The 163,326-nt window shown below is 47.8% G+C and carries 142 protein-coding genes, 2 pseudogenes and 1 riboswitch (1 of these 145 only partly in view); of the genes and pseudogenes, 117 read left to right on the plus strand and 27 right to left on the minus strand.

What is annotated here, in order from left to right:
• The 6 genes in view from atpF to atpC are tightly spaced (at most 38 nt apart) and all read left to right on the plus strand, a layout consistent with a single transcriptional unit that may run on beyond the window.
• On the plus strand, positions 1–150 hold the end of the coding sequence (atpF, locus tag DFR60_RS09650) for a F0F1 ATP synthase subunit B (protein WP_110322714.1). Its footprint begins 351 nt before the window's first position; 150 of the gene's 501 nt are visible here — the last part of the coding sequence; its start codon lies beyond the left edge, outside the window; its stop codon occupies positions 148–150.
• Positions 131–634 (plus strand): ATP synthase F1 subunit delta, encoded by a 504-nt coding sequence (gene atpH, locus DFR60_RS09655; protein WP_110322715.1) that lies wholly within the window; start codon positions 131–133, stop codon positions 632–634. The genes atpF and atpH overlap by 20 nt, the downstream gene beginning before the upstream one ends.
• Positions 635–639: 5 nt before the next feature.
• Positions 640–2,148, plus strand: coding sequence for a F0F1 ATP synthase subunit alpha (gene atpA, locus DFR60_RS09660; RefSeq protein ID WP_110322716.1), 1,509 nt, complete (start codon positions 640–642; stop codon positions 2,146–2,148).
• Positions 2,149–2,151: 3 nt separating this feature from the next.
• Positions 2,152–3,051 (plus strand): ATP synthase F1 subunit gamma, encoded by a 900-nt coding sequence (gene atpG / locus DFR60_RS09665; protein WP_025531734.1) that lies wholly within the window; start codon positions 2,152–2,154, stop codon positions 3,049–3,051.
• Positions 3,052–3,089: 38 nt separating this feature from the next.
• Positions 3,090–4,496, plus strand: a complete 1,407-nt coding sequence (gene atpD / locus DFR60_RS09670) for a F0F1 ATP synthase subunit beta (protein ID WP_110322717.1) — start codon at positions 3,090–3,092, stop codon at positions 4,494–4,496.
• Positions 4,497–4,508: 12 nt separating this feature from the next.
• Positions 4,509–4,925 carry an ATP synthase F1 subunit epsilon gene (atpC, locus tag DFR60_RS09675; protein ID WP_002605329.1) on the plus strand — a complete coding sequence of 139 codons (417 nt, stop codon included), beginning with the start codon at positions 4,509–4,511 and terminating at the stop codon, positions 4,923–4,925.
• 119 nt (positions 4,926–5,044) lie between these two features.
• Here atpC and DFR60_RS09680 read toward each other — a convergent pair whose 3' ends face one another.
• Both DFR60_RS09680 and DFR60_RS09685 read right to left on the minus strand, forming a co-directional pair.
• Entirely contained in the window at positions 5,045–5,869 is an 825-nt protein-coding gene (locus DFR60_RS09680; RefSeq protein ID WP_110322718.1) for a GNAT family N-acetyltransferase, read from the minus strand.
• A 197-nt stretch (positions 5,870–6,066) separates the two neighbouring features.
• On the minus strand, positions 6,067–6,876 hold the full coding sequence (locus tag DFR60_RS09685) for a ZIP family metal transporter (protein WP_110322719.1): 810 nt from the start codon (positions 6,874–6,876) through the stop codon (positions 6,067–6,069).
• 194 nt (positions 6,877–7,070) lie between these two features.
• Here DFR60_RS09685 and DFR60_RS09690 point away from each other — a divergent pair, with 194 nt between their 5' ends.
• Together DFR60_RS09690 and DFR60_RS09695 are read left to right on the plus strand one after the other, a co-directional pair.
• Positions 7,071–8,612 (plus strand): NlpC/P60 family protein, encoded by a 1,542-nt coding sequence (locus DFR60_RS09690; RefSeq protein ID WP_110322720.1) that lies wholly within the window; start codon positions 7,071–7,073, stop codon positions 8,610–8,612.
• A 20-nt stretch (positions 8,613–8,632) separates the two neighbouring features.
• The gene (locus DFR60_RS09695) at positions 8,633–9,994 is read left to right on the plus strand and encodes an MATE family efflux transporter (protein ID WP_207659517.1); all 1,362 of its coding nucleotides are present in this window, start codon (positions 8,633–8,635) and stop codon (positions 9,992–9,994) included.
• Between the two features lie 14 nt (positions 9,995–10,008).
• Here DFR60_RS09695 and DFR60_RS09700 read toward each other — a convergent pair whose 3' ends face one another.
• Both DFR60_RS09700 and DFR60_RS09705 read right to left on the minus strand, forming a co-directional pair.
• Positions 10,009–12,285: a sensor histidine kinase gene (locus DFR60_RS09700; RefSeq protein WP_110322721.1), complete on the minus strand. Its 2,277-nt coding sequence runs from the start codon at positions 12,283–12,285 to the stop codon at positions 10,009–10,011.
• A gap of 8 nt (positions 12,286–12,293) precedes the next feature.
• On the minus strand, positions 12,294–12,989 hold the full coding sequence (locus DFR60_RS09705; protein WP_002605317.1) for a response regulator transcription factor: 696 nt from the start codon (positions 12,987–12,989) through the stop codon (positions 12,294–12,296).
• Between the two features lie 166 nt (positions 12,990–13,155).
• Between DFR60_RS09705 and DFR60_RS09710 the strand changes: the two genes are divergently transcribed.
• Complete coding sequence (locus DFR60_RS09710) at positions 13,156–13,503, plus strand: helix-turn-helix domain-containing protein (RefSeq protein WP_002605316.1); 348 nt, start codon at positions 13,156–13,158, stop codon at positions 13,501–13,503.
• Between the two features lie 13 nt (positions 13,504–13,516).
• Here the strand turns inward: DFR60_RS09710 and DFR60_RS09715 are convergent, their stop codons facing one another.
• Positions 13,517–14,380: a helix-turn-helix domain-containing protein gene (locus DFR60_RS09715; protein WP_110322722.1), complete on the minus strand. Its 864-nt coding sequence runs from the start codon at positions 14,378–14,380 to the stop codon at positions 13,517–13,519.
• A 464-nt stretch (positions 14,381–14,844) separates the two neighbouring features.
• Between DFR60_RS09715 and DFR60_RS09720 the strand changes: the two genes are divergently transcribed.
• Both DFR60_RS09720 and DFR60_RS31435 read left to right on the plus strand, forming a co-directional pair.
• Positions 14,845–17,106: a pyruvate formate lyase family protein gene (locus DFR60_RS09720; protein ID WP_110322723.1), complete on the plus strand. Its 2,262-nt coding sequence runs from the start codon at positions 14,845–14,847 to the stop codon at positions 17,104–17,106.
• Positions 17,087–17,212 (plus strand): annotated as a pseudogene (locus DFR60_RS31435) (DUF6783 domain-containing protein); the annotation flags it as partial. The gene DFR60_RS09720 and the pseudogene DFR60_RS31435, both read left to right, overlap by 20 nt.
• Here the strand turns inward: DFR60_RS31435 and DFR60_RS31440 are convergent.
• A pseudogene (locus tag DFR60_RS31440) lies at positions 17,162–17,302 on the minus strand (DUF6783 domain-containing protein); the annotation flags it as partial. The pseudogenes DFR60_RS31435 and DFR60_RS31440 overlap by 51 nt on opposite strands.
• Here DFR60_RS31440 and DFR60_RS09730 point away from each other — a divergent pair.
• The 7 genes from DFR60_RS09730 to DFR60_RS09760 all read left to right on the plus strand — a co-directional run bounded on the left by DFR60_RS09730 (position 17,276) and on the right by DFR60_RS09760 (position 25,785).
• Positions 17,276–18,187 carry a glycyl-radical enzyme activating protein gene (locus DFR60_RS09730; protein ID WP_110322724.1) on the plus strand — a complete coding sequence of 304 codons (912 nt, stop codon included), beginning with the start codon at positions 17,276–17,278 and terminating at the stop codon, positions 18,185–18,187. The pseudogene DFR60_RS31440 and the gene DFR60_RS09730 overlap by 27 nt on opposite strands.
• Before the next feature lie 31 nt (positions 18,188–18,218).
• A complete protein-coding gene (locus DFR60_RS09735; protein ID WP_110322725.1) occupies positions 18,219–19,535 on the plus strand; it encodes an ABC transporter substrate-binding protein in 1,317 nt (438 codons plus the stop codon).
• A gap of 28 nt (positions 19,536–19,563) precedes the next feature.
• Complete coding sequence (locus tag DFR60_RS09740) at positions 19,564–20,478, plus strand: carbohydrate ABC transporter permease (RefSeq protein WP_243005028.1); 915 nt, start codon at positions 19,564–19,566, stop codon at positions 20,476–20,478.
• Positions 20,478–21,299, plus strand: coding sequence for a carbohydrate ABC transporter permease (locus DFR60_RS09745; RefSeq protein ID WP_110322726.1), 822 nt, complete (start codon positions 20,478–20,480; stop codon positions 21,297–21,299). Before DFR60_RS09740 ends, DFR60_RS09745 begins: the two co-directional genes overlap by 1 nt.
• 55 nt (positions 21,300–21,354) lie before the next feature.
• A complete protein-coding gene (locus DFR60_RS09750; protein WP_207659518.1) occupies positions 21,355–23,415 on the plus strand; it encodes a beta-galactosidase in 2,061 nt (686 codons plus the stop codon).
• Positions 23,416–23,421: 6 nt separating this feature from the next.
• Positions 23,422–24,402 (plus strand): Gfo/Idh/MocA family protein, encoded by a 981-nt coding sequence (locus tag DFR60_RS09755; RefSeq protein ID WP_110322728.1) that lies wholly within the window; start codon positions 23,422–23,424, stop codon positions 24,400–24,402.
• A 237-nt stretch (positions 24,403–24,639) separates the two neighbouring features.
• Positions 24,640–25,785 carry a glycosyl hydrolase family 18 protein gene (locus DFR60_RS09760; RefSeq protein ID WP_110322729.1) on the plus strand — a complete coding sequence of 382 codons (1,146 nt, stop codon included), beginning with the start codon at positions 24,640–24,642 and terminating at the stop codon, positions 25,783–25,785.
• Positions 25,786–25,820: 35 nt separating this feature from the next.
• Here the strand turns inward: DFR60_RS09760 and DFR60_RS09765 are convergent, their stop codons facing one another.
• Together DFR60_RS09765 and DFR60_RS09770 are read right to left on the minus strand one after the other, a co-directional pair.
• A complete protein-coding gene (locus DFR60_RS09765; RefSeq protein WP_110322730.1) occupies positions 25,821–26,495 on the minus strand; it encodes an ImmA/IrrE family metallo-endopeptidase in 675 nt (224 codons plus the stop codon).
• 2 nt (positions 26,496–26,497) lie between these two features.
• On the minus strand, positions 26,498–26,842 hold the full coding sequence (locus tag DFR60_RS09770) for a helix-turn-helix domain-containing protein (RefSeq protein WP_110322731.1): 345 nt from the start codon (positions 26,840–26,842) through the stop codon (positions 26,498–26,500).
• A gap of 379 nt (positions 26,843–27,221) precedes the next feature.
• Here DFR60_RS09770 and DFR60_RS09775 point away from each other — a divergent pair, with 379 nt between their 5' ends.
• The 23 genes from DFR60_RS09775 (at position 27,222) to DFR60_RS09875 (ending at position 46,316) form a co-directional block, all read left to right on the plus strand.
• A complete protein-coding gene (locus DFR60_RS09775) occupies positions 27,222–27,587 on the plus strand; it encodes an RNA polymerase subunit sigma-70 (RefSeq protein ID WP_110322732.1) in 366 nt (121 codons plus the stop codon).
• A gap of 160 nt (positions 27,588–27,747) precedes the next feature.
• The gene (locus DFR60_RS09780) at positions 27,748–28,680 is read left to right on the plus strand and encodes a sigma-70 family RNA polymerase sigma factor (protein WP_110322733.1); all 933 of its coding nucleotides are present in this window, start codon (positions 27,748–27,750) and stop codon (positions 28,678–28,680) included.
• A gap of 22 nt (positions 28,681–28,702) precedes the next feature.
• Positions 28,703–29,137 carry a phage tail terminator family protein gene (locus tag DFR60_RS09785; protein ID WP_110322734.1) on the plus strand — a complete coding sequence of 145 codons (435 nt, stop codon included), beginning with the start codon at positions 28,703–28,705 and terminating at the stop codon, positions 29,135–29,137.
• Positions 29,138–29,189: 52 nt separating this feature from the next.
• Positions 29,190–30,488 carry a phage tail sheath family protein gene (locus tag DFR60_RS09790; protein ID WP_110322859.1) on the plus strand — a complete coding sequence of 433 codons (1,299 nt, stop codon included), beginning with the start codon at positions 29,190–29,192 and terminating at the stop codon, positions 30,486–30,488.
• A gap of 16 nt (positions 30,489–30,504) precedes the next feature.
• Positions 30,505–30,978: a phage tail tube protein gene (locus tag DFR60_RS09795; RefSeq protein ID WP_110322735.1), complete on the plus strand. Its 474-nt coding sequence runs from the start codon at positions 30,505–30,507 to the stop codon at positions 30,976–30,978.
• Between the two features lie 24 nt (positions 30,979–31,002).
• Positions 31,003–31,431 (plus strand): phage tail assembly chaperone, encoded by a 429-nt coding sequence (locus tag DFR60_RS09800; protein ID WP_110322736.1) that lies wholly within the window; start codon positions 31,003–31,005, stop codon positions 31,429–31,431.
• A 14-nt stretch (positions 31,432–31,445) separates the two neighbouring features.
• Positions 31,446–31,610: a hypothetical protein gene (locus tag DFR60_RS30350; RefSeq protein ID WP_167437567.1), complete on the plus strand. Its 165-nt coding sequence runs from the start codon at positions 31,446–31,448 to the stop codon at positions 31,608–31,610.
• A gap of 67 nt (positions 31,611–31,677) precedes the next feature.
• On the plus strand, positions 31,678–34,119 hold the full coding sequence (locus tag DFR60_RS09805) for a tape measure protein (protein WP_167437568.1): 2,442 nt from the start codon (positions 31,678–31,680) through the stop codon (positions 34,117–34,119).
• Complete coding sequence (locus tag DFR60_RS09810) at positions 34,119–34,790, plus strand: LysM peptidoglycan-binding domain-containing protein (RefSeq protein ID WP_110322738.1); 672 nt, start codon at positions 34,119–34,121, stop codon at positions 34,788–34,790. The genes DFR60_RS09805 and DFR60_RS09810 overlap by 1 nt, the downstream gene beginning before the upstream one ends.
• 15 nt (positions 34,791–34,805) lie before the next feature.
• Positions 34,806–35,762, plus strand: a complete 957-nt coding sequence (locus DFR60_RS09815; RefSeq protein WP_110322739.1) for an XkdQ/YqbQ family protein — start codon at positions 34,806–34,808, stop codon at positions 35,760–35,762.
• Positions 35,755–36,081: a DUF2577 domain-containing protein gene (locus tag DFR60_RS09820; RefSeq protein WP_110322740.1), complete on the plus strand. Its 327-nt coding sequence runs from the start codon at positions 35,755–35,757 to the stop codon at positions 36,079–36,081. Before DFR60_RS09815 ends, DFR60_RS09820 begins: the two co-directional genes overlap by 8 nt.
• A gap of 1 nt (position 36,082) precedes the next feature.
• On the plus strand, positions 36,083–36,514 hold the full coding sequence (locus tag DFR60_RS09825; protein WP_110322741.1) for a DUF2634 domain-containing protein: 432 nt from the start codon (positions 36,083–36,085) through the stop codon (positions 36,512–36,514).
• Entirely contained in the window at positions 36,514–37,539 is a 1,026-nt protein-coding gene (locus DFR60_RS09830) for a baseplate J/gp47 family protein (protein WP_110322742.1), read from the plus strand. Before DFR60_RS09825 ends, DFR60_RS09830 begins: the two co-directional genes overlap by 1 nt.
• Positions 37,539–40,430: a pyocin knob domain-containing protein gene (locus DFR60_RS30860; protein WP_243005029.1), complete on the plus strand. Its 2,892-nt coding sequence runs from the start codon at positions 37,539–37,541 to the stop codon at positions 40,428–40,430. The genes DFR60_RS09830 and DFR60_RS30860 overlap by 1 nt, the downstream gene beginning before the upstream one ends.
• A gap of 48 nt (positions 40,431–40,478) precedes the next feature.
• On the plus strand, positions 40,479–41,093 hold the full coding sequence (locus DFR60_RS09840) for a putative phage tail protein (RefSeq protein ID WP_110322743.1): 615 nt from the start codon (positions 40,479–40,481) through the stop codon (positions 41,091–41,093).
• Positions 41,094–41,095: 2 nt separating this feature from the next.
• Positions 41,096–41,482, plus strand: a complete 387-nt coding sequence (locus tag DFR60_RS09845; RefSeq protein ID WP_110322744.1) for a hypothetical protein — start codon at positions 41,096–41,098, stop codon at positions 41,480–41,482.
• Between the two features lie 4 nt (positions 41,483–41,486).
• Positions 41,487–42,470, plus strand: a complete 984-nt coding sequence (locus tag DFR60_RS09850; RefSeq protein WP_110322745.1) for a hypothetical protein — start codon at positions 41,487–41,489, stop codon at positions 42,468–42,470.
• A gap of 14 nt (positions 42,471–42,484) precedes the next feature.
• Entirely contained in the window at positions 42,485–42,865 is a 381-nt protein-coding gene (locus DFR60_RS09855) for a hypothetical protein (RefSeq protein ID WP_110322746.1), read from the plus strand.
• Positions 42,858–43,022, plus strand: a complete 165-nt coding sequence (locus DFR60_RS30355; protein ID WP_167437569.1) for a hypothetical protein — start codon at positions 42,858–42,860, stop codon at positions 43,020–43,022. Before DFR60_RS09855 ends, DFR60_RS30355 begins: the two co-directional genes overlap by 8 nt.
• A gap of 147 nt (positions 43,023–43,169) precedes the next feature.
• Positions 43,170–44,228, plus strand: a complete 1,059-nt coding sequence (locus tag DFR60_RS09860) for a hypothetical protein (protein WP_110322747.1) — start codon at positions 43,170–43,172, stop codon at positions 44,226–44,228.
• 51 nt (positions 44,229–44,279) lie between these two features.
• Positions 44,280–44,768, plus strand: a complete 489-nt coding sequence (locus DFR60_RS09865; protein WP_110322748.1) for a phage holin family protein — start codon at positions 44,280–44,282, stop codon at positions 44,766–44,768.
• Positions 44,769–44,901: 133 nt separating this feature from the next.
• Positions 44,902–45,681, plus strand: a complete 780-nt coding sequence (locus DFR60_RS09870) for a hypothetical protein (protein WP_110322749.1) — start codon at positions 44,902–44,904, stop codon at positions 45,679–45,681.
• A gap of 203 nt (positions 45,682–45,884) precedes the next feature.
• Complete coding sequence (locus DFR60_RS09875) at positions 45,885–46,316, plus strand: hypothetical protein (RefSeq protein WP_243005030.1); 432 nt, start codon at positions 45,885–45,887, stop codon at positions 46,314–46,316.
• Between the two features lie 67 nt (positions 46,317–46,383).
• On the opposite strand, the gene thrS is transcribed toward DFR60_RS09875, so the two are convergent.
• The 3 genes from thrS to DFR60_RS09890 form a co-directional block, all read right to left on the minus strand.
• On the minus strand, positions 46,384–48,285 hold the full coding sequence (gene thrS, locus DFR60_RS09880; RefSeq protein WP_110322750.1) for a threonine--tRNA ligase: 1,902 nt from the start codon (positions 48,283–48,285) through the stop codon (positions 46,384–46,386).
• Positions 48,286–48,658: 373 nt separating this feature from the next.
• Complete coding sequence (locus DFR60_RS09885; RefSeq protein WP_110322751.1) at positions 48,659–51,319, minus strand: Hsp70 family protein; 2,661 nt, start codon at positions 51,317–51,319, stop codon at positions 48,659–48,661.
• 3 nt (positions 51,320–51,322) lie between these two features.
• A complete protein-coding gene (locus tag DFR60_RS09890) occupies positions 51,323–51,646 on the minus strand; it encodes a Pepco domain-containing protein (protein WP_110322752.1) in 324 nt (107 codons plus the stop codon).
• A 138-nt stretch (positions 51,647–51,784) separates the two neighbouring features.
• Here DFR60_RS09890 and DFR60_RS09895 point away from each other — a divergent pair, with 138 nt between their 5' ends.
• From DFR60_RS09895 to DFR60_RS09915, 5 genes are all read left to right on the plus strand, one after another.
• Positions 51,785–52,819, plus strand: coding sequence for a leucine-rich repeat protein (locus DFR60_RS09895; protein ID WP_110322753.1), 1,035 nt, complete (start codon positions 51,785–51,787; stop codon positions 52,817–52,819).
• A gap of 62 nt (positions 52,820–52,881) precedes the next feature.
• Positions 52,882–54,201, plus strand: a complete 1,320-nt coding sequence (locus DFR60_RS09900; protein ID WP_110322754.1) for a vWA domain-containing protein — start codon at positions 52,882–52,884, stop codon at positions 54,199–54,201.
• On the plus strand, positions 54,198–55,703 hold the full coding sequence (locus tag DFR60_RS09905) for an AAA family ATPase (protein WP_110322755.1): 1,506 nt from the start codon (positions 54,198–54,200) through the stop codon (positions 55,701–55,703). Before DFR60_RS09900 ends, DFR60_RS09905 begins: the two co-directional genes overlap by 4 nt.
• A 184-nt stretch (positions 55,704–55,887) precedes the next feature.
• Complete coding sequence (locus DFR60_RS09910; RefSeq protein WP_002605301.1) at positions 55,888–56,100, plus strand: DUF378 domain-containing protein; 213 nt, start codon at positions 55,888–55,890, stop codon at positions 56,098–56,100.
• A 381-nt stretch (positions 56,101–56,481) separates the two neighbouring features.
• Entirely contained in the window at positions 56,482–57,957 is a 1,476-nt protein-coding gene (locus DFR60_RS09915; RefSeq protein WP_002605300.1) for an aldehyde dehydrogenase family protein, read from the plus strand.
• 172 nt (positions 57,958–58,129) lie between these two features.
• Here the strand turns inward: DFR60_RS09915 and DFR60_RS09920 are convergent, their stop codons facing one another.
• Positions 58,130–58,714, minus strand: coding sequence for a P-loop nucleotide/nucleoside kinase family protein (locus DFR60_RS09920; RefSeq protein WP_034533437.1), 585 nt, complete (start codon positions 58,712–58,714; stop codon positions 58,130–58,132).
• Positions 58,715–58,888: 174 nt separating this feature from the next.
• On the opposite strand from DFR60_RS09920, the gene DFR60_RS09925 reads away from it, so the two are divergent.
• The 5 genes from DFR60_RS09925 to DFR60_RS09945 all read left to right on the plus strand — a co-directional run bounded on the left by DFR60_RS09925 (position 58,889) and on the right by DFR60_RS09945 (position 63,413).
• Positions 58,889–59,269: a zinc ribbon domain-containing protein gene (locus tag DFR60_RS09925; RefSeq protein ID WP_110322756.1), complete on the plus strand. Its 381-nt coding sequence runs from the start codon at positions 58,889–58,891 to the stop codon at positions 59,267–59,269.
• 193 nt (positions 59,270–59,462) lie between these two features.
• Positions 59,463–60,068 carry a DUF6064 family protein gene (locus DFR60_RS09930; RefSeq protein WP_110322757.1) on the plus strand — a complete coding sequence of 202 codons (606 nt, stop codon included), beginning with the start codon at positions 59,463–59,465 and terminating at the stop codon, positions 60,066–60,068.
• Between the two features lie 186 nt (positions 60,069–60,254).
• A complete protein-coding gene (locus DFR60_RS09935) occupies positions 60,255–61,055 on the plus strand; it encodes a CPBP family intramembrane glutamic endopeptidase (RefSeq protein WP_110322758.1) in 801 nt (266 codons plus the stop codon).
• Positions 61,056–61,614: 559 nt separating this feature from the next.
• On the plus strand, positions 61,615–62,799 hold the full coding sequence (locus tag DFR60_RS09940) for a polysaccharide deacetylase family protein (protein WP_110322759.1): 1,185 nt from the start codon (positions 61,615–61,617) through the stop codon (positions 62,797–62,799).
• Positions 62,800–62,924: 125 nt separating this feature from the next.
• Positions 62,925–63,413 carry a hypothetical protein gene (locus DFR60_RS09945; RefSeq protein WP_110322760.1) on the plus strand — a complete coding sequence of 163 codons (489 nt, stop codon included), beginning with the start codon at positions 62,925–62,927 and terminating at the stop codon, positions 63,411–63,413.
• A gap of 114 nt (positions 63,414–63,527) precedes the next feature.
• Here DFR60_RS09945 and DFR60_RS09950 read toward each other — a convergent pair whose 3' ends face one another.
• Together DFR60_RS09950 and DFR60_RS09955 are read right to left on the minus strand one after the other, a co-directional pair.
• Positions 63,528–64,958 carry a sulfatase family protein gene (locus DFR60_RS09950; protein ID WP_110322761.1) on the minus strand — a complete coding sequence of 477 codons (1,431 nt, stop codon included), beginning with the start codon at positions 64,956–64,958 and terminating at the stop codon, positions 63,528–63,530.
• Positions 64,959–65,015: 57 nt separating this feature from the next.
• Positions 65,016–66,044 carry a LacI family DNA-binding transcriptional regulator gene (locus DFR60_RS09955; RefSeq protein WP_110322762.1) on the minus strand — a complete coding sequence of 343 codons (1,029 nt, stop codon included), beginning with the start codon at positions 66,042–66,044 and terminating at the stop codon, positions 65,016–65,018.
• Positions 66,045–66,266: 222 nt separating this feature from the next.
• Between DFR60_RS09955 and DFR60_RS09960 the strand changes: the two genes are divergently transcribed.
• From DFR60_RS09960 to DFR60_RS10025, 14 genes are all read left to right on the plus strand, one after another.
• Positions 66,267–67,664 (plus strand): sulfatase family protein, encoded by a 1,398-nt coding sequence (locus DFR60_RS09960; protein ID WP_110322763.1) that lies wholly within the window; start codon positions 66,267–66,269, stop codon positions 67,662–67,664.
• A gap of 12 nt (positions 67,665–67,676) precedes the next feature.
• A complete protein-coding gene (locus tag DFR60_RS09965; protein WP_110322764.1) occupies positions 67,677–69,158 on the plus strand; it encodes a sulfatase in 1,482 nt (493 codons plus the stop codon).
• 36 nt (positions 69,159–69,194) lie between these two features.
• Positions 69,195–70,796, plus strand: coding sequence for an ABC transporter substrate-binding protein (locus DFR60_RS09970; protein WP_110322765.1), 1,602 nt, complete (start codon positions 69,195–69,197; stop codon positions 70,794–70,796).
• A 49-nt stretch (positions 70,797–70,845) separates the two neighbouring features.
• Positions 70,846–71,805, plus strand: a complete 960-nt coding sequence (locus DFR60_RS09975) for an ABC transporter permease (protein ID WP_110322766.1) — start codon at positions 70,846–70,848, stop codon at positions 71,803–71,805.
• Positions 71,798–72,682: an ABC transporter permease gene (locus tag DFR60_RS09980; protein ID WP_110322767.1), complete on the plus strand. Its 885-nt coding sequence runs from the start codon at positions 71,798–71,800 to the stop codon at positions 72,680–72,682. The genes DFR60_RS09975 and DFR60_RS09980 overlap by 8 nt, the downstream gene beginning before the upstream one ends.
• A 21-nt stretch (positions 72,683–72,703) precedes the next feature.
• Positions 72,704–73,705, plus strand: coding sequence for an ABC transporter ATP-binding protein (locus DFR60_RS09985; RefSeq protein WP_341457937.1), 1,002 nt, complete (start codon positions 72,704–72,706; stop codon positions 73,703–73,705).
• A gap of 1 nt (position 73,706) precedes the next feature.
• A complete protein-coding gene (locus DFR60_RS09990; protein WP_110322768.1) occupies positions 73,707–74,660 on the plus strand; it encodes an ABC transporter ATP-binding protein in 954 nt (317 codons plus the stop codon).
• Positions 74,630–75,448, plus strand: coding sequence for a sulfite exporter TauE/SafE family protein (locus tag DFR60_RS09995; RefSeq protein ID WP_243005031.1), 819 nt, complete (start codon positions 74,630–74,632; stop codon positions 75,446–75,448). Before DFR60_RS09990 ends, DFR60_RS09995 begins: the two co-directional genes overlap by 31 nt.
• 141 nt (positions 75,449–75,589) lie before the next feature.
• Positions 75,590–75,931, plus strand: a complete 342-nt coding sequence (locus DFR60_RS10000; RefSeq protein ID WP_002605293.1) for an MmcQ/YjbR family DNA-binding protein — start codon at positions 75,590–75,592, stop codon at positions 75,929–75,931.
• Between the two features lie 199 nt (positions 75,932–76,130).
• Entirely contained in the window at positions 76,131–77,429 is a 1,299-nt protein-coding gene (locus DFR60_RS10005) for an ABC transporter substrate-binding protein (protein WP_110322769.1), read from the plus strand.
• A 79-nt stretch (positions 77,430–77,508) separates the two neighbouring features.
• Positions 77,509–78,426 carry a carbohydrate ABC transporter permease gene (locus tag DFR60_RS10010; protein ID WP_110322770.1) on the plus strand — a complete coding sequence of 306 codons (918 nt, stop codon included), beginning with the start codon at positions 77,509–77,511 and terminating at the stop codon, positions 78,424–78,426.
• Positions 78,423–79,268: a carbohydrate ABC transporter permease gene (locus DFR60_RS10015; protein WP_110322771.1), complete on the plus strand. Its 846-nt coding sequence runs from the start codon at positions 78,423–78,425 to the stop codon at positions 79,266–79,268. The genes DFR60_RS10010 and DFR60_RS10015 overlap by 4 nt, the downstream gene beginning before the upstream one ends.
• A 73-nt stretch (positions 79,269–79,341) precedes the next feature.
• The gene (locus tag DFR60_RS10020) at positions 79,342–81,171 is read left to right on the plus strand and encodes a sensor histidine kinase (RefSeq protein ID WP_110322772.1); all 1,830 of its coding nucleotides are present in this window, start codon (positions 79,342–79,344) and stop codon (positions 81,169–81,171) included.
• A complete protein-coding gene (locus tag DFR60_RS10025; RefSeq protein WP_110322773.1) occupies positions 81,162–81,896 on the plus strand; it encodes a response regulator transcription factor in 735 nt (244 codons plus the stop codon). Before DFR60_RS10020 ends, DFR60_RS10025 begins: the two co-directional genes overlap by 10 nt.
• Positions 81,897–81,988: 92 nt before the next feature.
• Here DFR60_RS10025 and DFR60_RS10030 read toward each other — a convergent pair whose 3' ends face one another.
• Both DFR60_RS10030 and DFR60_RS10035 read right to left on the minus strand, forming a co-directional pair.
• Complete coding sequence (locus tag DFR60_RS10030; protein ID WP_110322774.1) at positions 81,989–83,251, minus strand: ATP-binding protein; 1,263 nt, start codon at positions 83,249–83,251, stop codon at positions 81,989–81,991.
• 121 nt (positions 83,252–83,372) lie between these two features.
• Positions 83,373–84,368 carry a LacI family DNA-binding transcriptional regulator gene (locus tag DFR60_RS10035; protein ID WP_110322775.1) on the minus strand — a complete coding sequence of 332 codons (996 nt, stop codon included), beginning with the start codon at positions 84,366–84,368 and terminating at the stop codon, positions 83,373–83,375.
• 313 nt (positions 84,369–84,681) lie between these two features.
• Between DFR60_RS10035 and DFR60_RS10040 the strand changes: the two genes are divergently transcribed.
• The 18 genes from DFR60_RS10040 to DFR60_RS10125 all read left to right on the plus strand — a co-directional run bounded on the left by DFR60_RS10040 (position 84,682) and on the right by DFR60_RS10125 (position 102,237).
• Positions 84,682–86,043 carry an ABC transporter substrate-binding protein gene (locus DFR60_RS10040; protein ID WP_110322776.1) on the plus strand — a complete coding sequence of 454 codons (1,362 nt, stop codon included), beginning with the start codon at positions 84,682–84,684 and terminating at the stop codon, positions 86,041–86,043.
• A gap of 88 nt (positions 86,044–86,131) precedes the next feature.
• Positions 86,132–87,034: a carbohydrate ABC transporter permease gene (locus DFR60_RS10045; RefSeq protein ID WP_110322777.1), complete on the plus strand. Its 903-nt coding sequence runs from the start codon at positions 86,132–86,134 to the stop codon at positions 87,032–87,034.
• 14 nt (positions 87,035–87,048) lie between these two features.
• Entirely contained in the window at positions 87,049–87,888 is an 840-nt protein-coding gene (locus DFR60_RS10050; protein WP_243005032.1) for a carbohydrate ABC transporter permease, read from the plus strand.
• 20 nt (positions 87,889–87,908) lie between these two features.
• The gene (locus DFR60_RS10055; protein WP_110322778.1) at positions 87,909–89,393 is read left to right on the plus strand and encodes a glycoside hydrolase family 32 protein; all 1,485 of its coding nucleotides are present in this window, start codon (positions 87,909–87,911) and stop codon (positions 89,391–89,393) included.
• Between the two features lie 71 nt (positions 89,394–89,464).
• Positions 89,465–90,208, plus strand: coding sequence for a MerR family transcriptional regulator (locus DFR60_RS10060; protein WP_110322779.1), 744 nt, complete (start codon positions 89,465–89,467; stop codon positions 90,206–90,208).
• Positions 90,209–90,599: 391 nt separating this feature from the next.
• Positions 90,600–90,920: a hypothetical protein gene (locus DFR60_RS10065; protein ID WP_055660094.1), complete on the plus strand. Its 321-nt coding sequence runs from the start codon at positions 90,600–90,602 to the stop codon at positions 90,918–90,920.
• A 148-nt stretch (positions 90,921–91,068) separates the two neighbouring features.
• On the plus strand, positions 91,069–91,857 hold the full coding sequence (locus tag DFR60_RS10070; RefSeq protein ID WP_110322780.1) for an MBL fold metallo-hydrolase: 789 nt from the start codon (positions 91,069–91,071) through the stop codon (positions 91,855–91,857).
• Entirely contained in the window at positions 91,841–92,641 is an 801-nt protein-coding gene (locus tag DFR60_RS10075; RefSeq protein ID WP_025529767.1) for a threonine/serine exporter family protein, read from the plus strand. Before DFR60_RS10070 ends, DFR60_RS10075 begins: the two co-directional genes overlap by 17 nt.
• Before the next feature lie 2 nt (positions 92,642–92,643).
• The gene (locus DFR60_RS10080) at positions 92,644–93,102 is read left to right on the plus strand and encodes a threonine/serine exporter family protein (protein ID WP_110322863.1); all 459 of its coding nucleotides are present in this window, start codon (positions 92,644–92,646) and stop codon (positions 93,100–93,102) included.
• A gap of 43 nt (positions 93,103–93,145) precedes the next feature.
• A complete protein-coding gene (locus DFR60_RS10085; protein WP_110322864.1) occupies positions 93,146–94,417 on the plus strand; it encodes a dihydroorotase in 1,272 nt (423 codons plus the stop codon).
• Positions 94,418–94,437: 20 nt separating this feature from the next.
• Positions 94,438–95,130 (plus strand): YjjG family noncanonical pyrimidine nucleotidase, encoded by a 693-nt coding sequence (locus tag DFR60_RS10090; RefSeq protein ID WP_110322781.1) that lies wholly within the window; start codon positions 94,438–94,440, stop codon positions 95,128–95,130.
• A gap of 55 nt (positions 95,131–95,185) precedes the next feature.
• Positions 95,186–96,307 (plus strand): alkaline phosphatase family protein, encoded by a 1,122-nt coding sequence (locus DFR60_RS10095; RefSeq protein ID WP_110322782.1) that lies wholly within the window; start codon positions 95,186–95,188, stop codon positions 96,305–96,307.
• Positions 96,308–96,349: 42 nt separating this feature from the next.
• Positions 96,350–96,820 (plus strand): thioredoxin-dependent thiol peroxidase, encoded by a 471-nt coding sequence (gene bcp, locus DFR60_RS10100; RefSeq protein WP_055660106.1) that lies wholly within the window; start codon positions 96,350–96,352, stop codon positions 96,818–96,820.
• A 160-nt stretch (positions 96,821–96,980) separates the two neighbouring features.
• Complete coding sequence (locus DFR60_RS10105) at positions 96,981–97,883, plus strand: amino acid ABC transporter substrate-binding protein (protein WP_110322783.1); 903 nt, start codon at positions 96,981–96,983, stop codon at positions 97,881–97,883.
• Positions 97,884–97,898: 15 nt separating this feature from the next.
• Complete coding sequence (locus DFR60_RS10110; protein WP_025529760.1) at positions 97,899–98,549, plus strand: amino acid ABC transporter permease; 651 nt, start codon at positions 97,899–97,901, stop codon at positions 98,547–98,549.
• A 16-nt stretch (positions 98,550–98,565) separates the two neighbouring features.
• Positions 98,566–99,345, plus strand: a complete 780-nt coding sequence (locus tag DFR60_RS10115; protein ID WP_110322784.1) for an amino acid ABC transporter ATP-binding protein — start codon at positions 98,566–98,568, stop codon at positions 99,343–99,345.
• A gap of 92 nt (positions 99,346–99,437) precedes the next feature.
• Positions 99,438–100,088, plus strand: coding sequence for a hypothetical protein (locus DFR60_RS10120; RefSeq protein WP_110322785.1), 651 nt, complete (start codon positions 99,438–99,440; stop codon positions 100,086–100,088).
• A 508-nt stretch (positions 100,089–100,596) separates the two neighbouring features.
• Entirely contained in the window at positions 100,597–102,237 is a 1,641-nt protein-coding gene (locus DFR60_RS10125; RefSeq protein WP_002605274.1) for an ABC-F family ATP-binding cassette domain-containing protein, read from the plus strand.
• Positions 102,238–102,319: 82 nt separating this feature from the next.
• On the opposite strand, the gene DFR60_RS10130 is transcribed toward DFR60_RS10125, so the two are convergent.
• Together DFR60_RS10130 and DFR60_RS10135 are read right to left on the minus strand one after the other, a co-directional pair.
• Positions 102,320–103,663 carry a putative ABC transporter permease gene (locus tag DFR60_RS10130; RefSeq protein ID WP_110322786.1) on the minus strand — a complete coding sequence of 448 codons (1,344 nt, stop codon included), beginning with the start codon at positions 103,661–103,663 and terminating at the stop codon, positions 102,320–102,322.
• Between the two features lie 93 nt (positions 103,664–103,756).
• On the minus strand, positions 103,757–104,881 hold the full coding sequence (locus tag DFR60_RS10135; protein ID WP_110322787.1) for a glycoside hydrolase family 88/105 protein: 1,125 nt from the start codon (positions 104,879–104,881) through the stop codon (positions 103,757–103,759).
• A gap of 331 nt (positions 104,882–105,212) precedes the next feature.
• Between DFR60_RS10135 and DFR60_RS10140 the strand changes: the two genes are divergently transcribed.
• The 11 genes from DFR60_RS10140 to DFR60_RS10190 all read left to right on the plus strand — a co-directional run bounded on the left by DFR60_RS10140 (position 105,213) and on the right by DFR60_RS10190 (position 116,245).
• A complete protein-coding gene (locus DFR60_RS10140) occupies positions 105,213–106,619 on the plus strand; it encodes an ABC transporter substrate-binding protein (protein WP_110322788.1) in 1,407 nt (468 codons plus the stop codon).
• A 62-nt stretch (positions 106,620–106,681) separates the two neighbouring features.
• Positions 106,682–107,611, plus strand: a complete 930-nt coding sequence (locus DFR60_RS10145; protein WP_025529755.1) for a carbohydrate ABC transporter permease — start codon at positions 106,682–106,684, stop codon at positions 107,609–107,611.
• Between the two features lie 5 nt (positions 107,612–107,616).
• The gene (locus DFR60_RS10150; RefSeq protein WP_110322789.1) at positions 107,617–108,474 is read left to right on the plus strand and encodes a carbohydrate ABC transporter permease; all 858 of its coding nucleotides are present in this window, start codon (positions 107,617–107,619) and stop codon (positions 108,472–108,474) included.
• Between the two features lie 191 nt (positions 108,475–108,665).
• The gene (locus DFR60_RS10155) at positions 108,666–109,658 is read left to right on the plus strand and encodes a LacI family DNA-binding transcriptional regulator (protein ID WP_110322790.1); all 993 of its coding nucleotides are present in this window, start codon (positions 108,666–108,668) and stop codon (positions 109,656–109,658) included.
• A gap of 166 nt (positions 109,659–109,824) precedes the next feature.
• Positions 109,825–110,244, plus strand: coding sequence for a MarR family winged helix-turn-helix transcriptional regulator (locus DFR60_RS10160; protein WP_110322791.1), 420 nt, complete (start codon positions 109,825–109,827; stop codon positions 110,242–110,244).
• A gap of 13 nt (positions 110,245–110,257) precedes the next feature.
• Complete coding sequence (locus DFR60_RS10165) at positions 110,258–111,610, plus strand: MATE family efflux transporter (RefSeq protein WP_110322792.1); 1,353 nt, start codon at positions 110,258–110,260, stop codon at positions 111,608–111,610.
• A gap of 57 nt (positions 111,611–111,667) precedes the next feature.
• Positions 111,668–112,492: a cobalt ECF transporter T component CbiQ gene (gene cbiQ, locus DFR60_RS10170; RefSeq protein ID WP_110322793.1), complete on the plus strand. Its 825-nt coding sequence runs from the start codon at positions 111,668–111,670 to the stop codon at positions 112,490–112,492.
• A 49-nt stretch (positions 112,493–112,541) separates the two neighbouring features.
• Positions 112,542–113,429, plus strand: coding sequence for an energy-coupling factor ABC transporter ATP-binding protein (locus DFR60_RS10175; protein ID WP_110322794.1), 888 nt, complete (start codon positions 112,542–112,544; stop codon positions 113,427–113,429).
• A 27-nt stretch (positions 113,430–113,456) separates the two neighbouring features.
• Positions 113,457–113,641: riboswitch (cobalamin riboswitch) on the plus strand.
• A 170-nt stretch (positions 113,642–113,811) separates the two neighbouring features.
• Positions 113,812–114,561 (plus strand): energy-coupling factor ABC transporter permease, encoded by a 750-nt coding sequence (locus DFR60_RS10180; protein ID WP_110322795.1) that lies wholly within the window; start codon positions 113,812–113,814, stop codon positions 114,559–114,561.
• A 96-nt stretch (positions 114,562–114,657) separates the two neighbouring features.
• Complete coding sequence (locus DFR60_RS10185) at positions 114,658–114,981, plus strand: energy-coupling factor ABC transporter substrate-binding protein (protein ID WP_110322796.1); 324 nt, start codon at positions 114,658–114,660, stop codon at positions 114,979–114,981.
• A gap of 280 nt (positions 114,982–115,261) precedes the next feature.
• The gene (locus DFR60_RS10190) at positions 115,262–116,245 is read left to right on the plus strand and encodes an AraC family transcriptional regulator (protein WP_243005033.1); all 984 of its coding nucleotides are present in this window, start codon (positions 115,262–115,264) and stop codon (positions 116,243–116,245) included.
• 90 nt (positions 116,246–116,335) lie between these two features.
• Here the strand turns inward: DFR60_RS10190 and DFR60_RS10195 are convergent, their stop codons facing one another.
• Positions 116,336–116,917: a hypothetical protein gene (locus tag DFR60_RS10195; protein ID WP_110322797.1), complete on the minus strand. Its 582-nt coding sequence runs from the start codon at positions 116,915–116,917 to the stop codon at positions 116,336–116,338.
• A 194-nt stretch (positions 116,918–117,111) separates the two neighbouring features.
• Here DFR60_RS10195 and DFR60_RS10200 point away from each other — a divergent pair, with 194 nt between their 5' ends.
• From DFR60_RS10200 to DFR60_RS10210, 3 genes are all read left to right on the plus strand, one after another.
• The gene (locus tag DFR60_RS10200) at positions 117,112–117,867 is read left to right on the plus strand and encodes an exodeoxyribonuclease III (RefSeq protein WP_110322798.1); all 756 of its coding nucleotides are present in this window, start codon (positions 117,112–117,114) and stop codon (positions 117,865–117,867) included.
• Between the two features lie 53 nt (positions 117,868–117,920).
• Positions 117,921–119,774 (plus strand): ABC-F family ATP-binding cassette domain-containing protein, encoded by a 1,854-nt coding sequence (locus tag DFR60_RS10205; protein WP_110322799.1) that lies wholly within the window; start codon positions 117,921–117,923, stop codon positions 119,772–119,774.
• Between the two features lie 65 nt (positions 119,775–119,839).
• On the plus strand, positions 119,840–121,708 hold the full coding sequence (locus DFR60_RS10210) for an alpha amylase C-terminal domain-containing protein (protein ID WP_110322800.1): 1,869 nt from the start codon (positions 119,840–119,842) through the stop codon (positions 121,706–121,708).
• 91 nt (positions 121,709–121,799) lie between these two features.
• On the opposite strand, the gene DFR60_RS10215 is transcribed toward DFR60_RS10210, so the two are convergent.
• On the minus strand, positions 121,800–122,282 hold the full coding sequence (locus tag DFR60_RS10215; RefSeq protein ID WP_110322801.1) for an S-ribosylhomocysteine lyase: 483 nt from the start codon (positions 122,280–122,282) through the stop codon (positions 121,800–121,802).
• Positions 122,283–122,442: 160 nt separating this feature from the next.
• Here DFR60_RS10215 and DFR60_RS10220 point away from each other — a divergent pair, with 160 nt between their 5' ends.
• From DFR60_RS10220 to DFR60_RS10300, 17 genes are all read left to right on the plus strand, one after another.
• The gene (locus tag DFR60_RS10220) at positions 122,443–125,049 is read left to right on the plus strand and encodes a cation-translocating P-type ATPase (RefSeq protein WP_110322802.1); all 2,607 of its coding nucleotides are present in this window, start codon (positions 122,443–122,445) and stop codon (positions 125,047–125,049) included.
• Between the two features lie 371 nt (positions 125,050–125,420).
• Complete coding sequence (locus DFR60_RS10225) at positions 125,421–126,377, plus strand: ABC transporter permease (protein ID WP_110322803.1); 957 nt, start codon at positions 125,421–125,423, stop codon at positions 126,375–126,377.
• A 12-nt stretch (positions 126,378–126,389) separates the two neighbouring features.
• Entirely contained in the window at positions 126,390–127,253 is an 864-nt protein-coding gene (locus tag DFR60_RS10230; protein WP_110322804.1) for an ABC transporter permease, read from the plus strand.
• A gap of 37 nt (positions 127,254–127,290) precedes the next feature.
• Positions 127,291–128,970, plus strand: coding sequence for an ABC transporter substrate-binding protein (locus tag DFR60_RS10235; protein ID WP_110322805.1), 1,680 nt, complete (start codon positions 127,291–127,293; stop codon positions 128,968–128,970).
• A 34-nt stretch (positions 128,971–129,004) separates the two neighbouring features.
• The gene (locus DFR60_RS10240) at positions 129,005–129,982 is read left to right on the plus strand and encodes an ABC transporter ATP-binding protein (protein ID WP_110322806.1); all 978 of its coding nucleotides are present in this window, start codon (positions 129,005–129,007) and stop codon (positions 129,980–129,982) included.
• A complete protein-coding gene (locus tag DFR60_RS10245) occupies positions 129,972–130,967 on the plus strand; it encodes an ABC transporter ATP-binding protein (RefSeq protein WP_110322807.1) in 996 nt (331 codons plus the stop codon). The genes DFR60_RS10240 and DFR60_RS10245 overlap by 11 nt, the downstream gene beginning before the upstream one ends.
• Before the next feature lie 261 nt (positions 130,968–131,228).
• A complete protein-coding gene (glpK, locus tag DFR60_RS10250; RefSeq protein ID WP_110322808.1) occupies positions 131,229–132,725 on the plus strand; it encodes a glycerol kinase GlpK in 1,497 nt (498 codons plus the stop codon).
• Between the two features lie 203 nt (positions 132,726–132,928).
• The gene (locus DFR60_RS10255) at positions 132,929–134,365 is read left to right on the plus strand and encodes an NAD(P)/FAD-dependent oxidoreductase (protein ID WP_110322809.1); all 1,437 of its coding nucleotides are present in this window, start codon (positions 132,929–132,931) and stop codon (positions 134,363–134,365) included.
• Between the two features lie 13 nt (positions 134,366–134,378).
• A complete protein-coding gene (locus DFR60_RS10260) occupies positions 134,379–135,644 on the plus strand; it encodes an NAD(P)/FAD-dependent oxidoreductase (RefSeq protein WP_002605244.1) in 1,266 nt (421 codons plus the stop codon).
• A 1-nt stretch (position 135,645) separates the two neighbouring features.
• Entirely contained in the window at positions 135,646–136,023 is a 378-nt protein-coding gene (locus tag DFR60_RS10265) for a DUF1667 domain-containing protein (RefSeq protein ID WP_110322810.1), read from the plus strand.
• 32 nt (positions 136,024–136,055) lie between these two features.
• Positions 136,056–136,685 (plus strand): YesL family protein, encoded by a 630-nt coding sequence (locus tag DFR60_RS10270; protein WP_110322811.1) that lies wholly within the window; start codon positions 136,056–136,058, stop codon positions 136,683–136,685.
• Between the two features lie 314 nt (positions 136,686–136,999).
• Positions 137,000–138,352 carry an ABC transporter substrate-binding protein gene (locus tag DFR60_RS10275; RefSeq protein WP_110322866.1) on the plus strand — a complete coding sequence of 451 codons (1,353 nt, stop codon included), beginning with the start codon at positions 137,000–137,002 and terminating at the stop codon, positions 138,350–138,352.
• Between the two features lie 22 nt (positions 138,353–138,374).
• Positions 138,375–139,283, plus strand: coding sequence for a carbohydrate ABC transporter permease (locus DFR60_RS10280; RefSeq protein WP_110322812.1), 909 nt, complete (start codon positions 138,375–138,377; stop codon positions 139,281–139,283).
• Between the two features lie 10 nt (positions 139,284–139,293).
• On the plus strand, positions 139,294–140,175 hold the full coding sequence (locus DFR60_RS10285; RefSeq protein WP_110322813.1) for a carbohydrate ABC transporter permease: 882 nt from the start codon (positions 139,294–139,296) through the stop codon (positions 140,173–140,175).
• Between the two features lie 18 nt (positions 140,176–140,193).
• A complete protein-coding gene (locus DFR60_RS10290; RefSeq protein WP_110322814.1) occupies positions 140,194–140,922 on the plus strand; it encodes a glycerophosphodiester phosphodiesterase in 729 nt (242 codons plus the stop codon).
• Between the two features lie 328 nt (positions 140,923–141,250).
• On the plus strand, positions 141,251–142,147 hold the full coding sequence (locus tag DFR60_RS10295; protein ID WP_110322815.1) for a fumarylacetoacetate hydrolase family protein: 897 nt from the start codon (positions 141,251–141,253) through the stop codon (positions 142,145–142,147).
• A gap of 174 nt (positions 142,148–142,321) precedes the next feature.
• The gene (locus tag DFR60_RS10300) at positions 142,322–144,049 is read left to right on the plus strand and encodes a cation:proton antiporter (RefSeq protein WP_110322816.1); all 1,728 of its coding nucleotides are present in this window, start codon (positions 142,322–142,324) and stop codon (positions 144,047–144,049) included.
• A 245-nt stretch (positions 144,050–144,294) separates the two neighbouring features.
• On the opposite strand, the gene DFR60_RS10305 is transcribed toward DFR60_RS10300, so the two are convergent.
• The 7 genes from DFR60_RS10305 to DFR60_RS10335 all read right to left on the minus strand — a co-directional run bounded on the left by DFR60_RS10305 (position 144,295) and on the right by DFR60_RS10335 (position 150,909).
• Positions 144,295–146,808 carry a PSP family protein gene (locus tag DFR60_RS10305; protein ID WP_243005034.1) on the minus strand — a complete coding sequence of 838 codons (2,514 nt, stop codon included), beginning with the start codon at positions 146,806–146,808 and terminating at the stop codon, positions 144,295–144,297.
• Between the two features lie 160 nt (positions 146,809–146,968).
• A complete protein-coding gene (locus tag DFR60_RS30360; RefSeq protein WP_002605224.1) occupies positions 146,969–147,145 on the minus strand; it encodes a DUF6774 domain-containing protein in 177 nt (58 codons plus the stop codon).
• A 212-nt stretch (positions 147,146–147,357) separates the two neighbouring features.
• Entirely contained in the window at positions 147,358–147,894 is a 537-nt protein-coding gene (rbr, locus tag DFR60_RS10315) for a rubrerythrin (protein ID WP_110322818.1), read from the minus strand.
• A gap of 158 nt (positions 147,895–148,052) precedes the next feature.
• Entirely contained in the window at positions 148,053–148,595 is a 543-nt protein-coding gene (locus tag DFR60_RS10320) for an NADH peroxidase (protein WP_002605222.1), read from the minus strand.
• 118 nt (positions 148,596–148,713) lie between these two features.
• Positions 148,714–149,109, minus strand: a complete 396-nt coding sequence (locus tag DFR60_RS10325) for a Fur family transcriptional regulator (protein WP_002605221.1) — start codon at positions 149,107–149,109, stop codon at positions 148,714–148,716.
• 139 nt (positions 149,110–149,248) lie between these two features.
• On the minus strand, positions 149,249–150,187 hold the full coding sequence (locus DFR60_RS10330) for a LysR family transcriptional regulator (protein WP_110322819.1): 939 nt from the start codon (positions 150,185–150,187) through the stop codon (positions 149,249–149,251).
• Positions 150,184–150,909, minus strand: a complete 726-nt coding sequence (locus DFR60_RS10335; protein WP_110322820.1) for a phosphatase — start codon at positions 150,907–150,909, stop codon at positions 150,184–150,186. Before DFR60_RS10335 ends, DFR60_RS10330 begins: the two co-directional genes overlap by 4 nt.
• 273 nt (positions 150,910–151,182) lie before the next feature.
• On the opposite strand from DFR60_RS10335, the gene DFR60_RS10340 reads away from it, so the two are divergent.
• From DFR60_RS10340 to DFR60_RS10350, 3 genes are all read left to right on the plus strand, one after another.
• Positions 151,183–152,373: a phosphopentomutase gene (locus DFR60_RS10340; RefSeq protein WP_110322821.1), complete on the plus strand. Its 1,191-nt coding sequence runs from the start codon at positions 151,183–151,185 to the stop codon at positions 152,371–152,373.
• Positions 152,374–152,704: 331 nt separating this feature from the next.
• Positions 152,705–153,598 carry a hypothetical protein gene (locus tag DFR60_RS10345; protein ID WP_110322822.1) on the plus strand — a complete coding sequence of 298 codons (894 nt, stop codon included), beginning with the start codon at positions 152,705–152,707 and terminating at the stop codon, positions 153,596–153,598.
• A 13-nt stretch (positions 153,599–153,611) separates the two neighbouring features.
• The coding region (locus tag DFR60_RS10350) for an InlB B-repeat-containing protein (RefSeq protein ID WP_110322823.1) at positions 153,612–163,326 on the plus strand (9,715 nt) is incomplete at its 3' end.

Consider the following 163,326-nt stretch of genomic DNA (forward strand, 5'->3'; position numbering starts at 1 on the left):
ATGAGGGAAGCGGAAGCGCAGATTGCAGGTCTGGTACTTGCAGCAGCGGCAAAGGTTGTGCAGGGCGAGATGAACGATAGGAAGAACCAGGCACTCTACGACCAGTATATAGCAGAAGCAGGTGATTCTCATGACGCAGGCAGCAAATAATTACGGACAGGTGCTTTACGAACTGAAGGTTCCAAAGGAGATGGTGGAAGAAGCGGAGGTGCTGTTTCGCGAGGTTCCCCAGCTTAAGGAAGCCCTCGTAAGCCCTGTGGTGAAAAAAAGCGAAAAAAACCGCGTCATTGACCGGGTATTTCCAGCAGAGCTGAGGAATTTTCTTAAGGTGCTCTGTGGACATCAGGACATGGGCGAGGTCGAAGATGTATTCGAAGCGTACCATGCCTATGCATGCGAACAGGAAGGCAGTCTGCGAGCAACGTTGTATTACGTGACGGAGCCGGACGCAGAGCAGCTTAAGAAAATTAAGCAGATGCTGATGAAGAAATACCAGAAACAGGATGTGGAACTCCGCCTTGTTAAGGATTCCAGTCTGGGCGGAGGATTTGTGATCCGCACCGGCGATATGGAGACAGACTGGAGTATAAAAGGACGTATGAAACAGTTAGAGCATATATTGATGCGGAGGTGAGAAGCGTGGGTTCAATCAATTCAGATGAGATTATCTCCATCTTAAGAAGCGAGATTGAAGATTATGACGTACATGCAAGAGACCAGGAGGTCGGAACGGTCATCGGAATCGGTGACGGAATCGCGACGATTTATGGAATTGACCACGCCATGTACGGCGAAATCGTTATCTTTGATAACGGTGTAAAAGGTATGGTACAGGATATCAGACGGGACGACATCGGTTGTATCCTGTTTGGTTCAGATAGAGAGATTAAAGAGGGATGCAAGGTTACGAGAACAAAGAAACGTGCCGGTATCCCGGTTGGCGACGCTTATATAGGAAGAGTTGTCAACGCATTGGGCGCAGCAATCGACGGGAAAGGCGACATCAAGTCCGATGATTACCGCCCGATTGAGAATGAGGCGCCTGGTATCATTGACAGAAAGAGCGTTTCGGTACCTATGGAGACGGGAATCCTGGCAATTGACTCCATGTTCCCCATCGGCCGCGGCCAGCGTGAGCTGATCATTGGCGACCGTCAGACCGGTAAAACCTCAATTGCCATCGATGCCATTTTAAATCAGAAGGGCAAAGATACGATCTGCATCTACGTGGCGGTAGGCCAGAAGGCTTCCACCGTTGCGAAGATGGTCAATACATTAAGCCAGTATGGAGCCATGGATTATACCATCGTTCTGTCCTCGACAGCCAGTGAACCGGCTCCGCTTCAGTATATCGCTCCCTATTCCGGAACGGCTCTGGCAGAGTACTTCATGTATCAGGGAAAAGATGTGCTGATTGTTTACGACGATTTGTCGAAACACGCGGTTGCTTACCGTGCGCTGTCTTTACTCCTTGAGCGTTCTCCGGGACGTGAGGCATATCCGGGCGACGTGTTCTATCTGCATTCCAGGCTTCTGGAGAGATCCAGCAGACTGAGTGAGGAAAAAGGCGGCGGTTCCATTACGGCACTGCCGATTATTGAGACACAGGCCGGAGATGTTTCGGCATATATTCCGACAAACGTTATCTCCATCACGGACGGACAGATATTCCTGGAGAGCGATTTATTCTTCTCCGGTATGAGACCTGCGGTCAACGTGGGACTTTCCGTATCCCGTGTCGGCGGCGCAGCTCAGACAAAGGCCATGAAGAAGGCGGCAGGAAGCCTTCGTATCGACCTGGCCCAGTGCCGTGAGATGGAAGTATTTACCCAGTTCAGTTCGGACCTCGATCCGGCGACGAAGGAGATGATCCAGTACGGCAAGGGACTGACAGAGATGTTAAAGCAGCCGCTCTGCCATCCGATGAGCTTACACGATCAGGTCATCAGCCTGGTAGCCGCTAATAACCGGCTTCTTCTCGATGTAGAAGTGTCAAAGATCAAGGGCTTCCAGAAGGAAATGCTGGCATTCTTTGAGCAGAAGCATCCGGAAATCGTGAAGGAGATCGAAGAGAAGAAAGTTCTTTCCGAGGAACTTAAGCAGAGCATATTAGACGGCGTGAAAGAATTCAAACAGAAGCAGGTGTAAGATATGGCAAATGCGAGAGAGATACAAAGCAGGATGAACAGTATCAAGAGTACGATGAAGATTACGAATGCGATGTATACGATTTCCTCGTCAAAGCTTAAAAAGGCCAGAAAAAACTTAACCGATACAGAACCCTATTTCTATGCGCTCCAGAGGACCATTTCCCGAATTGTCAGGCATACACCGGAGATAGAGGACCCGTATTTCGATACGAGGCCGCAGATTAAGCCGGAAGACAAGAAGATCGGGTATATCGTGGTAACCGCGGACAAAGGCCTTGCGGGCGCATACAATCACAACGTATTCAAGATGGTGCAGGAGCAGATCGACAAGGGAGGAAATCCCATGCTGTTCGTGGTCGGTGAGCTGGGCCAGCAGTATTTTGTGAGAAAGGGGATTCCGGTAGAACAGGATTTCCGGTATACGGTGCAAAACCCGAATATGAGCCGGGCGAGGATCATTGAGGAGAAAATCGTGGATTATTTCCTGTCCGGGAAACTGGATGAGGTATATATGATTTATACCAGAATGGTCAATGCAATGAAGATGGAGGCCGAGATTACACAGCTTTTGCCGCTTCCGAAGTCTAATTTCAGCGTGCCCCAGGGCATACCGATCGACATCCATCTGGAGGAAATCACGATGAAGCCATCGCCCAAGGCGGTGATCGATGCCATCGTACCAAACTATATAGCCGGATTTATCTATGGCGGTCTGGTGGAATCCTACTCCAGCGAGCAGAATTCCAGAATGATGGCCATGCAGGCTGCCACGAAGAGTGCGCAGGATATGCTGGATGAACTGGCAATCACCTATAACCGGGTCCGCCAGGCTGCCATTACCCAGGAGATCACCGAGGTAATCAGCGGAGCCAAGGCCCAAAAAAAGAAGAAGAAAAAATAACAGAGAGGAGGAGTCCTCACAACTGTGAGAAACAGATTATGAATAAAGGAAAAATCGTGCAGGTTTTAGGGCCTGTTGTAGACGTAGAGTTCGAGGAAGGCGTGGAGCTGCCGTGCATTAAGGACGCCCTTGAGGTAGATAATGACGGAAAACGCTGCGTAATGGAAGTTTCCCAGCATCTGGGAAATAATACCGTGCGCTGCATTATGCTTGCTTCCAGCGAAGGACTCTGCAGAGATATGGAAGTAACGGCCACCGGTTCGGGAATCAAGGTTCCTGTCGGCGAGCAGACACTGGGACGCCTTTTTAACGTCCTGGGTGAGACGATTGACAACGGCGAACCGTTAAAGGAAGGCGAGAAATGGGTCATCCACAGGGATCCGCCGTCATTTGAGGAACAGAGCCCGGTAGCAGAGATCCTGGAGACGGGAATCAAGGTTATCGACCTTCTGGCCCCCTATGCAAAGGGCGGAAAGATCGGCCTGTTTGGAGGCGCCGGTGTAGGCAAGACGGTCCTCATTCAGGAGCTGATTCATAACATTGCCACAGAGCATGGCGGATATTCCATCTTTACCGGTGTTGGAGAGCGTTCCCGTGAAGGTAATGACTTATGGACCGAGATGGGAGAGTCCGGCGTTATCGAGAAAACGGCCCTGGTATTCGGTCAGATGAATGAGCCGCCGGGAGCCCGTATGCGTGTAGCGGAGACGGGACTTACCATGGCGGAATACTTCCGCGATCAGGAGCATAAAAACGTGCTGCTGTTCATCGACAACATTTTCCGTTTCGTTCAGGCCGGTTCCGAGGTGTCCGCGCTGCTCGGACGTATGCCGTCCGCTGTTGGCTACCAGCCGACACTGGCCACGGAGATGGGCGAGTTACAGGAGAGGATTACCTCCACCAAGAACGGTTCTGTTACTTCGGTTCAAGCGGTTTACGTACCGGCCGATGACTTGACGGATCCGGCTCCGGCGACCACTTTTGCCCATCTGGATGCGACGACGGTTCTTTCGAGAAAGATCGTGGAACAGGGTATTTACCCGGCGGTTGATCCGCTGGAATCTAACTCCCGTATTCTGGAACCGGATGTGGTAGGCGAGGAACACTATGAGGTGGCCAGAATGGTTCAGGAGACACTTCAGAAATACAGAGAGCTTCAGGACATCATCGCGATCCTCGGAATGGAGGAGCTGGGCGATGAGGATAAGACCACGGTAAACCGTGCCAGAAAGATCCAGAAATTCTTATCCCAGCCATTCTCCGTGGCGGAGAACTTCACCGGCGTTGCCGGAAAGTACGTTCCTTTAAAGGAGACGGTGCGAGGCTTTAAGGCTATCGTAGAGGGCGAGATGGACCAGTATCCGGAGGCGGCGTTCTTTAACGTGGGAACGATCGACGAGGTAATCGAGAAGGCGAAGACATTAGGAGCCGAGGAAGGCAGATAGAGGTGATGGCCTGTGAGCGCAAATACATTTTTTCTGCAGATCATTGCAACTGACAAGGTGTTCTTTAAGGGACCGTGCCAGAAGCTCATCATTCCTCTGTTAGACGGAGAAAAAGAGGTTCTGCCGCACCATGAGGACATGGTAATTGCAGTTACGATCGGCGAGATGAGACTGATGAATGAAAGCGGCGAATGGATTAACGGCGTGGTAGGCGATGGTTTTGTACAGATTATCAACAACCGTGTCACCCTTCTGGTGGATACTGCGGAACGTCCTGAGGATATTGACGAGAGGCGTGCCGAGGAGGCCAGGGAGAGGGCCGAGGAGCAGCTCAGACAGAGTAAGAGCATCCAGGAACATTCGCATTTCGAGGCGTCGCTGGCGAGGTCGCTGGCGAGGCTGAGGCTGAAGCATAAGTATGAGATTTAATAAATAGAGAAAGCTTCTGCAAAGGCACCGGGCAAACGTAATGTTTGACGGGCGGTGCTTTTGCGGAAGCTTTTTCTATTCCCGGCAGCAGCCAGGCGGCATGCATCTTCTCTTATTTCTCAATGGGTATCAATACTTTTAATACTTTCAATACTTCTTACCATAGCATACTGCCCCAGTTCCTTAAAACCGATCTTGCGGTAGATGGCGCCGGCCTCCGGGTTATCATAGAAGAGACAGAGAAATTTCATGCCATCCGCCAGACAGTCCCGGCACAAACGGTTTACCAGCCGGGTGGCGTATCCGCGGCCTCTGTATTCGGGCAGAGTCGCAACGCTGACGACCATGGCCGACATGGAGTTTTCGGCTGAGGTTCCGGCTACGGCTGCAAGCGTCCCATGTTCAAAGACCCCGTACATCCGGCCTTCGTTGGTCATGGAACTCATAATATCTACCCGGTTTTCCTCCTCCGTCTTACTCCGCATGGAGAAGAATTCATCGATCTGTTTTAACAGTGCATAGATTGCATCAATATCATCAGGGACTAGGCGTCTTGCTGGAAAAGCGGGATCATCGGGGCTGGTCGGCCGGTCAAGCCTTGCCAGATACGTGGGAACCAGCTCAAGACCCTTTAAAAGCGGTATCAGGGGCTCGATCAGTTCCCGCTTCCCGCTTAAATTGCGCATCTGGAAACCGGAGAGAAATCCGGCGACTTCAGCCTTGTTGTAATCTGTGGTATGACTGTAGAACAGGAAATTGTTCCTGTAATCCAGAATAAAGTAGGGAAGTGTCCCCCCTGTCCAGGTGTCGGCCGTGTACACGGAGACATTTTCCGACTCCAGACCGTAGTTTTCCAAATCCCCGATAAGGAAGAGGTTGAATTCCGGTTCCAGAAGGGCATAGGCCATGGCATCGTTAAAATGTGAAGCAGTTAGTTTTTTCATAAATTCTCCCTCCTCAGACTGAATGTCAGATGCAAACAGAACGTGATGGTATCAGTATAGCAGAGAAGGAAAAATTTTCCAAGTGGCTGGATTTACGAAATAAGGTAAGTAAAAAGAAGCGAAACGGTCCATAACAAAAACCGTTTCGCTTCTTTTCATATAAATAACATCGTATAAATAACATCTCATAAATATTATCACCCAAGTGCCACATCCAGTATCATCATAATGACAAATCCCCCCATAACGCCTAATGTACCGGCGTTGGAGTGTTCACCTAAATGAGCCTCGGGAATCAGTTCTTCCACTACGACATAGAGCATGGCGCCTGCGGCGAAGGACAGCAGCCAGGGCATCAGAGGCTCGATGGCGCCTGCCACCAGCACCGTGAGGATACCGAAGATGGGTTCTACGATACCCGACATACTGCCGCGGAAGAATGCCTTACCGGTGGAAAGACCTTCCTGACGCAATGGAAGGGAGATTGCCGCGCCTTCCGGAAAATTTTGAATACCGATACCGATGGCGAGAGCCATGGCTGCGGTGTAGAGCGCCGGATCGTTGCCGTGCTGTGCGGCCAATGCGAAAGACAGGCCGACCGCCATGCCCTCCGGTATGTTGTGAAGCGTAACCGCCATGACTAACAGGGTGGTCCGCTTCCAGCTGGAGGAGACGCCTTCCGCCTCGTTGCACCCCGGGTTACTGCAGTCCGGGTGAAGGTGGGGGAGAAAGGTATCGAGAGCGATCAGGAAGAAGACACCCAGTAAAAAGCCTCCTGCAGCGGGAATCCATCCGATGCCTCCGTTTAAGGAAGCTTCCTCAATTGCAGGAATCAGCAGTGACCATACGGAAGCCGCTATCATGACTCCGGCAGCAAATCCCAGAAAAATTCTCTGTACGGCTGCATTGACTTCTTTGCGAAAGAAAAAAACTACAGACGCGCCCAGCGTGGTCATTAAAAATGTAAATCCGGTTCCGCCGGCCGCCCATAATAAAGACGTACTCATAATAAAACCTCCTTTCGGTTTTTGAGTTAGCAAAATCTAACTCTATCTAGTATACCATATCAGTTCTGACTGTGCAATAAAGGGGAAATGAACGGTTACAATCAATTTGCCGTATGAGATAAATTTCCTTCCCTTTTCCCCTGCAAATGTGCTAAAATAGACCTGATTCGACAAAAGGAAAGGAATCCCGTTTTATGAATAAAAAAGCAAGATGGTACACACCTTTAATACATAAAGTGCTCCTGGCCGCGGCAGTCACTGCGGTTTTGGGAGGATGCGGAAAAAAGATTGATGCAGAGCAGGGGACACAGGCGTCTGAGCCCTCTTCCATCTCGATTGAGCTGGAGACAGAGAAGAATCCGGAGCCGGTAAAGATCTTGACTATCGGAGAAGCGCCTATACCGGATCTGCCGGATCTTCCGGTTTTGGATGAAAATCCTGTTCCGGAGTATCTTCGCAATGGCGTGGAACACCCCATAGTGGCAAGCCTTCAGCAGCGGCTGATGGATCTGGGATTTATGGACAATGATGAGCCCACCCAGTATTTTGGTACTATGACTGAATCCGCAGTTAAGACCTTTCAAAGGCAGAATCAGCTGGCGCAGGACGGAATTGTGGGCCCGGAGACGTTGAATGCAATTATGACACCTTCCGCCAAGTATTATGCAGTCTCAAAGGATGTAGACGGCGACGATATCAAGCGTATTCAGAACCGCCTTTATGAACTGGGGTATCTGGCGACCGGTGATCTGGTGACCGGGCATTTCGGTGACGATACGGAGGCCGCGGTAATTAAGCTCCAGGAGGTCAATGGACTGAATGTTGACGGCAAGGTGGGGCGGCAGACGATTAACCTTCTGTACAGTGATGAGATCAGACCGAATTTTCTCTCCTATGGCGAGAAGAGCGATGTGGTGCTGGCGAGTCAGACACGTCTGAAGGAGCTGGGATACTTGACAACCACGCCGGACGGCTCGTATGGCGATGATACGGCGGCAGCGGTCAAGCAGTTCCAGGCGCGAAACGACCTGGTGGTTGACGGTTATCTCGGGCCGTCCACCCGTGTGGCTTTAAACAGCGCTGAGGCGCAGGCTAACGGCCTGATGCTGGGGGAACAGGGAGAGACCGTTACCCGGATCCAGCAGCTGTTAAATAAATACGGCTATTTATCTTCGGCCAATGTTACCGGCTATTACGGCGAGGTAACGGAAAAGGCGGTGAAGTCTTTCCAAAGCAACAACGGCCTTACTGCAGACGGTTCTGTAGGCCGTCAGACGATGAATAAACTGACGGGAAGCAGCGTAAAGAAGGCCGGGGCAGGCGGTTCATCCGGAGGCAGCAGCGGTTCCAAGGGCGGAACGGTAAAAGGCGGCTCCGGTGTCAGCGGTTTGCTGTCCATCGCCAGATCCAAGCTGGGCTGTCCATACGTTTATGGTGCAAAAGGGCCGAACGCGTTTGACTGCTCCGGCTTCGTCTACTACTGTCTGAATCAGGCGGGAGTACGGCAGAGTTATCTGACCTCGGCCGGATGGCGAAGCGTAGGAAAATACACGAAGATTACGAATTTCAACAGTCTCCAGGCGGGCGATATCATCGTCGTAAGCGGCCATGTGGGAATCGTGGCAGGCGGCGGGAAGGTGGTCGACGCATCTTCAAGTAACGGACGTGTCGTAGAACGTGCCCTGAGCAGCTGGTGGAGAAATAACTTTATCTGTGGATGGCGTATATTCGGATAGGAATGGTTCAAAATAAGGATATGAAAAAAGAGAGAAAAGCAGTAAACATGATAACCGATTCACCGGGCAGAGCCATGCTTCTGTTCGCTCTGCCGATGATTCTGGGTAATTTATTTCAGCAGTTTTATAATATTATGGACTCGGTCGTCGTAGGCCGGTTCGTAAGTGAGGAGGCGCTGGCATCTGTCGGCGCTTCCTATTCCATTACCAATGTCTTTATTGCCATCGCCATCGGCGGAGGCATTGGAAGCTCTGTGGTAGTGTCTCAGTTCCTGGGCGCGAAGCAGCTGGGGAATATGAAGACGGCGATCTCCACGACACTGATCAACTTCCTGACGCTGAGCGTACTTCTCGGCACGCTGGGATTTTTGCTTAACGAGCCGATTCTGGCGTGGATGAACACACCGGAAAATGTATTTGCAGATGCCTCCGTGTATTTAAGCATCTACTTTGTGGGACTTCCGTTTCTGTTTATGTACAACGTACAGGCGGCTATATTCCAGTCGCTGGGCGATTCCAGAACGCCGCTCTATCTCCTGATCTTTTCGTCGCTTCTGAATATTGTGCTGGATTTGCTCTTCGTAATCCGGTTCCATCAGGGAGTCGCAGGCGTTGCAGTGGCGACGCTGATGGCTCAGGGGCTGTCGGCGGTGATCTCCTTCACCATATTACTGAAGCGTCTGAAAGCGTATGAGGCGACGGAGGCGTTTCATTTTTACGACATGAAGATGATGATCAATATGATGCGGGTGGCGATCCCTTCCACGCTTCAGCAGTCTATCGTCCATATCGGGATGCTTTTGGTACAGTCGGTGGTGAACGTCTTCGGTTCCGCGGTCATGGCCGGATTTGCCGCTGGTACCAGGATCGAGTCGATCTGTATCGTACCCATGCTTGCCATCGGCAATGCCATGTCGACCTTTACCGCACAGAACATCGGAGCCGGGCGTCCGGACCGGGTGAAGCAGGGGTATCGCTACTGCTATGTCATGGTCGGATTCTTTGCGGTGGTTATCTGCATAATCATGCAGCTTTGGGGGGATCTCTTCATAAGCGGATTCCTAAACGAGGGAAGCGCTGAGACCGCTTTCCAGACCGGTATGGCGTATGTGCGGTTTATCTCCTTCTTCTTCGTGTTTATCGGCCTGAAGGCGACGACAGACGGTCTGCTGCGGGGCGCGGGAGATGTGGTGGTGTTTACGATTGCCAACCTTGTGAATCTGGCGATCCGCGTGATTGTGGCGGCGGTATTTGCCCCGATTATCGGAGTACAGGCGGTATGGTACGCGGTTCCCATGGGATGGGCCGCAAACTATATCATCTCATTTATGCGGTATCTGACAGGAAAATGGAGCCGGGTTCATCTGATCTCCGGAAAATAAAAAAACAGGAATATTTAATTCCCCTTGCCATTCTGCCGGGGAAATGCCAGCTGCACTTTAAATAAATCTCCATCGATGTAGATGGTAAACTTCCCGCCGAGAAGCTCCGTAAGGCTCTTGGCGATCGACAGGCCCAGCCCGCTTCCTTCCGTGGTTCGAGCCACGTCACCCCGGACAAAACGTTCCGTCAGTTCATCACCCTTGATGTTCAGAGGATTCTCTGACACATTCTTTATGGTGAAGAGTACCTGGCTCTCCCCTGCGATGACATCAACGTATACGCGGCTGTGCTCCATCGCATACTTGAACGCATTATTATAAAGGTTTTCCAGGACACGCCACAGATGGCGGCCGTCGGCCTGAATGATAACGGTTTCCTCGGGGAAGCTGGATACCAGCTCCAGATGGCGGACCAAAAATTTTTCTTCAAATTCCCCGTTGGTCTGATAGATCAGCTCAACGAAGTCGATGTTGGTCAGCTCGATCTTTAAATTTCCGGAACTGGCCTTGGAGGCTTCTACAAGATCCTCGGTCAGAGTCTTAAGTCTCTGGGACTTCTGTTCCAGAACCTCTAAATAACCCTGAATCTTCGGGTCCTGAAGGTGTTCCCGTTTGATTAAATCCACATAGTTGATAATGGACGTTAGCGGTGTCTTAATGTCGTGGGAGACATTGGTGATGAGGTCCGCCTTCAGGCGTTCACTGCTTACCTTTTCCTGCAGCGCGGTATCCAGTCCCCGGCTGATATGGTTGATGTTCTCAGCCAGTTCCCGCTCTTTTCCGTCAAACTCTTCAGCATTGATCTTGTATTTAGTGTCCCCATGAGAGATCTTTAACAGCGCTTCATTAATCTGGTCCGTCTCCCAGGCGTTCTTATACAGCTGATGGAAAACCCATGAGTCCATACAGAGAAGCGCAAGGACGAGAATGCCCGTTAAAATCCGGGATTCCATGCTGTCATAGGTGAAATAGACGAACGCGCCGGTCGCGATAATGACACAGTTAAAAATAAAATAACAGATGTAGCCTAAAGCCAGCCGGGTCGTAAACCGGTGGTTTTTGATATAGAGACTGATATTCACGCAGATACGGCTCGTCAGACTGCCCGTCCAGAGCGTTCCCGCCTTATAACGGCGGATCAGGCTGAATGCTGCGACGATGCCGGCTGCATAGAGAATGACCATGCGCGCAGCCAGTTCCCCGTAATACCAGCGGTCTTCCGACAGGAATAAATGGATAACCTTGTAGCCGACGTGTTCTCCCAGAAACAGGGCGCACATGGCGGCTGCGACAAACAGAATCAGGCAGGTCTCCGTGGCGATCCGGTCGATTCTTCCCAGAACAACCGCGTCGTGATCGGAATTCTGATGGCCCGTCATACTCACCATGAAATACAGGCTTGCAGCGCATCCCAGAATTCCAATGACCAGGGACACGAGGCCGATGATAAAGAGCAGACGCATATGGTCATAGGATTTGGCCGCTTCAGAGTAGGAATCCTGGACGGGATACGCCGTATTGACTGCCACAACCATGTAGTAATTGCTGTTGTTGTAAGGGTTGGACTTCTCCAGCTGGGCCGATATGGTCTTCAGCGTCGTGTTCAAATTGGTATCGACATACAGAGATTCGCCGGTAACGTAGATATAACGGCCCAGCGCCTTTAGCTCTTCCGGATTATCGATCACGGTGTTGTTATACAGCTTGGGAGCTTCCGAATCGCCCTTAAAAGATACCCGGAATTTCAAGTTGCTGGGATTCTGAATAAACTTATAGTGAAACGCATAGTAATTCCCTACATGGGCCAGCACTTCTTTTGCCAGTTCGGCCATGGTGGTATAAGATTCTCCCGGCTCGGAATCCTGATGGTCGGGATCGTAGGAACGCCAGTCCACCCGGATGTCCTGTTCACCTTCTTCCGGTGTGTAGCGGCCATCCACCTTAAACTTTTCATTCAGATAATAGCCCATGGACTTGGCCATACGCACCATCTCGTCAACGGTATATTCTCTTACTTCCCCGGGACCGGTGGTCACACGGACAACAGGCTTGTCATAAGCCAGCTTTCCGTTAGATTCAAATACCTCTTTATATTTGATGTAGTTGAAAATATCATCGATGTCCGTCTTGAACTGCCGGATGAACTCCGGCGTGTCCTCATACGTCTCGTTGGTAAGCCAGCTGATGCCTTCTCCGTAGTGAGGATTGTTGTACATGATGCTGATGCCCGTCACCACGAGGATGACAAAAAGAATGTGCAGCAGGACTGCATGTTCCTTTTTTCTTTTCATATGCTCTCCTATTGCTTTTCAATCTTGTAGCCGACACCCCAGACCACCTTTAAATAGCGGGGCTCCCGCGGATTGATCTCGATTTTCTCACGGATATGGCGAATGTGAACGGCTACGGTATTATCCGCACCGATGGCCTCTTCATTCCAGATCTGCTCATAGATCTCGTCAATGGAGAACACCTTTCCGGCATTTTTTACGAGGAGCAGCAGAATGTTATATTCAATGGGAGTCAGCTTGATGAGTTCTCCATCAACGGTAACTTCCTTGTTATCATCATTAATTGCCAGACCACCGCATTTATATACCTGGCCGGCAGTCTGCTGGTTCATGTTGCCCAACTGGGTATAGCGGCGCAGCTGGGATTTGACTCTTGCGACCAGTTCCAGGGGATTGAACGGCTTTGTAATGTAGTCATCCGCGCCGATGTTGAGTCCCAGGATCTTATCGGTGTCTTCTGACTTTGCGGACAGGATGATAATCGGAATGCTGCTGGTCTCCCGAACCTTTAATGTGGTTCTGATTCCGTCCAGACCCGGCATCATCACATCCACGATCATTAAATCCACTTGATTATTCTCCAGCAGATCCAGGGCTTCATAGCCGTCATATGCTTTTATCACATTAAAACCTTCTCCGGTCAGATAGATATCTATGGCTTCCACAATCTGTTTATCATCATCACAAACTAATATACTCTGCATGTCAAAACCTCCTTTTCCATTATTATACAACGGGCAGGATAAAATTCACATTACTTTTTTCTGAAGAATCAGGAACAAAACATTTATAAATAGTGAAAATCACAAATTATATAAGTAATATAGCAGGAGTCTTTCCGCTACAATAAAAAGAAAAAGGATTGATACAATGGGAAAAAACAGAATCTATAGTTTGAGGAGACAGAAAAAAATTCCCCAGGCATTATTGGGAGATTTACTGGGAGTCAGTCAGCAGACCGTCAGTAAGATAGAATCACAGCCGATTCCAGATATCTCATCGGAACTGCTCTGCCGGATTGCTGACTACTTCGGCGTTACGGCCGATTATTTAATGGAGCGTTCGGAACAGTCCTGTGATTTTAATTTTGCCGATATGGATCCGAGAGAGATCGGGGATTGCCTGACTCCGGATGATAAGAAAATGTGGCTGGAAATGGGGATCCGGCTGGCGGGAAACGAATTTATGGCAAAGCATAAGAAAAAAAGCGGGAAATAATGCCTGACGGCGGTCAGGGAGCCTGGGACACACTGACTTCACTGGACAGCTCCCTGAATGCTTTGGGCGATAACCCGGTATCCTTTTTGAACAGATGGTAGAAGTGGCTGGTGTTGTCAAACCCCACTTCCTCACAGATCTGTAAAATGGACCGGTTGGTATATTCAAGAGCAAGTTTTGCATTGGCGATGCGGATGTCATTGATAAATTCAGTCGGCGTCTTATTTAAATGCTTTTTAAAGACCCGGCACAGGTATTCAGGACTCTTCTGAGAGATGCGGTAGAGGGCGTTTAAGCCTTCCTGGTAATTCTGCTGTTTCTGCATCTCCAGCGCAAGAAGCCCCAGCCACGTCGGAATGTCGTGGGACAGCTTTAAGTTATAGGAAAGAAAATAGCTGGTAAGGAGATTGACGGTGGCGGCTCTCAAAAGGGTATTAAACCGGACGATGTTGAGTTCGTGCGCAATGGCCAGCTGCTCGAAGGAGGGCAGTAAGTTGTTTAACTCCGCAGGAAGAAGCTGGCGGAAGGGAGGCATCTCGTTCTCCATCAGCTGGTCCGCGTTGCATCCGGCGCCAAGAAAAGAAAAACACGAGTCCATGGTGCCTCTGGAAACGAGCAGATTATAAAAACAGAAATCGGAAGACGGATTCTGGAAGCTGTGTACGTCCTTCGGGCGGATGAAGACTAAGGCTCCGGTGTTTACTATCTTTTTCTTGTCATTGATGTGATGTGTGGCGCTTCCCGCGCCTACCAGGAAGAATTCATAATAATTATGGTTATGGGAACGGGTGTCGGCATCCTGAAATGCGATTTTTGTGCAGATCCCGTCTTCGCCTGAGAAGAGCCAGTCCTGCTCTCTGTAAAATTCAATTTTCATCTCTCGGCTCCTTTCACCTCTTCTGGATTTCCAGTGTTATAAGCCTTCGCGGTATGCGCAGGGCTTTTTTTGTTTCATAGAAAAGTTCGTCCTATGAAACAAAAACCCTCCGGGGGACAGCGTGCCCCGTTTTATCGGGCATGCGCACTCCGCGCTAAGGAAATATGGCCGCCGAAGCGACCGCGCTTCGGCGCGAGAGTCCGGCGAGCCGGACTCCTTATTTTTATTCTATGTATGTCAATATAGCACAATAAATAGGGAAAGGCAAGACAAGACAGCGCCCTTTTTTTATGGTACATTTATGCTATCAAAATTACTTGAAAACAAGGGAAATAAATAAAAAATCTATAAAAAGTGCGTTTCTTTCTAAGATTACCGGAGGGAAATACACGGTCTGTCAAGTGCGCTCAAAAAGCGCCACGATGGAAGTATATGGATAATTTATTACAATGAAGGAGGTAGTTATGAATCATTTTAAGGTGGCCAGACCCAGAACAAATCTGGAAGTGGAAATTGCATTTACGAAGGCGTACCGAAGAATCCTGAAGCAGTGGCGGGGGAATAAATACAAGATTGAAGCAGAGTGTATGAAGGCCATGTATCCAGCCATCCTCCATCCAATTGAGGAGCAGGATGTTCTGGCGGGGCGCCATGAATTCGGACCGGTAGGATTTGGAATCCAGCATCAGACCGGGGGCTTCGGATTCTATATCCACGAGGACGAGGTGGTAAAGGAGCTGGAGAACGGCGCCGGCAGCCTGAAATATCGTGAAGACTTAAATGATATGCTGGTATTCTGGAAAAAGGAAAACACGGACCGCTATGTGATGGAGCACATGCCGGAACACTTAAAAAAGGCTCTGATATCTGACCAGTGGGATAAGCTTCCCATGCCGGCCTGCCCGATTCTCCGAATGGCGGGCTGTTACCTGGATTTTGATAAGCTGGTGCTTAAGGGAATTCCGGGGATGGTAAAGGAGCTGTCGGCATCAATGGGGAGGAGCGGGCTGGAGGAAGAACAGATTCAGTTCCTGGAGGCTTCTATCGAGATGTTTGATCTCCTGAAAGAGATGCTTCAATACTACGAGGATCAGGCCGGTGAAATGGCCGAAAGAGCAGAGGGAAAACGGAAAGGAGAGCTGCTGAAGCTTAAGGAGGCGCTTTTCCAGAATCAGCGAAGGAAGCCGGAGTCCTATTTAGAGGCGGTCCAGCTGGTATGGATGTACTGCCTTATGACGCCCATCATCGATATCGGAAGATGTGATGTGTTCTTTGGTGACCTTTACTGCCATGACATTGACAATGGGATTCTGACTGAGGAGGAAGCGCTTAAGATTACCCAAAACTTCTTTCAGCTGGTTGACCATCTGGATTGTGAGACAGACGGCCGCGTGATCGTAGGCGGATATGGCCGGCGTAATCCGGAGACGGGGGACCGTTACAGCCTGCTGGCCATTGAGGCGTGCAGAACCGTAAAAGAGGTTCTTCCGCAGTTCACACTCCGGTTTCATAAAGACACGCCCAAATCGGTGATGAAGGCAGCGATTCGCTGTATTTTAGAGGGAAGAACATACCCGCTTCTCTATAATGACGACGTGATCGTGCCGGGAGTCATGAGTACGTACGGTGTGTCGAGGGAGATGGCCGAACACTATATCATGCTTGGATGCGGAGAATATGAGTTTGAGCATTACAGTGTGGCAACGCCGAGCGGATCCTTCAACGCCGCAAAAATTATGGAACTGGCCGTAAACGGAGGATGGGACCCGGTAGGGGGCTGGGCAATCGGTCCCAGGACGCCAAAGCTTTCCGAATGCGGAAGTTTCGAGGAGTTTTACCGTTACTATCAGGAGCATGCGAAATATTATATAGAGGCCCAGGCGGAATTTGAGGCGTATGAATATGAGATTACAGGCGCCAGGCACCCATTTCTTATGGCATCTGTTCTTTACGACGGCTGTATCCAAAAGGGAAAAGCACTTTTTGAGGGAGGCTGCGAGTACCTGGCGGGAACGCTGGAGTTCTATGGCGCGGTCGATGCGGCAGACAGTCTGTGTGCGGTTAAAAAACTGATCTTCGATGAAAAACGGATGACAGCGGAAGAGATGATGGAAGCGCTTGCCGATAACTTTTTAGACTATCCGGCCGCCAGAAAACTGATGTTGGATGCTCCGAAATACGGCGTGGATCATGAGGAAGCAGATGCATTTTTCGTAGAATTACAGGACTTCTTTAATGAGACGGCAAAGGCCCAGGCAGACCGGGTTGGTCTAAAGAGTTATTTGCCGGTTTACATAAATAATGCACAGAATACCACGCTGGCGAGATGGGTGGGAGCTACGCCAAACGGCAGAAAGTCCGGATGCGCGACAGCCAACGCCAATAACCCGGAATCGGTGGTCGAGACGAAGGGATTGACCTCCATGATTAACAGCCTGCTGAAGCCCTCTCACATAAATCACGCCGGGATGGTACAGAATTTCCGATTCACGAAGGAGCTGTTGGAGCAATCAGAGGATAAGGTGATCGCCGCCATGAAAGATTACTTTGACAGAGGCGGATGCCAGGCGATGATTACCGTAATCGGAAAGGATGATTTGAAAAATGCGATGGAACGCCCCGAGGAGTACGGCGATCTGATCGTGAGGGTCGGCGGTTTTTCGGCCAGATTCGTCATGCTGGAAAAGGATGTCCAGAAGGAGATCTATGAACGGGCCAGCTACTAGGACCTGTTTGAAAATTCATTCCTGCCATCTGCACGCCCCGCTTTGCGTGAGATTTACCCCTCATTCGGTCAACGTAGCCCACTACGCTTCCCTTATTCGGGGCAAATTTCCCACAAACTGTGACGCACATCTGACAGAAAGCAATTTTCAAACACGCCCTAAGAAAAAAATGGGAAAAATATTTGATTTGCAGCATTTCTGCCTGGATGACGGACCTGGAATCCGTACCACTGTGTTTCTAAAGGGCTGCCCGCTTCGCTGTATCTGGTGTCATAACCCGGAATCCTACGACAAAAGGGATACCATCTCGTACAAGGAAAGCAAATGTTCGGGATGCGGTGCGTGCGTGGAGGTCTGTCCTCAGAAGGCGCACCGGATTGTAACAGGAATGCACCATTTCGAGCGAAAGGCATGCACCAGATGCGGCGCATGTACGGAGGTCTGCTGTTATGGGGCGCTGGAGAAAATCGGCAGAACTGTGACTGCGGAAGAGGTAATCGCCGAGGTAAAAAGGGACAGGACATTTTATGAGAAGCCGGGACCTGGCGGAATCACCATTTCCGGAGGGGAACCGTTATTTCAGCCGTACTTTCTGAAGGAACTGCTGCAGGCGGCCAGGGATGAGGGCATTCATACGTGTCTGGAGACATCAGGCTGCTGTGCAGCTGAACCGTTAATTGCGGTCATTCCTCTTACGGACCTATTCCTGTTTGATCTAAAAGGAGAGAGGGCGGCGTATCCACACTTAACCGGTGTCGGAGCGGAGAAAATATACCAAAATCTGGACATTCTTCTTGAAAAGAAGTGTCGTGTGATAATCCGGGTTCCGCTGATTCCGGGAATAAATGATACGGATACCTTTTTCGGAGAATTGGCGAAGCTCTACCGCCGTCAGCCGGGAATTGAGGCATTTGAAATCATGCCGTATCACGGCATGGGAGCCTCCAAGGCGGTCCAGACCGCCGTTGTACAGGGGCTGGGTAAACAGCCCGACGCGACAGAAGATGAGAAAAAGGCATGGCTGGCCGCACTGAAAGGCTTGGGGCTGCCTGCGTTTATCAATTATTTTAAAAACAAATAGCACAAAATGTGCGAGGAAGGGAGCAACAGATATGAAGAAGGTATTGAGTTTGGGGATGGCAGTGGTATTGACACTCAGTCTTACAGCCTGTGGAGGCAGGACGGAAAGCAAAGAGACGGCTGCAACACAGGCACAGGGACAGGCAGAGTCCGTTCAGAGCGGAAAGGAGACGACGCAGGCCGCCTCCAATGTGGAGCTGGTAGCGACCAGATGGTCCGGGGGACAGTCTGATGATCAGAAGGAGCTTGTAAAGGGGTATACGGCTTCAGAGATCTTGATTGACGATGTGGCGTACGATAAGTTAAAGGAAAAGGAAACGCTCAGTATGCAGAAGAGCGGAGGAGGAGACTACGATCTGATCTATGTAGCGGAAGTATGGTGCCCGGATTACACATCAAATGGCTGGCTTCTTCCTTTAAATGACTACATTGAAAAATATAATGTGGATTTAAGCATGTATAACCAGAGCCTCCTGGACACCATGACAGTGGATGGAAAAATCATGTCGCTTCCGACATTTACACAGACGTCCATCCTGGCATATGACGAGACTGCCATGCAGCGGTACGGCGGAGCGGTACCGAAGACCTTCGACGAGCTGATTGCGTGCGCCAAATGGTTTAAGGAAAATGAGGGAACCGGAATTGCAATCCCGGCCATGCAGGGACAGGCGGCAGTCGATTTATTTGGTGCGATCCTCTATTCCTGCGGCGGAGAGTTTATAAAGGATGGCAAGGCTGACTTGGGAAGTGATGAGGCAGCACAGGCGATTACCATCTGGCAGGAACTCTGTAAGTACGCTATGGACGGAGCTTCGACGTGGCACGTGGACGACGTGGGGCAGGCAATGAAGGATGGCGTGGCTCCTATCAGCATCAGCCTGTCTGGTAACTGCTCCGCATACTTGGATCCGGAGCAGTCGGCAGTGGCTGAAACCGTGAAATTCGCTGGTATGCCTGGAGTCGAAGACAAGGATTATGTGGGAACCGCCAATTTCTGGGGATGGTCTGTAGCGGCGAACAGTGAAAATCCGGATGAAGCATTCCAGGCGGCCGTATGGCTCACGAGCCCGGAACAGGAAAAGTCAGCGTCTCTGGCAAACGGATCTATCTCAGCGCTGCCGGAGCTGGCCGAAGACCAGGAAGTGCTGGAAAAGATTCCGTATCTGCCCGCAGTCACAGAGGCCCTTGCGCACGCGAGGATTCTGCCTACGGCAGGAGAATCCTCCACCATGCTGACCGGCTTACAGGCAGTTTTATCAGAAATTGCCACCGATCCGGACACCGATTCGGCTGCGTTAATCAAGTCTTATAACGAGTCCTGCAAAGATTATCAGTTTGACAGGTAGTGATAAGGGGATGGGAGGTAAAGTAACAATGAAGCGGAGAAGAAATATACTGGAACAAGGGGATTTACTGCCCGTCCTCCTTCTTCTGCCCAGTATTCTGGTGGTGTTTGTGGTGATGTTCATTCCTCTTTTGTACGGCGTGTTCATGAGTTTTTACAATTATCATATGGGCAGTATTGATCTCAAAGAGGATTTCATAAGCATCAGCAATTATGTCAGGCTGTTTAAGGACAAGGTCTTCTTAAAAGCGGTCGGAAATACGCTGTATTTCACAGCCGCCGCCATTGCCGGGGATTTAATACTCGGCACGGTGATCGCAGTGTGGCTTCAGAGCCTTACGGGCCGGTTAAAGAGTATTCTCCGTCCTATCTGCACCATGCCGCTCCTGGTCTCGCCCATTATCATCGGTCTGATCTGGAAATATATGTTTAATATCAACGGCGGTCTCATCTACTGGGTTCTGGGGCTGTTTGGAATCACCTCCAAACAGTTCCCGGGCCTTGCGGGAACCTCCACAGCCATGCTCTGCGCAGTCATTGCGCACTGCTGGCAGGTCATTCCCTTTGTTATCGTGGTGCTCAGCTCGGGTCTGCTCAGCATACCGGGCGAGTATTATGAGGCAGCGGAAATGGACGGAGCCGGGTTTATACAGAAATTTTTTTCTATATCCCTACCAGGACTGATTCCGGTTTATATGGTCATCCTCCTGTTTAACGGAGTGGATGCCATCAAGGTGTTTGATATCATCTACGCATTGACCGGCGGCGGTCCGAATAACTCTACCATGTCGCTCAGCCTCTATGCATATAAGATTGGATTTGATACCTTTGATATGGGGTATGCGATGACGATATCTAATGCCAGCATGATCCTTTCATTTCTGGTATTTGGCATTATCTTTATCCGGTATAATGCAAAGGCGCATAAGGAGGGACAGCAGTAATGAAAAAATCAGCGATTGTATGCGGAAAAGTACTGTTTGGCCTGCTTGTGGTGCTTACGGTAGTCTTCCCGATCTATATGATAGTGAGCAATTCCTTTAAGCCAACGCTGTTGATCAGGAAAATGCCGCCGCAGTTTTTCTTTCCCCCGACCCTTCAGCATTATGTGAAGATCCTTAAGCAGGGGAACTTCCTGTCGTATTTTGGCAACTCGTTTATCATTGCCATGTCGACAACGGTTATCAGTATTGTGCTGGGAAGTCTGGCGGCATATGGGCTGGCAATCATGAAATCCAACTGGGGGAACCGCATTTCCACGTTTCTGCTGTTTTCCAAGCTGGTGCCGACGATTACCATTATGATCCCTCTCTATATTATACTGGACAAGGTGCATCTTCTGGGGACCTACGTGGGACCCATACTGGCCCATGTGTCAGTAAACGCGCCGTTTGTGGCCTGGCTGGTGCTCGGATTTATCCGGGATATTCCGGGGGACTTATTTGAGGCCGGAAAGCTGGACGGCTGTACGAGAATGCAGGTATTCTGGAAGATTGTATTTCCGCTTCTCTCACCGGCGATCGGATCCGCACTTTTACTGGTCATGCAGTATTCCTGGAACGAACTGCTGTTTTCCATGCAGTACACAAATCTCCACACGTATACGCTTACGGTCGGTGTATCCAGGTTCGTAGGGGCGATTTCGGTAGACTGGGGACAGTCCAGCGCAGCGGCTACCATTGTCATGGTGCCGATTATTATCGCGGGCTTCTTCCTTCAGAAGTATCTCGTCAGCGGGCTGACTGCCGGTGCGGTCAAGGGATGAGTATAAAATATCTGATATTACAGCAAAGAAAGAATGAACGATGGAGGTACAGGACGTGTATTTTGGAGCGCAGTATTACAGGCCGCCATTCCCGGACAGGACGTGTTGGGAGCGCGATTTTTTAAATATGAAGCAGTTGGGATTTCATGTGGTAAAGCTTTGGGCGGTATGGAACGATATTGAGCGGGAACCGGATCATTTTGTGTTTGATGATCTGGACCTGCTGGCAGAGCTTGCCGGAAAGAACAGTCTGAAGGTAATTATCAATACGATACCGGAAGGAGCGCCGTACTGGCTGTATGAGGCATACCCGGACTGTCTGTACGAGACTGTGGAAGGGAAAAAAATCACCATGGGCGGGCCTGCGAACCTTCCGACAGGGGGCTGGCCGGGACTCTGTATGGATAATCCGGAAGTTTCGGATCTGGTGTGTAATTTTATCTTCCGTACAGCGGAGCATTACCGTGACAACAGCAGTGTGATCATCCTTGATGTGTGGAATGAACCGCACCTGGAGCCGATGTTTGATTATAAGAGTGAGCTCCTCTGTGCCTGCGGAGCGTCTAAACGGGCGTTCCGGGACTGGCTGAAAGTCAGGTATGGATCGCTGGAGCGTCTAAACGAGGCATGGTTTCGTCGGTATTCCGACTGGGAGGAGATTGTTCCTCCGCCGCGGTTTGGGACATATACGGATATGATGGACTGGAGGCGGTTCTGGTTATACAATCTGGCCGAATGGCTGAAACGGCGTGTGGAAGCGGCGAGACGCGGCGCACCAGGCAAGCTGATTCAGACCCACAGTGCCAGTGCGGATTACATGGGGGCTTCCAGTAACGGTGCGCTGGGTATAGAACTGTCCGATGAATTCCTGCTCGCCCGTGAGGTGGACGTGTTCGGGTTGTCCAGCTTTCCGAAGTGGCTGATGGGAGAGACGAAGCGTGACTACGATCTTTCTCATCTGCTTCAGTCAGAAATCATCTGCGCGGCCTCCCGAGAAAAGGATTTCTACCAGGCAGAGCTTCAGGGCGGGGCCGGTGTACCGGGATTTCTGGCTCATAAGGTTCCAAAGAGAGAGGATATCCGTATCTGGAACTGGAATACCATCGCGGCTGGGGGAAAGGGCGTGGTGTACTGGCAGTATGCTCCGGAGCCTGCGGGAATGGAATCTCCCGGATTTGGCCTGACAGGCTTTAGTGGAGAAAACACGGAGAGAAGTCTGGAAGCGGGCCGCTGCGCCAGGCTCTTCGAAGCGTATAAGCTGGACCGAAGCAGGCCGGTTCCGGCCATAAACGGCATCTACCTTTCCAGAAATGCGGACTTACTGCTCTTTGCAGCAGGCGCCCAGGAAGAGAAATATGCACACAGTATCTATGGTGTCTTTAAGTCCTGCGCCGAAGGGGGAATACCTGTGAGATTTGTCCATGGAGACTATATGGAATCTGCGTGGGAAGAGGGCCTGCGGGTTCTGTATGTTCCCATGTCGCTTTCCCTGTCCGATGAGGAGCAGAGCAGAATTCTTAAGTTTGCCGGTATGGGCGGCCGCGTGGTTCTGGAAGCGGCCGCAGGCCTTTATTCTGAGATGGGGAAGATATGCGCGGATGGATCAAGCTCTCCATGTCCCATGCTGGAAGCCGCTTTTGCGGCGAAGGAGATATCTCTGGACGCTGGAGACGGAGAGATTCCGGTGCTGGATCAAGAAGGCGCTGTCCTGTGTGAAGGCCTGTATTACAGGCAGACGATGAAGGCAGCCCGGGGGAAAGTGAACGGCTGGTTTGAAGACGGAACTCCTGCTATGGCTGAGATGGAATATGGAAAAGGAGAAATTCGGTGGATCGGAACATTTCCCGGGGCAGCAGTAAAGGATGCGGGGAGCCGTGCAGCGGCTGAATTTATACAAAAGCAGTTCAAAGCGGAAGGCTATTCTCTGTTTTCCGTACTGGAGGCGCCGGAGCTGATCGTCAGACTGCTTCAGACGGAGAACGGACCGGTTATGGCAGTTGTAAACCAGACACCGGAGAGCAGACCTCTCTTTGCCAGGGAACGGACAGGGAAGGAGTGGAGCCTGGAGGTCCCCGGATATGATGGAGTGCTGTTAATTTTAGAAACAGGGGAGTAACCATAGATGGGAAAACGAATAGGGATCGTAGGTACCGGGTTTATTGCGATGAAACATTTGGCTGCGTTCAAGGCGCAGAAGAAAGCGGAGATTGTGGGCATGTGTACCTATTCCAATATGGAAAAACTGCATGCCATCTGTGAGGAACACCAGATTATCCCGTTTGCCAGTATGGATGAAATGCTGGAAAAGGGAGAACTGGATGCAGTGGTTCTCTGCAGCGTGACTGCCTGCCACTATCAGGAAATATTAAAGGCCGCCGCTGCCGGGGTCTCCATGCTGGTGGAAAAGCCCGTGGTAGGGGAGACTGAACAGTATCAGCGCGTCAGGCGGGCCATCGAACAGAACCGGGTCATGCTTTTTCCAGGACATAATTTCATGTACCGGAGGCCCCTTTCACAGATGAAAACGCTGCTTGATGAGAAGGCATTGGGAACAATACTCCAGTCCTCTTTCTTCTCAGCGCAGCTTCTGGATACCTCCGGAACAGAGAATTGGAGAAGGCAGAAGGAGTTGTCCTGCGGAGGTGCGTTAATCGACAGCGGACACCACCTGATTTACCAGATGCTGTATCTTCTGGGCGTGCCGGCGAGGCTTCAGGCGTTTACGGCTAATCTGCGTTTGCAGGATTTGGATAGCGAAGATACCGCTCAGCTCAATATGCAGATGACGGATGGCTCGCTCTGCGTCATCACGGAGAGTTGGGCATCTGAAGCGGCAGAACAGTTAAACGGAATACGAATTCTAGGGACTGATGGGGAGATGCACTTGACGGATGCGCTCTATGTAAATGGGGAAAAACTCTGTGACACAGAGCCGTACGACCAGACATTTGTTAATCAGGCACAGGCATTTCTGGCCTGCCTGGATGGTACGGGAGAACCGCTGTCGACATTGGAGGATTCCGAGCATACGCTTCAGATTATACGGGCGGCATACAGGAGCTCGGCGGAGGGGAGCGTTTACAGAACAAAATGGTATAAGTAACAAATATAAAAAGTAAAGTATATAGCTTGAAAGCTGCTGCAAAAGCGGACGGAGGATCGTCTGTGGAAGGGCAGCTTTTTTATTGGATAAAAATAACGGGAGCACAGTACAACGATGAGAATTTCAAATTGTTACTGATAATTTCATGAGTTGGCAAGGAGGAGAACTATAAAAGTTACGAGCAGTTTTTGATGGCGGCGGCATATATTGTAGTAATACAGATAAAAGGATGCTGACATGCAGATATATGTTGTAAAAATCGGAGATAATGTAGATTCCATAGCCGCAGAAGCCGGAGTTCCCGTGAGTACGCTTCTGTGGGACAATCAGATTGCATATCCATATCGCCTGGCCGTGGGTCAGGCGCTTTTACTAGATAATGAAAGAAACGGAAAAATGAAGAGCCCTCTGCACGTAAACGGCTACGCGTATCCATTTATTAACCCGGAGACTTTGGACTGGACGCTTCCTTATCTGACGGATCTATCTGTCTTCTCCTATGGATTTACGACGGATGGGGACCTGATTCCGCCCATGGCTGATGACAGCTGGATGGTAAATGTGGCGTCGGCAAACGGCGTGCGGCCTGTCCTGACGCTGACACCTCTGGGAGAGGACGGAAAATTCAACAATAATCTTGTGACGGTACTGGTAAACAATCCCGATGTCCAGAAAAACCTCATCTGGGAGCTGGGGCGCACGATGACGCAGAAAGGCTATGGCGGAGTTGATATTGATTTTGAATACGTGCTGGCGGAGGACCGGGTGAAATATGCGGAATTTGTAAAGCTGGTGAGACAGGTGATGAATCTGTTTGGCTATCAGGTGAGCGTTGCACTGGCTCCTAAGACAGCCAGAGACCAGAGAGGGCTGCTCTACGAAGGAATCGATTACCGCCTGCTCGGAGAGGCGGCCAACCGGGTTTTGCTGATGACGTATGAGTGGGGATACACATATGGACCGCCCATGGCCGTGGCCCCGATCAATATGGTCAGACGCGTGGTAGAGTACGCCCTGACGGAAATACCGGCGGAAAAGATCAGCCTGGGAATCCCCAACTACGGCTATGACTGGCCGCTTCCCTACGAGCAGGGAGTCACAAAGGCGGAGACAATCAATAATCTTCAGGCCATCGAAATCGCCATTGATCACGGTGTGCCTATCCAGTTTGATGAGACGGCAATGACGCCGTATTTCCGGTACTGGCAGTATGGAGTTCAGCATGAGGTGTGGTTTGAAGACGTTCGAAGTCTAAAGGCTAAGTTTGATTTAATTAAAGAATATGGCCTTTCCGGAGCCGGCTACTGGCAGATCATGAACTTTTTCCGGGCAAACTGGCTGCTGCTTTCCGATATGTTTGAGATAAAGGAGGGAATGCTGTGACGTTATAGCGGAAACGGGAAAATCAGTTCATGATATTATAATGATCTCATCTTGCGATACTGCTTTAACAAACGTTTATATTCTTCCGTCAAGGGTAAACCCGCCATTAAAGCACGCTGAATATCCTGATATATGATTATAGGATCAGGCGTATAAACTATATTATCGTCAGTAAAGCGGTCTTCGGCTTCCGGCATATTGCATTTTTCAGAAAAGAGAAGTAATTCCAACTGTTTTTCAGGGGGAGATGGCATACGTGTGGTATGGGCAATATTCTCATACCACACTTTATAATCCTGTAATGCTTTGTTAGAAGCGGTATAAGAAAGAGCGAAAGTGTCATGAATCTGCTGAGCAGTATGACATCTGCTTTTATGGATCGCGATACGCGGCGCCAGGATGTGGCTTGAGAAGGTATCCGCCATCTCCTCAACCGATGTTTGAAGAAAAACGTGTCCCAGCTCATGCATGATAGAAAAACGGATACGCTCAGCGGTGTTCTGGTCCTGATAATATAAGGTATCTTTTACAATACAGGAGTCGGGGCTTAAACATAAGCAGGCTTTTCGTTTCTTTTGGGAAAGTTCAGAATACTTTTGGATTTGGTATCCGCGTTTGCGGACAATGTCAAAGCAATCAATAGGAAAAGCGGTAACTCCGCAATCTGTATAGATTTTAAAAATAATTTCATACAGTTTTACAAAATCCATTATTACTCCTCGCCATCATCTGGTGATAGTATTATTCGAGCGAGTCTCATCTTTTCTTCCTGGGATAAATTCTTCCGGCTGCGGGTGTAGACAGTAATAACATCATCATAAGTAGGAACTGCGTTTATGTCGATGTTTAAATTGTCTGATTTGTTAGTATCATCAAAATCATCCAGTGATAATCCAAGTACCCTGGCAATGGCTTTTAATGTCTCCAGTTTTGGGTCCTTCGTCGCACCGCTTAGTATTTTATTTAAAGTGCCTAAAGGTACGCCAGAACGATATGAGAGTTCAAATGTCGTCATATTAAGTTTTTTCTTATATTCCGCAATTTTTTCCAGCCCCATCTTAATAATACCTCCTTATATAAATATCTTACCGCCATAGAGTGAGAAAGTCAAACAAAATTCTATAGTTAACGGTAAAAATACAAAGGAAAAGTATTGACATTTTCCGTTAACGGATATATAGTTTAAATAAACATACCGTTAACGGAAAATGTAATGAACTTGCAATATTACTGTTAGAAAAATAAGGGTATTAGAAAAATCCTTTAAAAAAAGATAGAACATACGTTCGATAAAACTAATATACACCGGTGAGATATATCTGTCAAGCATAATGAAAATTAATCAAAAAATTAATCAAGCAGAAAGAAAAAGCGTTAAATACTGAGAAGTAGAGAGACCTGAAAACAAAAGCGCTTTGACTGGAGGGAGGAAAATATTGAATAAGAACATGTTAAATGATTATGTGGATGCCTGCGAACTGTTAAGAGAAACGGAAGAGGATATTCAAAAGGCCAGGAGACTTCGGAAGTCTGTTATTTCAGATTTGGTTAAGGAACCGCTGCAGAATTTAGAGAATCTGGACACAAAAGAAAAGATTTTAGAAGAACGTAAGGCAGGGGCAGTGAGAACTATGATTGAAGTGGAAGCCTGGATGAATAAAATCCCTTCGCGTATGCAGCGTATTGTCAGATATAAAATATTTAAAGAGATGACATGGAGAGAGGTGGCTGTCCGGATTGGGCGAAACGCTACAGCGGAGAGCGTAAAAAAAGAGTTTCAAAGATTTATGGATAGTAATTAAGGTTTGTCCCCAATGTCCCGCATGTCCCAAAACGAAATGATATAGTATGAAATGGGAGATCTGAAAACAGATGTTCTGCTGAATAACAATATTAAGCAACGGGCAGGGCGCTGCATACGGAAGGGGGCTGAATGATTATGAAATAGGGAGGAACAGTATCATGACCAATGAACAGCTTGTAATTAGTATCAAGGCCGGAGAAAATGCAGATGACAATATGGAAACGCTTTACAATCAGGTACGCAGCTTTATTCATGCCATGGCCTGGAAGTATCGTGGCAGCGGTGAGGTGGAGGATTTAGAGCAGGAGGGGTATTTAGCACTCTACCCGGCTATTAAAGGTTACGATCCGGATCAAAAGGTGAAATTCCTTACCTACGCGGAGTATTGGATCCGCCTGTATATGAAACGGTATCTTCAGACAAACGGAAGCTGTCTCAGGCTGCCTGTGAATTGTCAGGAAAAGGTAAGGCAGTATGAAAAATTCTGCACTGATTTTGCAGAGCGAGAGGGCAGAAACCCGTTAGAATGGGAGACAGCGGCTTATTTGGGGATAAACACCGAGCAGGTGGAAGATTTAAAGAAAAATGCCTGTCTGATAAAACTGGTAAGTTTAGACAGTCCTATACCTGGTCTGGAAGAGGACGGTACTACCTTAGCCGATGCGGTGGCAGACCCTGCTGATATAGAAACCGACGTTTTAGAGCGGATGGAATGTGAAAAGTTTGGCACCGTTCTGTGGGGCTGCGTAGACAGCTTAGATGGCCGGCAGCCGGAAGTGATTCGAAAAAGATATCAGGGGCGGCGTTCTCTTAAGTCTATAGGAGCAGATTACGGTATAACCAGAGAAGCTGTCAGCCGTATAGAAAGAAAGGCTTTACAGGAGCTTGGTAAGCCGCAATATGCTGCCAGACTACTGCCCTTTATGGAAATCTACGGTATGGCTCTTACCGGAAATGGGTCTGCGCGTTTTCATACCACGTGGACGAGTTCCACAGAACGTGCGGCACTCTATGAGATTGACTGGGAAGCGAGACAACGGGAGCATTTGGAATGGCTGGAAGGCTACCAGAACAGACAGGGAAGGCTGTAGTAAAATGTGGAGGGATATAGTCATGTACAACGAAATTGTGGATAAGGTGGCAGAGGAACTTTCAATTCTGTTTCCGCCGGAACAGGGGTATTACATTTATACTGAAGCGGCTAATCAGGATCTTTTATCCCCCTGTTTTTACACGGGATTTTTAGAAACGTCTGAAAAAAATACGACGGTAGCGGGTTATTATCGAAGCAGTTCTCTATCTATCAGGTATTATCCTGGAGAAAATGAACAGCCGTCCCGGGAAATCTACCGGGTCCTTGATATCCTGATGAACCAGAAGTGGACAATCACTCTGGATCATGGCTTTCAGCTAAACGGAACTGGAAAAAATGGCCGTATTGAAGAGGGAAACGGCAGCAGGTTTCTTTCTTTTTTTGTACAATTTAACACGTTTGGCATCAGAGAAAAAAGTATGGAAGAAGCCATGGAAGGAATTGAAATCAGATGAAAAACAGAGCAGAAGAAACTATAAACGGATTTATGAAAGGAAAGGTGAAAAGATGTTAGGTGGCGGTAGTTTTTTAGCACAGAATAAGGTTCTTCCGGGAACTTATATTAACTTTGTTAACGCAGGTGTTGCAGCGCCTGTAATTGGAATAAGAGGAACGGCAGCGGTGCCTATGATTCTCAACTGGGGGCCGGAAAACAAAGTGTTTGAGGTGACGGCAGAAGAGTTTCAGAAAAACAGCAGAGCTCTCTTCGGTTATTCCTATGGAGATCCAGTTATGATGCCGGTCCGCGAGCTGTTCCGGAACATGACAAAGGGAATTTTCTGCAGAATCAACGGAGGAGAAAAAGCTTCGAATAATTTCAGTGCTGCAAGATACAGCGGGATTCTGGGAAACAGTCTGATGACCGTTATTTCTAAACATGTGGACAATGAGAATAAGTATGATGTGAAGACCCTGCTTTTTGGTAAAGAGATGGATAAGCAGACGGTTATGAGCGCTGCAGATTTGAAGGATAATGATTATGTTACGTTTAAGGCGGATGCAGAACTTTCAGAAACTGCGGGTACATCGCTGGCGGGGGGAACGAATGGCCCAGATGTGACAGAACAGGACTATACAGGCTTCCTGGAAAAGATGGAGAGCCGATCTTTCCAGATCCTTTGCTGTCCGGCCTCACAGGAGCCGGTGAAGGCGTTGTTTGCAGCATTTACGAAGCGTATGAGAGAAGACAACGGCATTAAGTTCCAGACAGTTATGCACCAGTACTCTCAGGCGGATTATGAGGGGGTTATTTCTGTGGAGAATCAGACGGAAGAGGATCCGGGCGGACTGATTTATTGGACGGCAGGGGCGGAAGCAGCCTGCGCTGTAAACGAAACCATAGAAAACAAGGTGTATAACGGGGAGTATACGGTAAAGACCGGATATACCCAGGCGCAGTTTTCCGAAGGAATTACAGCTGGAAAATTGTTATTCCACAAAGTAGGGGATGAGGTCCGGGTTTTGAGGGATATTAATACATTAACTTCTTACACGACGGAGAAAGGAAATGATTTCTCCAGTAACCAGACAATCCGTGTGCTGGATCAGATCGGGAATGATATCGCAGCAATATTTAATAATCGTTATCTGGGGAAGATCCCCAATGACGAAGCCGGCCGGGTGAGTCTCTGGAATGATATTGTGACATATGTGAAGCAGATGGCAGGAAGACGGGCTATAGAAGCGGTAAATTCCGATGATATCCAGGTGGAAAAGGGACAGACGAAACGGTCGGTAGTAGTGAACTTCCCGGTGGAACCAATTAATTCTATGAGCCAGTTATATATGACTGTAGTAGTACAGTAGGAAGGAGTGATGGGACATGTTAAATAATGCGATGATGAATGCAAAGGATGCGGTCAGCGCGTCACTTGCGGAGTGTTTTGTTACAATTGAAGGAAAACGGTACAATTTTATGCAGGCCATTAATCTGGAGGCCAAGATAGAGAAGACGAAGTCTGAAATTCCGATCCTGGGAAAGACGGGGAAAGGGAATAAAACAACCGGATGGAAAGGCACCGGGTCTGCAACATTTCATTATAATACCAGTATTTTCCGACAGCTTCTGTACCGCTATAAAGAAACTGGAGAGGATATTTATTTCGATATCCAGGTGACGAATGAGGATCCGACATCCGGAGCAGGCCGGCAGACGGTTATTTTGAAAGACTGCAATCTTGACGGAGGTATTCTGACTAAGTTTGATGCAGACGCAGAGTATTTGGACGAAGAAGCGGACTTTACATTTGAAGATTTTGAGATGCCGGAGATGTTTACAGGTTTTTCGGGAATGTAGAAAAGGAAGAGAGGTTAAGAGAATATGGGTGAATTAAGCTGTTTTTTGGCACAGAATGCCATTAAGGTGGAGAATGTCAAATGTATCGTATCGAATCGTTTCGTGGGGGCGGATAAAAAGCCTGTGAAATGGGAAATCAGATGCATTTCTTCTGAAGAAGATGAAGCGTTAAAAAAGGCGTGTACAAAGCGGGTACCGGTTCAGGGAAAAAAGGGAATGTTTGTTCCGGAAACAGATTACAGCCTTTACGTTGGAAAGCTGGCGGCGGCCTGTACCGTGTATCCGGATCTGAATAATAAAGAACTTCAGGATTCCTATCACGTGATGGGAAGTGATACTCTTTTAAAGAAAATGCTGAATCCGGGTGAGTACAATGACTATCTGACGAAGGTTCAGGAAGTCAACGGATTTGATATTGATATGAACGATTTGGCGGAAGAAGCAAAAAACTAATCAATGGAGGTGATATGGAAGCAAACATTGCTTATTATTGCCTCCATAAGCTCCATAAATGGCCTCATGAATTTTTGTCATTGAGCCGGTATGAAAAGGCTTATGTGATAGCAGCAATGGAGTTGAAGCTGGAGCATGATAAAAAGGAAGCTAACAAGGCGAAGGCAAAGAAGAGGTAGCAGTAGGAACGTCCTTCCGAAGAGGGACGTTCTTTTTGCATATAGTTTTAATGAAAGGAGTAAATGCATGGCTAATTTACGCTCATCAATCAAGGCACTGGAGCATATGTCTTCATACTGTGAACATAATACGCAGTCTCTGATTGTTATGCGAGACACGTTAGAACGTGTCAAGGTTACAATGGACAAGGGGTCAGGCACGGCTATGATGGATTCCGCCAGACAGGAAATTGTCCGGGCAACGGTAGAACTTGTTCGTTATCAGAAGGAACTTGACCGTACAGCATCAACTGTTATCCCTCCAGCTATATCAACGAAAACGCAGGCCCCTTTGCAGATCCCAATGCGGCCAGCATCTTCAACAACTGCAGAACAACCTTCGTGGTCACCTGTATCCACTCCGCCTGTTTTTTTAAACAGCGGCGCTCCGCGGTTTGCATCTGAATTTCAGGAGGCAGATCAGGTGGCACAGCAGCTCTATAAAAGTCAACAAACCATTTCTGAACAGGCCAGAAAAATGGTGGTTACACCGCCGGGGATGTTAAACGACATGGCTTCCATAGAAAACCGCATACAGGCGCTGCATGTCCGGCTTCAGCAGTTTAATAATATTCCGGTTGATTTGAGGACTGAGCAGACCAATAATGAATTAGAGGCATTGAGGGGGAAATTAAATAAAGTCCAGGGGGCACAGGATAATTTGAGTCAGGCCATGTCGAAAATGGATATTGGTGAGATAAATAATGCATATAAGCAACTGGACGATTCCGTAGGTTCCGCGGGACAGGAAATTAGAAATAGTCTGGCATCACAGAATCAATTTAACAATGCGGTTAAAAATGGTACAGGTGCAGCTTCCGGTCTGGAAGGAAAGATTAAGAATATTGCAAAGAGTATTGCCAAGTCTTTTAGTGTTCAAAAAATAATGGCATTTTCAGATGACGTTACACGCACAACGGCACGTCTGGATATGATGAACGATGGTGCCCAGTCTACAGAGGAGTTGAATCAAAAAATATTTGCCTCCGCGCAGCGGTCTAGGGCGCCTTACATGGAAACAGCGGCGGCCATAGCCAATATGGGAATCAATGCAGGCAGTGTCTTTAGCAGTAATGATGAAATGATCGCTTTCATGGAACAGGCGAATAAGCAGTTTGTTATCGGCGGAGCTTCAGCACAGGATCAGGCAAGTGCAATGTCACAGTTAACGGATGCAATGGCGGCAGGTACAATGAGCGGTGCAGCGCTGAATTCGATACTGAATGCAGCCCCGGGGATAGCACGGACGATCGAGCAGAATATGGGGTGGGCAGAAGGCTCTTTACGACAGTATGCTGAGAGGGGAGAGGTGTCTGCCCAGGTTGTAAAAGCTTCCCTTCTTAACATGGCACAGGAGACAAACGATAAGTTTAATTCTATGCCTGCAACATTTGGTCAGATTATAAATACCATTCAAAATTCGTTGTTACAGACATTTTGGCCGGTTATTCAGATGATAGGAAACGGAGCAGCGTTTATTAGTGAAAACTGGTCGGCAATTGCACCTGTATTTTATGGAGTTGCTGCAGGAATTCTTTTTTTTGCCGCAGCTAATCTGATTGCTGATTTGGCAGCTAAGGGATTAATGACCACATTACTTGCAAACCCATTAACATGGATTGCTCTTATTATAGGAACAGTGGTGTATATGATTTATAAATGGGTACAATCTGTTGGCGGAATACAAATCGCCTGGCTCATCTGTGTGAATGCTGTTAAAACACAGTTAGACAAGTTAAAACTTATGATTGCTGCAGCAGGAGTAAATATACAGAATGGTCTTGGGGATATGCTTCTGGGACTTAACTCGTTTCGGATATGGGTATTAAATATTTTGGATTATCTGAAAGTGTCAGGACTTTTAATTATGCAGGAGTTTATAAACGGCGCAATTGATCGTATTAATGAGCTGATAAGTTTAGTGAACAGCATTACAGGAACATCAATTGAGTTAATTGGCCATGTAGAATTTGGAACAGAGGCGGAATTAGAAGCCGAAGCAAGAAAGAGCCAGAGAGCAGCCAGCCTTGCCGCGCAGAAGGAGGCCAATCTGGCTGCTAAAAAAAGCAGGGCGCAGGATTTGCACTGGCAGGAATATGATATGCATCAGAACAGATTAAAACGTGAGGCTGAGATAGAATCAGTGAAGGCTGATATGGCAGCGAAAGCAGCAGGGCAGGATAATACCTTCGGCGGATATGATACTGATATATCAGGTAATACCGGACGTACTGCCGCTAATACCGCCGCTATGGCTGACACGATGGACGTCATGGATGAGGAATTGAAGTATATGCGTGATGCTGCCGAGCAGGAGATTATCAACCGTTTTACACTTGCAGATTTAAAGGTGGAGGTCAAAAACAGCAATACACTTACGAAAAAGGCGGATTTTAGTGATATGGGTCAGGCGCTTGCAGTATTTACAAACGATTTCCTTTCTGCTGCTGCGGAAGGAGGCCATATATAATGGGTTATGAAGTATATATTGATGACATGCGTCTTCCCATTCCTCCCGAGAAGATCCCGATCAAGTATCCGGGCCAGAATAAAACGTCTGTTTTGATCAATGGCGAGGAGGTCAACATGGTTCGGCCTCCTGGGCTGGCGGAGATCACCATTGATGCAGTAATACCACAGGTGAATTATCCCTGTGCTGTATGGGATGGCAGCATTGACCGTGCAGAGGATTTTCTGGAGCATCTTAAATCTTTAAAGGAGAGCAGAGAGCCGTTTGAATTCATCGTAATTCGTAATGGCCCGGGGAGGAATGATTTCTTTGATACGAATATCAATGTAACACTAGAAGATTACAGTGTTTCTGATGATGTGAATGAGGGGCTGGATCTAACTGTGTCACTTTCCATGAAGGAATATAAAAACTACGGAACTAAGATTATGGAATTCAAGATTAAGGAGGACCAGAATACTCCGGAGACTACAGACACAATTCCGGAAAGAGAAGGAACTCTTCCGACATCAGAAATGTACACGGTACAGAAGGGAGACTGTCTTTGGAATATTGCCAAAAAGAGGCTGGGAAACGGTAACCGCTGGCGGGAGATTTATGATCTCAACCGTGACAAAATCAGCAATCCCAACATAATTCAACCGGGCTGGGTTCTCACTATGCCATTATAGAAGGGGGAGAAACAGATGGAAGTACATCTATATATCCAGAATGATCAAACAGTTTACGAACCAGTGGTGGATGGGAGTATCAGCTGGGAAATGGAACGGAAGGGCCAGCCGGGGAAGTGTTCCTTCACGCTGATTCCTGACGATGTGCTTAAGATTGAAGAGGGCAATGCGGTTCGTCTGGATGTAAATGGAACACCGGTATTCTTTGGCTTCATCTTTGAACGGGGGTGGGGAAGCGAAGGACTGGTGAAGGTGACAGCTTATGACCAGTTGAGGTATTTAAAAAATAAGGAGAGTTATAATTATACGGGGCTTACCGCAGGGGAAGTAATCCGGATGATCGCAGATGATTTTCACTTGCAGACGGGAGAGCTGACAGATACCGGCTGTACGCTGGAGCGTAATGAAAAGAACAGCACACTTTTTGACGTAATCTTAAATGCTCTCGACTTAACCATGATTCGTACTGGAAAGATTTACGTTCTTTATGATGATGTGGGAAGACTGACATTGAAAAATGTGGAAGATATGAAGCTGGATATTGTAATTGACGAGACGACGGCGCAGGATTATGACTTTAAAATCAGTATTGACAGCAGCACCTACAATCAAATCAGAGTGTATTGCGAAAATAATAATACAAATACGAGAGAAGTCTATATTACAAAAGACACTGAAAAGATCAATAAATGGGGAATTTTGCAATATGACGAATCTATTGACAGCGGCGCGAATGGTCAAAACATTGCCGAAACGTATTTAAAATTCTATAATCAGCCCTCAAAGAGCCTTAATATAAAAGATGCATTCGGTGATATCAGGGTGCGTGCGGGCTGCCTGATCCCCGTATTACTGGATATTAAGGATATGGAATTAAAAAATTATCTGCTGATTGAATCAGTAACCCATAAGATTGACGAGGGAATCCATACTATGGATTTAAGATTGAGAGGAGTAGGTATCAATGGCTGATGCAGAATGGATTGATAACATGAGGAAGATTGTCCTGCAAGCGGTAGAGGCGGGGGCTCCCTGCGATATTGTGTCGGGGACTGTGACAAAAACGGCGCCGCTGGAAATTCGATGGGGTACAAATACATTTCTTGCTGCCTCACAGCTCATAGTTCCCCAGTACCTGACGGATCACGTACAGAGAATGGATATTCCTGGAATAGGGGAAGTCAATGTTTCCATTAAAAATGGGTTAAAGGCCGGAGACGAAGTACTGCTGATTCAGAAACGGGGCGGCCAGCGGTACCTTGTAGCAGACCGCTGGCAGAAAGGAGGGTGACATGCTGCCTGAAACAGGTAATATTCTAAAACAGGATTTTAAGATCCGACAGATGCCTTCTAAAACGTACAGATTGAACGTCATGGGTGTTTCTGATAACACAGAGGGAATAGAAATAAAGCGTATTTCAGGAATGTTAGATGGGTTGGAAGCAGTAAAACAGACCATTTTTTGTATTCTTAATACGGAACGCTTTGACTGCCTGATCTATAGCTGGAATTATGGCGTGGAACTGAACGGATTATTTGGAAAGCCCCTGGGAGTGGCAAAGTCGAAATTGAAAAAGAGGATACGGGAAGCATTGACGCGGGATGACAGAATTGTAAGCGTCGATGCTTTTTCATTTACCACTGAGGGAAGAAAGCTCCTGGTATCATTTCGAGTACAGACAAAGTTTGGAACAGTCGATACGCAGAAGGAGGTGGAAATCTAATGTATGAGAATATAACATATGAGGTGATTTTAAATCGGATGCTGGACCGCGTACCGGATTACATTGACAAAAGGGAAGGCTCTGTTATTTATGACGCCATGGCACCTGCGGCCGTAGAAATGCAGAATATGTATATTGAATTGGATTGGGCGCTGAAACAGGTTTTCGCCGGGACCGCAGACCGGGATAATTTAATCAGGCGCTGTGCGGAGTGGGGTATCATTCCTTATCCGGCGACGAGGGCTGTGTTAAAAGGGGAGTTCAATATAGATATAGAATTGGGTAAACGATTTTCACTTGGGACACTGAACTATACCGCAACAGAAAAGATCAGCGACAGGACATACCGTTTGGAATGCGAGACGCCAGGAGCAATTGGGAACCGATTCCTGGGTATTATGATTCCAATCGATTACATTCCAGACCTCACACATGCGGAGCTGACAGAGGTACTTCTTGAGGGAAATGAAGAAGAAACGACGGAGGCGCTTAGAGAACGATTCCTTTTTAAGGTTCAGAAGCCTTCTACCAGTGGAAATGTATATGATTACTATAACTGGACTATGGAATGTCCTGGCGTGGGGGCTGCAAAAATTTATCCCCTTGCCCAGGGGCCTGGTACTGTGAAGGTGGTAATTACCGATGCAGACCGTTCGGCTGCCGGAACTGAGCTGGTCGAACAGGTAAAAGGACATATTGAGGAAAAAAGGCCAATCGGTGCAGATGTGACTGTGGTTTCTGCCGTGGAAAAGGGTGTCAGTGTGACTGCAAAGGTAAGACTTCAAAATGGAGTAAATCTGGGAACTGTGCAGGAACTTTTTCTCAGGGATTTTACAGATTACCTGCAAAGTGGTGCATTTGATATTGCTTATGTTAGTCTGGCAAGAACGGGCAATTTGCTTCTTGGTGTGACGGGGGTGGAAGATTTTACAGAGTTAAAGCTGAATGGCCAGATAAGAAATATTGAATTGGATGAGAAGGAAATAGCAGTTGCTGGAACCGTAATACTGGAGGTGATGCAGTAATGGAGGTTAGCAGTTTTACAGAGAAACTGAATAAAGTGGATGGAAATACCTATGTAATTGAAGAGGAGGTACAGCCAGTTGGTGGTGTGTACGAAGCATTGCTGGCCCATGACAACATTAATACTGCTACGCTATCCGTATGGACTGGTCCCAAACTGACTGGGAAGAGGATAGAGTCCTATGTACTCTCAACACCTGGCCTGACGCCATGGAAGAGAAGTATCCGCCTTTATTCAGATGCACCTGTGGTGTATATCAGTTATGAGACAGATGGAGATACTGTAGAAGCAGAGGATATTAACCTGGTACAGGAAAAGACTGTAGAAACTCAGGCTGCGCTTAACGCAGAGGAGAAACGTGCAAAGGCGGAAGAGGAAAGGATAGCGGCGGATCTGGCCAATGAGATGAGCCGGGCAGAAAGAGCAGAGGCGGAGCTGGCGAAAAACCTGCAGGAAGAAACAGCCAGAGCGGAAGGGGCAGAGAGAGTCCTGACGGAAAACATGCAATCAGAAGTATCCAGAGCAATGGCAGCCGAAAAGGCCAATGCGGATCATATCACTGCAGAAGCGGCACGGGCGAAAACGGCAGAGCTGGAACTGCAAAATGACATTAAGTCAGAAACTTCCCGAGCGGTTACGGCAGAGGATTCTATCAGGGATACGATTACGACTAACAAACCAAACTGGGATGATAAATACACCCGGAATGAAGTGGATAATAAATTCAGCGCTTTGGAAACGGCCATTGACTGGAAAGAGGCGGTTGATACTTTTTCAGATATTTCCGTCGTTTATCCGAAGCCTGAGGATGGCTGGACAGTTAACGTCAAGGACACGGACTATACTTATAGGTGGAATGGGACGGTATGGATTGCCATTTCAGCGAATGCGATACCAAAAGCAACTCATAGCGTGGATGGTATTCTTAGTAAAGAAGATAAGGCCGCTTATGACGATGCGAACAGCAGGAAACATATCCACAACAATAAATCGATTCTTGATAAGATTACGCAGGCAGTGACAGATAACTGGAATATGGCATATACCCATGTGAGTGACACAATCAAACATATTACCGTATTGGAGCGAACGAATTGGAATGATGCGGATAGTAAAAAGCACACTCACTCAAATAAAAGTATTCTGGATGGGGTCACGCAGGCGTTACTGGATGCCTGGAATACAGTAGGTAATAAGGTTGACAAGGTGTCTGGAAAGGGATTGTCGGCCAATGACTATACGACGGCCGAAAAAACAAAATTATCGGGGATCGCAGCCGGGGCAGAAGTTAATATACAGTCTGACTGGGCTGTAAAAGATTCAGCATCAGATGCCTATATTAAAAATATACCTTCTTCGTTTCCGCCGGCAGTACATACTCATACAAAGAGCCAAATAACGGATATGCCGGCAAAGCTGTCGCAGTTTACCAACGATACTGGTTATATTACAGCCGCTGATGTGGATACGAGCCAGAACCATACTCATGCCAATAAAACTGTGCTGGACAAAATTACCCAGGCTCTGATAGATAGATGGAACAGTGCGCTTACTGCCCTGCCGATGCATACCCACACGAAGACTCAAATTACAGATTTTCCGTCATCTTTGCCGGCAAACGGAGGGACGGCCTCTTACGCTAACTATTTAAATGTTAATAATTTGACGTCTGATGCTGATTTAAATACAATTACTGCTCCCGGACTTTATTCCTGTCCAACAAATGCAACGTCCGCCACATTGAAAAATTGTCCAACGGACAATGCATTTTTTATGATTGTTGGAAAGCACGCTGGTATATACCAGGAGGTAACGGAATATGCAATGACAAATCCCAAAAAGTATATGAGAAACTATTACAAGAATTGGGGGAAATGGTATCGGGTGTATACGGAGGCGAATAAGCCGACAGCCAATGAGTTGGCGGCAGAACCTGCATTTATCAAGAAATCAGCATTTAATAAGGACTTTGGAAGTACTGGGGGTAGTGTATGCCAGGGAAATGATGCCAGACTCAGTGATGCACGTTTAGCCAATGGTGGAGATGCAGCCACTGTAAACAGGCATACGGTAAACTCAGATGTGCCAACAGGAGCAAAGTTTACTGATACGGTTTATACACATCCAGCTACGTCAGGAAACAAGCATATCCCTGCAGGAGGATCTACGGGACAGTTTTTAAAGTGGGTATCTGATGGCACTGCAGTCTGGTCGGCGGATAATAATACGACATATACAGATATGAAAGGAGCAACTGCAAATGCTTCTGGTACACATGGGCTGGTTCCAGCACCGGCTGCCGGTGCACATACAAAGTATTTAAGAGCAGATGGTACTTGGCAAACACCACCGGATACCAACACTACGTATGATATGGCCACTGTATCGACAGCCGGTCTGATGTCAGCAGCAGACAAAACAAAGCTAAACGGAGTTGCCAGCAACTCCAATAATTATGTTCATCCAAACACCGGCGTTACAGCCGGAACATACCGAAGTGTTACAGTCAATGTCCAGGGACATGTGACGGGTGGCACAAATCCAACGACACTGTCCGGATTCGGAATTACAGATGCAGCGGCGAAGAACCATAATCATGATAGTATCTATATAAAAAGCACCCACCGGAACTTGACTTTAACAGCTGCTGGATGGAGCAGTTCTTATCCTTTTAGTCAAGAAGTAACTGCCTCTGGGGTATTGGCAGGTGATGATATCAAAGTGATTGGGGTATATGTGCCAGCAAATGCAACGCTGGATCAGGTGAAAGCATGGAATAAGGCCGCTGGGTATCTCATATGTAATCCGGACGGGGTGGCAGCTGGAAAAATAACCTTTAAGGCATATAAGAAACCGATGGTAGATTTTCAGATAATCACAGAAGGTGCCTGATATGATGAAGTGGGCAATATAGCTGTCCAAAGAGAGGTGATTTAGAATATGTATGGAAAGACAAGATATGGTCTTGTTCAGTATGCTCAGGAATCTGAAGATATCGGAACAACAGAAAAATTTTTTGCGGATTTGTCTAGATATGTGCCCTCCTTTTTGTCAGAGCTTCTGGAATTGAAGGAACTCTACCAGGCGGAGGGATACGAAGTTGGATACCTTCAGAATAATTTGAGAAATTTGTTTGACCAGTGTTTTATTGTGACTGCAACCTGGGGGCTGGTTCTGTGGGAAGAGATGTATGAGATCACTACAAACTTGTCTCTGTCCTACGAACAGCGTCGTGAGATTGTAATGGCAAAACTGCGGGGACAGAGCACCACAACAAAACAGATGATAGAGGATACCGCTGCAGCATTTTCCGGAGGAGAAGTGCAGGTGATTGAGGATAATCAGAAGTATCATTTCATTGTGCGTTTTGTTGGGATAAAGGGAATACCGAGAAACATGCAGGCTTTTATTGAGATGCTGGAGACGGTTAAACCCGCCCACATGTCTTATAGCTTTGAGTATACCTATACAGTCTGGGAGGATTTAAAAGCAAAGATGTGGAGAGAACTTAAAACAAAAACGTGGGGACAAGTAAAAGTTATGAAAGGAGCGTAAGGATGCAGACAACACAATATTATGGATTAAAAAAGCCCGAGGAGACAGATGTGGCAACCCCTGAAGACTTTAATAATAATATGGATATACTTGATGGAGTTTTAAAAAAAATGGTTACCCGGCGGATAATAACTCTTTCTGCTGCAGCGTGGAGCGGATCGTACCCATATACCCAAACCGTGAATTGTGCTGGTTCAACGGTTGCGGATGATATAAAGGTAATAGGGGTATACATTCCGGAAAATGCAACAATAGATCAAGTAAAAGCCTGGAACAGAGCCGCCGGCTTTTTAATGTGTAATCCAAACGGGGTATCCGCTGAAAAAATAACCTTTAAGGCATATAAGAAACCGACGGTAGATTTTCAAATTTTGACAGAGGGAGCGTGATGAGATGGGAAAAGTTATACCAATGCCAAGTGGCGGTGGTGATCTAGATGGGCTGACAGCGGTGCCCTATAGTGTTCTTGCTGACAAGGTGTTTTACGGGGCGGGTAGTGATGAGCCGCAAAGAGGTTTGATTCCTTCGGCTTATCAGCAGGCGTATTCGAACAATTCCTGGTGGAATAATGACAGCGGTTACTTTGTCAGAATGGAACCGGGCAACTATACAGTTACAGATGAAAATGGAGAAAAGCCTTTTGTATTGGTTCCAGTTAGTAAGTTTAGAAGCGATCTTGGAATTTCAGCCGACAAAATTCGAGCTGGATATAATATAGCAGGAGTCCAGGGGGATGCATGGGTAGTATGGACTGGAGACGTGTCAGCGGATAATGCTAAAGTACTGAATGGATATACTTACTGGAAAAATGGTGTAAAGTGCACTGGCAATATGCCAAGTTTTTCACCAGGAACGCATGCCTCAGAATCCGGACTGAATGGTCAAGGGCTTTATTATTACTTTCCAAATGGATATTATCAATCGGATGGACATAATGCCTGGAACTATCGCACGCCTTCTGAAGTGGCAAATGCCATTGGATTAACTGCTGGAAAAATGGTGCAAGGCCAATCGTGTCTTGGGATTTGGGGAACAGTACCTAATATAAATGTAAGAACATTTAGGGCAACAGTGAATTCGACGTCAACTTCGTTAGGATTTTTGTCTTATAATAATAGAACAATTAACTATCCATATATAGATGTAAATGTTGGATTCAGTACTATACTTCATGCGGAAGCATTATATGTACCAAACACAGCATACCATTCCTATTATAGCCGTTCAGGAAATTATTTTCTCATTAATTATGCTCAAGATTATTGTGCTTGTGCGCGAATGGAGGGTCCTAATATGATATTCGGGACTAATAATGTTGTAAGGATTCCAGTTAATAAAAAATCAACCCAATATGATGTAATTGTGATGGGATACTAATAGGAGGTCAGTTAATGAAAATATATACAAATAAAAATTATGAAGTTCTTTCGCTAGATGTACAACCAAATCATTATGCATATGAAATTGAAACTGATAAAACAAGAGAAGAAATTTTTGGAGATTGGTGCATTGAATGTATTAGAAAATACAGGTATGAGCCAACATATGAATTCTTGCTGGACCGAAACGGTAATACTGTTTTAAATGAAGCAGGTGATCCTGTTTATAAAAAAGACTCTGAAGGTAAACGAATACAAAACGGTTGGACATGGTATTCTCTTGTTAGCCATCAGTACTTACAGCAGATACAGGAGAAAAATCAGATTCAATCACAGATTGATGATCTTATCTGTATCATGGCAGACTTGATTGGAGGTGTGTATTATGCTTAGTAATATTGCAAAAAATATTATCATTAAAGCTTTGCGAATCAGGAAGGAACGCGGTGAAGATCCGGAAAAAGTACTGGAGACATATAAAAATTTGTCCGAAGATGAAAAAACGGATATACTTGAAGTGTCGGATTCTGATAATCAGAATTATAGGTAAATAAAACCAAAAATTGGAGTTAAAACATAGAATTATTACACTATATTTTTGTGCTATAAATTAAAATTACATACCACGACCAATTATTAAAAATAGCGTTTAGAATTAAAACTGATAATTCTGATTATGAGCAGGAAGGAGTAGAACATGGGAAAAGTTATTATAGCTTTAGGTGGTGCTGGAGGGATTGATCAGGAAGACTGTACGGCAGGAAGAGCACAGGTACTGTCGGGTTACACTGCAGGTGTATATGGAGAAGACGATCCAGCGCCTGGAAGTATGCCAGAGAGAGGATCTTGGACAGCTAGTGTAGGTATAAATGAGTCGGTTGCTATACCTGATGGTCACCACAGCGGTACAGGTAGAGTTACAGGCCCTGCGGTAACATTGCGCGGGGCCTGGAACGGTTCTGTAGGACTGAATGCACAGACTGCTGTTCCAGAGGGATACCACAACGGTGGGGGTAAAGTAAATGGTCCTAGTGTCGCATTCCAGAATGCAGATGTATCTGGAACAGATCGGGCATATGCAACAGGAATCAGTGCCTGGGGAGGCTGTGTGAATCTGGGGGTAAGAAATAAACATTACCTTAACGGGGTTAACTGGATACAGGCAGATTTACCGGGCTTACAGGCTGGGAATATCAGACAGGGCATAAATATAGGCGGCTTAGCTGGGACAATGGTTGATTATTCCTATTTGGCTGCAGGGCAAACGTCTTTTAATATGGGAACTTATTCGGGTGTATTGGCGAATGGGTTCTGGGCACAGTACACAATACAAAATTACGATGATGGCAGCATAAATCTTAGAGCCTATAAAACTGCTTCTGAAAATTACATGATTTTATCAAAAAAATCCATTCATCTAGGCCCTTTTAGTAAAGTACGAATAGAATTTTCACCAAAATTTTATAAGTCAGAATCGTATTCATGGTTTGAAATCATATGTGGATTTCTTCCTAAAACATGTTATTACAATGGCTATCAGATACTTGACAGTGCTTCGAGCACAGGGCGGCCGTCCTTTACCCCATATATTGATCATTATAGTGAATGGAATAAGAACGGAGTTTATGTATATGAATTGAATATTTCTTCAAACTATAAAAATGATTTTTGGTTTTTTTGCATACAAGGCGCAATGAGCACAAACAACTATCGAACAAATATGATCTCATTAAGAAAAATAGAATTTTTAACCTAGCAGTCTGCCGCCCATAAGCGGCCTATTTTATTTCAAGAGAAAGGACTTATTATGAAAAAAGAATATGTAATTGTAGTTCAGGGAATTTCGGCAGTTTTGGGAGCATGGTTCTCTGACAAGCTGGGAATTCTGTTTCCGGTTCTGTGCATTCTGATTACCATGATGGTTGTGGATTATATCACAGGAATGCTGGCAAGCAAGGTAGAGGCAATTGATCACCTGGGTGATGACCGATTTGGCTGGACATCAAAGAAGGGGGCTAAAGGAATTATAAAAAAAGTAGGGTATCTCTGTGTTATTGCAGTGGCTATGGTTGTGGATTATATAATCGTTATGATTTCAAAGGATTTAGGTTTTAAGATGCCTGTAACAGCCTTCTTTGGGCTTTTGGTGGCTGTTTGGTATATACTTAATGAATTGCTGTCTATTATTGAAAACACTGGGAGAATGGGTGCTAACGTGCCAGATTGGTTGTGTAAGTACATAGCAGTATTGAAGGACAAGATTGACAGCGCTGATTATGGAATTGACGGAAAATAGTGATAACAGTCGATACTCCTGTCCGACAGGGCGCGTGATGGCGTTGTTGCAATATCGCAACTTATAATACTGCAGTTTTTTGTAGGAGGGGGATGGAAGCAATCCTGGAACTGTTTTTATGGAGGTTAGTAAGATGAGCAAGACAAGAAATGGACTGATAGAGCATTGCAAGAATAAGATTGACACACCATATGTATTCGGCGCCAAGGGAGAGTTAATGACTCAAGCCCGTATTGACCAGCTGGCGCGCGAGAACCCCGGCACTTATACATCTGCTTATAAGAATAAGGCAGCTAAATACATTGGTCAGCACTGTACGGACTGCAGCGGACTTATCAGCTGGTACACGGGCCGGATCAGGGGAAGTTACAACTACCATGATACTGCAGCAGAGCGGATAAACATCGACCATCTGGATGAATCCATGATTGGTTGGGCTCTCTGGAAGCCAGGACATATAGGCGTGTTTATTGGTGATGGCTGGTGCATCGAAGCAAAGGGGATTAACTACGGGACGATTAAGAGTAAAGTATCGGCAACAGCCTGGCAGAAGGCGCTGAAACTGTGTGATATTGACTATTCAGCTGATCAGGAGCCTGTAACATATCGTGAGGGCTTCTATCCGACTGCAGATGGTCATAGATGGTGGTATCAGTATTCTGATGGTTCTTATGCCTGCAACGGCTGGTACTGGCTTCGAGAGGCCACAGACGGTACGTGTGGTTGGTACCTGTTTGACAGAGAGGGATACATGCTTACAGGATATCAGCTGGATCCGGCAGGAGAGGCGTTTTTGCTCTGTCCAGTAAAGGGATCCGATGAGGGCAAATGTATGATTACTGATGCCAGGGGCGTACTGCAAATTGTGGAGAATTATGATTTTGATAAGAGACGGTATAAGGTTGAGTGGTAATAGAAATGATGGCTGGCAACATTTTACCTGATTTATAACCTATAAACTATGGGTTCCGATACTTATGACTACCCATAGCTGCAGCCTTGATAAATATGGATTTACATATGTTAAAATATGAACTGACAAAGGTATTGGCAGTATGAAGTTCAGCATGAGGTGTGGCTTGAAGACGTTCGAAGTCTGAAGTCAGAACCACCGATATGAACGTCATAACAGCGGAGATTGTTCTGAATGAGGAAGGGCTCAATACAATTCGGTACCATGCAAAAAATGCTGGAAATGCCCAGCTAATTGTTGTAGTACCCAGCGGAGCTGCCGTGAACATGGGAACCTTTTATGTTATGGACGCCAGGGGAGACGGGACCATAGACGGAGGATGGATACAGGAAAATGACCAGTGGAAATACAAGAAGGGCGATGGAAGCTTTTTAAGCAGTGCCTGGCTGATGGATAAGGGAAAACGTTATTATTTTGGAGAAGACGGCGTTATGGCTGTAAATCAGTGGCTGAAAGGCTGGTTCTGCTGGTATTACGCCGGACCGGATGGGGCCATGATGACCAATACTGTCACGTCTGACGGGTATGAACTGGACGACACAGGGGCGTACTATGATCCAACGATGAGCGATTAAGAAAACAGGGAGAACGGGGTGGTGGAAACAGCCCCGTCCTCCCTGCCTGTTTATGAGCATTCTTTATTTACTTTCGTTCTTCAATCTCTTTCTTCAGCATTTCTGTAAACTCATCCAGCGTCATGATGACATTTTCACCGGAATCGCGGTAACGGACTGCCACCGTCTGATTCTCCTCCTCCTTCGCTCCTGCCACCAGCATATACGGAACCTTCTCAAGCTGTGCCTCGCGGATCTTGTAGCCGATCTTTTCAGGACGTTCATCGATCTCACAGCGGATGTGGCTCTTCTTTAAGGCATCGTACACATTTTTTGCATATGCTGCATTCTTGTCGGAGATCGGGAGCACCTTTACCTGAACAGGAGCCAGCCAGGCCGGGAATTTTCCTGCATAATGTTCGATCAGAATGCCGATGAAACGCTCAATGGAACCCAGCAGTACTCTGTGAATCATGATCGGGCGGTGTTTCTCGCCATCCGCACCTGTATATTCCGCCTCAAACCGCAGCGGAAGCTGGAAATCAAGCTGTATGGTACCGCACTGCCAGGTGCGGCCTAAGGAGTCCTCTAAGTGGAAGTCGATCTTCGGACCGTAGAAGGCGCCGTCGCCTTCGTTGATGATATAGTCGTATCCCATCTCATCCAGCGCTTCTCTTAAGCTGTTTGTCGCCATCTCCCAATCCTCGTCGCTGCCCATGCTGTCTTCCGGGCGGGTGGAGAGTTCGACGTGGTATTTAAAGCCAAACATATTGTAAACCTCGTCGATGAGGCGTACCACGCCTTTGATTTCATCGGTGATCTGATCCGGCGTCATGTAGATATGGGCGTCGTCCTGTGTGAAGCAGCGAACCCGCATGAGGCCGTGGAGCGCGCCGGATTTTTCGTGGCGGTGTACCAGGCCGAGTTCTCCCATACGCAGCGGCAGATCACGGTAGGAACGCGGCTGGGATTTGTAAACCAGCATACTGCCCGGACAGTTCATGGGCTTGATTGCAAATTCCGTATCGTCAATGGTTGTTGTATACATGTTTTCCTTGTAATGATCCCAATGGCCGGAAGTCTCCCATAGAGAGCGGTTTAACATGATGGGAGTGGCGATTTCCACGTATCCCTCGCGCTCATGGATCTCACGCCAGAAGTTTGTCAGCGCATTTTTTAACACCATGCCCTTCGGCAGGAAAAATGGAAATCCCGGGCCTTCGTCCATAATCGTAAACAGACCGAGTTCTTTTCCCAGTTTCCGGTGATCGCGTTTTTTCGCTTCCTCAATTCTGGTTAAATATTCCTCTAAATCAGAGGCTTTGGGGAACGATGTGCCATAGATTCTGGTCAGCATCTTATTGTGCTCGTCACCGCGCCAATAGGCGCCGGCGATGGAGGTCAGCTTAAATGCCTTCACAGGACCTGTAGTCATTAAATGCGGCCCCGCACAGAGGTCGGTATATTCGCCCTGACGGTAAAAGCTGATGGTCTCTTCTTCCGGAAGATCCTCGATAAGCTCGACCTTGTAAGGCTCATCCTTCTCCTTCATGAGGGCGATGGCTTCCTCACGCGGAAGCGTAAAATACTCCAGTTTTAAGTCTTCTTTGACGATCTTCTTCATTTCCGCTTCTAAAGCTTCTAAGTCCTCCGGAGAAAATGGTTCCGGGCGGTCGAAGTCATAGTAAAATCCGTCGGCGATAGACGGTCCGATGGCCAGCTTAGTCTCCGGAAACAGCCTTTTGACGGCCTGCGCCAGAATGTGGGAAGTGGTATGATGGAAGGCCGCCCTGCCGCCTTCGTCTTCAAAGGTCAGGATCGTAAGCCCACAGTCCTCGGATACAATGGTACGCAGATCCGCCGGTGTTCCATCGATCTCCGCGGCACACGCCTTTTTCGCCAGGCCGGCGCTTAAGGATGCCGCAATCTCATAGACGGACAGCGGGCTGTCAAATTCTTTTACTTCTCCATTTTTTAAAGTTACTTTCATGATGATCCTCCTTATACTCTGATATTTATGATGCTTTTTCGTGAGACGTGATTGGTTCAATCCACATTTGTTTATTGTTAAAAAGAACAAAAAACACCCCTGGACAGAATAATCCTGTCCAAGGGTGCATGAATGTCGTATGCACGGTTCCACCTTGATTTTTCACTCGTGGCCAAACGTGAGACACTGCTTCCTTAACGCAGAAGATACGCCGCCATTGGTTTGACGGTGCTCGGGAGTGGTGTTCGCCATACTGTACGGAAAACGGCTTTCAGCAGGTATGCCGTTTTTCTCTGTCTCGCATTTAGAATGGGTACTGGTTCCGTCAACGCAACTTTTATGATTCTTAGAGTATACCTTTCTTTTTTATTTGTCAAGAGGGAATGACTCTAAAAATTTCGTTTTCATAACTGGTAAATAAATTATTCTTTTCGCATATTACAGTAAATGTTTCTTCACGGAGCCCTGGAGGTAGATAACTGGGCTTATTTTTATATAAATTATTTAATTGTATTTCGTAAATACAATTTTTGACACGGTCTATCAATAAAGCAAGAAGTGTTCTATTTGCATCTGAGTCTATGTATAATTCCAATTCAGCATTGCAGCTGCCTTCAAAATCCAGAGCTTTATAAAAAATCGTTTCTTTTTCTTTGTTTGGATAATAGGCACCTAATTGTAATTCCTGATCACATTTAATAGAAAATGAATGAATTTTATAAAAAGGGATGGTAAGGCCAAAATCCGTTATACAGAGATCTATGGATTCTAAGCTGTTAAAGGTGATTTCCAGCTGCGATATATCGGTTCCAAAGTAATATCTTACTTTTGACATCTTTCTTTCATTGACCCATAATTCAATATTACCAGCATATTCATACAAGGAAACGAGAGTGAATGCAGATTCCTGTTTGCTTATGAAGTATGATAATAATTCTTTTCGCTCCTTGCTTTGAAACAAGCCAGTGATGGAGACTGTACAGGACTCCCTTATGAGACAGGACAGAAGTTTGTTCCGTAAATAGGTCATTGATTCAGTTGCAATAGTTGGTGTAACATCTGACAGAACGAGAGAAGGGCAGGAGGAAACCGTTATAATATAATACAAACAATCCAATAGTAATATATCCGCCGGATTGTTCTTTTTTGTGCCTCCATAGTACGACAATCCATTTAGTTTGCCGGCATAAGTACAGAGCCCTTCAATGACAGCTTTTTCACAGAAGGTTTCAATCAGGCAAGCAGTTGGATACCTGTCTTTTAATAACTGTTTCACTGAACAAATTTTCGAACCGATACCTCCCAATAAAATGGAACTGACAGTTAGGGGGGCTTCTGTCTGATTATACTGTTTAATACTGTCCAGGACAGCGGAGATTCGTGCGTTTAAAGGTTCTGTTATTTGCAGAAAATCATTGTAAGTAATAGTCTGCTTATAGTCTGCCAGACTCCCGTCAGATAATTCTATGTCGCCAAGTATGATGGTGACAGAGGCATTTGTATTCAAAAGTTTTTTTGCCCGTTCAGCCTCTTTTAAAATAGTTTCCTCTAATTTGCCTGCAACTTTAGCCAGGGGAAAACATTTCAGTAAATTCTCACGAATAGCATCTGAAAGCGCCATATCATAATCCAGGCCGCCTAAAAGATGATCGCCTGAAATGAAGAGCGTTTCATAAACGCCATCACCAACTTCCATAACGGTGATATCCAGTGTTCCTCCGCCCAGATCTACAATTAATGATGTCTCCGCGTGAGAGGAAGGCTCGGGAAGATTTAATGCGGCACAGCAAGGTTCTCCAATCGTTCTTATTAAATGCAGCCCCATGTGAGATATAATACTTTCCATAGCATGATTTTGAAGAAAGTGAAAATTGGCTGGAGTAGATACCATGCAGTTTGTCACTTTTATCTGATAATATTCTTCTGCATTTCTTATCAAGGATTTCAGAAAGAGTAGCGAGATCATCTCTACAGAAAGCTTAAGACCGAATATTTCATGGTATTTACCAAACCCTAAATCGCGCTTAAAGTTACGAATGGTGATATACTCATCATCTCCAATTTTAGTTATAGATTTTTCTCCTGTAACATATTGATAAGACTTGTTAAAGCTAATACTGGTAGGTACAAAAATGGAACCTGAAAAGGAGGGGATCAGCTCGTTGCCAGTTTCTAAAGGAGCAGCAATTATAGATTTTGTCATGCCGAAGTCAATGGCAAAAATAGTTTGGCTGCTTATGCTTCTTCCACAGAAAGGCACAGGACTTCGTAACTCAAAGAAAATGTCTTTTGTAAGACTGCCTATAAGAAAAACATTCTCTAATCCCTGATTTTCCGTGCATGTATAAGGTTTTTGTTCAGGTTTTCCATATTTTTTACAAAGAGAAGGAACTGATTTTGTAAGATTATCGGCCAGTTCTCCTACAGTTCTGCAGCCGCCTGTTTCACTTAAAGCCTGGCCTAAGCAATATGTAAATATACTGGCCTTTAGCTGTTCTTCTTCAAAGGAGTTTTGATTTAGACTGCAGGAATAAAAAACAGCTATTCCATTTAAGTACTTATTTGCCGGATCAAAAGTAAAGTTTTCGACCAACGATTTGGAGTCAATAACAGATTTACATGCATCTAAAAATAGAATAATATTATTGGAATTTAAATTTTTCAGCAGCCGGCATATTAAATCCAGGGATAATGCGGTATCTTCCAGACAGCCTGGGCAGGTGTCGGCCGTAGTTAAGTAATCTTTATTATCAAGATAGGATCGGAAACCATGACCGGAGAAATAAAAATACAAATTGTTAATTGACATTTGTTTTGATTGTAAATCATATAAACAATGAATAATATTGCTTCTGGTGGGGCGGTTAGACAGCTGGGAGGCTGAGTCTGAAAAGCAGATGACATTATGGGGTTCCAGTCCGCAATAGAAGGTTAAACTGTGTTTCACGATCTCCAAATCATGTTCAGTATAAGTCAAAGGATTAATCACATGGTATGAAAATGTCCCACATGCAACTAAAACAGCCAGATCCATATTCTAATTTCCCTTCTTTTTAAATGTCAATTTTATACCGCTTCCGGCTCCGGCTTCCAGCGAACCAATAAGACTGATTTCTCCCTGTATGGATATATCAACAGAGACTTCAAATTCAGATAGTTCAAAGTCAGAAGCAGGTAAATCTATATCTGTCAGACTTTCTGTTACTGCTGCACAAAATGTTTTTAAATTTTCTGAAAGGATCTGACTGCTGACTTTACATTTTGACAACATATGGTTCTTTGCATTCTCCATAAGGCTTTTACTTCCAGGTATCTCTTCTACTCCAATGATCGAGATCTGATATTCTTGATTGTTATCCACTGTTCGATTCTCCTTCCATGTATTACTGTTAATTCTAACATAATAATATAAATTTATCCATTGCAATTACCTGACATTTCTGTTATATTCATCTGTTATACAATAGATCCGTATAACAGAAAGGCAGGACGTCTTTTCATGTTTTTATATCAGATAAAGAACGAAGCAATCGCAATACTCGGCTGCAGAAGCTATGACGGCCTGGTCGAGATTCCTGAGACAATAGATGGAAAACCGGTAACAGAGCTGGCGGCATACGCATTTTCCGAGGGATGGGGACGGCGGGAAATGCTAAAGGCAGCGGGAAAGATTCTGCTGGCCGACGCCGAAGGGAATGCACAAAACGGAATGGAAGCGGAGATGAATGCCTCCAGTCCCGAGGCTGTCGAACTGCCGCCGGTGGCATGCTGCGGCCACTTAAAGGAAATCATTCTTCCGCGGACGATTAAAAAAATCGGCAACTACGCATTCTATAACTGTTTTGAACTGAATACGATCCGGTGCTATAGCACGATCGAAGATGTAGGATCCGGCCTGTTTACCGGTTGTGCCAGCATCAGACATATGGATGTTCACATAATTCCAGGCCGCCGTTCCTGTTTTAAGGAACTGATATCAGAATTGAGACAGGAACTTTATGTAAACTACTATATGGAATCGGAATTAACTTCACCACCTGCAAAATCAGCTCTCCAGGCAAAACTGGTATTTCCGGAAATGTTTGAAGAATCCGTGGAAAATACACCCGCCCGCATTATCATGCGGGAAATGCATGGATGCGGCCATATGTACCGCTACTGTTTTGAGCAGACTGAATTCCGTTTTTCCAAATACGACGCGCTGTTTCCCCATATCAAAGTTCAGGAGCCGGAGCGGGTCGTCTGCTCCCTTGTTATGGGGCGGCTTAAGTATCCTTTGGAATTGATGGAACCGCATCGAGGGGCGTATGAGGAGTATCTGAGGGAACACATGGGTGGGGCCGCGGAGTGTGCGCTGACGGCGGGAGACACGGAAACTTATTCCTGGCTGGCGGTCCATTATGCGGACCGGAAGGAAACTCTGGATGAGATGATCGAACTGGCCGGCCGGGAAGGTGAGACGGAGGCACTGAGCGGCCTGATGGATCTGCGCCACCGGCGTTTTCCGGCAAAAAAACGGACATTTTCGCTGTAGGCATTTAAAGCAGGAAAACAATAAATCAATAAAACAATAAATAGAAGGGCAGGTGAAGCCAAATGATAGATCCTTTGCGGCAGCAGCAGCTCGACGAGCTGGAAGAGGTAGAAATCTGCCACGATATTCTGACAAATTCCAGAAATGAATTGTATTTAAATTTTCGCTATCTGGACGTGGCCTTAAGCAGCCTTGGATTTCTGGCGGACCGCGCGGGGCGCGGAGTGGCAACGGATGGATTTCTCATCTATTACCAGCCGGAGCATTTGATGAGTATGTATAAACGGGGGCGGGTCCTGATTAACCGGGCCTTTCTTCACATGGTATTCCACTGCCTGCTGGGCCATATGGATACGCGGGGAAAACGGGCGGTCCCGTACTGGAATCTGGCCTGTGACATTGCCATAGAATCCATCATCGATGAATTTTATGTAAAGAACGTATACCGCCATCAGTCGGTTTTCCGGAGAGAAGTATACGCGAAGCTGAAGGAAAAGCTCCGGGTTCTGACGGCGGAGGGCATCTATAAGTCGCTTCAGGACATGGATTTAACCGAAGAGGAATACGAGCGCATGGCGGCAGAGTTTTACGTGGATAACCATGACCATTGGGAGAGGGAAGAAGATCCCAGGATCCGACAGGAGCGCCAGAATAAGTGGCAGAATAACAGAGAGAAGATGCAGACAGAGATGGAATCCTTCGGTGAGAAGGACGCGGAGGACTTCAGAAGCCTGTTGGAGGCCGTGCGGGTTGAAAACCGGGAACGGTATGATTATAAGCAGTTTCTGCGCAGGTTTTCTGTACTTCGCGAGGAGAACGAGGTGGATCAGGATTCCTTCGACTATGTGTTTTATACGTACGGAATGGAACTATACGGCAATATGCCGCTGATTGAACCGCTGGAATCGAAGGAGGTTCACCGCATTGAAGATTTTGTGATCGTGGTGGATACTTCGATGTCCTGCTCCGGGGAGCTGGTGCGGCGGTTCCTGGAGGAGACGTATTCCGTGCTCTGTGAATCCGAGAGCTATTTCCGGAAAATCAATATCCACATCATACAGTGCGATGAGATGATCCGGTCCGATGAGACGATTACCAGCCAGGACGAAATGAAGGCCTATATGGAGAACTTTACTATATCGGGATTGGGCGGAACTGATTTCCGGCCGGCCTTTGAATACGTGAATGGACTGATGAATCAGGGGAAATTTAAGAAACTCAAGGGGCTTTTATACTTTACTGACGGAAAGGGAATATACCCTGTCCGAATGCCCGCCTATGACACGGCCTTTGTCTTTGTGGAAGGGCAGTATGAAGATGTATCCGTCCCCGCGTGGGCGATGAAAATTATCCTGACAGAGGAGGAAATAAATCAATTATGAATATAAAACGAGCCAAGGAAGAGATAAAGGATACTATTGAGGCGTATCTGCTGAAGGATGAGTACGGCGCCTATGAGATACCATCTGTCCGTCAGCGCCCGGTTCTGTTAATCGGACCGCCGGGGGTGGGCAAGACGCAGATTATGGAGCAGATATCGCGGGAATGCGGAATTGGGCTGGTGGCCTATACCATTACTCATCACACCCGGCAGAGTGCCATTGGACTTCCGTTTATTGTTAAGAAAGAATATGGCGGTAAGCCGTACAGTGTGACGGAATACACCATGAGTGAGATCGTGGCATCCATTTACAATAAAATCGAACAGACCGGTCTTTCGGAGGGAATTCTGTTTATCGATGAAATTAACTGCGTTTCGGAGACGCTTGCGCCTGCCATGCTGCAGTTTTTACAGTGTAAGACATTTGGAAACCATCAGATTCCGGAAGGCTGGATCATTGCAGCGGCCGGTAATCCGCCCGAATACAACAAATCCGTAAGGGATTTTGACGTGGTGACCCTGGACCGGATTAAAATGATTCACGTGGAGCCGGACTACGAGGTATGGAAGCAGTATGCGTATGAACAGTCGATCCATCCCGCCATAATCTCCTATTTGAACGCGAGGCCGGAATCATTTTGCCGGATTGAGACAACGGTAGACGGCCGTCTGTTTGCTACTCCGCGAGGCTGGGAAGATTTATCACGATTTATTGAAGTATATGAAAAACTCGGAAAAAAGGCGGATCGGGAGGTGATCGGACAGTATCTCCAGTACCCGAAGATAGCCAAGGATTTCTCCAATTACCTGGAACTCTATTATAAATACCAGGACGATTACCAGATCGATGAAATTTTAGCAGGCTCGATTCGGGAAAATCTCTGCAATAAGCTAAAACGTGCCCAGTTTGACGAGAAACTGAGCGTAATCGGTCTCCTGCTCTCGAAGCTGAACAGCGGATTTAAGCAGGTGGTAAAAGATGTGGAAAAGCTGGAAATTTTAATGGAGGAGTTAAAAAAGCTGCATGATGGAAGTCTGGACGGAGATATGGAGGAACGTCTCCTCACGGTGCAAAAGGAATTTAAACAGGTCTGGGAAAAGAAGCGGGAAGCCGGACTTTTAAACCGTCAGAGTGATTACCTGCACCGGGATGTGGAACGGATTCTGGAGCAGTATGAAAAAGAGCTTCGTTTCGCAGAAGCTCCGGATGCGGATGCGGCGTGGGAAATGGTAAAGTCTTACTTTGGCTGTGAGCGGGAGCAGTACGAAAAACGGTTCGACGAGAGCGGAGCCATGCTGGAACACGCCTTTGATTTTATGGAGATATCCTTTGGCGACAGTCAGGAAATGGCAGTGTTTATCACCGAACTGAATACGAATTACTACAGCATAAAATTCCTTCAGGAATATGAGTGCCAGAGATATTACCAGTATAACGAGCGCCTTTTGTTTAACCGCCGGGAGGATGAGATAAAGGAACGGATCGACCATCTGGGAAAATGACAGGTGGTGCGGATTGTCTGTTAATTTAGTACAAAGTGTATAAAATCCCAAAAACTTCCCCATAATAAAAAAAGAAAGCCACTTCAATGAGAAAGGAAATCATTTTCTCCTCTGAGAGGCGGCAGTTATCGCACGCGGGCGGGGAAAAACAGCCGCCGGGTGCTCACAACAAGGAGGTAGTGCCATGGGTAACAAAGCATTGGACTATACAGCCCTTACCATCGCCATTATCGGCGCGGTAAACTGGGGTCTGGTAGGCTTCTTCAATTTTAATCTGGTGTCATTCCTTTTCGGCAGCATGTCCTGGATTTCCAGAATCGTATATGCGCTGGTCGGAATCTGCGGATTATACCTGCTCACCTTTTATGGTCGCTCAGAAGTAAGTACAGAAAGATAGTAACAGGAAAACGGCGGGAGAATTGCCTGGGCCCTTGAGGCTTCGGCGATTCTCCTGCTTTTTTGTGCAGCAGGAAAGTGCCTCTGTTACAAAAAAGCCCTCCGTGCAGGAGGCACACTCCGCGCTATGGAAATATGGCCGCTGAAGCGACCGTGCTCCAATTTTTTACCTAAAAAATATTTTGATAGTTAATTAACGATCAAAACACAATTTTGTCAGAAAATGTATATTATACACAAAAATAGTTCGATTAATTGTGAATAAAATATCTATTGTTGCCATTATTTTTCGGAACTGTTATACTGAAAACAGAACAAAAGAGTGCGGCAGGGCCGCGGAGAATGCCCTGTATCAAATTTTTTATTAGAAAGGAGACGTTATATGGAAAATGCAGCAAGAGAGAGCTATAACCTGTACATCAACGGCCAATGGGTCGACGCATCCGATGGCGGTACATTTAAATCTTACTGTCCGGCGAATGGAGAATATCTGTCTACATGCGCGGAAGCTACGAGAGAGGATGTAGACGCCGCGGTAGATGCCGCATGGGCCGCGTGGGAGAGCTGGAAGAAGACGACGCCCGCAGAGAGGGCGGATGCACTGTTAAAGATTGCAGATGTGATTGATCAGAATAAGGAGAGACTGGCTCTTTTGGAGACGCTGGACAATGGAAAACCGATCAGAGAGACCATGACGATCGATATTCCGTATGCGTCCGATCATTTCCGTTATTTCGCCGGAGCGGTGAGGACGGAAGAGGGAGAGGCGGCCATGCTGGATGAGAATACGCTGAGCCTGATCTTAAGGGAACCGATCGGCGTCGTGGGCCAGATCGTGCCGTGGAATTTCCCATTCCTGATGGCGGCCTGGAAGCTTGCGCCTGTGCTGGCAGCAGGGTGCTGTACGGTATTTAAGCCTTCCAGCTATACTTCCCTAAGCGTGCTGGAGCTGGCGAAGCTGATCGACGGAATTCTGCCTCCTGGTGTCTTTAATATTGTGACAGGAAGAGGTTCGAAGTCGGGGCAGTATATGCTGGAGCATCCGGGTTTCCGAAAGCTGGCATTTACAGGATCATCCGAGGTGGGCTGCCAGGTAGGATGCGCGGCTTCGGAGAAACTGATACCGTCCACGCTGGAGCTGGGCGGTAAATCGGCTAATATTTTCTTCCCGGACTGTAAATGGGATATGGCGATGGACGGACTGCAGCTGGGAATCCTGTTCAACCAGGGGCAGGTATGCTGCGCCGGATCCCGTGTATTTGTGCATGAAGACATTTATGACAGATTCGTGGAAGAGGCTGTGGCGAAGTTTAACAGCGTGAAGGTTGGCCTTCCGTGGGAGGCGGACACGATGATGGGATCTCAGATCTACGAGGCTCATTTGAATAAGATTCTGGACTACATAGAGATTGGAAAGAAGGAGGGAGCCAGGGTAGCCTGCGGCGGTGAACGAATTACGGATGGAGAACTGGCAAAGGGCTGCTTCTTAAAGCCGACGCTGCTTGTGGACGTGACAAATGATATGCGGGTGGCGCAGGAAGAGATCTTTGGACCGGTGGCGGTTGTGATGAAATTCAAGGATGAAGAAGATGTGATCCGTATGGCCAATGAGAGTGAGTACGGTCTGGGCGGCGCTGTGTGGACCCGGGATATCAACCGGGCTGTCCGTGTCTGCCGTGCAATCGAAACAGGCCGTATGTGGGTGAATACGTATAACGCGATTCCGGCCGGAGCTCCGTTTGGCGGCTACAAGAAGTCGGGGATCGGCCGCGAGACCCATAAGGTTATTCTGGAGCATTATACCCAGATGAAGAACATCATGATTAATCTGTCTGAAAATCCATCGGGATTCTATTGATTCAATGCATGAACTGCCGGACAGACTGCCGGATACAGGAATGGAGATGAGATTCCTTGTATCCAGCGGGTCTGTCCGGCAGTAACAGTTCAGTCTTCGCTTCCAGCTGCCGGACCAGGCAGCGGCAGCTGGAAGCGAAGACTGAACTGTTACTGTCGGCATTTTATCATGTTTAGCCATTCTCTTCCAGTATCCCAACAATTCTTTTCATAGATTCCTGGTATTCCTGATCGGTCGAGTTATAGAATAAAAGAAGATCGTCGTCAGAACTGTCCGGCCGGTCAATGGCTGAGGGAATCGAAAAATCCACACCACTGATATACTTATCCCAGTTTTCCAGCTTCCATGTGTCCCGGCTGGAGTTGCGGTGTATCATGCGCTGATGGCAGATCTCGGGGGCCGTGACGACCCAGATGATCTCCAGGCGGGCGTTCTTCATTGCCAGCCGCTTCCGGAACTGATCCATATATTCCGGGTTCCGTATTTCGCGGGTAAACGGCGCATTAATCAGGACAATATCGTCATAATCCAATGCCTCCATGGCAATATTAATAATAGCCTCATATTCATAATTACGAATATTGGATTCAAAAAAGTCGGAACTCCGGTTGCGTTCCTCACCTGCCACATCGAAAATGCGGTTAGACAGGACGATCAGGGTATCTTTGTCCAGATAGACGACGTGCTTCAGATTTTTTGCCAGTTGTTTCGAGATGTAGGTTTTCCCGCATGCCGGCGGTGAGGTTACCAGTATCATTTTTTTCAAGACAAATTCCTCCTCTTGCGGCCTGTAAATGGCAGATTGTGTTGATTTACGCCTATTATAAATGGTTTGCCTGTAAAAGTTCAAGGCGGTTTTCTGTAAAGATTAATAGCAGAACAGATAAAATATGGTATAATAAAATAAATTTACGTGAGAAGGAGATTCTTTATGTTTTTCGTCTTTGGAATCAGTCAGGGAAAGAAGGCGCTGGAATACGCGAAGACCGTTATCTGCGCTCAGTGCGGCGGTTATGGGAGATATCAGGTTTTTATGACCTACTCTTATTTCAGCCTCTTTTTCATTCCCATCATAAAATGGAACCGGCATTATTACGTTCAGATGTCATGCTGCAGTACCATCTATGAACTGGATCAGGAGGTGGGAAGGCGTCTGGCGCATGGAGAACAGCCGGATATAACCGAAAAGGATTTAACGCTTGTACAGGCTGGCCGCAGAGTGTCCGGATGGAACCGGAAACGGTGTGAAAACTGCGGGTATGAGACCGAAGAGGACTTTGAATACTGCCCGATATGCGGAACGAAGCTTTAATAAGAGTCGGATGCCAGGCTTTTAATGAAATGGTGTCCCATTTAGTGCCCCAATATAGTAAAAGCCTGTGAGAAGCCTTAAAGCGATATATCTGTTTTTGAAGGAATTGTATTGGGTTTGTAGAATAAAACAAATGAAAATGGGGTAATGCGCATTTGGCAAATATTACGCAGGTAAAGGTAGGTGAACCATTATGGATGCAACTGCTTTTTGGAAAGTAATTGGTGAATACAACAGCCAGACTATAACAGTTCAAATCATATTGATGCTGTTTCTTGTACTTGGACTAATACTGTCTTATACAGGTAAAATAAAGTGGAGTGCAAAACTGGTTCTTGGTGTCGCTAACTTATACATTGGGATTGTGTTTTTTGGCGTATTTGGAACAGAACCAATTCAATTTTTTTTCGCGCTGCCGCTGTATTTGTGCTGCGGAGGGCTGTTATTATTTGAGTGCATTAAAAACAAAGATGATGTTTTGGAAAAACCCAAGAGGTGGCAAAGTATCTTGCTGTTACTGTTCGTTTTGTATCCCGCGATTTCATTTCTTTTAGGCAACACTTTTCCCCAAATGGTAACTTACATAATGCCATGCCCCATAGTAAGTGTCAGCATTGCAGTTTACTCCGGTTATCGTAGAAAGAATAGATTTTTACTTTTGCTGTTGACGATTTGGGGGCTAACCGGGATAAAATCACTAATATTTAGCGCATATGAAGATATTATTTTATTAGTTGCTGGAATATATGGTGTCTGCCTTATTTTTAATGATTATAAGGGGCGGAGCGCCAATCGGTAGTGCGTATTCCTGGTATAACGCGCATACCTTATTTTGCCGGTAACATGAGTGGCAAGCAGGGCACAACGGTACACACCTTTGTGCTTTTTCTTATTTGGGATCCCCATGAATGCAAAAATTATACTTATGCTTTGTTAAATGCAATATGAATATGTGCATCAATTTGTTAATATTAGGAGTGAATTCATGACAGATAAAAAGATTGCAATTCAATTTACAGTAGTAACATTCATCATTGCTTATGCAACGGCAGGTGCGCTTATTTTTTGGGGTCAGTTTGGTTATAGAGTCTATAACTTTACAAATACATTTGGACAATTTGCGTCAAACATCCCTTTTGCCATATATATTTTGTCGCCGGGGATTGCATCTTATTTTGTACTAAAGAAAAACAAGCGAATTACCAGCTTCAAAGGATGGCTGAAAAACGTATTTTATGTAAAAGGCAATATCTATCCCTATTTATTTGTTATGTTCGGATTGGTGATATATTTTGGCATACACCTTGCTGTTTCGGGACACGCATTAACAGAGTTTCCGCTGTATGTGTTTTTACTTTCTTTGCCTGGCAATCTTATTATCGGCGGTTTAGAGGAATCAGGCTGGATGTATATATTGCAGCCAATACTTGATAAAAAGTACGGGTATCTTCTCTCATCTGTATTTACCGGAATAATATGGATTTTTTGGCATATCCCTCTTTTTTTCATTCCGGGAACGAATCATGGAAATGGGCTAATTAACTTTGGTATGTTTGCTGTTCAATGTTTGGCTTTCCGTTTTTTCTTTGGAGCAGTCTACAAAGTATCCGGCAAAAGCCGTATATTCATGTGTGTGTTGTTTCACACGATGTTTAATGCGGCATCTGCTGTTTTTGGAACGATAACGATGAACTGGACTGGCACAATCACTGCAAATACTGCGATTATTTTTGCCTCAATAGTAACTGTTCTAATGTATTACAAAAGACATCGGCAACTATTATGAGTGTAGACACTCATACTCTTTTCACAATTTATGTACCACTCAAATTGTGAAAATCCGCTTGTTGGATGTGCCCCCCAATCCCCGTATGAATGTCTCTTGGCGGGGCAGCTGCGCGCCCGTCGGATGCTGGTCGAGCGGTATTTAGACTGCCCCAAATAGTGCCCGACTTGTTCTATTGCCTTGCAAAGAGCTATGGGAAGAAAAATAGCGGATATGCGACAATCTGGGTTTCATGCAGGTTTACGGGGTGTCTTAATAATACGGGGTAAGAGCTTTTAAGCTGTTTTTTCGGCTTCAAGCAATAAAAGATAAAGATAAATATAGAGATAAAGAAGGGCTTCCCAGTCAGCGGGAAGTCTTTTTTTGTAATTGAAAAGCGCCTCTATCACACAAAAAGCTGTCCGTACTTCCAGTAGATTCCTCTATCTGATTTACCATTTTCAGTGGTATAATACGTTTGAATTTTAATAATGTTTAAAAAGTTTCATGTAGTTGAAACTTTTTTGAATGTTGGCACGTCTAAAGGATAGATATAAGAAAAAAGACAAGAGGTAACCGAATGAAAAGAGTACATATGAAAATTAAGGCGCTGATGCTGGCGCTTCTGGTGTTTTCAGGCACCATCCAGGCTCCGGTGCAGGCGGTAATCGCCCGGGCGGAAGAGCCTGTAAAAATAAGCTATCAGGCGTTTAATAACCCTACTGCATGGAGTGATAAGCAGGCAGACGATTCGCCGTATACAGCCCCGGAGGGAACCTATATGACCGGATTTCAGGCTGAATTACTGAATCAGCCGCAGAACGTCACCGGAGGTCTGACATATCAGGTGGAGGTGGGCGGCACTGGCTGGACGGAATGGACGGCGGGAAGTGTCATGGCCGGCCGTACAGAGGGAGATGCTCCGCTTACTGCATTCCGGGCGAGGCTGACCGACGGACTGAGCAGTCTGTATGACGTCTGCTATACGGTCCAGCAGAATGGAGCGTGGACTCCCTGGGTGAGAAACGACGAGGGAACAGCCGGTCAGGAGGGAAGCGGACTTAAAATAACGGGAATACGCATGACGATTGTCACAAAGGGCGCGGCGATACCTGGAGAAAAAGCAGCCGTACAGAGCATTGACCCAAACCGCCCTATGATAGCGCTGACATTCGACGACGGCCCTCACGCACCTGTCACCAACCGGATTCTGGACAGCCTGGAAGCGAACGGAGGACGGGCCACCTTCTTCATGGTGGGAAATCGTGTGACAGGAAAGGCAAATAAGGCGGCGGTAGCGAGGATGGCCGCACTGGGATGTGAAGTAGCCAATCATACGTATGAACATAAAGCAATTACAAAACTGGGAGCAGAGGGAATTAAGTCACAGCTGGCACGAGCCAATGACAGCATACGTCTGGCGGGCGGTGTATCCCCTGTACTCATGCGGCCGCCGGGCGGAGCGAAGAGCGACGCGGCCATGAAGACCGTCGGTTCCATGGGGATGTCTGCGGTGCTGTGGTCCATCGACACCCTGGACTGGAAGACGAAAAATAAGCAGAAGACCATCGATGCGGTCATTGGCCATGTAAAAGACGGAGATATCGTGCTGATGCACGATTTGTACGGAACAACCGCGGACGCCGCAGAGGTTATCATTCCAAAGCTGAAGGAAATGGGATTCCAGCTGGTGACAGTGAGCGAGCTGGCCAGCTACAGAGGCGGTATCCAGCCGGGGAAGGTGTATAGCAGATTCCGGCCATAATCGGCTGCACCGCCTGTTTTTTATCTGGATTCAACACATGGATAAAGGAGTTGACGTGCAAGGAAAAGGCAGAGTATAATATTCAGGAGATAACGGAAATGTAGAAAGAACGGCAGGAGATCAGGATGAACGGTCATTTTATTGTTAACCTATTTAAAAGTGTGGCAGCGACAGTTGTTTTTGTGGTATTTTTCTTCTTTTCCATAGTTATGTTTCTGATAAGCCGCCCGGTTTCTGCGATACTTTTCCTGGTTATAGGGGCTGTATTTGGATACGTTGCCCTGATAAATGGGATGACTGTTAATGTGGATGAGAATGGGATCAGCAAGTCTTTGTTCGGTTTTGTGACCATGAAGTTTAATTGGGAGGATGTTGCGGAGATTGGAGTATGTGGTACAAAGGTTTTTAATAAGAATCATAAGGATAGAGTTGGAACTTTGTACGTCTATATTTCTCCCAGTCTTTTATCGGAACAGGATCGTTTTGATATGATTTTAAAATGGCCGCCAAAGGACAAAATTTATTTCGTCTTTAAACAGAAGCATCTGGAATTAATCCAGATGGTATCGGGTTTAAAAACAGAGGCATATAATACAGGAGATTTAACGGTATAATTGATATAGTAAGAGGCTGTCGCCCGGCTAAGTGTCTTAGCCGCAGCGGCAGCCTCTTTTTCTTTTGATATAATTACGGTCCGTTGTACGATGCCGCATATCTGCCCGCTCCGGTCACTGCCGGGTACCGCGGACTAAGTCGGCCGGGATGTGAAGCTGAGCCGGGTCCGCCTCGACCGCTGCGCGGCAGTGGGCAGACAATTGCGCAGCCAGTTCTTCTATGACAGAGGCATATGCCGGGTCACCGGCCATATTATAGTCCTCTGCCGGGTATTTTTTGCAGTCAACAAAGAAAATATCTTCCTGTTCTCTGGAGGGGCGGAGGCCATCTATCCGCATATTCATATCCAAACGGAACTGTCCCAGACGGATACAGGCACGGCGGGGCCACCCGTGTCCGCCAGGCAGGCGGCCGAGCTGACGGGCAGGAAAGGCACAACTGTCAGTCTCCCCATAGCCGATCGTGCCATATACAGGCTGGGAGCTGCTGTCTTCAAAAAGATTGCGGCCCTTAAACTGCGGCGGCGCCTCTATTCCGATTAGAGAAAAGAGTGTACGCGGAATGTCGATATTTGAACAGAGGGAGGTGATCCGCCGTCCCTTTTTTGGTTCCATAGGATCGGCAATGATTAAGGGAACTGCCTGGCTGGCTCGCTGGAAAATGTGTTTCCCAAGTCCGCAGCATTCTCCGCGAAGAGCGCCATGGTCAGCTCCCACTATGATGATGGTATGACTCAGGTCGCCCCGGCTCTGTAATAAATTGATGACTTTTCCTATTTCATCGTCAATCCAGCATACCATGCCATAGTAATAAGCTTTGATTGTTCTCAATTCCTTTTTCGATAAAGTTTCCAATCCGATAGTATGTGCAAATGTCTGCTCAAATTCGCTGAGATGATCGATATTGGGAAGTTTACTGTCGAACGGATAATCCCTGTAAATGGTTTCATAGCCTCGTTTGAGTATGACTGGAGAGTGAGGCTGAGTGTAGGAAATACGCAGAAAGTAAGGCTCCGACTGGCAAGACAGCCACTCCAGCGCATTTTCTGTCACCTTTTCAGGAAAGTATTCCTTGCCTTCTGGATACAGGCTGGCCGCATTAAAGGAAAGACCGCTTCGCGGCGATATTTTTTGCAGATCCTGCCTCTCGGCATACGTAAGCCCCAGTCCCATGCCGCTGCCTTCCGGGTTGTCCGTCTCAAAGGGGGTGAGCCCTGGCGGGAGATGTGTTTTTCCAAAGTTGGCAGTATGGTATCCAGCCTTTCGCAGTACCTCGGGAAATGTAATGACCGGGGCAGGAAGGGTAAATGTGGAGACTGCTGCCTCGTTGTTATATACACCAGTGTCCTCAGGATAGAGTCCTGTCATAAGGCTGGTTCTTGATGGAACACAAACGGGAGAGTTGCAGAAACAGTTTTCAAAAAGATAACCTCTCCGGGCGATCGCGTCAATATTAGGCGTATGCATGGGGCCTGCCGGGTTTCCATAGCAGCCTAAGGCATCCTGGCGCAGCTCATCACAGAAAAAATAAACAATATTTTTCATGAAAGTTCCTTCTCTTGTATGGTTATACGTATAAACTTAGCATAAAGAACACAGCCGCTAAAAGACGGCTGGATCTGTAGGTTCTATCACTGGTTGAAGCGTTAATTTACGGACGCCATTTTTGCTGTCGATAATATTTAATAAAGATCTTGCTGATTCGAATCCAGCATCATAATGAGGAAAATGATAGGAAACCGACCTCTCATACCAGTGGGCTGTTTCCTCGGACTGCAGTAAAAGGTGCTGGTCGTGAAGCTTTTGGGACACTGTTTGCTGAACCTCCCTGGAACTGCAGATAAAGCAGGTATCCAGGGAAACAGAGTTGACAAGGTTTTTTACAACCTGAATGTTTGCACGCTCTACTTCAAAGAACTTATTATCCTGAGAAAAGGTACTGGAGTTGGCGTCTATCCCTTCAATAGGAAAGATTTCAAACTGCAGATCATCGTGTCCTACCATGACGGCCCGGAATCCTCTTTCCCTGGCAGTCTCTTTCGCATTGGTATAGTTGGGCCGTATGTAAATAAACTTCTTAAATCCTTTGTTTAGGAGATGGTCAGCCCGGAGATAGGAAGAGGCAAAATAATCATAAGTAATACTGTTGATAGCGGAATCCTCAGCCATGCAGTCAATCGTTGAAAACGGAATATTATAAGCTTTAATCTGTTCAAGTGCCTCGGGAGAGACGTCACTGTGGTTGGAAGATACGTAGATTATTCCATCGGTGAGTGTGTTCATGCAGGCATCAATGTAGTTGAAGGTGTTGCCGCATCTCTGGTCATTGCACAATAAGATGCTGTATCCCTTCGGCTCCAGATAGGATCGGATTCCCTGCATGGCATTATAATAGCGGGGGGTGTTTAAGGTGGTGGCCAGACGCACCGCAATACAGTAGGAACGACTGCTTTTTAAGCGTTTGGCTGCGCTGTTTGGGATGTAATTAAGTTCGGCCACGGCGTCAAGAACACGTTTCCTTGTACTTTCCGAGATAGATTTACCGGGTGTGTCATTCAGGACATAGGAGACGGTTGCCTGGGACACATTTGCCCGCTGCGCAATGTCTTTGCTCGTTATTTTATTTTTCATATTAAAATTCCTTACAGATAAAATTCAGTTTAGTTAACTTGTAGTATAAAAAGGTATATACGAATAAACTAATAACACTATTATAACAGATGAAAAAACAGACATATATGTTAAAAATGCACAAAAATATAACGATTTATTTAACTAATATAACCGATTGACGAATAAAAGTAGACGTTGTATTATGGTTATACGAATAAATAAAACGGAGGAGGAAAACACTTGGAAAAGAGGCCGAACTTTTTATTTCTGTTCAGTGATCAGCACCGGGGCGACTGGATGCCATATGACAAAGAGATAAAAAGAAAACTTGGTGTGGAAGATTTAGAGCTAAAGATGCCAAATATACGCAGTCTTATGGATCATGGTACCGCGTTTACCAAGGCAGTGTCCCCGGCGCCGCTGTGTGCACCGGCGCGGGCGTGTCTTGCGGCGGGAAAACGTTATAAAAACTGCCGTGTGTATTCCAATAACACGAACTATGACGCAGGGCTGGAAACATTTTATGGGAAGCTTAAGGATCATGGTTACTACGTAAGCGGCGTGGGCAAGTTTGATTTAAATAAAGCAGATCTGGAATGGGGGAATGGATATCATCCGCTGCTTCAGCAGATTGGTTTTTCTGATGCCGCTGACAGCGAAGGAAAGATGGATACCGTGTGGGCCGCATTAAAGGATCATCCGGGGCCCTACGGCAGAATGCTGAAGGTGAGGGGATGGCTGGATAGGCATGTAGAGGATATGATACACCGGGGCGGGAATACGTACCCGACACCTCTTCCTGATGAACTCTATGCAGATAACTGGATCACCCGGGAGAGCCTGGAGATGATAGAGGGGCTTCCCAGAGAAAGACCCTGGTTTTTGCAGGTAAACTTCTCCGGCCCTCATGATCCGTGGGACATTACGGAAAGCATGAAGAACGCAGTCTCGGACCGTTCCTTTCCCGATGCGCCGGGATGCTCCTTTTGCGGAGACAATCAAAAGGTACGGCAAAATTACGCAGCCATGATTGAGAATATCGATCGCTGTATCGGCGAAATTCTGGAAGCTGTGAAAACGCGCGGCGACTGGGAAAATACGATTGTGGTTTACGGATCGGACCACGGGGAAATGATGGGGGATCATAATCTGTATGGAAAATCAAAGCCGGAACAGGGATCTGTACATATACCGCTTGTAATTGACGCTTCCCGGTTTGGAGGAAAGCGGGCTGTCTGCAATGAAACGCCAGTGGAGCTTCAGGACCTGGCGGCGACATTTCTTGATTATGCGGGACTTCCGGTGGAGGAAAGTCTGGAATCTCTTTCTTTAAAGCCGGTATTGAACGGAACAGAACCTTATGTCAGGAAATATGGCATCTCTGAGCTCATTAATCCCGATCCTAAGGGACTGATAAAAAGCTTTGGAACAATAACTGATGGGGAGTACAAACTCATTATGAAAGTCGGAGAGCCGGAGCGGTTATATAATTTAAGCACAGATCCCTTCGAAATGCATGATCTTGCGGCCAGCAGACCAGAGGAAGTAAAACGATTAAAACTGGCATTTGGACAGCGCGGGGAAAAGCTGGATCCAGCTATTGAACTTTATGTAAAATCATTTCATGTGAGAGGATAGGAGGCGATCCCGATGAAAGCCATTATGGTGATGTTTGACTCTCTCAACCGCAATTTTCTGCCGCCCTACGGCTGTCCGGAGGTATATGCCCCTAATTTTGTCAGACTGGCGGAGCGGACAGTTACCTTCCGTTCGGCTTACGCCGGAAGTCTTCCGTGTATGCCGGCCCGCCGGGAACTGCATACCGGAAGACTGAACTTTCTGCACAGAGGCTGGTCGCCGTTAGAGCCCTTCGACGATTCCATGCCGGAATTGTTAAGCCATGCAGGCGTCCATACGCATCTGGTCAGCGATCATGGTCATTACTGGGAGGACGGCGGAGCGACATACCACACGAGATATTCCACCTGGGAATGTATTCGCGGACAGGAAGGCGATCCATGGAAAGGAAACCTTTCTCCCGACATACAGGCAGCTACCATGATACCGGGGAGCAATCCGGAGATAGAAAAATTTAAACAGAGACTGTATAAGCAGGACGCGGTGAACCGCATATACAGAGCAGATAAAGAAAATAGCTGTCAGAAGCTGACCTTTGACCGGGGGCTGGAATTTATTGAGACGAATCAAGGGTATGACAACTGGTTTCTTCAGATAGAGTCCTTCGATCCGCACGAACCGTTTTATTCCTTTGAAGAATACTTAAAACAGTACGAAAAACCAGCCCTGGACAGAGACTTGGACTGGCCTCCCTATGACCGTGTTCATCAGACGGAGGAGGAGATTGCCTACATTCGTGCAAAATACATGGCAATGATCTCCATGTGTGACGAGAATCTTGGAAGGGTGCTGGATATGATGGACCGGTATGATCTGTGGAAAGACACCATGCTGATCGTCAACACGGATCATGGTTTTCTCCTGGGCGAACACGGATGGTGGGCTAAAAATATCATGCCATGTTACCAGGAGATCGTCAATATTCCTCTGTTCCTATGGGATCCGAGGTATGGTAAAAGAGGGGAATACCGCGACAGTCTGGTACAGACGATCGATATGGCCCCCACGCTTCTGGAGTATTTCGGATGTGATCAGCCGAAGGATATGACCGGAAAAGCGCTTGGGGATACCATTTTTAAGGACCGGCCGGTCCGGGAATTTGCGCTGTTTGGCTATCACGGAAATCAGCTGAATATCACAGATGGAAGGTACGCCTATATGAGGGCCGTTGTTCATCCGGAGATCCCGCTGTATGAATATACACTGATGCCAAACCGTATGAACTGCAGGATGGGAGCGGAACTGGAACAGGCCTCTCTGGCACAGCCATTTGGTTTTACAAAAAATATGCCGGTGTTAAAAATTCCTGCTTCAGGGGGAACGGATGCCGTAACCCGGACGTATGGAACACAGCTGTTTGATCTGCAGGAAGATCCAGGACAGCAGCAGCCCATAAAAGATGAAGCGCAGGAAAAAAGGCTCTGTCGGGCCATGAAACAGCTGTTAGAAGTAAACGAAGCCCCAGGGGAGCTGTTTAAGCGCATGGGGCTGTAGAATCTGTTAATAAATTAAAAAAGGAGAAGATTTATTATGAAGAAAAGCATATCGAAATCAGTGTGTGCATTGTTGACTGGCTGTATGGTCATCAGTTCTCTTGTGGGATGCGGGGGCAGTAAAGACAGTGGAGGAAGTGCTGCAGCGGCAAATCCAACAGAGAGTGCTGCGGTGTCCGGTCCGATCACAGGTATTAAGATCGGAACATCAGAAAGCTGGGAGACTTTGACTCCGTTTCGTACCACGCAGAGCCAGTATGCGTCTATGGTCAGGCTGATCTATGACCGCCTAGCGTATCAGACAGCGGATAACGAGTACATTCCTCAGGTGGCAAAAAGCTGGGGGGTAAACGATGATGGTGTTACATGGAATGTAGAGATTTACGATTACGTAGAAGATTCAGAAGGAAACCATATCACGGCCAGCGATATCGTGTGGATGCTGGAGGAATCCATAAAACAGGGACTGAAGCCCTGCTTTAACAAAATTGCCAGTGTTGAACAGACCGGGGATTATACGTTTAAGGTGGTTATGAAACAGGATATTGTAAATTCCTTTGAACTCGTTCTGGTAAGTACTTATGTGGTATCTCAGAAGGCGTATGAGGCGAGCGAGGATGGGTTTGCTACAAAGATTGTCTCGACTTCCCCGTATACAGTCACGGATTTTGTATCTGGCTCTCATATTACATTTAAGAAGAGAGACAGCTACTGGCAAAAACCAGAGTTGATAGACCCGGTTCTGGCAGCGAATCTCGAAGAGATTACATATACCATCATTAAGGAAGCTTCACAACAGCAGGTTGCTTTGGAGACAGGAACCGTCGATGTGTTTGAAGGGATCAGTGCAAGTATTGTTCCGGCATTTGAAGGGAACAACGCTTATCACATCGATCAGCTGCCAAGCAGCAACGGAACTCAGCTGTTTTTCTCCGGAGATAAGAGCAGAATAATAGCCGATGATGAGAATCTCGGCCGAGCAATCTGCTACGCCATCGATGCGGAAGGAATTATTGCCGGTGTGTATAATGGCTATGCAAAGCCAATGCATGACGCGGCGGTGGAAAGTGTCGTTGGGTATCTGGATAAATGGAATGACGAGGAATATTTCCCTTACGATGTTGAGAAGGCAAAGGAATACCTGACTCAGTCCAACTATAACGGTGAGGAGCTGGAGCTGCTCTGTATGTCTGATTCCACCACGCAGCGTGTGGCGCAGATGATTCAAAACTATCTGCTCGCAATCAACGTGAAGCTGAAACTGAATATTGTGGATTCAGCCCTTTTCTCCGCCTCTCGTTTTGATGGCGCTCAGTATGACATGATCATTATCAGTGCCGGAGCCGGTTCCCTGCCAGCCTTCTGGTCTAACCGTTTTGACAGCACCGCGTATGAAAAAGGTGATGGTACAGCCCGCCGCGATGAGGTCCTGACGGAGATGCTGTACTCCACATGGTCCAATTCAGGATTTACCGAGGAGAATATTGATGCGGTACACCAGTATATTAAGGATCACGTGTATGCATACGGTATTTGTCTTCCGACAATCAGTACCATCTACAGCAGTAAAATTGCTTTGACAGAGAGCGTGAATCTTCCGTCGGGTAATATTGACTTTGCAGCCAGTGTAAAACAATAATGGAAAGCAGGAGACAGAGGCATTTTATGATGGAAGAAAGGGGTTCATAATGGCAAGGTACATATTAAAAAGATTACTCTGGATGATTCCAATTGTTCTTGGCGTGGCAGTCATTGTATTTACACTGATGTCCTTCTGCCCGGGGGATCCGGCCGCAATTATACTTGGCTCCTCGGCAACAGAAGCAGATCTGGCGGCCATGCGTGATGAGCTTGGGTTAAATCATTCCTATCTTGTGAGGCTGGGAACATTTTTAAGTGATACGTTTATTCATTTTGATCTTGGAAAATCGTGGATTACGCAGACGAGTATCAGCGCAGCCATCGCAGAGCGGCTTCCGAGAACCATGATGCTGACCATAGCAACCCTGGGGCTCTCGATTCTGATCGGAATTCCTCTCGGAATTATGGCCGCTATTAATCAGGGAAAATGGAAGGACAACTTCTGCATGGGATTTGCACTGCTTGGCGTCTCGATTCCGGATTTCTGGCTGGCACTTCTGCTTATTATCCTGTTTTCCGTAAAGCTGGGGTGGCTGCCCGCTATGGGAATAGGCGGAGTTAAATACTATATTCTTCCTGCACTGGCAGGATGCATGGGCGGAATAGCCACCCTTGCCCGTCAGACCCGTTCCAGTATGCTGGATGTGATTCGAGCAGACTACATCACGACAGCGAGGTCGAAGGGCGTGCCGGAGTTTCGTGTGATTACAGGCCATGCGTTAAAAAATGCCATGATACCGATTATCACAATTATCGGTACCCATTTTGGAAAAATGCTGGGCGGCGCCATGGTAATTGAAACAATCTTCTCTATTCCGGGAATGGGGTCTTATATCGTCACGGGGGTTAATTCCCGGGATTATCCGGTTGTACAGGTCGCGGCTATCTTTTTGGCAATTGTATTCAGTATCTGTATGCTGGGAGTAGATTTAATCTATGCAGCGGTAGATCCGAGAATTAAGGCACAGTATGGGAAAAAGAAAAGGAAGGTGAAGGCAGATGACTGAAGCAGCAGCTGTTCAGACAAAGGTCAGGGTCAGAAAGAACTCTGAATTTATGCGGATTTTAAAGCAGTTAAGCTACAATAAGCTGGCCATGTTCGGAGCCATTGTGTTTGTGGCGGAGCTGGTGCTTGTCCTTTTCGCCCCACTGATCGCCCCATATGGATACGCGGACATGGACATGACAGTCGTTTCTCAGGGACCATCGCTGGCCCATTTATGCGGAACCGATGATCTGGGAAGAGATATTTTCAGCCGACTTCTGTATGGCGGCCGCTATTCCATAACCATGGGAATCTTCAGCATCGGAATCTCTGCGACGCTGGGGGTTATCATCGGATCCATCGCCGGTTATTTTGGCGGCCAGGCGGATAATATTATTATGAGAGTACTCGATGTGATTCAGTCACTGCCGGGTATGCTGCTCACTATCGTGATTTCTGCGGTACTTGGCTCCGGCTATTTAAATACGATTCTGGCGCTGTCTGTAAATGGAATTCCGGGACAGGCCAGGATGCTGCGGGCTCAGATGCTGCGGGTCAGAGACAGCGAGTACATAGAAGCGGCCAGGTCTATTAATTGCAGCAGATTCCGAATCATTGTAAAACATTTGATTCCTAACTCATTTTCACCGCTGATTGTCCAGGCCACCATGGGTGTGGCAAATATGATTATTATGGCAGCCGGCTTAAGCTTTATCGGTCTTGGAGTACAGCCTCCGGCTCCGGAATGGGGGGCCATGCTTTCCAGCTCCAGACAGTTTATCAGGTCCAGCCCGCATATGGTAATCTTTCCGGGACTTGCGATTGCGATTACAATTCTTTCCCTTAACTTAATGGGAGATGGCCTTCGCGATGCACTGGATCCCAAGCTGAAACGTTAAGAAAATGGAGGAACAGAGCGTATGTCGGAAGTAATGAGTCAAAGAAAGCCATTTCTGGAAGTAAAAGATCTTGTTGTGGAATATTTTACGAAAGAACAGACGGTTCATGCCGTAAATGGTGTTTCGTTTCAATTGGAAAAGGGCAGAACACTGGGGCTGGTAGGAGAAACGGGGGCAGGTAAAACCTCTATAGCAAAATCAATCCTGCGGATTCTGCCGGATGTAGGCGCCCGGATTGCCGGAGGTGAAGTGTGGCTGGAAGGTGAAAATCTCATCGGATTATCAGAAGAAAAGATGAGAAGTATCCGCGGTAAAAAGATATCGATGATTTTTCAGGACCCAATGACCGCGTTAAATCCGGTTCAGAGGGTGGGGGATCAGATCGCGGAGGTCGTGTCCTTACACAACAGCGGAACCAAAGAAAGCTTTAAGAAACGGGCAGAGGATATGCTTGAGATGGTAGGAATCCCCAGGGAACGTTACCCGGATTATCCCCATCAGTTCTCCGGAGGGATGAAGCAGAGGGTGGTGATTGCGATCGCCCTGGCCTGTAATCCCGAGCTTCTGCTTGCTGATGAGCCGACGACGGCACTGGATGTGACGATTCAGGCCCAGGTACTTAAACTGATTGGCCAGTTAAAGGAGCAGATTCATACATCCATGATACTGATTACACATGATATGGGTGTGGTAGCCACTCACTGCGATGAGGTCGCTGTAGTCTATGGAGGAAATATCATAGAGTACGGCAGCAGGGAGCAGATTTTTGACCATCCGTCTCACCCGTATACCATCGGCCTGTTTGGTGCCATTCCGAATATGAATGAGGATGAAGAGTGGCTGCATCCCATCGATGGCCTTCCGCCGGATCCGGCAAATTTACCGGAGGGCTGCTCGTTCCATCCCCGCTGTAAATACGCCACGGAGGAGTGCAGACACGGGGAGACGGGGATGCAGACAACCTCGGATGGACATGAGTGCCGCTGCTGTCATGCGGATACGGTTTTGATAGGGGAGGCATAGGATGGAACCGGTTATTGAAGTGAAAAATTTAAAGAAATATTTTCCGACTGCTAACGGTATCCTGCATGCGGTAGACGATGTGTCACTTACCATACACAGAGGAAAAACGCTGGGAGTCGTAGGGGAATCCGGATGCGGGAAATCTACATTGGGAAGAACGATTATTCATTTACAGGAGCGTACAGCGGGACAGATCTTTTTGTCTGGAAAAGATATCTCTGACCTAAAAGGTAAAGAACTGACCAGAGCCCGTGAGAAGATGCAGATAATTTTTCAGGACCCATATTCTTCGCTTGATCCTCGAAAGACGGTGGATGCCACGATCCGTGAACCGTTGGTCGTTTCAAAAAGATACAAAAAAAATGAGATAGATGATGTAACTGCGGAACTGATGGAACTGGTTGGAATCGACAACCGGCTTAGAATGTCGTATCCTCATGAGCTGGACGGCGGGCGGAGACAGCGCGTGGGAATTGCCCGTGCACTCGCCTTAAATCCTGATTTTGTCGTGTGCGATGAGCCTGTTTCCGCGCTGGATGTCTCCATTCAGGCCCAGGTTTTAAATCTGCTGAAAAAGCTTCAGCAGCAGAAAGGGCTGACCTATATGTTTGTCACCCACAATCTGTCGGTAGTAAAACATATATCCGATGATATCTGTGTGATGTACCTCGGGCAGGTAGTGGAGCTCTGCCCGTCAAAAGAACTGTTTAAGAGTCCGCTGCATCCCTATACGAAAGCGCTGCTTTCAGCAATTCCCTCTGTAGATATTCACAATCCAAATAAACCCGAGATTCTGAAGGGGGAGCTGTCCTCCCCGATTAATCCGAAGCCGGGGTGCCGATTTGCAACCAGGTGCAGATATGCTGCGGAGGCGTGCAGACAGCCCCAGAATATGGAGGAGGTTACTCCGGGACACTTTGTGACATGCTGCAGAGTAAAGGAAGTGCAGAAGTGATGCCTGTGTACGTGGTATTTCTGACTGTCAGCTTTCTCGCTTCCATTGTGGGAGCCATCTGCGGTATTGGCGGCGGTGTGATTATAAAACCCGTGCTGGATGCCTTCGGAGTGCTTGATGTATCGGCAATCAGCTTCCTTTCGGGCTGCACGGTCCTTGCCATGAGCGTGTATTCCGTGGGACGTAATAAGATAGCCGGTACATTGTCCGTGGACATGTCGACAGGAACGCCTCTGGCAGCAGGTGCTGCTGTTGGGGGCGTTGTGGGGAAATATATGTTTCAGGGAGTCAGGCAGATGTTTGAAAATCAGAATACTGTGGGTGCGGTGCAGGCAGCCTGTCTGATGACTCTGACATTGGGAACCTTAATTTATACGCTGAAAAAGAGCCGTATTAAGACACATTATTTAAAAAGTGTTCCGGCCTGTCTTGCAATCGGCCTGTTTTTAGGTGTTTTATCGTCTTTTCTCGGAATTGGGGGCGGACCCATCAATCTGGTAATTCTGTTTTACTTTTTTTCCATGACCACGAAAGTGGCTGCACAGAATTCTTTATATATAATCCTGTTCTCACAGGTAACAAGCCTCGTCGTATCTGTTTTTACAGGAACGGTGCCGCCGGTGGAATGGGGGATACTGGCCGGTATGGTGGTCTGCGGCGTCCTGGGCGGTATTACCGGGCGCTGGTTTAATAAAAGGATGAACGACCGGATGGTCGATAAGCTGTTTATGATTCTTATGGTGATGATTATCTTTATAAATATCTATAATATTTTCTATTATGCATAATGGAAAATGCGTTGTAGAACCGCTGGAAATACAGTATAATTAATACGCCCGGCTCATCTGCACCTACAACACGCAGCGCCGGTAAATCCCCCGAAACTGTTCCGGCACAGTTTTGGAATCAAGGAAAGACGGGTATCTGCTATGGCGTTTAAGACGAAGAAAGATTTAATTAAGTACTGTCTGACTTATCCGGACGTTTACGAGGACTATCCGTTTCACGATACGGAATGGGCTGTGATCCGGCACAGGAAGAATAAAAAGGTATTTGCATGGATCTATACGCGTGAGGAAAAGACCTGTGTGAATGTAAAATGTGATCCCGAATGGACTGAATTCTGGAGAAATGCATTTCCGGGCGTTCTGCCCGGGTACCATCTTAATAAGAAGTACTGGAATACGATTTTACTGGATGGTACGGTCCCGGATCCGGATATAAAAAGAATGATTGGTGAGAGCTTTGATCTGACAATGGAAAAGCGATGAGGCAGGCAGACCCTGTATCATCGCTTTTCATTGCTGAAATGCCTTCTCCCGCCGCTATCGGCTTTTGAATATGAAAATATTACACCCTTTTAGAAATTTAGTCTCTGTTTTTTCCATATAACCGATGGTAGAATTTAACTATCAAATGAAAAGCGCGCGCAGAGAGTTGAATATAAGACAAAACAGGGAGGTTTCAATCATGAAGCATAAATTAGTATCGGTGGTACTGGCGGCGGCCATGCTGGCATCGTCTTTAACAGGCTGTGGTTCCAAAGCGGAGACAACCGCAAAAAATGACAGCGGCGCCATTACATTAAAAGTATTTTCCAACCTGCCGGACAGAAAAAATGGTCAGGGCCTGGTGGAACAGATGATTATCGATGACTACATGAAGGAAAATACGAATGTGAAAATTGAAGTGGAAGCTCTGGACGAGGAAGCGTATAAGACGAAGTTCAAGGCATACTCCATGGAAGGCATGCCGGACGTCGTCAGTATCTGGGGACAGCCGTCCTTCCTGGACGAGGTGCTGGATGCGGGAGTGCTTGCTGAGCTAAATGAGGCAGACTATGCGGATTATGGCTTTATCTCCGGTTCCCTGGAAGGCTTTAAGAAAGATGGCAAGCTGTATGGCCTTCCCAGAAACACAGACGTGGCCGGCTTCTATTATAATGAGAAAATGTTTAAGGACAACGGCTGGGAAGTACCCGCTGCGTATGATGAATTATTAGACCTGGCTCAGAAAATCAGCGGCGCGGGGATTACACCGCTGGCCATGGACGGCGGAGACGGCTGGCCGATGGCAATCTATCTGTCTGATATCCTCTTTAAACTGACCGGCGACTATACGGGCATTGTCAGCAACGCTGTGAGCACAGGGGACTTCACGGACCCGGCATTCAAACAGGCGACAGAGATTTTAAAAGAGACAGCGGACGCCGGCCTGTTCCAGAATGGTTACGATTCCCAGGATTACGGAACGGCCATGAACTTATTTACCAACGGCCAGGCAGCCATGTTCTACATGGGAAGCTGGGAGGCTTCCATGGCCATGAACGAAGACATCCCGGAAGAGGTCAGAACCAATATCAGAGTCTTCACCATGCCAACGATTGCCGGCGGAAAAGGTGCCGCTACAGATATTGCGGCGTGGAACGGCGGCGGTTATGCGGTGTCTGCGAAATCAGAGGTAAAAGAAGAGGCGATCAAGTTCTTAAACTATATGTATCAGCCGGATAAGTTATCCAAGTATGGCTGGGAGAATGGTGTAGGCATGTCGGCGCAGGATCAGACCAGCTACATGAGCGGGAAAGAGACGAAGCTTCAGATGCAGTTCGTAGAAGCAGTAAACGGGGCCTCCAGGGTATCCGGGACACCGGTCAATGACTGCGGCCCTTCCGCATTCAAGACCAGCATTGAAAGTGAAATCCAGAGCGTTTCCAACGGCACAATCACCGTGGATGAGTTCCTTTCTAAAATCGGCGAAGCATGCAAATAACGAACAGAGAAAAAGTGTAAGCTGATTACGGCCGCCGGAGAACAAACCGGCGGCTGTAACTTTCAGAAAGGGGAAGTTTATGAAAAAATTATACAGCAACAAACTGGTCATCCTAAGCCTTGTCCTTCCGGGCCTGCTGTTGTTCGTGTTTGCGATTCTGGCTCCCATTTGCCTCAGTGTCTATTACGGATTTACAGACTACTCCGGAATAGGTTCCTGCAATTATATCGGACTGGAGAATTATCACAGACTGATGAAGGATCAGGTTTTCTGGACCTCCCTTAAGAATTCGCTCCTTTTAGCCATTGGCTTTATCTGCATTCAGCATCCGCTGGCGCTGATCGTGGCGGCAGTGCTGGATAAGCTGGGAGGACGGGGAGAAGGTTTTTTCCGCTGCGTGTACTTTGTGCCCAATGTTATCTCCGTAGCGGTTATCGCATACCTGTGGAAATTTATCTATAATCCCGATTTCGGCCTGTTAAACAATATCATCAAGCTGTTCGGCGGAGACGGCGGAATCAACTGGCTCAGCCAGGGCAGGGCTATCTGGTCGGTACTGATCGTGCTGATCTGGCATGGATTCGGATGGGGAATGTTAATTTACTACACGGGAATCAAAAATATAGATCCCACCCTGTATGAGGCAGCGGCCATTGACGGGGCCAACCAGAAAACCACATTTATGCGGATCACCCTTCCGCTGATGAAGCCGGTGATTCAGGTAAATGTGACCATGGCGGTCATATCCGCATTAAAACAGATGGAGACCGTATACCTGCTTACCAACGGCGGACCCGGCAACAGCACGCAGTTTGCGGCGAATTACTTATATCAGCAGGCGTTTAAAGCGTTCAAGTATGGCTACGGCAATGCCATCGGCGTTATTTTCATCATCATCTGCCTGGTAGTTACCATTTTACTGAACACCGTTTTCGCAGACCGCGATGAAGATGCGGGAAGGAAAAACGGATTGAACAGAAGGAGGGCGAAATCATGAATCAAACGGATAAAAGAACGTTTTCCTGGAAAAAAACGCTTCTTTGGGTGGTGCTGATTCTTGTGGCGGTCGTTCAGATCTTCCCCTTAATCTGGCTGGCAGATTTTTCCCTGGCAAGCAGCAATGAGATGTTTACCAGCGGACTTCTCGTAATCCCGAAGAAGATCCAGTGGGGGAATTATGTTAAAGCTTTTATAGATGGTCATTTTCTGCTATACTTAAAAAATAGTATCCTGATAAACGGACTGGCGGTCATCCTGGTGCTTCTCGTATCGATTATGGCAGGCTTCGCATGCCGCAGAATGAACTGGAAATTAAGGGGCCTTGTGAAGACGCTTCTGCTTATGGGGATGATGATTCCCATTCATGCGACGCTGCTTCCTAATTATAAGATATTCAATCAGCTGGGACTGACCGATACCATCTGGGCGCTGCTGATACCGTACGTGGCATTTTCGCTTCCTCAGGGACTGTTTTTGATGTCCAGCTTCATGGAATCCATTCCGGTAGAGCTGGAGGAGGCGGCGGTTATGGACGGATGTGGGATCTACCGGATCGTTTTCCGGATTATTACGCCCATGATGAAATCGTCCATTGCCACGGTGTCGATCATGACGTTTCTGAACAACTGGAATGAATTTATGATGGCCAGCACCTACTTGAGTTCGCCGAAATGGAAGACGCTTCCGTTCTCGGTACTGGAGTTTACCGGCCAGTATTCTTCCAATTACGCCGTGCAGTTTGCGGTTATGGCTCTGACAGCAGCGCCGGCAGTAATTGTATATATTCTGCTGAATAAACATATTACGAAAGGTGTGGCTATGGGAGCGGTCAAAGGCTAGGCGCGCTCAAAAAAAGGCGGCTGGTTTAACCGGTGGAACACCCGGATCAGAATGATTATAAGGAAGTACGGCTATGAAGAAGATAAAACAGTGGGTAAATCAATTAAGTGTAAAAATGAAACTGATTTTTTATGGGTATTTGATTATCACGCCGGTGTTGATTCTCATATGCGCCGTGCTTCTTTTTTATAACTATAATAAAGACCTGGAGAGCAGACTGGAAAATGACAGGAGCAGTGTCAATGCGCTGGCGGAAAGTATTTACGTCCTCCAGTCCGATATTAAGGATTTCTCCACCTATTTCTGCATTAACGACGAGGTGCATGCCCTGCTGACCGCGAAAAATGCGGAGGAGCTGAACAAGAATGCAAAACTCTGGCTGGAGGAGGCGCCCATGCAGATTGTGCAGGACATGGTAGCACTGAAAGGCCATATCAAGACCATCGGCATTTACCCGGAAAATGGGGTGCGCCCTTATCTCCGGTGCATGGATGCCAGCGCCTACGTGCCGGATCTGGAGACCGTTAAGAAGACGGCGGTCTACCGGGATACGCTGGACAGCGACAACGGGATCTTATGGCGGAGTGTGAGTAAATACGATAAAGAAACTTATAATACCAACCGTTCTGATAAGGTAGTCTTATATAGAGGAATCTTTGATCTGACTCAGAAGAAGACGCTGGGGTATATTGTCATTGGTGTCAGCCAGGAGGTCTTTCAGGAGCTGGGGGAGGGGATACTTCACAGCGACAGGGAAGGTGTGCTGATTCTGGATAAATTCGGCGGTGAGCTCTCGAGAAGCGGCAGCATTCCAAAACAGGTGGCCGAATACTTAAAATCAGACGATTTTATAAAAGAGGACTACCGGAAACGCAAACACAATTTCACATTTGGAGACTATCAAGTGGTGTGCAGCCAGAAAGAGAAGAATTCCAGCATCGTTGTCAAGGTGGTGCCCCGGTACAGCAGGCAGATGCAGCTGACGGATATCGCCTATATGCCGATTACCCTGATGATCGGAGTTTTGCTGGGGCTCCTTCCCCTGCTCCTCATCATTTCCAATATCGTGACCAGGCCGTTAAAACGGGTCAGCGAGGCCATCGTCAAATTTTCAACCGGAGATTTTGACCAGCGGGTGGAGGTGGAAACGAGGGATGAAGTCGGAGAGGTTGCGGAATGCTTTAACAAAATGGTGGAAGATATCAAGTCACTGATTGACGAAAATTACGTTATCACTCTTCAGGAAAAAGAGAGCGAGCTGGCCGCACTTCAGGCTCAGATTAACCCGCATTTCCTGTATAATACGCTGGATTCCTTATACTGGCAGGCCACGGAAGCGGATAACGACGAAATTGCGGAAAGCATTCTGGCCCTGTCACAGCTGTTCCGTCTCGTTTTAAGCCAGGGGAAGAAGGAAGTCACGGTAGCCCAGGAGATTGAACTGGTCTCCAGGTACTTACAGATACAGAAGATGCGTTTTTCCCGGCGTCTTCACTATGAAATCAATGTGGCAGACGAGGTGAAGGCGGTATATATCCCCAAGCTGATCCTGCAGCCATTTGTGGAAAATGCCATTGTTCACGGGTTTGAAAATGTCAGTATACCCTGCTATCTGACGGTAACCGGACGTCTGGATAAGGGAAAGATCCGGTTTGAGATAAAGGATACGGGAATCGGCATGCGCCAGGACCAGATCGACGATATCTGGGAGGAGGAGCCGGCTCAGTATGCCCGTCAGAGAATCGGGCGGTATGCCATTAAAAATATTAAAGAGCGTCTCGAACTCAGATATCATGGTGATTTTAAACTGGAGATTCAGAGTGATGTGGGAAAGGGTACCACAGTAATTCTATGTATTCCTTTTGAGGGTGTTCATAACGAGGAGGAACGGAAGTGTCGGTAAAACTGTTAGTCGCAGATGACGAAGAGGTAATCCGCCGTGGTGTGGCGAAATATATCCGGCTCCATACGGACCGGTTTGACAAGATATATGAGGCTGAAAATGGCCAGGAGGCGGTCGACCTGCTCTTAAAGTATCAGCCGGATATTCTGCTTCTGGATGTCCAGATGCCGCTGAAAAATGGCCTCGATGTGATGAAGGAGGCGGAGCGGGCGGGCCTGCATCCCATCGTAGTAATCTTAAGCGGATACGATGAGTTTAAATACGCGCAGCAGGCGCTGCGTTTCGGGGCAAAGGAATACTTATTAAAACCGGCGCGGGCCGCGGATATTTTAAAGTGCTTAAACCGGCTGGTGGATGACAGCATGGGGCTGGAAGAGCCATGTGTCATGGAAGAAGAGAACGGAACCAACCAGCTGGTAAAGCGGGCTAAAGAGTACATTGCCGAGCACTACATGGAAAATATCACACTCAGCGACACCGCGGAGATCCTGGGAATAACCGGAGGCTATCTCTCCACGCTGTTCCAGAAAAGCCTCCAGTGCGGTTTTATCGACTACCTCAATCGGGTGCGCATCGAAAGGGCATGCTGCTATCTGGAGCAGAATTACTTTAAGACGTATGAGATTGCATATAAAGTGGGGTTCCGGGATGAGAAGTATTTCTCTAAGGTGTTTAAGAAGGTGATGGGGATGTCGCCGAAGGAGTATCGGATGTCGGTGGATTAGGCAGCACATGTACCATGAGGCGCTATAAAAAGCAGCGGAGAGCAGGAACGGCTTATACCATTTACTGCTTCCAACCGCTACTATAAGATGAATTAAATCAGCCATGCTGGAATATACCAGTTTTTGTCATCAATCGGTATCATGTCTGCGGGCATGCATATGACAGCACCAGTTCCAATCGTCGTTTTCAAGTGGGAAGCACCAGAAAAAACATTCTCTTCGCTGGGTTCCTTTTCAATTGGAGACAGGACGGAGAAATTCTTAACGGCATCCTTTGGGGCAGACCCTTTTTTTATTTCTACAGGTGTGAGAATCCCATCCTGATAGATCAGCAGGTCAATTTCTTTTTTGTTGCTGTCCAGATAAAAGTAAAGGGGAGGCTGTTTTCCGGCGTTGATGTAGCTTTTATAAATCTCTGAAACAACCCATGTTTCAAAGAACTGTCCAGCCATTGCGCCGCGTTCTAAGGTTTCGGGACTGCTCCACTTTGTTAGATGGGCACATAAACCAGTGTCCAGAAAGTACATTCTCGGTGCTTTAATAACCCGCTTTAAAGCATTGTTAGAGTATGGCTGTATCAGAGCTACTAAGCCGGAAGATACCAATATAGAAAGCCACTGCTTTGCGGTCGGCGCCGATACGCCAACTTCTCCGGCAATGGTTTCATAGTTTACATTGGTGGCAGTTCTTGCAGCAATTACAGACATAAAGTTTAAAAAGGCAGATTCATCGGCTACCTGTGTCAAATCCTTAATATCCCTGCTGATATAGGTTTCCAGATAAGATTCGTAATACTGCTCCAGATTAACAGCCTCATTTTCGTATAACCGTGGCATAGATCCTTTGAAAATCCTGGAATATACATCATAGATCATCATCGGTTCCATATCATCCATTCGTTTTATCAGCGCTGGAATATCCACCCGGAACGGAGGAAAATGATTTCCTGAAATCTCGCTGTTGGAGAGCCCTGCCATCCTGACTATTCCTGCCCGCCCGGCAAGGGATTCCGTGACTCTTTTCATCATATGAAAGGTCTGAGAGCCGGTAAGCCAAAAATCACCCGGTCGCTTGTGACGATCTGCATAAATCTTAATGTAGTCAAACAGTTCCGTAGCATACTGTACCTCGTCAATCAGTACAGGCGGCTGATATCGCTGCAAAAACATTTCGGGGTCTCTTTTGGCAAATGCCCGAATGGTTGGGTTATCCAGAGATATAATTTTTCGCTCCTTTTCTGCCATACGGCTTAAAAGAGTAGTTTTACCCACCTGGCGTGGGCCGGTTACAATCAAAACAGGGAAGGTCTGACTGATATTTTTTATTGTGGGTTCAATCGTTCTCTCATAATACATAGTTTATCGTACCTCCTGATTGTAGTATATCCACTATATGGACTCTTATGCAGAACCAAAGTGTAATTTTATTTTTGCATAAATATATCTTGGAGTCAAGAGGTGTAAGTAGAAGTATCATCTATATTTCTTTGTTTCCCCTGGTGAGTTCCTTGACCGAAGAACGTTCAATAAAAGTGGTGTCCAGAAATATGTGTCGGGGGGCGCCTCCAGGAGCATTCTTTTCGAGCAGATGATCCAATAGGAAACGGCTTATTTCGGTGCCAATGTACTGAATGTTATGTCCAATGGTTGTGATGTTTTCATATTGTGACAGCGGATTTTCATCGTAGGCGATAACACTTATATCATCAGGAATATTATAATGCAGTTTCTTTAAGACAATCATAAGGGCCGTAAGAACATCCTGAGTAACGGCAATGATTGCGGTGGGCCTGTATTTTGTGATGGCATCTTCAATGATGGAAGCGGAGTTTTCCAATGGAAGAGGCGATATATAATTACCTTCATACGAATCAATTCTATTAACTGCCAGAGTATGCAGTAAACCCTCTTTTCTGTCTTCTGTAGGGCAGATAAGCATAATATTCCGATGGCCTCTGTCGATCAGATATTGTGTCAGTTTGCTTGTAGCGGCGTAATCATTACACATGATAGAGTCGAATTGCTGATAGGCATTCCCGAGAACCTGAAGGGAATAGACATTTGAAGAATTCAGTAATTCAAGTACATCGGAATCTTCAAACAGCGGGGTGAAGGCAATGGCCTCTACACGTGCGGCAAGAAGCGTTTGCAGATTTTTTAAAAGGCTGCGTTCATAAGTACTGTTAAATGACAGAATGACCTTATAGTTGAATTTTTCCAACTCTGTCGTGATTACGGCAGCAACCTGGTAGAAAACAGGATTAAAAATGTTGGTAATGACGAGACCAACGGTACGGGAACGGTTAGATTTTAAGCTGCGGGCAACTGTATTGGGGATATATCCCAACTGTCTTGCGGCATCAAGAACTTTTCTTGCAGTGATATCTGTCACGGCATTGCTGTCAGAATATACTCTGGATACCGTCGCTACGGAAACGCCGGCCAATTTTGCAACATCTCTACTGGTTACCAAATTTACACCACCTTAGTTAAATTATCATAAGTAAAACATGCACATAAATAGTTTTGAGACAATGTGCACAAAATATATTGACAAAAGATGTCCGAAATGATATTATCTGAATATAAATTATACTATTAATTGGCTTTTTAGTAAAGAAAAAAACAAAAAAATATTAAAAAGTCTATTTTTTTTAGAAAAGTTGTATACGTTTACATTTTGTCGATTATTAAAATGGGCGATGAAAGGAGGGACAAATTATTTTTTTGATAAAAAATGTAAACGTATACATTTAAAACATATGACTAAAAGGAGAAGATAATCTATGAAAAAAAGAATGGTGAGCAGTTTGTTGGCAGTGGCAATGATAACGACCCTTCTCGGAGGCTGTGGTACGAAACAGGGGGAGACTACAAAGACGGAACAGGCTGTTGCAGAGACAGAAAAAACAGAAGGAAATACCAATGCGGCTAAGGAATCGGAAGTTTTAGCAGGCGGCACAGAGGTAGAGCTGTCCTTCTGGTATCCAATCAGCCAGGAATCAGAGGCCAACTGGTATGCAATGATGGTTCAGAAATTTAATGAAGAGTATGCAGGTAAGATAAAGATACTTGAAACAGCCAATACACGGGGAGAGTCCTTTGCCTATGAGGATAAAGTCAGTGCTGCCGCTGCAACGAACAGCCTTCCGGATATTCTGATGGCAGATGGACCCAATGTGGCGAGCTACGCATACTCCAATATGTTTATTCCGATAGAAGATTATTTTACGGAAGAGGAAATGAAAGATTTTCTTCCATCGACAATCGCTCAGGGAACGTATGACGGCCATTTCTATGCAGTAGGCATGGGAGAGGGAATTATTAATATTTATTATAACAAGGATATGCTGGATGCAGCCGGTATTTCAGCTCCTGAAAAAATTGAGGACGCCTGGACATGGGACGAGTATTATGATGTCTGCAAAAAGTTGACTAAAGATGGTATCTATGGTGGGAATTTTATTCAGGAGAAGAGCGGTGAATGGATTATTGTGGCTTTCCAGCCATTTTTAGTTGCAAATGGGGCACAGCTGCTTTCTGACGATGGCAGCAAAGCTGAGGGGTACATAAATTCAGAGAAGGCCATCCAGACGGGTATCTATCTCCAGAAGTTTGCAGATGAGGGGCTGATCAATGTGGATCCTACAGCGACGGAGTTTCAGGAAGGCAAATGTGCGACCAAGCTGGCGGGAGCATGGATTATACCGACGCTTGAACAGGCTGATTTTAATTGGGGGGTCACGTATATTCCGCAGAAAGAGGCTTATGCGGGAAGTACATCAGGCGGCTGGACAGTAGGTGTTACGCCAAACTGCCAGAATGTAGATGCAGCCATGGAATTTATTCATTACTTATCCAGTCCTGAGGCCTGTGCAAGCTTTACCGTAGACGGACCGGCTTACCCGCCAGTGCGGTATTCTGCGTATGATTTACTCGATATTTATGATGATGGACCAAATAAAATCATAAAGGAAACTTTATTTGAAGAAGGTCATGCACGTCCGGCCACACCAAACTATCCAATCTTTACACAGAAATTCTCAGAAGCGTTTTACGACATTCTATTAGGTGCTGATGTGAAGACGTCCCTTGATGATATTGCAAACTCCTTTGATAAAGAGTGGGAAGCAACGTATGCAAAGTAATAGAGTACTCCCGGAAAATCAGCCACAAAGATGAGTGCAAGGGAGTTTCCGGGAGTGCTCAATATGGGAAGGGAGGAAGCCTGGTGAAATGGGTGAGGAAAATTTTAGAAAGATGAAATCCAGCTATTCAAGGAGACAGAGAAATACAGCCTATATATTTGTAGCACCGGCGTTAATATTACTCTTGCTATTCCTTATTATACCTGCATTTATGGCTTTGGGGTTTAGCTTTACAGACTTTTACGTCCTGGCACCGGACCGTATGGAGATGGTGGGAGTGGATAATTACGCTTCATTGCTCTCGGATGAACTGTTTTTTAAATGTTTACGAAATACTTTTTATTTTACAGTAGTAATTGTGCCGGTTGAAGCAGTAATTGCCATGGGTCTGGCTATTTTAGTAAATCGAAAGATAGTTGGACGAACATTTTTCAGAACCGCCTATTTTGCTCCTGTGATTTCATCATTAACCGTCGTATCCATTTTGTGGGTATGTTTATACAACCCGAATGACGGTCTGTTTAACGCAATTCTGAACATGGTTGGACTGCCTAGTCAGCGCTTTTTACGAAGCGCTGATCAGGCAATGAATTCTATTCTGGTTATGTCAATCTGGCAGGGAGTTGGCTATCAGATGATTATTTTTATTGCAGGATTAAATGGAATATCGCAGGAACTTTATGAGGCGGCGGCCATCGACGGGGCGAATTCCGTGAAGAAGTTCTTCTATATTACTCTTCCAGGTTTAAGAAATGTGATCTCGTTTATTGTGGTTTACGTAACGATTCAGGCATTTAAGGTATTTACACAGCCTTATATTATGACCTTCGGAGGGCCTCAGAACAGCACCAGGACGTTGGTATACTATATTTACCAGCAGGGTTTTCAATATAAGAAGGCCGGCTACGCATCTGCCATGGCAGTAGTCTTTTTCCTGATTGTGGTATTGGTGTCCATGGCGCTTAAACGCCTTTTAATTGAACGGGACTGAGAGGAGGAACGAGAGTGGGAATTAAAAAAAGCAGACTGCTTAACCGAATACTGATGTATACACTCAACATTTTTCTTGCCGTTGTGTTCCTGGCTCCGCTTGTATGGATGGTGGTATCATCAGTAAAACCTGAGGTCAACATATTTGCAGATATGACTTCTGTGAGGGCATTTCTGCCCATTAGCGGAAGCCTCGATAATTACCAGTCTATCCTGGAGAAGGGGGAGATCGTGAGAACAATGCTTAACAGCCTTTATTACGTTACGATTATGATCGGATTGGGATTAATCGTCAATTCCATGTGCGGTTTTGCTCTTGCAAAGCTTCAATTCAGGGGGCGTGATTTTTTGTTCAGCCTGATTGTAGCACTTATTATTATTCCGCTGGAAAGCATTATTCTGCCGTTGTATTTTATGATCTTTAAGTTTAAGATGCTGAACACTTTTTCTGCACTTATAGCGCCGTTTACGGCCAACTGCTTCAGTATCTTTCTGTTTCGTCAGTTTTTCGTGGATATTCCTGATTCACTTCTGGAGGCAGCATATATTGATGGAGCGTCTCCTTTAAAGGCATTTTTTAAGATTGTGCTTCCTTTGTCGTTCCCGGTGTACGCGACCGTGTTGATTTTGCAGTTTATCGAACACTGGGGAGACTTTTTGTGGCCGGTTCTGGTGACCGACGACAGGACAAAGACCGTGCAGCTGGGACTTCAGACGTTGTTTACGGCTCCTCCAGTTCACTATGGACCAATTTTTGCGGCGTTGACATTAAGCACGCTTCCGGTAGTAGTCATGTTTATTTTCTTTCAGAAGTATTATGTACAGGGTATCGCCCAGTCGGGGATAAAAGGATAGGAAAGGATTACAGAATAAAAATGGGCAATATAAATAAGAATATAGAAGAAGCTGCAAGGGCGACTGCCTATGTTATGGAGCGGCATGAGGAAATTAAGAATAATCCGTTGAGACAAAAGTATCATTTTGAGGTTCCTGCTGGCTGGTGCAACGATCCCAATGGTTTTTCCATTCTGGGAGGAAAATACCATTTGTTTTACCAACATATGCCATACGTATCAGAACCAGGGGATTATAAGATGTATTGGGGGCATGCGGTCAGTCAAAATCTGGTAGACTGGGAAGACCTTCCGGTAGCATTGGCACCGGTTGACAAATGTGATGGGGGAGGCTGCTGGTCTGGCTGTGCTCTGGAACTCGATCAGAAGGTGTATTTAATATATACGGGCCTCGATGCCCGTAATGGTATGCAGCAGGGACAGTGTATGGCTGTCAGCGATGATGGAATTCATTTTACAAAGACAGAGGACAGCCCTATTTTGGCTGATACTCTTTGTGAAGCAGATAAGAAAGACTTCAGAGACCCTTACATTTGGCGTCAGAACGGGGAGTGGAATATGATTCTGGGATCTACAAAGGATCATTTTGCACAAGCACTCCTTTACCGCTCGAATGACTTAAAAAACTGGCGTTTTATCAATACAATGGCCGAGAGTTTGGGAGAATTGGGGTCTGTATGTGAGTGCCCTAATTTCTTTGAAATTGGGGGGAAACATATCCTGTTTATTTCCCCGCACGGGTTGAATCTTAGAAAGTCGGTATATTTAACCGGGGACTTTGATTATCCGGCCGGAAAGTTTTTCTGGGATACGTATGGGGAAATTGACTGGGGAATGGATTACTATGCACCGCAGGTAATTAAAGACGGTAACGGCCGCTGTATTATGATTGGCTGGATGAACAGCTGGAACTGGATGCCGTGGTGTGACGGCACCTATTATACATCGGAAATGGGCTGGTGCGGTGGAATGGCACTGCCCAGAGAACTGCATCTGGATGAGCTGGGACGGCTGCATTTTGAGCCTGTACAGGAGCTGAAGGATTATCGGACTGAACCGGCAGAAATGGTTTCCGAAACTGCAGGAGAAGATGGGATCTCCATAGAAACAGCAGATAATTCCCATTGTGAAATGATAATTGATTTTAACTTGAAGGGGACGACGGCTGAAACCATCCAGTTGGAGGTTAAGAGCAATGAAAAGGAGAAGGTTCTTGTAAACTTAAACCTGAAGTTTGGAGAGATAGAATTTGACCGTTCTCATACCTTTGACCATTTGAAGAGTAAAAGACGCTGCTCTTTCCGCTCGGTCAGTGAAGCGGTCTGCCGTATTCATGTGTTTATTGATTCCGCATCGGTGGAGTTGTTTACCGATGACTATATGACCTGTATGACAAATACCGTTTATGTTCCGGAAAATGCGGACCGTATCAAAATACGCGGAATAGGCGGTATGGTTAAGATTTTAAAGGTTCAGTCCTGGGCGATCAAAAAAATTAAAATTTGAATTTCTTATAAATATTTCTTGACTCTCACGCTGCGTCATACATTATAGTAAACATGAAGGCGGTGATAACTATGAGACTGACAGTAAGCGAGACAGCAAAATTAACAAATATCAGTGTGCGCACACTCCATTATTACGATGAGATAGGACTGCTCAAACCAACCGATACGACGGAGGCGGGATACCGTTATTACGACGAAGAGGCGCTGGCAGTGCTGCAGCAGATTTTGCTGTACCGGGAACTGGATTTTCCTCTGAAGGAAATCAAAGACATGTTGTCGAAGCCTGACTATGACCGCCAGGAAGCACTTGCGGCCCATAAGTCGCTGCTCTTGCTGAAGATCGAGCGGCTGCGCCGGCTGACCGGACTGGTGGACAGTATGATGAGAGGAGAAAACACCATGAGTTTTCAGGAATTTGATATGCACGAGATAGAAGAAGCAAAGAAAAAGTACGCGAAAGAAGCGAAGGAACGCTGGGGTGACACGGAGGCGTACTGCGAAAGTGAAAAGAAGACTTCCGGCTACGGAGAGGAAAAGTGGAAGGCTTTAAACGAAGAAATGAGTGATATTTTCCGGGAATTTGCGGAGTGTGCCCAGGCTGGTGAGACGCCTGAGGGTAGCCGGGCGGCCGGATTAGTGGAGCGGTGGAGGAGCCATATCACCGAAAACTACTACGAATGCACCCTGGAAATCCTGGAGGGACTGGGAAAAATGTACGTGGGGGACGGACGTTTTAAAGAAAATATCGACCAATTTGGCGAACACACAGCCGAATTTATGAGCCGGGCGATAGAAAGCTACTGCAAACGGTAAATAATGGAAAATGGGCTGAAAAGCGCCGCAAACGTGGTAAAAACACAAAAACACAGGAAAATAACAAAATAATACACAAAAAACATAGCGCCATAGCACTGTATAATAGTGCATAATGACATGAAATAAAGAACGCCTAAAAAAGTACAGTATGGTTACAAGAGTATATTTTCATAGTTTTCAGTTTAGAACCTCTTTTGTCAATTGTAATAAATTTTAAGAAATCGGGTGACTTTTAATTAAGAAAAAAATCACAGAAAGAACATTGACTTTAAACGTTTGGAGTGATAAACTGACACTCGACTTGAGGGCATAGGACAACCGAAAGTCATGACACAATTCTAAGACATAACAAAAAGACACCTATGTAGTCGCAAGGAGGAGAACAATTATGAAACTGACAGCAAAGAAACTCGTACTTACAGGCATCGCGGTATTAACTATGGCATCAATCTCTGCATGTGGCAGCGGTACAACTGCTGAGACAACTGCAGCAACAGAAGCTGAAGTTACAACAGAAGCAACAACAGAAGCAGTAACAACAGAAGAAGCTACAGATGAGACTACTGAAGGAGAATCTGCAGACGCAGAGTCTACAGAAGCAGTAGATTCTGAGGATGCTTCCGCAGAAGAGTCTTCTGAAGAAGTTGAAGCTGCATCTCTTGAAGACGCAGAAGCAGTAACAGAAGAAGCTACAACAGCAGCGAACTAATCAGAACTGACATAAGCTGTTACAGCAAAAAAGCAATTTATTTGGGCGGAGACGAGTGTCTCCGCCCTTTCTGATTATAAAAGAAGAAAAAAGTTGACAAACGCTTTCCGTTATAACAGAATAGGGATAACGGGAAAGGAGGCGTCACATGAAGATTACTTATATCCATCACAGCTCTTTTTTAGTGGAGCTGGAATCGGTTTATCTGCTGTTTGATTATACGGAGGGAACGATTCCCGGGATGAAGCGGGAAAAACCACTTCTGGTATTGGCAAGCCACAGGCATGGAGACCACTATTCGCCTGTGATTTTTGATTTGATAAAGGAACATGGAAACGTCAGGTTTGTCCTGTCCAACGATATCTGGAGGAAGCGCCTGCCGGAGGAGGTGCTGCCGCTTACGGATTCCCTAAAGCATGGAGAGACGGCGAAGTACAGGCTGGAGAACGGCATAATCCGGCAGATCACGAGAACTCCGGAGAATCAGATAGAAGGTGGAGTTATATCTGATGCCTGTTTGACCATTCATACTTATAAATCGACGGATGAAGGTGTGGCGTTTCTGATTGAGGCGGAAGGCAAAACCATCTATCATGCGGGAGACTTAAATAACTGGAGATGGGAGGGCGAACCGGATAACTGGAACGACTCCATGGCTAAAAAATACAGTGCTCAGATTGATAAAATGGCCGGAATGCACCTGGATGTGGCTTTTTTGCCGCTGGATCCGAGGCAGGAGGACGATTTTTATCTGGGAATGGACGAATTCCTGCATAAAGTGGATGTGAAACATGTATTTCCCATGCATTGCTGGGGAGATTATTCTGTGATAGGGAAGATCCGGGCACTCGGCTGTTCGGCCGGTTACAGAGACAGGATTGAAGAGATTACTGGGGATGGGGAGGTCTTTACAGAGGAAGATGAACGTTTCGTGTGAGTTAAGCGGGGAGGAACAGCGGGAGATCCTGGACGCCGCCATGCAGGCGGGCCACATTCTGCTGGAAAATGGAGCCGAGATTTTTCGGGTGGAGGAGACGATCGACAGGATTTGCCACTATTACGGAATCGAGTCAGGGAACGCATTTGTGTTGAGCAATGGGATTTTTATTACTTCAGGAAACGAGAGGGAAGAGATCTTTGCAAAGGTCCAGCATATCCCAGTGAGCGGAGTCCATCTAAACCGGGTGGCCGCGGTGAACCAGCTGTCCAGGGAGATCGTGGAGGGGCGGTATACCATAGGCGAAGTGAGGGAACGGCTTGATGAGATCCGCGTCATGCCCGGAAAGACGAAGACCATGCAGATCCTGGCCTCCGGTGTGGGAAGCGCATGCTTCTGCATGCTGTTCGGGGGTAATTTCATGGACAGCGCGGCGGCTTTTGTGTCGGGCGTGCTTCTGTATTTTTACGTGCTGTATATCAGCGGCCCGCATTTATCGAAGATTGTGGGAAATATTGGAGGCGGTGCACTGGTGACCTTTCTCTGTTCCGTGATGTATCTGCTTTCCGTAGGGCAGCACTTGAATTTCATGATTATCGGTTCCATCATGCCTCTGGTGCCGGGAGTGGCATTTACCAACGCCATACGAGATATCGCAGATGGGGACTACATCTCCGGATCCGTGCGGATGCTGGATGCTCTGCTGGTATTTTTCTGTATTGCCATGGGCGTTGGACTTGTGTTCAGCCTGTTCCGTGGACTGACGGGAGGTGTGATGCTGTGACACTGCTCATTTCTGTGGCGGCTGCCGTCGGGGGGACGGTATCATTTTCCCTCCTGTTCGGGGTTCCCACAAAGTATTATCCATACTGTGGACTGATCGGCGGAGCCGGATGGGCTGTTTACTCTATTTTGATTCAGAGCAGCACCGCGCCGGGTGCTGCGCTCTTTGCCACGATCGTGGTGATCCTGCTGTCGCGGCTCTTTGCGGTCAGGGAACGGTGTCCGGTCACCATATTTCTGATTTCCGGCCTCTTTCCGCTGGTACCCGGCGCGGGGGTGTACTGGACCGCCTATTATATCGTGACAAATGAACTGGACAAGGCGTCCCAGACCGGTTATATGGCCCTTAAGGTGGCGGTGGCTATCGTCCTGGGTATCGTGTTTGTGTTTGAACTGCCGCAGGGGATATTCAGGGTGTTTTCGAAGAAAGAAGAGAAACAGGGCAATCCGCGAAGCCGGTAACAGGCCCGGCGGAGTGCTCATCATAAGGAGGTACGGCATGAGGATGCTGATTAAAAATATCCGGATTGTGAGTCCGGGAAATGGACTCGACAGAACGGGTTCTATCGTAATTTCGGACGGAACCATTTTTCGCGTGGGAGACTGTGCGGAGATGGATGGTGAATTTGACACGGTTATCGACGGCAAAGGGCTCGTCGCGGCGCCGGGACTCGTGGATGTACACGTGCATTTCCGGGATCCGGGGCTTACGTATAAAGAAGATATTCATACCGGCGCTGCCGCTGCGGCAAAAGGCGGTTTCACGACGGTTGTCTGTATGGCGAATACGAAGCCGCCGGTGGATAATGTGGAGACGCTCCGGTACGTTCTCGAGGAGGGAAAGAAGACCGGGATTCATGTGCTTTCAGCCGCCGCGGTGACAGTGGGACTTGCCGGGAAGGAACTGACCGACATGGAGGCGCTGAAGGCCCATGGGGCGGCGGGCTTCACTGACGACGGGATACCGATCATGGATGAGAAGCTTTTAAAGACAGCCATGGAGGAGGCGGCGCGTCTGGATCTTCCGCTAAGTTTCCATGAGGAAGATCCGGCGTTTATTGTCAACAATGGAATTAACCACGGCGCTGTCTCGGACGAGTTGGGGATCTATGGCTCACCGGCACTGGCGGAGGATTCTCTGGTAGCCCGCGACTGCATGATCGCCCTGCACACAGGAGCTGCGGTGGACATTCAGCATATCAGCTCCGAGGGAGCCGTGCGGCTGGTGAAGCTGGCGAAGGAGCTGGGAGCGCGGGTATACGCGGAGGTTACGCCGCACCATTTTACACTGACTGAAAACGCTGTTCTGGAGCATGGGACTCTGGCGAAGATGAATCCGCCTCTCCGGACGGAAAGGGACCGCCAGGCCATTATAGAGGGATTAAAGAACGGCAGCATCGATATGATTGCCACGGATCACGCCCCGCACAGTGCGGAAGAGAAGGCAAAACCGCTGACGCAGGCGCCCAGCGGGATCATCGGGCTTGAGACGGCGCTGGGACTGGCAGTCACGAATCTGGTTCGGCCGGGCCATTTAAGCCTGCTTGAGCTGATGGAGAAGATGAGCCTGAATCCGGCGAAGCTCTACCATCTGGATTCCGGTTCCGTGGAAGAAGGAAAGGCGGCGGACCTGGTGCTGTTTGATCCGGAGGAAGAGTGGACCGTAGGGGAATTTGCGTCGAAATCCTCTAATTCCCCGTTTACCGGAAGCAGACTGTACGGAAAAGTAAAATACACGATCTGCGGCGGGAAAATCGTATATCGGGACGGAGAATAAGACCGGAGGGGGAAGATTTGATGAATAAATATACGACTATCCTTTTCGATGTGGACGGAACGCTTCTCGATTTCGATTCCGCGGAGGAGAATGGGCTTGCCAGTGTGTTCAAAGAGTATGAAGAAAGCGGAGCATACCGGACAGCGGATTTAATCGGGACGTACCGCAGGGTGAACCGCGATCTGTGGGACGCCTATGAGAAAGGTCTCATCACGAAGGACCATATTACGGATACCAGATTCGGCGCCGTTTTTGAGGCCCACGGCATTCCTGCCGACGGGATACAAACCGAGCACGATTACAGGGAAATCCTGAATCATACGGCGATCGTCATGCCGGAGGCCGTGGAGGTGCTGGAGTATTTGCAGGACCGGTATGACCTGTATGTGGTGACAAACGGTTTTACAGAGACTCAGAAGATGCGGATGGCGGATTCCGGTCTGGACCGGTACTTTAAGAAATCCTTTATTTCCGAGGAAGTCGGGTATCAGAAGCCGCAGAAAGAGTATTTTGACCGCTGCTTTGAGGCGATGCCGGGAGCGGAGAGAGAACGGACCCTGATCGTGGGAGACTCCTTAAACTCGGATATAAAAGGTGGAAATACAGCGGGAATCGACACCTGCTGGTTTAATCCGCAGGGGGCTGTTCTTACCGCCGGTGTCAAGGTTGACCGGGAGATCCGGTCGCTTAAGGAGTTGAAGGAATTTTTGTAGTCAGCAGGCGGAACTGCCTGATAGATTGTCTGATTTGTGTAAAGGGAGGGCGTGCATGGGGATAAATGGAGGTGAAAACGGAATGTTTGTGGATTATGACCACAGCATTGTGAGTCTGAGCTGTTCGATACTGAAGCATTATGGGGCGGAATACCACCATAAGACGTTCGAACCGATGGATGAGCTTCTTCAGCACCCATACAAGCATGTGGTGATTATGCTGTTTGATGGCCTGGGGCTGGAGGTGCTCCGTCACCATCTGCCTGAAAACAGTTTTTTAAGGAGCCACGCGCTTGGGGAACTGTCCTCGGTCTTTCCGCCGACCACCACGGCCGCGACGACTTCCATCGAGAGCGGATTAACGCCGGCGGAACACGGATGGCTCGGCTGGAATCTGTATTTCCCTGAACTGGGCGATATCGTTTCGCTCTTTCCCAACACCCGGAGAGGTACGCAGGAGCAGGCTGCAAAGTTCCATGCGGCGAGACAGTATCTGCGGTATCGAACGGTCTATGAGAAAATAGAGGAGACGGGGAATGCAAAAGCATATGTCGTCTCTCTGTATGGCTCCGCCAGAATTACCAAATATGAGGAGCTGTTTGACACGGTAAAAGGCCTATGCCGGAAAGAAGAAAGAAATTATATTTATGCCTACTGGGGTGAACCGGATTATACGATGCACGACGTCGGATGCTGTCATGAGTCAATTACTGAAATCATCAGGGACATTGATCAGCGCGTTGAGCGGCTCTGCCGTGACCTCGAGGACACGCTTCTCATCGTGACGGCCGATCATGGTCACGGTGATACCGGATATTTCCTGATCCGGGATTATCCCGAACTGGACCGGATGCTGGAGCGCCCGCCGGTGATCGAAGCCAGGGCAGCGTCCTTCTATGTGAAACAGGAAAACCTGGAGCAGTTTCCGGATCTGTTTAAACGGCTCTTTGGGGATCAGTTTTTGCTGCTGTCTAAAGAAGCGGTTCTGGGGCAGAATATATTCGGAGGCGGTGTTTGCCATCCGAGATTGCCGGAACTTATGGGCGACTATCTGGCGGTGGCGGTAAGCGGCATGGGGATCAATTACGAAGACAGCGACAGTAAATGGAAGTCCAATCACTCAGGCTTTACGGAACGGGAGATGAAGGTTCCGTTTATCGCGGTGGAAAAAAGGTAACGAAATGAATCATCATTATGAGCAAATAAGGAGGTACAAAATATGCTGCAGGCAGGAACAAAAGCACCAGATTTTACATTGAACGATAAGGACGGCAATCCCGTAACACTCTCCTCTTTTCTGGGTAAGAAGGTGGTTCTCTATTTTTATCCGAGGGATAACACACCGGGCTGCACCCGTGAGGCGTGTGCCTTTGCCGGCGCATATGCGGGATATCAGCAGAGGGGCGTGGAAGTCATCGGAGTGAGCAAGGACAGCGTAAAGAGCCACAGCAGCTTTGCCCAAAAACATGAGCTGCCTTTCATTCTGGTTTCCGATCCGGAGCTGGAGGCCATAAAGGCGTATGACGTCTGGCAGGAGAAAAAGCTTTATGGAAAAGTATCCATGGGCGTTGTCAGAAGCACCTTTGTGATCGATGAGAATGGTGTGATCGAAAAGGTCTTTGAGAAAGTAAAACCGGATACGAATGCACAGGAGATCCTGGAGTATCTGGATGAAAGGGCAAATGCATAGAGAAGGTACGCCGGAAAACCGGGGGCAGCGACAGCCTCCGGTTTTTCGCTGTTTACAGGCTGCGCTCCAAATCAAAGAAATTATAAAAATCTTCTTTACAGAAATACTTTAGTATGCTACCATGGTAGCACATGAAAATGTAGAGGAGGAAACAACAATTATGAAGAAGAGAGTTATGGTAATGGCGGCAGCCCTGGGGCTGATGGCAATGGTATCCGGGTGTTCCGGACAGGCGGCCGGTAATACGGCGGCGGAGACTGCAGAAACGACTGGGAAAGCGGCGGATACGACGGCAGCGGAGGCTGATGCGGATACCAGTGCGGATACGAATGCACCCGAGGCGGAGGCTTCTTTAGCAGGAGCCGCGGGCAGTACATTTACAGTAGGATTTGATCAGGAATTTCCGCCCATGGGGTTTGTGGGCGATGATGGAGAGTATACCGGTTTTGACCTGGAGGTGGCGAAGGTGGTCGCTGAACGTCTCGGACTGGAGTTTGTTCCCCAGCCGGTTGACTGGGCGGCAAAGGATATGGAGCTGGAGTCCGGTAATATTGACTGTATCTGGAACGGATTTACCATGACAGGCCGTGAGGACGATTATACATGGTCGGAAGCCTATATGGCGAATCAGCAGGTATTTGTGGTGACTGCGGAGTCCGGCATCAAGACTCTGGCGGATTTGGCCGGAAAGGTAGTGGAGGTTCAGGCGGAGTCCTCCGCGGAAGCGGCATTAAAAGATGATCCGGATCTGACGGGAACATTTGGAACGCTTCAGACGACACCGGACTATAATACAGCCTTTATGGATTTACAGATGGGAGCGGTCGATGCCATCGCCATGGACGAGGTAGTAGCCCGTTTCCAGATCGAGCAGAGACAGGTTGATTTCATCGTATTGGATGAGACGCTTGCCGCGGAAAACTATGCGGTTGGATTCAAGAAGGGAAATGACACCTTAAAGGATCAGGTTCAGGAACAGCTGGAAGCACTGGCGGCAGACGGCACTCTGGCGAAGATATCCGAGAAGTGGTTTGATAAAGATATTACAACGATTGGTAAATAGAGACAGGGGAAGACCATGACTTTAACGAAGATTTTTTCACAGCTGGCAGGAGGCATGTGGATCAGCATCCAGATATTTTTTGTGACGCTTATTTTTTCCCTGCCTCTGGGACTTTTCATATCCTTTGGCAGGATGTCGAAAAATCCTGTAATCAGAACCATTGTAAAATTTTATATTTCAGTCATGAGAGGGACCCCTCTGATGCTGCAGCTGATGGTGGTTTATTTCGGCCCATACTATCTGTTCAAAATCAAAGTGGGGAATAATTACCGCCTCTGGGCGGCCTTTATCGGATTTGTCGTCAACTATGCGGCATATTTTGCGGAGATATACCGGAGCGGGATCCAGTCCATGCCGGTTGGCCAGTATGAGGCGGCGAAGCTGCTGGGATATTCGAAGACACAGACATTTTTCCGGATTATATTTCCGCAGGTGATGAAACGGATTCTCCCCTCGGTAACGAACGAGGTCATCACGCTGGTCAAGGACACCTCCCTGGCATTTACCATCAGCGTCCTGGAGATGTTTGCGGTGGCAAAGGCGCTGGCATCCTCCCAGACAAGTCTGATTCCGTTTGTGGCGGCGGGCCTGTTCTACTACATATTTAATCTGCTGGTGGCTGTCATTATGGAAACCGTGGAAAAACGGCTGAATTACTATCAATAAGGGGAGGAGAAACCATATGTATCTGCTGGAAATGAACCATATCAAGAAATCATTTGACGGCCAGGGCGTACTGAAAGACATCTCCTTAGCGGTAGAGGAAGGCGAGATTGTCTCCATTATCGGTCCGTCCGGATCGGGCAAGTCCACGCTGCTTCGCTGTGCGACGATGCTGGAGCGGATGGACAGCGGCGAGCTGCTGTACCTGGGCGAAAAGGCGGCCTGGAACGGCCCTGATGGAACCGCCGTCTATGCGGGAAAGGAAAAACAAAAGGAAATCCAGGGAAATTACGGCCTCGTTTTCCAGAATTTTAACTTATTTCCCCATTACAATGTGCTGAAAAATATCATCGACGCGCCGATCCATGTGCAGAAGCGAAAATCTGAGGAGGCAGTCCGCGAAGCGTACGACCTGCTTCGCAAGATGGGACTGGAGGACAAGGCGGAGGCGTACCCCTGCCAGCTCTCCGGCGGCCAGTGCCAGCGTGTTGCCATCGCAAGGGCTCTCGCCTTAAACCCCAAGATCCTGTTCTTTGACGAGCCCACCTCTGCACTGGACCCGGAGCTTACGGGCGAGGTACTGAAGGTGATTCGTTCTCTGGCCGATTTACAAATCACCATGGTAATCGTGACTCATGAGATGGCATTTGCCAGAGACATCTCGGACCGCGTCATCTTCATGGCTGACGGACTGATCGTGGAAGAGGGGACACCGGAGGAGGTTTTTGCCTCCAATAATGAGCGCACGCAGAACTTTCTTGGCCGGTACGGCGATGGATATGGTTCTCTCAAAAATTAAGAAAAAAGCAAAGTAATTTTCACAATCGGATGATATACTATGAGCACTTGATAAAGCTACTTATGGTATATAGCAGAAAGAAGAGGATGCGAATGAAACGAACACTGATTGTGATAATGGCGCTCTGTGCTGCCCTTGCTTTTACGGCCTGCGGAAAATCTTCCGGTAATACAGAGACGACACCGGTACCCACCACAGCGGAACCGGAGACGAAGGAACCGGCGACAACACCTGCCGCGACGCTGGAGGCGCCGGGCAGCACTGCGGAGTTTAAGATTTTAACATGCAATGTGGAATCGGTATCGGATACGCTGGAGGACATGACGGTCAAAAACGGCGATACGGAAGTGAAATTTAACTTAAACGGCGTGGTGATCGAGACCACCTATGAGCTGAAGGAGGGAATCCCCGTCTCTATTATTTACAAGGGAGAGATCTCCGGTGACGACGCCGCTAATGCAAAGATCGTACTGGTGCTGGATGCCCAGGAGAACATGGAAGTGAAGACCATGACCGGAAGCGTAACGGATCAGGCCATGAGCAGCTTTACGATCCGGGACGATAAAGGGGAAGAAACTGGCTTCTTAAAAGATAACTGCGAGGGCCTTAATACCGGCGTTCTCGGCCAGGCCACAGACGACAGCAATGGCAGCGGCGCCATGGTAAAAGTAACGTATGTGACAGTGACCTACGATGCGGGCAGCGAGTCCAATTTCCCGCTTAAAGTAGAGTCCGCCAAATAGATTTTAATGTATCCAGCTGAAAATCAGTTACAGTAAACTCCCCGTCTGGGGCACCGCAGCCCTGTTCGGCCAGGTTGGCTTCCTCAGCCTTTCCAGTTCCGGTTTCGGGCATAAGAAGTTCTAAACGTGCAGAATTTTTCTAAAAACCAGAGGAAATGCCTAAACTCGCGTTCGCTCAGACAGGTGGGCATTTCCCCTGAACGAAAAATTTTGCGCGTTAAGAACTTCTAATACCCTGCAAAGTCACAGGAAAGGCTGAGGAAGCCAACCTGGCCGAACAGGGCTGCGGTGCCCCGGACGGGGAGTGTACTGCAACGAAAATCACCGGATTTACAGGCTTTTTTGATAAAAGGCTTGCAAATTCGGGATTTTCATGTAAAATAAGAGAGATGAGAGACGGGGCCTTATGAGCCCTGTTTTGTGTGAGCGGAAACTCCCGCAGCGGGTGCCTGCTCACTGGAAATAATGACAGAGCGAGCGGCGGTTATAAGAAAGGAATTTATTGGGAATGATTAGTGCGAATAATGTAACCTTACGTATTGGCAAGAAGGCATTGTTTGAAGATGTAAATATTAAATTTACGGAAGGCAACTGCTACGGCATGATCGGTGCCAATGGTGCAGGAAAATCAACGTTTTTAAGAATTTTATCAGGACAGCTGGAGCCGACGAGCGGCGATATTGTGATGACACCTGGCCAGCGTCTTTCCTTCCTCCAGCAGGACCACTTTAAATATGACGAGTACCAGGTTCTGGACACCGTTATCATGGGAAATGCCAGACTGTATGAGATTATGAAAGAAAAAGATGCCATCTATATGAAGGAAGAATTCACAGATGAAGACGGCATTAAGGCGGCTGAACTGGAAGGCGAGTTTGCCTCCATGGACGGCTGGGAAGCGGAGTCCGACGCGGCCAACCTATTAAACGGCCTTGGAATCGAGACAGAGTTTCACTACAAATATATGAAGGAATTAAACGGCGCCCAGAAGGTAAAGGTACTGCTTGCCCAGGCGTTATTCGGCAACCCGGATATCCTGCTTCTCGACGAGCCGACGAACCATTTAGACCTCGACGCCATCGCATGGCTGGAGGAGTTCCTGATTAACTTTGAAAACACGGTAATTGTGGTATCCCATGACCGTTATTTCTTAAATAAAGTCTGCACCCAGATCGCGGATATCGACTACGGCAAGATTCAGCTGTATGCCGGTAACTATGATTTCTGGTATGAGTCCAGCCAGCTGATGGTGAAGCAGATGAAAGAGGCGAACCGGAAGAAGGAAGAGAAGATCAAGGAGCTGCAGGAATTTATCCAGCGTTTCTCCGCCAATGCTTCCAAGTCCAAGCAGGCGACTTCCAGAAAACGTGCTCTTGAAAAGATTGAATTGGATGATATCAAGCCATCCAGCCGTAAATATCCGTATATTGATTTCCGCCCGGCCCGTGAGATCGGAAACGAAGTGCTGACCGTACAGAATTTATCCAAGACGATCGACGGCGTGAAGGTGCTTGACAATATCTCTTTTATCTTAAACAGAGAAGATAAGGTAGCTCTGGTTGGCCCCAACGAGCAGGCGAAGACGGTTCTGTTCAAGATTCTTTCCGGCGAGATGGAACCGGATGAAGGCGATTATAAGTGGGGACTTACCACGAGCCAGTGCTATTTCCCGAAGGACAACAGCGCGGAGTTCAACAACGATGATACCATCGTGGACTGGCTGACACAGTACTCCCCTGAAAAGGAAGCGACCTATGTCCGCGGATTCCTGGGACGTATGCTGTTTGCGGGAGAGGATGGCGTGAAGAAGGTCCGTGTCTTATCCGGTGGTGAAAAGGTCCGCTGTATGCTTTCCAAGCTAATGATCTCCGGCGCCAACGTGCTGATGCTCGACGAGCCGACCGACCATTTAGACATGGAGTCCATCACAGCGTTAAACAACGGCCTGGTGAAGTTCCAGGGCGTGCTGCTCTTCTCCTCCCGTGACCATCAGATCGTGGAGACGACCGCTAACCGTATCATGGAGATCGTGAACGGCCAGCTGATCGATAAGATCACCACGTACGACGAGTACCTGGCCAGCGATGAGATGGCGCGTAAGAGACAGGTATTTACACTGACCGATGAGCAGATGCAGGAGAATGAATAAAGTAAGTGAATAAAGTAAGACTTATCATAAAGTAAAGAATCGCCTGGGGATTATCTCTCCAGGCGATTCTTCCGTTTGAATGCTATTCCTTGACAATGGCGTTTGGATAGATCCACTCCATCCTCTTATCCGGAAAATGATCATCCAGGAAGTAATCGATGGAATTGGAGGCGTTCCGGCCCGTCTGCCGGTCCGAGTAGCGCGCCAGTGCCATGGCTGAAATCACGATGTTTACCGTCATGAAGACGATCATGCACCAGCTTAATAATTTCCCCGCCTTGACCGGAACCCGTTCGATGAGACCCGAGATGCGCGGATAAAGAAGCTTGATCCAGATGACAGCTGCCAAACCCCAGAAGAAGCAGTACAACAGGTTGATTCTTCCCCCCAGGTTGAAGGGCAGTTTACTGTAATCCCAGAATACGGTGCCGAAGGCAATCTCCGTGAACACGCTGCAGATGTACTCATAGGCGCCGCCTACCACGGTACCGAATAGGAAAATATACCGATCGTCACGGTCCTTATACTTGTGAAGCATCATGGTGAGGACCACAACGCCCAGCCCCCACACGACGCTGAAGGGTCCATAGACCACGCTGCTGCGGCTCATCAGGATTCCGGAGGTGACGTAGCAGAAGATCGTCTCAGTGATATCTCCGAGGAATGCTCCGATAAAGAACAGCCATACGAGCTTATGGAACGAACAGCCGTCGGCGAAGACAGCTGGAGCTGCCTCGCAGGAACGTGTTTTTGCGCGGGAGACGGAGTCAGTGTCAGCTGCAGTACTTTCCGGCGCTGCTCCGGGATGGGCCTTAGCCATTCGCCGTTCGATCCGGGTAAAGATGGCGCGTGCCAGCCTGTTGGAAATCTGCTGCATTCCCTCGGCCAGCTCTTCCACGCGGGTGTTGTATTTCTGCACCTGGAAGACCACTCCGAGTACGCTGATAAAATCTATGGCCAGGATGACGAGACCGGCGATGAGGATAATCTGTCCGGCCAGCGCTGGAACCCGGCTGATGACCATATGGATCAGTGGATGAATAAAACGGAGAGTAAGCGCCGCTCCCACGCCCCAAAGGGCTGAAAATGGGATACAGACGTAACCGCCCAGATTGTATTTATAATCAGAATAGTCCCACCACCGCTTCTTAAACAGCTTTTCCATCAGCGCCCCGGTAAAGAACTCCAGGATCGTGGCGATGACGGCGCTTCCGATGGCCAGGAAGACGAGACTCTCTCTCAGAGAACTGAAAAAGGTCAGAATCAGGATCATGCCGATTCCGTATACCGGGCAGAGAGGGCCATTTAAGACGCCGCGGTTATAGAAATGCTTCTTTTTCAGAGCCGCATAGGCGATTTCCATGCACCAGCCCAGAAATGAATAGATGAAAAAATAAGAGATCAGTTGAAAAAGTGCTTCATTCATATGTACAGATCCTTTCCGCGAACCAAAGTATGGGGCTTATGGCATATGATACCATAAGCCCCATACCGTTGCAAGGGAAATGAAACCTGTAACCTACTTCCGCATCAGGATTTCAATATAAGCAAGAATGAGCGGTGCGATGCCCTTCGCTTCATTTTTTACAATAGGCTCCCGCATATAATATTCAAAGGTGCCTTCCCGGTTCTCGGTGTTGCCGAGGCCGGCTACGAGGCAGATGCCATCCAGCTGTAATTCGCCGTTTTCTTCGGAGAGATACTTATCGCAGATGCCCTGGAATGCCTTTTCGCCGAATGGAAGATATGTGTCCGGCAGATAGCCCAGACGGACGCTCTTCATGATCGCGTAGGCGAAAATGGCGGAACCGGAGGTCTCTAAGTAATTGGGACTGATGCCGCCGCGGTTCACGACCTGATACCACATGCCGGTCGTTTCGTCCTGGTAAGGAAGCATGGCGTCAATCAGTTCCCGGTATATGGTGTTTAATTCGGTGCGCTGTTCCATTAAGGAATCCGGCATGATTTCCATGGTGTCGATGAGGGCCATGGAGAACCAGCCCAGCGCGCGGAGCCAGAAGTTATCGGAGAGTCCGGTCACCCTGTCGCACCAGAACATCTTCCGGGAATCGTCATAGGCGTGGTAGTAAAGGCCATTCAGCGGTTCCCGCATCAGCTGCCGGACATTTTTAAACTGATCGATAATGTCCATGCAGTTTTTGCAGTCATTGTATTCTACTTCATACTGCATATAGAAAGGAAGCGCCATGTAGAGCCCGTCCAGCCAGATCTGGTTGGGGTAGATCAGCTTGTGCCAGAAGTTGCCGGTAGAGGTGCGGGGCTGGCCGAGGATCTGGCTGTGCACGGTGTCGATTCCCTTCCGGTATTTCTCTTTTCCGGTCAGCTTATATAAATCGAACAGGGTCTTGCCTGCATTTACATTGTCCAGATTATATTCTTCCGGGTCGTAGGAAACAATGGAGCCGTCCTCGCGGACGAAGTGATCGATGAAATGATCGGCGAATTCTAAGTATCTGCTGTTTTCTGTAATGTGGTAGAGTTCGAGAATGGCCTTGATCATGCAGCCATCCATATAGTTCCATTTAGCCGGAGCCGATGCATCGCTCTCTTCCTTATACCAGATCGGTGATTCAGGGGTACTCTGATCTAATAATTGATGAATATAGCGGTCCAGTATTTCCATATTGAATACTCCTTTTCTGTATATGAAAAAAATAAAAGATTGAAAATTCAAACGTTTGCAGTTTCTATTATAATATCATATATTTTAAAAAAATAAAATTAGTAAATATATATAAAAAGTTGATAAAATGATATGCATAATACACAATTGACATGGGAAAAGAATGGTGATAAGATAAAAACATCAACGAGACAATGTATATTTGCTGGCAAAAAGACACAAATGAGGGGCTGGAATGTAGCAGATATGCATATTTTTAAAAAACAGGTTGCAAACCTTTGCAAAACAGAGCAATGAGAAAAGCGCCTATGAAAGAAAGGGAGACTGTCTTATGAGAAAGAACTGGAAAAAAGCTTTAACACTGGTAATGGCGGCTGCGATGGCAGCAGGACTGGCAGGCTGCGGCAATGGAGCAAAGCAGGCGGAGGAGACGACCGCTGCTCAGACAGAGGCTGCAAAAACAGAAGCTGCAAAAACGGAGGCGGAGACCACGGCGGAACCGGCGGAGGCGGAAGGCCTGGCGGTGAATACCACAGATCCCATCGAGATTTCCTTCAGCTGGTGGGGCGGCGATTCAAGGCACGAAGCCACTCTGGCTGCAGTCGATGCGTTTATGAAGAAGTATCCGAATATTACGGTAAAGACTTCTTATTCCGCATGGGATGGCTGGGAAGATAAGATGTCCTCACAGTTTGCCACAGGCACGGCACCCGATGTAAACCAGATTAACTGGAACTGGATTACTTCCTTCAGCTCAGACGGAAGCGCGTTCTATGATCTGAATAAGTTATCCGATATTCTCGATCTGTCCCAGTTCTCGGAAGATTACCTGGCACAGTGTACGGTAGCAGACAAACTGCAGGGCGTTCCGATCTCCATGACCGGCAGAATCTTCTACTGGAACAAGACTACATACGATCAGGCCGGAATTGAGACGCCGAAGACCTTAGCTGACTTAAGAGCAGCAGGAAAGGTATTCCAGGAAAAGCTTGGCGACGATTACTATCCGCTGGCTATGAACGAGTATGACAGAACAATCTTCATGGTTTACTACTTAGAGTCCAAGTACGGAAAAGCCTGGGTAGAGAATAATGAGCTTCAGTACTCCGAAGATGAGATCAAGGACGGTCTGGAATTCATCCAGTCTCTGGAAGCGGATCACGTAATTCCGTCCATCGCCACCATCGCAGGCGACGGTGCAGCTTCCTTCGACAAGAACCCGAAGTGGATGGAAGGCAAATACGCAGGCATCTTCGAGTGGGATTCCGCAGCTACCAAGCAGCAGGGCGCGTTAAACGAAGGCCAGGAATTCGTAGTAGGCGAAGAACTTGCCGACATGGGCGACCATAAGGGCGGCTTTGCGAAGGTTTCCATGTGCTTTGGTATTTCTGAAAACACAAAGCATCCGGCTGAGTGTGCAGCTTTAATCAACTTCCTGTTAAATGAGGAAGAGGGCGTCAAGATTCTCGGTTCCGAGAGAGGAATTCCGTGCTCCGCAGAAGGCCTTAAGATCTGTGAAGACAACGGCCTGTTAAATGAATTAGTGGCAGAAGCAAACTCCAAGGTTTTAAGCTATGTCTCCTTCCCGTTGGATCCGAAGTTTGAGGCGAGTGCATTAAAGGCGACAAACGAGGGCGTTTACTGGGATGTAATGGCAGGCTTAAGCTACGGCGATTACGATCTTGATGAAGCAACCGAAGTACTGATTGACGGTGTCAATAAAGTTTTAAGCAAATAGTGAGTGACAATCAGCGGCCGCCGGCAACGGGGGCCGCTGCGTAAGAAAGAGGAGGTAACGGTATGAAGCAACCAGCGGCTCAGAGTACAACCGCAGAAAGAAGGAGCTTTAAGAAGATCGTAAAAGAAAACAAAGGCTTTTTCTTCATACTGCCATGGCTGATCGGATTTCTTATCTTTAAGGTATATCCGTTTGGATCATCACTTGTATACAGTTTTACGGACTATCATTTGTTTGACGGAGTTTCCAAAGTTGGCCTGATGAACTATGACGAGATTATCCATACTAAGAAAATTGTAAAAGCCTTTGTGGTTACGATGAAATACGCTTTCATGACCGTACCGCTGAAACTGGTTTTTGCGTTATTTATTGCATATATTCTGAACTTTAAGTTAAAGGGAGTCAATCTCTTCCGTACGGCTTACTATATTCCGTCGATTCTGGGCGGCTCCATCGCGATCGCTGTGCTGTGGAAAGCGGTATTTAAGGATGACGGTATTATCAACATGCTGCTGAGCTACATGGGCATTGAGGGACCGAACTGGCTGGCCAGTCCGTCTCACGCGCTGTTTGTAATCTGCCTGCTGAGAGTCTGGCAGTTTGGGTCTGCCATGGTGATCTTCCTTGCGGCCTTAAAGGGTGTTTCGGAGGATTTATATGAGGCGGCAGCCATCGATGGCGCCGGAAAATGGAGACAGTTTTTCAGCATTACGGTTCCGCTTATTACCCCGGTTATTTTCTACAACCTGGTTACTCAGTTGTGTCAGGCGTTCCAGGAATTCAACGGACCGTTCATCATTACCCAGGGCGGACCGCGTAATTCGACCATGCTGATCTCCATGCTGATTTATAACAATGCGTTCAAGAGCTACGAGATGGGTCTGGCGAGCGCTCAGGCATGGCTGCTGTTCCTGATTGTAATGACGTTTACAGGCATTGCATTTTTCAGCCAGAAGCACTGGGTCTACTATTCAGATGAGGACGGGAGGTAAAAAAGATGACGAGAGAGACAAGAAAGACTGTCAATACGATCGTGCGCTACGTAGTGCTGATCGTAGTGGGATTCATCATGATTTATCCTCTGATCTGGATGGTTGGGGCTACATTTAAAACGAATAATGAGATATTCAGCGGGATTGGTTTTATACCGAAGAATCCGACGCTGGACGGTTATAAGAATGCGTTGAAAAGCTATGGCGGAGATATTGATATCTTTAAAGCCATGATTAATACGTATTCCATCGTTTTACCGAAGGTGGTATTCACGATTGTATCCGCCACCGTAACGGCATACGGCTTCGCCAGGTTCGAGTTCAAGGGCAAAAAACTGCTCTTTGCAGTTCTGATGTCCACACTGTTCCTTCCCCAGGTCGTGTTAAATGTGCCGCAGTTCGTCCTGTTCAATAAGTTTGGCTGGATCGATTCCCCGATTTATCTGGCGCTGATCGTACCGACACTGTTTGCGACGGACACCTATTTCGTATTCATGCTGATTCAGTTCTTAAGAAATATTCCCAAGGAGCTGGAGGAAGCGGCTACCATCGACGGCTGCGGTTCTGTCAAGACCTTATGGTATGTGATCGTGCCGATGTTAAAGCCATCGATTGTATCGTGTGCATTATTCCAGTTTATGTGGTCTTCCAATGACTTTATGGGACCATTGCTTTATGTCAACACACCGGCCCGCTACCCGGCGTCCATCTTTGTTAAGATGTCCATGGACGCAGATACCGGCTTTGAGTGGAACCGTGTGCTGGCCATGTCCCTGATTTCCATTATTCCGTCTCTAATTGTGTTCCTGCTGGCTCAGGATCAGTTTATCGACGGTATTGCGGCAGGCGGCGTAAAGGGTTAAGTGAATGGGCGGAGGCGTTGTACCTCCGTCCTTCTTTGTTTGGTGCAGTTCACAGCCCGGTCGGTCTCTGCTTCCCGGGCTGTAACCTCTGCCTCCCTTTAAAGTAAAACTCAGAGAATTAAGGTGTTGCAATCTTCGGACGTCAAAGGTATACTAAATCTATTACGTATTTGTGGCAGGGAGTGTGGGATATGGCAGTTACGATCAAGGATGTGGCAAAAAAAGCGGGAGTGTCTTACTCTACGGTATCCAGAGCCTTAAATGATCCGAATGCGGACAAGTCCGATAAAAAGAAACGTATTTTGAAAATCGCGGAAGAGATGGGATACGTGCCGAATCAGGCGGCGATTCAGCTGAAGATGTCACGGTCCTACGTGATTGGTCTTTACTTCTCTACCATCAGCAAGATGAGTTCCCCCTTCGTTCTGCACGATGTGCTGACCGGGGTCTACAGCGTGGTGGGGAGCAAATATAATGTCATTGTAAAAGGTATTGATATGCATGAGCCGGGGACGCTGAATCCCTCCTTTTTGGATGGAATTATTGTGCTTACACAGAAGGACGACGATCTGGAATTCATGGATGAAGTCCTGAATAAGGGGATTCCCATGGTAGCCATCTGCCGGACGGTATTTCTGGATGTGCCTAACGTTACCACCGATGAGGCCGGAGCCATGGAAAAAGCCATGGATTGCCTTCTGGAAAACGGACATCGGAGAATCGGCATTATCGAAGGGAATTCGAATCTGGATTCCACCAGGCTGCGTCACCGCGGCTGGCGCGCCTCCATGACAAAACACGGTCTGGATCCTGACAGTCTGCCGGTGGAACACGGTACATACCGCTATGCCAGCGGATATCAGGCGGCCAAGCGGCTTCTGGAACAGGATCTGACGGCAATTTTAAGCTTTAACGATGAGATGGCATTCGGCGCCCGGGAGGCAGTCACCGAGGTCGGCCTAAAGGTGCCGGAAGACGTATCGCTGGTGGGCTTCGACAATTGGGATCTGTCGGGTTATGCGAATATGAAGCTGACTACCGTGGAGCGGAACATGGGCGAGATCGCCCGGGAAGGGACGCGGATTCTGCTGCGCCGTCTGGAGGACGGAATCATCGATAACCGGCGGGTCTATCTGGAAAACAGACTGATAATACGGGAAACCGTGAAGAATTTAAATGCTTAGGTGCTTCGCATTGGGTGCGCCTCTCCGGCGCGGGTCTGACTCGCGGGAGAGGCGCTTTTTTTGAATCAAATTTGCACTTGACATTTACCGAAAATATGTTATAACCTAATAGTTAGGAACCGAACTATATAGACTTCAGATTCAGCTAAGTACAGGGGGAAGCACGATGGATACAGGAAAACTGATCAATAAAATTTCCATACGCCTAAGACGCAGATCGGAAAAGATGGGAAAAAATTTCGGAATTACAGAAGTTCAGGGGCGGATTCTGGATTTTATCCTGGTTGACGGCAGAGACCGGCCGCTGTACCAGAAAGACATTGAGAAAGAGTTCGGGCTGCGGCCATCGACGGCTACGGAGCTGCTGAAGACGCTGGAGAGCAGAAAGATGATACAGCGGGTCAGCAGTGAAGAGGATGGGAGATATAAGAAGATTCAGTTTACGGAGGCGGCGGAGGACATCCGGATGGCGCTGCAGCAGGAGATCCAGAAGACGGAGGGACTGCTTGTTGAGGGAATCTCCCGGGAAGATTTAAATACATTTATGAAGGTTGCAGAGAGAATGCTGGAGAACCTGGAACGATAAGAAGGAGAAAAGTATGTCAAAGAATAACACATTATCGGACGATTTTACTCAGGGAAGTATCGTGGGGAAGCTTGTCAAATTTATGATCCCGGTGCTGGGCGCGCTGATTCTGCAGGCGATGTACGGCGCGGTAGATTTACTCGTTGTGGGGCAGTTTGGAACCGATGCGGGTATCTCGGCGGTGGCGACGGGGAGCAACATCATCAATCTGGTTACATTTGTGATTACCGCTCTTGTGATGGGCGTGACGGTTTTAATCAGCCGTTACCTCGGAGAGAAGCGGAACGAACGGATCGGCGGTGTAATTGGAGGGACGGTCTGTTTTTTTGTGATTTTTACGGCGGTCATCATGGCCCTGCTCCTGTTTCTGGCTCCTGTTTTTGCATCACTGCTCAATGCCCCGGAACAGGCCTACGACCTGACGGTGCAGTATGTGAGAATCTGCGGCGTGGGAATTGTATTCGTGGTAGCTTATAATGTGATCAGCGGCATCTTCCGCGGGCTGGGAAATTCGAAGCTGCCGCTGATTTTTGTCCTGATCGCCTGTATCGTAAATGTTATCGGAGATCTGCTTTTTGTGGCAGTCTTTCACATGAATGTGGCGGGCGCCGCGCTGGCCACGATTCTGGCCCAGGCGGTCAGCGTGGTTCTGTCTCTGCTTATTATCCGCAGACAGAAGCTGCCTTTCACCATTAAGAAAAGTGATATCCGCTTTAACCGTGAGATTCTGGTATTTTTAAAGCTGGGGATACCGCTGGCGCTTCAGGAAATGCTGACAAATATATCATTTTTAATTCTCTGTGCGATTGTAAATGGAATCGGCCTTGAGGCGTCCTCCGGGTATGGTATCGCCCAGAAGGTCATTTCCTTTGTCATGTTGATCCCTTCTGCGCTGATGCAGTCCATGTCGGCCTTTGTGGCGCAGAATGTGGGGGCCGGCAAAGAGGAGCGGGCCAGGAAGGCAATGCTCACGGGAATGGGGCTCGGCGTCTGCGTCGGAGTGTTTATCTTTGCGGTTACGTTTTTCAGAGGGGATATCCCGGCGTCGCTGTTTACCTCCAATGAGGCTTATATCGTGCGGGGCGCGGAGTACTTAAAGGGATTCAGCCCGGAGGCCATACTTACCTGTATTGTATTCAGTTATATCGGCTACTTTAACGGCCACGGCATGTCGCTTCCCGTTATGCTGCAGGGAATAACGGCATCGTTTCTCGTGAGGGTGCCGCTGTCGTATGTGTTCAGCCTAAAGGATGGGGCCAGCCTGTTTGATATTGGACTGGCGGTGCCGCTGGCTTCGGTGTATGGGATTGTGTTCTTTACGGTGTGGTATGGGTGGTATCGGAAGTGTAAAGGGCAGAAGGCATAAATTACCATTTTATTTGCCATACGCCTCCTCCCGTTATATAATGGGTCATATCGGCCAATGCCGGTAAATAGATCAAGGGAGGTGAAACCAATTCACAGAGGTCATAAACACGATGCGGCGCATTCGATTGATTTCTATGCCTATGAGTCGCGGCTCAGAAGCTGGAATGCGGGGCTTAAGATGGCGGTGGGCATGGCGGCGCTCTGTCTGTGCATCGCGGCGGACAAGCTGTCGGTGTCGGTATTTGTAATCTTTACCATGGCTTGCATTACGGTTATGGCGGGAGGCTTATCGCCTGCGCGGTATTTAAAGCTGCTTACGATTCCTCTCGCCTTTCTTTTTATGGGGACCGTGGCGATTGCCGCAGGTATTTCGCGCAGGCCCTGCGGCGACTGGTATATAAGCGTTCCATGGTTTTCGCTCTACGTGACGAAGGCCGGGCTTTTGCAGGCTGTGCTGCTGTTTACCAGAGCGCTGGGGGCGGTCAGTGCCATGTACATGATGACGCTTGCCACGCCGGCCAGTGAGATGATCGGAGTCTTAAAGCGCATACACGTACCGAAAATGATTGTGGAACTGATGTATCTGATTTACCGCTTTATTTTCGTTTTGAGCGACACCCACAGTCAGATGAAACAGGCCGCTGTTTCCCGGCTGGGAACCTGCGATTTTAGGACATCCTGCCGTACCTTCGGAAGCACTGCCGGCAATCTGCTGGTGGCATCGTTAAAAAGGGCGGACACGTATTATGACTCTCTATTGTCCCGGTGCTACGACGGGGATCTCTGTTTCCTAGAGGAAGAGAAGCGGATCAGGGGAAGCCAGGCGGCAGCGGCAGCAGGATACTTACTGCTGATTGCGGCAGTGTGGATTCTACTGTAGTCCGACATCGGAGTGATACAGAGAAAATGAGAGGAAAGGTGGTGAGTATGTGGACGAGAACAGAGGAGATGTGATTCTGGAGACAGAGCATCTCTGCTATTCCTACGACAGCAGAAAAACGGCCCTCCAGGATGTGAATTTATCGGTCAGAAAGGGTGAGCGGATCGCGGTACTGGGGTCCAACGGAGCAGGAAAATCCACGTGTTTTCTGAATCTGAACGGTGTGCTGTCACCAGATTCCGGGAAAATCTTATACCGGGGTACCGAAATTACAAAAAAGAACCGGAATGAACTGCGAAAGCACGTTGGAATTGTGTTTCAGGAGGCGGATAATCAGATTATTGCATCAACGGTGGCTGCGGAGGTTTCATTTGGGCCCATGAATTTAAAGCTTCCGGCCGCGGAGGTGAAACGGCGCGTGGATGAGGCCCTTGCCTGTATGAACTTAGTAGAGATGAAAGACAGGCCGCCTCACTATCTCAGCGGCGGTGAGAAGAAACGGGTCTGTATCGCGGATATAGTGGCGATGGAGTCGGAACTCTTCCTGTTTGATGAGCCGACGGCTTCGCTGGACCCTCTGAATACGGCAATATTCGAGGCGGTTCTGGATAAGCTGTGGAATATGGGGAAAACTCTTTTGATTTCTACCCATGATGTGGATTTTGCCTGGAGATGGGCGGACCGGGCGTTGGTATTTGCCGGGGGCCGTCTGATTGCGGATGACTCGCCGCGCCGTATTTTCCAGGATGAAAGCGTGGTGTCGCAGGCGAACTTAAGAAAGCCGGTACTGTTGGACGTGTGCGGCCGGCTGGCGGCCCATGGACTGGTGCCTGACGGTTCATATGCAAAAGATACAGAGGAACTGGAACGGCTGCTGTGCCGGCAGCAGGAAGCAGGCAGTTTGAAAATGAGAGCAGACGGCGTTAAATGTATTTGACAGCCGGAGCCGTTTTCGTGTACAATACAATAGAATTACGCAAGAGGTGCCTGTGAAATTCTCCGCAGGATAATAGGGAATAGGGTGAAAATCCCTTACGGTCCCGCCGCTGTAAAAGAGGAGCAGGGCTCGATAAATCACTGGGTAACCGGGAAGATGAGCTGCTGTGATGAACCTTGAGTCAGAAGACCTGCCTGTTGCGATACGATGCGTCCGGTTACGAGCGATGACCGGAGGCCGAAGCCTTTTTTTGCGTCCGGAAAATCGGAGATCTCTGTGAAGACAGGGGATAAGAGCGAAGAAGAGGCTGTCGTTAAAGTACCGGTCTGATGAGTGGGAATCATCGGATGAGGTGCTTATTTTTTTTGAAGGGAGAATAGAGATGACGAAGAAAGAAAAAAGAATCATGACACTTGCAGTCGCATTTGCATTTACGTTCGGCGTTATGCCGGTCTCGTATGCGATGCACATTATGGAGGGGTATCTGCCTTTGGGCTACTGCCTGGTATGGGGAGCTGTCTGTGTGCCGTTCCTGGCCGCCGGATTTTTTTCCATCCGCCGTACACTGGGTGAAAACAGAAAGAACATCACCGTGCTTGCCATGGCCGGGGCGTTTATTTTTGTGATTTCGTCCCTGAAGATTCCGTCTGTTACGGGCAGCTGCTCTCATATGACCGGAACCGGTCTCGGGGCGATCCTGTTTGGGCCGTCGGCAGTGAGCATCCTTGGAATTATTGTATTGATTTTCCAGGCGGTTTTACTGGCGCATGGGGGACTCACCACGCTGGGTGCCAATACCTTCTCTATGGCGGTTGCTGGTCCGTTCGTGGCTTTTGGGATCTATAAATTATGCGGAAAGTTAAAGGTAAACCGCTACGTATCCGTATTTCTTGCGGCTGCCCTTGGCGATCTGTTTACATACTGCGTAACCAGCCTTCAGCTGGCGCTGGCCTATCCTGCAGAGCAGGGCGGTGTGGCTCTGTCTGCGGCGAAGTTTTTAGGCGTGTTTGCGCCGACACAGCTGCCGCTGGCCATCATTGAGGGACTTCTCACCACTGTTATCATCATAGCGCTGGAATCCTACGCCGGGCCGGAGCTTTCCAGTATCGGATTTGCAAAGCCACACCACTAAGTTCGTGAAAGACCTCACTAAGTGGAGATGGCATGTATCGCACGTAAGCGGCCAAAGGACGTCCGCTAAGTGCTCATAACAAGGAGGCAAAATAAGATGGATAAGAATAAAAAAATGATTGTAACCGTTTTACTGGCCATTGCCTGCCTGATCGCAATTATTCCGCTGTTCGCGTTAAAAGGCGCAGAATTCGGCGGATCCGACGATGCGGGAAGCCAGATGGTGGCGGAGATCCGTGGAGAAGAGTATGAGCCGTGGTTCACCCCGGTAATGGAAACCCTGATTCAGGGCGAACTCCCGGGCGAGGTGGAAAGCCTGCTGTTCTGCATTCAGACCGGAATCGGCGTCGGCATCATGGCCTTTGTCATGGGACGTTTCGTAGAACGGAAGAAATGGATGGCAAAAAAAGAAAATAGATAAAACTAGTACGGCATTGTGTAGATAGCAAGTGCTATATCACAGGGATTTATGCAATGCCGTACTAGCAGTTTTATAGGGCCGGGAAATTCCTTCTGATGGAATTTCCCGGCTTATTTTTTGCCTGCGGCTGTAAGTCTGACAGCCAGAAGGCGTGAACGGGAGATAAAAGGAGGGGAAATGGAAAAAAACTGGACCGTTGGAAAGCTTGCAGGCAGCAAGAAATGTGACAAAAATGTTCTTGTTTTCTGGTATGATAAAGAAAAGACAGGAGGCGGGGATCATGGCGAGTGAATTGGGGGCTGCGAATTACGAGGAGGCGGCTGATGGGAATGATAAGCTGGAGAGCAAAATGGATGACAAGATGAGTAATCAGATGAGCAACAAGATGAAACACACACCAACTAATATAGAAGAAATATCTGCAGTCATTGACTATATCGAAGAATATCTGATGGAGGAGCGGCTGGATTTAGAAAGTATTGCTGCGGCTTTCAACTATTCCAGATACCATTTGCACCGCATGTTTGGATCTGTTACCGATTTTCCCATGCATACCTATCTTATGAGGCGCAGGCTGACTGAGGCGGCCCGTATGCTGGTGTTTTCAGAAAGGCCTGTTCTGGAAATTGCACTGGCTTCCGGATACGAAACGCAGCGCTCGTTTTCAAGGGCGTTTCAGAAGTATTTTAAACACAGTCCATCCCAATACCGGAAGAAAGGTGATTTCTTCCCGCTGCAGCTGAAATACGATGTCTCCCGCCGGGAAAAACTGCGGGGAGACAGGATACTCGAGGTGGCCATGACGGAGGCAAAGACGATATCCATCGTTGGCTGCTGCGGTTCCACAAAGGGCGGTTTCTCTGTGATCGGTAGGTGCTGGAGGCGGCTTCATGCGAAAAAGGACCGGATCTCCGGCCGCACGGACGAGGAATTTCTGATTGGGGTAAATGACTACTCTTATTATCCCTGTCAGGGAATGGATAAGGTGTTCCGGTATGTTGCGGGAGCAGAGGTCTCCGAAGAACACACGGTTCCCAGAGGAATGCAGGAATTTACACTCCCGGCCGGCCGTTATGCTGTGTTTTCCTTCCGCGGAAGGAATGAGGACAGCCTCCAGCCGGTGGTGGAATACATCTATGGGGAGTGGTTTCCTGAATCCACCTGTCGGTTTGACGACGGCAGACGGTATGATTTTGCAAGGTATGGGGAACGGTTGGACGAAAAGGGGGAAAGTGATATTCAGTTATGGGTGCCGGTTATCTGAGCACCCCTTTTTTCATCCATAGAAAAGTTTGTCCCATGAATGAAATAAACTCCAGAGGACAGGGTGCCCCACGCCCTGTTCCTCATCAGATCAGTCAGACAAATTGATTCCCGTAATCATCATCGTTCCATTTACATCATTGAACACAACCGCCCCGTTTTCGCCCATCATCACGCCAGCTCCGTAGGAGTCAAGCTGCGATTCCTGTACTGCTGCGATGGTGTCCTTCATCTTATGGGTAAACAGAGTATCTGAGCCGAGGGCGATCAGGTCATCCCGTGTCTCAAGCTCGCGGCCATCCCCTGATTCCAGGGATATGTAGACCGGATAGCCGCAAAGATCTGCAAAACCTTCCATATCAGCCGACGCAACGGCCTTTTTTATTTTTAGAGCAAATGCGGCCGCTCTCTCGGATTCTGTTTCTGAAGCGTTTTCTTCCTCCGTTTCACTGGACTGTTCCGAAGGCGAAAGGAAAGCTTCCCCGGTATCATCAATTGAAGTTTCCTCGCTATCTGCTGATTCGGCGGAGAAGGTTTCTCCGTTATCCGTATCTTTTTCATATGTAGAAGAGACTGTCTCGGAAGAAGCGGACGACGCCGGTGCAAACGCGCAGCCGGAAATGCCCATGGATACTGACAGCGCGAGGGCGGCCAGCCTGTTTAAATGCTTCATATAGATAAGTCCTCCTTTTCATGTATTCAGTGGCAGTATATCATTCCGACAGAGCGGAATCAACTTGAGAATGATTCTTATGGATCAGATCTGGCGGAAATTTTCATCTGAAAATTTCCACCAAGATTAATCTTTTCTATTGTCCAGGAAAATGCTATACTTACATTATCTATTGTCTAAGGAGAGACTGTTAAATGAAAAAATTGATATCATGGAATGTTAATGGCCTTCGCGCCTGCGTAGGTAAAGGTTTTTTAGATTATTTTCACGAAGTGAAGGCGGATATTTTCTGCATACAGGAGAGCAAGCTTTCAGAGGGACAGATTGAACTGGATCTGCCGGGCTACCATCAGTACTGGAATTACGCGGAGAAGAAAGGCTATTCGGGAACCGCCATGTTCACGAAGGAGGCGCCGTTATCGGTTGTGTACGGCATCGGAATAGAGGAGCACGATCATGAGGGCCGTGTAATAACGGCGGAATTTCCCGACTATTACGTTGTCACCTGCTATACTCCCAATTCCAAGGACGGGCTGGCGCGCCTGCCGTACCGTATGACATGGGAGGATGCATTTCTTCAGTATTTAAAAGGGCTGGACGAGAAGAAGCCGGTTATTTTCTGCGGTGATTTAAATGTGGCTCATAAGGAGATCGACTTGAAGAATCCGAAGACAAACCGGAAGAATGCGGGCTTTACAGACGAAGAGCGCGGCAAGTTTACAGATCTTCTGGAGGCTGGCTTCATCGACACCTTCCGCTGGTTCTATCCGGACAGAGAGGAGATTTACTCCTGGTGGTCCTACCGGTTCAGCGCCAGATCCAAGAACGCAGGCTGGAGAATTGACTATTTCTGCGTATCGGAATCGTTAAAGGACAGGCTGGTCAGTGCGGATATCCATACGGAGATACTCGGTTCCGATCATTGCCCGGTGGAACTGGTGATTGAATAGAAGCGTGGATTCTATACGGCGATGAATAAGGAACGGAGAGACGAATTACAAAGATGAATTTATTAACGATAGAACATTTAACAAAATCATACACCGAGCGGCTGCTCTTTGACGATACCAGCTTCAGCATCAATGAGGGCGAGAAGATCGGCCTTATCGGGATCAATGGAACGGGGAAATCGACGCTTTTGAAGATTGTGGCAGGGCTGGAGGAACCGGACGACGGAAGCGTGGTGCGCGGACGTAATCTGGATATCCGGTTTTTATCTCAGAATCCGAAGTTTCATGACGGCGATACGATCCTGGAAAGCATTGTCCGTGAAAATGAGGGACACACTCACAATCCGCTGAACGCAGGTGAGGGGGACTTTCCGATGTGGGACTTAGAGAGCCAGGCGAAGACGATGCTCACGAAGCTGGGCTTCACGGATTTTGACGACCGCGTGGAGACCCTCTCGGGCGGCCAGAGAAAGCGGGTGGCGCTGGTAAGCGTCCTTCTTTCCACGGCGGATTTACTGGTATTGGACGAGCCGACCAACCATCTGGACAGCGCCATGGCGGACTGGCTGGAGACGTATCTGCGCCGGTTTAACGGAGCGCTCTTAATGGTAACCCATGACCGGTATTTCCTGGACAGTGTAACGAACCGGATTGTGGAGCTGGACAAGGGCAAAATATACAGCTATCAGGCCAATTACGAGGGGTATCTGGAACTGAAGGCCCAGCGCCTCGATATGGAACAGGCCACGGAACGCAAACGCCAGTCCCTCTTAAGAGTAGAGCTGGAATGGATGCAGCGCGGCGCACGGGCCAGGTCAACCAAGCAGAAAGCCCATATTGAACGGTTTGAGACACTGAGGGACCAGAAGGGGCCGGAGGCGGATCAGAACGTGGAGCTGGACTCTGTTTCCAGCCGGCTGGGCCGCACGACAGTGGAGCTGGAGGACATCAGCAAGGCCTATGGCGACAAGGTTCTGATGAGGGATTTCACCTATATTTTCCTGAAAAATGACCGCATCGGCATCATCGGTCCCAATGGAAGCGGAAAATCCACGCTGATGAAGATTATAGCCGGATGGCTGGAGCCGGATGCGGGTCATGTGACAGTCGGACAGACTGTCAAGATGGGATATTTCTCCCAGGAGAATGAAGCCATGGACGGAAGCGTCAAGGTGATCGACTATATTCGCGGTGCCGCAGAGTATGTGAAGACGAAGGACGGCAGCATAAGCGCGTCTCAGATGCTGGAGCGCTTTCTCTTCCCAGCCAGTGTGCAGTATACGGTGATCGACAAACTTTCGGGAGGAGAGAAACGGAGGTTATACCTGCTTCGCATCCTGATGGAAGCGCCCAACGTCCTGCTTCTGGATGAGCCGACCAATGACCTGGACATTCAGACGCTGACGATTCTCGAGGATTATTTGGACAGCTTTCAGGGAATTGTTATCACGGTCTCCCATGATCGGTATTTCCTGGACCGTGTAGTAAGGCGGATCTTCGCATTCGAGGGCGAGGGCCGGGTGGCTCAGTATGAGGGCGGCTACACGGATTATCAGGCGGCTTTCGCGGAGAAGTATCCGGAGGGGATGCTGCCAGCGGGAATGGGGGCCGGCAAGAAGCCTTCCGATGGAAAAGAGGGGAAGAAGACCACCGAAAAGCCCAAGGGAGAGAAAAAACTCCGGTTCTCATTTAAAGAGCAGAGAGAATGGGACACAATAGAGGATACAATAGCAGCTGTGGAAGAAAAAATCGCCGATCTGGATGCACAGATTGAGAAAAGTGTCAGCAATTATACGAAATTGAATGAATTGATGGAAGAAAAGAGAATACAGGAACAGCTTCTCGAAGAAAAGATGGAACGCTGGATGATTCTTAACGATCTGGCGGAACGGATCGAGAAGCAGTAACTCGTCTTATGGCGGACCGCCGGAACGAGAAATGAGACCACCGGCAGATAGAGGAGATAAGCGGTATGGAAGGATATAGAATTGCTAAGCAGGACAACAGAATTTATTCCATGGGACTTACCGGAGTTGATGGCGGGATTCATGTGTGTGTAGCCGCACAGGGAGAGGTGTGTGATCTTCTTTTATACCACAGCGGGGAGGAGACAGAATATGCACGGCTGCATTTCCCGCAGGAGGCAAGGCGCGGGGATGTCTGGAACATGACCGTTCTCGGCGATTTTTCAGGACTGGAGTACTGCTTCGAGCTTGATGGAAAGCTGCTTGCCGACCCTTACGGAAAACAGTTTACCGGAAGAGAGGTCTGGGGTGATCTATCTGCGGCAGAGCGTCCCATGAGATCGCCGGTCGTCGCGGAGGACTTCGACTGGGAGGGAGATAAGCCTTTAAAGATTCCATATGAAGAGATGATTCTTTACCGGGCGCATGTGAGGGGATTTACTAAAAATACCGCTTCCAGAGCGAAAGACAAGGGGACCTTCCGCGCGTTGATTGAAAAGATCCCGTATTTAAAAGAGCTGGGCGTCACGAGTCTGGAGCTTCTCCCCGTAAATGAATTTTCGGAGCTGATGATGCCGGAGCATGTGGATGGAAATCCTTACGCTGTGGATAAACCCACTGGAAAATTGAATTATTGGGGATATACCACCGGTTATTATTTCGCGCCGAAGGCTTCCTATTGTTCAGGAAAAGAAAAACACCCGGTAACAGAGTTCAAAAACCTTGTGAAGGCGTTTCATAAAGAGGGCCTGGAACTGATTATAGAGCTTTACTTTACCGGAAAGGAAAATCCTGCGTTTGTCCTCGATGCGGTCCGTTACTGGACGGAGGAATTTCATGTGGATGGAGTTCATCTGGTGGGATTTACCCCCAATGATCTGATAGGACGCGACCCGTATTTAAGCGGCACAAAGCTGTTTGCCACCTCCTGGCTCGGTGTTCCGGGCGGGCATGAAAAGCATCTGGCTGAGTATAACGATGGTTTTCTGGTAGACATGCGCCGGGCCTTAAAGGGCGATGAGGATGAGATGAATCATCTGATCTTCCGAAGCAGACGCAATCCCGCGGAGTTCGGTGTGGTCAATTATATGGCCAATACCAACGGATTTACGCTGATGGACATGGTGTCGTATGATACGAAGCATAATGAGGCTAACGGCGAGGGCAATCAGGACGGCAATCCCTATAATTACTCCTGGAACTGCGGCGTGGAAGGGCACACAAGGCGAAAGAAGATTGTGGAGCTGCGGAAGAAGCAGATCAGGAATGCGCTCCTGATGCTGTTCTTAAGCCAGGGAACTCCGCTTCTGCTGGCTGGAGACGAGTTCGGCAATTCTAAGGACGGCAACAACAATTCCTACTGCCAGGATAATGAGGTCTCGTGGCTGAATTGGAATCTTTTGAAAACCAACCGGGATATCTATGAATTTACGAAGGCGGTAATTGCCTTCCGGAAGAGTCATCCGGTATTCCATATGGCCACAGAGCCGAAGGTTATGGATTACTTATCCTGCGGCAGGCCGGATGTTTCCTACCATGGCGTAAAGGCGTGGCGGCCGGAATTTGAAAATTTCCGGAGGCAGATCGGCATTATGTACTGCGGAGAATATGGAAAGAAACCGGATGGGACCGCGGACGACAGCTTCTTTGTCGCATATAATATGCACTGGGAGCCCCATGAGTTTGATTTGCCCAATCTGCCCAAGAAGCAGAAATGGCATATTGTGTTTAATACCGACGAAAAAGACAGCAATGGAATGTATTCGGAGGTTTCAGTGTCTGAGGATGGCGGTGAGATGGTCGGCGCAATGCCGGTGATGGAGTCCAGGCAGTTTGAGGTTCCGCCGAGGACGATTGTGGTGTTTGTGGGTAGATGATGGCGGTAAACGCCCAACAAAGAAGAGCAGGCTAAAGTCTGGACAGATATCAATCTGTCAGGATCTCAGTCTGCTCTTCTTTCTGACGTTTTTAGTCTTCCGGATACACAAGATGCTTCTCATCAATACCATATAAAACATGATCCAGGTATTTCCCCGCGATATACTTCGCCATTCCCAGATTCATATCGAGGTAGTTTCCGCAGTCTCTGGCAGCAGCCCCGGGGACTTCGCCTTCAAAATCACGGATGAACTCAAAAAGCTCTGTCATGAGGGGGACGATGTCCTTTGACTCATAATCCCCGGACAGGAGCAGGTAGAAACCGGTGCGGCAGCCCATGGGGCCGAAATAGAGGACACGGGAGCTGTACTCCGCGTGATTTCTTAAAAATGTTGCGCCCAAGTGTTCTATGGTATGAATTTCAGCGGTATTGATAACCGGCTCGTAATTCGGCCGGGTCATGCGTAAATCAAAGGTCGTGACGGTATGGCCGCCTGCGGTATCCTTCCTCGAGACATAGATGCCCGGAAGAAGTTTTAAATGATTAATGGTAAAGCTCGTTATTTTATCCATAAAACGTCTCCTTTCAGCAGTTCATAAATACCTGCCTGTATCAGTATAACGGATGGAAAAGGGAAATGGAAGGGCAGCTGTCCGCTTTTATTAAATTTCATGCATGAAAAGCAATTTTTGACTCATACCATAGTAGGAGAGATGGGGAAGGAGCGTCAGCATGGAAGAATGGTTTCATTTATCAGAAGAAGAAGCACTGGGGCGCTTAGAGGCGGCGAGATCCGGGCTTTCTTCCCGGGAAGCGGCAGTGCGGAAGGAGGAATTTGGGCCGAATGCCCTTCGGGCGGGGGAAAAACGGAGTGCCCTCCAGGTATTTCTGGACCAGTTTAAGGATCTTCTGGTCATCATTTTAATCATAGCGGCAGTCATCTCCATGATATCGGGAGATGTGGAGAGCACCGCAGTCATATTCGCGGTGCTCCTTTTAAATGCGGTTCTGGGCACCGTGGAACACCAGAAAGCAGAAAAGTCTTTAGACAGTTTAAAATCCCTCTCCGCGCCCATGGCGGGGGTCCTTCGTGACGGCCGGAGGCAGGAGATTCTGTCCTCCGACGTGGTGCCGGGAGATATTCTCCTGTTGGAGGCCGGGGATATGGTGGCGGCAGACGGGCGTCTCCTGGAGACGTATTCCCTGTTAGTGAACGAGAGTTCCCTGACGGGAGAGTCCATCAATGTGGAAAAGAAGACAGGAAAGATCAGGACAGAAAAGGTACCGCTGGCAGAACAGCACAATATGGTATTTTCCGGCTCGCTGGTGGCGGCGGGGCGCGGCACTGTTCTGGTCACCGGCACCGGCATGAACACCGAGATCGGAAGAATCGCCGCGCTGATGAACGGCACAGGGGAGAAGAAGACGCCTCTTCAGATTAGTCTGGATCAGTTTGGCAGCCATCTGGCGGCGGGAATCCTGATCATCTGCGCTCTGGTCTTCGGACTCAGTATTTACCGCAGGATGCCGGTGCTGGATTCGCTGATGTTCGCGGTGGCGCTGGCGGTGGCGGCCATCCCGGAGGCGCTCAGCTCCATTGTCACCATCGTGCAGGCCATGGGAACGCAGAAGATGGCGAAGGAACACGCGATTATCAAGGACTTAAAGGCCGTGGAGAGCCTGGGATGCGTCTCGGTTATCTGCTCCGACAAGACGGGAACCCTGACACAGAACAGAATGACGGTGGAGGAAGTTTATGTAAACAACCGCCTCTATCCGCCTGAAAATCTAAGCCTGGAAAATCTGGTTCAGCGGTACCTGCTTTATGATGCGGTCCTGACGAATGATGCTTCCTGCGCGGACGGGAAAATGCTGGGTGATCCAACGGAAGCGGCCCTGGTTGTCATGGGGCGGAAACTCGGAATCCAGGAAACAGAGCTGAGGCATTCCATGCCGAGAATCGGAGAACTTCCGTTTGACTCTGACAGGAAGCTGATGACCACCGTGCACCGCGTTGACGGCGTGCGGGTGATGTTTACCAAGGGAGCCCTGGACATTCTGCTTCCCCGCTGTGAATCGATCCTGACAGGAGAAGGCGTCCGCGTGATGCGGGAAAATGACCGCCAGCGGATCAACGCGCAAAATCTGGATTTTTCGCGGCAGGGGCTGCGTGTTCTCACCTTTGTATACAAAAAAATGGGAGAAAAGGAGATTCTGACGGAGAAGTCGGAATCCGGATACATATTTTTAGGAATGACAGCCATGATGGACCCGCCGAGACCGGAATCGAAAAATGCGGTCTTAAATGCCAGACGTGCCGGAATCAGGCCGGTCATGATTACAGGGGACCACAAGATCACAGCCGCGGCCATTGCGGAGAAGATTGGAATATTAAACGAAGGCGGTATCGCCGTGAGCGGTCCTGAGCTGGACGACATGGCGGATGAGGAGCTGGACCGGAATCTGGAACGGATCAACGTGTACGCCCGGGTATCCCCGGAGCATAAGATCAGAATCGTCAGCGCATGGCAGCGAAAGGGCCATATTGTGGCCATGACGGGAGATGGCGTCAATGACGCGCCGGCTCTTAAGAAGGCCGACATCGGCGTGGCCATGGGAAAGATGGGAACGGAGGTCTCCAAAGACGCGGCTTCCATGATCCTGACGGATGATAACTTTGCCACTATCATCAAGGCCGTAGCCAACGGCCGAAATGTATACCGCAATATTCGTAATGCAATTAAATTCCTGCTGTCCGGCAACATGGCGGGGATTTTGAGCGTCCTGTATACATCCCTGATGGCGCTGCCGACGCCATTTGCGCCGGTGCACCTCCTGTTTATCAATCTGGTAACGGATTCCCTTCCGGCCATTGCCATCGGAATGGAGAAGGCGGAACCGGGGCTTCTGACGAAAAAACCGAGAAATCCGAAGGAAGGAATTCTGACGAAACGGTTTATCCTTCAGATTCTTCTCCAGGGGGCGCTCATAGCGGTCTGCACGATGACCGCCTACCATACCGGTCTGGCCACGGGCAGCGAGGCGGCGGCCAGTACCATGGCGTTTTCCACCCTGACCCTGGCGAGACTGTTCCATGGCTTCAACTGCCGCAGCTCTCACTCCATCTTTAAGATTGGTCTGATGAGCAACCTGTATAGTATCATGGCGTTTGAGGCGGGGGTGGTGCTTCTGGCCGCGGTTCTGTTTGTGCCTGGGCTTCAGACCCTGTTCTCCGTAGCCGATCTATCGGTGAGACAGCTGCTCACCATTGTTATATTTGCGGTGGTGCCGACACTGGTGATCCAGGCGTTTAAGACGGTGCGGGAGAGCATGCGGTAAGGCCGGTAATCTGCTGTTTGCTTATTAAGCTGCTGTGCTTTAAAAATAACTGGCGTTCCGGAAATTGGTTTCGGAACGCCTTTCTGCGGTAAAATAAAACTGGTGTAAATATGCCGGCAGTGCCAGAATCCGCTGGTTTCCAATGCCAGAAATGCTCATATCACCCTTTTTCAGGAGATATCTGTAAATTTTAGAAACTACTTGAGAAAAAACACAAAATGCGATACGATAATACTATTATAGTTTTATTCTGTAACGTGGTTATTCAGCCTTCAGGAACGGACATTCCGGGGGAGGAGAAGGGACTGGAAGGCGCGGAGGTCCCGGTAAAATGAAGATTTCGTCACAGAATTACGAAAGGACAAGAGAAGATGAAGTGGAAATACATAGCAAAACGGCTTCTGATTGCCATACCTACTTTTTTAGGGATTACGGTGCTGGCCTATTTTATTCTGAATCTGGCCCCCGGATCCCCTCTGGACGCACTTCTTGCGGATCCCAAGATATCTCCTGCAGAACTGGAACGAAAACGGATCGCCCTGGGGCTTGACAAGCCTGTGGTCATCCAGTATTTCAGCTGGCTGAATATGCTGCTTCATGGGGACTTAGGTTTCTCCTACAGCACCCAGAGACCGGTGGCAGCCATGATCGGAGAGCGTCTTCCGGCTACGGCATGTCTGGCAGGAGCATCGATTCTGCTGTCTCTGATTGTAGCGATTCCTCTGGGGATTTACGCGGCATCCAAACCGAATTCAAAGAGAGATTACGTTTCGGGCGGTATTTCGCTCTTAATGATGGCGACTCCGAACTTCTTTGTGGGTCTGGTGTTTATCTATCTGTTTGCCATCGTATTCAAGATTCTTCCCTCAGGTGGAATGTACGATTCGGCGGGAGTGAAATCAGGCGTGGCACTGATGCGCCACATGATCATGCCCTGTCTTGTGCTGTCCTTCCAGCAGATCGGCGGGTGGGTCCGCCACATGCGCAGCAGTATGCTGGAGGTCATGCAGGAGGACTATATCCGGACCGCTCGTTCCAAGGGTCTGAAAAAATGGGGCGTTATCTACAAACATGGATTGAAAAACGCATTGATTCCGGTAATCACGGTGGTGGGGATGTCCATCCCGTCGCTGGTTGGCGGCGCCGTTATTACGGAGCAGGTATTCGGCTGGCCAGGTGTCGGGTCTTTGATGGTTACCGCCATTAATGGCCGGGATTATCCGGTTATTATGGGAATCACCGTCATGATTGCGGCGGCGGTTCTGATCGCCAATATCTTAACCGATGTGGCCTACGGGCTTTTAGATCCGCGTATCAGCTATAAATAGGAGGGTAGACGAATGAAAAAAAGAGAGAATGAAAGCTACCTTTCCGAGGTACTTAGCAAACTGACGGAGCACAAGATGGCCATGGTTGGGCTTTTTGTCATCACACTGGAGATCATTCTTGTGGTCGTGCTTCCGTTTATCATGCATTTAAATCCTTACGATTCGGATTATACGGCATTTTCCGCGGCGCCCAGCAGTCTTCATATTCTCGGCACGGATGCCATCGGGCGCGATATCTTTGCCAGACTGGTTTACGGAGGCAGGACCTCTCTTCTGGTAGGGTTATTGTCCACCATTATCAGCTGCGCCATCGGCGTTCCGCTGGGACTGATCGCAGGCTATTTCAGGGGCAAGGCGGAGATCGCCATCATGCGTGTGGCAGATATCTTCATGTCCTTCCCATCCATCGTCTTAATCCTGGTGCTGGTGGCGGTGATCGGACCGTCCATCTGGTCGGTTACTATCGTAATCGGCGTGCTGGGCTGGACTCAGTTTGCCAGACTGATCTATGCCAATGTGCTTTCTGTTTCGGAAAAGGAATATGTGGAGTCTGCAAGGGCGATCGGTACTTCCAATTATAAGATTATTACGAAGTACATTTTACCGAACTCCTTTGCACCTATTCTGATTGCCATCACCTTTCAGATGGCCAGCGCGATCTTAATGGAATCATCTTTAAGCTTCCTGGGAATGGGCGTACAGCCGCCGGGAGCCAGCTGGGGCAATATGCTTTATGACGCCCAGTCGATTACGGTTCTTTCCAAACGGCTCTGGATCTGGATGCCGCCGGGAATTGCACTGCTTATTACGGTGCTCAGCATCAATTTCCTGGGAGACGGAATCCGGGATGCTCTGGATCCGAAGATCAAAATTTAAAACAGGTAGTTATATCTACACATAAAAGGAGGACTCTATGAGAAAAAGTAAGAGTAAGATAACGAGATTGACAGCCATCGCCATGGCGGGGGCCATGGTACTGGGGCTGAGTGCCTGCGGCGGCAAGAGCGCTGACAACGGTACGACGGCAGCCGGAAATACCGGAACCACTCAGGCGGCGGGAGAAACCACCGCAGCACAGGGATCGACAGGTGCGGCAGCGGGTGAGAAGGTGATCACAGCTGCGGTCAGCACCGCATGGGATACCATGATGCCAATGAACACCACCAGTAATTATACCCGTATGATCTGTGACCAGATCTATGACCGTCTGACACAGTCCAACGCAGACGGAACGTATGAGGGACGTCTTGCCAAATCCTGGACGGTTAATGATGATTCCAGCGCGGTAACCTTTGAATTATATGACAATGCTGTGTGGTCGGACGGAGAACCTGTCACAGCGGCGGATGTAGTCTTCAGCTATCAGATGTATTCCGATCCCAGCGTGGATGCCAAGAGCCGTTACCACCTGCAGTATATTGCCGGTGTTGACGATTCCGGTGCGGAGCTTTCCGAGGATTCTATTGAAGTAACCGCCAATGGTGATCATGAAGTAACCTTCAATTTAAAGAGTTCCATGTTCGTGGATACATTCCTCCAGGATATTGATACGGTATTCATTATTCCGAAACATATCTTTGAAGGCAAGACCGCACAGGAGATTAACTCACCTGATTTATGGGCAAAGCCTGTAGGCTCCGGTCCATTTATCTATGACAGCGAGATCAACGGGGAAAGAATGGAATTTGTAAAGAATCCCAACTACCACTTAGGCGCCCCTAAGATTGACCGTCTCGTAATCCGTGTGACGGATTCTGCTTCCATGCTGGCAGGTCTGATCAATGGAGACTTAGATTTAATCGGCTATGGTTCCATTCTGATCGATGACTGGGATCTGGCAAATGAACAGGAAAACCTGGTTGCGGAGTCTATCCCGACGACTTCCTATACCACATTGATCTTTAATACCCAGAAGCCGTATCTGACCCAGGAAGTACGCCAGGCCCTGAGTATGGCGATTAACCGTCAGGTTCTCGTGGACGCTCTGTTACAGGGCCAGGGCGAGCAGATCGTAACTCCTATCGCGCCGATGAGCCCGTATTACAACAAGGACGTGACTGTATGGTACGATCCTGATAAGGCAAAGACCATGCTGGAAGAAGCAAAATTCCCGTTTGATCAGACGCTGACCTTCTATATTGCGGCAGGCAACAGTATTACCGAGCGTACAGCGGCCCTGATCGTACAGGATTTACAGAAGGTGGGCGTTAAGGTTCAGATTGAACAGGTAGACTTCCCGACCCTTATGAGTAACATGTTAGACGGCAAGCACGATATGGGAACCATCGGTTCCGGCGGTACCTTAGACCCGAGTGAGAGCCGTGAGATGATCCATCCGGAAAGTTCCGTCAACTTCTGCCAGTTAAGAGATACCGAGATGACTGACTTAATTGACAAGGGCAATGCAGAGCTGACCTTCGAAGCCAGAAAACCATACTTCGATGAGTATCAGGTGATGGTGAAAGAGCGTTCCGCTATGGCTTATCTGTATACAAAGAATACATTAACTGTTCATAACAAGAGAATCACAGGTATTAACGCAGAGAATTTCGATTCCCTGAACTGGTCGACCTGGAATTGGGATGTACAGTAAGGAACTTAAGAATAAAAGTTAAGAGGGAAAATTTATGGATTCATTGCTTACGGTGGACAATTTACAGGTCCAGTTTAATACAAAAAAAGGAATTAATACAGCGGTTGACGGCATCAGCTTTTCGGTTGGAAAAGGCGAGATACTGGGAATCGTGGGAGAATCGGGCTGCGGTAAGAGCGTAACCAGTTTGTCGATCCTGCGGCTTTTAGGAACGAACGCCCGGATATCCCAGGGAAGTGTTAAGCTGGAGGGCAGGGAGTTACTCTCCCTGTCTGAAGATGATATGTGTAAGATCCGGGGCAATGAGATCGCCATGATTTTCCAGGACCCGATGACGGCGCTCAATCCGACTCTGACCATCGGCGACCAGCTGATCGAGCCTCTGGTGATTCACCAGGGCTTCAACAAGAAGGATGCCAGGAAAGAGGCGGTCGAGGTTCTGAAAAAAGTAGGAATCTCGGCGCCGGAAAAGCGGCTGAAAGAGTATCCTCACCAGCTCTCCGGCGGCATGCGCCAGAGGGTCATGATCGCCATGGCCGTGTCCTGTGCGCCCAAGCTTCTGATCGCGGACGAGCCGACCACGGCGCTTGACGTGACGATTCAGGCTCAGATTCTGGAGCTCATGCTGGAATTAAGACAGAAGATGGATACGGCGGTCATTCTCATCACCCATGACATGGGCGTAGTGGCAGAGACAGCGGATAACATCCTGGTTCTTTACGCGGGCAAGGTTGTGGAATACGGATCGGTGAAAGAGATATTCAATACCCCCAAGCATCCGTATACAAAGGGTCTTTTAAGCTCCATACCGCCTTTGGAAGAGGACGTGGAGGAACTGAACACCATAGAGGGAACGGTGCCCGGGCCAGGACAGATGCCGGCCGGCTGCCGTTTCAGCCCAAGATGCCCTTATGCGGATGAACGGTGTGTGAAGGAACAGCCGGGAATCTATGAGGCAGGCGGTGCGAAGGTGAGCTGCTTTAGATATGAGGGTGATAACTATGAGAAGTGAGAATCAGGTGTTACTGGAAACGAAAGATTTGAGAAAATATTTTAGCGGAAAAAAGGGGCTGTTTAACTTAAATCCCCCGGTGGTAAAGGCGGTCGACGATATCAACCTGACGATTCACAAGGGCGAGACTCTCGGCCTTGTCGGTGAATCCGGCTGCGGAAAATCCACTCTCGGCAGAACGATCTTAAAGCTGATTCCCATGACCTCCGGTCAGGTGATTTACAACGGGGAAGATATTGCCGCCTATGACAAGAAGCAGATGTGGGAGATGCGCAAGCGGATGCAGATCATCTTCCAGGATCCCTACAGCTCGCTGAATCCGCGAATGACGGTGTATGATCTGGTCAGCGCTCCCCTGGAGGTCTACGGGATCGGAAGCGCTGCAGAGCGGAAGGAGATGGTCATATCCATCTTAAACGATGTAGGACTGGACAAACAGTATTTGAACCGTTTTCCTCATGAATTCTCAGGAGGCCAGCGTCAGAGAATCGGCATAGCCAGGGCTCTGATCCTGAACCCGGAGTTCGTGGTCTGCGACGAGGCGGTATCGGCCCTCGACGTGTCTGTGCGGGCGCAGGTTCTGAACCTGATGAAAAAGATGCAGCAGAAGAGGAATCTCACCTATTTATTCATATCCCACGATTTGAGCGTGGTCCGCCACGTCAGCGACCGCGTGGCTGTTATGTATCTGGGAAGTGTGGTTGAGATCGCTGACAAGCAGGATTTATACGGGGCGCCGCTCCATCCCTATACCAGGGCGCTGCTCTCCGCCATCCCCATTCCGGACGCCAACAGAAAGCGCAACCGCATCATATTGGAGGGAGACGTTCCCAGCGCCTATAATCCGCCTTCCGGCTGTAAGTTCCACACCCGCTGTCCCTATGCGACAGACCGGTGCCGGGAAGAGGTTCCGGCATTAAGAGATATGGGCGGCGGCCATGGTGTGGCGTGCCACTTTCCAGGGGATTTTTCAGTGAAGGGCTGACGAATTTTCTTGACATAAGCCCGAACCCGGTGGTACTATAATCATAGTTTATATAGAAACCTTAGAGATGACAGAGCAGGTTAAACACACGGGGCCGTAAACCCCGTTGTTTTGCCGGCTCTTTCCTTGTTTATCAGGGGCCGTCCATTATAATGGGGACCAGACGGTCATCTCAGAAAAGGCCATAACGGCTGCCATTTATTATTACAGCAACCTGTGCGCAGAGTGCGTGGGGGTTCGTTACCAGAAGGGAGAAGAAACATGGGGAAGTATGTCATTGCATTGGACCAGGGGACGACAAGCTCCAGATGTATCCTGTTTGATGAGCAGGGAACGATCTGCAGCGTGGCGCAGAAGGAGTTTACACAGATCTTTCCGCAGCCGGGCTGGGTGGAGCATAATCCGATGGAGATCTGGTCATCCCAGCTGTCCGTAACCATGGAGGCGATGGGGAAAATAGGGGCGCATTACAGCGACATCGCAGCCATCGGCATCACGAATCAGCGTGAGACGACCATCGTATGGGATAAGGAGACCGGAGAACCGGTTTACAACGCCATCGTGTGGCAGTGCCGCAGGACGGCGGACCGTATTGAAGAATTGAAAAAAGACGAGCTTGCGAACCGGATTCGGGAGAAGACCGGCCTGATTCCGGATGCCTATTTTTCGGGAAGCAAGATCGAATGGATCCTAAATCACGTGGAAGGCGCCAGGGAACGGGCAGAGCGGGGAGAACTGCTGTTTGGAACCGTGGATACGTGGCTGATCTGGAACCTGACCAAGGGCTGTATTCATGTGACCGATTATACGAACGCATCGAGAACCATGCTGTTTGATATTCACAGGAGATGCTGGGATGATGAGATTCTGGAGTATTTCGGAATTCCCAGGTGCATGCTTCCGGATGTGAAGCCCTCCAGCTGCGTTTATGGCTATACATCCTCCGATGTGATGGGGGGAAAGATCCCGATCGCCGGAGCGGCCGGAGATCAGCAGGCGGCGCTGTTCGGCCAGTGCTGTTTTGACGAGGGCGAAGTGAAGAATACATATGGAACCGGATGTTTCCTGCTTATGAATACAGGGGAGAAAGCGGTTCACTCACAGAACGGCCTTCTTACCACCATTGCGGCCAGCGACGGGAACGAGGTGCGTTATGCGCTGGAGGGCAGTGTCTTCGTGGCGGGAGCCGCGGTACAGTGGCTGAGAGACGAGATGCGTATGGTGAGAAGCGCGCCGCAGACGGAGGAATACTGCACGGCGGTAGCCGATACGGGCGGCGTCTATGTGGTGCCTGCTTTTGCCGGCCTGGGTGCGCCCTATTGGGACCAGTATGCCAGAGGAACCATCGTAGGGGTGACCCGCGGTACCAGCAAGGAGCAGTTTATACGCGCCACCGTGGAATCCATGGCGTACCAGGTGTACGACTTAATCGAGGCCATGCAGCAGGATTCCGGTATCTGCTTAAGGCAGCTTCGGGTAGACGGCGGCGCCTGCGCCAATAACTTCCTGATGCAGTTCCAGGCAGACCTTTTAAATACTGCGATTATCCGTCCGGACTGTATCGAGACCACCGCGCTGGGAGCTGCCTATCTGGCGGGTCTTGCCGTGGGTTACTGGAAGGACAAGGAAGAGATCAGAAAGAACTGGAAGGTGTCCAGGGCGTTTGAGAGCGGCATGGATGAGGAACAGCGCCGCCGCCTCGTAAAGGGCTGGAAGCGGGCCGTTAAGTGCGCGCTGTGCTGGGCAGAGGAAGAGTAAAGTAAGAAGCATTTGTACTTGACACCGGTCACCGGGTGTGATAGCATGAAACTAAATATGAAACCTTGAGACGACAGAGTAAGGTAGATAGACGGAGGTAATCCGTTTGTTTCCCTTACTCTTTTTGCGTAGAAGGAAAATGTTTTTACTCCGCAAAACGCTTCGTTTCACAGGAACGAGAGGATCAATCAGGAGGAATGAAAATGGAAAGTTTGAATTACGATGCGGTCATCATTGGCGGCGGGGTAACCGGATGCGCGGTAGCCAGGGAACTGTCCCGCTACGAGCTGTCGGTCTGTGTACTGGAAAAGGAAGAGGATGTGTGCTCAGGTACATCGAAAGCCAACAGCGCCATCGCTCACGCCGGGCATGATGCCACACCAGGCTCCTTAAAGGCGAAATTCAATGTACAGGGAAGCCAGATGATGGAACCGCTCTCGAAGGAACTGGATTTTGACTACGTGAGAAATGGTTCTCTCGTTCTCTGCTTCTCAAACGACGATCTCCCGGCGCTTAAAGAGCTCCTGGAAAAGGGAAAATGCAATGGGGTCCAGGGACTGGAGATTATCTCCGGCGATGAAGTCAGAAGGATGGAGCCTAACGTGACAGATACCGTGGTGGCAGCGCTCTACGCGCCGACTGGCGGAATTGTCTGCCCCTTTGGCCTTACCATCGCGCTGGCCGAAAACGCAGCGGACAACGGAGTGGAATTCAAATTTCTGACTGAAGTAAATGAGATTAAGAAAGACGGAGAAGGCTACATCCTGGAGACAGGAAAGGGAGCCATAACGACGAAATATATTATCAATGCCGCAGGCGTTTACGCGGACCGCTTCCACAACATGGTCAGCGGAAATAAGATACATATTACCCCGCGCAAGGGCGACTACTGCCTGCTGGACAAAGAAGCGGGCGGCCATGTGAGCCATACCATTTTCCAGCTTCCGGGTAAATTGGGAAAGGGCGTTCTGGTATCACCGACGGTCCATGGCAACCTGCTTACCGGACCGACCGCTGTGGATATCGAGGATAAGGAAGGCAGCGCCACAACGGCGGAAGAGCTGGCATTTGTCATAGAGAAGTCTTCCATCGGCGTAAAGAACGTTCCGTTCCGTCAGGTTATTACATCTTTCTCCGGTCTCCGGGCCCATGAGGATGGCGATGATTTCATTATCGGTGAAGCGGAGGATGCACCGGGGTTCTTCGACGCGGCCGGCATCGAATCTCCGGGTCTTACCAGTGCACCGGCCATTGGCGTCTATCTGGCAGAGCTTATAGCCGGTAAGGCGGGAGCCGTTCAGAAGAAGGACTGGAAGCGGGAGCGCAGAGGCATTGTCCGTCCGGAGAAGATGAGTGTGGAAGAGAGAGCGGAGCTGATCCGTCAGAGACCGGAATACGGCACGATCATCTGCCGCTGTGAAGGTGTCAGCGAAGGCGAGATCATAGATTCCATAAGAAGAACGCTGGGAGCGGTGTCGCTGGACGGCGTGAAGCGCAGAGTCAGACAGGGCATGGGAAGATGCCAGGCCGGCTTCTGCACGCCGAGGACCATGGAGATCCTGTCCCGAGAGCTTGGAATCACAATGGAAGAAGTCTGCAAAAATGCGCCCGGATCCAATATGCTGACCGGTCAGAAATAAGGGGGAGAATGATATGACACAACATGATATCGTAATCATCGGAGGCGGCCCGGCCGGGCTGGCGGCAGCGGTTGCCGCAAAACGGGCAGGAGCGGAAGATATCCTGATTCTGGAGAGGGACAGCTGCCTGGGAGGTATCTTAAACCAGTGTATCCACAACGGATTTGGACTTCACACGTTCAAGGAAGAGCTGACCGGACCGGAGTATGCGGCGCGCTATATTGACATGGTAAAAGAGGAGAAGATCCCCTACAAATTAAATACCATGGTCATTGATATTAATAAAGAGAAGGAAATCACTGTCATCAACCGGGAAGACGGATTGCATGTAATCAAGGCTAAGGCCATCATCCTGGCCATGGGCTGCCGGGAACGTCCCCGCGGCGCATTAAACATCCCGGGTTACCGTCCGGCGGGAATCTATTCGGCGGGCACGGCGCAGCGCCTCATGAACATCGAGGGCTTCAGCGTGGGCCGTGAGGTCGTGATTCTGGGTTCCGGCGATATCGGACTCATTATGGCAAGAAGAATGACGCTGGAAGGCGCAAAGGTGAAGGTCGTTGCGGAGCTGATGCCTTATTCCGGCGGCTTAAAGAGAAATATCGTTCAGTGTCTCGACGACTACGGCATCCCGCTGAAGCTCAGCCACACTGTGATTGATATTCAGGGAAAAGAGCGGGTAACAGGAATTACTCTGGCAAAGGTAGACGAGAACCGGAAACCGATTCCGGGGACAGAGGAATACTACAGCTGCGATACCCTTCTTCTCTCCGTGGGACTGATCCCGGAAAATGAGCTTACCAAGGGCATCGGCGCATCCATGAACCGGGTGACTCAGGGGCCGAATGTCAATGATCAGCTGGAAACTGATACCAGCGGCGTGTTTGCCTGCGGCAACGTGCTTCATGTACATGATCTGGTTGATTACGTTTCCGAGGAGGCGACTCTGGCCGGCTCCAATGCCGCAGCGTATGTGGGAGCGGGAAGCGAAAAGCAGACGGGTCATATTGTTGTACTGAAAGCGGAGAACGGGGTCCGTTACACGGTTCCCCAGGCGATTGATATCGATCATATGAATGACAAGGTTACGGTGAGATTCCGTGTGGCCGATGTCTATAAGGACCGCTTTATCAGCGTCTATTACGACGGGGTGCGTGTGTCGAAAAAGAAGAAAAAAGTCCTCGCGCCAGGTGAGATGGAGCAGGTCGTGTTAAAGAAAGACAGCTTTTCCGGCTGCCCCGACTTAAAAAATATTGTGATTTGTACGGAGGTGGAGTAAAATGGAGGTTAGAGAGTTAATCTGTATCGGCTGTCCGCTTGGCTGTCCCCTGACGGTTCGTCTGGAAGGAGGCGAGGTGGAGGTCTCCGGCAATACGTGTGTGAGAGGCGCCGATTACGCAAAGAAGGAAGTGTTAAGCCCCACCAGGATCGTAACCTCTTCCGTTCACGTGGCTGGCGGAACTATTGAGATGGTATCCGTTAAGACGGAACATGATATACCGAAGGGCAAGATCTTCGAATGTATGGGTGAGATACGCAAGGTGACGATTCCGGCCCCTGTGAAGATCGGTGATGTAGTGATAGCGGACTGCGCCGGAACGGGAGTACCCATCGTGGCAACGAAGAACGTGGAGTCAGTAACAGAGCCTGTGGCATAAAAGACCTTAAACAGAAAGGAATCAGAAGACATATGAGATGGAATATCAACAGATTTTTTAATCCGGAGAACCGGTTCTGGGCATTTATGGAGAGGGTGACGGATATCTGTGTTCTCAGTTTCTTCTGGTTCCTTTTCAGCATCCCGGTGGTGACTGCGGGCGCGGCGACCACCGCCCTGTTTCAGTATACGCTTCGTCTGACGGCGGACGAGGAGGGATACGTCTGGAAGACCTTCCGGGAGGGCTTTAAGAAGAATTTTGGCCAGGCCACCATTCTCTGGATCGGCGCAGTCCTCGTGGGGGCATTTCTGGCGTTTGATTTATGGTGCTGCCAGTTTCTCGCCCCGCTGGGGGCGGTTCGCTTCTTTGCATTTTTCCTGCTGATCGGCGCTATTTTCGTCTATTTATTAACAATGATTTATCTGTTTCCCCTCCTCGCTTTCTTTCATGTCGATACCAGAAAAGTGATAAGGGATTCTTTCGTCATGTCCGTCGGAAATCTTCACGTTTCTGTAACAATCCTTGTGATATATGGAATTACAGCGGTTGTAACGTATTTCTTCCCCATGCTTTTTATGTTCTGGTTTGCTCTTGGCAGCTATGTGGCATCATTTTTTTACCGTTTTATTTTCTATAAATACATAAAAGATGACGAAGAGTAAATGGTAAAAATTGTTAAAAAAAAGTCAATTTTTATGAAAAGGAAATAAAAAGAGAAAAGAAAAAATAAAAAAATTATGCAAAATAGATAAAGAATTACTTGCATAATGGAATAATCTATGATACCATAGTTCTATCAGAAAAGAATATGGGTTGCTTGAGAGAGACTGAGATCGGAGCAAGTGTAGGATGCATATGAGCAATATGCTTTCGGCGCATGCACAATCTCTTTTTTATTGCTGTTTTTTCGCCGGGAGGAGTCGTAACCTTCGGGCGGAAGGGTCTCAGAGGGCAACGGAAGGGAGTCGTAAAAGACATGAAAAAAAGGGGTATCGCATTATTAATGGTGGCTGCAATGATGGCAGGAACACTGAGTGGATGCAGCGGCGGAGGTTCCACCGGCAAGGCTGGAGCAGGCGGGCAGACAGAGGCACAGACCGTGGCGGAGGTAGATCCGTCCCTGTATGAGGTGACGGAGCCGATCACCATCAAGTGGTGGCACGCGCTGGAGGAACAGTATTCCGAGACCGTGCAAAAGGTCGTGGACGACTTCAACAAATCACAGGATATGATCACAGTGGAAGCCGAATACATCGGAAGCTACAAGAAATTAAATGAGGCTCTGGTAGCGGCCCATGCGGCGGGGACCGATCTTCCGGCAATTACGGTTGCCAATACTCCTTACGTGGCGGAATACGGTGCAGGCGGTCTGACTGAGGACTTAACACCCTATATCCAGGCCAGCGGCTATGATTTAAAGGACTTCGGCGAAGGCATGATAACGGCTTCCAGCTACAACGGCAAGCAGGTATCCCTTCCCTTCCTGATCTCCACGCAGATCGTTTACTACAACAAAGATATGGCGGACGAGCTGGGCATTGAGATTCCGGAGAAGTGGGATGACATGGATGCATTCCTTGAGAAGACCTCCAAGGTCAATGATGACGGAACGACGGCGGTGTACGGAACCATTATGCCGGGATGGGATCAGTGGTATTATGAGACCTTCTACTTAAATCAGGGTGTGAAGATCATCAATGATGACCAGGTAACCACAGACTTAGGCGATGAGAAGGCGGTGGAGATCGCGGCCAAGATTAAAGAGTGGTGCGATAAGGGCTATACATACTGGACAGGAACCGCGGATGACGCGTCCTCCATTATGCGTCAGCACTTTATCGACGGCGAGGCATTTTCCGTTGTACATACAAGCTCCCTGTATACGAACTATTTGAGCCAGTGTAATTTCGAGATCGGTATGGCATGGCTTCCGGGCGGCGAGACGAAGAACCAGGAGATCGGCGGCTGCGTGCTGTTAATCCCATCCAAGAACGATCAGGCTACGAAGAACGCGGCATGGCAGTTTATGCAGTACTTATGCAGCAAGGAAGTAAACTTAACATGGGCAAGAGGAACCGGATATATCCCGACCAGGAAGTCCGTGCTCACAACCGATGAAGGCAAGGCATTCTTAGAGGAGAAGCCGGCATTCCAGTGTATTTTCGATAATCTGGACCTGATTCAGCCGAGAATCCAGCACAAGGCATGGTCCCAGATGGCTAATATCTGGAAGAACGACATGGCACAGCTCATGCTGGAAGGCGGAGACGCACAGGAATCCATGGAAAAGATGGCCGAGGAAATTGATGACGTATTAGGAGATTCCTGATGCAGTCAGGCGGGGGTATCATATGAAAGAGAAAAAACATATCAATCCAAGAAAAGTATCCGCAATGAAGGATTTTGCCTGTGTACTTCCGGTACTGATTTTCCTGGCGGTATTTACTTACTATCCGATTGCGGAGCTGTTCCGGATCAGCTTTACCGACTGGAACATGTTAAATGATACGTGGCACTATGTCGGCTTTAAGAACTGGAAATGGCTGTTCGGTGGGTCCGGTACCAAGTATCTCTGGAACTCCCTGAAGGTCACGATTCTCTATTCGGCCGGTGAGATCTTCATCACGCTGGTGGGGGGCATGATCTTCGCCCTGATCTTCAACCGAATGACGAAGGGGTTCTCCGCCATGAGAGCCATCGTCTTTATGCCGAAATACGTGGCGATGTCCTCCGCAGCCGTTGTGTTCTTATGGATTTTAAATACGGACGGCGGTATCTTAAACTACCTCTTATCCCTGGTTGGAATCAGTAAAGTAGACTGGCTGGGCAACCGACACACCGCTCTGCTCTCGGTCCTGATGCTGACCGGATGGCGGTGCGTGGGATATGGAATGATGGTGTATTTGTCTGCCATGATGGGCATTTCCACGGACTATTACGAAGCGGCCTCCCTGGATGGGGCCAATGCGGTACAGCGGTTCTTTAAGATCACGATTCCGATGCTGTCGCCGACCACACTGTTTTTATTTGTCACCACCTTCCTTTCTTCCATGAAGGTGTTCCAGTCTGTAGATATTCTGACACAGGGAGGCCCGTACCGTTCGACCGAAGTGTTCGTGTATAACATTTACCGTTATGCGATGGAAGACTTCCGGATGGACCGCGCTTCCACAGTGGCGATCTTCTTCTTCCTGCTTCTGCTGGTGGTGACGGTGGCTACCATGAAGGTATCTAACGGCAACGTGACGTACGATTCATAGGGGGGACAACATGGAGAAACATATAATGAAGGACGGACGGGATATTAACCGTACCGCCAGGAGAAAAAAGGCGACGATTACGGCAGTTCAGTGGGTTCTTGCCATCATCGTCCTGATTATCATCGTGTTCCCGATCTACTGGATGCTGGTATCTTCCGTGAAATCCCAGGAGGAGATTCTGCTTCCGGTACCGACCTTATGGCCGAAGGAATTCCACTTCGAGAACTATATCAATGTATTAAAAAAGGGCAATTTCGCCAGATACTATTTCAATACGGCTGTCATGACGGCCGGTATCCTGATCGGACAGGTCGTGACCGGTATCTTCGCGGGTTACGGATTTTCCAAGGGCAGATTTAAAGGCCAGAACTTCTGCTTCATCATCGTTCTGGGCGCCCTGATGATTCCGCTCCAGGTTACGTTTATTCCGATCTATATCATGATGGCAAACTGGGGAATGTCGGATACCTTCTTAGGTCTGATTCTTCCGGAAGCCGTGTCGCCGTATTACATCTTCATGCTGCGCCAGACCTTTATGGCGATTGACGACAGCTATATCGAGGCGGCCAGAATCGACGGGCTGGGCCGTGTGGGAATTATCACAAAGATTTTGGCCCCCATGTGCCGCTCCACGTTATTTACGGTTACGCTGGTGACCTTTACCAATGGCTGGAATGCTTACTTCTGGCCGAAGATCATCGCCAAGGGCGAGAAGCGCCGTGTGCTTACAGTCGGACTTGCCTATTTAAAGAATACCTTTGCCGGTGCTGAATCCATGAATAACCATGAGATCATGGCCGGCGCGGTGATGGCGGTTGTACCTGTCATCATCCTGTTCTTCATTTTCCAGAAATACATGCTGACCGGATACTCCAAGGCAGCCATGAAATAAGAAACCGGGGGAATCAACATGAAAGTGTACGCACACAGAGGTTACAGCGGAAGATATCCGGAGAACACCATGCTGTCGTTTCAGAAGGCGGCGGAGACCGGATGCGACGGAATCGAGCTGGATGTACAGCTGACCAGGGACGGTACCGTGGTGGTGATCCATGACGAAGCCGTTGACCGGACGACAGATGGAACGGGCCTGGTGAAGGATTATACCTTTGAGGAGTTAAGAAAACTGGACGCAGGAACAATTAAGGGAGGCCGATACGGCTTCTGCCCGGTCCCTTCCTTTGAGGAGTATTGTGAATGGGCCAGCCAGTACGGGTTTGTGACAAATGTGGAGATTAAGACCGGGGTGTACTATTATGAAGATATTGAGGAAAAGACCCTGGATATTATTAAGAAGTACCATTTAGAGGACAGAGTCATGTTCTCGTCCTTCAACCACCTGTCTCTGGAGCGGCTGAAGGAGCTGGCGCCGGATATTCCGCGCGGAGCCTTACTGGAGCATGCCGGCTTAGGAAATGCGGGGTATTACTGCAGCCGCTACGGCTATGCCTGTTACCACCCGGGGATCAGGGGACTTACGGAGGAGACCGTCAGAAACTGCAGGGACCATGGAATCGGTGTAAATGTCTGGACCATCAACGACATGGAAAGCCTGGAAAACACTTACGAGTGGGGATGCAGCGGAATCTTCACAAACTACCCGGAGATCTGCAAGAGCTGGCTGGATCATAAAGGCTGACTGCAGAGACCGGAAGCTGTCAGTAAAAAAATTACAGAAATAAGGATTTAAGACGATTCAACCGTTTTAAATCCTTATTTGATATGAGAAAGGGACTTTATATGAACCGCCAGAGCAGGCCGGACGGAGGAGACGGACAAATGGGCCTTGAACTGTAACGGCAATTTTCACAGAAATAACAAAAATTCGGATTATTACTTGACTCTGTGGAAAAGGATTGCTAAAGTATAAGAAGTTGGGAAAAATTTTCCGGCCGTCTTCGGATGCGCCGCGGACGCGGTTTCGCCGTATACGGGAAAACCGTGGTTCATGTAAGGGAGGAAGTACGTTGAAGTTACTGACATATGAAGTTGACAGAAGAAAAGATATCGGGGTTATGAGCAAGGATGAGATGTGGGTATATCCGCTTCGGGCATTCGGCATGGAATATACGAGTATGATGGAAGTCGTAAAGGGGTTCAGCCAGTCGGAAAAGGATCTGCTGGAGCATGTATCCGGATTGGAACCGTACGGCATCACAGGGGCGGCTATGCGCTCTGAGGTGAGGCTTCTGGCTCCGATCGAGGCGCCGGAACAGGATATTATCTGTCTTGGGCTTAACTACATGGAGCATGCGGAAGAATCCGCCAGATTTAAGAAGGAAGCATTTGACGGAGTGCGGAAGGAAGCGGTCTATTTCTCCAAGAGGGTAAACCGGACGGTTGGCCCGGATGGGGAGATATCCAGTCACAGCGATATCGTGGACAGTCTCGATTATGAGGCGGAGCTTGGCGTGATTATCGGAAAAGAGGCTTACCGGGTTCCGAAGGAGCAGGTCAGGGATCACATCTTTGGATACACAATTATTAATGATGTGAGCGCGCGTAATGTACAGAACGCCCACAAGCAGTGGTATTTTGGAAAGAGTCTGGACGGTTTTACACCGATGGGACCGTGTATTCTGACCGCGGACAGCGTGGAATACCCGCCGAAGTTCCCGATCCGCTCCCTCGTAAATGGTGAGGTGCGGCAGGAGAGCAATACGGAGCGGATGATTTTTGATATCGATCATATTGTAAGTGAGTTATCCATGGGAATGACGCTGAAGGCGGGGACTATCATTTCCACAGGAACGCCATCCGGAGTCGGAATGGGCTTTACGCCGCCGAAGTTTTTAAAGGCCGGCGATGTGGTGGAGTGTGTGATCGAGGGGATCGGTTCTATAAAGAATACGGTTTCTGAGTAGATTAGAGCAGTCTAAAAAAGAACAGAATAAAAACCTTTGAGAGAAAGAGTAAGGGATAGAAACGAATGGATTTCGTTTTATTTCCTTGCTCTTTTTTGACGTTTCCGTGCAGCGGGATGCGTGCTGCCGGTCACGGGGTAACAGTTACTATAAATGGGAACAGGGGGCAAAAAAATGCAGGGATATTTAGCAGGGGTAAGTGAAGGCACCAGGGTATTGCTGATTCTGTCAGTGATCCTGTTTGCCGGTTTTATTATGACGCGGCTGACCAATACGCTGAATTTGCCAAAGGTCAGCGGTTATATTATGGCGGGAATCTTAATCGGGCCATGCGGGTTAAATCTAATCCCGGTAGAGATTATCGGTCATATGGGGTTTGTCAGCGATCTGGCGCTGGCGTTTATTGCGTTCGGAGTCGGAAAGTTTTTTAAGAAGGAAGTGCTGTTAAAGACGGGAAGCCGGATTATTATCATCACGCTCTTCGAGGCCCTGCTGGCCGGCGTGCTGGTAACGCTGTTCTGTGTGGGCGTCTTTAAGATGGAGTGGAATTTTGCGTTGATTCTGGGCGCAATCGCGACGGCGACGGCACCAGCCAGCACGATGATGACGATCAACCAGTATAAGGCAAAGGGAGAATTTGTCAATACTCTGCTGCAAATCGTGGCGCTGGATGATGTGGTCTGCCTTCTGGCGTTCAGTATTGTGGCAGGCATCGCCGGACGTACGGGAAATGAAGAACTGACCATGTCCACGGTCCTGATGCCGGTGGTCTATAATATTCTGGCTCTGGGACTGGGATTTTTCTGCGGTTACTTCTTAAGCCGGCTTCTGATACCGGCCAGAAGCAAGGACAACAGGCTGATTCTGGCTATTGCCATGCTTCTGGGGATCTCTGGTATCTGTGCGTCTCTCGATATTTCGCCGCTGCTGTCCTGCATGATCTTCGGCGCGTCGTATATCAATCTTACCAGCGATAAAAAGCTGTACCGGCAGATTAATAACTTTACGCCTCCGGTCATGTCCATATTCTTTATTATGTCGGGTATGAATCTGGATCTGTCTGCGCTGACCACCGTGGGCACGGTGGGTCTGGCATACTTTATCGTGAGAATTATTGGAAAGTATCTGGGAACGTATATCAGCTGCCTGATTACGGGAACCAGCAGGGAAATTCGAAATTATATGGGCCTGGCTCTGATCCCGCAGGCTGGTGTCGCCATCGGTCTGGCGTTTCTGGGACAGAGACTGCTCCCCGAGGAGATGGGGAAACTGCTTCTGACCATTATTCTCTCTTCTTCCGTCCTCTACGAGATGGTAGGGCCGGTCTGCGCCAAGATGTCCCTGTTCCTCTCCGGCAGCATTACCACGGAGAAAATGAAGGAAGTGGCAAAGGAGAGGGAGGAAGAGATTCACGAGGAGAACCTGACCGCATCGGAGAATGAGGAACATGAGGAAGACGATGGGAGTTGGGAAGAATGTGACGTAAATGAAAGCGGAGAAATGGAGGAGGAAGACAGGAACTGTAATGGGGAGGGCGATGATGATGAAGGCAGATCTAGTAAAGATGGCATAGAATGCAGCTCAAAAAAATCGTCAAAAAGAAAAAAGGAGTATGGGGAAGAGGATAATTCCAAAGCAGATCTACATAAAATGACTGACCAGCCGAGTGGTGGCAGTGACGAAAAAAAGACTGGAAATGGGAAAGGCCGGAAAAATACGGAAAGTCGCAAAAAAAAAGAAATGTCAGACGAGGAACTCCTGCAGCATGAGCTTTTAGAGCAGATTAAGGAACTGGAGGCGGGAGTCGAAGACCAGGAAGAAGACTACGATATTGAACGCGAGATCGAGCCGGAAAAAGAGAAAGCCCCGAGGAAGGGGAAGGCGAGAAAGAAAAAGAAATAAGAATAGAAGAGAGTGGTAAGAATCGTATAAAGAAATTGCAGGAGGGAACCGCAGGCAAGACGCATGTCTGCGGTTCTCTTTTCGCTGCCAATTGAGTCTCAGTCAGCGCCTTAGTAAACTCAGTTCATAAAAAATCGGGTATTTTATCAATGGCTTTATAAGTGAGCACCATGGCAATGGTCAGGACGTTAAGTTTTGCGTTATCGAGAACGGCTTTATTGCTTAAACTATCGTTTCCCTCTATGTTAATCCTTATAAAAATCTTTGAAAAATTCCTCATAAGTCTCAGGCTCGGGCGTTTCGCTGCGGGCTTTCTGCAGCAGGCTGAATAGTTCCTCCCACAGCTTTTGACTCACCTTCACGTCGGTATAGTCCATTGTCGATATATAGTAGGACTCACTCCAGACATCGCCATCCCAGTGGGCGACTGTCTCAAAACCCGCAAAAACCCGGTTGCCATTCCTGTCCTCTGACTCGTAGCTATAGATATCCTTGTTGGCAAGACAGGGATTGTGCCAGAATATTTGTCCGGCCCCCATGAAGTAGCCGTAACTGCTGTAGACCGACAGAAACAGATAGACCTGGTCCTGTTTCGGATCGTATTTTAACCCGTAGAGTCCCATATTTCGAACGATCAGTTCCGGCAGACCATCGCCGTCATAGTCCGTAAAATAGTAGCTGGAGTCCTGTTTCAGTTCCTGTCTCAGAAACTCCTGATCACTTAGATATTCACTTCGAAGGACATTCTGATACGTATCTTCCTCGTAATCCAGAGACCGGTACGCCCTGCAAAGCACCGGTTTCTGGTTGGTCACAGCCTTATAAAAAGCCTCCCTGTAGATTTTATCTGTCTCCGCGTCGTACAGAGAGTCGTTAATCGGGAACTGCCTGACGTGAAAATCTATCGCGCGGATCTGGTCGCTGGCTGCTTTGATGAGCGCACCGGAATCGAGTAAATCGCCCGGAGCTGGCTCGTCCTTTTTATACCAGGTGTTTTCATATTTTTCCCATCGTTCGAAATATTCCTGATCGTCCTCTTCGTGATCCTCATAGGGCCAGAAGCCGGCTTTCGTGATATACATTCGTTCCATGCCGCTGTCCCATTTGAGAAGGGTATACGCGGCTCCCAGCCCATCAGAGCGCCCATAGAGATACGTATACTGGGCAGTCATAATTTCAAAGACGCCGTCGCCGTCCGCGTCCACAGGTGTGAAGAGATAGAAATATGGATCTGCACTCAGCCAGTCCGTTTCATTGTTCTCCCTGCCCTCGTCGGTGAGATTTCCATCCGCGTCAAAGTAGGAATTTCCTTCCGGGCCTTTGCGTGTGAAAGTGGTGTAAAATCCTGTAGAACCGTTTTGTACCGTATGGGTATATCCTTCCGACAGATGAAGGGTAAAATACGTATCAAAATAATTATCGCCATCCCACTCCGGGCTGCCGAATATTTTGGCCGGACTGCCGTCAGATATCCGATAGATATCGCTCTCATAGGCGCCTGCCCCTCCGGTAATACTGATTAAATGATGCATCAGAAGCTCGTCCTGACTGTCACCGTCAATATCCGCCAGATACCATTCATCTCCATAGGAGCCGTCACAGAGAACCGTACAGGAGGTGCCGCCATCTCCACTGATGACAAGGACCGGAATCCCATATAATGGGCTATTGCAAAACATGGCCCGGTAGCATATAAGTGTAAGCTCCGTTCCGTCTGCTGCGTACACCTTTTCGGTCATCGCAGTTCTTATGTAAGGCACGGCAGAATGATCGTATCCCAGCGCATCCGCAGCCAGAGTCTTGAACTGATCGTAACCGGGGAGCTCTTCTGGGAATTCCTCCCGGGATGCGGAATCTTCAAGCGAAAGGGGAAGAGACAGCGACGAAACCATTTTCAGAATCAGATGAAGGTCAGGACAGATGACGATATAGCTTTCAGAGCCAGGCCGTTTGTAATACTCGGCATCTGACGGGATGTCCCATGTAAAACCGGAGGTTTTTAAGTCCTCCCACCAGCCCGGATCGACTTGCTCCGGCAGAATTTTCTTCATATCCTTTGTCCAGAGGGAGAGATCGTCCGCCTCCACTGTGAAGACAGCCCTGATATCGTAATCGGAAGGACCCGGGACTCTTCCTTTGGAATTATCCTGATAAACAATGTGATAGGCTGCATCGATCATCTCAGAGGGCATTTCCAGATATCTGGAGAGGAAGGCCAGCTTCTCGTCTCTGTCTTGAAAAACAGTGCTTCTCGTATTGGTGGTATAATCCTCTGGTAATTCCCCGGAACTCTCTGTATTCGGGGAAATGATTCTGACCTCAGGAGCACCTCTCGTAGTCAGCTCCATCGAGCTTTCGTGGTCCAACGCCGTGATTCTTACAGACAGGGTGGTATTGCCCGGTATCTCCATTACCGTATCCGGAAGTTCGCGAAATGTTCCGTCCTCATCTTTCACATACAGGTGCTCTATATCAAATGTGAAATGTTTTTCTGATAGGAGAAGGTTATAAGTGATCTGAAACGTGACGCTTTGGGACTTAGAAGAAGGGTTCTTAATGGAAAAAGATGTCTGGGCAGTGTTTCGATTCCCATTGTCGCTGTCCGGCCAGATCATCCCGATCGGATTGCTGTCGAGAACAACAGGACGAACGGGTTCTTTATGATTACCTGCTGTGTAATAAAGCAGCAGTAGAATGAGCAGAAACAGCGGGAGTAAAATTGGGACTAAGCATTTTCTTTTGTTATCCTGCTCTTGCATGTGGCAGCTCCTCAGTCTTTCTCTTTAGAATATACGTTAAATGGTGAAGTTAGAATTTATTTGATATACTGCTATTGTAGCATGGCATGGCCGTTATCGCTATGATATTTCCGGCGAAGAGCTGTAAAAAATTATGAGCCCTGCATTCCGGAGGAAACTTTTACTTTTTTGTATCCTCCGGAGGACAGCATAAAGCCTGATGCGCGGAAATCGTGGCAAGCGTATCGCCCAGCTGTGAGAGGATAGACGCGAGAAGTGCTATTTCATCGGCACTTTTTCCTTCGGCAATGCAGCAGGCCAGGCTCGATATGGAGATTACTAATTCACAGGATTGCATATGGATCACCTCCTGACAGATTATGCGGTTCAGATCAGAAATAGAATGCAGAATCAGGCAGAACGGGCCTTATCGCAGGCAAAAAAAAATAACTCCCAGCGGAAACGGATCTGTCTATTACGATCCATTTCCATTGGGAGTTATTTTTCAAAAATACTGGTTATTCCGCCGCCTGCACAGCGTATTCCGCAGTCGCTTTTATGGATTAAGAATTAATAATTCTCAACTTTTCTTTCAAAATAAGCCTTCGGATGTGCACATGTCGGGCATACTTCAGGAGCTTCCGGTCCTTCATGTACGTATCCGCAGTTACGGCACTTCCAGCCAAGAGGAGCGTCGCCCTTGAAGGTCTTATCGTTCTTTAAGCTGTCAAGAAGCTTTAAGTAACGTTTCTCATGAGCGGCTTCCACTTTTCCAACAAACTCAAATTTGATGGCTAACTCTTCAAAGCCTTCTTCTCTGGCTTCCTCAGCCATTCTCTTGTACATATCGGTCCACTCGTAGTTTTCACCTTCCGCTGCGTCTGCAAGGTTTTCTAAAGCGTTGCCGATGCCATGGAATTCTTTGAACCACATTTTAGCGTGCTCTTTTTCCTGATCTGCTGTCTCCAAGTATAAAGCAGCCATCTGCTCGTAACCGGCTTTTTTCGCTACAGAAGCATAATATGTATATTTATTTCTTGCCTGAGACTCGCCTGCGAAAGCGTCCATTAAGTTCTTTTCTGTTTTTGTTCCTGCATATTTAGACATGTGATAAACCCTCCTGATTATTTTTTTCTTTAGTGTCAATGAACCCGACTGTTCAATGAGTGAATTCGTTCCCGATCCGGATCTCCCGGCGGAAAACCAGGGAACGGTATAATCAAGCTATGCCGTTCCCTGAAGATGGTGAAGTGAATATTTATGAATTAGCCAAAGTATCTGTCAAGCAGACCCTTGAATGCTTTGCCATGGCGAGCTTCGTCTCTTGCCATCTCATGTACGGTATCATGAATTGCATCAAGGTTTAACTCTTTAGCACGTTTTGCTAAGTCAACTTTACCTGCAGTAGCGCCGTTCTCAGCAGCAACTCTTAATTCAAGATTCTTCTTTGTGCTTGCAGTTACACACTCGCCAAGTAATTCAGCGAATCTGGAAGCATGATCAGCCTCTTCGTAAGCTGCCTGCTTGTAGTACATACCAACTTCCGGATAGCCTTCTCTGAAAGCAACTCTGGACATAGCTAAGTACATACCAACCTCAGAACATTCACCCTCGAAGTTTGCTCTTAAATCTTTGATGATATCTTCACGAACGCCCTGAGCTACTCCTAATTCATGCTCAGCTGCCCATGACATATCCTCTTCCTGTAATTTGAACTTCTCAGCCGGTACTTTACATACTGGACAAAATTCCGGAGCAGTCTCTCCTTCGTGAACATAACCGCATACTGTACAAACCCATTTCTTCATAATTCATGTCTCCTTTTCATTTTTATATATTTGTTTTTATTGAACTTGTTTTGTTGTAATCAATAACAGTAATGATTACTGATATTAATTTAGCACATCTTTCTGCTTCTGTCAATACTTATTGCAAATTTTTTTCTAAACAATTTTTGCAGGTACCATAGAAAAAGATTGTATGGCTGTCAACATGGCCGTCCGCATATTCCTGAGCCAGTTGGTTGATGTTATCCAGGGTTTTTAAAGGCAGGTCGTAGACCTGGCCGCAGTCCCTGCAAACGAAATGATAGTGCGGTGAAGTGTCTGCATCAAAATGATCTGCCCCATCTCCACATGTCAGCTTCTGAATTTCCCCCAACTCCACCAGCAGGTTTAAATTGCGGTAGACAGTCCCAAGGCTGATGTTTGGATATTCTTCGCGGATTGATGTGTATAGGGCGTCGGCAGTCGGATGGTCATGCCTGGCCATCAAACAAGACTTGATGGATTCCCGCTGACGGCTATACTTCAATGTCTTCATAGCAGCTCCTTTGCATTAAAATAGTAATAATACTGATAATGGTTACTATTTAATAATACACCACCAAAAGATGATTGTCAATGCTGTGAAGGTCGAAAATGCAGGTAAAAACGTAGTTTTTCTGTTATTAAAACAGTTTTTATATGTTTTCCCTGGCGATACGGATAAATTCTTCCGTAGCCTGAGACAGATAGCGGCCTTTATGGTAGCCGAAGGCCAGAATTCCGTGTGTGCGCCCTTTGGGAAGGGAATAGAAATTGAGTCCCTTTTTATTCTTTGGCAGATCGGTCATGAGCCCGGTTCCCGACATGAACATCTTGGGATAAAAGGTGATTCCCATCCCTTTGCCCGCCAGAGCCAGTACGGTTTCGATATTTTCCGTTTCAAGAACGATGGAGGGCGTGATCTGTGCATCCTCAAAAATTTCGTCGGCAATGGTCCGGACGCGGTTTCCTTTATTAATAAGAAGATATGGACAATCTTTTAACAAACGCACGTCCACATTTTCTTCCAGCTGACTCTTGATTTCCTCCTGGCGGCCGGGGAAAAAGCTGTCCAGGATCTGATCGGGAACGATGAGAAGAATCTCCTCTTCACAGATCGTGACAGTCTCCACATTCTCTGCTTTAAATGGAAGCAGGTCGATAATCAAGTCGATGTCTCCCCGAATCAGGGAAGTACTTAACTCCGACGAATTGCCTTCTACCAGGTGAAGTTCGATGTTCGGAAACTTTTCACGGTAGACCGGCAGGATGGCGGGAAGGAGAAAACGTCCCCGCGTGTGAGAAACCCCGATGGATATCTGACCGGTGGTAAAATCCTTAATATCGGCCAGCTGGCGGTAAGTCTCATCCTTTAGTTCCAGCAGCTGTTTGGCGCGCAGCTTCAGCGCTCTTCCGGCATAGGTGAGTGTCAGCGGTGTCGTCCGGTTGAACAGCTGGACGTCAAACTCCTTTTCCAGATTGGAAATATGATTGCTTAATGACTGCTGGGATATATAGAGGCGTTTGGCTGCCCGGGTGATGTTAAGTTCCTCGGCCGCTGCCAGAAAATATTCCAGATTCAGAAAGTTTATCATAAGCACTCCTTCAGCCTGGGGATATACGGAAGCAGACGGTCCAGAGAACCGTTTACAATCAGCTCTTCCGGGAAGCCGGTCTCTTTAATTAGCTCCCAGGCAAGTTTATGATTTCCCACATCAGCCTCGATGTGGGCGTCGCTGTCAATAATGACAGACGCTTTATAGTGTTTACATAAATCCAGCATAATCCGGTAGTTTTCTTTTGCGTGGAGCCGCATGCTTGTCGAGTGCAGCGAGCTGCTGTTGAGCTCCAGCAGCGTGTGGTGTTCCGCGGCGGCGGCTACAACCGTGTCATAGTCAATAGGAAAACGTCCGTCATCCGGGTGGCCGATGATTTTAACATAAGGATTTTTGATGGCCCCTAAATAGGCATTTGTATTTTCTGCAACGGTACCGCATTTGTAGCAGGGCTCGTGGATGCTTGCGATCGTGTAATCGAGACGTTCCAGTATGCCTTCCCTTAAATCAATACGGCCGCTATAATCCAGAATGTTGAGTTCAGACCCCATCAGTATCTTTACGCCGAACAGGGTGCGCGGTATGACTTTAAAATTAATAAAATAAAATTCATGACAGGTTCCCGGCATCTTCGGCGCATGATCTGTCGAACCGAAAAGCGTGAGACCCTTCTCTGAGGCAGAGCGTGCCATCTCATAAAGTGTGTTGTATGCATGGCCGCTTGCAGTGGTATGGGTGTGTAAATCCATGATATCTTTCATAAATAACGTATGGAGGCCTGCGCCTCGTCTCCTTTTTGTTATACAATTTGTGTCTGCCTAAAATGTAATCTTTCTAATTACAAATATACCATATTCTGGATAAAAGTAAACAGAATTGTCACCAAAAAAACAGATCGTTTATCTTACCCCAATAATAATAGAAAAAATAATTCATTAAGACATTTGTCCTTTTATAAAATGTTTGTTATGGAGTATAATACCAATATTGAACCAATATAAATAGTGTTGCAGACAGAAGGAGAATGATACAATATGGAAAAATATCGCAGAATTTTTACCATTGTGCTGGATTCCCTGGGAATCGGAGCGATGGATAATGCGGCGGACTATGGCGACGTGGGGACGGATACGCTGGGACATATCGATGAGCGGATGGAGAGCTTCCACATACCGAATCTTGCAAAAATGGGAATTGCAAACCTGCATCCCTTAACTCATGCAGAGCCGGCAGAGAAGCCGCTGGCCTATTACACAGAACTGAATGAAGCCAGCACCGGCAAGGACACGATGACCGGACACTGGGAGATGATGGGACTTCATATTACGAAGCCATTTCAGACATTTACCGAGCACGGATTTCCGAAGGAACTGATCGAGGAACTGGAAAAGCGCACGGGACATAAGATTGTGGGTAATAAGTCGGCCAGCGGAACAGAGATTTTAGACGAGTATGGCGAGCATGAGATCGCGACCGGAGACATGATCGTCTACACCTCTGCCGATTCTGTGCTTCAGATCTGCGGAAACGAGGAGACCTTCGGACTTGAGGAGCTGTACCGCTGTTGTGAGATCGCCAGGGAGCTGACGATGAGAGACGAGTGGAAGGTGGGCCGCGTGATTGCCAGACCGTATGTGGGCAGGAAGAAGGGCGAGTTCAAACGGACTCCTAACCGCCATGACTACGCGTTAAAGCCCTACGGACCAACCGCACTGGATGCCTTAAAGGCAGCGGGATACGATGTGATAAGTATTGGCAAGATTAAGGATATCTTTGACGGTGAGGGAATTACAGAGGCTTATAAGTCACAGAGCAGCGTACATGGAATGGAGCAGACCATCGAAGTCATGGATAAGGATTTCCACGGCCTGTGCTTCGTAAATCTGGTGGATTTCGACGCGCTGTGGGGACACCGCCGCGACCCGATCGGTTACGGTAAAGAGATCGAGCGGTTTGATGAGAAGCTGCAGATCGTTCTGAGCAAGTTAAAAGAAGATGATTTACTGATCTTAACGGCTGATCACGGCAATGACCCGACCTATACCGGTACGGATCATACGAAAGAGAAGGTACCATTTCTGGCATACTCTCCTTCCATGAGCGGAAGCGGAAGAATCCCGTCAGAAGATACCTTTGCCGTAATCGGAGCTACCATCACAGACAATTTCGGGGTTACAATGCCGGAAGGAACGATTGGAAAATCGATACTTCAGGAATTGAAATAGAAGAGGCGTGCCAAGATTTGTAACTGTCCATGAGAACAAAACTGAATAAGAGCTTTCAAATGAGCGGCGGAAATACGTGAGGAGATGTAATCTCCCGGTATTCCCGCCGCTTTTTTGCGTGTTCAGACACTCATTTCATGTGTTTTTTAAGGTTACGGTTACACATTACAAATAATTTTAAATTATTTTCAAAAAAACTTGAAATGTAACCAATTTGTAACCAATATGGTATATACTGGTTACAGACACTGGGTAAAACTATATTTATTTGAAGAAAATGTAATGAAAATAGATAAACAAAAGCTCTGAACAGAGAGAGAAGGAAAAATTTATGACGATAGCAAAGATGAGTATGAACCGCAACTCTTCCCGCTACTTCAAGATATCGGTAAATGGATTTGAGAATGGCTGTATGAGCGGCATCATATATCACGCAGGCACGGCGCCGGGGATCCGGTTTGAGAATTACCTGGAGATGATGCTTCATATGAACCGGATATTCGACGAGTTGGCGAATCCGAAGAGAACGATGGATTACCGGAGATTTGGCGGAACGAAGCTTCCTGAACCTCCCATACAGGAATACGATCAGCTGGAAGATGGAACGCTGGCCACATTTAAACTCAACGTAAAGTACAGATACAACACGAGCTGGCAGGGAGAGATCTCCTGGCTGGAAGGGCAGGAAAAACAGGAATTTGAGAGCTTTCTTCAGATGACCTACTGGATAGAACAGGTACTGAACGGACCGGGCGATCGGGGGCAGCCGCAAAAGATCTCAAATGTCTGCCAGATCGCCGTAGACTCCTTTGAGGGCGGTCTGCTGGCAGGAAGCGTTCAGAACGCCTTCCTCAATTATTTGGAAGATTTTACAGGAACCATAGCCCTGGCTGATGCCATGGGGCATTTTATCGGACTTGGCAGTCTGAAGGACGACGATTCCGGAGGACAGAATGAAGACATCAGGATTATACCGGATAAGATGTGGTCCGTTTACCGGGAAGGCGGGAAAGAAGCCACCTTTCTGATAAAGATCCTGTTCCGGGAACATTCGACCTGGCAGGGCGTTATACGCTGGAGGGAAACCGGTGAAAAACAGGCCTTCCGAAGTTTCATGGAGCTGGTGCTCCTGATGACCTCCGCACTGGAAAGCAGTGACGGACGGATTTTATATGAAGACAGATATCTGCATAAAAATAGAGAGAGTGCCCTAATGGAAGGGTAAGAGAGGGGAAGCTATGAAGGGATTAAAGAAAAAGTTAAAAAGAGGTTTGGCAGGATTCCTGTCATTTGTTCTTACAATGACCTCATTTAACATGGTGTCATGGGCGGATGTGGCCGCTGCTTTTGAGAAAGAGAATGCTACATTTGTGATGAGCGGAGAGGATTTGAGAGACTCTGCGCAGGCAGCCATTGATAATGGCGATGAATTTAATTTTGAGGACCTCGGCGTGGATACGTCCGACCGAAGCCTTGCAAAGGAATATCAGAGGCTGTTTGAAACAGGTTCTGTATTTGAGTTTGCACCGGCTTACGATATGGATGAAGAGGAATATGCAGACGGAGCAGAGCTTCGTATGTTTATCCGTATTAACGGCGATCCCGAAGGATATCAGATTACAGGCGATGAGGATATCATCTTCCTGTATATCAATGATTCTGATGCGAGAGTGACATTCCGTTCCAGAATTGACGGATATACGACTCAGAAGGTAACTGTAAAGGGGAATTCCACTTTACTGGATGCGGAAGCACCGACTGCACCGGTTGGCGGTGAAGGAAACGGTAACGGAGGCGCTGGCGGCGCGGGTACGAACGGCGCGGCTGGCGGCGAAGTACAGAACCCGGATGAGAATGCAGGCGGGGAAAATGGAACGGTTGACGGAACGGTTCAGAATCCTGACGGAAATGCGGCTGATGGAAGCGTAGAGAATCCGGACAGCAATGCGGCTGATGGAAATGGTACCACAAGCGGCGAAGTACAGAACCCGGATGCGAATGTGGACGGAGAGATCGACGGAGAAGGCGCGGCAAACGGTGAGGTTCAGAATCCGGATGCAGGCTTAGACGGAGAAAATGGAAATGCAGCAGATGGCGTTCAGAATCCAGATGCTAATGTAAGTGATGGAAACGGAACAAATGACGGAACGGTTCAGAACCCGGATGCAAACGCAGATGGGGAAAATACCGATCATTCCAATACAAATACAGGAAAAGAAGAACAGGTTCAGAAGCCGGAAGACCATACCGGAACGAACGGCGGCGCGCAGAATAGCGATACGAACAAGACCGAAGACGGCGGAAAGGCCGAAGCGGGGAATTCTGAGAGTGGAGCTTCCAATGGTGGGGCGGCATCTGATGGCGGGGCTTCGAACGGTGGGGCATCTGATAGTGGATCTTCGAACAGCGGGGCGTCTGACAGCGGCTCTTCTGACAGCGGTTCCGATCAAGGGGACTCTCTGGTATCGGCAGCGACTTTAAACCGTCATTATACTCATATTCTTACAACTGCAGTCAATGGTGATGCGGGAAGTAAGGAGAGCGACAAGGTATCTTCTGATGAAGGCAAGGAAGATGAGAAGAAGGATACGGCTAATGCTAATGCTAAGGATGAAGGACAGTCTGATAAGACAGATCAGGCAGATAGTGTAGATCAGGCAGATAAAGTTGATGCCGCAGATAAAACCGATAAGGCTGATAACGCTGATAACGCAGAAACCAGCGATAAGCATGATAGCGAGGATGTTAATAGCAATACAGATACAGAAGACGGCAGCAACAGCGGCAATGCTGATAAAGGTGCTGTAGTGACTCCTGACAACGGAGAAAACCAGAATCCTTCTGAGGATAAGGCAGATGACCAGGGCGAAGTTTCCAAACCGGACGAAGGCCAGGGCGATGCTGTAATTGATGATATTTCTGATAAGGATAATGCTGATAAAGATAATGCAGACAAAAATGCTGCGGAAGATAATAAGGCAGACGATACAACAGTTGATGGAAAGGATCATGCTGCTAACGGAGAAGACGGAAAGAAGAACGATTCTCTGGTAGTGGATCCTGAAGCTGATGAAAAAGAAGAAGTATCGAAAACAGGAACCACCAGCGGCAAGACCTATGGCCAGGTAGTATTGGATGAGTCCTATTATGCAAAGGCCTATGTTACTACTTTGAATAAGCTGCATATCGATGTGTCTAAAGAAGGCTATGCCGTTACTTATGCGGTTACACCAGTTGGTACGGCTACTGTAAAGGGCGCTAAGAATGTAGAAGAAGGAAAAGATTTAACATTTACCGTAAAACCACAGGTTGGCTATGTCATTGACCATGTAACTGTAAATGGAGAAACCCTTGAAGCAGTAGAAGATGACGAAGCTACTGATTCTAATGCAGATACAGGCGTAAAACGGTTTGTTGTTCCGGAGATTGTGGAAGAACAGGAAATCGTTGTGGTGATGGCGGAGATTGGGGAGCATCCGGAATTTAATTTCAGCAAGACTCTGGGTGATGTAGTCGTGAGCCTTCATGCAGAAGAAGGAATTCTGCCGGCAGGAACTGTGGCGAAGGTGACGGAAGTTACGGAGAAGGTTGAGGAGGCTGTTAAGGAGAAGACGGCAGAGGAGACTGGTGAAGATACTTCCGCGAATACGGTTTTGGCTTATGATATTAAGTTGTTTGTGGAGAATGAAGCAGGTGAACTAAAGGCTCTGGATAATAGCTGGAGTGAAAATGGATATGTAGAGGTTACATTTGCTGGTAAGGCAATTGAAGAGAAGAGTGCGGAAGCTGAAAAGGTAGAAATTACTCATATTGATACCGGTGATGTTGATGCAACATCTGAAAGTGTTGAAAAGGTCAGCGTTGAAGAAGTTGAAAAGGTCGAATCAGTATCTGACGCGGTAGACGTAACCGATAATAATTCGATCGAGATGATTGCTTTTGAGGCAGAACATTTTTCAATATATGCAATATATTTTACCAGCGGAAGTATGGCTGCAAAAATTAGAACTATGAGCATTGACGGAAAATCAATTGGTAACAATAATTATGTTGGAGACTGGTGGAATCGTTTTACACTTACAACTTCGGGTTTGATGATTTCCAATATTGCTCAAGATATAAAAGATAATGAAAGTGAGGCTTTTAAGTCCTATAAATTTGTGAAGGCAACTATTGGCAACCAATATGACGGTGAATCTGTGCTTCGCATTCGTCAGCAGTCAAACAAAAAATATAAATTAGAATATTCAACCGGAAACATTTGGCAGAGTTTCAATAGTAATGAAGATCTCTATTTTTGGTTTGAGCCAATAACAATAACGGTGACCTTTGATCCTAATGAGGATTATGGAGGCACTGGTGAACCATTTACCGTTACAGTGGGTGACGAGGGGAAAATTATAACACCCGATAATCCTTTTGCAAATAAAAACGGATATGAGTTTGTTGGTTGGCATGGTGAAAAGTCTGGCCATCATGATGGTACAGGAATGCTTCAACAGACATTTATTGAAGGCGTACAGTATCCGCCGAATATTGATAATAAAACCAATACTATTACCAGTGATATAACACTATATGCTACGTGGCTTAATAAGAAAGGAACAGATGGCCAGGAGGCTAAATTCTTTATTAGAACAGACGGGAAAGCTCCTTTTGAACCTAATGGATATGGAGCAAGTGATTATTATCCGTCAACCACACAGACACAGTTAATTGGTACCTTAAGGAATAAAACAGAAATAAATAATAACCCTGAAATGGTTACAGCTAATATTTTAAAAGAACCTTCTGGTACGGCTATAGCGGCAGCGGCCCAAAAAGCAGGAAAAAGTTTTAATCCAGATACGCAGAAAGTTCTATGGTACGTAATTAAAGATCAGGGAGATTGGCATGTCGACGGTATTGTAGTAGATAAAAATACTTATTCTGTAAGATACTGGCCAAATGGTGGTAATGAAAATGTTCCGCCTACGCAGAATTATAGCGAGGGAACCACTGTGCGTGTAAATTATAATAATATACCTACACGCATAGGATATGAATTCTTAGGCTGGGATACAGATAAAGAATCGACATCACCTCGATATGTATCAAACGGCACAAACAATTCTTTTGTAATAAAAGATGCTAATGTTGACTTGTATGCAATATGGAAACCAAAAGATGGTATTCCATTTACTGTAGAACATTATACACAGCAGTTAGATAAAAGTTATCCACAAAAAGCGACTGAAATAGCAACCAAATATTCTACTACAGGAACTATTGTAAAGGATGATGATTACAAGAAAACAATTCCAGGATTTACGTATGCTTCCGGAATTGAGGATAATATTACAGAGGCGGAAGTGCAAGGCGATGGTAGTACTGTATTGAAGTTATATTATACCAGGAATACAGATACTCCTTACACAATAGAACACTATCAGCAGTCCGTTGATAATCCTGAGGAATATGAACTGGTAGAGACTGACACAGAGACCGGTTTAGGAGTAACTGGAGAGAAGGCTACGTTTACGCCTAAAGATTACACAAACGACGGTTTTGAGTATAATGCCGCTTTAACAACGCCTGCAGATAAAACAATTACAGGTGACGGAAAACTTGTTGTTAAATTGTATTATGACCGGAAAAGTTATAGTGTAAAATATGAATATACAGGAAACGTACCAGATGGTGTAAGTTCTTTGCCTCAGGCAAAAACATACAGAGTCGGGGAAGATGTAACAATTGCCGCCGATGCAGCTGCCAAAGGATATAGCTTTAGCGGTTGGAAAATTAATGGTAATGATGCTGAAATGTTTAAGATGCCTGCTCACGATATAAAGATAACGGGAAGCTTTGGCGTTAATAGTTATACAGTAACCTATAAAGTAGACAATTCCACATATGGTGTGGTAGAAACGTATCAATATGGCGAAAATGTTTCTTTAAGAGAAAAACCAGTAAAGGAAGGATATTCTTTTAAAGGCTGGAGTCGTGACAGTGGATTTACAATGCCTGCAGAGAACGTGGTAATCGAAGGACACTTTGAGATCAACAAATATACGGTAAGATATGAAGTAGATGGAGTTCTCTACGGGGAAGAAGAATCGTATGACTTTGGCGAAATGGTTGAGATTAGAGATGAACCGACAAAAGACGGGTATACGTTCAGCCATTGGAGTCGAAAAGAAGCATTTTCGATGCCTGCAAATGATGTTGTAATTAATGGAAAATTCAGTATTAACAGCTACAAAGTGACATATAAGGTGGACGGAGTTCTGTACGGAGGTACCGAGACTCATGAGTATGGAAGTGCAGTAACGCTGAGGGCTGAACCTAAGACGGAAGGTTACACATTTAGTGGCTGGAATCGTGAAAATAACTTTACGATGCCTGCAGAGGATGTAGTAATCGAAGGAAACTTTAAGATCAACAGCTATACGGTGACGTATAAAGTTGACGGTGAGATAAGCGGTGAAGCAGAAACTTATGAGTATGGAGCAGTAGTAACACTGAGAGAGGAACCTACAAAAGAGGGTTATACGTTCAGTCACTGGAGCCGTGAGTCAGGATTTACGATGCCTGCAGAAAATATAGTGGTTGAAGGACATTTCGAGATTAACAGTTATACAGTTACCTATAAGGTTGATGACCAGTTATATGGAAAGGTAGATACCTATAAATTTGGAGAAGATGTAACACTGAGAGATGTACCAACGAAAGAGGGATATACCTTTAGCGGCTGGAGCGAGACCAGTGGGTTTAAGATGCCTGCAAAAGATGTAGAGATCAAAGGAAACTTCAGCATCAACGATTATATGGTAACCTATAAGGTAGACGGAAAGGTTATTGATGAGAAAAAGCACCAGTATAATGAAGAGGTAACCGTAAGAGCAGACGAAACGAAGGAAGGCTATACCTTCGGCGGCTGGAGCAGTGAAGATGTCAGGCAATCATTTATCCAAAGATTACTGTCTTCTTCTATCGCGGGAAAGACGTTCCGTATGCCGGCGAAGAATGTGGTAATTGAAGGACATTTTGCTGTTAACAGCTATACAGTGACCTATAAGGTAGACGGAGAACAATCCGGAGAAATAGAAACCTATGAATACGGAAAGCTTGTAACAATCAGAGAAGACCTGGAAAAAGAAGGACACAAGTTCAGTGGGTGGAACCTTAAGGAAGACTTTACCATGCCGGCCGAAGATGTAGTGATTGTAGGAAGCTTTACTGCAAACGAGTATACGGTAACTTATTGGGTAGACGGTACACCTTATGAAGCAGTAGAGACATATCTGTATGGAACTGCTGTGAAGCTGAAAGAAGCCCCGAAGAAGGAAGGCTATACCTTTAGCGGCTGGAACCGCAAAGAAGATTTTACGATGCCTGCAGAAAATGTAGTCATTAATGGATCGTTCAGCATTAACAGCTACAAGGTATCGTATGAGGTAGATGGAAGTGCTTATGGTAAGGAAGAAACGTATGAATACGGAAGTTCCGTAACACTTCAAAAAGAGCCGGAGAAGGAAGGATATACCTTCAGCAAATGGGATCATGAAGACGGATTTGCGATGCCAGCACATGATGTAGTGATCAAAGGAAGCTTTGAAATCAACAGCTATAAAGTGACATACAAAGTGGACGGAGAGCAGGCAGGAGAAGCGGAAACGTATGAGTTTAATGCGCCTGTGACTCTGAGAAAAGCCCCAGAAAAAGAAGGATATACCTTTGACGGCTGGAGTTATGATACCGGATTCAATATGCCAGCAAAAGATGTAGTAATTGAAGGAAGCTTTACGATTAACAATTATACCGTGACGTATTTTGTAGATGGAGAGCAGACCGGAGAAACAGAAACCTACCAGTATAATCAGGAAGTCACTGTAAAAGCGGACGCAGAAAGAGAAGGCTATACCTTTAGCGGCTGGAGCAGTGAAGATGTGAAAGAGAACTTTATTCAGAAACTGCTTTCAAACTCCATAGCGGGCAGGACGTTCCGTATGCCAGCAAAGGATGTTGAGATAGAAGGAAGCTTTGACATCAACAGCTACAAAGTAACGTATAAGGTAGATGGAAAGCCGGTTGGAGAGGTGGAAACGTATAATTACGGAACGCTGGTAACGGTAAGGCAGAGCCCGGAGAAAGAAGGTTATACATTTAGTGGCTGGAGCCGTACGGAAGCATTTGAGATGCCAGCGAGAGACGTAGTGATTGAAGGCTCTTATAAGATCAACAGCTATACCGTAACGTATAAGGTAGACGGAGAGCAGTATGGAGAGACGGAGACCTACGAGTATGGTGCGGCGGTAACGCTGAGGGAAAAGCCATCCAGGGAAGGCTACACATTCAAGGGATGGAGTTATGAGAATGGATTTAAGATGCCGGCTGAAGACGTCGTGATTGAAGGTTCTTATCAGATCAACAGCTATACAGTAACGTATAAGGTAGATGGACAGCAGTATGGAGAGCCGGAAGTATATAAGTATAACGAATTAGTCCGGTTGAAATCCGAGCCGACAAAGGAAGGTTATACATTTAGCCACTGGAATTACGGTGAAGATTTCCTGATGCCTGCAAAAGATGTTGAGATCGAAGGAAACTTTGGAATTAACAGCTATACCGTAACGTATAAGGTAGATGGAGTCCAGTACGGAGATACCGAGACTCATGAGTATGGAAGCGCAGTAACGCTGAGGGCTGAACCTAAGACGGAAGGTTACACATTTAGTGGCTGGAATCGTGAAAATAACTTTACGATGCCTGCAGAGGATGTAGTAATCGAAGGAAACTTTAAGATCAACAGCTATACGGTGACGTATAAAGTTGACGGTGAGATAAGCGGTGAAGCAGAAACTTATGAGTATGGAGCAGTAGTAACACTGAGAGAGGAACCTGCAAAAGAGGGTTATACGTTCAGTCACTGGAGCCGTGAGTCAGGATTTACGATGCCTGCAGAAAATATAGTGGTTGAAGGACATTTCGAGATTAACAGTTATACAGTTACCTATAAGGTTGATGACCAGTTATATGGAAAGGTAGATACCTATAAATTTGGAGAAGATGTAACACTGAGAGATGTACCAACGAAAGAGGGATATACCTTTAGCGGCTGGAGCGAGACCAGTGGGTTTAAGATGCCTGCAAAAGATGTAGAGATCAAAGGAAACTTCAGCATCAACGATTATATGGTAACCTATAAGGTAGACGGAAAGGTTATTGATGAGAAAAAGCACCAGTATAATGAAGAGGTAACCGTAAGAGCAGACGAAACGAAGGAAGGCTATACCTTCGGCGGCTGGAGCAGTGAAGATGTCAGGCAATCATTTATCCAAAGATTACTGTCTTCTTCTATCGCGGGAAAGACGTTCCGTATGCCGGCGAAGAATGTGGTAATTGAAGGACATTTTGCTGTTAACAGCTATACAGTGACCTATAAGGTAGACGGAGAACAATCCGGAGAAATAGAAACCTATGAATACGGAAAGCTTGTAACAATCAGAGAAGACCTGGAAAAAGAAGGACACAAGTTCAGTGGGTGGAACCTTAAGGAAGACTTTACCATGCCGGCCGAAGATGTAGTGATTGTAGGAAGCTTTACTGCAAACGAGTATACGGTAACTTATTGGGTAGACGGTACACCTTATGAAGCAGTAGAGACATATCTGTATGGAACTGCTGTGAAGCTGAAAGAAGCCCCGAAGAAGGAAGGCTATACCTTTAGCGGCTGGAACCGCAAAGAAGATTTTACGATGCCTGCAGAAAATGTAGTCATTAATGGATCGTTCAGCATTAACAGCTACAAGGTATCGTATGAGGTAGATGGAAGTGCTTATGGTAAGGAAGAAACGTATGAATACGGAAGTTCCGTAACACTTCAAAAAGAGCCGGAGAAGGAAGGATATACCTTCAGCAAATGGGATCATGAAGACGGATTTGCGATGCCAGCACATGATGTAGTGATCAAAGGAAGCTTTGAAATCAACAGCTATAAAGTGACATACAAAGTGGACGGAGAGCAGGCAGGAGAAGCGGAAACGTATGAGTTTAATGCGCCTGTGACTCTGAGAAAAGCCCCAGAAAAAGAAGGATATACCTTTGACGGCTGGAGTTATGATACCGGATTCAATATGCCAGCAAAAGATGTAGTAATTGAAGGAAGCTTTACGATTAACAATTATACCGTGACGTATTTTGTAGATGGAGAGCAGACCGGAGAAACAGAAACCTACCAGTATAATCAGGAAGTCACTGTAAAAGCGGACGCAGAAAGAGAAGGCTATACCTTTAGCGGCTGGAGCAGTGAAGATGTGAAAGAGAACTTTATTCAGAAACTGCTTTCAAACTCCATAGCGGGCAGGACGTTCCGTATGCCAGCAAAGGATGTTGAGATAGAAGGAAGCTTTGACATCAACAGCTACAAAGTAACGTATAAGGTAGATGGAAAGCCGGTTGGAGAGGTGGAAACGTATAATTACGGAACGCTGGTAACGGTAAGGCAGAGCCCGGAGAAAGAAGGTTATACATTTAGTGGCTGGAGCCGTACGGAAGCATTTGAGATGCCAGCGAGAGACGTAGTGATTGAAGGCTCTTATAAGATCAACAGCTATACCGTAACGTATAAGGTAGACGGAGAGCAGTATGGAGAGACGGAGACCTACGAGTATGGTGCGGCGGTAACGCTGAGGGAAAAGCCATCCAGGGAAGGCTACACATTCAAGGGATGGAGTTATGAGAATGGATTTAAGATGCCGGCTGAAGACGTCGTGATTGAAGGTTCTTATCAGATCAACAGCTATACAGTAACGTATAAGGTAGATGGACAGCAGTATGGAGAGCCGGAAGTATATAAGTATAACGAATTAGTCCGGTTGAAATCCGAGCCGACAAAGGAAGGTTATACATTTAGCCACTGGAATTACGGTGAAGATTTCCTGATGCCTGCAAAAGATGTTGAGATCGAAGGAA

It is taken from the genome of Hungatella effluvii (assembly GCF_003201875.1).
Lineage (GTDB): Bacteria > Bacillota > Clostridia > Lachnospirales > Lachnospiraceae > Hungatella > Hungatella effluvii.

What these genes read in the sequence shown, in the direction of transcription:
- atpH (WP_110322715.1), top strand. Translation starts at nt 131, where the DNA reads ATGACGCAGGCAGCAAATAATTACGGACAGGTGCTTTACGAACTGAAG.
- atpG (WP_025531734.1), top strand. Translation starts at nt 2,152, where the DNA reads ATGGCAAATGCGAGAGAGATACAAAGCAGGATGAACAGTATCAAGAGT.
- atpD (WP_110322717.1), top strand. Translation starts at nt 3,090, where the DNA reads ATGAATAAAGGAAAAATCGTGCAGGTTTTAGGGCCTGTTGTAGACGTA.
- DFR60_RS09680 (WP_110322718.1), bottom strand. Translation starts at nt 5,869, where the DNA reads ATGAAAAAACTAACTGCTTCACATTTTAACGATGCCATGGCCTATGCC.
- DFR60_RS09685 (WP_110322719.1), bottom strand. Translation starts at nt 6,876, where the DNA reads ATGAGTACGTCTTTATTATGGGCGGCCGGCGGAACCGGATTTACATTT.
- DFR60_RS09690 (WP_110322720.1), top strand. Translation starts at nt 7,071, where the DNA reads ATGAATAAAAAAGCAAGATGGTACACACCTTTAATACATAAAGTGCTC.
- DFR60_RS09695 (WP_207659517.1), top strand. Translation starts at nt 8,633, where the DNA reads ATGAAAAAAGAGAGAAAAGCAGTAAACATGATAACCGATTCACCGGGC.
- DFR60_RS09700 (WP_110322721.1), bottom strand. Translation starts at nt 12,285, where the DNA reads ATGAAAAGAAAAAAGGAACATGCAGTCCTGCTGCACATTCTTTTTGTC.
- DFR60_RS09705 (WP_002605317.1), bottom strand. Translation starts at nt 12,989, where the DNA reads ATGCAGAGTATATTAGTTTGTGATGATGATAAACAGATTGTGGAAGCC.
- DFR60_RS09710 (WP_002605316.1), top strand. Translation starts at nt 13,156, where the DNA reads ATGGGAAAAAACAGAATCTATAGTTTGAGGAGACAGAAAAAAATTCCC.
- DFR60_RS09715 (WP_110322722.1), bottom strand. Translation starts at nt 14,380, where the DNA reads ATGAAAATTGAATTTTACAGAGAGCAGGACTGGCTCTTCTCAGGCGAA.
- DFR60_RS09720 (WP_110322723.1), top strand. Translation starts at nt 14,845, where the DNA reads ATGAATCATTTTAAGGTGGCCAGACCCAGAACAAATCTGGAAGTGGAA.
- DFR60_RS09730 (WP_110322724.1), top strand. Translation starts at nt 17,276, where the DNA reads ATGGGAAAAATATTTGATTTGCAGCATTTCTGCCTGGATGACGGACCT.
- DFR60_RS09735 (WP_110322725.1), top strand. Translation starts at nt 18,219, where the DNA reads ATGAAGAAGGTATTGAGTTTGGGGATGGCAGTGGTATTGACACTCAGT.
- DFR60_RS09740 (WP_243005028.1), top strand. Translation starts at nt 19,564, where the DNA reads ATGAAGCGGAGAAGAAATATACTGGAACAAGGGGATTTACTGCCCGTC.
- DFR60_RS09745 (WP_110322726.1), top strand. Translation starts at nt 20,478, where the DNA reads ATGAAAAAATCAGCGATTGTATGCGGAAAAGTACTGTTTGGCCTGCTT.
- DFR60_RS09755 (WP_110322728.1), top strand. Translation starts at nt 23,422, where the DNA reads ATGGGAAAACGAATAGGGATCGTAGGTACCGGGTTTATTGCGATGAAA.
- DFR60_RS09760 (WP_110322729.1), top strand. Translation starts at nt 24,640, where the DNA reads ATGCAGATATATGTTGTAAAAATCGGAGATAATGTAGATTCCATAGCC.
- DFR60_RS09765 (WP_110322730.1), bottom strand. Translation starts at nt 26,495, where the DNA reads ATGGATTTTGTAAAACTGTATGAAATTATTTTTAAAATCTATACAGAT.
- DFR60_RS09770 (WP_110322731.1), bottom strand. Translation starts at nt 26,842, where the DNA reads ATGGGGCTGGAAAAAATTGCGGAATATAAGAAAAAACTTAATATGACG.
- DFR60_RS09780 (WP_110322733.1), top strand. Translation starts at nt 27,748, where the DNA reads ATGACCAATGAACAGCTTGTAATTAGTATCAAGGCCGGAGAAAATGCA.
- DFR60_RS09785 (WP_110322734.1), top strand. Translation starts at nt 28,703, where the DNA reads ATGTACAACGAAATTGTGGATAAGGTGGCAGAGGAACTTTCAATTCTG.
- DFR60_RS09790 (WP_110322859.1), top strand. Translation starts at nt 29,190, where the DNA reads ATGTTAGGTGGCGGTAGTTTTTTAGCACAGAATAAGGTTCTTCCGGGA.
- DFR60_RS09795 (WP_110322735.1), top strand. Translation starts at nt 30,505, where the DNA reads ATGTTAAATAATGCGATGATGAATGCAAAGGATGCGGTCAGCGCGTCA.
- DFR60_RS09800 (WP_110322736.1), top strand. Translation starts at nt 31,003, where the DNA reads ATGGGTGAATTAAGCTGTTTTTTGGCACAGAATGCCATTAAGGTGGAG.
- DFR60_RS30350 (WP_167437567.1), top strand. Translation starts at nt 31,446, where the DNA reads ATGGAAGCAAACATTGCTTATTATTGCCTCCATAAGCTCCATAAATGG.
- DFR60_RS09805 (WP_167437568.1), top strand. Translation starts at nt 31,678, where the DNA reads ATGGCTAATTTACGCTCATCAATCAAGGCACTGGAGCATATGTCTTCA.
- DFR60_RS09810 (WP_110322738.1), top strand. Translation starts at nt 34,119, where the DNA reads ATGGGTTATGAAGTATATATTGATGACATGCGTCTTCCCATTCCTCCC.
- DFR60_RS09815 (WP_110322739.1), top strand. Translation starts at nt 34,806, where the DNA reads ATGGAAGTACATCTATATATCCAGAATGATCAAACAGTTTACGAACCA.
- DFR60_RS09820 (WP_110322740.1), top strand. Translation starts at nt 35,755, where the DNA reads ATGGCTGATGCAGAATGGATTGATAACATGAGGAAGATTGTCCTGCAA.
- DFR60_RS09825 (WP_110322741.1), top strand. Translation starts at nt 36,083, where the DNA reads ATGCTGCCTGAAACAGGTAATATTCTAAAACAGGATTTTAAGATCCGA.
- DFR60_RS09830 (WP_110322742.1), top strand. Translation starts at nt 36,514, where the DNA reads ATGTATGAGAATATAACATATGAGGTGATTTTAAATCGGATGCTGGAC.
- DFR60_RS30860 (WP_243005029.1), top strand. Translation starts at nt 37,539, where the DNA reads ATGGAGGTTAGCAGTTTTACAGAGAAACTGAATAAAGTGGATGGAAAT.
- DFR60_RS09840 (WP_110322743.1), top strand. Translation starts at nt 40,479, where the DNA reads ATGTATGGAAAGACAAGATATGGTCTTGTTCAGTATGCTCAGGAATCT.
- DFR60_RS09845 (WP_110322744.1), top strand. Translation starts at nt 41,096, where the DNA reads ATGCAGACAACACAATATTATGGATTAAAAAAGCCCGAGGAGACAGAT.
- DFR60_RS09850 (WP_110322745.1), top strand. Translation starts at nt 41,487, where the DNA reads ATGGGAAAAGTTATACCAATGCCAAGTGGCGGTGGTGATCTAGATGGG.
- DFR60_RS09855 (WP_110322746.1), top strand. Translation starts at nt 42,485, where the DNA reads ATGAAAATATATACAAATAAAAATTATGAAGTTCTTTCGCTAGATGTA.
- DFR60_RS30355 (WP_167437569.1), top strand. Translation starts at nt 42,858, where the DNA reads ATGCTTAGTAATATTGCAAAAAATATTATCATTAAAGCTTTGCGAATC.
- DFR60_RS09860 (WP_110322747.1), top strand. Translation starts at nt 43,170, where the DNA reads ATGGGAAAAGTTATTATAGCTTTAGGTGGTGCTGGAGGGATTGATCAG.
- DFR60_RS09865 (WP_110322748.1), top strand. Translation starts at nt 44,280, where the DNA reads ATGAAAAAAGAATATGTAATTGTAGTTCAGGGAATTTCGGCAGTTTTG.
- DFR60_RS09870 (WP_110322749.1), top strand. Translation starts at nt 44,902, where the DNA reads ATGAGCAAGACAAGAAATGGACTGATAGAGCATTGCAAGAATAAGATT.
- DFR60_RS09875 (WP_243005030.1), top strand. Translation starts at nt 45,885, where the DNA reads ATGAACGTCATAACAGCGGAGATTGTTCTGAATGAGGAAGGGCTCAAT.
- thrS (WP_110322750.1), bottom strand. Translation starts at nt 48,285, where the DNA reads ATGAAAGTAACTTTAAAAAATGGAGAAGTAAAAGAATTTGACAGCCCG.
- DFR60_RS09885 (WP_110322751.1), bottom strand. Translation starts at nt 51,319, where the DNA reads ATGGATCTGGCTGTTTTAGTTGCATGTGGGACATTTTCATACCATGTG.
- DFR60_RS09895 (WP_110322753.1), top strand. Translation starts at nt 51,785, where the DNA reads ATGTTTTTATATCAGATAAAGAACGAAGCAATCGCAATACTCGGCTGC.
- DFR60_RS09900 (WP_110322754.1), top strand. Translation starts at nt 52,882, where the DNA reads ATGATAGATCCTTTGCGGCAGCAGCAGCTCGACGAGCTGGAAGAGGTA.
- DFR60_RS09905 (WP_110322755.1), top strand. Translation starts at nt 54,198, where the DNA reads ATGAATATAAAACGAGCCAAGGAAGAGATAAAGGATACTATTGAGGCG.
- DFR60_RS09910 (WP_002605301.1), top strand. Translation starts at nt 55,888, where the DNA reads ATGGGTAACAAAGCATTGGACTATACAGCCCTTACCATCGCCATTATC.
- DFR60_RS09915 (WP_002605300.1), top strand. Translation starts at nt 56,482, where the DNA reads ATGGAAAATGCAGCAAGAGAGAGCTATAACCTGTACATCAACGGCCAA.
- DFR60_RS09920 (WP_034533437.1), bottom strand. Translation starts at nt 58,714, where the DNA reads ATGATACTGGTAACCTCACCGCCGGCATGCGGGAAAACCTACATCTCG.
- DFR60_RS09925 (WP_110322756.1), top strand. Translation starts at nt 58,889, where the DNA reads ATGTTTTTCGTCTTTGGAATCAGTCAGGGAAAGAAGGCGCTGGAATAC.
- DFR60_RS09930 (WP_110322757.1), top strand. Translation starts at nt 59,463, where the DNA reads ATGGATGCAACTGCTTTTTGGAAAGTAATTGGTGAATACAACAGCCAG.
- DFR60_RS09935 (WP_110322758.1), top strand. Translation starts at nt 60,255, where the DNA reads ATGACAGATAAAAAGATTGCAATTCAATTTACAGTAGTAACATTCATC.
- DFR60_RS09940 (WP_110322759.1), top strand. Translation starts at nt 61,615, where the DNA reads ATGAAAAGAGTACATATGAAAATTAAGGCGCTGATGCTGGCGCTTCTG.
- DFR60_RS09945 (WP_110322760.1), top strand. Translation starts at nt 62,925, where the DNA reads ATGAACGGTCATTTTATTGTTAACCTATTTAAAAGTGTGGCAGCGACA.
- DFR60_RS09950 (WP_110322761.1), bottom strand. Translation starts at nt 64,958, where the DNA reads ATGAAAAATATTGTTTATTTTTTCTGTGATGAGCTGCGCCAGGATGCC.
- DFR60_RS09955 (WP_110322762.1), bottom strand. Translation starts at nt 66,044, where the DNA reads ATGAAAAATAAAATAACGAGCAAAGACATTGCGCAGCGGGCAAATGTG.
- DFR60_RS09965 (WP_110322764.1), top strand. Translation starts at nt 67,677, where the DNA reads ATGAAAGCCATTATGGTGATGTTTGACTCTCTCAACCGCAATTTTCTG.
- DFR60_RS09970 (WP_110322765.1), top strand. Translation starts at nt 69,195, where the DNA reads ATGAAGAAAAGCATATCGAAATCAGTGTGTGCATTGTTGACTGGCTGT.
- DFR60_RS09975 (WP_110322766.1), top strand. Translation starts at nt 70,846, where the DNA reads ATGGCAAGGTACATATTAAAAAGATTACTCTGGATGATTCCAATTGTT.
- DFR60_RS09980 (WP_110322767.1), top strand. Translation starts at nt 71,798, where the DNA reads ATGACTGAAGCAGCAGCTGTTCAGACAAAGGTCAGGGTCAGAAAGAAC.
- DFR60_RS09985 (WP_341457937.1), top strand. Translation starts at nt 72,704, where the DNA reads ATGTCGGAAGTAATGAGTCAAAGAAAGCCATTTCTGGAAGTAAAAGAT.
- DFR60_RS09990 (WP_110322768.1), top strand. Translation starts at nt 73,707, where the DNA reads ATGGAACCGGTTATTGAAGTGAAAAATTTAAAGAAATATTTTCCGACT.
- DFR60_RS09995 (WP_243005031.1), top strand. Translation starts at nt 74,630, where the DNA reads ATGCTGCAGAGTAAAGGAAGTGCAGAAGTGATGCCTGTGTACGTGGTA.
- DFR60_RS10000 (WP_002605293.1), top strand. Translation starts at nt 75,590, where the DNA reads ATGGCGTTTAAGACGAAGAAAGATTTAATTAAGTACTGTCTGACTTAT.
- DFR60_RS10005 (WP_110322769.1), top strand. Translation starts at nt 76,131, where the DNA reads ATGAAGCATAAATTAGTATCGGTGGTACTGGCGGCGGCCATGCTGGCA.
- DFR60_RS10010 (WP_110322770.1), top strand. Translation starts at nt 77,509, where the DNA reads ATGAAAAAATTATACAGCAACAAACTGGTCATCCTAAGCCTTGTCCTT.
- DFR60_RS10015 (WP_110322771.1), top strand. Translation starts at nt 78,423, where the DNA reads ATGAATCAAACGGATAAAAGAACGTTTTCCTGGAAAAAAACGCTTCTT.
- DFR60_RS10020 (WP_110322772.1), top strand. Translation starts at nt 79,342, where the DNA reads ATGAAGAAGATAAAACAGTGGGTAAATCAATTAAGTGTAAAAATGAAA.
- DFR60_RS10030 (WP_110322774.1), bottom strand. Translation starts at nt 83,251, where the DNA reads ATGTATTATGAGAGAACGATTGAACCCACAATAAAAAATATCAGTCAG.
- DFR60_RS10040 (WP_110322776.1), top strand. Translation starts at nt 84,682, where the DNA reads ATGAAAAAAAGAATGGTGAGCAGTTTGTTGGCAGTGGCAATGATAACG.
- DFR60_RS10045 (WP_110322777.1), top strand. Translation starts at nt 86,132, where the DNA reads ATGGGTGAGGAAAATTTTAGAAAGATGAAATCCAGCTATTCAAGGAGA.
- DFR60_RS10055 (WP_110322778.1), top strand. Translation starts at nt 87,909, where the DNA reads ATGGGCAATATAAATAAGAATATAGAAGAAGCTGCAAGGGCGACTGCC.
- DFR60_RS10060 (WP_110322779.1), top strand. Translation starts at nt 89,465, where the DNA reads ATGAGACTGACAGTAAGCGAGACAGCAAAATTAACAAATATCAGTGTG.
- DFR60_RS10065 (WP_055660094.1), top strand. Translation starts at nt 90,600, where the DNA reads ATGAAACTGACAGCAAAGAAACTCGTACTTACAGGCATCGCGGTATTA.
- DFR60_RS10070 (WP_110322780.1), top strand. Translation starts at nt 91,069, where the DNA reads ATGAAGATTACTTATATCCATCACAGCTCTTTTTTAGTGGAGCTGGAA.
- DFR60_RS10075 (WP_025529767.1), top strand. Translation starts at nt 91,841, where the DNA reads ATGAACGTTTCGTGTGAGTTAAGCGGGGAGGAACAGCGGGAGATCCTG.
- DFR60_RS10085 (WP_110322864.1), top strand. Translation starts at nt 93,146, where the DNA reads ATGCTGATTAAAAATATCCGGATTGTGAGTCCGGGAAATGGACTCGAC.
- DFR60_RS10090 (WP_110322781.1), top strand. Translation starts at nt 94,438, where the DNA reads ATGAATAAATATACGACTATCCTTTTCGATGTGGACGGAACGCTTCTC.
- DFR60_RS10095 (WP_110322782.1), top strand. Translation starts at nt 95,186, where the DNA reads ATGGGGATAAATGGAGGTGAAAACGGAATGTTTGTGGATTATGACCAC.
- bcp (WP_055660106.1), top strand. Translation starts at nt 96,350, where the DNA reads ATGCTGCAGGCAGGAACAAAAGCACCAGATTTTACATTGAACGATAAG.
- DFR60_RS10105 (WP_110322783.1), top strand. Translation starts at nt 96,981, where the DNA reads ATGAAGAAGAGAGTTATGGTAATGGCGGCAGCCCTGGGGCTGATGGCA.
- DFR60_RS10110 (WP_025529760.1), top strand. Translation starts at nt 97,899, where the DNA reads ATGACTTTAACGAAGATTTTTTCACAGCTGGCAGGAGGCATGTGGATC.
- DFR60_RS10115 (WP_110322784.1), top strand. Translation starts at nt 98,566, where the DNA reads ATGTATCTGCTGGAAATGAACCATATCAAGAAATCATTTGACGGCCAG.
- DFR60_RS10120 (WP_110322785.1), top strand. Translation starts at nt 99,438, where the DNA reads ATGAAACGAACACTGATTGTGATAATGGCGCTCTGTGCTGCCCTTGCT.
- DFR60_RS10125 (WP_002605274.1), top strand. Translation starts at nt 100,597, where the DNA reads ATGATTAGTGCGAATAATGTAACCTTACGTATTGGCAAGAAGGCATTG.
- DFR60_RS10130 (WP_110322786.1), bottom strand. Translation starts at nt 103,663, where the DNA reads ATGAATGAAGCACTTTTTCAACTGATCTCTTATTTTTTCATCTATTCA.
- DFR60_RS10135 (WP_110322787.1), bottom strand. Translation starts at nt 104,881, where the DNA reads ATGGAAATACTGGACCGCTATATTCATCAATTATTAGATCAGAGTACC.
- DFR60_RS10140 (WP_110322788.1), top strand. Translation starts at nt 105,213, where the DNA reads ATGAGAAAGAACTGGAAAAAAGCTTTAACACTGGTAATGGCGGCTGCG.
- DFR60_RS10145 (WP_025529755.1), top strand. Translation starts at nt 106,682, where the DNA reads ATGAAGCAACCAGCGGCTCAGAGTACAACCGCAGAAAGAAGGAGCTTT.
- DFR60_RS10150 (WP_110322789.1), top strand. Translation starts at nt 107,617, where the DNA reads ATGACGAGAGAGACAAGAAAGACTGTCAATACGATCGTGCGCTACGTA.
- DFR60_RS10155 (WP_110322790.1), top strand. Translation starts at nt 108,666, where the DNA reads ATGGCAGTTACGATCAAGGATGTGGCAAAAAAAGCGGGAGTGTCTTAC.
- DFR60_RS10160 (WP_110322791.1), top strand. Translation starts at nt 109,825, where the DNA reads ATGGATACAGGAAAACTGATCAATAAAATTTCCATACGCCTAAGACGC.
- DFR60_RS10165 (WP_110322792.1), top strand. Translation starts at nt 110,258, where the DNA reads ATGTCAAAGAATAACACATTATCGGACGATTTTACTCAGGGAAGTATC.
- cbiQ (WP_110322793.1), top strand. Translation starts at nt 111,668, where the DNA reads ATGCCGGTAAATAGATCAAGGGAGGTGAAACCAATTCACAGAGGTCAT.
- DFR60_RS10180 (WP_110322795.1), top strand. Translation starts at nt 113,812, where the DNA reads ATGACGAAGAAAGAAAAAAGAATCATGACACTTGCAGTCGCATTTGCA.
- DFR60_RS10185 (WP_110322796.1), top strand. Translation starts at nt 114,658, where the DNA reads ATGGATAAGAATAAAAAAATGATTGTAACCGTTTTACTGGCCATTGCC.
- DFR60_RS10190 (WP_243005033.1), top strand. Translation starts at nt 115,262, where the DNA reads ATGGCGAGTGAATTGGGGGCTGCGAATTACGAGGAGGCGGCTGATGGG.
- DFR60_RS10195 (WP_110322797.1), bottom strand. Translation starts at nt 116,917, where the DNA reads ATGAAGCATTTAAACAGGCTGGCCGCCCTCGCGCTGTCAGTATCCATG.
- DFR60_RS10200 (WP_110322798.1), top strand. Translation starts at nt 117,112, where the DNA reads ATGAAAAAATTGATATCATGGAATGTTAATGGCCTTCGCGCCTGCGTA.
- DFR60_RS10205 (WP_110322799.1), top strand. Translation starts at nt 117,921, where the DNA reads ATGAATTTATTAACGATAGAACATTTAACAAAATCATACACCGAGCGG.
- DFR60_RS10210 (WP_110322800.1), top strand. Translation starts at nt 119,840, where the DNA reads ATGGAAGGATATAGAATTGCTAAGCAGGACAACAGAATTTATTCCATG.
- DFR60_RS10215 (WP_110322801.1), bottom strand. Translation starts at nt 122,282, where the DNA reads ATGGATAAAATAACGAGCTTTACCATTAATCATTTAAAACTTCTTCCG.
- DFR60_RS10220 (WP_110322802.1), top strand. Translation starts at nt 122,443, where the DNA reads ATGGAAGAATGGTTTCATTTATCAGAAGAAGAAGCACTGGGGCGCTTA.
- DFR60_RS10225 (WP_110322803.1), top strand. Translation starts at nt 125,421, where the DNA reads ATGAAGTGGAAATACATAGCAAAACGGCTTCTGATTGCCATACCTACT.
- DFR60_RS10230 (WP_110322804.1), top strand. Translation starts at nt 126,390, where the DNA reads ATGAAAAAAAGAGAGAATGAAAGCTACCTTTCCGAGGTACTTAGCAAA.
- DFR60_RS10235 (WP_110322805.1), top strand. Translation starts at nt 127,291, where the DNA reads ATGAGAAAAAGTAAGAGTAAGATAACGAGATTGACAGCCATCGCCATG.
- DFR60_RS10240 (WP_110322806.1), top strand. Translation starts at nt 129,005, where the DNA reads ATGGATTCATTGCTTACGGTGGACAATTTACAGGTCCAGTTTAATACA.
- DFR60_RS10245 (WP_110322807.1), top strand. Translation starts at nt 129,972, where the DNA reads ATGAGAAGTGAGAATCAGGTGTTACTGGAAACGAAAGATTTGAGAAAA.
- glpK (WP_110322808.1), top strand. Translation starts at nt 131,229, where the DNA reads ATGGGGAAGTATGTCATTGCATTGGACCAGGGGACGACAAGCTCCAGA.
- DFR60_RS10255 (WP_110322809.1), top strand. Translation starts at nt 132,929, where the DNA reads ATGGAAAGTTTGAATTACGATGCGGTCATCATTGGCGGCGGGGTAACC.
- DFR60_RS10260 (WP_002605244.1), top strand. Translation starts at nt 134,379, where the DNA reads ATGACACAACATGATATCGTAATCATCGGAGGCGGCCCGGCCGGGCTG.
- DFR60_RS10265 (WP_110322810.1), top strand. Translation starts at nt 135,646, where the DNA reads ATGGAGGTTAGAGAGTTAATCTGTATCGGCTGTCCGCTTGGCTGTCCC.
- DFR60_RS10270 (WP_110322811.1), top strand. Translation starts at nt 136,056, where the DNA reads ATGAGATGGAATATCAACAGATTTTTTAATCCGGAGAACCGGTTCTGG.
- DFR60_RS10275 (WP_110322866.1), top strand. Translation starts at nt 137,000, where the DNA reads ATGAAAAAAAGGGGTATCGCATTATTAATGGTGGCTGCAATGATGGCA.
- DFR60_RS10280 (WP_110322812.1), top strand. Translation starts at nt 138,375, where the DNA reads ATGAAAGAGAAAAAACATATCAATCCAAGAAAAGTATCCGCAATGAAG.
- DFR60_RS10285 (WP_110322813.1), top strand. Translation starts at nt 139,294, where the DNA reads ATGGAGAAACATATAATGAAGGACGGACGGGATATTAACCGTACCGCC.
- DFR60_RS10290 (WP_110322814.1), top strand. Translation starts at nt 140,194, where the DNA reads ATGAAAGTGTACGCACACAGAGGTTACAGCGGAAGATATCCGGAGAAC.
- DFR60_RS10300 (WP_110322816.1), top strand. Translation starts at nt 142,322, where the DNA reads ATGCAGGGATATTTAGCAGGGGTAAGTGAAGGCACCAGGGTATTGCTG.
- DFR60_RS10305 (WP_243005034.1), bottom strand. Translation starts at nt 146,808, where the DNA reads ATGCAAGAGCAGGATAACAAAAGAAAATGCTTAGTCCCAATTTTACTC.
- DFR60_RS30360 (WP_002605224.1), bottom strand. Translation starts at nt 147,145, where the DNA reads ATGCAATCCTGTGAATTAGTAATCTCCATATCGAGCCTGGCCTGCTGC.
- rbr (WP_110322818.1), bottom strand. Translation starts at nt 147,894, where the DNA reads ATGTCTAAATATGCAGGAACAAAAACAGAAAAGAACTTAATGGACGCT.
- DFR60_RS10320 (WP_002605222.1), bottom strand. Translation starts at nt 148,595, where the DNA reads ATGAAGAAATGGGTTTGTACAGTATGCGGTTATGTTCACGAAGGAGAG.
- DFR60_RS10325 (WP_002605221.1), bottom strand. Translation starts at nt 149,109, where the DNA reads ATGAAGACATTGAAGTATAGCCGTCAGCGGGAATCCATCAAGTCTTGT.
- DFR60_RS10330 (WP_110322819.1), bottom strand. Translation starts at nt 150,187, where the DNA reads ATGATAAACTTTCTGAATCTGGAATATTTTCTGGCAGCGGCCGAGGAA.
- DFR60_RS10335 (WP_110322820.1), bottom strand. Translation starts at nt 150,909, where the DNA reads ATGAAAGATATCATGGATTTACACACCCATACCACTGCAAGCGGCCAT.
- DFR60_RS10340 (WP_110322821.1), top strand. Translation starts at nt 151,183, where the DNA reads ATGGAAAAATATCGCAGAATTTTTACCATTGTGCTGGATTCCCTGGGA.
- DFR60_RS10345 (WP_110322822.1), top strand. Translation starts at nt 152,705, where the DNA reads ATGACGATAGCAAAGATGAGTATGAACCGCAACTCTTCCCGCTACTTC.